Here is a 217361-nt window from a genome sequence, read left to right as displayed (position 1 = left end):
CCGCGAGACCGGCCAGCCCATCACCCGGTCACTGATCGCTTATGACCACTGACTCGGATTAGGACTTACTCGTCTAGCCGGCCCACGCCCTTTCGCGATCAGTCGGCGTCATAGCGGACTTGCCCGCCCTGGCCAGTTCGTCGAGGGCGGTGCGGGCTCGCTTCTCGGCTTCCTGGGGGCGCGCGGGCGGCCAACGCGGCGTGACCAGGCGGGCCGTGTCGAGCCCGTGAAAGGACTGCTGGACCGGGCGCTGTACGAACTCCGCGATCAGTCGGGGGCGCGAGCAGCGTCTCACCCGACGCCACCACTCGGATCCCCTTCAACAGGTCGTCCGGAGGCGCGTCCCCGAACCGCCGCGGCGAGCCTCGCGGCGATCAGCCGCGGTGGTCCTGGCCGTCACGGTGATGGCGGGCTGTACGTGGACGGCCGTGGTGGTGCCGGGGCCCGACTGGGCGCGGTGGGTGCTGGCCGCCGGCATCGCGCTGACCGTGGCGGCCGGTTCGGTGCTCGCCGTCTTGATCGGCCCGGCCGCGCGGCGCCTTTCGAGGCGGTCAACACCGCCCGGCACACGTTGATCCAGGCCGCCACCGGCCTGGTGGTGATCGGCGGGGTGGTCTTCACCGCTCGACGGCCGCGCGGCGCTCACCGTCGTGGCGTGACGCCAGGTCCACCCGTTGGAGGTCAGCCCGGATGCATTACGATACGGGACGTGGTGTATCGAAATAGTCGTGAGGGTGCGGCACGCGGCCGTCCGCGTGATGCGGCTCTGGATCAGCGGATCACTGCTGTCGTATTGGAGGTGCTGGCGGAGTCCGGTTACGAGGGCGTCTCCTTCGAGGAGGTCGCCCGACGGTGCCAGACGTCCAAGGCGAGCCTGTATCGGCGGTGGGGGTCCAAGCGGGAGATGGTGATCGCCGCGGTCAAGGCCGGGCCCGCGCAGCGCGGGGCCGGCGAGCCGATCGACACCGGCAGCCTGCGCGGGGACGTGTTGAGCCTGTGCCGGCGCCTGGACCAGACCATGCGCGCAGCGGACAGTCAGACCGCGATGCTGCTCTTGCAGGCGGGTCTGGAGGACCCGGACCTGTGCGAGGACATCGAGAACGCCGTCGGCCCGACAGGAGCTCGGTTGCCGCGACAGGTCATCGACTCCGCGATCGCACGCGGCGAACTGCCCGAAGGCGCGGACCCTTTCGCCTTCGAGGAGGTGGTCGGCGCCGCTCTCCTGCTGCGACGGGTCAACGGCCTCGCCGTCGACGAGGAGTACCTGTCCGCACTCGTCGACACCATCGTCATCCCAGCCCTGAAGACATCGGCCGGGCAGGCCCCCCTACCCGCCGGGATCTTCTCCGGCCATCCGACCCGCGCCGCCCACGAGACGGCCGCCCATGAGACCGCCGCGCCTGACGCGAAGGAGAACACATGACCACCCGACTGACGATCAACGGTTTCGGCTACCAGGCCATCCCCGGCACCAACGGCGTCAACCTCAACGTCGCCATCGGCGGAAGCGGGCCGCCCGTGGTCCTCCTGCATGGGTTCCCCCAGACGCACTACATGTGGCGCCGGGTCGCGGCGAGGCTCGTCGGCGACCACACGGTCATCGTCCCTGACCTGCGCGGATACGGCGACAGCGGCAAGCCGGACGGGAGTGACCCCGCCACGTACTCCAAGCGCACGATGGCTCAGGACATCGTGACGGTCGCGTCCGCCCTCGGCGTGGACCACTTCGGGCTCGTCGGGCACGACCGCGGTGCACTGGTCGCCGTCCGGGCAGGCTTGGACCACCCCGCCGTCGTGGATTACCTGGGGATCCTCGACGTCCTGCCCACCCTCGACACGTGGGCCGTCTTGCGGGGAGCCGACGCCAAGGTCGCCTGGCACCTGTACCTGATGGCTCAGCCCATCGGGCTTCCCGAGAAGATGATCCGCGCAGTCGCTCCGGAGTTCTTCGGCTCATTCCTGGACGCATGGGACCCCAGCGGCACGACTTTCACCCACGAGGAGCGCGCCTACTACATCGACGGCTCGGTCGCCGCGATCGACTCCATCGTGGCCGACTACCGGGCCACCGCGAGCATCGATCTCGAGATGGATCGAGCCGACCGTGAGCATGGCGCGCAGCTCGCGATGCCGGTGGGCGTCATCTCACAGGACTGGGGCTCCCAGCTCGGCTTCGACGCCGCATCGCTGTGGCGGGCCTGGGCGCCGGACCTGACCTACCAGCCGACCGCATCCGGGCACTTCATGGCCGAAGAGAACCCCGACGAGATCGCCGCCTTCATCACCGCCCTTGCGACGCGCCCAAGCGCGCGAAACCACTGATCGCACCCACGTCACCGCACCGAGGTGTCCGCCACCATTGGCGAGCCCCTCGACCCATCGGCTCCCGGTAGATCTCGCTCGCGTCGCCGCTGAACAGCGCCCCGAAGCCGACGCTCAAGATCGCCAAGGCGATCAGGCAGTGGGAGGTGGACCGGAGCGTGCGCAGCTAACGCCACTCCCCCGCGGCGCGGTCTTCACCGGTCCCCTCCCCATGCCCCGCCGAATTCCACGCTGTCGCCGTTGAGGTCCACGTACTCCTGCTCCAGGATGGCCCGCTGCGGGGTCAGCACGAGGCCCCGGACGGCGGCGAGGGCCGACGGAATCCGGTGGCGACGCCGGGTGCGACGGTGAGCGTGGGCTGGTCGACGGCACGTCCCGTGTTGTACGCCTTGGTGAGCCGGGAGACCTCCGATCATGCGTGCGCCTCCGTGGCGGAACGCGTTCTGAGCAGGCGAAGCGGCACCAGCGCGGCCAGATCCAGCCGAGCGGGATGACCGCCCGGCCCGCGATCCCGTCGAAGGCCGAGTACCACTCGCCGGAGATGGCCAGCGGCTGAAGAATGAGGCTGCCGCCGTACATGATCAACGGAGCCAGGACGCCTGTGGCGGTGAGGAGGACCGCCCAGGGCCGCCCGCCGGGCTCTGCCGCGAAGCGCCGGGCGAAGGCGAAGCAGGCGATGGTCGCGGCGGCGTACATGACGAACGCCGTCATCCAGTGCAGGTTCCCATGCCAGCTCGCCTGGGCGTTGACACCGGGCAGGAGGTCTGACGGGGTTCCCGGCGGGTAGCCCAACTGCGGATCGGTTACGAAAGCCCCCGTGGCGATCATGGCCGCGACAGGTGTCCTCCGCCGACGGCCGGACCCGGGAGGCCGCGGAGGCGCTGCGGGTGACCGGCTGCCAGGCCCTGGAGGAACTGCGCGACCTCGTCGGGATCCTGCACGACCCCGAACCGGACGGGATGCGCGAGCAAGCCCTGCCCGATCTCGGCGCACTGGTCGCCGAGTCGGAGTCGGTGGGCGTCCCCGTCGAACTCGTCGAACGCGGGGACCGGTCGCCGATCTCGCCCGTCGTGGGCCGTACCGCCCACCGGGTCGTTCAGGAGGCGCTGACCAACGTGCGCAAGCACGCCCCCGGCGCGTCCACCCGCGTCCAGGTGCATTACGGCCGCGACGCCGTACGGCTGGTCGTGCGCAACACCGCGCCCACGCGTGCCGCCGACCCGGCGCTGACGGGCGCCGGGTCGGCGACCGGCACCGGGTTGCTCGGCCTGCGGCAGCGGGTCGAGCTGGTCAACGGCACGCTGCTGGCAGGTCCGTACGGCGACGGAGGCTTCCAGATCCAGGCGACCCTGCCCAGGGAATCGGGATGGTGAGGGTCGTCGTGGTGGACGACGAGCCGATGGTGTGCGCGCACCTGCGCACCATCCTCGGCTCGTCCGGTGACGTCGAGGTGGTCGGCGAGGCGTACGACGGGGCGGCGGGCGTGGAGGAGGTCGTCCGCCACCGGCCGGACCTCGTGCTGATGGACCTGCGGATGCCGGGCGTCGACGGGATCACGGCCATCGCCAGGATCGCCACGCTGGCCAGGCCGCCGCACGTGGTCGTGCTGACCACGTTCGACGCCGACCAGTACCTGCTGCGCGCGCTCCACGCGGGCGCCTACGTCTGCACGACCTCGCGGGCAGGGCCGGGTGAGCCGACCCGGCCTGTGCGCTAAATGCACAGGATAGTGCGCTAATTGCTGACGACATACGCCTCCGCGCGATGGAGACTTTCGCTAGATCTTCGTGTGGCCGAGTGAAATCTTCTCGCTACAGCGCCACTCCTCGGCCATTGAGCATTTCTCGCACCGTCGATGATTCATTCATCAATCAACAGGAGGAGTAATGCAAACCCGCACGCTGTCCGCGGCCCTGATCGCCGCCGCCACCATCGCCACGGTCCTGCTGTCCGTCCCAGCCGCCGCCTCCGCGAACGCGGTGCTCCCCACCTACACCTGCGACAACGTCGTGCCCACTCCTCCGGGGCCCGAGACGGTCGGCTTCGGAAACTGCGTCGCCTCCAACGGCGCACCCGCAACGGGGGTTCTGGCCGCGGCCGACCGGAACCTGGTCGACCGCACCACGTCGGCGACCTTACTCTGCAAGGGGGCCGGTGAGGCTTTCGTCCCCGACATTGTGATCCTCACCGACTGCCAGTAGAACGCCTGAGTAACACGAGACCATCTGTTTCTGGAAACCCGCCGAGCGGAACCCCGCTCGGCGGGTTTCGCCCTGTCTAATGTTGTCACGATTGGAAATTCACTGCGCCAGTACGCGTCGTGTAGCGCCCCAAGGGGAAGGTCAGCGGACGGGGAGGCCGGTGACGGCGCGGGAGATGATCAGGCGTTGGATTTCGGATGTGCCCTCGAAGATGGTGAAGATCTTGGCGTCGCGGTGGAAGCGTTCCACGGGGTGGTCGCGGGTATAGCCGGCGCCGCCGAGGATCTGGATGGCGTGGTCGGTGACCCAGACGGCGGTTTCGCCGGCGACCAGTTTGGCCATGGAGCCCTCGGCGTTGTGGAAGGGGCGGGACTGGCGGGCCATCCAGGCGGCGCGCCAGGTGAGGAGGCGGGCCGTGTCGACGCGGGTGGCCATGTCGGCCAGGCGGAAGGCGATGGCCTGGTTCTCGCCGATGCGGCGGCCGAACTGTTCGCGCTGGGCGGCGTAGTCCCTGGCGTACTCGTAGGCGGCGCGGGCGATGCCGACGGCCATGGCGGCGACGACGGGCCGGGTGGCCTCGAAGGTGCGCATGGCGGCCTGTTCGCCCGCGCGTTCACCGGAGCGGACGCGGGCCAGGCGCGCCTCCAGTTTCTCGGGGCCGCCGAGCAGGCAGTCGGCCGGGACGCGGACCTCGCGTAGCACGACCTCGGCGGTGTGGGAGGCGCGGATGCCGTGTTTGGCGAACTTGTGGCCCATGGAGAGGCCGGGGGTGCCCGGCGGGACGATGAACGACGCCTGGCCCCGGGGGCCGAGCGCGGGGTCGACGGAGGCGACGACGATGTGGACCTCGGCGATGCCGCCGTTGGTGACCCAGGTCTTCACGCCGTCGAGGATCCAGTCCGAGCCGTCGCGTACGGCCCGCGTGCGGATCGCGCCCACGTCCGAGCCCGCGTCCGGTTCGGAGGCGCAGAACGCGCCGAGCCGTACGTCGTCCGGGGTGCCGAACATCTGGGGAAGCCACACGCCGACCTGCTCGGGGGTGCCGCCGGAGGCGAGCGCGGCGGCGGCCAGGCCGGTGCCGGTGATGGACAGCCCGATCCCGGCGTCGCCCCAGAACAGCTCCTCGAAGGCAACCGGGATGCCCAGGCCGCTGTCCTCGAACCACTGGCGGGCGAAGAAGTCCAGCGAGTAGAGCCCGATCTTGGCCGCCTCCTGGATGAGCGGCCAGGGGGTCTCCTCGCGTTCGTCCCATTCGGCGCCCGCGGGGCGGATGACGTCACGCGCGAACGTGTGTACCCAGTCACGGACTTCGCGCACGTCGTCGCTCATATCCGGATTGAAGGACATTGCCACCCCTTTCGCGGTTACCCAAGGTAACAGCTCAGTTGGCGGCGTGCCGCTCCAGGAAGGAGTAGACGTCGGCCTCGTCCACGCCGGGGAAGGACCCCGGCGGCAGCGCGGCCAGGACGTGGGAGTTGGCCCGCGCCGACGGCCACGCGTAGCCCTCCCAGCGCTGGGTCAGCTCGGGCGGCGGACGGCGGCAGCACTCGCCGTTCGGGCAGGCCGACTTGGTGCGCCGGGTCGTCTCGCGCCCCTTGAACCACCGCGACTCCCGGTACGGCACGCCAAGCGTGATCGCGAAGTCGCGCTCCCGCGAGGGATCCACGTGCGCCATGCAGAAGTAGGTGCCGGTGGCCGAGTCGGAGTACTGGTAGAAGACGGAGAACTTGTCCGGCGACTGGAAGACCTGGCGGCCCGACCACCGCAGGCACATCCGCTGCCCCTCGATCGCGCCCTGCTCGTCGGCCGGGAAGACGATGCCGTCGTTCTCGTACGCCTTGTAGATGATGCCGCCCGCGTCGTTGCGCACGAAGTGGCAGACCAGGTCCAGGTGGTGGGTGGCCAGGTTGGTGAACCGGTGCGCGGCCATCTCGTAGGAGACCGCGAAGACGTCGCGCAGGTCCTCCACCGACAGCGCGCGGTCCTCCTTGGCCTCGCGCAGGTAGGGGGTCGCCGCGGTCTCCGGGACCAGCAGCGCGGCGGCGAAGTAGTTGGCCTCGGTGCGCTGGCGCAGGAAGTCGGCGAAGTCGCGCGGCTTGTGGTGCCCGAGCGCGAGGTGGCCGAGCGTCTGCAGCAGGATCGTGCGCGGGCTGTGCATGCCCAGTTGCTCGTTCTTGACGTAGATGCGGCGGTTGCGCAGGTCGGTGATGGACCGCACGGTGCGTGGGAGGTCCTGCGCGGTGTGCACGGTGTAGCCGAAGTGGGTGACCAGGGCCTGCACGGTGCTCTGCGACAACGCGCCCGAGCGGTATCCGACGGCCGACAGCGCCTCGGCCGCCGCCTTCTCGATCTCGGGGAAGTAGTTGTCCTGTTCGCGCTGCTTGCGGCGCAGCTCGGCGTTGGCCACCCGGGCCTCCTCCGGCGTGGCCGTGCCCCGCGCCTCGCGCGAGCGCAGCTCCTCGTACAGGGCCAGCAGGTGCTCCAGCACGTCGTTGGGCACCCGCGCGGACACCTTCAGGCGAGGCATGCCGAGGCGGGCGTAGATCGGGTCGCGCTGGGCCTCCTCCAGGGCGATCTCCAACTGGGCCCTGCGGTTGGGGGCCTGCCTGCGCAGCAGCTCCTCGACCGGCACGTTCAGCGCGGCGGCCAGCGACTTGAGCAGTGACAGCTTCGGCTCGCGCTTGCCGTTCTCCAGCAGCGAGAGCTGGCTGGGCGCGCGGCTCACCCGCCCTCCCAGGTCGGAGAGGGTCAGGCCGCGCTGCTTGCGCAGATGCCGCAGCCGCTGCCCGAACGCGATGAGATCGAGCTCCTGCGTCAAAGACAGCGGTTCTTCGCTGACCAGAGGTGCCATACCGCGATCCTAAGCGAAAAATCGTTTCATCTTCCAGGGACCCCCCGCCGGGCAGGCGATCCGGCATCGGATTGGTCTAGTCCATAGCGGAAACTTACTATTTCTTCACCGCTCAAGCCGTCCAACTCTTGCGAACATGAGAAGAAGTGATGTTCTTTCGCATCATCATCCCTGTCATCGCCCCCGCGATAGCGCCCAAACTCATAGCAAGCCCCCAGGGGACGACGAAGGAGCTGAACTCATGATGAATCGCCTCAAGGGAGCAGCCGAGGACCTCCAGCACGATTGGGAGACGAACCCTCGCTGGAACGGCATCGAACGCACCTACACCGCCGAGGACGTCATCCGGCTGCGCGGGTCGGTGCAGGAGGAGCACACCCTCGCCAGGCTCGGCGCGGAGCGGCTGTGGAGCCTGCTCCACACCGAGGACTACGTCCACTCGCTCGGCGCGCTGACCGGGAACCAGGCCGTCCAGCAGGTCAGGGCCGGCCTGAAGGCCATCTACCTGTCCGGCTGGCAGGTGGCCGCGGACGCCAACCTCGGCGCGCAGACCTACCCCGACCAGAGCCTCTACCCCGCCAACTCGGTGCCCGCCGTGGTGCGCCGGATCAACAACGCGCTGCTGCGCGCCGACCAGATCACCTGGTCGGAGGGCGACCAGGACGCGCCGCACTGGCTCGCCCCCATCGTCGCCGACGCCGAGGCCGGATTCGGCGGCGTGCTCAACGCCTTCGAGCTGATGAAGGGCATGATCGCGGCGGGTGCCGCGGGCGTTCACTGGGAGGACCAGCTCGCCTCCGAGAAGAAGTGCGGCCACCTCGGCGGGAAGGTGCTCATCCCGACCTCGCAGCACGTCAAGACGCTCAACGCCGCCCGCCTGGCCGCCGACGTGTGCGGCGTCCCCTCACTGGTCATCGCGCGTACCGACGCTCAGGCCGCGACCCTGCTGACCAGCGACATCGACCCCCGCGACCAGCGCTTCACCACCGGCGAGCGCTCGGCCGAGGGCTTCTACCGGGTCCGCAACGGCGTCGCCGCGTGCATCGCCCGCGGCCTGGCCTACGCCCCGCACTCCGACCTGCTGTGGATGGAGACCTCCACCCCCGACCTCGACGTGGCCCGGTCGTTCGCCGAGGCGATCAAGGCCGAGTTCCCCGACCAGATGCTGGCCTACAACTGCTCGCCGTCCTTCAACTGGAAGCGCCACCTCGACGACTCCACCATCGCCAAGTTCCAGCGCGAGCTGGGCCACATGGGGTACAAGTTCCAGTTCATCACCCTGGCCGGCTTCCACTCGCTCAACTACTCGATGTTCGACCTGGCCAGCGGCTACGCCGAGAACGGCATGACCGCCTACGTCGGGCTGCAGGAGGAGGAGTTCGCCGCCGAGGAGCGCGGCTACACCGCCACGCGTCACCAGCGCGAGGTCGGCACCGGCTACTTCGACCTGGTCAGCACCGCCATCTCGCCGGACTCCTCGACGACCGCGCTGCGCGGCTCGACCGAGGAGGAGCAGTTCGACATGGCGCACTGACCGCGCCGGGGCGGCACCGTGACGGCACACCTACGGCACGGTCACGGCACCGTCCCAGCCGCGAGACGGCGGGCCCGGCCCCGGGCTGACCCCCAGGGCATGGGCGGTTCCCCTTCCGGGGCAGGGCCCGCGACCGGCCGCGCGGGCACGGCGCGGCCGGTCACACCCGTGGCGCCCGCAGGTACCAGCGCCCGTCCACCCGGTCCAGCGCCAGCGGGCGCCCGAAGCACTCCGACAGCGCCGATCCAGCGAGCACCCGCTCCCCCTCACCGGAGGCCAGGACGCGCCCCTCGCGCATCAGCAGCGCGTGGGTGGTGGTGGAGGGCACCTCCTCCAGATGGTGCGTGACGGTGACCGTGGTGAGGTCCGGCCGGGTGACGGCGAGATCCTCCACCCCCATCGATCCTCCCTGACCCGGTTCGTACCGATGCAGGATAAGGGTCCGCCGTTAAGGCATCGGCCCCGGTGTCCCGGTCGGGGGCACGGGCACGCTGACGGATGGGGTCGGCGAGGGCGACTCGCCGTCGCCCCACTGCGGCTCGGTGCTGATGCTCCCGGAGGGCCTCGGGGGCGTCGGCGGGCCCTCGGTCGGACGGCAGGGCCGCGGCCTGCCGCGCCGGTTCGTGCAGGTCGGCTCGGCGTCGGGCTGCCCCGGTTCCTCCGGTTCCAGGTCGCCGGGCGGGTGCGGCAGGCTGTAGGTGCCCTGCGGGGTGGTCGGGCCGTCGGCCGGTCGCGCGGTCCGCGTCGCCGTCACCACGACCACCGGCAGGCTGCGCACGGCCGTCACCGTACCCGGTCCCCCGGAGGCGCCCGCCACGGTCTCGACGTGCCCGGGACGGGCCGTGGACAGCGCGGTCTGCCCACCCGGACGCGGGTACGGCGTGCCGTCCGCGATGCCGCCCGCGGGCGTACCGCCCCCACCGGCCGCGATGACCGTCACCGCGGCGATCGACACCGTGGCCAGCGCCGCGAAGGTCGCCTGGGACAGGTGGGCCTGCCTACGCCGGTTCCCCTTGCCCGCCGGACGGGCGGCCGGGAGGGCCACGGGACCGGCGGGGGCCTGCCGTCCGGGCCCGCCGCCGGGCGGATGCGGCACCTTCGTCCACACCTCGGCCAGCACCGCCCCGACCGCCTCGCGCAAGTCCCAGGGTGCGCCCACGCCGCCCGCCGCCAGCAGCGCGGCCAGCAGTTCCGACGCCGGGGGCCGCTCGGTGGGATCCTTGGCCAGTGCCGCCGCCACGGCGGGCAGCAGCAGCGCGGGCACGCCGGTCAGCCGGGGCGGCTCCACCATGATCCGCCGGGTGACGACGTCGGCCTCCCCCGCGCCGAACGGATGGTGCCCGCCGGCCGCGTAGGCGACCACGCAGCCCCAGGCGAACACGTCGGAGGCCGGGACCGCCCGCCCGCCGGTCAGCCGTTCCGGCGCGACCCAGCCGGGGCTGCCCATGACCTGCCCGGCCTGGGTGTGCGCGCCCTCGGAGTCCACGTCCGTGGCGATGCCGAAGTCGATCAGGCGGGGGCCGTCCGGCGAGAGCAGCACGTTGCCCGGCTTGAGGTCGCGGTGGATGAGCCCGGCCCCGTGCACGGCGGCCAGCGCGGCGGCGGCGCCCAGCGCGACGCCGTAGGCCAGGTCCGGGGTGAGGGGGCCGGTCGCGGCGATGACCTGGGACAGCGGCGGGCCCGGGATGTACTCGCTGACCAGGTAGGGCCGGTCCTTGTCGGCGCCGTCCTCCAGCACGGCCGCGGTGCAGAACGGGACGACCCTTCGCGAGAACTCCACCTCCTCGGCGAAGCGGGCGCGCAGGGTCGCGTCGCCGAGGTGGACCGCGTGGGGGGTCTTCAGGGCGACGAACCCGCCCTGGGGGTGCTGGGCGAGGTAGACCACGCCCATGCCGCCTGCGCCCAGGCGTCCGAGAAGCAGGTAACGCCCTATTATCACCGGGTCGCCCACGGTAAGGGGCCGTACGCCGGGCGGTATGCCGTCCGCCGGGCTGATTCCACCGCGTGCCATCCGGGTCGTGCCTCTCCGTCGTGGGGTACGGCAAGCACACTGTGGCTGGATATGGACGACATTTGCCGCTTAGTAGCACGAAGGGATATGGAAGGTAAGGCGACTGATACCCCAGGGCAAGTAACCCCTGGTGCGGGGCGGTCCGGCGTGGCCCGGCTGACCCCTGTGACGGCGGATCAGCCCAGCCAGCCGGGCGTGATCAGACCTCCCTCGTAGGCCAGCACCACGACCTGCGCGCGGTCCCTTGCCCGCAGCTTGGTCATGATCCGGCTGACGTGCGTCTTGACCGTGGCCGGGCTCAGCACCAGCCGGGCGGCGATCTCGTCGTTGCTCAGGCCCGAGGCGATCAGCACCATGACCTCGCGTTCCCGCTCGGTCAGGCCGTTCAGCTCCGGCCCCGGCGCGGGCCTGCGCACCCGCTCGGCGAACTCGGCGATGAGCCGCCGGGTCACCGACGGCGCGATCAGCGCGTCGCCCCTGGCCACCACACGGACCGCGTGGATCAGCTCCATCGGCTCGGTGTCCTTCACCAGGAACCCGCCCGCGCCCGCCTTCAGCGCGCCGTAGACGTAGTCGTCCAGCTCGAAGGTGGTCAGGATGACCACCCGGACCGCCTCCAGGCGCTCGTCGGTGACGATCCGCCGGGTGGCCTCCAGGCCGTCCAGGCGGGGCATCCTGATGTCCATCAGCACCACGTCGGGGCGCAGCTCGCGGGCCAGCGCGACGGCCTCCTCGCCGTCGCCGGCCTCGCCCACCACCTCGATGTCGTCCTCGCCCTCAAGGATCGAGCGGAACCCGGCGCGCACCAGCGTCTGGTCGTCGGCCAGCAGCACCCGGATCATCGCGCCACCCGCACCGGCAGCCGGGCGCACACCTCGAAGCCGCCGCCCGGACGGGGGCCCGCGGCCAGCTCGCCGCCCAGCGCGGCGGCCCGCTCGCGCATCCCCCGGATGCCATGGCCGGGCGGGCCGGGCGCCGCTCCCCCGTCGTCGTCCACGCGAACCGTCACCTGCTTGCTCCTGTCGTCGAACTCGATCGCGACCGCCGCCGAGCCCGCCCCCGAATGGCGGGTCACGTTGGTCAGCGCCTCCTGCACGATCCGGTAGACGGCCTGGTCCACCTCGGGCGGCAGCTCGGGCGAGCCGTCGCCGCCGGTGCCCACGCTCAGCCGTACGGCCAGGCCGGTCCGCCGGGCCCCGGCCACCAGCGCGTCCAGCCCGGCGACACCGAGCACGGCGAGCCCCTGCCCGGACGCGGGCCCCCGCTCCGGGGCGGAGGACTCGCCCCGGTCCCCCACGCGCAGCATGCCCAGCGTGGCCCGCAGGTCGCCGAGCGCCTCCCGGCTGGCCTCCTTGATCGAGGCCAGCGCCGGCTCGGCCCGCTCGGGATGCTCCGCCAGCCGGTGCAGCGCCGCCGAAGCCTGCACGTTGATCAGCGAGAGCCGGTGCCCAAGCGCGTCGTGCAGGTCGCGGGCGATGCGCAGCCGTTCCTCGGCCCGCGCCCGCTGCTCGGCCTGCGCGATCCGGTTGCGCCGCTGCCGCGCCACGCAGCCCGCCGCCACCACCGCCACGAGCCACCCGGCCGCGCGGAAGACGTCGCCGTTGTCCGCCCCCTGGACCTCCTGCAGGGCGAGCCCCGCGATCACCGCGACGGTGAACCCGGCGGCGATCCAGAAGCCGCGCTCCTCGGCCAGCGTGTAGAGCATCACCACGAAGGCGATGATGATCGTGCTCACCGGCAGGCCCATGCCGTAGTAGATCAGTGAGGCGACCAGCGCGACCGCGGCGGCCGGCACCGGCCAGCGGCGGCGGGCCAGCAGCGCCCCCGAGGCGATGACCACCAGGGTGGCCCCGAGGGGCCACAGGTCTCCCGGCTCGCGCGCCAGGGGCAGCGAACTCGCGAAGATCAAGAAAGCGACGACCACGGATATCAGCACGTCCGCGCGCCATCCGCGTGGCGGCCACCACCGCCCGTCCGCGTCGCCGCCCGTGTCGCTCGCCACGGTCGCACAGCCTATTGGCACCGGGTGGCGCCCCCGCACGCGAGCCCCGCTCACCGCCGGCGGGACGGGTCAGGCGAGGGGCGGGCTCATCCGGCTGGGCAGGGCGGCCAGGAAGCGGGCGATGTGGCGGAACACCAGGCGGGCCTCGGGCAGGACGTCGGCGAGGATGGCGAAGACGTGGGGCATCCGGTGCCATTCCTCATAGGTGACCGGCACCCCGGCGTGGCGCGCGCGCAGTGCCACGCGCCGGGCCTCGTCGCGGAGGACCTCGGTGGAACCGGTGACGATCATCAGCGGCGGCAGGCCCGTGTAATCGCCGTAGGCCGGGGAGACCAGCGGGTCGCGCGGGTCGAGCCCGTCGGTCCAGTGGCGCGCCAGCCACTCCACCCGCCCGGCCGCGAGCACCGGATCGACCCAGCGGTTGAACCTGCGGGGGGTGTCGGTGAGGTCGGCCCACGGCGACAGGCACACGGCCGCCGACGGCAGCGGCATGCCCCGGTCGCGCAGCGACAGCAGCGTGGCCAGCGTCAGATGCCCGCCGGCCGAGTCGCCCGCCAGGATGATGTCGCCGGGCGCGTAGCCGCGGTCCAGCAGGCACCGGTAGGCCGCGTGCGCGTCGGCGAGCGACGCCGCCAGCGTGTGCACCGGGCCCTGCCGGTAGTCCAGCGCCAGCACCGGCCGCCTGGCCGCCAGCGACAGCCGCCAGGTGATCGAGCGGTGGGTGGCCGGGGAGCAGATGAAGTACGCGCCGCCGTGGAAGTAGAGCACCGCCTTGGCGTCGTCGAGCACGCGCCCGGCGCCCGCCGCGCCCGAGCCGTCCGCCGGTGGCGTGGCGCGCACCCACTCGCCCCCGCACGCCCCGAACTGCTCCTCGGTGACCGTCACGTGCCCGGGCAGCTTCCCCGGGAGCCGCTGGGCCAGCTCGAACGCCCGGCAGGCCACGGTGAGCGCCGCCGGATGGCGCAGCAGCAAGCTGGACATGGGCTTCATGGTGCCGCGCATCAGGGTGTTCATCGCGGCGGCCTGCCAGCTCACGGGATAGTCCGGGGAGACGTCCACGTCGATGTCAGACCGCATGCGAGACCTCCCACACGCTTGCCCGGCGAAGTGCCGTTCCGGCCGGCCCCTTCCCCGTTTCCGCTACCCCGGCGGGGGGCGGTCACTCCCGCCGCGCCCCGGCGCGAGGTAAAAATACGTTGCCCGGCCTTTGCCCCGTCGGAGACGATGAGTGGCTCGCCAAGCGCCCTCAGTGTCCCCTGTGCCGGCGCCGCCCGCCGAGGAGGTCGTCTTCCAGCTCTACGCGCGCATCGCCTGGTACGGCTTCCGCCGGCATTCGGCCTACCGGGCCGCCGCCGTCGCGGGCGCCTTCACCAACTCCGTGTTCGGCATCCTGCGGGCCTACGTCCTGATCGCCCTGTGGCAGGCCCGCCCCGGGCTGGCCGGCTACGACATGACCGACGCGATCACCTTCTGCTTCCTCACCCAGGGGATGATCGGCCCCATGCAGCTCTTCGGCGGCGGGATCGGCCTGGCCGAGCGGCTGCGCACCGGCGACGCCGCGATCGACCTGCTGCGCCCGGCGTCGCTGCTGGCGTGGTCGCTGGCCGACGACCTGGGCAGGGCCGCCTACCTGCTGCTGTGGCGCAGCGTCCCGCCGATGCTGCTGGGCGCGGCGCTGTTCGGGATCACCGTGCCCACCGCGCCCGGTACCTGGGCGGCCGTCGCGGCGAGCCTCGTCCTGGGGGTGATGGTCAGCTTCGGGCTGCGCTACCTGGTCGCGCTGTCGGCCTGCTGGATCCTCGACGACCGCGGCGTCGCCCAGCTCGCGCTGGTGCTCAGCCTGTTCTTCAGCGGCATGGTCGTGCCGCTGAACATCGTGCCCGGCTGGCTGGGCGAACTGGCCAACGCCCTGCCGTGGGCGGCGATGGTGCAGGTGCCCGCCGACGTCTACCTGGGCAAGATCGCCGTCGCCGAGGCCCTGGCGTTCCAGGCCGGCTGGGCCGCGGTGATCCTTGCCCTGGGGGCGCTGCTCACCGGGGCCGCCCGCCGCAAGGTGGTGATTCAGGGTGGTTAGGACCTACTGCCTGCTCGCCTGGACCTGGACCCGCGCCTTCGCGCAGTATCCGGTGTCGATGGTCCTGATCACGCTCGGCTCGCTGTGCGTCAACGCGCTCGACATCCTGGCGATCTGGATCATCTTCGCGCACACTACCGTCCTCGGCGGCTTCACCCTGCCCGAGGTCATGTTCCTGTACGGCACGTCCAGCGTCTCCTTCGCCCTGGCCGACATGCTGTTCGGTAACGTGGACCGGCTCAGCGGGCACATCAGGGCGGGCACGTTCGACACCATGCTGATCCGCCCGGTCAGCCCGTTCGTGCAGATGGCCGTGGATCGCTTCAACGTCTATCGGGTCGGCAAGACCACCCAGGCGGCGGTCGTGCTGGGCCTGTCGCTCGGGCAGCTCGGGGTGCCGTGGTCGCGGGCGTGGATGATCCCGCTGATGATCGTCTGCGGCGTGGTGATCTTCACGGCGGTGTTCGCGCTGGCCGGCGCGGTGCAGTTCCTGCTGACCGACGCCCCGGAGGTGGCCAACGCGTTCACCTACGGCGGCGCGTCGCTGACGCAATACCCGCCGAGCGTCTACGGCACCGAACTGGTCCGCGCGGTCACCTACACGGTGCCGCTGGCGTTCGTGAACTGGCAGCCCGCGCTGTACGTGCTGGATCGGGACGATCCGTCCGGCCTGCCGTACTGGCTGCGTTTCGCCTCCCCCGCCGCCGCCCTCGCGCTCGCCGTGGTCGCGGCGCTGGCCTGGCGGGCGGGGGTCCGCCGCTACCGATCCACGGGGAGCTGACGATGACGGCCGAGTCCGCGATGATCGACGTCCACGAGGTGGCGCGTACCTTCACGGTCAGCAAACGGGTCGGGCCGCTGCGCCGCGAGCGGCGGGTGGTCCACGCCGTGCGCGACCTGTCGTTCACCGTGGCGGCCGGGGATTTCGTCGGCTACCTGGGGCCCAACGGCGCCGGGAAGTCCACGACGATCAAGATGCTCACCGGCATCCTGGCCCCGACCGGCGGGCGCGTGCGGGTGGCCGGACTCGACCCGGCGCGGCGGCGCACCGCGCTCGCCCGGCGGATCGGCGTGGTCTTCGGGCAGCGGACGACGCTGTGGTGGGATCTGCCGCTGACCGATAGCTTTGAACTGGTCCGACACCTTTACAAAGTAGATCGGGTGGCGTTCCGGAAACGCCTGGACGAGCTCACCGAACTGCTCGGCCTCGACGCCTTCCTCCGCACCCCCGTCCGCCAGCTCAGCCTGGGCCAGCGGATGCGCGGCGACATCACCGCCGCGCTGCTGCACGATCCCGAGGTCCTGATCCTGGACGAGCCGACCATCGGCCTGGACGTGGTCAGCAAGGCGGCCATGCGCGGGTTCCTCGGCTCGCTCAACGCCGAGCGCGGCACCACCGTGCTGCTGACCACCCACGATATGGGCGACATCGAGCGGCTGTGCCGCCGGGTGATGCTCATCGACCACGGACGGCTGGCCTTCGACGGCACCGTCGAGGACCTGCGCGCCACCGCGCCCGAGGAGTCGTCCATCGAGGACGTGGTGGCCCGCCTCTACACCGGTCAGTAGTAGCCCTGCTCGGCCGACTCCTCATAGCCCTCGTCCTCGTCGGGCTCCCGCTCGCTCACCCACCGCGAGGGCAGCAGCACCGGGATGAACAGCAGCACCCCGAGCAGCGCGAACACGCCCGTGGTGAGCAGGATCCGGTCGCCCGCCCCGGCCCGCAGCAGCAGTTCGTGCATGGTGGGATCGTCGGGGATCAGGGAGACGGCCCGGGTCACGTCGAGCGCGTAGACCACCGTCCAGGCCAGCAGCACCAGCGAGGGGACGAACGTGGCCAGCGGTGAGACCCGTCCGGCGACGACCAGCCCGACGATCAGCCCGACCGCGGCCATGATGCCCAGCGCGATCCACAACGGGGCGCCGGAGGCGGTGGCCGGCGTCGCCGCCTGCCCCATCGCCCGCTCGGCGGCCCAGCCGGCCCCGGCCAGGATCGCCGCGGTGACCACCACCCCGAGAAGAAGGCCCAGGAAATGCCGCATGTCCACCACCTAGCGCCCCGTCATGCCGGGCACGACTCGGATCGGTATCGCGAATCGGAATCAACGGTCGCCGCAACCCTAGCGACAATGCTCGCGAAGGTCATCCACTCCCGCGAAGCCATGCTCCATTAGTCGATGTCCGTCCATAGCGGACATCTCACGGCCTGTCGGTTGGGGGAGGCGGCCAGGGGCCCGGCGTGAGACCATTGCTCTCGCATGCGCGCCCAGTTACCCCTCCGTCTCACGCGGGCGGCGGCGTTCTCCGCCGTCTGTGTGCTTCTCGCCGCCCTCGGCCACCGGCTGGCGGGCGGCGCGGGCCCCGTTCCGTGGGCGATGGGGGCGGGCGGCGGCGGGGCCCTCCTCGCCGCGCTGGCACTGGCCGGCCGCGAACGGCGGGCGACCACCATCATCCCGGTCCTGATGGTCCTCCAGCTCGGCCTGCACGAGCTGTTCTCGCTGGCCTCCGGCGCGTCCTCCTCGCTGACCCCGCACGGGCTGCTCGGGCTCGACATCTCCTACGGCCCGCAGCCACTCGACGCGGCCCACGGGCACGTGCCCTCGCCGGGCGGGGCGAGCATCGGGATGCTCACCGCCCACCTGACCGCCTCGCTGATCACCGGGCTGTGGCTGGCCCGGGGCGAGTCGGCGCTGTGGTCGCTGCTGCGCCACCTGGCCGTCACCGCGCGCCGCGCGGGCTCGGCGGTCGCGGCGCGGCTGCTCGTCGGGCCGCTCATCGCGGAGCCGCCGCCCGCCGTCCGGCTCCCGGCCGACCGGCCGCGGGTCCTGCCCCGTCACGGCGCGACGCTCCGTGGCACGGTCACCCGGCGGGGTCCTCCACTCCCCCGCCCGCTGACCGCTCTTCCGTAACCACCGGAACCGTCACCGGAGTCACCCGGACCGTCCGCTGATCACGCGGGGCCGTCCGGCGGTCCCGCATGTCCACGCCTGAGGGCCGGCGTGCCCTCAGGCGTGCCCGTTCACGTCCGAAAGTGGAGAAACCCCATGTCACATCTGCTGCGCAGCGCCGCCACCGTCGCCGCCGCCACCACCGCGCTCGCCATCGGCCTGGCCGTGCCCGCGCTCGCCCACGTCACCGTCAACCCCGGTACCGCCGAGCAGGGCGGGTTCACCAAGGTCGCCTTCCGGGTGCCGAACGAGCGCGACGACGCCGCCACCACCCAGGTGGAGGTGAACCTGCCCAAGGATCACCCGCTCGCGTTCGTCTCGGTACGGCCGGTCGGCGGCTGGCAGGTGAAGGTCACCGAGAGCAAGCTCGAAAAGCCCGTCACCACCGAGCACGGCGAGATCAAGGAGGCGGTCACGAAGATCACCTGGTCCGGCGGGAAGATCGAGTCCGGCCAGTTCCAGGAGTTCGAGGTCTCGATGGGCTTCATCCCCAGCGACACCGACCGGCTCGTCTTCCCGGCGGTCCAGACCTACTCCACCGGCGAGGTCGTCAAGTGGGACGACGAGCCCACCGCCGACGGCACCGAGCCGGAGCGGCCCGCGCCGGTGCTCAAGCTGGTCCCGGCGGCGGGCGGCGGCCACGGCGACGCCACCCCGTCCGCGGCGGCCTCCCCCTCGGCGGCCGCCGCGCCCCAGGTGTCCGCGCAGGTGTCCGCGGTGGCGGCCGGGTCGCCGCAGGCGGGTTCCGACACCACCGCGCGCGTCCTGGCGGGCGTGGGCATCGCCGCCGGGGCGATCGGCACGGTGATCGGCCTGTTCGGCCTGCGCCGCCCGCGTTCCTGACCCCACCGGGCCCGGGCGCGTGCGCGCCCGGGCCCCCGGCCGGTCAGGCCGTGACGTCGCGCCCGCTGAAGCGCGCCCAGGCGACCGAGCCGGCCACCACGATGTAACAGCCGAACACCAGCAGGCCCTGGGCCATCTCGCCGGTGACCATCGGATCGCGCAGCACGCCGTCGAAGGCGCCCAGCCACGAGGTCAGCAGGTACGGCTGGACCGGTTCGAGCTGCGGGATCGCGGCCAGGACCTGAACGACGACCAGGATCACGGCGGTGGCCGCGATCGCCCCGATCGGCACCTCCGTCAGCGTGGAGAGCGCCAGCGCCACCGCGGCCAGCGCCGCCATCCCAGCGCCCACGTAGGCCACCACGACCAGCACCCGCAGCAGCCCCTCGGCCATCGTGATCGTGGTGCCCGACAGCAGCGTCACCGGTCCGGCCGGGAACAGCGCCAGCCCGGTCACCAGCGCGGAAAGCGCGATCACGGCGCTGGCGGCCAGGCCGTAGAGCGCCGCGTTGGCGTACTTGACCAGTAGCAGCCTGGTCCGGCCCACCGGGGCGGTGAGCAGGTAGCGCAGCGTCCCGATGGCCGACTCGCCCGCGATGGCGTCCCCGGCGACGACCGCCACGGCCAGCGGCAGCAGCAGCGGCACCAGGACGAACAGCGAGGCGAACGTGAGGACCAGGCCGTTGCCCGCGACCATCGAGATCATGGCGTCGTCGGCGCCCTCCGCGCCGATCATCCGCAGCACCACGCCGATCAGCACCGGGACGCAGGCCAGCACGGCGAGCATCGCCAGGTTGCGCGGCCTGCGGAAGGTCAGCCCCAGCTCCGAGGCCAGCAGGCGCCACGTCCCCCCGCGCGAGCGCCGGGCGGGCGTCACGGACGCCACGGACGGGTCTTGCGCCGGCGCGGCGTCCGTGGCCGTGCGCGGAACGGTCTGAGCGTCAACCATCGACATCGAAGCCCTCCCCGGTGAGGCCGACGAAAACGTCCTCAAGGCTCGGCCGCACGACGGCCAGGCCGTGCACGGCCACGTCCGCCGCGACCAGGTCGGCGCACACGCGGTCGGGCCGCCCGTCGCCCAGGACGGCGCTCGCCTCCCCCTCCCCGGCGCGCACGTCCGTCAGCCCGATCGAGCCCAGCACCGCCGCCGCCTTCTCCACGTCGGGCGTCTCGACCCGGATCCGCGCCTCGCGCCCGGCCCGCAGTTCCTCGATGGGCCCGTCGGCGACCAGGTGACCGGCCCGCATCACGCCCACGTGGGTGCACATCTGCTCGACCTCGGTGAGCAGGTGCGAGGACACGAACACGGTGGTGCCCCCGGCGGCGACCTGCCGCACCAGCGCGCGGACCTCGCGGGTGCTCGCCGGGTCCAGCCCGTTGGTCGGCTCGTCCAGGATCAGCAGCTCCCGCGGCCCGAGCAGCGCGGCCGCGATGGCCAGCCGCTGGCGCATGCCGAGGGAGTAGGCGCGGTAGCGCTTACCGGCCGCGGCCGACAGCCCCACGCGATCCAGCGCCGCGCCGATCCGCTCGCGCGCCGTGCGCCGGTCGGAGTACGGGTCGGCCGCGTCGAACCTGCGCAGGTTGGCCTCGCCGCTGAGATAGGGATAGAAGGCCGGTCCCTCCACGAGCGCGCCCACCCTGGGCAGCGCCTCGGCCAGGCCGCCGGGCATCGTGTGGCCCAGCACCTCACAGCCGCCCTCGGTCGGCGCGACCAGGCCGAGCAGCATCCTGATCGTGGTGGTCTTGCCCGACCCGTTGGGGCCGAGGAATCCGTAGACCGCGCCGCGCGGCACGGCCAGGTTCAGGCCGTTCACGGCGACCTGCCCGCCACGGAAGCGCTTGGTCAGTCCTTCGGTGACGATCGCGTAGTCCGTCGTTGCCTGGCCGGGGGGCAGGGGTGCCGACCGGGGCGTCCCCGGGGCCGGTGAACCCTCGACGCGGTCCCCCGCGGGCACGTGCGCCGTGCCCGCGAGGTCGCGTTCCCCCGCCAGGAGCGGAGCGTCTCCTGGCGTCATCGTGCTCACTTCCGGCCGGCCGCCTCGTAGAGGACCTCCGGGCGGACCGCGCCGGCCAGCATCCTGCCGTCGTCGGTCAGCAGGACGGTGATCAGCTTGGTCCGCACCAGCCTGCCGCTGCCCCAGGGGCCGCTGACCTGCTTGGCCGCCGACAGCACCGACTGGGCGACGTTGTTCGCGTCGCCCTCGCCGCCCCGGCCTTGCAGGTCGCCCGGGCTCACCCGCATGACGGCGACGCTGGTCCAGCCGTCGCCCTGGACGGTGAGCCCCTCAGGGAGGGAGCCGGCGTGCGCGTCGTCCTCGCCCAGCCCCTTGGCGGCCTCGGCCAGCTCCCGCTCACCGATCGTCCGCTCCTGGACCTTCGCGCCCGCGGGCGGGGTGAATGTGAAGTTCTCCGGAGCGGGCGGGGTGAAGGTCACCGAGGTGTAGCCGAACTCGAAGGCGGGCTCGATGGAGTCCTTGGCGTAGACCTGGAAGCGCAGCGGGACGCGGTTCTCACCGTCGAGCGCGATCCTGATCTCCTTGACCAGGGAGTCGGCCGACTTGGGGGCGAGGGTGAGCTGGTAGGCCGGGCGGTCGGCGACCTTCACGTCGCTGCTGACGCCGATCGTGGTCTGGTCGTCGATCGCGTCGATCGCCTGCGCGGCGAAGGCCTGCGGGGTCAGGTCGGTGGGCACGGCCTTGGCCGTCGGCGGCGTCGCGAGGTTCCCGTGCTCGCGCAGCAGGGAGTCGGCGATCTTCAGCCGGGTCGCGGTGTTGCCGGAGCTCTCGTACAGCCACACCTGGTCGCCGTTCCTGATCAGGTTGCTCTCGCTCATCCTGCCGAGCAGCGCGATCCGCTGGCGGTCGGCGCCGCCGTACCAGACCTTGACCTCGTGCGCCCCGCTCAGCAGCGACAGCGGCGAGGCGGGGTCGGTGGTGCCCGCGGGCAGCGCCGGAAGCCCCAGGGAGGAGGTCTGCAGGACGGTGCCCGACATCGGCGGCATCCCGCCGGAGAGGCCGGAGCGGGCCACGTCGGCGAGCAGTTGCTCGGCCGTCCGCTCGGGCAGCGCCGGATCGCCCTGCACCGCGGCGATGACCGGCCCGGTTCCCACGGCGGCGGCGATCACGGCCAGCGCGGCGATCGGGACGCCCCACCTCACGGCGCGGCCTCGTGCCTGACGGGGCCGGCTCGGCGGTCCCGTGTCGTGAACGTTAGACGACATATCACTCCTTAACCGTATGTCCCCGGCCATGAACGGTGGCCGGACACATGGAAGACTGCGGGTTCGTCGCTGTGCCCAAGCTGAGACGCACTGAGAGGTGTCTCAGCCTGAGAGCCGTCTCAGCGCTCTCAGCCCGGTCTCAGGTGCGTTGACCAGGATGGGAGGACACACTCGCGAAGGAGGATCGGGCCGATGCGGGTTCTCGTGGTCGAGGACGAACGACGGATGGCCGCCGCGCTGCAACGGGGGCTCTCGGCCGAGGGCTTCGCCGTGGACATCGCGCACGACGGCGAGGACGGCCTGCACATGGCCAGGCAGGGCGAATACGACGTCGTCGTCCTGGACATCATGCTGCCGAGGATCTCCGGCTACAACGTCTGCAAGACGCTGCGCGCCGAGGAGAACTGGGTGCCGATCCTGATGCTGTCCGCCAAGGACGGCGAGTACGACATGGCCGACGGCCTCGACCTGGGCGCCGACGACTACCTCACCAAGCCGTTCTCCTACGTGGTGCTGGTCGCCCGGCTGCGCGCCCTGCTGCGGCGCGGCGCGGGCCGCCGTCCCGCCGTGCTGAGCGCGGGCGACCTGGAGCTCGACCCGGCCCGCCGCCGGGTCGCTCGGGGCGACACCGAGATCGACCTGACCCCGCGTGAGTTCGCCCTGCTGGAGTTCCTGCTGCGGCACCGCGACGAGGTGGTCTCCAAGAGCGAGATCCTCGAACACGTCTGGGACACCTTCGACACCGACCCCAACGTGGTCGAGGTCTACGTCGGCTACCTGCGGCGCAAGGTCGACGTCCCGTTCGGCAGATCCGCGCTGCAGACCGTGCGCGGCGCCGGATACCGGCTGGCCGGCGATGGCGGCTGAGCGGTGGCCCGCCGCCCGCTGGTGGCGGCGCAAGGGCGTGCGCTTCCGGGTCACCGCCGCGGCCTCCGCGGTGCTGGCCGCGGCGCTCGCCGCCTCGGCGTGGGTGCTCATCGGCGTCCTCGACCGGTCGCTGACGGCGACCATCGACGAGTCGGCCATGCGGCGGGCCGACCGGGTCCGCGCCGACGCCGACGCCGGGCGCCTGCCCCTGGAGCTGAGCAACCCCGACGGCACGCTGATCCAGGTGATCGACTCCGGCGGCCGGATCGTGCACGCCACCATCGGCACCGACCGGCTGGTGCCGCTGCTCGGCCGTCAGGAGCGGGCCGAGGCGATCCGGTCCGATCAGGCGCGCTACCTGGACGGCCGGCCGTACGGCATCCCCGGGCGGCTGCGGGTCGTGGCCCGCGCCGCCGACCATGGCCAGGTGGTGATCGCCGCCCGCTCCTACGCCGAGGTGGAGAAGACCCTGGCCGCCGCCGCGCAGGTGCTGCTGTTCGGCACCCCCCTGCTGGTGGTGCTGCTGGCCGCGGTGAGCTGGATGATCGTCGGCGGCACGCTGCGGCCCATCTCCGCGCTGCGCCGGGGCGCGGCCGAGATCACCGGTACGGCCCGCGCCCGGCGGCTGCCGGTCCCCGAGGCCCACGACGAGGTGCACAGCCTGGCCAGGACCCTCAACGACATGCTCGCCCGGCTGGAGGCCGCCGACGCCCGCCAGCGGTCCCTGGTCTCCGACGCCGCCCACGAGCTGCGCAGTCCGCTGGCCAGCATCCGCCTGCAACTGGAGGTCGCCCTCGGGCACCCCGAGGGCCAGGAGTGGCGCGAGACCGCCGAGGGCGTGCTGGAAGACGCCATGCGCCTGTCCCGCCTGGCCGAGGACCTGCTGGCGCTGGCCCGCCTGGACGAGCGCGGCGGCATCCCGGCCCGGCGTGAACCGGTCGAACTCGACGAACTGGTGCGCCAGGGCGTCGAACGCTACGCCGACAACCCGATGACGGTCGCCTGCGAGGTGCCTCCCGGCCCGGTCTTCGTCACCGGTGACGCCCTGGACCTGGGCCGGGTGCTGACCAACCTGGTGGACAACGCGGTGCGCCACGCCCGCTCCGTGGTGACGGTGCGGCTGCGGCCCGAGGGCGCGGCGGCCGTCCTGACCGTGACGGACGACGGGCCGGGCATCCCCGAGGCCGATCGCGAGCGCGTCTTCGACCGTTTCACCCGCCTGGACAGCGCCCGCAGCCGCGACGAGGGCGGCGCGGGCCTGGGCCTGGCGATCGTCCGGGAGACCGTCCGCGCCCACGACGGGAGCGTCCATCTGGAGGACGCCGGGCTTCAGCACGGCGACCCGCCGGGAGAGACGCCCGGCCTGCGCGCGGTGGTACGGCTCCCGCTGAGCGCGGCCCCGCCCACGGGGCCGGAGTCGAGCCCGCCGGAGGGCGTGCGCCGTCCCCGGACGCGCACGGGCCCGGCCGGAGGACGCTGAAGTCGCTGGAGGAGAACGCGGGCCTGGACGGGAACGCCGAGGTTCCCCGGGCCGCGGATCGCCCGTACGGGCGCCTGGCGGCCACGTGGGCCGCTCGCAGGGTGTCATGCTCTACGCCCACTGAGGGAATCGTCACCTCGGAGCGGAGCCGCCGGCGGTGCCGCCCCACCCGGCACCGGCTTTCGAATGTCGTGAGCGCTTGGAACGCTCCCGGCTGACTGGACGACGCGGCTCTAGGCCGCGGTGCCTCCCTCGGCGAGCGTCAGGAAGTCCTGGACGATCAGCGGGAGGCGACGACGGGCGTGCACGATGGCGATCACCCGCCTGACGGGTGGGTCCAACGACCGGATCACCAGCCCGGCCCGCAGCGCCGTCTCCGTCATCGCCCGGTAACCGAGCAGGGAACCCACTCCCGCACGGACTTGAGCCATCGCACCGCCGCGTTCGTCGGTCTCGGCTGCGGTCACCGGCCGCACGCCGAACTTGGCGAACATCGCGTCGAACTCCCTGCGCCGGGTGCTGCCCTTGGGAGGGAGCACCAGCCGCATACCGGTCAGCCGGGCCATCGGCACCGTGTCGGGGAGTTCCAGGCCGGGAGCCGAGATGAGCACGATCTCCTGGCGCTCCAGCGGATGACTGATCAGGTCGGTCGGGACCGGCAGGTCGGTCAGGCCAAGATCGGCCCGCTGGTCCCTGATGGCGCTCACCACGGCGTCGCGGCCGTCGCAGCGCACGATGTGCACGCGCACGGCGGGGTTCCGCTCGTTGTACGCGGGCAGCAGCCGCCCGGCGAGCCCCGGCTCCAGTGTCGGGGTCGAGGCGATCCGGAGCTCCGTGTCGGCCGAGCGGCCGTGACCGGCGAGCGACTCGATCTCATGTACCGCGTCTAATGCCTCCCTTGCGAGTTTGACGACCCGGCGCCCCTGGGCCGTGACGACCACGCCACGGCCGGAGCGCGCGAACAGGGTCATTCCGAGTTCACGCTCCAAGTCCCGGATCGCACGGGAAAGCGCAGGTTGCGCGATGTAGAGCGATCTGGCGGCGTCTGTCATGGTGCGGTGCTCCGCCGTCGCCACCACGTAGCGGAGCTGCTGCAGATTCATGCTTCGAAGCTAGGACACCGGAACCGGATCGGTCCTGCACATTGCGGAGATCACCTCGTGTGATTTCCCTGCGTAACCGATCAGGGCTACATCCGTGACGGGTGATAAATCAGTATGCTTCTGCCCCAAATTTGGTAAAGGTCCGGCTTGCGAGGCCAGGGTCGGACAATCGGGGTAAGGGGGAGACAGCTTGGCAGTCAACGGACAGTATCCTCCACCGCCTCCCTCGTCTCCACCGCCACATCAGCCCGGCGAAGGCGCGGACGGCGAGCACCGGCACACCCGCCTCTACGGCCCCGGTGACGCACCGGACGCGGGGGCGGTCGGCGGACAAGGCGGCGGATACGGCCCGGCGGGCACCGGCCATCCCCCGCCTCCCACCGGACATCCGGCCCCTGGCGGAGCGACCGGATACCCCCCGTCGCCTCCCCCTGGAGGACACGGATACCCGCCACCCACCCCCAGACCGGAATACCCCCCACCGCCCGCCGGAACCGGTCACCCCCCGGCCTCCTATCCCCCACCGCCCCCGGCATCGGGCGACTACCCGCCATCCGGCCCCGGACACGGATACGGATACGGATACGGATACGGATACGGATCGCCCGGCTACCCCACGCGACACGGCGAGCCGAGCGGTTACCCGCCGCCTCCAGGGCCGGGATACCCCGCGTCGGGGCCGGAGTTTCCCCCGCCATTCGGAGGAACGGGACACTCCTCCGGCCACCCGGCCGCCGTGCCGGGATCGGGAGGTTATCCGCCGCCTCCGGGGGCGGGGTATCCCGCGCCGCCGCCCGGGGCCTATCCGCCGCCGTCTCAGGGCGGCCCTGGATATCCGCCGCCTCCGCAGGGCGGGCCGCCGCCGTACGGGCGGCCCGGTGGCGGGCCCTATCAGCAGCCTCCGCCGCCGCATCGCCGTCCGGGACCTCCCGGCCCGTACGGCGGCCCGCCCTATCCGCCGCCCCGTTACCACCAGGGCAACCGGCGCGGGAAGGGCAGCGGCCTGGCCGTGGTCGCCGGGATCCTCGGCGGGATCGCGGGCCTCTTCGTCCTCTTCATCGTGATCGCCGCGCTGGTCAACTCCGTCGGCGACGACTCGACGTCCCCGATCGCCCTGCCCACCTACACCCCGCCCAGCGCGGACGACACCGACCGCCCGACCCGCAAGCCGACGAGATCCTCAACCCGCGAGGAGAACGACGACTCGCGGCAGCAGCAGACGCAGACCCGGCGCCCCGCCGCCAACCGGTCGCTGCGGAACAACAGCGTCTACCGGGCGGGCGCGCTAGCCAAGGTGGACTGCCCCGGGGGGTCGGCCAGCATCTACGACCACGCCCAGCTCAAGGCGCTGATCCTGAAGACGTCCCGCTGCCTTGACAAAGTATGGTCGCCGGTCCTGGAAGGCCAGGGCATCGACTGGCATCGTCCCGGCTACGCCATCGCCTCAAGGGCGGGCAGGGGCGCGTGCGGTGACTATCCCTCGCCGGGGAGCATCGTGCCCTACTACTGCCCGCGCAACACCACGATCTACGCCTCCACCTCGGCGATGTCGCGCGGCTCCGGCAGCTCCCAGGGCTACGGCCAGGCCACCCCGTGGCACGGCGCGATCATCAGCATGATGGCCCACGAGTACGGCCACCATGTCCAGCAGTTGTCGGGGCTGGGCGACTCGTACTGGCGGCAGAGCCTGGACTCCTCCAGCTCCAGCGGACGGCTGGCGCTGAGCAGGCGGTTCGAGCTGCAGGCCACGTGCTTCGCCGGGATGTTCATGCGGGCCGCCTCGGCGACCTACCCGGTGCCGGCGTCACGCCGCCAGATCCTGTACTACTTCCACTCCCGGGTGGGCGACTGGCCCGGCAGGCCCCGCGATCACGGGTCGCCGCCGAACAACGGGCGGTGGTTCAGGCAGGGCTACGAGAAGAACAAGGCGTACCAATGCAACACATGGCTAGCGCCCTCAAACACTACGTCGTAGATTAATGGGCTATTCATTGGTGGTTGGCCATCTGTCGGTGTTGTCCAGGTATGGGGCGTAGAATCCTGGGCAATTCCCGTACAACGGGGGACCAAAGACAGGTTTGGCCTGGTCAATCGCCTGACCGCCACCGGCCCGGCCGGGCCGGTGGCCACGCCTGGATCACATGACGGACGAGGGAGCGGTGTGACGATGCGCCATGGGCAGTCATCGGGGGATCCCGCGAACGGCGGCGGGAAACGACGCCCCCGGCGCGGTTCTGCCTCCGGCCAGCAGCGTCGTCCCCGCCCGGCTCCCGGCCCCCCGCCCCCCGACCAGGGCGCTTCTCCCCCGCACACGGGCGAGTTCCGCGTGACCCCGAGCGACGGGGCCGACCAGGACCGGCCGCCGGCCGGGAACGGGCCCACGGACGCACCGGCCACCGGCACCATGTGGGCGGTCGGCGCCACGCCCCCCGGCGGGCACGACGCCCCCCACGCCGCCTCCACTCCCACCACCTGGGAGGCCTCCTCCGAGCCCTGGAACGGCGGCGAGAACGAGTCCGCGGAGCCGCGGACGCGGCGAGTGCGCCGTCCGGAAGGCTCCTCTGGCGGCTCCAAGCGCCGCCGTCCGCCGCCCCCGGGACGCGGACCGGCGCGCCGGGACGCGCCCGGCGATGGACCGGACGACGCCCCGGGCGCGCGCCCCGGCCAGGACGGCCAGGCCGTCCGGGACGGCGACGCCACCCGCGAGCACCCCAACGCCCGTACCGGCTCCGCGGGCCCCTACGGCGGCGGCCCGGACGCCATGGAACGTTCACACCCCGAAGCCTCCGCCCGCCCACGCGCCCGGGGAGCGGACGGCACGGCCGATGACGGCCACTCACACCCCGGCGGCCCGGAAGGACCGGGAAGCGGCTCTGGGCGAGGGCCCGGCGGATCTGGACGCTCACGCGGCCAGGGGGCCGATGACGGCCACGGCCACTCACACCCCAGTGGGCCGGAAGGGCCCGGGAGCGGCTCGGGCCGGCCCGGTGGTCCTGGGCGTCCGCGCGGGCAGGGGGCCGATGACGGCCACCCCGGTGGGCCGGAGGGGCCGGGAGGCGGTGGGCCTGGCCGTCCGGGGGGACCCGGCGGGACCGGTGGGGGCGGCCGGTCGCGGTCGGGTGGGGGGCCCAAGTTCGCCAGGCGGATGAGCGCCGCTTCGGTCATCGGCTGGACCGGGATCTCGGCCCTGCTGCCGGGTGCCGCGCACCTGCGCGCCGGACGGCGCCGCCCCGGATACATCCTGCTCGGCGCCTTCGTGCTGGTGCTGCTCGGCGGCCTGGCCTTCGGCATCGCCACCTGGCACAACCCCGGACTCGCCGTCCGCGACAGCACCCTGCTGACCGCCTCCGTACTGGCCGGGGTCGGCGCGCTCGCCTGGTTCCTGCTGGTGCTGTTCTCCTACATCACGCTCAAGCCCGACCGGCTCAACAGCGGCGGCCAGATCGTGTCCGGCATCGCCGTGGGCGTGCTGTGCGTGACGGTGATCACGCCGTTCGCGCTCGTCGCCGGCACCGTCATCGAGGCCCGCGAAACCGTGAACTCGATCTTCCGGTCCAACCACGAGGGCACCACCGTGCCGATCAAGGAGGAGGACCCGTGGAACGGCCGGGAGCGGGTGAACTTCCTGCTGGTCGGCGGTGACGCGGCGGGCAACCGGACCGGTGTGCGCACCGACAGCATGACCGTGGCCAGCGTGCACGTGAAGACCGGCAACACGGTGATGTTCAGCCTGCCCCGCAACCTGCAGCACGTACGGTTCCCCCCGGGCACCGCGCTCGCCAGGCAGTTCCCGAACGGCTTCCTGGCCGAGCAGCCCAACGGCGGCCTGCTCAACGAGGTCTGGCAGTACGCCGAGGACAACCCGCAGATCATGGGCGCCAAGCACCAGGGCCCCCGCGCGCTGAAGGAGGCGATCGGGCACACCCTGGGCTTCAAGATCGACTACTACGCGCTGGTCAACATGTACGGCTTCGCCGACCTGGTGGACGCCATCGGCGGCCTGAAGATCCGCGTCCAGCAGGACATCAAGTGGGGCGGCCACTTCGGCACCGCGGGCACCATCAAGGCCGGTTACCGCAGGCTCTCCGGCGAGGAGACGCTCTGGTACGGCCGCTCCCGGGTGGACAGCGACGACTACTCCCGGATGGCCCGCCAGCGATGTGTCATCGGGGCGTTCGCCCAGCAGGCGACCCCCAGCGTGGTGCTCGCCAACTTCAACAAGATCGCCAGCGCCACCAAGCGGCTGGCCAGCACCGACATCCCCCGCGAGCTGCTCGAACACCTGGCGGAGCTGGCGCTGAAGGTCAGAGGCGCCAAGATCACCAGCACCCAGTTCGTGCCTCCGGCGTTCTGGCCGGGCAATGTGGACTGGGTCAAGCTGCGGCGCACGGTGGCCACGTCGCTGCGCAACTCCACGCAGCCCCGCCGGGCCTTGGCGGCGAACGTCACGACGTCGCCCGGCGTCACCGAGTCGCCCCGCCCGTCCGACACCCCGACGCCGGACAAGGCCGCGACGCCCACGCAGACGCCGACCAAGAACGGCCAGGGCGCCAAGGACCTCGACGAGGTCTGCGGGCTCTGACGGCGATGTCCCGGCCGCCCAGAGGGCGGCCGGGACCCGTCGCTAGGAGGAGGAAGCGGCGGCGACGCCCTTCCTCGGCAGCAGCAGGAACGCGCCCAGATAGATCACGGCCGCGATGATCAGCAGGCCCTGGTAACCGACCAGCAGCGCGAAGTACTCAAGGCATCCGCCCACCATCGCGCCGAGCAGGTTGGCGCCGAAGGACGTGGTGCCGTCGGCGCTGTCGGCGAACCGCTTGGCGAACACCACGTTGGCCGCGAAGATCGGCAGGAACGCCACCACCACGGCCACCACGGCGCGCAGCGGCACGGGCAGGCCGAGCAGCCAGGAGTTGGGCACGAGCCAGGCCAGCAGCAGCCCCGCGGCCAGCACGCCGTACATCACCGGCAGCGGTGGTGTACGGAATCGGCGGGTCACCTCCACCGCCGCGAGCACCGCCACCAGCACGCCCGCGAACACGATCGCGTTGACCACCCAGGTGGTGCCGAACAGCAGCGCGAACCCGGTGACGCTCTTGGTCTCCAGCAGCAGGAAGCCCACGCCGAGCAGGAACAGGTCGCCGTAGGGCGCCATCCGCCGGTAGGGGCCCGCCACCGCGCGCACCGCCAGCAGGCTCACGATGAGGATGAGCGCGAGCGTGATGATGTAGATCGGCGGGATCGTCCGGTCCTTCAGGTAGAGGAACGGCCGGTCGTCGTGCGACGGCGGCGGGGTGCCCGCCGCGGCCCCCGCCCAGATGCCCGGACCGCAGAGCTGCGCGTCGGGGGTGACCCCGGCGGTGATCACGGCCTGCTGACCGGCCTCGCTGACGACGTCGACGCACGGCAGGTGCCCGAAGGCGGCCTGCATGGTGGAGGCCAGGCGGTCCACCAGCCAGCGCTCGCGGTAGTAGTTGTACATCGAGAAGGTGCCGCCGGGCTTGAGGTGGTCACGGGCGGCCCGCATGGCCTCCTGCGTGAACAGGTAGCTCTCCAGCCGCAGCGAGCTGGCCCCGGAGACGAGGGTCAGCGAGTCGGGCAGGGCGAACAGGATCAGGTCGTACTTCTTGCCGGTCTGTTCGAGGAAGGCCCGGCCGTCGGTGACGTGGGTGGTGACCCGCGGGTCGGCGTAGGGACGGTCGGGGTGGCGGTCGCCGAGCCCGCGAAGCTGCGGGTCGATCTCCACGGCGTCCACCTTCTTGGCGCCCTTGCTGAGCGCGATGGCCACGTCGGTGCCGCTGCCGGCGCCGACGATCAGCACGTCGTCGAGCGACGGCTTGGCCGCCCGTTCGTACGGCAGGCCGTACTGCCGCTCCCACTCCAGCCGCTTGGCCGCGGGCACGGCCTGCTGGTGCGGGATGCCGTTGACCTGGATGTCCATCACGGGCACGCCGACGTAGTCGCGGACCTCGGAGGTCACCTTGTAGTACGGCGACCAGAGCGCGCCCGCCGTCAGGGTCTCCGAGGTGAGCGCCCCCACCACGACCAGCGCGGGAACCACGACGAGGATCTTGCCGAGCAGGCGCGGCGGCCACAGCAGCGCGGCGTAGGCCACGGCGCTGATGGCGCCCCACACGACGGGCGGCGCGCTGAGGAAGGACAGCGCGGTGAACAGCACGATGCCGGTGAGGCTGCCGATCAGGTCGTAGCGGTAGGCCTCCAGCCGGGGCAGTTCGGGGAAGCAGCGCCCGACCAGCTCGGCCGGGCCCATCAGGATCACCGCGGCCGCGCAGAAGATCACGGGCAGGATCAGCCAGGGCGGTGGGCCGGTGGTGCCCAGGCTGGTCCAGTACAGGACCCCTTCGGTGTTGCGGTCGACGGTCACGGGGAAGAGCAGGATGATCACGACGAGCAGCGCCAGCGTGATCGGCGAGTAGTACGGCAGACGGCTGGTCCTGCCGACGCGCAGGAAGCCGAGCCCGATGCCGAGGAACGATCCGAGCAGCACGAAGTTGGTGAAGTAGCTCAGGTGGACGATGTTGGATCCGGTCCACCTGATCAGCGCCAGCTCAAGGAAGAGCATGAATGCGCTGGCCAGGATGAGCCTCGGACGCACGGGCAGCCAGTGCGCGGAGTGATTGGGGGATGAAGGCGTGGACGGCGCCTTGGCCGGTGCGGTCATGCGGGCAACGCTAGTGAATTCGAGCACCTTCACGCGAGCACCGCAGCGGTCAAGGAAATCTGTCAGCCCTGGGATCGGCCGAAGACCCGCAGGCCAAGGGCCGTGCACGCGGCGGTGAAGATCAGCGCCACCGCCAGGCCCGTGAGGACCACGCCGCCGGTGTAGACGCCCGCGAACAGCTCGCGCATCGCCTCCACGACGTAACGGAACGGGGTCAGTCGGGAGAGCGCGTCCAGCCAGGGCGGGGCCATCGCCATCGGCAGGAACGCGCCGGACAGCAGTGTCAGCGGCAGCACGGCCGTGCTCATCACGGGGGCGAACGCGTTCTCGTCGATGACCAGGGCGATGGCGTAGGACACCGCGGCCAGGCCGATCCCGAGGACGCTCACCACCACCAGGGCGAGCAGCGCCCCGCCCAGCGGGGCGCGCATCCCGAACGCGTAGCCCAGCGCCACCAGCGGCACCGTCTGGAGGAGCAGCGTGGCCGAGTTGCCCAGCACCCGGCCGAACAGCAGCGACGCCCGGCTCGCGGGGGTGGCCCGCAGCCGGTCGAGGACGCCGAACCTGGCGTCGAAGACGATGCCGAAGCCGGACAGCCCTGCGCTGAACAGCGCGAGTTGCACGATCAGGCCGGGCACCAGGGTCTCCCAGGTGCCGATGGTCTGGAACAGCGGCCCGAACAGCACCAGGAACAGCACCGGCTGGGCCGCGCCGAACAGGATGCCTGCCCGGGCCTTCAGGGTGACGCGCAGATTGTGGCGGAACACCGTCCAGGTGTCACGGACGGCGGTCAGGGCGGATTCCATCGGCTCAGCCCTCCGCGTCGATCGCGGTGCCGGTGATCGCCAGGAACGCCGCGTCGAGGGTGGGCGGCGGGGCACCGGGATCGCGGGATACGCGGTCCTTCAGTTCGGCGGACGTGCCCTCGGCGAGGATGCCTCCCCGGTGGATGACCAGCAGGCGGTCGCACAGCGCGTCGGCCTCGTCGAGGTAGTGGGTGCTCAGGAAGACGGTCATGCCCTGCTCCTCGCGCAGGCGGCGGATGTGGTCCCACAGCTCGGCGCGGCTCTGCGGGTCGAGTCCGGTGGTGGGTTCGTCCAGGAAGAGCAGCGGCGGGCGGTGGACGAGGCCGCGGCTGGTCGCCGCCCAGATCTGCGGCGTGCTCCGGGTGCTGACCGGCTCGGCGGTCGAGCGGAAGCTCGCCGGTGAGGCGCTGGACGCGATCGTGCCCGGCATCCGCGCGCAGGCCGTCACGGCGTTCACCGCGCTTGAGTCCGGTATCGGCGCCTACGCGCGCCGGGAGTGACGCACTCCCCCCAGAACACGTTCCGACCGCGTTCAAGCCAGGGGCAGGACGATGGCGAAGGCCGCGCCCCGCCCGGGGGCCGTGCGCAGCTCCACCCGGCCGCCGTGCGCCCTGGTGATCGACTGGGCGATGGACAGGCCCAGGCCCGCCCCGCCGCCGCCGCCGTCCCTGGTGCGCGAGCCGTCCACACGGTAGAAGCGGTCGAACACCCTCGCGGCCTGCGTCTCGTCGAGACCGGGCCCCTCGTCCTCGATCACCAGCAGCGCCTCGCCGTCACGCGTGCCCACCCCGACGCGCACGGGTGTGCCCTCGGGCGTGTGCGCCACCGCGTTGCCGACCAGGTTCGCCACCACCTGGCGGAGCCTGGCCTCGTCCCCGAGCACGGGCGCGCCCGCCGGAGGGGTCCCGGCGACGACGCCGGTCAGCCGGATCTCGCGGGCCGGGTCCAAGGCCCGCAGGTCGTGGCGGGCGTCGGCGGCCAGCGAGCGCAGGTCCATCGGGGCCGGCTCCATCGCCGGGGCCGCCTCTCCCTCGTCCAGCCGGGCCAGCAGCAGGAGGTCCTCCACCAGCCGGGCCAGGCGAGCCGCCTCGCTCTGGATCCGCGCCATCGTCATGTCGACGTCGTCGGGGCCGCTCAGCCCGCCCATCCGGTACAGGTCGGAGAAGCCCTTGATGCCGAACAGCGGGGTGCGCAGCTCGTGGCTGACGTCGGCGACGAAGCGGCGCATCCGCGCCTGCGACTCCTCCCGGTCCGCGAACGCCTCCTCGATCTGGACCAGCATGCCGTTCAGCGCGGCCGACAGGCGCCCCACCTCGCTGCCCGGCGGCATCGTCTCCGGCACGCGCCTGGTCAGGTCGCCCTGGGCGATCGCGGCGGCGGTCTCCTCGATCCGGCGCAGCGGGGCGAGCCCGGCGCGCACCGCGTACCAGCCGCCCGCCGTCAGCATCGCCAGCAGGCCGAGCCCGGTCAGCGCGCAGACCGCGGCCAGCCGGCCGACCGTGGAGGTCACGCCGTCCAGGGAGGCGGCGATCACGACGCCGCTGCCCGGCTCGGGCGGAGGCGTGTCCTCCCCCGCCGGGAACGGCCGGGCGGCCCGGGGCAGCGCGATCACCCGCCAGGACGAGCGGCCGTCGGCCGACTCGACCTCGAACGGCTCGCCGCCGAGCCTGGCCACGGACGCCTTGTCGAGCCCGGACAGGACCGGAGGGCTCCCGGCCGAGCCGCCCACCCGCCGCACCGCGCCACGGGCGTCGAGGTAGGCGGCGTACACGTCGCCGACCAGGTCCAGTCCCCCGGTCAGCGCCTGGATCGCCTGGCTGCCCTCGGGCAAGATCATCGGGCGCAGCCGGTCGGCGGAGACCCGTGCCAGCACCAGCGAGAGCGGGCGCAGTTGCTGGTCCACCCGGCCGACGAGATGCGACCTGAGCATGCCCACCACGACGCCCGAGCTGATCGCCAGGCCCGTCGCCAGCAGCGCCATGGCGATCGCCAGCAGGCGCCCGCGCAGTGAGATCCGGCCCGTCACCCGCATCGGCCCGCCCTTCTACCTCGGCCGGCGCAGGACGTATCCGACGCCGTGCACCGTGTGGATCAGCTTGGGGAGCCGGCTGTCGATCTTCCGGCGCAGGTAGCTGACATAGGTGTCGACGATGCTCGCGTCGCCGTTGAAGTCGTAGTGCCAGACGTGGTCGAGGATCTGCGCCTTGGAGACCACCCGCCCGGCGTTGAGCGCGAGGTAGTGCAGCAGCTTGAACTCGGTCGGCGACAGGCGGACCGGCTCGCCCTCCCGCAGCGCCTGGTGGCCTTCGGGATCGACCTCCAGGTCGCCGATCACCAGCGTGCCCGGCGACCGGCCTCCGCCGGTGCGGCGCAGGATGGCGTGGATCCGGGCGATCAGCTCCTCCAGGTCGAAGGGCTTGGTGACGTAGTCGTCGCCGCCGAGCGTCAATCCGTTGATCTTGTCGGCCGGGGAGTCGCGGGCGGTCAGGAAGAGCACGGGGACCTGCCCGGCCGTGGTGCGGGCGCCGGGCACGCGAAGCCGTCTGACCACCTCGAAGCCATCCATGTCGGGCAGCATCACATCGAGCAGCACGAGGTCGGGCGGATCCTCGCGGGCCGACTCCAGCGCCTGGGCGCCGGTGGCCGCCGAGGACACCGTGAAGCCCGCGAAGCGCAGCGTCGCCGACAGCAGTTCCCGCACGGTCGCCTCGTCGTCCACCACGAGCAGCCGTTCGCCCGCGCCCGCGATCCTCGCGCTCACCGCCGCTCCCCCACCGTCTCCTGCACCGTCTCCCGCCGTCCGCTTCCCCTCGGAGAATAGGCGACTAGACGTCGCGGGATCGGAAGGCCCACAGCGCGGCCCCCACCATGACCGCCACGAATCCGCACAGCAGCACGAACCCCGGTAGCGGTGCCATGAAGCGGGGGTCCAGGCGCAGGGCGGTGATCCGCATGCCGGCGACCGTCGGCCAGAACGTGAGCACGAACCTCGACAGCCACTCCGGGTAGACGCTCGCCATCGCCGGGACCAGGACCATCCCCACGGCGAGGAGGCTCACCGCCCCGGCCGATGCCCGCACCAGCGTTCCCGTCGCCACACCGAGCAGGGTCGCCATGGCCAGGTACAGCGCGGTGCCGGTGAGCGCGCCGGGCACCCCGGGGTCGGCCAGGGTCAGCGACGGCGCGCCCCCGGCGGCCAGGACGGCGTGCCCGGTCAGGAAGGTGGCCACCGCGGTGACCGCGCCGACCGCCAGGCCGGCGACGCCCGCGACGACGGCCTTGGCCATCAGCAGCCGCCCGCGGCCGGGCACGGCGGTCACGCTGACGGGCATCATCCCCGAGCGGTACTCGGAGGTCACGATGAGCGCGCCCATGGCCGCCAGAATCACCTGGACGAAGAGCAGCGGCCGGGAGACGGCCTCGTAGGGGTCGAACGCGGCCTGGTCGGCCGGGGCGGCCAGGAGGTACTGGCGCGCGCCCTGGAGGCCGAACAGGATGCCGTAGCCGATTCCAGCGGCCAGCGCCCCGGCCGCGGTCAGCACGGGGGCGCGCAGGCTGCGGAACTTCAGCCATTCCGAGCGCAGCACGTCGGCGAAGCCCGGGGCCCTCATCGCGCGGCTCCCTGGCGGTACTCGGTGCTGTCGCCGGTCAGGCGCATGAACGCCTCCTCCAGTGAGATGGTCCTCGGGGTCAGTTCGTGCAGCACGACGCCGCTCGCGGCGGCGAGTGCGCCGACGGCGGGGGCGCCCAGGCCGGTGACGAGCAGGCCGCCGGACGGGTCGCGTTCGACGATGGTCCCGCTCCGCCCGGCGAGCGCCCGCACCAGCTCGTCGGCGTCGGGGGTGCGCACCAGCACCCCGGGAGGGCCCTCCGCGGCGAGGGCGGACAGGGCCGTGTCGGCGACGAGCCGTCCCCGGCCGATGATGACCAGGTGATCGGCGGTGAGCGCCATCTCGCTCATCAGGTGGCTGGACACCAGGACGGCCCGGCCCTCGGCGGCCAGGTCGCGCATGAGGGTGCGGATCCATCTGATGCCGTCGGGGTCGAGCCCGTTGACCGGCTCGTCGAAGATCAGCGTGGCGGGATCGCCGAGCATGGCGGCGGCGATGCCCAGGCGCTGGCTCATGCCCAGGCTGAAGGTCCCGATCCGGCGGCCGGCGGCGGATTCCAGGCCCGCCATGGCCAGCACCTCCTCCACCCGGCGGTCCGGCACGGCCCCGGCCGCGGCCAGGCAGCGCAGGTGGGTCCTGGCGGTGCGCCCTCCGTGGGCGGCCCGCGCGTCGAGCAGGGCGCCGAGCACCCGTCCCGGCGCGGGCAGGTCGGCGTACGGCTTACCGCCCACGGTGGCCGTCCCGGCCGTCGGGCGGTCGAGCCCGAGGATCATTCGCATCGTCGTCGACTTGCCCGACCCGTTCGGGCCGAGGAACCCGGTGACGACGCCGGGCCGTACGTCGAAGGTGAGGTCGGTGACGGCCTGGACGGCGCCGTACCGCTTCGTCAGCCCCCGTAGCTGGATCATCGCTCCTCCTGGGTCAGCGTGTGCGGCCACCAGGGTTCACGAGCGGTTCGAGCCTTTCCGGTGAGGATCTTGGAGGTTCCTGTGAGTCCGGCACGGCGTGCGGGGGCCGCCCCGGCGGAGCGGGCGGTTTACCCAGGAATTTCCTAGAGATCCTTTAAGATCTTGACGCGGCGCTTGCCGTGCACGGCAAGACCTGGGGGAGTTTCACTACATGCGCGAGCGCGTCCGGGCGGGGGTGGAGTCGACCGGATTCCAGAGGTTCATCACGGCCGTGATCGTGGTCAACGCCGCGACGCTCGGCCTGGAGACCTCTCCGCCGATGATCGCGGACTACGGGCCCGCGCTGGTCTTCGTCGACCACCTGGCGCTCTACATCTTCGTGGCCGAGCTGCTGGCCAAGCTGTACGCCCACCGCCTGGCGTTCTTCCGCGACCCGTGGAACCTGTTCGACACGGCCATCGTGCTGGTCTCGCTGCTGCCCACGGCGGGCGGCCTATCGGTGCTGCGCGCCCTGAGGGTGCTGCGCGCGCTGCGGCTCATCTCGGTGGTGCCCAGCCTGCGGCGGGTGGTCTCGGCGCTGCTGACCGCCGTACCGGGGATGACCTCGATCGTGGTGCTGCTCTCGCTGGTCCTCTACGTCGCGGCGGTGATGGGCACCAAGCTGTACGGCGCGACCGCCCCCGACTACTTCGGCTCGCTGCCGACCTCGCTGTTCACCCTGTTCCAGATGATGACGGGCGACGCCTGGTCCGACATCACCCGTGAGGTCATGGACGAGCACCCCTCGGCCTGGATCTTCTTCGTCGTCTTCATGCTGACCTGCACCTTCGTCGTGCTCAACCTGTTCATCGCGGTGGTGGTCAAGGCGATGGAGGAGGACCACACCGACGACGAGTTCAGCAGGACGGTCCTCGCGGAACTGGCCGCGCTGCGGGGCGAGCTGGCCAGGCTCCGCGAGGAGACCCCCTCCGGGGAGACCGCGGTTCAGCGGGAGTAGTGCTCCACGACGAGCTGCTCGTCCACCGGGACGCGCACCTGCGCCCGTTCCGGCCTGGCGATCAGCGTGAACCGCAGCTCCCCGTGGTGCACCGTGAGGTAGGGCGCGGTCACCTGGTCGGCGTAGGTGCCCTCCGCGACGGCCACGAACGGCTGCAGCGCCCGTGAGCGCTGGCGCACGCCGATGGTCTGGCCCGGCTTGACGATGTAGCTGGGAATGTCCACCTTCCGCCCGTCCACGGTGATGTGGCCGTGCGTGATGTACTGCCGGGCCGCGTAGATGGACGGGGCGAAACCGGCACGCAGCACCAGCGACGCCAGGCGCGTCTCCAGCAGCGCGATCAGCTCCGCGCCCGACTTGCCGGGGCGGCGCTGGACGGCGTCCCAGTACCTGCGCAACTGCTTCTCAGAGACGTCGTAGTACCAGCGCAACTTCTGCTTCTCCATCAGCCGCATTCCGTAGTCGCCGGTGCTGCGGCGGTTGGTCTTGCGGCCGTGCTCCCCCGGCGGGTACGGCCGCGCCTCGAAGTAGCGCACCGCCTTCGCGGTCAGCGGGACGCCCGCACGGCGGGAAAGCCTCACCTTGGGCCCGGTGTAGCGCACGATCACCTCTCTGTGGTTAGGTAAATCTTAATTAGGCAAGCCTAACCTTAACAGTAGCGAGACGAAGGGGGCCCGGTCGTGCAGCGACCCGTGACAGCACCGCCCATTCCGGAACGCGTCCGCACGCTCGCCGCGGGGGCCGCACCCACCCATGTCTCCGTGGCGGCCTCCCGTGGGCCCGCCGTATCAGCGCGGGGCGGGGTGGATCCCGAAGGGCGCCCGGTGCTGCTGGTGACGCCGGGCCACCCGCTGTACGCCCAGGAGGCGCAGTCGGTGGTGACCGTGGACCTCATCGCCTGCCGCGACCTCGGCGACGTCAGGTGCCCCAGGGGGATGCTGAAGGTGCGGGGCTGGCTGGAGCCCGTCCCGGCGGACGAGCTGCGACGCGCCGCCGTGGCCATCGCCGAGCACTGCCCCGACGAGGCCCTGTTCGAGGCGGTGGAGACCCCGGGGTCGGGGAGCGTCCTGACGCGGGTGGACGTGGCGCAGGTCATCTACCTGGCCGGGATGGAATCCGGCGTGCTGGACGCCGAGGACTACCTGGCGGCGGCGCCCGACCCCTGCCACGAGAGCGCGGAGCGGATGATCTCGCACGTCAACGGCTACCACCGCGATCAGCTCACGCACGCCGTACGGCGGCTGGCCGGGTCGCTCGCCGCGCCCGACGTGTGGCTGTGGGAGCTGGACCGCTACGGCGCCACGATCCGGGTGGGGGTGGACGATCCCGAGCTGCTGCGGGTGCCGTGGTCGCGCCCGGCGGCCGACGGCGAGGAACTGGAGAACGCGCTGCACTGCCTGATCCAGCACGCCCGCTCATAGGGCGGCGCCCTAGAGGACGGAGACCTCCGGCAGGTCGGACAGCGCGGTGTCCACGGCCTCCGGGGACAGGATGTTGTCCAGCACCATCAGCGCGCACCCGGTGATGCCCGCGCCGGGGCCCAGCCTGCTCGGCTCGATCCGCAGGTTGCGGGTGGCCAGCGCGGTGGAGCGGCGGTAGACGACCTCGCGCACGCCCGACACCAGTTGCGGGAAGGTCTCGGCCAGATCGCCGCCGAGGACCACCACGGCCGGGTTGAGCAGGTTGACCGCGCTGGCGACCACCTCGCCGAGCTTGCGCGCGGCGTCGCGGATGACCGCCATCGTCACCGCGTCGCCCGCGCGGACCAGCGTGACCACGTCGGGCACCGAGGAGACGTCGCGCCCGCGCTCGCGCAGCACGCGCAGCATCGCGGTGGCGCTGGCCACCGAGTCCAGGCAGTCCACGCTGCCGCAGCGGCACAGCACGCCCCCGCCGTCGCGCACCGGGATGTGCCCGATCTCCCCGGCCGCGCCCAGGGCGCCACGCATGATCGCGCCGCCGGAGATCACCCCCGCGCCGATCCTGGTGGAGACCTTCACGAACAGCAGGTCGTCCACCGCGCCCGCGTAGGCGGCGTGGTGCTCACCGACGGCGATCGCGTTCACATCGTTGTCCACGAACACCGGGACGGGGAACCGCCCGGCGATGAGCGGCGGGATCACCAGACCGGTCCAGCTCGCCATCACCCTGGCGCTCTCGGTGCGCCCCGCGGCGAACTCGACCGTGGCGGGCACGCCCAGCCCGACCCCGCGGACCTGTGACAGCGGCCGGTCTCCCAGCAGCCGCTCCCAGGTGTCCATCAGCAGCGGCAGGACGACGCCCGGCCCCTCCTCCACGTCGATGGAGACGTCGGTGCGGGCCAGCACCTCGGCGCCGAGGTCACAGACGGCGATCTGGGTACGGCCCGCGCCCAGCGAGGCAACCAGCACGACCCCGCCCGCCGCGTTGAAGGTCAGCCGCGCGGGCGGACGCCCGCCGGTCGACGGGCCCTCTGTGTCCTCCACCACCAGACCGTGATCCAGCAGCTCGCCCACGCGCAGCGCGACGGCCGGTCGGGACAGCCCGGTGACCCGGCCGATCTCGGCGCGCGTGACCGCCTCACCTGAGCGGATGAGGCGCAGCACCTCGCCGCTGGAGGCGAGCGGAGCGACGGAACGTCGTGGCATCGGCCAAGTGAATCACACCCCCTTATGGAAGGGGAAGTCCCCACTTATTCATCTTGACGTACAAAACTCGGGTTGTCTCAAGCCGAAGATATGGCTAGTGTCCGATCTGTCCTTCTCTTGGTAGATCATCGGAGTTCTGTCGTGAACCCCTCGCCAACCCCAGTCACCGGGCACGAGCCCCCGCACGTCGCGGACCTCATCGTGTTCGGCGGAACCGGCGACCTTTCCATGCGCAAGCTGCTGCCCGCCCTGTACCACTGCGACCGCGACGGCCGCCTGGCCCCGGAGACCAGGATCATCGCCCTGTCGCGCGGCGGCCTCACCGACGCCGACCTGCGCGGCAAGGTGGACGCGCAGGTACGCGGCTCGGTGCCCGGCGACGACCCCGCCGTGTGGCGGCGCTTCGTCTCCCGGCTGCGCCATGTGACCCTGGACGTGCACAGCGAGGACGCCCTGCACGACGGCTGGCGATCTCTGGGCGAACTGCTCGCGGGGCACGACGACCGTGACCGGATCTTCTATCTGGCGAGCCCGCCGATGACGTTCGGCCCCTTCTGCCGCCAGGCCCACCGGGCCGGGCTGGTCACGCCGCGCTCGCGGGTCGTGCTGGAGAAGCCCCTCGGCCGCGACCTCGCCAGCGCGCGCGAGATCAACGACGAGGTGGGGGCCATCTTCACCGAGTCGCAGACCTACCGGATCGACCACTACCTGGGCAAGGAGACCGTCCAGAACCTCCTGGTGCTGCGCTTCGCCAACGCCTTCCTGGAGCCCGTCTGGAACTCCCTGTGGATCGACCACGTGCAGATCACCGCCACCGAGACCGTCGGCACCCCGGGCCGGCGCGGCTACTACGACCAGGCGGGCGCGCTGCGCGACATGGTGCAGAACCACCTGCTGCAACTGCTGTGCCTGGTCGCCATGGAGCCGCCCGCGCGCAACGACCGTGAGGCGATCCGCGATGAGAAGCTGAAGGTGCTGCAGGCGCTGCGGCCGATCAGCGGCACCGAGGCGGACCGGTTCACCGTCCGGGGCCAGTACGCCGCGGCCCCCGGCATGCCCGGCTACCTCGACGAGCCGGACAGCTCCCCGCCGACCGGCCGTTCCTATCAGGTGGAGACCTTCACCGCGATCCGCGCCGAGGTGAAGAACTGGCGCTGGGCCGGGGTGCCCTTCTACCTGCGCACCGGCAAGCGGCTGCCGAGCCGCCGCTCGGAGATCGTGGTCCAGTTCAAGGACGTGCCGCACTCGATCTTCCCGGGCGGTTCGCCCAACCGGCTGGTGCTGCGCCTGCAGCCCAGCGAGGGCATCGACCTGCACATCATGTCCAAGGAGCCGGGGGCGGGCGAGGTCGCGCTGCGCCCGGCCCCGCTCGGGCTGAGCTTCGCCCGCGCCTTCGGCGCCCGCGTGCCCGACGCCTACGAGCGGCTGCTCATGGACGTCATGGGCGGCAACCCGACCCTGTTCATGCGCCGCGACGAGGTCGAGGCGGCCTGGAGCTGGATCGATCCGATCCTGGCCACGTGGGACGAGTCGGGCATCCTGCCGGAACCGTATCCGGCCGGCAGCGCGGGCCCGCCGTCCGCGCACGAACTGCTCGGCCGCAGCGGCCGCGCCTGGCACGAGGAGGAACCGGCATGAATCCGGTCGTGGAAGCCGTCGTCGCGCGGCTGCGGGAGCGCAGCGAGGCCAGTCGTAACGCCTACCTGAGCAGGGTGGACGCCGCCGGGGAGGAGGCCCGCCTGCGCGGGCCGGCGCGGACCGGGCTGGCCTGCGCCAACCTGGCGCACGGCTTCGCCGCCTCCCCCGCCGCCGACAAGCTCGACCTGCGCGGCTCGGTCAAGCCCGGGGTCGCGATCGTGACCAGCTACAACGACATGCTGTCGGCGCACCAGCCGTACGAGACCTACCCCGGCGAGCTGAAGGCCGCGGTGCGGGCGGCGGGCGGCGTGGCCCAGGTCGCCGGGGGCGTCCCGGCCATGTGCGACGGCATCACCCAGGGCCGCGCGGGCATGGAGCTGTCGCTGTACAGCCGCGAGGTGATCGCGATGTCCACCGCGATCGCCCTGTCGCACGACATGTTCGACGCGGCGCTGCTGCTGGGCGTCTGCGACAAGATCGTTCCCGGGCTGCTGATCGGCGCGCTGCACTTCGGCCACCTGCCCGCGCTGTTCGTGCCCGCCGGGCCGATGACCTCCGGCCTGCCGAACAAGGTCAAGGCGCGCACCCGCCAGCGCTTCGCCGAGGGCGGCATCGGCCGCGGGGAGATGCTCGACGCCGAGGCGAGTTCCTACCACTCCCCCGGCACCTGCACCTTCTACGGCACCGCCAACTCCAACCAGGTGGTGGTGGAGGTGATGGGGCTGCACCTGCCGGGGGCGACGTTCGTCAACCCCCGCACCGAGCTGCGGCAGGCGCTGACCGCCGCCGCCGGGCGCAGGGCCGTCGAGCTGACCGCGCACGGCCCGGAGTACACCCCGGTCGGGCACGTCGTGGACGAGCGGGCCGTGGTCAACGGCATGGTCGCGCTGCTGGCCACCGGCGGGTCCACCAACCACACCATGCACCTGGTGGCCATCGCCGCGGCGGCCGGGATCGACCTGCGCTGGGACGACTTCGCCGCGCTGTCGAAGGTGGTGCCGCTGCTCACCCGGATCTACCCCAACGGCCAAGCCGACGTGAACCACTTCCAGGCGGCGGGCGGCATGCCGGTGCTGATCGGCGAGCTGCTGGACGCCGGGCTGCTCGACCGCGACGTGCTCACGGTCGCCGGGCGCGGCCTGGACCACTACCGGTCCGAGCCCGAGCTGAAGGAGGGCGAGCCGGTCTGGCGCGAGCGCGCCCAGGGGAGCACCGACCTGGACGTGCTGCGCCCTGCGGCCGACCCGTTCTCCGCCGACGGCGGCATCCACATGGTCGACGGCAACCTCGGCCGGGCGGTCACCAAGGTCTCGGCGGTGCGGCCCGAGCACCAGGTGGTCCAGGCCCCGGCGAAGGTCTTCGACGACCAGTACGGCCTGCTGCGCGCGTTCGAGGCGGGCGAGCTGGACGGCCAGGACTTCGTGGCGGTCATCCGCTACCAGGGGCCCTCCGCCAACGGCATGCCCGAGCTGCACAAGCTGACCCCGCCGATGGCCGTCCTGCAGGATCGCGGCCAGCATGTGGCGATCGTCACCGACGGCCGGATGTCCGGCGCGTCGGGGAAGGTCCCCTCTGCCATCCACCTGTCGCCGGAAGCGGCCAAGGGCGGCCCGATCGGGCTGGTCCGCGACGGCGACCCGATCCGCCTCGACGCCGCCGCCGGGACGCTGACGCTGCTGGTCACGGACGAGGAACTGGCCCGCAGGGAGCCGCAGGGGGCGCCCCTGCCGGACGACCGGTGGGTGGGCACCGGGCGTGAGCTGTTCGCCGCCTTCCGCCGTACCGCCGGGCCCGCGGAGCGCGGCGCGGGTATCTTCGCCATGAACGGCGTCTATGGTGTGAACGGCGAGGGCTAGTGACCGATTACGCATTTCCATGGCTGGTCGCCGACATCGGCGGCACTAACGCCAGGTTCGGGCTCGTCAGCGAGCCCGGCGGGGCCCCCCACGATGTGGCGGTACTCGCGGTGGCCGACCACGAGGGGCTGCCCGAGGCGATGAACGCGTACCTGAAGGAGCACGGCGGCGGCGTCCGGCCACAGGCGGCATGCCTGGCCATCGCGGGCCCGGTGGACGACGACCGATACCGCCTCACCAACGCCGCCTGGTCCGGTTCGATCCGCGACCTCGGCCTGGCGCGGACCGGCCTGCTCAACGACTTCGAGGCGCTGGCCCTCTCGCTGCCGCACCTGGGCGGCGACGACCTGGTCCCGCTGGGCGGCCCCACGCCGCCGGGCCCGCGCCCCCGGTCGGTGAAGGCGGTACTGGGCCCGGGAACCGGGCTGGGCGTCGCCGGGCTGGTCCCCTCGGAGACCGAGTGGATCCCGGTGGCCTGTGAGGGCGGGCACGTGACCCCGCCGGTGGTGACCGAGCGGGAGGCCGCCGTCGTGGCCGCGCTGCGCGCCGAGGGCGCGGATTACCTGGACGCGGAGCACCTGCTGTCCGGGCCGGGGATGAGCCGGCTGCACCACGGGTTGTCCCTGGTGGACGGCGTGGCCGCCGACCGGCTCACGGCCGCGGAGATCGTGGCCCGGGAGGACGACGCGCGGTGCGCCGAGACCGTGCGGGTCTTCTGCGCGCTGCTCGGCAGCTTCGCCGGCAACGTGGCGCTGACCCTGGGCGCGCGCGGCGGCATCTACCTGGGCGGGGGCGTGCTGCCCCGCATCGTGGAGCGGGTCAGGGCGAGCGAGTTCCGCGCCCGTTTCGAGGACGCCCCGCCGCTCGGCGACTACCTCCGCGACATCCCGACCAGCCTGATCGTGGACGCCCAGCCCGCTTTGACCGGGGCGGCGGCGTGGTTGGTTCAGCGATCGGGAAGAATGGTACGTCCGTGACATTGGAGGAAGAACCGATGAGCGTTCTCGACCTCGCGCCCGTGGTGCCCGTCGTCGTGATCGACGACGTGGAGACCGCGGTGCCGCTGGCCCGCGCCCTGGTGGCGGGCGGGCTGCCGGCGATCGAGGTCACCCTGCGGACCGAGGCCGCCCTTGAGGCGATCGCCAGGATCGCGGCCGAGGTGCCCGGCGCCGTGGTCGGCGCGGGGACCGTGCGCACCCCGGCCGACGTCGAGGCGTCGGCGCGTGCCGGTGCCGGGTTCCTGGTGAGCCCGGGCACGACGCCGTCGCTGGTCGACGCGATGCTCGCCTGCGGCCTGCCGTTCCTGCCGGGGGTCGCCACCGCCACCGAGGCGATGGCCCTGGCCGAGCGCGGGCTGACCGAGCTGAAGTTCTTCCCCGCCGAGGCCGCCGGAGGCGTTCCCTATCTGAAGGCGCTGGCCGGGCCGCTGCCCGACATCCGGTTCTGCCCGACGGGCGGCATCCGCCCCGGCAACGCCGCCTCCTACCTGTCACTTCCCAATGTGGGCTGCGTGGGCGGCACCTGGCTCACCCCGGCGGACGCGCTGGCCTCCGGAGACTTCGCCCGCGTGGAGAAGCTGGCGGCCGAGGCGGCGGCCTCGCGCTGACCACCCACCACGAACGACGCCGGCCGGGCCTCCTTCCTCCCTCGGCCCGCCGGTGGCCATGACGGCCCCGTGACCCGGGGCCGCGTCATGGGAGCGACGGCCCGTGGCGCCTCACCAGGCGTCACGGGCCTTCCCTTTCGCGGGGACGGCTCAGCGGCTGACGAGCGGGCCGGAACCGGTGGAGCCGCGCACCACCAGCTCGGGCTGGAAGAGCAGCTCGACGTGCTTGGCCGGAGCCCCGTTGACGCACTCGACCAGCGTCTCGACGGCCGCGCCCGCCATCGCGCCGATCGGCTTCCTGAGGGTGGTGAGCGGCGGGTCGGTGAAGGCGATCAGCGGGGAGTCGTCGAACCCGACGACCGAGACGTCGCCGGGCACGGAGAGCCCGCGGGCACGGCAGGCGCGGACGGCGCCCAGCGCCATCAGGTCGCTGGCGCACACGATGCCCGTGCAGCCGCGCTCCAGCAGCGCGCCCGCCGCCGCCTGGCCGCCCTCGACGGAGAACAGCGAGTGGGAGATCAGCCCGTCGACGTCGGTGATGCCCAGCAGCCGCGACATCGCATGGCGGTATCCCTCGATCTTGCGGATCACCGGGACGAACCGGCGCGGCCCGACCGCCAGGCCGACGCGCTCGTGGCCGAGGTCGACCAGGTGCTGCACGGAGAGGCTCGCCGCGAACCGGTCGTCGGGTGAGATGAAGGTGGCCTCGATCTCCTCGGCGTAGCCGTCCACCAGGACGATCGGCAGGCCCCGCTCGGTGAGCCTGGTGTAGCGCTCCATCCGTGCGGTGGTGTCGGCGTGCAGGCCGGAGACGAAGACGATTCCGCTGACCCCCCGGTCGAGCAGCAGCTCGGTGAAGTCGTCCTCCGGCGCGCCGCCGGGGAGCTGCGTGCACAGCACCGGGGTGAAGCCGTAGCGGATCAGCGATCTCTCCACCGCCTGGGCGAACGCCGGGAAGATCGGGTTCTCCAGGCCGGGGACGACCAGGCCGATCAGGCCGTTGCTGCGCGGGCGCAGCCGCTGGGGCCGCTCGTATCCCATGGTGTCCAGCGCGGTGAGGACGGCCTGCCTGGTGGCGGACGACACACCCGGCTTGCCGTTCAGCACCCGGCTCACGGTCGCCTCACTGACCCCTGCCTGCGCTGCGATGTCGGACAGCCGGGTGCCGTTCATGGTCAGTACTGTACGCGCGCGATCAGCCTGCTCAGCGTGGAGGTGGAAGGCCTGGCACAGGGGGCGCCGCGGTTCGGCCCGCCGAGGCGCGTAAGGGACATATTGAGCCGGGGATCATGACCGTGCGAGTGACTGGTGGAGGAACTTCTACTCAGACGGTTGCGGTAACTTTCCGCAACCGTTTCCAACGACCCACGACGGAGCGTCACCCCTCAAAACCCCTTGATCAGCACAGATGCCCCGGAAGCCGCGATGTAAGCTGTGGGCAGGTTGACACCACTGAAAGGCCCGGGACCCCCGGGACAGGACAAGGCCAGAGTTTTAGCCGGTCCCAAACTGATCCCGGAAACATCACGGATACAGAAATAATCCACCACGTATGGACACAGCCCACCTGCCCGCGATGTACTACCTCATCAATCGGCACCGCCACAGTTGGCGTCTCGCGCCCGCCTTCCGACCCTGGGATCAGCGGCCCCACTGTGGGGACGCTGAAGAGATCTCCATGAATGTGGGCGGAGCAGGCCAATGAGTACGGTCGTCCTCGACAACGTGAGCAAGATTTACCCGGGCGGGGTCCTCGCGGTAGATCGGCTCAATCTTCGCGCGGAAGACGGCGAACTGTTAGTGCTGCTCGGCCCCTCGGGCTGCGGCAAGTCCACCCTGCTGCGCATGATCGCCGGGCTTGAGGAGATGACCAGCGGCGATCTGTGGATCGACGGGCGCATCGCCAACCACCTCGCCCCGCGCGACCGCGACGTCGCGATGGTCTTCCAGAACGGCGCGCTCTACCCGCACCGGACGGTGCGCGGCAACCTGTCGTTCCCCCTGGAGATCGCCAAGGCCGACCCGTCCGTGGTCAACGACCGCGTGGTGGAACTGTCCAAGGCGCTGCACATCGACGAGACCCTGGAGCGGCGGCCTGGAACGCTCTCGGGCGGCCAGCGGCAGCGGGTGGCCATGGGCCGGGCCATCGTGCGCCAGCCGTCCCTCTTCCTCATGGACGAGCCGCTGTCCAACCTGGACGCCGGCATGCGCACCGAGCTGCGGATGGAGATCTCCTCGCTGATCAGGGCGCTGGGCGTCACCACCATCTACGTGACGCACGACCAGGTCGAGGCGCTGACCCTGGCCGACCGGATCGCGATCATGAACCGTGGCGTGCTTCAGGACGTGGGCACCCCCGGCCAGATCTACAACGACCCGGCCACCGCGTTCGTCGCGGCCTTCCTCAGCTCCCAGCAGCTCAACCTGCTCTGCCCGCAGGTGCGTACGCCGCAGAACCAGTACATCCTGCTGGACTTCGGCGCCCACCAGATCACCATGCCCTGGACGGACCCGCGCGCCTACGCCGTCTCCCAGCACACCGGGGGCACCATCATCGTCGGCATTCGCCCCGACGCGCTGGCGCCCGTGCCGGAGAGCTACGAGGGCCCCTCCTTCTACGGGCGGGTCAGGACGCTGGAGTACCACGGGCACGAATGGCTGGCGTACGTGGAGGCGGGCCTGCCGTCCGTGCCGGTGCCCGAGCCGCCGGACCCCCGCCGGCACGGACGGGCCACCAACGGCACGTCGAACGGCCGCGCCCGCTCGATGATGCGCCGGCTGTTCTCCAGCAAGGAGCCCGAGCCGGAGCCGGAGCCCGATGTGACGCCCAACGGCCAGCCCGCCTCCAGCGGCACCCACCGCAGGGCCGACCTGATCGTACGGCTCGGCGCGCGCCCCGTGTGGCGGGCCGGCGAGCCCGCGCGGGTGGGCGTGGACCTCAACCGCCTGATGCTGTTCACCAACGACGGCTCCAGGATCGACCCGCCCCGGCGCTGACCGGCGCGTCTCACCCGACGGCGGTGGCCTCCCCGGTCGCCGCCAGCATGCTCACGACCTCCACCAGGCGGGCCACCGAGTCCAGCTCGGCGCGGTGGAACGCCGCCCCCTGCGCGCGGCCGACGACCAGGCACAGGGCCGCCTCCTCCAGCGGGACGCAGAGCAGCCCCACCCCGCCGTCGGCCGACACCGCCGCCCTGGGCGGGACGCTCCCCGTCGGGACGAACCCCTCCGGGGCCCGCAGGCTGCGGTGGACCACGTCGGCCCACACGCGCGAGGCGTCGCCGATCCGCCCGGTCGCCACGGTGAGCGCCCAGTCCGCGCCGACCAGGTCGGGCAGCGCGTCCACCAGCGTGGCGAAGGCCCGCACGGGGTCGGCCACGACATAGCGCAGCAGGTCGTAGCCGGGAGTGGAGCCCGGCACCTCACGGGTGCGCCACACCCCCTCCACCGACACCCCGGGGACCGCGGCGAGCCGGTCGCGCACGTCTGCCGTCATGTCGCTCTGCACCTCACCGGACTCCTCCCCCGGCACGGCGCGATCCCCCGGCCAGGCGACCGTGAAGTCGTCCACCGCCCTGCCGCCCTCCCGGCCCAGCACGGTCACCTGATGGATATCGGCCCCGATGGTCCCGAGCACCCTGGTCACCTGCCCGAGCGCTCCCGGCCGGTCGGGCAGTGAAACACGCAACCGCAACAGCATTGGCAATCACCCCTCAATCTGACACCAAACACTGTCGGAGCGATGTTTCAACCTCATTCCAAGCAAATGTCGCCCCCAATTCCCCCACGCCGAGTTGACCCCGCCCGTCCCGCACGGCTCCGCCCGCCGCCGATGCCCGCCACACGAGCGCGTGGGATCGCTCCCAGTCCCGCTCCGCCACCCCCCGGCCCGGCGAGTTCGCACTGGCCGGCGCGTGCTCACGGGGTGGACGGGGCGGGTGGGCCGGCCGCCGGCCGCCGGGGGAGGACACGCAGGGGCGTTTATAGATTTGTGGAGGTATTTCTGAATCGGGACGTGTGTGGCGGTATTTGTTAGAGCGGTGAATGTTGGGGGGTGGCATTCGGGCCGCCGCCCGGTACGATCATGATCCCGGCGCGCACGGTCGCCGCGGCCGGCCCAGCGAAGGGCGGCGGCCCGGTGTTCCGCGCGGGAAGCGCCCGAAGGAGACGGCGTTGAAGTCCCTGCGGATCTGGCTGATCGTCCTGACCGCCCTGGTGGCCGTCACCGCCACCGTCACGGCCCTTTGGGGGCGCCCCGGATCGGGGTCCGGCACGGAGCGGGCGGAGGTCGCCGCGGAACGCGCGGGGCCGCGGATCGTGGACCGGATCGCGACCGGGCAACGGGGGCATGACCTCACCGTGGAGTCCCCCGCGCTCGGCCGGACGGCCTCCGTGCGGGTCCTGCTGCCGTCCGGGTGGCGCCCCGGCTCCGGGCCCTGGCCGGTCCTGTACCTGCTGCACGGCTGCTGTCAGAGCGGATACGCGGGCTGGGCGGAGGAGGGCGGCGCGGAACGGCTCACCTCGGGCCTCCCGATGATCGTGGTCATGCCCGAGGGCGGGCGGGTCGGGTTCTACTCCGACTGGCGCGACGGCCCCGCCTGGGAGACCTTCCACATCAGGGAGCTGATCCCGCTGATGGAGGCGGAGTTCGGGGCGGGGAGGCGGCGCGCCGTCGCCGGGTTCTCGATGGGCGGGCTGGGCGCGATCGGCTACGCCGCCCGGCATCCGGGCACCTTCCAGGCCGCAGCGGCCTACTCGGGGGTGCTCGACACCACCGGCGACCGCGCGGCCGTACGCGATCTGGTCAGCAGCAACGGCGAGGACCCCGCCGCGCTGTGGGGCGACCTCACGGCCGACGACCGCCAGTGGGACGAGCACAATCCCACGGTGCTGGCCGAGCGCCTGCGCGGCATGAAGGTGTACGTCTCCTCGGGGAACGGCGAACCGGGGCCCCTCGACCCGCCCGGCACGACCGCCGACTACGAGGGCGCGATGCTGGCCCAGTCGAAGACGTTCGTCGGGCGAGCCCGCGACCACGGCGCGAAGGTCACCACCGACTTCTACGGACCCGGCACGCATACCTGGCCGTACTGGGAACGGGCCCTGCAACGGTCGCTTCCCCTACTCCGCGCAGCAATCGGCGCGTAAGCCACCACTTACGACATCAAGGTGTTTTTCGGAATTGGGCCTTAATGAAAAGGTTCTTTACTATTAACCTGGTGACGTGGACTTAGAAGTACGGCACCTACGTGCGATCTGTGCGATAGCCGACTGCGGAAGCATCTCCAAGGCCGCGGTCCACCTGCGAACGTCGCAGCCCGCTCTGGCGGCTCAGTTACGCAGGATCGAGCGGATGTTCGGCGGCCCGCTCTTCGAGCGCGGACGAGAAGGAGCGCGCCCGACGCCCCTGGGCGCCTGGGTGCTCCTGCGCTCCCGCTCGATCCTCCCGGCGTTCGACGAACTCCAGAGGGACGGCCGCCGCTACACCGGGCAGACCTCCATCCGGGTGGGCTGCGCTCCCACCCGCTTGGCCATCCATGTGTCCGAGTGCCTGCACCGGCTCGCCGGCGGCACCCGGGTCGCGATGCGGACCGAGGAGGCCGTGGACGTCCTGCCGGAACTGCTGGAGTCGGAACGCCTCGAACTGGCCGTGCTCCCGGACTATCCGGGGCACGAACTCGCCCCGCGCCCCGGCGTGGCCTACTCGGTGATCGCGGTTGAGCCCATGTTCGTCGGGCTGACCGCGTCGCACCCCCTCGCCGCGCGCGAGGAGGTCGAGCTGGCCGACCTGGCGGACGACGAGTGGTCGCTGCCCGCGGTGGTCGAGAACGGCCATCGCGAGCACTTCCTGGCCGCCTGCGCCGTCAAGGGGTTCTCCCCTGTCATCTCCTACTCGCTGCACACCAGTGTGGCTCTGGGGATGATCGCGGCCGGGCGCTGCGTCGGGATGTTCCAGGCGACCAGCAGGGAGTCTCCGGGCATAGCCATCCGGCCGGTCGCGGGCACGCCACTGCGGCACCGGCACGTCCTCGGGTGGACGGAGCACGGCCCCATGGCCGGTTTCGCCGCGGACCTGGTGCGCAGCGTCACCCAGGCGTACTGGGCCGACGCCCTGAACGCCCCGATCTACGCGTCGTGGCTGAAGCGGCACGGACCGCTGCCGCAGCCCGCCTACAACGCGGCCCTGAGCGTCCCATAGCGCGGGGCTATACGGGACCTCCCGCATAGCCCCATGTTATGGAAAGTTGTGGGGTTACTACTCCAAGGCGGTGAGTGCGAGCCTGGGCGGCACCCGGCCGGGCTCCTTCTCACCCCCCAAGGAGCCATGTGTGAACCCCAAGCTCAGGCTGGGCGGCGTCGCGTTACTCTCGTCCGTCGCCCTGACCGTGTCGTCGCTGTCCGCGCCAACGTGGGCGTCGGACTCCGCGGCCACCGAGCGTGCCCAGCAGGCCCCGAAGGCGGCACAACAAGCCGTTCAGGGTGCCCAGACGGGCCTCGTGACCGCTGATCCCAAGCAGCGCGCCAAGGCGCTGTCGAGCGCCGAGAACGCGCTCACGAGTTTCGCCAAGCAGCTCAAGACCGATAAGGCCGATGAGTTCGAGCTGGAACGGGCCATCACCGGTACCCGTGGCGTGCAGTACCTGACCTATAAGCGACTGCACAAGGGTCTGCCGGTATATGGCGGCGACGTCATCGTCAGCACCGACGTGAGCGGGCAGGTCGTCCACGACGTGACCACCGGCCAGCGCTCAGAGCTGGACGTGCCGTCCACCACCCGGATCACCGCCGACGCGGCCGCCAAGACCGCGCGCGCGCTGCTGGCCAAGGTCGAGACCGTCGCCACGCCCAAGCTGGTGGTCAACGCCGCGCTCAAGAAGCCCGCGCTGACCTGGGAGGTCGTGGTCACCGGCCAGACCAAGAAGGCTCCGAGCGTGCTGCACGTCTACGTCGACGCCGTCAACGGCAAGGTCGTCGACTCCTACGACGACGTGCGCGCCGGCACCGGCAACAGCTACTACAACGGCAACCCGGTGTCGATCACCACTTCCGGGTCTGGCAGCTCCTACTCGATGACCGACAACTCCCGGCCCGGCCTCCGCTGCGGCGGCCAGAACGGCTCGGCGTTCACCGGCACCGACGACAACTGGGGTAACGGCTCGGGCACCAACCAGGAAACCGCCTGCGTGGACGCGATGTTCGGCGCGCAGAAGGAATGGGACATGCTCCGCACCTGGCTGAACCGCAACGGGTTCAACGGCTCGGGCGGCGCCTTCCCCATCCGCGTCGGCCTCAACCAGGCGAACGCCTTCTGGAACGGCTCCTACACCAACTTCGGCCGCAACTCCGCCAGCACCCAGCAGGCCGTCGCGATGGACGTGGTGGGCCACGAGTTCGGCCACGCCATCTTCCAGTTCTCCGGTAGCGGCGGCGCCGGGTCGGGCAACGAGGCCGGCGGCCTGAACGAGTCCACCGGTGACATCTTCGGCACGCTGACCGAATTCTACGTCAACCACCCCGCCAACCTCGACCCGCCGGACTACCTGGTCGGCGAGGAGATCAACCTGGTCGGGTCCGGCGAGATCCGGAACATGTACAACCCGCAGGCCGAGGGACACCCGAACTGCTACAGCAGCTCGATCCCCAGGACCGAGGTCCACGCCGCGGCGGGCCCGCAGAACCACTGGTTCTACCTGCTGGCCGAGGGCACCAACCCGCCCGGCAAGCCGTCCAGCTCGGTCTGCGCCGGCCCCTCGTCGCTGACCGGCATCGGCATCCAGAAGGCCGGCCAGATCTTCATGGGCGGTCTCAACCTGAAGACCACCCCGTGGACTCATGCCAAGGCGCGCGTCGCCACGCTGAACGCCGCCAAGTCGCTGTTCCCCGGTAGCTGCACCGAGTTCGACGCGGTGAAGGCCGCCTGGACCGCAGTGCAGGTCCCGGCGAGCGGCGACCCGACCTGCACTTCGCAGGACAACAACTTCTCGGTCAGCCTCAACCCGACCTCGGGAAGCGTCAACGCGGGCGAGGCCGCGCAGACCACGCTGAGCACCACGGTCACCGCCGGCAGCGCGCAGTCGATCACGCTGGGCACCACCGGCAACCTGCCCACCGGCGTCTCGGTCAGCTTCTCCCCCGCCACCATCCAGTCGGGCCAGTCCTCGACGGTGCGGGTGAGCACGACCTCCGGCACGCCGAACGGCACGCACAACATCCGGATCCTCGCCGACGGCGCGTCCGTCGACAAGGAGGCGTCCTTCTCGCTGCAGGTGAGCACGGTCCAGCAGAACGACTTCTCGGTCAGCCTCAACCCGACCTCGGCCACCGTCGAGCGGGGCGCGGCCGCCCAGACCATGCTGACCACCACGGTCACCAACGGCAGCGCGCAGTCGATCAGCCTGGGCACCACGGGCAACCTGCCCACCGGTGTCGCGGTGACCTTCAGCCCGGCCGGCATCCAGTCGGGCCAGTCCTCGACCGTGCGGCTGACCACGGCGGCCAACACGCCGGCCGGTACGCACAACATCCGGATCCTCGCCGACGGCGCGTCCGTCGACAAGGAGACGTCCTTCTCGCTGCAGGTCAACGGCGGCGGCGGTGACAACAAGGCCCCGGACATCGCGGTGGCCAACGTGAGCGCGCACCTGAACCAGCTCCAGTCCATCGCCTCCCAGAACGGCGGCACCCGGGTGTCGGGCGGCAACGGCTACAACGCCTCGCTGAACTACATCAAGGGCCGGCTGGACTCCGCGGGCTACCAGACGCGCATTCAGAACTTCACCTACGGCGGCCAGCAGCACTCCAACCTGATCGCCGACTGGCCCGGTGGCCCCGCCAACCAGACCGTCATGGCGGGCGCGCACCTGGACAGCGTCAGCGCCGGACCGGGCATCAACGACAACGGCAGCGGCTCGGCCGGTCTGCTGGAGGTGGCGCTCGCCCTGGCGGCGAAGAACCCCACCATGGAGAAGCACGTCCGCTTCGGCTGGTGGGGCGCGGAGGAGGCCGGCCTGCGCGGCTCGACCTACTACGTGCAGAACGGCGGAGCGTCCGGAGTCCAGGCCTACCTGAACTTCGACATGATCGCCTCGCCGAACCCGGGCTACTTCGTCTACGACGACACCCCGAGCATCCAGAAGCTGTTCAACGATTTCTACGCCTCGATCGGCGTGCCGACCGAGATCGAGACCGAGGGTGACGGCCGCAGCGACCACGCTCCGTTCAAGAACGCGGGCGTCCCTGTCGGCGGTGTCTTCACCGGCGCCTCGAACACCAAGAGCCAGGCGCAGGCCACCAAGTGGGGCGGCACCGCGGGTCAGGCCTTCGACCGCTGCTACCACTCCGCGTGCGACACCTACCCGAGCAACATCAACACGACGGCGCTCGACCGCAACAGCGACGTGATCGCCGTGGTGCTGTGGGCCCTGGCCGTGGGCGACGGCCCCGAGCCGCCCAGGGACGACTACTCCATCTCCGCCAGCCCGTCCTCGGGCTCGGTCGATGCGGGGCAGTCCGCCACCACGACCCTCAGCACGACCGTGACGTCGGGCAGCGCCCAGGCCATCTCCCTCTCCGCCGGGACCCTCCCCGCGGGTGTGACGGTGTCCTTCAGCCCGGCCAACATCCAGTCCGGTCAGTCGTCGTCGGTGACGATCTCCACTTCGGCCGACACGCCGAAGACCACCCACACGATCAGCCTCAACGCCGACGGCGTCTCGGCCGATCGCTCCACCTCCTTCAGCCTGACCGTGGGCGGAGACGGCGGAGAGACCACCTGGGCCGAGTGGACTCCGTACACCGCGGGCCAGATAGTGACCTACCAGGGCGTCTCCTACCGGTGCATTCAGGCGCACACCTCGCTGCCTGGATGGGAGCCGCCGAACGTACCGGCCCTGTGGGGTCGCGTCTAGTCCTCATCTGACCGGTACGGTTTACGCCCCGTCCGCACCAGCCCCATCGGGGGGTGGACGGGGCGTAAGCATGTCCGGGAACGGCCTTCCGGCGGCACGCAAAGTTAACAGGAGCGATGCGGGGCGTTCAGCTCGCAAACCCCCGCACGGTCACCCTCGTGGCTAGTTTCGGAGCACCCCCGGCCCAGGAAATCTCCGCTACGCCGACACCCATTCCACGAGGAGTTCATCTTGCGAGTACTGGCCGTTGTCCCCGCCCGCGGCGGCTCTGCGGGCGTACCGCTCAAGAACCTGGCCAGGGTCGGCGGCATGCCGCTCGTCGGCCGCGCCGTACGCGCCTGTGTGCGGGCCGAGCTGGTGGACGAGGTCGTTGTGAGCACGGACCACACGGAGATCGCGGAGGCGGCCGCGGACGCGGGCGCGGAGGTCGTCCGGCGCCCGGCCGAGCTGAGCGGCGCCACCGCCTCCAGCGAGTCGGCCGTCCTGCACGCCCTGGACGCCCGCGCCGCCGAGGGTCACGAGGAGCCCGAGATCGTCGTCCTGGTCCAGTGCACCAGCGCGTTCATCGACCCGGCCCACCTGGACGCCGCGATCGGCAAGGTCCTGGACGGCAGCGCCGACGCGGTCTTTTCCGGCGCCGAGACGCACGAGTTCCTGTGGAGCACCACGGGCGCGGGCGTCAACCACGACCCCTCGGTGCGCCCCCGCCGCCAGGACCGCGAGCCGCAGTTCCGCGAGACCGGCGCCTTCTACGTGATGCGCACGGCGGGTCTGCGCGAGCACGGCCACCGCTTCTTCGGCAAGGTCGCCGTGCAGCGGGTGCCCGCGGGGCACGCCATCGAGGTGGACGACGCCGACGACCTTGAGATCGTGCGCGCGCTGGCCCCGTTCGTGGACAGCCCCGAGCCGCTCGACGTCGACGCCGTGATCACCGACTTCGACGGCGTGCACACCGACGACCGCGCCTACGTGGACCAGGACGGCCGCGAGATGGTCGCGGTCAGCCGGTCCGACGGCATGGGCATCGCGCTGCTGCGCCGCTCGGGCGTCAAGCTGCTGGTGATGTCCACCGAGCACAACCCGGTGGTCGCCGCCCGCGCTCGCAAGCTCGGCGTGCCGGTGCTGCAGGGCCTGGCCGACAAGCGGACCGTGCTGCGCGACTGGCTGTCCATCGAGGGGCTCGACCCGGCGCGGGTCGCCTATGTCGGCAACGACGTCAACGACCTGGGCCCGATGGGCGAGGTCGGCTGGCCGATCGCGGTGCCGGACGCGCACCCCAGGGTGCGGGCCGCCGCGCGGGTGGTGCTCACCCGGGCGGGCGGGGCGGGCGCCGTGCGCGAGCTGTGCGACCGGGTGCTGGCCGCGCGGCCCGACCTGGACCCCGTGCCCACGGCCGCGCCCGTGTCGGAGCGCGTCGTGGAGCCGGTTCCCGCCGAGGTGGTGATCGGCGACATCCCGGTGGGCGCCGGCCGTCCGGTGTACATGATCGGTGAGATCGGCATCAACCACAACGGCGACCTGGACATCGCGCGGCGGCTCATCGACGTGGCCGCCGACGCCGGCTGCCAGGCGGTGAAGTTCCAGAAGCGCACCCCGGAGATCTGCGTGCCGCTGGAGCAGCGCGACCAGATCCGGCAGACTCCGTGGGGCGAGATGACCTACATGGAGTACAAGCTGCGCACCGAGTTCGGCGTGGACGAGTACCGGCAGATCGCCAAGTACTGCGCCGAGCGCGGGCTGCAGTGGTTCGCCTCGCCGTGGGACGTCCCCTCGGTCGAGTTCCTGGAGCGGATGGACGTGGTGACCCACAAGGTCGCCTCGGCGTGCGTGACCGACCTGGAGCTGCTGCGCGCGCTGGCGGACACCGGCAAGCCGGTGATTCTGTCCACCGGGATGTCCACGCTGTCCGAGATCGACCGGGCGGTGGAGGTCCTCGGCACCTCGCGGCTGGTGCTGATGCACTCCACGTCCACCTACCCCCTCCCCCCGGAGGAGGCGAACCTGCGGACCATCGTCACCCTTCAGGAGCGGTACGGCGTGCCGGTGGGCTACTCCGGCCACGAGCGCGGCCTGCAGATCTCGCTGGCCGCGGTGACCCTCGGCGCGGTCGCGGTGGAGCGCCACATCACCCTGGACCGCACGATGTGGGGTTCGGACCACGCGGCCTCCCTGGAGCCCGCCGGGCTGGAGCACCTGGTCCGCGACATCCGCATCATCGAGACGGCCCTCGGGGACGGCGTCAAGCGTGTGTTCCCCGGTGAGGAGGCTCCCAAGGCCCGTCTACGCCGGGTCACCGTGTGAGCGGGCCCGCCCGCGCGTCCACCTTCCGCCTCGACCACGGCCAGCGCCGAGAAGGACAGTCTTGATCACCCTCTCCGTCATCGTGCCCATTCGCGACGGAGAGGCGTACCTCGCCGACGCGCTCACGTCGCTGATCAGGAACGCCCGGCCGGATTTCGAGTTCATCGTGGTCGACGACGGCTCGGTGGACGGCACCGGCTCGATCATCGACGACTTCCGCGGCGACCTGCCGGGCATGTCGGTGCTGCGCAACCCCAGCCCCGTCGGGCTGGCCGACGCGCGCAACCTCGGGTTATCGCTGGCCTCCGGCCGGTACGTGACGTTCATGGACGGCGACGACTGGGTCGCCCCCGGCTACCTGGCCGACCTCGTGTCGGCCATCGAGGGGCTCGGCTGCGACTTCGTCCGGGTGGACCACGTACAGGCCGAGGGCCGCAAACGGGTGATCCACCGGGTGCCGAGGGCCAGGCGCGGTGTGGTGTTCGACCCTCGCGAGGCGATCCTGCCCGTGGACGCCAAGTCCATGGTCGACTACCCCTACGCCTGGGCCGGGATCTACCGCCGCGACCTCGGCGACCTGCTCACCTTCCCCGGGCACCTGCACACCGCGGAGGACCGGCCGTGGATCTGGCGGCTGCACCGCCAGGCCCGGTCGTGCTCCGTGGTGTCGCTGCACGGCCTGTTCTACCGCCGCATGGTGCCCGGGTCGCTGACCCAGGTCGGCGACGAGCGGCAGCTCCACTTCTTCGACGCCTTCGACCTGATCTTCAAGGACCTCGCCGAGGACCGCCGTTTCCTGCCCAAGGCGGTGCGCATGATGTGCGCGCTGCTGGCCCACCACCTGGAACTGCTCGACCGGTTCACCCCGGAGCTACGCGCCAGATTCGTCGCGTGCGGCGCGGACGCGTTGCGACGGCTCCCCGAAGACCTGCTCGCCGAGACGTTTTCCCATCTGGAGGCGGAGCGGGAGGAGGCGCTGCGCGCGCTGGCCCCCGAGACGCCCCGCCTCCCGCCAGCCAGATACCGGCCCGCCATGGAGGACGCATGATCCAGCTCTTCTACGCCTCGACCCTGTTCGGGGCCATGACGCTGGCGGCCGCCTTGGACGCGGGGAAGTTCGGGGAGCGCACGGGGCGGCGGGTCCTGCTGGTCTCCAACAACGCGGCCATCCCGGAGATCGCCGCCCCACTGGACGAGACCCCCGGCTTCGCCGCCCTGCGCGACCGGTTCGACGAGATCCGGTCGTGGAACGAGCTGGTGTCGCCGCTGCACCCGTCGGACTGGAAGGCCCGGGTCATCGAGGTCCCGATGCTGGGCCGGCTGATCGCCTCCCATCTCGAACTGGGCGACGGGCCGGCGGAGCTGGTGGTCGAGTCGCTGGCGGTACCGCCCGCGCGGACCATCGCCGGGCTGGTGCGGGAGTGCCCGATCACGGTCTACTCCGACGGGCTGATGAGCTACGGCCCCACCCGCAACCCACTGCCGCTGGAGATCTCCGGACGGCTGACGAGGCTGCTGCACCTCGACCTGGTGCCCGGCCTGTCGCCGCTGCTGCTCGGCGAGCACGACGTGCCCGCCGAGCCGCTGCCCGGCCCCGCGTTCACCTCGGTGGTGGACCAGGTGGCCGGGGCCTGCGCGATGGACGTCGAGGGCGACGCCGTGATCCTCGGCCAGTACCTGTCCGCGCTGGACATCGTGACCGCCGAGGAGGAGGCCGAGCTGCACGCCTCGATGCTGCGCGGGCTGGTGGCGCGGGGCCATGACCAGGTGGTCTTCAAGCCGCATCCGGCGGCGGGCCGCCGCCACGCCCAGCAGCTCCGGCAGACCGCCGAGGACCTGGGCGTACGGCTGACGGTGGCAGGGGAGGCGGTCCCGGCGGAGGCGTTGTTCGCCGCGCTGCGGCCCTCGATCGTGGTGGGGTGCTTCTCCACCGCGCTCTCCACGGCGGCGCGCTACTTCGGGCTGCCGGTGGCCACGGTGGGCGCGGAACTGGTCCTTGAACGGCTCGCGCCCTACGAGAACAGCAACCGGATCCCGATCACGATCATCGACGCCACCGTGCCAAGGATGAACCCCGACGGGACGCTCACCGACGCGCCGTTCTCTGGGCGCGACATCACATCGCTGATCCACGCGGTCGGGTACTGCATGCAGAGCACGATCCTGCCGGGGCTCAGGGAGACCGCCGCCGCCTACGTGGCCGAGGCCGGGCCCGCGCGCTACTTCAAACGGCAGCGCCTGGCCGCGCTCGACCTGGCACGCGACGAAGCGGGAGGCGGTCCGGCGGGCACGCTGGCCCGGCTGCGCCGCAAGCTGGCCCGCGCTCTGCCCTGAGACCGGCCGCCGTGGCGGCCGGTCTCCTCCATGATCCGGCGGGCGATCAGCCGATCGCCTTGAGGTAGCGGCGCACCCGGCGCTTGGCGCGATAGCCGACCCGCAGCATGGCGGGGGGCACCTCGACGCGCATCCGCGCCCGGCGGCGGGCCGCGAGATCCTGCGGGCCACGCAGCAGCGACCGCGCGGGCGCGAGGCTCCCCGCGCGGGCCTCGCCGGCCAGTTCCCGTAACCGGATCTGCCAGTCGGCACCGGACTCGTCGTGGAAGTAGTTGGCCTCGCACCACTCCTGGTCAGGGGTGCGGAAGACCCCTTTGGCGAGATCCTCCAGGGTGCCCAGGCAGCCGCTGCCCTCGAACACCATGTTGATCATCTCCGCGCTGACGCCGAAGTCCTCCAGCACCAGCAGCGGCACCGATCCGGCGATCGCCTCCAGCGCCGCGGTCGAGCTGACCGTGACGAAACCAGTGGAACGTGACAGGTGCTCATGCATGGGACCGACGGCGAACCTCACCGAACCACCGCGGACACGCCCTTCGGCGGATAGATCCATCCACAGCCGCTCGTAGTGGTAGCGCTCGTTGTGGGTCTGCCGCTCGGTGTCGCGCGCGCGCAGCTTGACGACCACGTCGAGGTCGTGCCGCCGCTCCCCCAGCTCGGCCAGGGCCAGCAGGATCATCTCCCGCTCCTCCCGGCGCCTGGGCACCTTGGCCTGGGTAGCGAACACGACGCGGTCGCGGGGCGGCGCGTCGGGGAGGGCCGTGCCGGCGTCGGCGTGGACCAGGAAGGGCAGCCTGGCCAGGCCGACCTGGCCGCCGCCGCCCAGTTCGTCGCGCAGCGCGGAGAACTCGGCCACCTCGCGGGTGCTGTGCACCACGAACAGGTCACAGCCACTGCGGAAGCGCCACGCCTTCTCGGTGGCGGGGACGGAGATGCCGGGCAGGCCGGAGACGAGGAGGGGGCGGGGGCGCAGGCCGTCCAGGATCTCGGCGGCCAGCACGTCGACCACGGGGCCGGTGCAGGCCAGCAGGATCGCGTCCGGCTGGAACCGCTCGGCCAGGCGGCGCAGACGGCGGGCGCTGAGCACCTCGGGAGGTTCGGCACCGGGGGTGGCGGCCCTGGTGCCCGCCACGGCGGCGGCGATCTGCTCCGAGGAGGGCGCGATCGGGGTCCTGATCACCGCGAGGCGCTCCTCGTCACCTGGTGGAAGCCCGTCCAGCAGGCACGCGGCCCACTTCAGATACGAGTCCGAGTCGGCCACCGCCAGGACTTTCAAGATGTGACTCCAATGTCGCGATTACCCAGATGGTCGTGATGAGCGAACATTTGCAGGTGGGACCGGAGTGACGGCGCGGCATCGGCCGTCCACCAGGCGTCGGGCACGTCGACCGTCTCGACCGGCACGCCGCGTGCCGACAGCAGCACGCGCAGCGACGTGACGGCGGTGGAGGGCAGGCTCAGCACCCGCTGGTCCGGCGAGAGGCCGCGCAGCGTGATCTCCGCGGGCGCGCCGCCGTCGTAGACGTGCACGCCCGGCTGCTCCCGGACCAGATCGAGGTCGCGCGGATCTTCCCGGCGGTGGGGGAAGTAGGCGACGGGCCCGCAGGAGCCCAGCCGGGCCAGCCAGAGCAGGTACGGGTCGCGGTGGATCAGCCCGTTGCGCACCAGGGACGTGCCGAGCACGACCGTGCGCTCCGAGGGGCGCGAGCGATCGGCGGGTTGCGAGCGCAACCAGGGAAAGTCGTGGGTCACCAGGGCGGCGCCGGTCGCGCGGACGTCGGCGGCCAGTTCGCTTGGCACCGGCAGCGCGGTGAACACCACCAGCCTGCCGCTCCGGGCGGCCAGCCGCAGCCGCAGGCCGGCCGCGGCTCCCAGCGCGGTGCGCGCGGCGCCGCGCAGCGCTCCCCCGCCGGTGTCCCTGGCGCGCAGCAGCGGGGTCCAGGGACGGCCCGCGAGCAGTTCGAGCAGGCGAATGGTCGCCAGGCCGTCGTCCACGATGACCACCCGACAGGCCCCGCCGGTCAGCAGGCGGAGCTGGACCTTGCCGGAGAAGGCGTCGCCCAGCACCCAGGTGGTCCGGCGCCCTGGCCTGGGGATTTCGCTCTGAGCGGAATCGATCACGGAATGAACGGGCAGGCCCAGGTGGTTGAGCTCTCTACACGTGGAGACAAGTGCGGGCAGCTTCGCCCTCGGCACGATCCGCGTCTCGCTCCCGAGCAGGCCGGAATGGTGGGCCTCCACGGCGCAGAGCATCTGCAGCGGTGACTCCACCCAGGCCACGGCCGACCCCTGCTCCCGCGCGTGGCGCCGCCGACCGTCCTCCACGCCGGGTGATGACCCGTTCACGACGCCCCAACCCTAGCCACGGCGGCTTAAGGGCTCCGGAAGCCTCGATGAACAGCGGGATACGAAGGCCCCAGCAAAGTTACCCTTTGCCCGATTTGCCCTCGCATGTCACCATGTATTACCTTTCACGGAGTTTCGGCAGGACTACCCCTGCGTCGCAGGTCAGAGCCTTGCCGGGACATTACAAAACAGAAAGCGTCCAAGGATCAGGCGGGACCCCCTCCCGCCGGGACGCGACCGCCGAGTCCGCGAGAGCGGAGCCGGGGACCCATCTCTCCCCATGGGGTGAATCGGCAGTGCCGTCTTCGGGCGGCCAGCCGTAGGGCCGACTTCCAGGCCCGAACCCGTCAGCTAACCCGGTAGGCGGCATGGAAGTAAGGAGATCCCCCTTATGTCCCTTAACCGGATCGCCCGTGTCACCAAGACCCGACTGATCGGCGCCGCGCTGGGCACCTCCATCTTCGCCGGAGCCCTGGCCGGAATGCCGGCGGCACACGCCGACACCCCCGCCGACACCCGGGCCGCAGCGCCCCAGAGCGACCAGGCCGTCTCGTCCGTCAAGGCACAGGACCTCATCAACCTGGCTCTGCAGCAGGTGGGCATCAGCGAGAACAGCGCCGGTGGCGGCACGAAGTTCCACGAGTGGTACATGGCCTCGGATCGCGCCAAGGAAACCGTCGCGCGGGACGGCGGCAACGTCACCGCATACGCCAACGCCCCCTGGTGCGCCATGTTCGTCTCTTGGGTCGGCGACTCGCTGGGCCTCCGCCCCACCCTCGGGTGGGACGCCTACACCGTGACCCACGCCAAGTGGTTCACCGAGCAGGGCCGCTGGGGCACCACTCCCAAGCCCGGCGCCGTCGTGTTCTTCGACTGGAACGGCGGCAAGAGCGTCAACGGCATCGACCACGTCGGCTTCGTCATGCAGGACAACGGAGACGGCACCATCAAGACCGTCGAGGGCAACACCGGGAACGGCAAGGTCGAGGTTCGTACCCGTCCCACCAGCCAGGTGGTCGGCTACGGCTACCCGCAGTACGCCGCCTGACCCTCCCCCGCCATAGGGCCCCTTCTCACGCCTCTCTCAGAGGCCCTCAGGGTTCCACCACCCTTCGGAACCCTCCCCCGATCCCCCACGGCCCCGCGTCCACCACCCAACGGACGCGGGGCCGCTCCCATCTCCGACGCCTCTCCGAGGCCGATACATCCCCAGCCTCGGTCTTCTTGAGCACTTTACGTAATGTTAACATTACTCTACGTATCGTTGCCGAGGAGGTCGTCACTGTGCTCAGCAGCCCCCGCCCGCGGGTCCGCGGCGTCGTCACCACCGCGGCCGCCGCCCTCGCCACCGCCTCACTCGCCGCCGCCATCCCCGCCAAGACCAAGGCCCCCCGCTCGATGCTCGGCATCACCCGATACGACTTCGTCGGCGAGACCGCCCGGCACTGGTCGCTGTTCTGCGACCCTGACGGCGGAACCCACCCCGACGCCCGCCGGGCCTGCGACGACCTGCGGGCCGTCGGCGGCGACCTGGGCGTGCTGCGCGCCGGTTACCGCACGGTCCGTTGCATCGGCGGCCTGACCCCCGTGCGCATCGAGATCCAGGGAAGCTGGGAGGGGCGCCTGGTCGGCTTCAGCGCCAGTTACCCCAACGCCAACTGCGCCCCCGACACCCCCCGCCCCCACACCACCGTCGTCCCCGGCTGAACCACCCGTTCCCAAATTGGAACGATCCATATGCGGGCTCGGCCGGCGGGTGCGAGCATCGTCGGACCGATCTGGGAGGTGGACACCATGAGCGAACCCGCGGTCAGGCCGAACGAGACGACGGTGCCGATCATGCCGTGCGCGTCGGTGGACGAGACCCTGGCGTTCTACGGGGCGCTGGGCTTCGAGACCACCTACGAGCAGCGCAGGCCCTACGTGTACCTGGCGCTGCGGCTGAGCGGATTCGAACTGCACTTCGGCCCCGCGCCCAAGGACCTCGATCCCTCCCGCGAGCACTCGGGAGGCTGCATGGTCCAGGTGGACGCGGTGGCCCCGTACCACGCGGCGTTCGTCGCGGCGATGCGCGCGGCCCACGGCAAGGTGCTGAGCTCCGGCCTGCCGCGGATCACCCGCTACCGGCCGGGGGCCTCGCGGTTCACGCTGATCGACCCGTCTGGCAACTCGATCCTTTTCGTCCAGCGCGACGAACCGATGGAACTGGAGTACGGTGGGTCGAAGAGCCTGACCGGCCTGGCCAAGGCCCTCGACAACGCCCGGATCCTGCGCGAGTTCAAGGACGACGACCTCCAGGCGTTCCGCGCGCTCAAGTCCGCCCTGCGCCGCCATGGCCCGGCCGCCCCGGCCGTCGAGCGCGGCATCGCCCTGTGCCACCTCATCGACCTGGCCACCGTCCTCGGCGAACCGGTCGCTCCCTGGACGGACGACCTGCGCGCCCTCGACCTCACCCCCGCCGACCGGGAGCGCGTCGAATCGGAACTCGGCCACCTCCCCGGCCTGCGGGAGTGGCTCCCTCTGGAGAAGCGGCCCTAGACCTTCGCCCTGAGGGCTCGCAGGACGGTGTCGTGGGTGTGGTGCGTGCCGGGAGGGGCGGGCACGACGCGCGGGCGGGTCTCGTTGACCAACACGGTCCAGTCGTCGCCGAGCAAGGCGGCGATATCGGCGGGCTGGTAGTAGTCGCCGGGGTCGAAGGGGAGGTCCGGGGGCAGGTCGGCGAGGTCGTGGCCGACGACGAGCAGGGTGCCGCCGGGCGCGACGGCCGACAGCAGGCCGCGCAGCGGGCCGTGGTCCGGGCGGCGCGGGAGCGGGAAGTACTGGACGGACACCAGGTCGAACGAGCCGGCCGGGGGTGGCGTTGCGGTGAGGTCGGCGCGGGCCCAGGAGACACGGCCGGCCGGCTCGGTGGCCGCGGCGGCGGCCCGCGCCAGCGCGGTCGGCGAGATGTCGACGGCGGTGACCTGCCAGCCCCGCCCGGCCAGCCAGAGCGCGTCCCCGCCCTCGCCGCACCCCACGTCCAGTGCCTGCCCCGGCGCCAGGCCGGTCACCTCGGCGACGAGCACCCCGTTGGGGTCACCGCTGAAGAGCTGCTCCTGAGCGCGGTATTTGTCTTCCCAGAACTGTGCGTCCATCGTCGTTCCTCGGGGTGGTGGGGATGGTCGCTCCAACCTGCCCCATCCCCGTGACCCGGCGCAAAGTTCTTTGCGGGAACGGCAAATCCGGTGCCGTGCCTCCGTTCGTGGTCGTCGTGCGTCGATGGACGGGATGCCGCGTGCCCGCCGGGAGCGGCGGGCACGCGGCGCAGGCGGCGGATCGGCGGGATCAGCAGGAGCGCGCTCATCACGGCGACGGACGTGACCGCCGAGCCGACCATGAAATCGCGGGGGGCGACGACCGTGGTGACCGGGCCCGCCAGGGCCTGGCCGACGGCCATGCCCGCGACCGAGCCCGCGATCTCGTAGGCCGTGACCCGGTTGAGCACGTCCGGCGCGACCTGGGTCTGCACGCTGGTGGACCACATCACCGACCAGAACGCCATGGCCGCGCCCGCGAACACGTGCGCCGCCATCAGGCCGGGCAGCGGCGCGCCGAGCGCCACCAGCAACGGCATCGGCGCGTACCCGGCCAGGGCCACCGCCCCCGCCGCGAGCGGCCGTTCGGGCCGGAACCTGATCGCGAGCAGCCCGCCGAGCACCGTGCCGAGGCCGAGCGCCGCCATCACCCAGCCGTAGTCGGCCCCGATGAGCTGCGACGACAGCGGAATGTAGGGCCCGACCACCAGCACGCCCCAGAACACCCAGACCAGGATCACCGACCACATCCAGGTCCTGGCGCGGAACTCCCGCCAGCCGTGCCGCAGGTCGGACAGCATGCTCGACCGCGCCTTGCGAGCCGGTCCCGACACCCGGACGAACACCAGGCACAGGCCGCTGATCAGGAACGTCGCGGCGTCCAGGGTGTAGACGAAGGCCGGTCCCGTGACCATCATGAGCACTCCGGCCAGCGCGGGCCCGCCCAGTTGGGTCACCGCGTCGGCGAACTTGAGCGTCGCGTTGGCGCGCTGTGGGTCGCCGGCCACCCGGGGGACCATGCCGTTCACCCCCGGCTGGAACATGGCGGTGGCCACGCCCGTAAGGAAGGACGTGGTCAGCAGCAGGGCGAACGACGGGGTGCCGGTGAAGAAGGCGAAGGCCACGGCGCCCTGGGTGAGGACGCGCACCAGGTCGGCGCCGATCATCATCGCGCGGGCGCCCAGGCGGTCGGCGAACACTCCGCCGAATAGGATGAACAGCACGAACGACCCGGTCCACAGGGCGAGGACGTAGCCGACCCCGGCGATGCCGTACAGGCGTCCGACGGCGAGCGCGACGGCGACGGGCATCATGGCGTCGCCGAGGAGCGAGACCGCTCGCGCGCCGAAGTAGAAGGTGAAGTTCCTTGTCCAAAGCGAGGTCACTCGCTCAATTGTGGATATATCTCCATTTGGTGGCAGGTGTCGCACATGACATCCTGAGGTACTTTTGCGCCATGAAGCACCGTGTGGTGGCCGTGGTCGGCCCGCTCCAGGAGTTGTATCCCGTGACCTCGGCCGCCGCCGTGTTCGGCTACCACGGCCCGGACATCCCACGGCACTACGACTTCCGGCTCTGCTCTGAGCACCCCGGCACGCTCACCACCACCCTGGGCGTCCCCGTCGAGGTGAAGCACGGCCTGGACGCCCTGGCCGACGCCGACACCGTGATCATCGCGGGCTGGTCGGTCGGCCCGACGCCCGAGGTCCTGGACGCCGTCCGGGACGTCCACGACCGGGGCGGGCGCGTCGTCGGCGTCTGCGCGGGCATCCTGGTGCCCGCCGCCCTCGGCCTGCTCGACGGCCGCCGCGCCTCCGTGCACTGGGAGCTGGCCGCCGAGGTCGCCGCGCGCTACCCGCGCGTCCGCCTGGACGACACGGTCATCTACGTGGACAACGGCGACGTGGCCACCGCGGGCGCGTCCGCCGCGACCATGGACCTCTGCCTGCACCAGGTCCTGCAGGAGTTCGGCGCCGCGCACGCCATGCGAATCGGCCGCCAGCTCGCCGCCGGGCCGCACCGGGAGGGCTGCCAGCGGCAGTTCCCGCCGCTGCCCACGACCGGCCCGATGCCCGACTCGCTGGCCCCGCTCCTGGAATGGCTGCTGGCCAACCTCTCCACCCCCATCACCGTGGCTGACATGGCGGCGCGGTCGGGCACCTCGCCCCGCAGCCTCACCCGGCAGTTCGCCGAGCAGCTCGGCGTCCCCCCGGCGCGCTGGCTGCTCGAACGCCGGCTGGCCGCCACCCGGGCGCTGCTGGAGGACACCGACCTGGCCGTCGAGACCATCGCCCAGCGGGTGGGCCTGTCCTCGGCCGTCAACCTGCGCCGCCGCTTCCGCACCGCGCTGCACACGACACCGGCCACCTACCGCCGCGCCTTCCGCTGAGGCCACCCCCCGCACGAGCACCCGTGCGGCCTGCGGGCACGCAGTGGCCGACGTGCTTCGCTACGCGGAGTAACAGTTGGGTTTCAGCGTATTGACGGCCGGTTGCGCATCGTCCACTCTTCGTGGGAGCGCTCCCAAACTCTCGGGGACGGGCGACCACTGGAGAGGGGTCCGGAAGAATGATGATCGACAAGCGACGTGGCAGACTCGCCGCAGCGGCCGCGGTGATGGTCACCGCGCTTGGCGCCACCGCCGCGTGCGGTGGCGGCGAGCCGGCCGCCACCACGGGCGGCGGCTCCGGCGCTCCGGCCGAGAAGATCACCCTCACCCTGCAGACCTTCGGCGGCGGCACCAACTTCGGGTACAAGGCCGCCGTCGAGAAGTGGAACAACGAGCACCCGAACGTCCAGGTCAAGTACAGCAACCTGACCCCCGACTTCGAGAACCAGTACTGGCCGCAGATGCTCAACTGGCTGCAGGCCGGCAAGGGCGCCGGCGACGTCATCGGCATCGACGAGGCGGGCATGGGCCTGGCCAAGGCGCGCCCGCAGTTCTTCACCGATCTCGGCCAGTACGGCCTGCGGTCCCGCCAGGCCGACTTCCCCGCCTGGAAGTGGGAGAACGGCGTCAACACCGAGGGCAAGCTGTTCGCCCTCGGCACCGACGTCGGCGGCATGAGCGTCTGCTACCGCAAGGACCTCTTCGAGAAGGCCGGGCTGCCCAGCGACCGCGCCAAGGTCTCCGAGCTCTGGCCCACCTGGGACGACTTCATCAAGACCGGCCAGGACTTCCAGAAGAAGGTCCCCGACGTCAAGTTCCTCGACGGCCTGAACACCTGGTTCAACGTCGCCCTTTCCCAGGAGACCGCCAAGAACGGCAACGTCTCCTACTACGACAAGCAGAACAACCTGATCGTCGAGACGAACCCGGCGGTCAAGACCGCCTTCGACTTCGCCGTCAAGGTCAACGAGGCGGGCATCTCGGCCAAGCTGCGCAACTTCCAGGACCCCTGGCTGGCCGGCATGCGCAAGGGCGCCTTCGCCACGCTCGGCTGCCCCGGCTGGATGCTGGGCGTCGTGCAGGGCACGGTCACCGAGGACGGCAAGAACCCCGACGCGGGCAAGGGCCAGTGGGACGTCGCCGCCGTGCCGGGTGGCAGCGGCAACTGGGGCGGTTCCTGGCTCGCGGTGCCCAAGCAGACCAAGCACCCCAAGGAGGCCGCCGAGCTGGCCAGTTACCTGACCGGCCCCGAGGCCCAGTTGCTGGCCTTCAAGGAGGGCGGCAACCTGCCGAGCACGATCCCCGCGCAGGAGAGCCCGGAGCTGGCCGGGGCCGAGAACGAGTGGTTCAGCGGCGCGCCGATCGGCGAGATCTTCGGCCCCTCGGTGAAGACCCTGCCCCCGATCTTCCTTGGTGAGAAGCACTCCCAGACCAAGGCGGAGGTCGAGAACGTCATCCTCGGCATGGACGACGGCTCCATCCCGGTGAGCCAGGGCTGGACCAGGTTCATCGGCGAGGCCAAGAAGGTGGCGGACGGCTGAGCCGCCGCCGCGACCGTCACCGGCCCGCCCACCGCGCCGGGCGGGCCGGTGACCACCGCCCCGGCCGGCGCCCACGGGGGCCGTCAGCCGCGATCGCCGAAAGGTAGACCTTCGATGAGCCTCCACGTCGACACCGGACGCCCGGGCGGCGCGCCCGCGCCTCCGGACGCTTCCGGGCCTGGCGGCCGGGAGCCCCGTCGCGGCGGTGGATGGATGGGGCGTTTCGACATTCGGATAACCCCATATTTCCTGATATCGCCGTACTTCCTGTTGTTCGCCGCCTTCGGCATCTTCCCGCTGGTCTTCACCTTCTGGGTCTCCCTGCAGCGGTACGAGCTGGCGGGCGACGCCGAGTTCGCCGGACTCGACAACTACATCAAGCTCATGCAGGACGGCGACTTCTGGAACGCCGTCGTCAACACGGTCGGCATGTTCGTCCTGGCGACCGTCCCGCAGCTCATCCTGGCGCTGATGCTGGCCAACGCGCTGAACAAGCGCGTCAGGTTCCGGCTCTTCTTCCGGATGGGCGTGCTCATCCCGCTCGTCACCTCCGTCGTGGCCGTCGCGGTGGTCTTCACCCAGCTCTACGGCCGCGACTACGGCATGATCAACTGGGTCCTCGGCCGGCTCGGGATCGACCCCGTCATCTGGCAGAACGAGAAGTGGTCCTCCTGGATCGCCATCGCCACCATGGTGGACTGGCGCTGGACCGGCTACAACGCGATCATCTACCTGGCCGCGATGCAGACCATTCCGCGCGACCTCTACGAGGCGGCGGCCATCGACGGCGCCTCCGGGCGGCGGCAGTTCTGGCGGATCACCCTGCCCCTCATGCGCCCCACCATCATCTTCACCGCGTTCGTGTCCACCATCGGCGGGCTCACCCTGTTCGCCGAGCCCGTGCTGTTCGACAACGGGCGGATGAGCGGCGGCAGCACCGGCCAGTACCAGACCGTGGCCATGTACATCTTCGAACAGGGCTTCCGCCAGTTCGAGTACGGCTACGCCGCGGCCGTGGCCTGGATGCTGTTCCTGCTGATCCTGGTCGGCGTGCTCATCAACTACTCACTGGTACGCCGGATTGGGGGCACCCGATGACCACGATCGCGCGGACCCGCCGGTCGTACCGCCGCCCGAGGGACCGGCGCGACTCCTTCGCCGCGACCCCGCTGACCAAGGCGGCCCTGGTCTTCGGCGTGATCCTGTCGATCTTCCCGCTCTACTGGATGGTCGTCATCGCCTCCCGGACCACGGCGCAGGCGGTGGACGTGCCGCCGCCGCTGCTGCCCGGCGGCAACCTCGGCGAGAATGTCGCCCGGGTGTTCGCCACCGAGGACGCCCAGTTCGTCACCGGCCTGGTGAACTCGCTGATCATCAGCTCCACGGTGACCTTCTCCGTGGTGGTGATCTCGACCCTGGCGGGGTACGCCTTCGCCCGGCTGGAGTTCCGGGGCCGCGACCTGCTGCTCGGCTCGATCCTGCTCACCATGATGGTGCCCATCCAGCAGATGGGCGTGGTGCCGCTCTATCAGCTCATGGTCGACCTGGAGTGGACGGGCACACTACAGGCGGTGATCCTGCCGTTCCTGCTCAACGGCTTCGGCGTGTTCATGATGACGCAGTACACGCGCCAGGCCGTGCCGCACGAACTGGTCGAGGCCGCCCGCGTGGACGGCGCGTCCACGCTGCGGATCTACTGGAACGTCATCCTGCCCGCGGTGCGCCCGGGCATGGCGGTGCTGGCCCTGCAGACGTTCATGCTCAACTGGAACGAGTTCATGTGGCCGCTGATCGTGATGACCGACAACCCCACGGTGCAGGTCTCGATCTCCAAGCTAACCGGTGAGCACACCGCGGACTACGCGCTGATCTTCACCGGCACGGCCATCTCGGTGCTCCCCCTCCTGCTCGTATTCATCGTCTTCGGCCGGCAGATCGTCGGCGGTCTCATGGAAGGTGCGGTCAAGGCGTGACAACGCAGCACACGCGGACGCGTTCCCCCCGCCTCACGTTCCCCACCGGTTTCGTCTGGGGAGCGGCCACCTCGGCGTACCAGATCGAGGGGGCCGTCTCCACCGACGGCCGCGGCCCGTCGATCTGGGACACGTTCGTCAGGCGGCCCGGGACGGTCCTCAACGGCGACGACGCCGACGTGACCATCGACCACTACCGGCGCTACCGGGACGACGTGCGCCTGATGGCCGACCTCGGCCTGACCGCGTACCGGTTCTCGGTCTCCTGGCCGAGGGTCCAGCCCACCGGCTCGGGCCGGGTCAACGCCGCCGGGCTGGACTTCTACAAGCGGCTCGCCGACGAACTGCTGGCGGCGGGCGTCGAGCCCTGGCTCACCCTCTATCACTGGGACCTGCCCCAGGCCCTGGAGGACGCGGGCGGGTGGCCGGAGCGCGACACCGCCGCGCGCTTCGCCGACTACGCCGCGGTGGTGCACGAGGCGCTCAGCGACCGGGTGGCCAGGTGGAGCACGGTCAACGAGCCGTGGTGCGCCGCCTTCCTCGGCTACGCCTCGGGCGAGCACGCGCCCGGCCGTCGCGAACCGGTGAACGCGCTGCGCGCGGCGCACCACCTGGGCCTGGCGCACGGCCTGGCCGTCCAGGCGATGCGGGCGCAGACCACCGCGACCACGATCGGCGGCTGCGTCAACCTCTACGCGATCTCCCCGGCGAGCGACGCCGAGGCCGACCTCGACGCGGCCCGCCGCATCGGCGGCCTGCAGAACAGGTTCTTCCTGGACGCCCTGCTCAAGGGCGCCTACCCGGCGGACGTGCTGGAGGACCTGGCGCCGATGACCGACATGTCGTTCGTGCGGGACGGCGACCTGGCGGCCGTATCCACGCCGATAGACCTGCTGCTGGTCAACTACTACAGCCGGTTCACGGTCTCCGGGACGGCCGGCGGCGCCTCCTCCGCCGCCGCCGCCCCCACCGACACCGGTTCGCCGTGGGTGGGCAGCGAGCACGTCTCGTTCATCAGCGGCGGACGCCCGGTCACCTCGATGGGCTGGGAGATCGACGAGGCGGGCCTGACGGAGGTCCTGTCGTGGGTCGCCCGGGAGTACCCGAGCATCCCGATGGTGGTCTCGGAGAACGGCGCCGCGTTCGAGGACGTGCCGGCCCCCGACGGCGCCGTCCACGACCGTGACCGGCTCGCCTACATCGAGGCCCATCTGCGCGCCTGCCACGCCGCCATCGCCGAGGGCGTGCCGCTGCGGGGTTACTTCGCCTGGTCGCTGATGGACAATTTCGAGTGGGCGTGGGGCTACGGTAAGCGGTTCGGGCTGGTCTATGTGGATTACCAGACCCAGCGCCGGACTCCCAAGGACAGCGCGCGGTGGTACGCCGAGACCATTTCCCGTGGCGGCCCTTCGGCTCCGGCAGAATGAGAACGCCCGGCGGCGGGCGGGTTGCCGCCGCCGGCGCCTCGACACACACCGGCACCTCTGTGCCCTGCACGAGTGGAGCTTCGCCATGAACGGGGACCGGCGTACCACCGAGCGCCCGACGCTTGAGGCCGTCGCCGCGCGTGCGGGCGTCGGGCGCGGCACGGTCTCGCGGGTGATCAACGGTTCTCCCAAGGTGAGCGACAGGGCCCGCGACGCGGTGCTGCGGGCCATCGACGAGCTGGGCTATGTGCCCAACCGCGCGGCCAGGGCGCTGGTCACCCGTCGTACCGACACGATCGCCCTGGTGGTGTCGGAGACGCAGCAGCGGATCTTCGACGAGCCGTTCTTCGCCGGGATAATCCGCGGCATCGGCTCGGCGCTGTCCGAGACGGGACTGCAGCTCATCCTGGCGATGGCGCAGTCGCCGCAGGAGCACGCCCGGCTGGAGCAGTACCTCACCAACCAGCACGTGGACGGCGTCATGCTGATCTCGCTGCACGGGGCCGACCCGCTGCCGGGGCGGCTGGAGGAGATGGGCGTGCCCACCGTCCTCTGTGGCCGTCCCGTGGGGCTGGACCCCTACAGCTACGTCGACGCCGACAACCGGGCGGGGGCCCGCCAGGCGGTGAAGTACCTGCTGGGCAACGGCCGCCGCCGGATCGCGACGATCGCCGGGCCGCAGGACATGTACGTCGGCGTCGACCGGCTGGCCGGCTACCGTGACGCGCTGCTGGCCACGGGGCTGCCCGAACTGGTGGCGTTCGGCGACTTCTCCGAGCGGAGCGGCGTGACGGCCATGCGCGCCCTGCTGGCCGAGCACCCTGACGTGGACGCCGTGTTCACCGCCTCCGACCCGATGGCGCTGGGGGCGATGCGGGTACTGCGCGAGGCGGGCATAGACGTGCCGGGCGACGTCGCGGTGATCGGCTTCGACGACTCCCCCGCCGGGCCGCACTCCTCGCCCGCGCTGACCACGGTCCATCAGCCCGCGGAGGCGATGGGGAGGCAGATGGCCAAGCTGCTGGTCGCCCGGATCAACGGCGAGCCGCTGGAGCAGCCGGTGGTGATCCTGGACACACATCTGGTCACACGCGCCTCAGCGTGACCGTTGATCTCGCGCAATGTATGTCTCTGGGCCTACATGGATAAAGACCTTCTCACACAGTGGACATCTGGCTGGTTGACCCCGTCCGGTGCAATAGCCTGATATGCCGTGAGCGCAGAACCGATCGACTTGGATTCGTGGCGAGACCTGCCCGTGGACCAGCAGCCCGACTGGCCGTCCCGCGGAGAGCTGGACAAGGTCGTCGCCGAGCTGGCCGGCCTGCCGCCCCTGGTATTCGCGGGCGAATGCGACCAGCTCAAGAGCGACCTCGCCGCCGTCGCCCGCGGCGAGGCATTCGTGCTGCAGGGCGGTGACTGCGCCGAGACCTTCGCGGGAGCGACCGCGGACGCCGTGCGCAACAAGCTGAAGACGCTGTTGCAGATGGCGATCGTGCTCACCTACGCGGGCAAGGTGCCGATCGTCAAGATCGGGCGGATGGCCGGGCAGTTCGCCAAGCCCCGGTCAAAGCCCACCGAGACCCGTGACGGTGTCGAACTTCCCGCCTACCGGGGCGACATGGTCAACGGCTTCGACTTCACCCCCGAGTCGCGCGCGCCCGACCCGTGGCGGCTGCTGCGGGCCTACCACTCGGCCGCCGTGACGCTCAACCTGTGCCGGGCCTTCACCAAGGGCGGCTACGCCGACCTGCGCCAGGTCCACGCCTGGAACCAGGACTTCGTGTCGGCCTCCCCCGCCGGACGCCGTTACGAGCGGCTGGCCAGGGAGATCGACCAGGCGCTCGGGTTCATGCGGGCCTGCGGGGCCGACCCCGAGGAGTTCCACACGGTGGAGTTCTACTCCTCGCATGAGGCGCTGATCCTGGACTACGACCGGGCGCTGACGCGGATCGACTCGCGGACCGGCCTGCCGTACGACGTGTCGGCGCACATGGTCTGGATCGGCGAGCGCACCCGCCGCCTGGACGGCGCGCACGTGGAGTTCTTCAGCCGCATCCGCAACCCGATCGGCGTCAAGCTCGGGCCGTCCACCACCGCCGAGGACGCGCTCACCCTGATCGAGCGCCTGAACCCGGGCAACGAGCCGGGCCGCCTGACGTTCATCACCCGCATGGGCGCCAAGAAGATCCGCGACACGCTGCCGCCGCTGGTGGAGAAGATCAGCGCCAGCGGGGCCGTGGTGGGCTGGGTCTGCGACCCGATGCACGGCAACACCTTCGAGGCCCCGAGCGGCCACAAGACCCGCCGTTTCGACGACGTGCTCGACGAGGTCGCCGGGTTCTTCGAGGTGCACCGCGCGCTGGGCACCCACCCGGGCGGCATCCACATCGAATTCACCGGGGACGACGTCACCGAGTGCGTCGGCGGCGGGCACGAGGTGGTCGAGGACGACCTCGCGCTGCGCTACGAGACCGCCTGCGACCCGCGCCTGAACCGGGGGCAGTCGCTCGACCTCGCCTTCCGGGTGGCCGAGCTGTACCGGTCCGTCTGACCTGCCGAACGCCGGAGAGGGGAGCCGCCGAGCGGTTCCCCTCTTCTGTTTCCGCGAGTCCCGCGAGTCCTCCCGTGGGCGGCGCGGTCAGCTCTTGGGCTGCTCACCGTCGAGTTCGGCCGCCAGCTCGGCGCGGATGGAGTCCATGTCCAGCGCGCGCACCTGGCCGATCAGGTCCTCCAGCGCGGGCGCGGGCAGCGCGCCGGGCTGGGCGAAGACCACGATGCCGTCCCTGATCGCCATGATGGTCGGGATGGAGGAGATCTCGAAGCCCTCCGCCAGGCTGGTCTCGGCGTCAGTGTCGATCTTGCCGAACGTGATGTCGTCGTGCTTCTCCGAGGCCCGCTCGAAGATCGGCCCGAACTGCCGGCACGGCCCGCACCACTCCGCCCAGAAGTCGAGCAGCACGATCCCCTCATCGGCGATCTCGTTGAAGTTCTTCTCGGTTACCGCGACAGTCGCCACCAGTGGCTCCTAGCTTCCGGCGTTTCGCTTGACAGCCCACATAACCATGTACCCTGCCTGGACATTCCTACCATGATCTCGCGTCGGGCAGGGCTCGCCGCCCCCCGAACGCTCCACGCGCCCGGAGCGGGCCCGGCCGCCGCCACGGCTGTCCAGATCCGGACAATCGCCGTGCATTTCCTGACTTCGTGAACTTCTCCGGCTGACCGCCTCTTGCAAAGCGAAAAGGGAGAATTCATTGTTCTCGCGTGGCTGTAATGATCACAGTCCCGCGAAGGGAGAGCACGTGTCTCATCCCGCAATGCACCGGACACCCCGGCTGCCGGCCCGGACCATCGCAGGCATCATCAGCATCGTCGCCGCGATCGGCCTCTTCGCCCAGCAAGGCGCCGCGCACGGCGCGCCGTTCCTGGAACCCGGCCATGACAAGATCGCGGACGCCGTCCTGGCCGACCTGAAGGACGGCAAGGCCTCCTTCTGGGTCCGTCTCACGGACGAGGCCGATCTCACCGCCGCCCACCGGGCGAGCGGCAAGGTCGCCAAGGCACGGGCGGTGTACGCCGCCAAGACCGAGCACGCCAAGCGGTCCCAGGCGGGGCTGCGGGAGTTGCTGGCCGCGCGCCACGCCGACAACACCCCCTTCTGGATCGTCAACGCCGTCAAGGTCACCGCCGACGCCAAGCTCGCCGAGGAGATCGCCCGGCTGCCGGAGGTCGCCGCCGTCGAGCCACTGCGGAGCGTCCAGGCGCCCGCCCCCGAACCGGCCGCCGCCCTGCCCAGGGCCAATGCCGTCGAGTGGAACATCGACCGGATCAACGCGCCGCGCGTGTGGGACGAACTCGGCGTGCGGGGCGAGGGCATCGTCGTGGCCCACATCGACACCGGGGCCGCGTTCGAGCACCCGGAGATCGCCTCGCGCTACCGGGGCAGGCAGCCCGACGGGCGGATCGACCACAACTACAACTGGTTCGACCCCGCCGGGGCCTGCCCGACCGCCGCGCCCTGCGACAACAACGACCACGGCACGCATGTCGCGGGGACCATGGTCGGCCAGGGCGGCATCGGCGTCGCCCCCGGCGCCAGGTGGATCGCCGCCAAGGGTTGCGAGACGAACACCTGCACCGACACCTCGCTGCTCGCCGCCGGGCAGTGGATCCTCGCGCCCACCGACCTCAGCGGCCGCAATCCCCGGCCCGACCTCGCCCCGCACATCGTCAACAACTCCTGGGGCAAGCCCGGGTTCGACCGCTGGTACAAGACGGTCGTCAACGCCTGGGTGGAGGCGGGCATCTTCCCGATGTTCGCCAACGGCAACGAGGGGCCGAACTGCTCGACCAGCGCCACGCCCGGTCAGTACGTCGAGAGCTACAGCACGGGCGGTTTCGACGTGAACAACGTCGTCTACAACCGCTCCAGCAAGGGCGCGGGCGAGAACGGCGAGATCAAGCCGAACATCGCCGCCCCGGCGGTGGCGGTGCGCTCCTCGGTGCCCGGCGGGTACGCCGGCTTCACCGGCACCTCGATGGCCTCGCCGCACGTGGCCGCGACGGTGGCGCTGCTCTGGTCGGCCGCGCCGTCGCTGCAGGGCGACGTCGATGCCACCCGGCGTTTGCTGGACGGCACCGCCGTGGACATGCCGGACACGAGCTGCGGCGGGACCGCGCAGGACAACAACGTCTTCGGCGAGGGCCGCCTGGACGCCTACGCCGCCGTACGGGCCGCGCCGGCCGAACCGCTCGGCGGGCTGCGCGGGCGGGTCACGTCGGCGGGCGAGCCGGTCGGGTCGGCGAGCGTGGTGCTGACCGGGCCGCTGAGCCGTACGGTGGCCACCGGTGAGGACGGCACGTTCGCCGTGCCCCGCCTGACGCCGGGCGACTACGAGATCACCGTGACCAGGTTCGGCTACCAGGGGTCCGCCCCGGCGTCCGTCACCGTGGCCGACGGCCAGACCGCCACCGCCGACGTCGCACTCGACCGGCTGGCCTCAGGCGTCGTCACCGGAACGGTCACCACGGCAGGCGCGCCCGAGGCGGGCGCGACGGTCACCGCGACCGGCACCCCCGTCAGCGCCGTCACCGACGCGTCCGGCCGGTACCGGCTGACGCTCCCGCACGGCTCCTACGACCTGGCGGTGGCCGGGACGTCCCGCTGCGCGAGCGCGACCACGGTCCAGGTCGTCGTGGCCGGGGACGTGACCAGGGACGTCGAGCTGCCGCTGCGCGGCGACAACTTCGGCTACACCTGCGCGAGCGGCGCCGAGCCGTACGTGGGCGGCACCGAACGGCTCGCGCTCACCGGCGACGACCAGTCGCTCGCGGTGACCCTGCCGTTCCAGATCCCCTTCTACGGCGCGGGACAGAGCCGGGTCCAGGTCGCCACCAACGGCTTCGCCTCCTTCGGCGGGGCCTCCACCGCCAACGGCAACGGCACGCTGCCGTCCACGGGCACGCCCAACCTCGCGGTCTACCCGTTCTGGGACGACCTGGTGGTGGACGAGACGGCGGGCGTCTACACGGCCACCGTCGGCGCCGCCCCGCACCGGTCGTTCGTGATCGAGTGGCGCAACGTCAAGTACTACGACCAGACCGACCAGCGGATCACGTTCTCCGCGCTGCTCGGCGAGGACGGCACCATCGGCTACCGCTATAAGGACGTCGACAGCGTGCGTGACCAGGGTTCGAGCGCCACGATCGGGATCGAGAACGCCGCGGGCACGGACGCGCTGCTCTACTCCTACAACGTCCCGGCGCTGACGGCGGGCCAGAGCCTCACGTTCGCCGCCACCCGGCACGGCCTGGTCACCGGCAAGGTCACCGACGCCAACGACGGCGACCCGCTGTCCGGGGCCACGGTCCAGATCGGCCAGGTCGCCACGCTCACCACCGGCGATGACGGCACCTTCTACGGCCAGGTCCCGGCCGGGGACCACCGGGTCACGGTGTCCAAGGAGCACTACGCGACCTTCGGCCAGGACGTCACCGTCACCCCCCGGGCGGTCACCAGGATCGACACCGCGCTGGTCACCGGAAGGGTGGGCGCCTCGACGGGCGAGCTGACCGTGGTCGCCCCGCCGGACGCCACCCGCAAGGCGACGCTGAAGCTCACCAACCTCGGCGCGGCCACGGACTACACCGTGACCGCCGAAGCGGCCCAGCCCGGCTGGCTGACCGTCTCCCCCGCCTCCGGACGGCTCGCCAAGGACGAGTCGGCCACGGTGACGGCCACCGTCGTGAGCACGGGCATCACGCCCGGCGGCCTGCGAGCCGGGAAGCTGGTGATCCGCTCGGCCAGCGGGCGGCAGCCCGTCATCGAGGTCGCCGTCACCGTGGTGGTGCCCAAGCACCAGGTCGCGGTGGACGCGGGCGGCTCGGCGGCGGTCACCGACGCGGCCGGTGACGTGTGGACCGCCGACCGCAAGTACACCGCCGGCGGCCACGGCTACCTCGCCACCAAGAGCGGCGTCCACACCACCACCCGGACCATCGCCGGCACCACGGAGCAGGGGCTGTTCCGGAAGGTCAGGGAGGGCCTGCTGGAGTACCGCTTCGACAACGTCCCCGCCGGGACGTACACCGTCGAGCTGGGATTCGCCGAGACCAGGCGGAAGAACATGGGCGAACGGGTCTTCGACGTGATCGTGGAGGGCCAGCTCGCCATCCCGGCACTGGACCTGGCCCTGGAGGCGGGCACCTTCACGGCGGTCACGCGTCAGCACACGGTCCGGGTCACCGACGGACAGCTCAACGTCCGCTTCGCGACCAGGACCGGGGATACCACGGTGAGCTTCATCCGGATCTCCGAACGCCCCGACAAGGCGGCTCGCTGACCCGCGAATGACTACAGAATGGACTGCTACATAGACACCGGAGCGGCGGAAGGTGCAGATCGCACTGATCCGATCTGGAGGAGACCTCGTGTCCCACCTTCCGCCGCTCCGGCGACCGGCCCTCGCCCGAACCCTCGCCGCCCTGTTGGCCGGGTTCAGCCTGTTACTCCCCCAGGGCCCGGCCGGCGCCACCCCTGAACCCACCAAGATCGACAAAGCCGACCTCGCCGACCTCAAGGACGGCAAGGCCACCTTCATGGTCCGCCTCAACGGCAAGGCCGACCTGCGGACGGCCCGGGCCGCCACCACCAAGACCGCCAAGGCCAAGTCCGTCTACGCGGCTCGGGAAGCGGCTCATCGAGATCGATGAGGATGAGGCGGGGGTGCAGTTCGTCACCGCCGCCGCCCCACCAGATACGGGTCCCCTTGAGGGGCGCGCCACAGCGAAGATGGCCGCTCGGAAGATCGATCATGGAATGTTCCCTCCTATCGCGCGAATCGGACGGGCCCGGCGACTCGACGTCTCCGAGCAGGCCGAGCACGAAGTGCGTCAATCGCTCCCCGGCTTGGCGCGAGGGCCGTCCAGCAGGGCGTCCACGGCCCGCTCCGGACTGAATACCGCAGTCACGACGGCGCTGAACAGTTGCTCCCTGGTCCCGAAGAACCGCCGCACCAGCGCATATCCTCATACGAGGACTTTCAAGTCTCCATGTAGAGACTTCTTGAGCCGGCCGAAGCCGTCATTCCGGGAGGGCGCGCTCGGCGATCACCGTGCGTCCGCCGGTGCCGAGCAGAGGAGCGAAAGACCATTCGTCGGTCAGTGCCGCCACGAGCGCCAGCCCCTTGCCGCCTTCTGTGAACACCTCGGGCGGGCCCACCCGAGGCTCCGTCGGAGAGCCCTCGTCGGTGACCTCGATTCGAACACAGGACGGCCGGACCTGGACGGCGAGCACCACCATCCCGCCGTCTCCGGAAGCGGTGTGCAGGATCGCGTTCGTCACCAGTTCCGACGTGACGAGCAGGAGATCGTCCAGGCAGGATTCGTCGAAGGCGTTCCCCTTCCAGAAATCCCGGAGGATCGCCCGCGCGGCCTTCGGCGCTCGCTCGTTCCCCAAAAGATGCAGAAACAGCGCGACCGGAACCCCATTTGTCATTTTCGTGAAGATTTCTCGTGTCATGGTTGTCGCCCTTATAGGGAGCCGTGCGACTTGGGATCCTTACTATGTCTCACCTCGGCCGACAGGTAGCCGCAAAAGATCTTCACTTTCCGATGACAAACAACTGCGTTGCGTGTACCGGTATGTAAAGCTCAGCAGCGGTCAGGTACTGCCAACGGCCCCGAACCGGAGGCGCGATGCTCACTGAGTCGCAGTTGATGGCGATAAAGCAGTTCGGTCTGGAATTGCGAAGATTTCGGAAGGAGGCGCGGCTCTCCCAGGCGCGCCTGGCCGGCCCGCTGGGCTGCGGCCAGTCACTGGTCGGGCATTTCGAACGCGGAACGCGCACGCCCCAGCGGGAGCACGCGGAAGCCGCAGACCGCTTTTTTGATTCTTCGCCCCAATTTTTCAAGCTATGGAAGCGAATCCATTACGCGCCCGGCGGCCCGCAGTGGTACGCGCGATGGCTGGAGGAGATCGAGCCGAACGCCGAAATATTGCGGAGCTGGGATCCGATACTGATCCCCGGTCTGCTCCAGACAGAGGAGTACGCCCGTTTCGTCATCGCGAACGACGAGACGCCGCCCAATCTCGTTGAGGATCGGGTGCGCGCCCGGTTGGCGCGTCAGACCATCCTCGATCGCGAACGGCCCCCCGAGGTCTGGGTGATGATCGACGAGACCGCCCTCCACCGCCTCATCGGCACGCGGGCGACGATGCGCCACCAACTCGATCACCTGATCGCCGCCGCCGAGCAGCCGGGGATGACCATTCAGGTCGTTCCTCGTGACAGCGGCACCACCGCGGGTCTCAGCAGCAGCTTCATCCTCGCGGAATCACACGGCGTGCCCACCACGGTCTCGATCGAGTCCGCGGGGCTCGGCGAAGTGTCGGCCGATGTGGATCTCGTCTCTCTCGTGTGCCGACGTTATGACAGACTGCGCGCAGAGGCACTACGCCCGCGTGACTCATCCCGGATGATCGAGGAAGTGCGAGGCAAATGGAACGAGTAGACCTTTCAGGTGCCATCTACCGAAAGTCCACGCGATCCGGCGGCGGTGGTGGCAACTGCGTCGAAGTGGCATCCAATCTCCCCGGCGTCGTGGCCGTCCGCGACAGCAAGGACCCCAGTGGTCCGGTTCTCGTCTTCAGCCCCACCGACTGGGCCGCCTTCATCACCGGGCTCAAAATGAGCACCGAATGAAGTGGAAACCGGTCACCTGACGGACCGACGATGGTCTCGACCGAACATCGGCCCCCAAGAAGATCACAAGCAACACCCGTGCCCCCGGCGCCCGCCCCGCGCCGGGGGCACATTGACGTCCGGACACGGGCGCCGCGGCCGCGTGGGCGCCCCTCCTGAACGTGAGCAGGAAATGGTATGTGGGATAGACAGTCGGGTGACGAATGGTGGCTGCCGTACGGAAATCCACGATCTCACGGTAGGGAAATCCATTGCCGCATCCTCCGCCGCGCCGACGTCCGGCCTTTCGACTGCTCATCGGCCTGCTCGCCGCCTTCAGCCTGGTGATCCCGCAGACCGGCGCGCACGCGGCGCCGTACCGCGAACCCGGCGACAAGAAGATCGCCGATGCCGTCCGTACCGATCTGAAGGACGGCAAGGCCACCTTCCTCGTCCGCCTCAAGGGAGAAGCCGACCTCGGCTCCGCCCGCAAGGCCGCCACCAAGGCCGCCAAGGGCAGGTCGGTCTACGCGGCCAAGACCGCCTATGCGAAGAAGTCACAGGCCAGGCTCCGCGCACTCCTGATCGACCGGAAGGCGGATCACACCCCGTTCTGGATCGTGAACACGGTGCGGGTGACCGCCGACGCCGTGCTCGCCGCGGAGATCGCCGCCCTCCCCGAGGTCACGGCCATCAAGCCCATCGAACGGCTCGAAATCCCCGAGACCAGACCGGGCAAGACGCAACCGAAGGCGAAGGCCGCGGCCGCCGGCGCGATCGAGTGGAACATCGACCGGATCAAGGCCCCGCGCGTGTGGAACGAGTCGAACAACCGGGGCGAGGGCATCGTCATCGGCGTCCTCGACAGCGGCGTGGAGTTCGAGCACCCGGAGATCGCCGCGCAGTACCGAGGCAGACGGCCCGACGGAAGGGTGACCCATGACTACAACTGGTTCAATCCCTCCGGAGTCTGCGGAAGAGAAGATTCGGTCCCGTGTGATCGCACCGGCCACGGCACCCATGTGACCGGCACCCTCGTCGGCAAGAACGGCATCGGGGTCGCCCCCGGCGCGACGTGGATCGCCGCGGGGGCCTGCTGCGAGACACACGACCTGCTGGCGGGCGCCGAGTGGATGCTCGCGCCCACCGACATGAACGGCGAGAACCCTCGTCCCGATCTCGCCCCGCACATCGTGAACAACTCCACGGGTTCGAATACGCCCGACTACGACGACATGTATGAGGAGATCCTCGACGCCTGGCTCGCCGCCGGAATCTTTCCGATGGTCGCCAACGGCAACCTGCACGAAGGACACTGCGCCCGCACCCCCGTTCCCGGGCAGTACACCGAGACCTACAGCGCCGGTGATTTCGATATCAACGACCGGATCAGCGACATGTCCAGCCGGGGCCCCGGTGAGAACGGCGAGATCAAGCCCAATATCGCGGCGCCCGGGAGCGACATCCGTTCCTCGGACCGCAACGGTGGATACCGGTCTCGAAGCGGCACCTCGATGGCGTCCCCGCACGTGGCCGGCACGGTGGCGCTGATCTGGTCGGCCGCGCCCTCCCTCCTGGGTGACATCGCGGCCACCCGCGCGCTTCTCGACGGCACCGCCATCGACACGCCGGACATGAGCTGCGGCGGCACGCCGGAGGACAACAACGTCTACGGCGAGGGCCGCCTCGACGCCCACGCCGCCGTCCAGGCGGCACCGGACGAACCGCTCGGCACCCTGACCGGCACGATCACCGCGGCCGGCCGGCCCGTCGCGGACGCCGAGGTGAAGGTCACCGGACCGCTCGGCCGGACGGCCGGCACCGGCCACGACGGTACCTACTCCATGCCGCGCCTCTCCCCTGGCCGATACCAGGTCACCGTGGCCAAGTACGGCCACCAGACCGCCACCGCGACGGTCACGATCTTGGACGGCCAGACCGCGACCGCCGACGTCACGCTGCCTCAGCAGCCCCAGGGAACCGTCTCGGGAACGGTCACCGTCAGAGGCACCGCCCAGGCCGGAGTCACGCTCGTCGTCCCCGGGACGCCGGTCAAGGTCACCACCGACGCCGCCGGACTCTACCGGTTCACCCTGCTGCACGGCTCCCATCGGCTTGAGGTCAAGCCGCCCTCGGCCTGCGCCGAGAGCGCCACCGAACAGATCACCGTCGCCGGAGACGTGACCAGGAACATCGACCTCCAAGTGCGCGCCGACGAGTTCGGTCACACCTGCGAGGTCGGCACCGAACCGTACGTGGCCGGGAACCGGCGTCTGACACTGACCGGCATGGACATGGCCGAGCGAGTGGCGCTGCCCTTCCCGGTGCCGTTCTACGGCACGGCCCGCACCGAGCTGTGGGTCAGCACCGAGGGCTACGCCTCGTTCGCCGAACCCCCGGCCCCGGCGGAGGACAACGACAGCCTCCCGGAACCATGGGCACCCAATCAGGCGGTTTACCCCTTCTGGGATGACCTCCGGATAGGCGACGACGCCGGGGTCTACACCGCCACGGTAGGGACGGCACCGCATCGATCCTTCGTGATCGAATGGCGGGATGTCACCATAAGCTCCGCCGCCACCTCCAAGCTCTCATTCTCCGCGCTGCTCGGCGAAGACGGCACGATCAGTTACCGCTACAAGGACATCGACACCCCCTTGGAGGAGGGCGAGAGCGCTACCGTCGGCATCGAGAACGCCGATGGCACCGACGCGCTGCAGTACTCGTACAAGACCTCCTTGCTCCGCGACGGTCAGAGCGTGACCTTCACCGCCGCCGGCCACGGCGTGGTACGCGGCACCGTCACCGACGCCAACGACGACGAACCCGTGGCGAACGCCACCGTGGAGTTCCCCGACATCGCCACCTACACCACCGGCGCGGACGGCACCTTCACCGGCCAGATCCGCGCCGGAAACCACAACGCCAAGGTCAACGCCCCCAACTACGGCACCACCCACAAAGACATCACCATCACCCACGGCACGATCACCACGATGAACACCGGACTCATCACCGGCAAGATCGCCGCCACGCCCGCCGAACTGAACCTCACCGCCCCACCCGGCGGCACCACCACCGCCACCATCACCCTCACCAACCAGGGCTGGCCCACGCCGTTCGAAGCCACCAGCGACTCCGCCTGGCTCACCGTCACCCCAGCCCAAGGCGGCCTGACCCAGAACCAGACCGCCACCCTCACCATCACCGCCACCGCAGCCGCCACCGAACGCAACGGCAAGATCACCATCACATCCACCAGCGGCCGTAAACCCGTCATCGAAATCCCCGTCACCATCACCCAATGACCATCGAAAGGCCCATCGGCTGAACACCGGAGCGGCGGAGACCCCACGTCCCCGCCGCTCCCGGCCTGCCCGATCCTGATCACGCGTCGTAATGAGCACCGAACGGTCTGCCGGATAGATACCGGTCCGCTGGAGGGTAAAGGCCCGACCTTTCCAGTAAAGGAGACCTCGTGTCCCACCCCCCGCCGCGCAGGCGGCCGATCCTCGCCCGCACGCTCGTGGGCCTGCTCGCCGGGCTCGGCCTGCTCGTCCCCCACCAGACGGCGAGCGCCGAGCCGCGACCACCCGCCAAGATCGACAAAGCGGTCTTGACCGATCTGAAGGACGGCAAGGCCACCTTCATGGTCCGGCTCAAGGGCGAAGCCGACATCACCGCCGCCCGCAAGGCCACCACCAAGGCCGCGAAGGGCAAGGCCGTCTACGACGCCCAGACCGCCTTCGCCAAGAAGTCCCAGGCCACGCTCCGCAAACTGCTGACCGAACGCAAGGCCGAGCACACCCCCTTCTGGATCTCCAACACCGTCAAGGTCACCGCCGATCCGAAGCTGGCCGCCGACATCGCCGCTCTGCCCGAGGTCACCGCCATCGAGCCGGTCGGCCGGGCCGCGATCCCGAAACCCGTACCGGACAAGGCGCGGCCACAGAAGAAGACGGCCAACGCCGTCGAATGGAACATCGACCGGATCAACGCCCCCCGCGTCTGGAACGAACAGAACAACCGAGGCGAAGGCATCGTCGTGGCCATCCTCGACAGCGGGGTGGAGTCCGAGCATCCCGCACTGGCCGGGCAGTACCGGGGCAGGCACTCCGACGGCCGCGTGGACCACGACTACAACTGGTTCGATCCCGATCAGGTCTGCCCCCGTTCCAGGCCGTGCGACCGCACCAGCCACGGCACGCACGTGGCCGGCATCATCGTCGGCCAGGACGGCATCGGGGTCGCCCCCGGCGCCCGATGGATCGCCGTCAGGGGGTGCGACAACAACATCTGCGAGGAGGACACCCTGCTCGCGAGCGGTGAATGGCTCATCGCCCCCACCGACCTGAACGGCCAGAACCCCCGTTTCGACCTCGCCCCCGACATCGTCAACAACTCCTGGATCAACCCAACCAGATACGACGACTGGTACCGGGACATCGTCAGGAGATGGGTCGCCGCGGGCATCTTCCCGATGTTCGCAAGCGGCAACGCGGGGTCGGCCTGCGACACGATCTACACCCCCGGGCTGTACCCGGAGAGCTACAGCGCCGGCGCCCTGGAGGACAACGACTCGATCTGGGGCCGCTCCAGTCGCGGCTCGGACAAGTACACCGAGATCAAACCCAACATCTCCGCCCCGGGAAGCCGGGTCCGCTCGGCGGTGCCCGCCGGATACACGGTCACGTCCGGCACGTCCCAGGCGTCGCCGCACGTGGCGGGGGCGGTGGCGCTGATGTGGTCGGCCGCGCCCGCGCTGCGCGGTGACGTCGCCGCCACCCGCCAGGCGCTGGACGGCACCGCACATGACGTGTCGGACACCCGCTGCGGCGGGACGCCGGCCGACAACAACGTCTATGGCGAAGGTCGTCTGGACGCGTACGCCGCCGTCCAGGCGGCCCCCGCCGAACCTCTCGGCGGCCTCACCGGCACGGTCACCGCGAACGGCGCGGCGCTGCCCGGATCGGAGGTGACCGTGAACGGGCCGACCCGCCGTACGGTGGCCGTCGCCGAGAACGGCGCCTACTCCATGTTGCGTCTCCCGCCCGGCGTCTACCAGGTCACCGCCTCCAGGTTCGGGTACGACACCTCCGCCGCCACGACCGTGACCGTGACCGACGGGCAGACCGCCACCGCCGACGCCACGCTGACCAAGCGGCCCACCGCCGTGATCACCGGTTCGATCACCCGGGGCGACGGCCCCGAGGAGCGCGCCACGGTCACCGCGACCGGCACGCCGGTCAAGGCGGTCACCGACGCCTCCGGGCACTACGAGATGACCCTGCCGCACGGCTCCTACCGGCTGGAGGTCGCCGGTGACTCGCTCTGCGTCGGCACCGCCGCCGCACAGGTCACCGTGGCCGGGAACGTGACCAAGGACTTCGGTCTCTCAGTGCGTCGTGACGACTTCGGCTACTCCTGCGCCGGCGGCCGGGAACCGTTCGCGGCGGGCACCGAACGGCTCGCGCTCACCGGCTCCTACGCGATCGAGGAGGTGGCACTGCCGTTCCCGGTGCCGTTCTACGGCGACGCCTACTCCCAGGTCTGGGTGTCCACCGACGGCTACGCCACCTTCGCCGAGCCCGATCCGCCCCAGGAGAACGGCCCGCTGCCGAGTGCGGACGTCAACGTGGCCGTCTTCCCCTTCTGGGACGATCTGATCATGCCGGCGGATGCCGGGGTCTACACCGCCACGGTCGGCACCGCCCCCCACCGGTCCTTCGTGATCGAGTGGCGAGACGCCGCGATCCCTCAGCAGGGCGAGCCGCGCGTCACGTTCTCCGTGCTGCTCGGCGAGGACGGCACGATCGGCTACCGCTACAAGGACGTGGACAACGCGTTCGACCAGGGCTTGGACGCCACGATCGGCATCCAGAACACCGGTACGACCGACGCCCTGCAGTACTCCTACAACACCCCGTCGATCAAGAACGACCAGAGCCTGACCTTCACCGCCGCCGACTACGGCGTGGTGCGCGGCACGGTCACCGACGCCAACGACGACGAACCCGTGGCGAACGCCACCGTGGAGTTCCCCGACGTCGCCACCTACACCACCGGCGCGGACGGCGTCTTCACCGGCCAGATCCGCGCCGGAGCCCACAACGCCAAGGTCAACGCGCCGAACTACGGCACCACGTACAAAGACGTGACCGTCACCCACGGCGCGATCACCACGATGAACACCGAACTCATCACCGGCAAGATCATCGCCACGCCCGCCGAACTGAACCTCACCGGCGGCACCACGACCGCCACCATCACCCTCACCAACCAAGGGTGGCCAACACCTTACGAGGCCACCAGCGATTCGGCCTGGCTCACCGTCACCCCGGCTTCGGGAGGGCTGGTGAAGGACCAGACGGCCACCCTCACCGTCACCGCCACCGGCGGCGAAACCGAACGCAGCGGCAAGATCACCATCAACTCCACCAGCGGCCGTAAACCCGTCATCGAAATCCCCGTCACCATCACCCAATGACCATCGAAAGGCCCATCGGCTGAACACCGGAGCGGCGGAGACCTCACGTCCCCGCCGCTCCGGCTACCTCGCGCGAATCACGCCTGCGCCTTTGAACCGAGCTGACATGTCATTTCGTCGGCCCCGTGCAAGCGCTCCTGCTGGCCACGACGCCGTTGTCCGTCCACCGCACCCTGAACACGAAAACCGCCCTCGGCCCCTTGCGGAACCGAGGGCGGGCCCGGTGCGCCCCGGTATATCGATCAGGCGACCAGTCCGGCCACCCGCTGACGAAGGAATCCTCCGTCCTTCGACCGACCGGAAACCAATCCATTTTCTGCTCGCTTTCAGTCGGCCGCACCGCGCCCCATCGGCGAACGAGCCGAAGCCCCGGCCAGCCCTCGCGTGCGACTTCGGCGGCTACCAGAACCGGGCGCCCGACCAATGACCCGGCCGTGGGCCGTACGGGCCCGCCAGGGGAGCGGGGAGATCAGCCGATGGTGACCACCCGCGCCCAGTCGGGTGGGTTGTCCGGCTTGTAGTCGGGGTCGTTCTCGTCCCACGAGCGGCGTGACCGTTCACGGGCGAAGAGGCCCACGACCACCCGGCACTGCGGGCGCCTGCCAGGCCAGGGCGTCTGGCCGTCGGTGAGGATCACCATCGCGTCCGGCCGGTGCCTGGCCCGCAGTGCCTTGGCGAAACCCTCACGCAGGTCCGTCCCGCCACCGCCCACCAGCGACAGCCCTTCGGCCTCGCAGAGCGGGCGCACGACCCGGGCCGCCGCGTCGCACGACAGCACGCTGACCAGGTCGCGGCGGCCGCCCGTGGTGCGGACGATCGCGGCGACCTCCAGCAGCGCGCTGCCCAGTTCGGCGTCGCTGACCGAGCCGGAGGTGTCGATGACCACGGAGACCCGGGGCGGCCTGCGCCGCAGGGTGGGCAGGATGACGCCGGCCAGTGCGGCGGACCGCCGGGACGGCCTGCCGTAGGTGTAGTCCTCACCGACGCCGGGCCCGCAGACCGCCGAGCGGATCGCCGAACCGAGCAGTTCCCGCCACGGCTGCGGCGGATGGAACGCCTCCTCCGCCCACCGCCGCCACCCTTTCGGCACGTCTCCGGGGGCGGCGATGATCCCTTCCGCCACCCGGAAGCGGACCGCGTCCAGTTCCTGCTCGCTGAGCCCGTGCGCGCCGCCGGGGCCGAGTTCCCAGTCGCGCTCCAGGCCGTCGGCGCCGCTGCCGCAGTCCAGCCAGACCAGGTCGCGGGTGTGCGGCCCGAGCCGGAACCGACGCAGGTAGTCCTCCATGAGCTCGCCTTCGGGCAGCCCGAGCATCCCCGGCAGGACGGCGCCCCCGGGCCGGGGCAGCTCGTCGCCGAACACGTCGTCGTTGATCTCGAAGTCCGCGGCGATGTTCATCCGCAGCCGCTCCCCCGGCCCCGTCAGGCCCCGTTCCCACGCGACCCGGTCGCTGCGCCCGTGGTGGTCGCGCAGCAGGTGGGAGACCTCGTGCACCCACACGCCCGCCAGTTCCTCCACCGGGGTGCGGGCGACGAAGAACGGGGAGACGTAGCACCGCCAGTACCGGTCCACGGCCATCGTCGGAGTCCTGCGGGACTCCACCGCGTGCAACGCGAACAGCGCCGTGGCCAGGTACGGCCGGGCCCTGGCCGCGTGCAGCCGCGCGGCGAAGAGCTTCTCGGTGTCCAGGGGTGTGGCCTCCTCGGCTGGGCCGTCCTTCATCGGCTCCGCCCCGTGACGGCGGCGACACGCGCCGCCGCCCTGTCCGCCTGCCCGCTCAGCGAGACCACCCCGGCGAGCCGCTCGATCGAGTCCGGGACCGCCCAGTCCTCGCGGCGCAGCGCGGCCAGGGTGCTGGCGGGCACCACCACCAGGTCCGGGGCCCCCGTCTCCAGAGCACGGGCCAGCACCGCCCACGCCGCGTCCCAGCGGGACCTGTCCGGCCGGTTCCGGACCGCCTCCACCACGCCGTCGAGAACCACCTGCCGCAGGTCGCCCCGCTCGGGCAGGACGGCCGCCGCCGGGTCGGCGAGCAGCGTCTCGGGGTCGGGGAGGTCCATCCGGTCCAGGTAGGCCAGCAGTTCCAGCCCGGGGCCGTCCCCGACGGTGCCCCTGACCAGCATGGACAGCACGTCGCGCGAGGTGCCGGCCGCGGTGGCGAAGGCGGTCAGGCACAGCGCCATCTCCCAGCTCCTGGGCGAGGGCCAGGGGCCGCCCCGGCGGGCTTCGTCGTTCGGCAGCCGGTGCACGAGCGCCGGACGGCCGGCGAGGAGCCCGCACACCGCCCGCCGCGCGAACGCCACGGCCCCGTCCAGCCGCTCCGGGTCCAGCCGGGGCAGAGCCGCCCTGGGCCAGGTGCCGCCGAGGCCGCGCACCACGACCTCGTGGTCATGGCCCCACTGCAGGTGGACGAAACGGTTGGCGAGCGGCGCGCTCAGCTCCCACCCGTCGGCCGCGGACGACCTCGGATTGGCGGCGGCCACGATCCGGACCCCGGCGGGCAGCCGCAGGGCGCCGACCCGTCGTTCCAGTACCAGGCGCAGCAGGGCGGCCTGGACCGCGGGCGGCGCCGTGGACAACTCGTCCAGGAACAGCAGCCCCTTGCCCGCCCTGGCCAGGCGCACGGCCCAGTCCGGCGGGGCCATCGGCACGCCCTGCACCTCGGGGTCGTCACCGATCACCGGCAGGCCGGAGAAGTCGGATGGTTCGTGCACGCTGGCGATCACCGTGGTCAGCGGCAGTTCCAGAACCTCGGCGAGCTGGTTCATCGCCGCGGTCTTGCCGATTCCGGGCTCTCCCCACAGCAGCACCGGCAGGTCGGCCGCCACGGCCAGGGTGAGCGCCTCCAGTTGGGCGTCGGCGCGCGGTTCGGTGGTCGTGTCGCGGAGCAGGGCGAGCAGGTCGGCGGCGACCTCAAGCCGGGAGGGGATGTGGGCGGGCAGGACGGATATGGGCATGTGTTCACCTTCGATGTCTGGGGCGGCCCGGTAGGGCCGGGGTGAGTGAGAGAAGCGCGAAGGGTCCGGTCAGCGGCGCTTCGCGTGGCGCGGACGCGCCCGCTCGCCGCGCGGCGTGCGGTCGGGCCGGGGATCGGGGCCCTGTCCGAGGTGGGCCAGCCCGGCGCGGAACAGCCCGTGGGTGATCCGCCGACGGGCGGCCGTCTCCAACTGCTCGCGGAGCGCGCCCCTGGGCAGCGGCGCGCCGGGGCCGATGAGCGCCTCGACCATGTCCAGCGCGCCGGCGGGGTCGCCGTGGTCCAGGCGCGCGCGGACGTCGGTGAGGCACTCGGGGGCGACGTGCGCCTCTTCAACGGCCTGCAGGCAGGGCAGCGGGGTGCCGGTCAGCGCGGCCAGCAGCCTCTCCCGGCGGATCTCGTCCGGGTCGTGGTCGAGGGGGGCGAGCACGCCGTCCACCAGGCCGATCCGGTGGACGGCGCCACGGCATTCGACCAGGCGCGTGCCGTCTCCGTCCTCCGAAGCCTGCGTCGGGCCGGTGGGCGAACTCCCCGGGACGAGCGACGCCGCGACGAGCGGGTGCAGGCGGCCGGGCCCGATCAGCCCGGCGCGGAGCAGCGCCAGGTCGGGCGGCACCCACGTGGCCGCGTCGGGCAGCACGGGCGCCTCGGTGCCGCCCCGCGCGGTGGCCCACCGGACCGTCACAACGGACGCGTCCGGGTCCGCCGCCTCCAGCAGCAGTTGACGCCGTCCCCCGAGCCGGACGGCGACCGGTCCACCGGACCGTCCTTCCGCACGGAGCAGGATCAGCGCCTCGGCGGCCCACCGGTCCACGGCCCAGCCCGGCTCCGCCGGGACTCCCGGGTCCGGAGGCGGACGGCCTTCCGCGCCCGAGCGGACCCGCAGCTCATCGCACCTGCGGACGTCCCACAGGTGCCGGTGCAGGTCGAGACGGAAACGGCGGTGCGGGCGCGGATGCGGATGGCCCGCCCGACCGGGGCGGCGGCCGTCCCACAGCGCCAGGCTGATCCGCTGACCGGCGTCCGCCCAGGCCGGAGGGGTCCGGGCCACGAGATGCACCGCGCCGCGCCGTCCCGGTTCCTCCGGGTCGTACCTGGCGAGAGAGATCGTCAGCCCGGGCCGCAACAGCCCGTCGGGGGCGATCCGCGGCATGTGCCAGCGCAACAGATCGGGAGCCAGATGGCGCAGATCCGCCCGAACGCGGGCCACCAGCCCCTGGCCATGGACATGAACCGCGGAACGCGGGTTCAGATCGACGTCGACGCCCGCCGCCGCACATGCTCCCGCCCAGTCTCCGACGGCACGGCGCGCGGTGGCCTTCTCGATCATTGCCGGCGGCACGGCGAACTCGCGCACGCGCAGCCAGAGCGAAAGACGAGAATCCTCGTTCACAGCATGGAAGCGCATCAGCACTCACCTTGAGTGAACGGGACCCCCAATCTGCAGAGGTCGTTACTCATCTTGATCACCATACAACCCGTCCGCCGCGTCCGCCATGGAAACCAGGCGATCACCGGATGGACTCCCTCATGCGCATCGCCGGTCCCGGCGTTTCCCGGGACCGGCGACATGGGTGCGAAGCCGTCTGCCTAGAAGATCTGGATACGCTTCACGATGACCCGGGGGCTGTAATGCCGGGTCTGCCACTTCTCCACGGTCTCGCCACCGGACCCGCCGTCCAGCCGGTACCAGCTCACGAAGACCCGGTTGTTGCCGGAATTGATTTTGTGCACGTCCGAGATGTAGACGGTGAGATGCCCCGCATTCGCGAAGCAGTGCACCGTCTCATTGTGAATCTCGGTATAACCGGCGCCGTTCCGGCAGGTCACCTTGTCGATGGCGTAGGCGGGCGACGCTGCTGGACCGACCGTCCCGATGGCGGCGGCGCACGCTATGCCGCCAAAAAGCCCTGGTTTCTTGCCACAATTTTCACGAGGCATTACCTGGCGCGGTCAGATGAATCCGCGCGCAGCGGCGTGACTTCTCGGAATGTCGGCAGAATGCCATTGAAGCGACGGGGGCCTCGCCGGGGCGCACCGGATGGAGGGAAGGCCCGCCGGGGGTCGTGACTCACCAGGGCGTCGGTCAGACGACGAAGATCTCCTGGACCTTGACGATCTCGCCACGGTAGACGGTGATGAGCGCCGGGCGGGGGCCGTGCTTCTTGGTGCGCTTCACGAGGACGTCCCTGGCGCAGCGCTTCGCGCCCAGGCTGCCGTTGTGGTTCTCGGTCGCGCCGGTGGGGGCGACCTTGCAGCCGTAGGCGCTCAGGAAGCGCACGTTGGAGGAGAGCCGCGAGGAGTACGCCATCACGTCGTACTCCGGCGGGCCGACGAACCGGCCGCGGCCGTCCTTGCCCAGTTTCCACCGGATCGGCTCGTACTCGGCTACGTTGCCGCGCAGGTCGGTGATCCAGCCGCGCAGGATGCCGTTGCGGCGGGGGTGCAGGCGCTTGCTGAAGTCGTGTCCGGGATCCGGCTGGAACTTCGTGCCGAAGACCTTGGGCTTCTCGTAGGGCGGAATCGCGGCGGCCGAGGCCGACGCGCCGGACACCGCGGGGAGGAACGCGGCCACTGCGGCACCGGCGACGACCAGTGCCCGGATTGAGTTCTTCATGCTGTTTTTGAGTGCCGCTCAAGACGGCAGGTTCGCACAGGCGGCAGTGACCTGCGTCACACCAGTGGATATGTCCGGGTCGAACCAGGGTTTATCCCGATCTCACCCGTAATGATCAGGTCATAATCTGGACCGCGGTACCACGCACGCGAGCATCGAGCGAGGAGATCATGGCACGAGGGACCGTCATCGAGGATTACGTCACCTCCCTCGGACGTCGGCTCGCCGGGCCGCACCGGTCCAAGCGTGATCTGGTCACCGAGGCGCGTGACAGCCTGATCGACGCGGCCGACGCCCTGGAGCGGGACGGGCTGTCCCGGCGGGAGGCGGAGCTGGCCGCGGTCGAGGAGTTCGGCACGGTCAAGGAGATCGCGCCGGAGTACCAGCGGGAGCTGGCGACCGGCGCGGGGCGCAGGCTGGGCCTGGTCCTGTTCCTCACCGTGCCGATCAGCGCGGTGATGTGGTCGGTGATCTGGAAGATCTTCCCCACCGACCCCGTGGACCTGGCGAACCGGCCGGAGTGGTTCGTGCCCACCGCCCGCGCGGTCGACATCCTGCAACTGCTCTCGGGGGTCGCGGGGGCACTGGCGATGGTGCTGCTCGGCCGGGGGGTACGCCGCTTCCACCGGCCGGAGCGGATCACCGGCGCGCTGGGCGTGTTCGTCTGGGCGATGCTGCCGGTGATGCTCGTGCTGTGCTCGGCGCTGATGTTCGGCTCGAACGGCCCGCACGGCTTCGCCGACTACCCGCCGGGCGTCGGGCTCTCGTGGGTGAGCGCGATCTTCATGACCATGCAGCTCTACACGGCGTGCCGCTGCCTGCAGACGGCACGCCGCACCGCGCGCGCCTGATCGTTCGATCCCGCCTCACAGGGATCGGTGGGTCCACCTGCCGTTCAGCAGGGTGCCGATCACCTCGATCCCCCGCAGCTTCACCGGGTCCAGCGTGCCCGGGTCGGACGCCGTGATCATCAGGTCGGCGGCGTCGCCCGGCCGGACCCCGTCCCGCCCTCTGCTCGCCGCCGCGAGCGCCACCGGCAGCGGGATGGCCTGCTCGGGATGCCATGCCTCCCGGTCGTCGTCGGTCCTGGTGACGGCGGAGGCGATGCCGTCCCACGGGTCGAGCGGGGCGACCGGTGCGTCGGAGCCGAGTTCCCGGGTGCAGGCCGTGCCCGGCGGCGAGCGCCATGGTGGCGCGCAGCTCCTCCGGCGGCGTCTCCAGCCGTCCGCGGTTCTCGGTGCCGGGGTAGGGGTGCTCGCAGTAGGTCAGGATGGTCAGGATGCTCAGGCCGCCGTCGAGGGCGTGCGGCACCACCAGTTCGACGGCCTCGCGCGCGGAACGCGTGGCGCTCAGGTCGATCCGCCGCCTGCCCTGCGCCCACTGTACGGAGTGCACGTGCGCGTCCCACAGGCCGGGCAGCAGGGTGCCGCCCTGGACGTCCACCCGCTCGGCCCCGGACGGCGGGTCGTCCATGATCGCGGCCACCTTGCCTTCGGTGATCAGGACATGGCGGATCGGACCGCCCAGGCCGACGCGCGCGTTGCGCAGCAGCAGTGCAGACATGGCGTACACGGTATGCCCTGCCCCCTGTGTGAGGAAAAGCATCCATTGTCTGGATGGTTACGACAATGACCTGATACTCACGTTGGGAACTCCGACGATGCTCCAGCCCGGTTCCGGCGCGCATCATGAGGTGTGCTAGACGAACTCGACACCGTTCCCGATCATGACCGCTTCGCCACAGTGGACGAGGTCCACCAGACCCTGACCACTCTGGCCCGCCACCATCCGGGGACGGCCACCCTCCGCAGGATCGGCACCTCGCGCCTGGGCGACCCACTGCTCTGCCTGACGGTCGGCGACGGCCCCCGGCACGCGATCGTCGCCGCAGGGCCGCACCCCAACGAGCCCATCGGCGGGCTCACCGTGTCGCACCTGGCCGCCCGCCTCTGCGCGGACGCGGCGCTGCGCCGTTCCAGCGGGTACACCTGGCACATCGTGGGCTGCCTGGACCCCGACGGCACCCGGCTCAACGAGGGGTGGTTCGCCGGGCCGTTCACCAAGACCCACTACGGCAGGCACTTCTACCGGCCGGCCGGGCACGAGCAGGTCGAGTGGACCTTCCCGTTCTCCTATAAGCGCGCCTACTTCGACCGGGTCCTGCCCGAGACGCTCGCGCTGATGCGGCTGATCGACGACACCCGCCCGGCGTTCCTCACCACCCTGCACAACGGCGAGGCCGGCGGCGTCTTCTACTACCTCAGCCGCCCCGAACCCGACCTGCACGCGGTGCTGAAGGCGCTGCCCGGCCGCTACGGCGTGCCGCTGCACGCGGGCGAGCCCGAGCACCCCTCGGTGCGGCGGTTCGAGGAGGCCGTCTTCCTGTCCCCCAACATGGAGGACGCCTACGACTACTACGAACGGGTCGGCCAGAACCCGATCGACCACATCGCGGGCGCCGCCAGCGACTCCTACATCCGCAGGTACGGCACCCTCGGCATGACCGCCGAGCTGCCCTACTGGACCGACGCCGCCGCCGACGACACCACGCCGACCGGCACCCTCTACCGCGACCTGATCCGGGACCACGCCGCCCGGCTCCGCGACGCCTCCGCGCTGCTGAGCCAGACGCTGACGGCCGTGGCCGCCGACCTCGTGACGACCTCGCCGTTCGTGCGCGCCAGCCGGTCCTTCATCCCCATGCTCGGCCTGATGGCGGCCGTCGACGAGCGGCGCGCCGGGGCGGCGGAGAACGTCAGGCCGGCCACCGTCGCCGAGGTCGCCTCCTGCCGCGACAACCTCAACAGCGCGCGGCTGCGCTTCGGCGGCATGCTGCTGCGGGCGCTGGAGGGCGAACTGGCCGTCGGCAACACGACGGCCGCCATCCGCGCCCACTACCGGGAGCTGTGCGCCGCCTACGCCAAGTGGTGCGAGGAGGCCGAGTCCGGGGGTTCCGACCGGACCATTCCGATCCGGCACCTGGTGGCCATCCAGTACGGCGCGATCCTCGCCGGCGCCGCGCACGCCAACCGCTCCTGAACCGGCGAGCCCTCACTCGCCGCCGTCCGGTCCGGAGTGCGTCTCCTCCCTCTCGGTGTGCCGGATGGTGAGGATCGCGATGTCGTCGCGGGGCGCGGCCCGGGTGAAGGCCCGCAGGTCCGCGCCGAGGGCGTCGGCCAGGCGCGGCGGCGGGTCACGGGCCCACTCGCGCAGCCGACGCTCCAGCGGGTAGAAGGCGCCGGACGGGTCGCGCGCCTCGGTGACGCCGTCGGTGCACAGCAGCAGCGTCGCTCCCCTGGGGAACGGCAGGCCGATGCCCTGCCGCCGCTCCCGCGTCAGCGACGCCACCCCCAGGGGGACCTCCGGCTCTCCGAGGTCCACCTGACGGGCGTCGCCGTCATGAATGAGAAACGGGATGATGTGCCCGCAGTTGATCGCCTCGATGCGCAGTTCCTCGCCGATGTCGAGGATCAGCGCGGTGACCAGGCGCTCCTGCTCGCCGCCGTAGTAGGCGGAGGCGTTCTCCCTGGTCACGGCCTTCTCCAGGGACTCGGTGACGCCGACGAGCGTGTCCTCCCGGTAGGCGGCCTCCTTGAACGACCCGAGGACGGTCAGCGCCATCCCGATCGCGGGCAGCCCCTTGCCCTGCACGTCGGCGATCAGCAGGCGGGTACGGCCGGGGGCGGGCGCCACGTCGTAGACGTCGCCGCCCACCATGGCCTCTTCCTCGACCGGCTGGTAGAGGCCGTCGATCTCGACCTGGAGGGTGCGCAGCGGCAGCGGGCGCACGATCAGCCGCTGCAGCGCCGTGGCCGCCGAGCGCAACCGGCGCACCTCCTCCTCCCGGCGCACCCTGTATCGGCAGCTCAGCACGCTGAACAGGCCGAACACCGCCGCGAAGCCCCCGGCCAGGGCGATGTCGTCCGTCTCGGCGCCGAGGTAGATCAGGGTGCCGGTGATCACCAGCACCGTCCACACCGAGGCGATGACCGTCGCCGCGACGGTGCCGAGCCCGGCGGCGATCGCGGGCAGGAAGACCAGCAGGGGCAGCAGGCGCACCGACGGATGCGTGAGCGAGTCGATGCCGATCAGCAGCGCCGTGACGATGGCCAGGCCCGCGACGAACACCGGCGTCGGAACGAAGTTCCGCCCGTTCTTCCGCCGCTCCCCGCCCGTGGCCAATGCCCTCACCCCCCCCACACCCGTCCTACCCACTGGGTGCGGTTCGTGCGACGTCATCAGGCCGGGCCGGGTCAGGCCGGTGCGGCCGCCCTGATCGCCGCCGCCCGGGACCTGGCCGCCGATGCGGGCATGGAGGCGCTACCGGCCCGGGTGCGGGTCGCCGTCGTGAGCGGCGCCGGGCCGGACGGGCCCGCCCTGCTGGAGGCCGCAGAGGAGGCCCTGCCCGGAGAGAAGCACCGGCTGCTCGCCTCCTGCACCGCCGGTGAGATGTGGGCGCTGGTGGCCGGTGAGGACCTGTCCGCCGTGCTGGACCGGGTGACGGAGTTCGTCGCCGCCCGGCCCGCAGGAGGGCGCGCGGTGGTGTCGCATGAGCTGGCCGTACGGGACCTGGCCGGGCACGTGCCCGCGCTGCGCGCCGCTCAGGAGTCGGCCTCGGCGGGCGGGTCGCCGCCGGACGCCAGCGGCGGCGGCCGGTGCTCGTACGGCGTGCTCAGCACCACCGTGGTCCGCGTGGATACGTTGGCCGACGCCCGGATCTGCTGCAACAACTCCTCCAGGTCGAGCGCCCCGCCGACCCGCACCTTGAGTATGTAGCTCTCGTCGCCCGCCACGCTGTGGCACGCCTCGATGGCCGTCAGATGCGCCAAGCGCTCGGGGGCGTCGTCGGGCGCGGCGGGATCGATCGGCTTGATGGAGATGAACGCGGTGAGCGCCAGGCCCACCGCATCGTGGTCCACCAGCGCGGCGTAACCCCGGATGACCCCGCGTTTCTCCAGGCGGCGCACCCGCTGGTGCACCGCCGAGACCGAAAGCCCGGTCTCCTTGGCCAGGTCCGTGAAGCTCATCCGGCCGTCCGTGGTCAACAGTGTGACGATCTGCCGATCGATCTCCTCCACCGGACCAAGGTAGCGGCCCGGCCGTCCGGCCGCGAGATGCGCCCGCCCGGGTGGCCGGGACCGGATGCCCGCCGTACGTCCCACCGAGGCGCGAACCGGAGGTGCGAGGGTAGAGACACCGTGCCGGGCTCGCCGGGGGCCGGGTTCGGTTGGGGAGGCGACACGTGAGAGCCGACGAGCTTGAGGCCAGGATGCGGACCGGGGAACGGTTCCACTCGCTGGCCCTCCCGCCGGAGTCCTGGGTGATCATCCGGGTGGACGGCCGCGGCTTCTCCCGCTACACCGAGGATGACTTCGACAAGCCCTTCGACGCCCGCTTCTCCGCCCTGATGACCGCCACCGCGCGCGGCCTGCTGGAGGAGCTGGGCGGGCGCTACGCCTACACCGAGAGCGACGAGGTCTCCCTGGTGCTGCCGCCCGCCTTCGCGCAGTTCGGCCGCCGCCTGGAGAAGCTGGTCTCGGTCTCGGCCTCCGTGGCGGCCTCGGTCTTCACCCACGCGGCGGGCGAACCCGTCCAGTTCGACAGCAGGGTCTGGCTGGGCGGCTCGCTGGAGGACGTCGTCGACTACCTGTCCTGGCGGCAGGCCGACGCGGCGCGCTGCGCGCTCAACGGGTGGTGCTACTGGGCGCTGCGCAAGGCGGGCCGTACCCGCCGCCAGGCCGCCCGCGCCCTCGACGGCGCCGGGGCCGCCGCCAAGCACGAGCTGCTGTCCCGGCACGGCGTCGACTACGAGGGGCTGCCCGCCTGGCAGCGCAACGGGGTCGGGCTGTGGTGGGAGACCTACGAGCACCCCGGCCACGACCCGCTGCGCGGCGTGGACGTCACCACGCTGCGGCGGCGCGTCCACGTCGCCAGGGAGCTGCCGGTGACCGGGGAGTACCGAGGGCTCGCCGAACGGATCCTGCTCGGCGAGCGCGACCCGGGCGCCCCGGTGCCGCCCTAGCATCGGAAGGTGATCCTCAAGCCCGACCGGCCGATCAAACGGCCCACCGCCCGCGTCCTGCTCCTCGACTCCCAAGACCGGCTGTTGCTGTTCCGCTTTCCCGCTCCGGCGGGCTGGCGGCACCGGCACTACTGGGTCACGCCCGGCGGGGGCGTGGCCGACGGCGAGGCGCTCGACGCCGCCGCCGTGCGCGAGTTACGCGAGGAGACCGGGCTGGACGTCCCCCGCGAGCGGCTCGGCGCGCTGGTCGCGCGGTGCGCGGGCCTCACCGAGTTCGACGGCGTCCCCATCCACGCCAGCGACGCCTACTTCTTCCTGCGGGTGGACGACCACGTGGTGGACCCCACCGGCCAGGAGGAGTTCGAACGCTCGCAGATCTCCGCCCACCGCTGGTGGACCCTGCCCGAGCTGCGCGCCACCGATGACGTGATCTTCCCGGTCCGGCTCGCCGGGCTGCTGGACGCGCTGATCGCGGGCGAGATCCCCGCCGAGCCGGTCACACTGCCCTGGCGGCGCGGCGACGAGTGAGCCGCCGCGCACGTGTCGGCCGGCCGTCTCAGTCGGCGATGTAGCGGATCGAGCGGACGTGGTATCCGGTCGTCTTCGAGCCGCGCACCGACATCAGCATCGCCCCGCCCTCGTAGGAGTACGCGCAGGAGCGGCCCCCGGGCTCGGGCGAGCACCCCTGGAAGTGGTACGGCACGCCGCTCGGGTCGAACCGCACCCGGAAGATCGTGCGCACCGCGCCCCTGGTCGCCACCTCCAGACCCGCGTAGCGGTCGTGCCGCCGCCAGGCGCCGTACAGGTGCTTGGCGGCGTCCTGCGGCCTGACCAGGTGCCGCGAGCGGTAGACCTTGACGACCTTGCCGCCGGAGACCACCATGGCGATCCCGTTGAGGTCGCCGGGCACCCGGACGCTGGTGTGGACGAACCGGCAGACCCGGCCGTCGCAGCCGTCGAACCGGTCGGGCGTGCGGTACACGTAGGCGAAGATGGAACTCACCGCCGACGGCGTGGCCACCCGGGCGGCGGCCCGCCGGTCACGGGCGTTCCACGCGGAGAACAGCTTCTTGGCGACCTTGGCGGGGGCGACGGCGGCGGGCCCAGCGACGGGCCCAGCGACGGAGGGCGTGGCGGCCGTGGCGGGCAGTGCGGGAGACATCAGCGCGGCGGCGCCCACGAGGGCGGCGGCGGCGAGGAGCGATCGTCGGAACACGCCACGACGTTAGGACCGCGACCTTGCACCCGGATTGCCCTCGGCTTGCACCCGATCGGCGGCCCTGCCCGCGCCTGGCGCGGGCAGGGCGCGCCCAGCGGGTCAGGCGGACGCCTCCCTGGTCACCGCGCGGGCGATGACCAGGCGCTGGATCTGGTTGGTGCCCTCCACGATCTGCAGCACCTTCGCCTCGCGCATGTACCGCTCGGCCGGGAAGTCCTCCACATAGCCGTAGCCGCCGAACACCTGGACGGCGTCGGTGGTCACCGCCATGCACATGTCGGTGGCGAACAGCTTGGCCATCGCGGCGCGCGTGCCGTAGGGCCGCCCGGCGTCGCGCAGCCGGGCGGCGTCCAGGTAGAGCGCGCGGGCGGCGGCGATCCGCGTGGCCATGTCGGCCAGCATGAAACCGACGCCCTGGAAGTCGGCGATCCTGGAGCCGAACTGGCGGCGCTCGCCCGCGTAGGCCACCGCGGCGTCGTAGGCGGCCTGGGCGACGCCGACGGCGCAGGCGGCGATGCCCAGCCGCCCGCCGTCGAGTGCCGCCATGGCGATGCGGAAGCCCTCGCCCCGCGCGCCGACCAGCGCGTCCGCGGGCAGGCGCACGCCGTCGAGGCGGACCTGGGCGGTGGGCGAGGAACGCATGCCCATCTTGCGCTCGGGTTTGCCGTACGACAGGCCCTCGGTCTCCGCCGGGACGTGCAGGCAGGAGATCCCCCGCGCGCCGTCGTCGGACGTGCGGGCCATCACCGTGTAGAAGTCGGCGACGCCGCCGTGGGTGGTCCACGCCTTGACCCCGTCGAGCACGAACCCGCCGTCCTCGCCGGGCTCGGCCCGGGTGGTCAGCGCCGCCGCGTCGGACCCCGAGTGCGGCTCCGACAGGCAGTAGGCGCCCAGCAGGTCGCCGCCGAGCATGGCGGGCAGCAGCCGCTCGCGCTGCTCCGCATCGCCGTAGGCGGCCACCGGGAAACACGACAGCGTGTGCACCGACACGCCCAGCCCCACCGCCAGCCAGGCCGCCGCCAGCTCCTCGACCACCTGCAGGTAGACCTCCTGCGCCTGGGCCGCGCCGCCGTACTCCTCCGGGTACGGCAGGCCGAGCAGCCCCGACGCGCCCAGCGTGCGGAACACCTCGCGCGGGAAGCGCCCCGCGGCCTCCTCGGCCGCCGCGCGCGGCGCGATCTCCTTGGCCGCGATCTCCCGGACCAGCTCGATCAGGTCGTGGCCCTCCTGGGAGGGCATCGTCCGCTCGACCGCCATCGTCACACCACCACCAGTTCCCGTGGACGGTCGTTGACCCGCTCGCCGCCCTCCTCGCCGCAGATCACGATGTCCTCGATCCGGGCCCCGTGCTCGCCCGGCAGGTAGATGCCCGGCTCGACGGAGAACGCGTACCCCGGGACCAGCGGCTCGGCGTTGCCCGCCACGATGTAGGGGTCCTCGTGGGTCTCCAGGCCGATGCCGTGGCCGGTGCGGTGGATGAACCGCTCGCCGTACCCGGCCTCCTCGATCACCTCACGGGCGGCGGCGTCGATCGCCTCGCACGCCACCCCCGGCCGCACCGCCAGGCAGGCGGCCTCCTGGGCGCGGCGCAGCACCTCGTAGTAGGCGGCGAACGCCGCGGGCGGCTCGCCGACGGAGTACACGCGGGTGGAGTCGGAGCAGTAGCCGCTGGGCATCCGCCCGCCGATGTCCACGACCACCGGCTCGCCCGCCTCGATGACCCGGTCGGACAGCTCGTGGTGCGGGCTCGCGCCGTTCGGCCCTGAACCGACGATCACGAAGTCGACGGTCTCGTGCCCGGCGGCGATGATGGCGTCGGCGATGTCACGGCCGACCTCGCGCTCGGTACGGCCCGCGCGCAGGAACTCCGGCACCCGCGCGTGCACCGCGTCGATGGCCGCGCCCGCCTCGCGCAGCGCCGCCGCCTCGGCGGGGCTCTTGCGCATCCGCAGGCCGCGCAGCACCGTGGAGGCGAGGACCTGCTCGGCCCCCGGCAGCGCGTCGCGGAACCGCAGCGAGGTCATCGCCCACATCCGGTCGGCCAGGCCCACCGTGGCGACCGCGCCCAGCCGCTTGGCCACGTGCGCGTAAGGGTCGTCGGTCTCCTCCCAGGGCACGAATTCCACGCCGAGCCGCGAGGCGGGCGAGTGCTCGGCGGCGGCCAGCTCCAGGCGCGGCACCATCAGGAACGGCTCGCCCGCGGCCGGGACCGCCAGGCAGGTCAGCCGTTCCAGCGGCAGGGCCTCGTAGCCGGTGACGTAACGCAGGTCGGGGCCCGGCGTGAGCAGCAACGCGCCGAGGCCCGCCCGCCGGGTCGCCTCCTGCACGGCGGCCAGGCGCGAGACGGGGTACAGATCCAGATCAGAGGTCACGGGTCCAATGTAGGCCGTGCGAGGATGAGGTTCATGCCCGGATTGATGCTCCTCGACACCGCGTCGCTGTACTTCCGCGCCTTCTACGGAGTGCCCGAGTCGATCAAGTCTCCGGACGGTCGGCCCGTCAACGCCGTGCGGGGGCTGATCGACATGATCGCCACGCTGGTCCGCGACCACTCCCCCGCCGAGCTGGTGGCGTGCATGGACGCCGACTGGCGCCCGGCGTTCCGGGTGGACGCGCTGCCGTCCTACAAGGCCCACCGGGTGGCCGAGGGCGACCAGGAGGACGTGCCCGACACGCTGGCCCCGCAGGTCCCGATCATCGAGGAGACCCTCGACGCGCTGGGCATCGCCCGGATCGGCGTTCCCGGCTACGAGGCCGACGACGTCATCGGCACCTGCGCGACCCGGGCCAAGGGCGCCGTGGACATCGTCACCGGCGACCGCGACCTGTTCCAGCTCGTCGACGACTCCCGGCCGGTCCGGGTCCTCTACACCGCGCGGGGCATCCGCAACCTGCAGATCTTCGACGAGGCCGCGGTGACCGCCAAGTACGCCATCCCCGGCCGGTCCTACGCCGAATTCGCCACCCTGCGCGGCGACCCGAGCGACGGCCTGCCCGGCGTGCCCGGCGTCGGCGACAAGAGCGCCGCCGCGCTGATCACCCGGTTCGGCGACCTCGGCACCCTGCTCGACGCCCTCGACTCCGGCGTCACCGAGGGCTTCCCGGCGGGCGCGCGCACCAAGCTGACCGCCGCCCGCGACTACCTGCGGGTGGCCCCCGACGTCGTGCGGGTCGCGCTCGACGCGCCGGTGCCCGACATCGACCTGACGCTGCCCGCCAAGCCCCGCGACGGGCGGGCGCTGGTCGCGCTGGCCGACCGCCACGGCCTGGACGGCCCGCTCAACCGCCTGCTGGAGTCGATGGCCAAGGCCACCGCCTGACCCGCCCCCAGGCGGCCCCTCCTGTGAGCCCTCAGGTGAGCCCTCAGGTGAGCCCTCAGGTGAGCGAGGTGTAGGCGACCACGCCCCTGCGGATGGCGTCCATCGCCTTGGCCGCGTTCTTCTTGACCGGACTGTGCGGCGCCGCCGCGTCGCCGATCTGCCCCAGCAGGTCGAGGAGCTGCTTCATCCAGCGCACGAAGTCGCCCGCCGCCAGCTCCATGCCGTTGGCGCCGTCGGTGAGCACGGCGTCCAGGCTGTGGCCCCTGGCCCAGCGGAACGCGGCCCAGGCGAAGCCGAAGTCGGGCTCGCGGGTGAACGACAGCCCGTGCGTCTCCTCGATCGCCTCCAGGTCGCCCCACAGTCGCACCATCGCCGCGAGCGTGTCGGTGGCCTCGCCCGCGGGGATCTTGGGGCGCCGCGCCTCGTCGGACTGGCGCGACTCGAAGACCAGCGCGGACACGCAGGCCGCCAGCTCGGCGGGGTCGAGGGCGTCCCACAGCCCCGAGCGCAGGCACTCGGCGGTGAGGAGGTCGAGCTCGGTGTAGATCGCGGCCAGCCGCCTGCCCTGCACGGTGACGGTCTCGCCGTCGAGGTAGCCGAGCTGTTCGAGGACCCCGCACACCCGGTCGAAGGTGCGGGCGATGACGTGGGACCGGCTCTCCACGCGGCGGCGCAGCCCCTCGCTCTCGCGGTACTGCTTGTAGTAACGCTCGGCCCAGCGGGCGTGGTCCTCGCGCTCCTCACAGGCGTGGCAGGGGTGCTGCCTGATCTGCCGCCGCAGGTCGTTGATCTCGTCGTCCTCGACGGCGTGGTCCCTGGCCCTCGGCGGCTTGCCGAGATCGCGGTCGCCGATCTTGGCGTGCATGGTGGAGACCAGGTTGGCACGGTCCTTCGGCGCCCGGGAGTTGAAGTTCTTCGGAATGCGCAGGTGGTCCACGGGCTCCACCGGCACCGGGAAGTCGGTCGAGGTCAGCCGCTTCACCTGCTTGCCGATGGTCAGCACCAGCGGCGAGGGGCCCTCGCCGCGTCCCGCGCCGCGCGGGTTCAGCCCGGGGTCGAGCACCACCGCCAGACCGGCCCGGCGCCCGGCCGGGACCCTGATCACGTCGCCGGGCTTGAGCGCCTCAAGCGAGCGGATCGCCTGCGCCCGGCGGGCCGCCGTGCGCTGGCGCGACAGATCCGACTCGCGGTCGGACAGCCGCCTGCGCAGCGCGGCGTACTCCGGGAAGTCGCCCAGGTGGCAGGTCATCGCCTCCTGGTAGCCGTCCAGGGCCTCCTCGGTACGGCGGAGCTGCCTGGCGATGCCCACCACCGCCCGGTCGGCCTGGAACTGCGCGAAGGACGCCTCCAGGAGGGTTCTGGCGCGGGCCCTGCCGACCTGGCCAACCAGGTTGACCGCCATGTTGTACGACGGGCGGAAGCTGGAGCGTAGCGGGTAGGTGCGGGTGCTGGCCAGGCCCGCGACCGACACCGGGTCGGTGCCCTGCTGCCACACCACCACCGCGTGACCCTCGACGTCGATGCCGCGCCGCCCGGCCCGCCCGGTGAGCTGGGTGTACTCGCCTGGGGTGAGATCGGCGTGGGTCTCGCCGTTCCACTTGTCGAGCTTCTCGATCACCACGGAACGGGCGGGCATGTTGATGCCCAGCGCCAGGGTCTCGGTGGCGAAGACCGCCTTGACCAGCCCTTCGGTGAACAGCTCCTCCACGACCTCCTTGAAGGTGGGCAGCATGCCCGCGTGGTGGGCGGCCAGGCCCCGCTCCAGACACTCGCGCCACTCCAGGAAGCCCAGCACCGCGAGGTCTTCGTCGGGCAGGTGGGAGGTCCGCTCGTCCACGATCTGGCGGATCTCGTGCCGCTCACGCTCGGTGGTCAGCCGCAGCCCGGCGTACAGGCACTGCATCACGGCGGCGTCGCAGCCCGCCCTGGAGAAGATGAAGGTGATCGCGGGCAGCAGGCCCTCGGCGTCGAGCCGCTCGATGACGTCGACCCGGCTCGGAGCGCGGAACCCGCGCGGGCGGCCGTATCCGCGGCGGCCGCGCGGCGGACCGCCCAGCCGGCCCTCGTCTCTGGCCAGCCGGGACAGCTCGGGGTTGACGCGCGGCCGGTCGGCCTCCTCCTCGGCGACGAACAGGTCGTACAGGCGGTTGCCGACCATCATGTGCTGCCACAGCGGCACGGGACGGTGCTCGTCGACGATGACGGTGGTGTCGCCGCGGACCTCGCCCAGCCACTCGCCGAACTCCTCGGCGTTGCTGACGGTGGCCGACAGCGCCGCCAGGCGCACCGACTCCGGCAGGTGGATGATGACCTCTTCCCACACCGCGCCGCGGAACCGGTCGGCCAGGTAGTGCACCTCGTCCATGACGACGAAGCCCAGGCCCGCCAGGGTCGGGGACCCGGCGTAGAGCATGTTGCGCAGCACCTCGGTGGTCATGACCACGATCGGGGCCTCGCCGTTGACGCTGTTGTCTCCGGTGAGCAGGCCGACCTTCTTGGTGCCGTAGCGTTTCACCAGGTCGTTGTACTTCTGGTTGGACAGCGCCTTGATCGGGGTGGTGTAGAAGCACTTGCGGCCCTGCTCCAGCGCCAGGTGGACCGCGAACTCCCCGACGACCGTCTTGCCGGACCCGGTGGGGGCGGCCACCAGCACGCCGTCGCCGGCCTCCAGCGCGTGGCAGGCGTCGATCTGGAACTCGTCCAGATCGAAGTCGTACAACTCGCGGAACGACCTGATCGCGGGCCCCTCGTGGGCGATGCTCTGCCGGAAGGCCGCGTATCGCTCCGCTGGCGTCGTCATGCTGTTCAGCCTACCGATACCGGGATTCCGGTCTGTCCCTCTGGTGGCGACCGAAGTCACCCCCTTTACAAAGTAGATCTAGATCAGCACCCGGAGCGCTCCGGGGACCACCTCACAGGCCATCGGAAGCGTACCCAGGCGCTCGCCGTCGGCATAGGCGACCACGGAAGGCGCGGCCAGCGCGACCCGGGTGGCGCGGTGCACCGTCACCGAGGACAGGCCCACATGGGTACCCCGGTATACGCGGGGAAGGCGCGCACGAACCTGCCGGTGGGCATGGCCCGGAGGATCGTCACGTCCAGCAGGCCGTCGCCGGGGTCGGCGGCGGGGCAGATCCGCATGCCCGCGCCGTAGGAGCGGGTGTTGCCCACGGCCACCAGCATCGCCTCGCCCTCGACGACCTCGCGCCCGCCGGGGAGGTCCAGCGTGACGCTGAACGGGATGGGGCGGAAGGAACGCAGCTCGGCCGCGGTGGCCACCAGGTAGCGCGCCGTGCCGCCCGGCAGGGTCATCCGGTTGGCCCGCTCGTTGACGCGGGAGTCGAACCCGCAGGCCATCACCCCGGCGAACCACTCACCCGCCCGCGCGCCCGCCACGACGCGGGCCGCGTCGAAGGGGGCGGCGGCGCCGCGCAGCACGACCGAGGCGGCTGCCACCGGGTCGCGCGGGATGCCGAGCGCGGCGGCGAAGTCGTTGCCGGTTCCTGCGGGCAGCAGGCCCAGCGGCACGCCGGTGCCCGCCACGGCCTGCAGCGCCAGGTGCACCAGGCCGTCTCCACCGAAGGCGGCGAGCGCGCGGGGCCGTGCGGCGACCGCCGCACGGGCGCGCTCCAGGGTCTCGCGGGCGGATCGGCCCGCGAGCACTGTGACCGGGTGGCCTCCCTCGCGCAACCGCCGGACGGCGGGCGCCAGCCGCCGCAGCGACCGTCCGCCACCGGCGGCGGGATTCACAAGGACCGCTATCTCACCCGGCACACCGGGAATTTATCCCTTATCGCCGGAGATCGGAATCGTCGTCCGCGCCCCCATCGGAGTCCACGTCGAGCGGCGACGCCTCGTCGTCGCTCAGCCCCGAGTAGTCCTCGGCCACCGGCTGCCGCTTCTCGCGCAGGTACATGAACACCTCGGCCAGGCCGAACAGGCCGACCATCGGCAACGCCAGCGCGATCATGGTCAACGGCTCGCCGCCCGGGGTGGCCACGGCGCCGAAGACGAACATCAGGAAGATCACCATGCGGCGGTGCTTCTTCACCGTCGCCCTCGGCAGCACGCCGATGATGTTGAGGAACACCATGAGCAGCGGCAGCTCGAAGGAGACGCCGAACACCAGCAGCATGATCATCGTATAGCTGAGGTACTCGTCGATCTGGATCAGCGGAACGCCGCTCTCCGGGGCGAAGCTCAGCAGGATCGACAGGCTGGTGTCCATCACCAGGTAGGCCAGGATGGCGCCGGCCAGGAACAGCGGGACGGCCAGCCCGAGGAAGCTGAAGGTGTAGCGCCGCTCGTTGCGGTAAAGGCCCGGGGTGACGAACGCCCAGACCTGGTAGAGCCAGACGGGCGAGGACGCCACGACGCCCACCATCGCCGCCACGTGCAAGGTCAGGAAGAAGGACTGGAAGATGCCGCCGATGGCGAGGCTGCACTCTCCGGGCCTGAGCTGCTGCGCGGCGGAGGTCTCACAGAAGGGGGCCTTGAGGAAGTCCCAGACCGGGTCGAAGACCAAGAAACCGAGCACGGTGCCGACGACCAGCGCGAGGACCGCGATCACGAGCCGGTTGCGCAGCTCGCGCAGGTGGTCCATCAGCGGCATGCGCCCCTCGGGGTCACGCGCCTGCGACCCGTTCGCGCCAGGCTTGGGCCATTTCAGCAGAGCCATGCGGGAGTCCTGGTCTCGGGGGGTGGGGTGGACGGGATGAGGACGGCGAGCACCCGGAGGTCAGGCCTGGGAGCCGGCCCGGGACAGGGCCGGGAACGCGGCCGGGTGCGGGGCCGGGGACTCAGCTCAGCTTGTCCTTGGCCGTGGCCGCGGTGGCGGCGCGCTCGCGGTCGGCGATGATCCGGGCCTGCTCCTCAGGGGTGAGCACGACGGCCTGCTGGATCTGCGGCTGCGGCTGCGCGGCGGGCTGCGGGGTGGCGGACTGAGCGCCGGTGGAACCGACCTTCTCCACCGTGGTCCCGTCCTCGTCGTCACGGAGCTTCGTGGTCTCGGACTTGAAGATCCGCATGGAGCGGCCGATCGCACGAGCGGTGTCGGGCAGCTTCTTCGCACCGAACAGCAGCACCACGATGACCGCGATGATGATCAGCTCAGTTGGTCCCAGGTTGGGCATGACACATCCTTTACACCAAGCGACGTGCTTTCACTGACACCGATCGTACGCTCCCCGACGCGCGGTCACATCATTCCGGGTTCCGTATTACGTCGATCTTTTGACGAAGTTTGTCCCGTTTGGGGGTTAGCCGGGACCTGGTCCGTTCCAGTTCACGGTGCAGCCCCCGTGCGGCTACCAGCACCTTCACCGACAGAACCGCGATGACGGCGACCCCCGTGAAGGCCGCCGCCACCGCCGCCACGACCCAGATCATCGGGCGGGCTCCCGCTCGTAGTGGGCCAGCGCGGCACGCGCGCGGTCACGCACCGTGACGGCCAGTCCCGCGGGCGAGACCACCCGGCCGGTGTCGCCGAGACGCAGCGCCAGGCGGACCAGCCACCCCTGGTCACGGGCCCGCAGGGCGATCCGCAGACGCCCTTCGCCCAGCTCGGTGACCTCTTCACAGGGGTAGTACTCCGCCACCCAGCGCCCCGCCGGGCTCACCTCCAGGACCACGAGCTGATCGGTGGGCGAGGGCCGGAACACCCCCTGGGTGACGTCACGCGACTCGGCGTCGGCGGGCGGCTCGGCGGGCAGGTCGAGGACGCGGACCTCCTGCATACGGTCCAGCCGGAAGAGGCGTACCGCCTCGGCCCGATAACACCAGCCCTCCAGATACGGACGCCCGTCGGCGACCACCAGCCGCATCGGATCGACCTCGCGCCAGGTGACCTCGTCACGGCCGGGCACGTAGTAGCGCAGCGACAGCCGCCGCCTGGCTCGCAGCCCCTCCTGGACGGCGGCCAGGGCGTCGGGCGCCGCCTCGACGTCGACCTCCACGGTGACCTGGCTGCTCACCGCGGCGGCGGCCTCGCCCGCCGCCCGCTCCAGCTTGGCGATCACCCGGGCCAGCGCCTCGCGGTCGCCGAGGTCGGCGAACTCCGGGAACTCCAGCAACAGCCGCAACGCCACCAGCAGCGCGCTCGCCTCGTCCACCGCCAGGCGCAGCGGCCTGGCGATCGTCTCGGCGTTGTCGATCAGGATCTCGCCGCCGTCCCAGGAGACGTCGATCAGGTCGCCGGGGGTGTGGCCGGGCAGGCCGCACATCCAGACCAGTTGCAGGTCGTCGATGAGCTGCTTCTCGCTCACCGCGAAGATCTTGGCGACCTCGGCCACCTGCGCCCCGGGGTGCGACATCAGATACGGCACCAGCGCCAGCAGGCGCGGCAGCCGGTCGGCCGAGGAGCTCATGCCAGCGCTCCCTTCAACCGGCGGATCACGGCCTCGCGCGCGTCGGGCGGGTCGACGACCTCGACGTCGGGACCCAGGCTGGCCAGCCAGCCGGCCAGCCGCTCGGGGTCTGCGAACACCAGCTCCGCCTCCTCCCACCCGTCTCCCGACGGGCGGATCTCCCTGGCCAGGTGGCGCACCCCCTGGCAGGCGCCCTCGCGCAGGCGCAGCAGGGCGGTGCGCTCGGGCATGGTCTGGTCGTCGCGGTAGCCCACCATCTCCCGCAGGTTCACGCCCTCGGGGACGCGGACCTCGCCGGGACGGCCGAGCGGGGTCACCGTCCCGGTGATCCGGCTGAGCCGGAACACCCGGTGGCCGTCGCGATCGCGGTCGTGGCCGATGACGTACCACCGGCCCCGGCGGCTGACCACGCCCCAGGGCTCAAGGGTGCGGGTGCGGACCTCGCCGCTGCCCGCCGTGCGGTAGTCGAACCGGACGGCCCGCCGGTCGCGCACCGCCTCCCACAGCGCCGGGAACGACGGGTCGCGGGTGTCGACGCGCAGTTCCAGCGCGTCCATCCCGCTCTCCTCGGTCTCGACCCCGGCCGCGCGGAGCTTCAGCAGCGCCCCGCCCGCCGCCTCGGCCAGGCTGGCCCGCCGCCACACCTGCGCCGCGAGGCCGAGCACGGCCGCCTCGTCGGGCGCCAGCGTGATGTCGGGCAGCTCGTAGGCCTGGCGCACGATGCGGTAACCCGGCTCGTCGTCCCAGGGGTCCTTGTGGACCTCGACCGGGATGCCGATCTCGCGCAGTTCGTTCTTGTCGCGCTCGAACATGCGCTGGAAAGCCTCGTCGCCGTCGCGGTCGTAGCCGGGCACGACCTGACGGATCTGCTCCGCGGGCAGCGGGCGGCGGGTCGCCAGCAGGCAGATGACAAGGTTGAGCAGCCGCTCGGTCTTGCGCCGCGACATTAGGTCCCCTCCCCTCCTCCAAGGAGACGCTACCGCGCATCGGAAGCACGGAAGCGCATCATCGGGCGCCGCGTTCCACTACCCTTCCGGCGTGATCAGATGGCGTAAGGGCGAAGTCGTGGAGATCCGGCGGGAGTGGGACGGCGCCGTGGAACTCCAGGTGAGCCTATCTGGACAAGAGGTGCGCGCGCTTGCTTATCCGGCGCTGGTCGGCCGTCCGGAACCCGGCGATACGGTCCTTCTCAACACGACGGCGCTGGCCATGGGCCTGGGCACGGGCGGCTACGCCATGGTGGTGGCCGTGCCCGACCGCCTGCCGCCCGACCCCGAAGGTCCCGGGCACCTGGTCAAGGCCAGGTACACCCCCCTGCAGGCCACCGTGCTCGGCGCGGACGAACAGGACTCCCCGCACCACGAGACGCTGCGCGAGGCCGACTCCCTGGACGGCATGCCGGTGGTGGTCGCCGACCTGCACTCCGCGCTGGCGCCCGTGCTCTGCGGGCTCTTTGAGCCGACCGGCGGGCGCCCCGCCCTCCGGGTGGCCTACGTGATGCAGGACGGCGGCGCGCTGCCCGCCTGGTTCTCCATGTCGTGCGCCAGGCTCCGCGAGGTGGGCTGGCTGGCCGGGGTGGTGACCGTCGGGCAGGCGTTCGGCGGCGACGTGGAGACGGTGACCACCCACACCGGCCTGCTGGCGGCCCGGCACGTGCTGGGCGCCGACGTGGCGATCGTCGCGCAGGGCCCCGGCAACCTGGGCACCGGCACCCGCTGGGGGTTCTCCGGGGTGTCGGCGGGCGAGGCCGTCAACGCCGTCTCGGTGCTGTCGGGGCGGCCGGTGGCGGCGCTGCGGGTCAGCGAGGGCGACGCCCGCGAGCGCCACGTCGGCGTCTCCCACCACTCGCTGACCGCCTACGGCCGGGTCGCGCTGGCCCCCGCCGTGGTGCCGGTGCCCGAGCTGCCCGGCGAGTTCGGCGCGCGTGTCGCCGAGCAGGTCAGGCCGCTCGCCGACCGGCACGAACTGGTGAGCGTGCCCGTGGACGGCCTGCGCGAGGCCCTGGCGGCCTCCCCCGTCAGGCTGTCCACCATGGGCCGCGGCCTGGACGGCGACCTGGCCTATTTCCTGGCCTCGGCCGCGGCCGGCAGGCTCGCCGCCGCCATGGCCGCGCCGGCCTCGTAGAACTCCTTGAAGGTGAACGCCTGCGGCCCCGGCCCTTCCGCCCGCAGGCGTTCCAGCCTGGCCATGCCCTCGTCCAGTGAGGGCGGCACGCCCTCCTCGACCCACCACATGACGGAGTAGGGCTCGGCCACGCGGTGGAACCACTCCCGGCGGCGCTGCAGCACCGGCAGGTGCCCGCTGCGGTAGACGAAGTTCCAGAGCGACTCGCGGTCCTCCCACACCGAGTAGTTGATCAGCAGGTGGTCGCCGAAGGCGTGGGTGACGGTCGCGTCGGGCTCCTCGCCGCCCTTCAGGCGCCAGACGAAGCCGGGGGCGGTGTCGGCGAGGGCGTTGATCGGCGCCAGGGCCGCGACGAACTCGGCCATCACCGCGGATTCCTTGGGCGCGCGCATGTGCGCGACGTTGAGCTGAGCCAGGTGCATGCCGCTCAGCACACCACTGCCGCCCCTTCTATGTCAATCCTCATTGTTTTTAGAAAAGGACACGCAGCACTCCCCCCGACGGGGATCGGACTCCACCAGCGTCTCCGGCTCGCCCAGCCCCTCCACCAGGCCCCGGCACAGCGCCAGGTTCATCGAGCAGACCAGCAGCGGATGCTCCTCCGACAGCACGTGGAAGGGGCAGTTGCGCAGCCGCAGGCGGTCGCCGTCGCGATAGGGCTCGTAGCCGCGCTCCCGCAGGGCGTCCTCCAGCGGGCCCGCGCCCGCGAACCTGGCCCCCACCCGGCGCGCCGCGGCCTCGGCCAGCTCGTCGCCGCCGAGCCGGTCCACGACCTCGGCGAGCACCAGGGCGACCGTCCGGTAGTCGCGCGGCGGCACGCTGACCGTCCGCTCCGTGACGGCCCTGCGGTAGACCTTGGCCGGACGGCCGCTGCCCGGCCCGCCCGAGCGCCCGCCCAGCCGGGCGAAGCCCGACTCCAGCAGGCCACCCTCCACGAGCTTGTCCAGATGGAACGCGGCGAGCGTGCGCTGCACCCCGGCGGCCCGCGCCGCCTCCTCACGCCCGATCTCCCGCCCGCTGCCCGCGACGAAGTCGTACAACGCCCGGCGCACCGGGTCGGAAAGCAGCGCGACGGCCTGCAGATCCTCCACGCTGGGAGTCTAAGCGCCGCGCCACGCGCCCCCGCCGGGACGCCGAAGGGGCCGGTGTCGGGTGACACCGGCCCCGTGTCCCTCGTCTGTTACGCGGGGTCTAGTAGGCCCCGATGACGTCCACGGCGAAGACCAGCGTGGAGTCGCCCTTGATCTTGTCGCCCTGGCCCTTGTCGCCGTAGCCGAGGGCGGGCGGGATGCTCAGCAGGACGCGGCTGCCGACGGGAACGCCCACCAGGCCCTCGTCCCAGCCCTTGATCACCTTGCCGGTGCCGATCTGGAACAGCGCCGGACGGCCGGACTTCCAGCTGCTGTCGAACTCGGAGTCGGTGCCCCAGATCTTGCCGGTGTACTGGACCATGATGGTCTGGCCCGACTTGACCTTCTCACCATCGCCCTTGATGACCGTCTCGGCCACCAGCTTCTTGGGCGCCTTCTCGTCGGTCTTGGTGGTCAGCACCGGGGCCTTGTCGCCGCCGGGGTGCTCCAGCTTCACGCCCTTGAGCTTGTGGTCGACGGCGTCGCCCTGGGCGGCCATCGTCTTCGGGGTGTCGATCACGTCGACCACGAACACCTGCGCGGTGGAGGTGTCGGCGCCCTGCGCCTTGGCCTGGTCGAGCTGCTCCTTGGTGAAACTGTCCGACGCCACCACCGCGTAGAAGCGGCCGCCCGGCTTGGCTCCCACGAACGCCTGCTGGATCACCTTGGGGAGCTGCTCGGAGACCGGCACCAGCTCGGGGGCGCCGGTGTCGTAGGTGGAGCCGCCCGGGGCGTTGGACTTGCCGTCCCAGGTGTAGAGCGTCATGTTGGCGACCACGGAGTCGCCCATCTTCACCGGAGTGCCGGTGCCCTCGCTGACCTGCTTGGCGCTGGAGGTCGTGGCGGGCTTGCCCTGCGGGAACTTCACCGTGGGCTTGGCGCCCACGGCTCCGGTCACCGAGATGGCCCCCGCGGGGGCCGATTCCGACGACGACGCCGAGGACGCCGATCCGTTCCCCTCGGAGCCGCAGGCTGCGGCGAACAACAGTGGCACTGCGGCTAGTACGGCCAGGCGGCGTCGCATTGGTATAGGTATCCCTTAACCGAGATGGCATGGCTGGTCCGCGTCACCATACCCGCTCGCCCGTACAGCGAGGGTAAACAACACGGTGAAGCCCTCGGTGAAGATCGACCGTCACATTCCCGCGATAAGTTTGTCCACTCGTTCGTCCACGCTGCGGAAGGGGTCCTTGCACAGCACCGTGCGCTGGGCCTGGTCGTTCAGCTTGAGGTGAACCCAGTCGACCGTGAAGTCGCGCCGCTTCTCCTGGGCCTTGCGGATGAACTCGCCGCGCAGCCGCGCCCTGGTGGTCTGCGGCGGCACCGACTTGGCCTCGAAGATCTTCACGTCGGACGCCACCCGCTCCACCGACCCGCGCCGCTGCAACAGGTAGAACAGCCCCCGCCGCCGGTGCACGTCGTGGTAGGCGAGGTCGAGCTGGGCGACCCTCGGCGACGACAGCGGAAGGTCGTACTTGCGGCGGTAGCGCTCGATCAACTGGTACTTCGTCACCCAGTCGATCTCCCGCGAGACCATGTCGAGGTCGCCGGTGTCGACCGCGCGCAGCGTGCGCTCCCACAGTTCGAGCACCCGCTCGGCGATCTCGTCGCCGCCGCGCCGGTCGACGAAGTCCCTCGCCTTGGAGAAGTACTCCTGCTGGATCTCCAGCGACGACGCCTCGCGCCCGTTGGCCAGACGCACCCTGCGCCGGCCGGTCATGTCATGCGACACCTCGCGGATCGCCCTGATCGGGTTCTCCAGCGACAGGTCGCGCATCACGGTGCCCGCCTCGATCATGCGCAGCACCAGGTCGGTCGCGCCCACCTTGAGGAGCATGGTGGTCTCGCTCATGTTGGAGTCGCCGACGATGACGTGCAGGCGGCGGAACCGCTCGGCGTCGGCGTGCGGCTCGTCGCGGGTGTTGATGATCGGCCTGCTCCTGGTGGTGGCGCTGGACACGCCCTCCCAGATGTGCTCGGCGCGCTGTGACACGCAGTAGACCGCGCCGCGCGGGGTCTGCAGCACCTTGCCGGCGCCGCAGATGATCTGCCGGGTGACCAGGAAGGGGATCAGCACGTCGGCCAGGCGGCCGAACTCGCCGTGCCGTCCGACCAGGTAGTTCTCGTGGCAGCCGTAGGAGTTGCCGGCCGAGTCGGTGTTGTTCTTGAAAAGGTAGATGTCACCCGCGATGCCCTCCTCGCGCAGACGCTTCTCGGCGTCGACGAGCAGGCCCTCAAGGATGCGCTCCCCCGCCTTGTCGTGGGTCACCAGTTCCACGACGTTGTCACACTCGGGGGTGGCGTACTCGGGATGGCTTCCCACGTCAAGGTAGAGACGGGCGCCGTTGCGCAGGAACACGTTGCTGGAACGGCCCCAGGACACGACACGGCGGAACAGGTACCTGGCCACCTCGTCGGGCGACAGGCGACGCTGCCCCCGGAACGTGCAGGTGACGCCGTACTCGTTCTCCAGACCGAAGATGCGACGATCCATCACCACACACTATTCCCCTCGTTGCGGCGGCGCGAGATCCTTGATCGCCGTTTTCCGCCCGGGGACCTCACGGCCCCCACGGCGGAAAACGGCACGGGCGTAGGTTCTACCCGTTTCAGAGGCGTTCGTCGCCTGAACCGGTGTCGATGTCGTCGTCCTCCGGACCGGTGGGCGGGCCAGTAGGTGAACTCGGGGGTGGAGTGGCGGGCGGCTTCGTGGACGGGCCGGTCTTGGGCGGAGCCGCCGGCGAATCCTCGCCGCCGCCCTCCTCGGCCTTCCCGGCCTCCGCCGGGGGCTCCTCGGCGGCGGGCTCCGGCGCCTGCCCGGCGGCGGCGCCCTCGGCGAGCAGCGCCTCCAGCTTGGCGCCGACCAGCCGCAGGAACTTGCGGTGCGGGCGGTTGCGGTCGAGGACCGCGACCTCGATCTGCGAGGTGGGCGGCGGGTCGCCGTCGGGCTCGGTGAGCGCCGCGACCCCCACGCGCAGCGCCTCGGGCAGCGACAGACCCTCCCGGTAGCGCTCACGCAGCCGGCTCGCGACGGCGTCGGCCTGCCCGCCCATCGCCACCATGCCGTGCTCGTGGGCCACCGAGCCGTCGAAGGTGAGCCGGTAGATCTGGTCCTGGGCGGGCGCGTCGCCGACCTCGGCCACCACGATCTCGACCTCGTACGGCTTGATCGAGTCGGTGAAGATCATGCCGAGGTTCTGCGCGTAGACGTTGACCAGGCCGCGGGCGGTGACGTCGCCCCGGTCGAAGGTGTATCCGTTGATGTCGGCGTAGCGGATGCCGCCGAGCCGCAGGGACTCGAACTCGTTGTAGCGCCCGACCGCCGCGAAACCGATGCGGTCGTAGATCTCACTGATCTTGTGCAGCGCCTGGGAGGCGTTGTGCGCGACGAACAGGATGCCGTGCTCGTACTGGAGCACGACCGAGCTGCGGCCCCGCGCGATGCCCTTCCGCGCGTAGTCGGCCTTGTCCCGCATCTGCTGTTCTGCCGGGACGTATCCAAAGGGCATGGACACCGGTGGTGTTCCTCTCCTCGTTCAGTGCCGTGACTGGGGGCCGAATGGGTGACCGGGACAAGTGACCGGACGGGTCGCTAGCCGAGCGGCGCGCGCGGCCCGTCGGGCCGGTCCAGGCGCTCTTCGAGCATCCTGCCCACCAGCCCCGCCACGTCGTCGTCGGGCAGCCGGTGGAAGCCGTCGCCGGTGATGGTGGCCACGATGGGCCAGATCTTGCGGCTGACGTCGGGGCCGCCGGTCGCCGAGTCGTCGTCGGCCGCGTCGTACAGCGCCTGCAGACAGGCCACCACTGTCTCCTCCGGCGGGGCGTCCTCGCGGTAGAGCTTCTTCAGCGAGCCGCGCGCGAAGATCGACCCCGAGCCGATCGAGTGGAACAGCCGCTGCTCGTACGGCCCGCCCGCCGGGTCGTAGCTGAAGATCCGGCCCTCGCGGGCGTCGGGGTCGTAGGCGGCGAACAGTGGGACCACCACCAGCCCCTGCATGGCCATCGGCAGGTTGCCGCGGATCATCGCGGCCAGCCGGTTGGCCTTGCCCGCCACCGAGAGCGTGCGGCCCTCGTTCTTCTCGTAGTGCTCCAGCTCCACCCGGAACAGCCGGGCGGTCTCCAGCCCGGTGCTCGCGGTGCCCGCGATCCCCATGCACGAGTAGTCGTCGGTGCGGAACACCTTCTCCACGTCACGGTTGGAGATCATGTTGCCCGACGTCGCCCTGCGGTCGCCGGCCATCACCACACCGCCCGCGCACGTGGCCGCCACGATGGTGGTCGCGTGCGGGAGATCCAGCCCGGCGGCCGTCGCATGGCCCTCCCCGCGCCCGGGCAGCAGGTCCGGAGAGTGCATCCCGACGAACTCCACGAACGACGAGCTGCCCGTGTTGACGAACAGGTTGTTGATCAAGCCCGCGGGCAGGTCCCTGTGCGATGCCACGCGTCTCCCTCCCAAACGTACGAACCGATAGGGCGACCCTACTCATCTTGGTCCGTTGCTTGCACTTCCCACGATCAGCTAAGCGCGAACCGCCGTGCTTCGCCCCGCGTTAACCGGCCCGAACCTTTACGCGTGAGTAAGGCCGTGCGACTGTCGGTATGTCTGCACGTCCCAAATGTGTTCGCTCCGCGCCTCCCCGGGAGGTTCAGGTGAGACTCCCCCGCCGACCTGCGACGACACTCACGGTCATTGCCCTCTTGCTGACCACCGCCTCCTGCGGTCAGGGCGGCGGGGACGACCGGCCCTCCTCCGTCACCCTCACGATCACCCAGAACGCCATCTCCGGCGGGAAGAACGCCAAGGGCGCTGACTGGATCAAGAACTGGGTGATCCCCCGCTTCGAGGCCGCCCAGCGCTCGGCGGGGCGCGACGTGCGGGTGCTGTTCCAGCCCAACGGCGTGGACGACGAGGCGTACAAGACCAAGATCGCACTCGACCTCAAGTCGCGGCGCGGGGCCGACGTGATCGACGTGGACGGCATCTGGATCGGCGAGTTCGCCCAGGCGGGGTACATCAGACCGCTCGGGGAGCTGGGCGGGCCCGCGGTGGACGCCTGGGAGGGGTGGAGCCAGATACCGCCCGCCGTACAGGGGCTCGGGGTCTTCGACGGCAAGAAGTACGCGCTGCCGGTCGGCACCGACGGGCGGGTCCTTTACTACAACAAGGAGCTGTTCCGGAAGGCCGGGCTTGACGCCGACTGGCAGCCGGACGGCTGGCAGGAGATCATCGACGCGGCACGGGCGCTGAAGCGGCTCCCCGGCGTGACGCCGCTCCAGATCAACGCGGGTACCGCGATGGGCGAGGCCACCACCATGCAGGGCGTGCTGCCGCTGCTGGCCGGCGCCGGATCCGAGGTGTACACCGAGGGCAAGTGGACGGGCGGCACCCGGGCCGTGCGAGACGTGCTGGACTTCTACCGCCAGGTCTACGCGGGCGGCCTGGGCGACCCCAAGATCCAGCAGGAGGCCCAGGGACGCGACAAGTCCTTCCTGGAGTTCGCCGAGGGCAAGATCGGCGTCCTGGCCGAGGGCGACTACTTCTGGCGCTCGGTGATCGACCCCGCCGTCGGCGTCAATCCGATGAAGAACCGCGACGAGGCCGTCGGCTACGCGCTGATCCCCGCCATGCGGCCCGGCGGCGGCCTGCGCGGGCAGGACCATGTCAGCATGTCGGGCGGCTCGGCCCGGGTGCTCAACCCGTTCTCCAAGAACCCCGCGCTGGCCTGGGAGCTGCTGTCGTTCATGCACTCCGCCGCGGCCGTGGAGGCCGAACTGGCCGGTGAGGCCCGCGTCACCGCCCGCTCCGACGTCAACGACAAGGTCCTCGGCCGCGACCCCATGCTGCTGTTCGTCTCGGAGAAGGTGCTCCCGCTCACCGCCTACCGGCCCCCGCTCGCCGTCTACCCCGAGGTCTCCACCGCCTTGCAGGAGGCCACCGCGTCCGTCGTGTCGGGCGACTCCCCCGACCAGGCCGCCACCGCCTACCAGGCGAGGCTCACCGAACTCGTCGGCGCCGCCGCCGTCTCCCCCGGCTGAGCGTGGGCGGCCGATCGGGCCGGGAGGCCCGGTGAGGACGGACGCGGCGGGGCTCGGCCGGGGCGGGGCTCTGGCGTTCGTGCTGCCCGCCCTGACGCTCATCGGGGTGTTCCTGGTCTTCCCCGCGCTCTGGACGATCTACCTGGGGCTGACCGACTACCGCCTGACCGGCCTGGCGGCGGCGCATCCCAGGATCGTCGGGACGGAGAACTACACCTCGGCGCTGTCCGACGAGCGGTTCCGGACGTCGCTGTGGCTGACGCTCCAGTACGTCGGCGGGTCGGCGATCGCCGGGCAGGCCGTGCTGGGGTTCGCCATCGCCTGGACGGTGCGCGGGCTGCGGCCGGCCGTACGGCGGGCCGTCGAGGGCCTGGTGCTGCTGTCGTGGATCCTGCCCGGCTCGGTGGTGGCGTTCCTGTGGATCGCCCTGCTCGACCGGGACGGCGGCACGCTCAACGCGCTGCTCGGCACCCCCGGCACTGCCTGGCTGCTCGACCACCCGATGCTGTCGATCATCGTGTTCAACATCTGGCGCGGCACCGCCTTCTCGATGATGCTCTATTCGGCCGCCCTGGAGAACGTGCCGCCCTCCCATCTGGAGACCGCCCGCCTGGCCGGGGCGTCGGTGCTCGGGCGGCTCCGCGACGTCGTGCTGCCCCGGATCAAGGGGCATGTGCTGACCAACGTGCTGCTGATCAGCCTGTGGACCTTCAACGACTTCACGCCGTTCCTGCTGACCGCGGGCGGGCCGGAGGGCCGCTCGGAGATCCTGCCCGTCTACGTGTACAACGTGGCGGTCGGCGGCGGCAGGCTCGGCGTCGGGGCCGCGATCTCCTTCCTGATCCTGCTGATCAACCTCGTCTTCGCCCTGGTCTACCTGCGCCTGCTGCGTTCCCGGCGGCGTGAGGCGACCGGGGCCGTCCCCGCCGCGAGGGGCACGTGACGGCCCCGGAGGCCGGGCGGGGCGTGCCCGGGCACGGGGTCGTCGGGCACGTGCTGGGCAGGATCGGCGTATTCGTGTTCGTCGCCGTGCTGCTGGGGTTCTTCGCGCTGCCCATGCTGTGGCTGGCGACCGCGCCTTTCGACGCCGGCGCCTCGATCCGCGTGTCGGTGCCGCGTTTCACGCTCGACAACTTCCGGGCGCTGCTGGACAACCCGTACGCGCTCGCCTCGCTGGGCAACTCGGTCGTCCAGGCGGGCGGCGCGGCGGCCCTGGTGGTGGTGCTCGCCGCGCTCGCCGCCTACGCCCTGTCGCGGGTACGGGTGCCCGGCCGCGACGCGCTGTTGTACGTCCTGCTGCTGATGTCGTCGATCGTCACCGGCACCGCCGCGATGGTGCCGATCTTCGAGCTGGCCGCCCGGCTCAACCTGATCGACACCCACCTCGGGGTGATCCTGGTGATGTCGGGCGGCCTGCTGCCCGCCGCCATCTTCATCCTCAAGGACTTCGTGGACGCCACCCCCACCTCCTACGAGGAGTCGGCCAGGGTCTTCGGGGCGTCGCCCCTGCAGATCCTGGCGCACGTGGTGGTCCCGCTGGTCCGCCCCGGGCTGGCCACCATCGCGGTGTGGTCGGTGGCGAACGTCTGGGGCGGGTTCCTGCTCCAGTTCATCCTGATCCGCGACCCGGAGCGCGCGCCCGGCTCGGTGATCCTCTACACCCTCTACACCGAGGGCGGCCAGCCCGACCTGGCGCTGCTGTCGTCGTTCTCGCTCGTCTACTCGCTGCCGGTGGTGCTCATGTACGTCTTCGTCAGCAGCAGGTACGGCTTCCGCTTCCACGGAGGGATCAAGCGGTGATCTCGCTGGACGGCCTGACCAAGGAGTTCCCCGGCCGGGTCAGGGCCATCGACGACCTGGACCTGGAGATCGCGGACGGCGAGTTCTTCGCCCTGCTCGGGCCCTCCGGCTGCGGCAAGACAACCCTGCTGCGGACCATCGCCGGGCTGGAGATCCCGACGGCCGGGCGGGTCGGCATCGGCGGGGCCGACGTCACGGCCCTGCCGCCCGGCCGCCGGGGCGTGGCCATGGTGTTCCAGGACTACGCGCTGTTCCCGCACATGGACGTCACCGACAACATCGCCTACCCGCTGCGCGTCCGGAAGGTCCGCAAGGCCGAGCGCCGCGAGCGGGCCGCCGCGACCGCCGCCCGGCTCGGCCTGGACCACCTGCTCTCGCGGCGGCCCGCCCAGCTCTCCGGGGGGCAGCAGCAGCGGGTCGCGCTGGCCAGGGCGGTCGCCTGCCGTCCGGAGGTCTTCCTGTTCGACGAGCCGCTGTCCAACCTGGACGCCCGGCTGCGCCTGGAGGCCCGCACCTTCCTCAAGCGGCTGCAGCGCGAGCTGGCCGTCACCACCGTGTTCGTCACCCACGACCAGGGCGAGGCGCTGGCCCTGGCCGACCGGATCGGGGTCATGTCCGGCGGGCGGCTGGCCCAGGTCGGCACGCCCGCCGAGGTCTTCCAGCGGCCCGCGACCACCTTCGTGGCCTCGTTCATCGGCTCCACACCGATGAACCTGCTGCCGGGGGTCGTGGCCGGGGGCCGCCTGCGGGTGCGGGGGGCCGTGTTGCCGCTGCCCGCCGTCCTGCGCGGCCTGCCCGCCGACGAGCCGGTCACGTGCGGCGTGCGCCCGGAGTACACCACTCTGTCCCTCACCCCGCGCGAGGACGGCTTCCCCGGGCGTGTCAGCGTCGTGGAGAACCTGGGCACCGCGCTGCTGGTCACCCTCGAACCGCCGGACGGCACAGACGGGGGGTTCGTGCAGGTCGTCGTGCCCGAGGAGGGCGGGGAGCCCGCCCTCGGCACGGCCGCGTGGGCGGTGCCGAGGCCGTCGCGCACCCTGTACTACCGCGACGACCTCCTCGTCGCCGTCGAGTCCCCTGACACGGTCTCCGGGGCGTGAGGGACGTAGCCTCAGAAGACCATGGAACACGTCTTCCGCCACCGCGGCGTCCACACCCTGAGCGACCGGGTCTCCGCCCCGGTGCACGACGTGCCGTTCGAGCCGCCCGCCTGGGCGCGGGCGCTGCGCGTCCACCTCTCCTACGACCGGACGGCCGGGACCATCGACCTGGGCTGCGAGGGCCCGGACGGCTTCCGCGGCTGGTCGGGGGGCGCGCGCGAGGAGTACACCATCGCACCGGAGTGGGCCACGCCCGGGTACCTGCCCGGCGAGCCCGAACCGGGCACCTGGCGGGTCCTGCTGGGGCTCTACCGGGTCCCGGAGGAGGGCCTGCCGTACGAGGTGACCATCTCGGCGTACGACACCCCTCCGGCGCTTACAGAGGCTCTGGGGGCTCTGGGGGCTCTGGGGGCACAGGATGCAGTCCCGCCGGGTGAGCGGCCTCCGCCCGCCGCCGTCCGGCGTGGACTACCCGGCTTGTCCGGCCTGACGTGGGCCGCCGGAGACCTGCACGCTCACACCGTGCACTCCGACGGCGCCCTCACGGTGCCCCAGCTCGCCGGTCACGCCCGCGACCTCGGCCTGGACTTCCTCGCCGTCACCGACCACAACACCACGAGCCACCACCCCGAACTTCCGGCGGCGGCCCGCGCGAGCGGCGTCACCCTCATACCGGGGCAGGAGGTCACCACCGACCTCGGCCACGCCAACGCGTTCGGCGAGATGAGCTGGATCGACTTCCGGCGTCCCCCGGAGACCTGGGCGCACGCGGCCGACGCCGCCGGTGGCGTCCTGTCGATCAACCACCCGGTGGCCGCCGACTGCGCCTGGCGGCACCCGCCGGGCATCGGCGCCCACGCGGCAGAGATCTGGCACTGGAGCTGGTGGGACCGCACCTGGGGAGCCCCCCTCGCCTGGGCGGGGGCCTGGTCGCCCAACCCGGTCATGCTCGGCGGCAGCGACTTCCACCGCCCAGAGGACGGCCACCCGCCCGGTTCCCCCACCACCTGGATCCTCGCCGAGGACCCGTCCGCCCCCGCCTCCATCGTCAACGCCATCCGGGCGGGTCGCACCGCCGTCAGCGCCTCCCCCGACGGCCCCCTGCTCCTGCGCCACGGCCCCGACTTCCTCGTCCTCGACGCGGAGGGCCTCATCCTCTGGGGCCCGGCCATCCGCCACGTGATCCAGGCCCCCCTCACCACCCTCCCGGCCCAGCCGGGCCCGCACCGCCTCGAAACCCCGCGCAACGAGATCATCGCGCTGTGCACCTGAGGTGGTCAGCCGCCGAGGGCCAGGTCGGCGAGCTGGGCTCGTGCGGTGACGCCGAGCTAGGGACGACGTCACGATCCGCCGTTTCGCCGAACGCGAGGCCGACATCGCCCGATGGACCGAACTGCCCGGCGGCGGCGCCTATCCGGCCCTGGAGGCCCCGGAGCCGCTGGTCGAGGACGTACGGGGCCTTCTACGCCGCCCTCACCGGCGACGCACGGGCGTGGCGACCCACTTGACCTCAAGCGAACTCAAGGTTCTAAGTTCATCGGCATGAGCACGATGAACATCGCGGGCCAGACGAACCGAACCGACATCGAGGCGATCCAGCAGGTGGTGGCCGCGGTCGAGCACTCCCAGAACAACGAACTCCCCGACGAGTTCGTCGCCCTGTTCCGAGCCGACGCGATCTGGACGACCGGCCACGGCAAACGCCTCTTCGGCCGTGACGCGATCTCGACCTTCACCCACCAGGTGCTCCCCGGCGGGATGCAGGACACGACGGTCACGTTCGAGATCGAACACGTGCTGTTCATCCGCCCCGACGTCGCGGCCGTGAAGCTGCGCCAGGTCTACCGCAACCCAGACGGGACGGACGACGTGGGCACGCCGCTGTTCGTCATGGCCAAGGAGAACGGCCAGTGGCGCCTCACCGCCTGCCAGAACACCAGCGTCGTCACCAGCGACTGACCACAGACGCCCCACCCCGCCCCACGGCGACACTGTCCAGGCGATCAAGTGGGTGGCGGCAGCGTCGGGCGCGGCCCGACCCAAGAAAGAACGTCCGAGCGCAGCGGGACCCATCGGGGGCGCGACAGCGCCGCTGGAGGCATCTGGCTGCTGGGGGCTGCGCATGGGCAGCGGGGCGGCACGGCGTGGAGGGGGGTGCAGGAGGCGGGGCGTGGCTCCAGAGCGCGGGGGGGACGGAGCGGCGTGGAGGTACGCGGCTCGGGTGGGGGGCACGCCTCCAGGCGGTGGGTGGGTTGGGGGTGTGCGATCCGGGTGGGCTTCGGGGAGGGGTGAGCGGGCGGGCCGGCCGCTGCAGGTGACCACGGGGTGGGGCCGGACGGCTTGCGGTGGTGCTTCCGTGCCGTGGCCCTTGTGGGTGGGTGTGGTGCTGAGCGGCGGCGGCGCGGCAGGCTCAGGTGCTACTGGTGGGGCGCGTGTGCCCGACCCGGGAGATCCTGCCGATCTCGCCGTGGTCCGCGCCCTTCACCGGCAGCGCGGCGCTCGCGCCACGTGCCGGTCATGCGGCGTACGTCGCCCTACTGACCGCCCTTTTGGACGTACGAGCGGATGAACTCTTCCGCGTTCTCTTCGAGGACCTCGTCGATCTCGTCGAGGATCGCGTCGACGTCGTCGGTGAGCTTGTCCTGGCGCTCCTGGACGTCGGGGGCCGCCTGGGCGTCGACCTCCTCGGTCTCGTTCTCGCGGCGGCCGGTCTGCTTCTGACCGCCGGTGTCCCTGGTTGCCATCGCTACCTCCAAGTAGGGGATGCACCTGTGTCATATCTTCCCCGAAGTGGACCACCTTGCGCGCGCACGAAGGGACGATCTTCGGGACTTGACTAGATAGCCCACCTATCCAATAATTGGATAGCAAAGCTACCTAATGGGAGTCCACCATGTCCGCTTCCATGTCCGCCTCCTCGCTGAGCACCGCAGGGGTGCTCCTGATCACCGTGCCCGCCGTCGCCTTCGGCGGCATGACACTGCTGGCACATCTCACTCGCAACATACCCGGCTATCTGGACAATCCGACCAGGCGAAGCCTGTGGCGGGCCGGGCACGCGCACGCGGGGGTGCTGGTGCTCTTCGCCCTGGTCGCCATGCTCTACGTGGACCAGGCCGCCCTCTCCGAAGGCGTCAAGGAACTCGTGCGCACGCTCATCGTGGCCGCCCCGATCCTGATGCCCCTCGGGTTCTTCCTGTCCGTGGTGCGCCCCCGCGACACCAAGCCCAACATCCTCATCTGGCTCACCGTGCTGGGCGGCGTGGGACTGGGGGTTGGCACGCTGACGCTGGGCATCGGCCTGGTCTGACCGGCCGTGCGGAGCGGCCCGGCCAGGCGCCTTTACAAAGTAGATCGGAAAGCACGAAAGAGAGGGCGCGTTCGCGCCCCCTCGTCGTCAGCGGGGATCAGTGGTCGCCGGTCAGGGCGGCCACCAGGTCGGCGGCCGTGTGGCAGCGGTCGAAGAGCTCCCCGACGTGGGCCTTGGTGCCGCGCAGCGGCTCCAAGGTCGGCACCCGCTGCAGGGAGTCGCGGCCGGGGATGTCGAAGATGACGGAGTCCCAGGACGCCGCCGCCACCGCCTCGCTGTACTGCCGCAGGCAACGGCCGCGGAAGTAGGCCCGGGTGTCGTTCGGCGGCTGCTCGATGGCCCGCTCGACGTCGGCCTCGGTCACCAGGCGCTGCATGCGCCCGCGCGCCACCAGCCGGTTGTACAGGCCCCGCTCGGTACGGATGTCGGAGTACTGCAGGTCGACGAGCTGCAGCCGGGGATGGCTCCAGGCCAGCCCGTCACGCGTGCGGTAGCCCTCCAGCAGCTCCAGCTTGGCCACCCAGTCGAGTTCGCGCGACAACTGCATCGGGTCTTCGGCCAAGCGGGTCAGCACGGACTCCCAGCGGTCCAGGACGTCCTTGGTGATCTCGTCCACGCCGTTGCCGCTGCGCTCCTCGGCGTACTTCCTGGCCTGCTCCAGATACTCCATCTGGAGCTGGATCGCGGTGAGCTTGCGCCCGTCGCGCAGCGGGATCTCGTAGCGGCAGGTCGGGTCGTGGGAGACCGCGCGCAGCGCGGCCACCGGGTTGTCCACGGCGAAGTCGCGGGTGAGGAAACCGTCCTCGATCATGGCGAGCACCAGCGCGGTGGAGCCCAGCTTCAGATAGGTGGAGATCTCCGACATGTTGGCGTCGCCGATGATGACGTGCAGCCGCCGGTACTTCTCCGGGTCGGCGTGCGGCTCGTCGCGGGTGTTGATGATCGGCCGCTTGAGCGTCGTCTCCAGGCCCACCTCGACCTCGAAGAAGTCGGCGCGCTGGCTGATCTGGAAACCCTCGCCGCGGGAGTCCTGGCCGATGCCGACCCGGCCGGCCCCGGTGACCACCTGCCTGGACACGAAGAACGGGGTCAGGTGCCGCACGATGTCGGCGAACGGCGTGGCCCGCCGCATCAGGTAGTTCTCGTGGCAGCCGTACGACGCGCCCTTGTTGTCGGTGTTGTTCTTGTAGAGCTGAATGGGGGCGTTGGACGGCACGGCCGACGCCCGGGTCGCCGCGTCGAGCATCACCCGCTCGCCCGCCTTGTCCCAGATCACCGCGGCCCGGGGATTGGTGCACTCGGGCGTGGAGTACTCGGGATGGGCGTGGTCGACATAGAGCCGCGCGCCGTTGGTCAGGATCACGTTGGCCAGCCCGAGATCCTCGTCGGTGAGCTGGCTGGGGTCGGCGACCTCCCGGGCCAGATCGAAGCCTCGGGCGTCGCGCAGCGGGTTCTCCTCTTCGAAGTCCCACCGCGCGCGGCGCGCCCGGGCCGCCGATGCCGCCAGGTACGCGTTGACGACCTGCGAGGAGGTCACCATCGCGTTGGCCCCCGGCTGGCCGGGCACGGATATCCCATACTCGGTCTCGATGCCCATCACCCGCCGTACCGTCATGCGCATCCTCTGTTCGTCGGGGCTGTGCTTCCGCCGTGTATATCCCCGAGCCTAGACCCTTCACCATCGGCTGCGGACAGACGGTTATGGCACAGATGCCTTTTCCCGGGTCTGCATGGGACTTTACGTGGTCGCGTGTCGCCTGGCGGCACGGCCTCTGCGCGAGGCGGGCCGGAACAGCCGCTGCACGGGCCGCTCGACCAGGGTGTAGACGGCGTAGGAGAGCGCGATGGCGGCCGCCGTGGCCGCCGCCGCGACCACCCACGGGGGCAGGGCGTCCCGGAGGCCCGGAACGAGCACCACGGCCACCGGAGTGTGGAAGAGGTAGAGCGGATAGGTCAGGCCGCCCAGGACCGTCAGGCCGCCCCACGTGAGCCTGGACAGGGCTCCGAGCGCCACCGCGGCCATGACGCCGAACATCAGCGTGATGGCGGCCACGACCATCCAGTCCTCGACGGGCATCCCCTTGAATCCCGCGGCCTTCACCCGCCCGGCGACCCGTTGCAGCGCCGATGGCAGCGCCAGGGCGTATCCGGCCGCCACGAACGCCCACAGGTGCACGGCGGAGCCGAAGCGGCGGATCAGGAACAGGGCCATGCCGGCGATGAAGTAGGGCGAGTACTTCGGCATCACGACCAGATCGGCGATCGGGCCGAGTTCCGCGAAGGTCGCGGCGACCGTCGCGGCCAGCCACACGCCCATGAAGATCAGGCAGCGGGCCATGGTGACCCCGGCCAGCACCAGCACCGCGATGAGCAGGTAGAAGCGCAGCTCGACCCAGAGAGACCAGTAGACGCCGTTGGCGTCGGTGACGCCGAACGCGCGCTGCAGCATGGTCAGGTTGACCGCGTACTCCCCCGTGGACAGCCGGGGGTTCAGGGCGGTCGCCGTGGTCAGGCCGTAGACGCCAACGACGGCGAGCACGCTCACCCAGTAGGCCGGGAACAGCCGCACGAGCCGGGAGCGGGCGAAGCCGCCGATCCCCCGGCCCCACACGGTCATCAGGATCACGAAGCCGCTGATCATGAAGAACAGCTCGACCCCGAGGATGCCGAGCCCGGCCATGGAGGCGGTCGCGGGGAACAGCTTGCTCGGGCGCTCCCCCCAGATCGAGGCGAACGCCACCAGGTAGTGGAACGCCACGACGGCCAGCGCCGCCAGGAACCGCAGCAGGTCGAGTTCCGCGATCCGCCCGAGGGACGGAGGCGACGCGGCAGCACCCTTATCCGCGGCGCGGGAGCCGCCCGACCGCTGGGACGGCACGCGCACGGCGCCCGCCCCCTGGACCGTCCCGGTCACCCGGCGTCCGCACCGATGTCTGCACGCACGCCGATTGGACGATCTAGGTCGCGAAGCGGTTCCCCGGTTTCCCCCTTTTCACACCGGCATCATCGATCACACCTGTCACGGGAGCCCCGGCGGCGGACACGCGAACGGCGCGGACCCGGTGGGGTCCGCGCCGTCGAAACGCGTCTCGGGGGCGCCCGCCGTCAGAGGTACTGACCGGTGTTGGCGACCGTGTCGATGGAGCGCCCGGCCTCGGTGCCCTGCTTGCCGGAGACGAGCGTGCGGATGTAGACGATCCGCTCGCCCTTCTTGCCGGAGATGCGGGCCCAGTCGTCGGGGTTGGTGGTGTTGGGGAGGTCTTCGTTCTCGGAGAACTCGTCGACGCAGGCGGCGAGCAGGTGGGCGACTCGCAGGCCCTTGCTGCCGGTCTCCAGGAACTCCTTGATCGCCATCTTCTTGCCCCGGTCGACGATGTTCTGGATCATCGCGCCGGAGTTGAAGTCCTTGAAGTAGAGGACCTCCTTGTCACCGTTGGCGTAGGTGACCTCCAGGAAGCGGTTCTCCTCGCTCTCGGTGTACATCCGCTCCACGACCCGCTGGATCATCGCCTGAACGGTCGCGTCACGGGAGGTGCCGTGCTCGGTCAGGTCGTCCTGGGAGAGCGGGAGCGTGGTGGTGATGTACTTGGAGAAGATGTCCTTGGCCGCCTCGGCGTCGGGACGCTCGATCTTGATCTTCACGTCCAGCCGGCCGGGACGCAGGATCGCGGGGTCGATCATGTCCTCGCGGTTCGACGCCCCGATCACGATCACGTTCTCCAGGCCCTCGACACCGTCGATCTCGGACAGGAGCTGGGGCACGATCGTGTTCTCGACGTCGGAGGAGACTCCGGAACCACGGGTCCTGAAGATCGAGTCCATCTCGTCGAAGAACACGATCACCGGGGTGCCCTCGGAAGCCTTCTCCCTGGCCCGCTGGAAGACCAGCCGGATGTGCCGCTCGGTCTCGCCGACATACTTGTTGAGCAGCTCTGGGCCCTTGATGTTGAGGAAGAAGCTCTTGCCGGACTGGCCGGTCTTCTCCGCCACCTGCTTGGCCAGCGAGTTGGCGACGGCCTTGGCGATGAGGGTCTTGCCGCAACCGGGCGGGCCGTAGAGCAGGACGCCCTTGGGCGGGCGCAGCTCGTGCTCGCGGAACAGGTCGGCGTGCAGGTAGGGAAGCTCGATGGCGTCCCGGATCAGCTCGATCTGGCGGGAGAGGCCGCCGATCTCCTCGTAGGAGATGTCGGGCACCTCCTCCAGCACGAGCTCCTCGACCTCGGACTTGGGGATCCGCTCGTACACATAGCCGGACCTCGGTTCGAGGAGGAGGGAATCGCCGGCCCTGATGGGCTGTTCCTTGAGCGACTCGGCAAGACGGACCACGCGCTCCTCGTCGGCGTGCGAGATCACCAGCGCGCGCTCGCCGTCCTCGAGCAACTCCTTCAGCATCACGATCTCGCCGACGGTCTCGTAACCGAGCGCCTCGACGACGTTCAACGCCTCGTTGAGCATGACCTCCTGGCCACGCATCAGGGACTGCACATCGACGGCCGGGCTGGCGTTGACCCGGAGCTTGCGCCCCCCGGTGAACACCTCCACCGTGCCGTCCTCCCGGGCCGACAGGAAGACGCCGAAACCCGACGGCGGTTGCGCCAGCCGGTCGACCTCCTCCTTCAGCGCGACAATCTGGTCTCTCGCCTCCTTGAGGGTCGCCACGAGGCGTTCGTTCTGACCGGTCACCGCGGCCAGATTCGCCTGTGCCTCGTGCAGGCGCTCCTCCAGAACCCTTGCCTGACGGGGAGACTCCGCAAGCTTGCGGCGCAGCGCGGTGATCTCCTCCTGGAGGAAGGAGACCTGTGTTGTGAGATCGGCGACCTCCCGTTCGCGCTGTGCGGCTCGAGCCTCAGCGTCGTCGCGAGCTGCCATGCCCGTCACCTCCTTCCCAGTCGAGGGCGACTACTAAAGACCCTACCTATCTAGCGGCTTTCCGTAACCTGGCCGGGCAGTGTTCGTCTAGTTACAACCGGTGCTTGGTGATTAATCCCTAATAGATGCGTTTAGTACTGGCAGCATACGAACACGGCAATCTGTTCCCGTGTCGCGCGCGTTTCAGGGCCGATGCCGAATCGTCACCATCACGGCGCGCTCGCCTCCTCGCCATACGCTCCCTTCGCCGGACGCCTGCGGCGGGGCGGGGGGGTGACCCCGTCCGCCATGCGGCGGGCCGTGACGAGGAACCCGGTGTGCCCGACCATCCGGTGGTCGGGCCGTACGGCGAGCCCTTCGACATGCCAGTCGCGGATGAGGGTCTCCCACGAATGCGGTTCGGTGAAACTCCCGTGATCCCTGATGCTCTCGACAGTACGCGAGAGCTGGGTCGTCGTGGCGACATAACAGCAGATCACGCCTCCGGGCGTGAGCGACTTGGCCGCGGCGTCCACGCACTCCCATGGGGCGAGCATGTCGAGCACGACGCGGTCGACATCGGTCTCGTCGAGTGCCGTGACGAAGTCGCCGACGACCAGCCGCCACTGCTCGGCCGGCCCGCCGTAGAACTTCTCCACGTTCTTGCGGGCCACCTCGGCGAAGTCCTCGCGCCGCTCATAGGAGGTCAGATGACCGTTCTCTCCCACCGCCCGCAGCAGGAAACAGCTCAGCGCCCCCGAACCGACCCCCGCCTCGACCACCCGGGCCCCGGGGAAGACGTCGGCCATCCCCACGATCATCGCGGCGTCCTTGGGATAGATCACCGCCGCCCCGCGCGGCATGGACACCGCGTAGTCCTGGAGCAGGTGGCGGAAGGCGAGGTAGGCCGTGCCGCCGGACGAGCGCACCACCGACCCCTCCGGCATCCCGATCAGCTCGTCGTGCTGAATCGACCCCTTGTGCGTGTGGAAGGCGCCGCCCTCGCGCAGCGTCACCGTGTGACGCTTGTTCTTCGGGTCGGTGAGCTGAACCTGATCACCGGGCCGGAACGGCCCGTGCCTGCGAAAACCCATGCCGGAAAGGGTATAGCCGCGGCGGGCGCAAATGATTCGCACGAGCGCGCCCCATCCTGGTAGCAAAGGGACATGTTCACCCCCGAAGTGATTCCCGCCGGGCGCGCCGAACTGCGTCCCCCCGGCGAACAGGACGCCGACGCCATCGCCCGAGCCTGCACCGACCCGATGATCACCCGGTTCATCCCGTCGGTGCCCGTGCCCTACACCCGCGACGACGCGGTGGCGTACCTCTCGACGGCATCCGAGGAGTGGCGCCGCGGAGGGGCGTTCTTCACCATCGCCGACCCGGCGTCCGGCGACTGGCTGGGCAACATCGGCCTCAAGCGGCCCGACCCGCACGGCAACCGGGAGATCGGCTACCTGGTCGCGCCGTGGGCGCGGGGCAGGGGCCTCGCCACCGCAGCCACGCGGGCGCTTACGGAGTGGGCCTTCGCCCGGGACGTGCGGCGGGTGGAACTGCTGGCCGACCTGCAGAACCTGGCCAGCCAGCGGGTGGCCGGGGCCGCCGGGTTCCAGCGGGAGGGCGTCAGGCGCGCCAGCGAGCGCCGCCGCGACGGCAGGTACTACGACATGGTCGCCTTCTCCAGGCTGTCGGACGACCCGGGCCTGCCGGTCCGGCCCTTCCTGCCCTATCCGGCCGACGACGAGATCACCGACGGCGTGGTGCGGCTGACGCCCATCGCGCCGCACGACGCCGCCGACTTCCACGCGATGATGTCCGACCCCGAGGTGCTCAAGTACCACGTGCCGCCGCAGAGCCCGCCGCCGGAGGAGATCGCCGCGCGCTGCCGGATGACGATCACGTGGTGGCTCTCCGGGCAGCGGGCCGAGCTGGCCGTCCGCGACGCGGTCACGGACGAGTTCGCCGGGCACATCCAGCTCATGGACGTCGTGCCGGTGATCGGCCAGGCCATGCTCGGCTACTCCCTCGTGGCCCCCCACCGGGGCAAGGGGCTGGCCACGCGCGCGGTGAACCTGCTGGTCTCGTGGGCCTTCGGCAAGACCGGGCTGCGCAGGATCGTGGCGGGCACCAACCCGGACAACCGCGCCTCCCAGGCCGTCCTTCAGCGGGCCGGTTTCACGCCCGAGGCGCTGATCCGCGGCCTGCTGCCCGGCCCCGGCGGCACCCGCCAGGACGACCTGCAGTGGGCCCTGCTGCGCCGTTGAGACGGCGCCCCGAGCAAGGGGCCCACCGGTCAGCGGCCGAGGGCTCCGAGCACCTCCCCGAGCGCGCCGAGCACGTCGCCCTCGCCGCTGAGGCTCAGCTCGGAGACCTGACGTCCGACACGCATCATCACCACGACCTCGGCGCCCCGGCTCCGCACCCACAGCTCCCACGAACGGGGGCGCGGGTCCGCCGGCGCCCCCGACGACTCCAGCGACGTCATGCTCATCGCCACCGACTCCCCTTCATCCGCTTCTCCGCCGATCCCCTCGCACGGACATGAGCCGCCCGGCCCGCACCTGATACATGCCGCGTCCTGATACATGCCGGATCCGCATCGCGGCGATCCGGGCGGAGCCTCAGCCCGCGCCGATGGCGGCGAAGGACGCGCCCGTGGCCCAGTCCAGCGGGTCGTCCGCGAGGGTCAGGCGGGCGGTGCGCAGCGCCCCGGCGAGCGGCTCCCCGGCGGCCAGGGCGCGGTGCAGGACGACCATGAGGCGCGCGGTGGCCTCGTCGTTGACGGGCACCAGGCCCGCGACGATCCCGGCCGTGCCGAGCGGCAGCAGCGCCGCCGCCAGGCCCAGCAGCTCGTCCGCCCCGGCGGGGACGAGCTGCCCGGAGTCGCAGCTCGGCAGGACCAGGTGGTACGGCGCGCGGCGCAGGCGTTCCAGGTCGCAGACGGTGAGCGGGCCGTCGTCGAGGATGAGCGAGGAGAACAGCGGGTTGTCGGCGCGGAAGTCGCCGTGCGCGGCCACGTGGGCCAGGCGCCCGCCGTCCAGGGCGGAAAGGACGCGGTCGGCGGTGGCGGTGCCGTCGCGCAGGATGAGGGCCCCGTCGTAGAGCGGGGTGACGAGGGGGACCTCCGCGCCGCCGCCGCGCATCCCGGGGCCGCGCACGAAGACCACGCCGCCGCCGGACGGCGGGGCGGTCGCGCGGGCGCGCAGCCACGCGCCCGCCGAGGGCGCCGCGCACACGGCGCGGTCCGCCAGCGCGGGCAGCAGCGCCCAGGGGACACCGTGCAGCCTGCTCGGCGGCACGACGACGAGCGACCCGTCGCCCAGGTGGGGCACGGCGTCGCCGAGGACGGCCCGCTGCAGGCGGAGCGCGGTGCGGCGCACGCCGTCCGCGGCGGCCTTGGGGTCGGCGGAGCAGGCGAACGCCATGCGCCGCAGGCCGGACCTGGCGTACTCGACCTCGGTGACCGCCTCCGCCAGGGCTCCCCCGCGCCGCCTGACCACCCTGCCCTCGCCGCAGACCAGCACGTGCAGCTCGCCGTCCACCTCGGCGATCTCCACCAGCGTGGTCGCCGGGGACGTCTCCCCCAGCCGCGCGAGCAGTTCACCGGCGTCCAGCCGTCCGGGCGGCGCCGGGCCGGGGCCGCCCGAGGTGCGCAGGACCCGGCCCCTGATCCGCTGTTCCAGCTCGGCGCGGCGGCGTTCCAGCGCGGGCGCGCCGTCCGACCGTTCGACGAGGCCCGCGATCTCCCGCAGCGCGGCCAGGTCGCGGGTCAGCGCCCGGTCCGCGGCGGGCCGTACGGCGGGCGGCGTCAGCGCCGTGGCCCGCCAGCGCTCGCTCCAGGCCAGCAGGTCCCTGCCCCGCCCGCCGCGCAGCGCGGCCCGCTGGGCCAGCCTGGCCAGCTCGGCCCCGTGGGCGGTCGCCTGGGCGCGCATCTCGGTGGCCCCGAGCGTGATCCGGTGCTCGTCGAGCAGGTCGAGGCCGCGGCGGCAGGCGCGCAGCAGCCTGCGCCGGTCGCCCGCGGCCTCGGCGCGCAGGGCCTCTGCGAGCCAGCCGCCCGTGCGGACCAGGGCAGGGCCGCGCCGCCGGACGCGGGCCGCCCGTTCCAGGTGGGGGGCGGCCTCGCCGGGGCGTCCGAGGGCCAGCGCGGCGCGTCCGGCGAGCAGGTGGCCCTGGACCGCGTCGGGGGATCCCAGGTCGGCCAGGCGGGCGGCGACGCGGGCGGCCTGCCGTACGAGCCGGGCGGTGGCCCGGCCCGCGGCCAGCTCGGAGGCGAGGACCACGAGCCGGGCGTGGGCGTGCCACCACTCGCGCCGCTGGGCGGCGGACATCCTGGCCGCCGCCCCCGCGCGCTCCCGCGCCGCCTCGTGGTCGCCGAGCGCGAGCGCCGCCCGCGCGGCGGCCAGGTACAGCTCGGCCCTGCGGGTGCGCTGGCCGCGGATGCGGTCGAGTTCGCCGATGCCGCGCTCGGCCTCGGCCAGCGCGTCCTGGTACAGCCCGGCGGCCAGCAGCGTGCGGCAGCGGTCGAGGCGCAGCTCGGGGGTGGGCAGGGCGAGCGCGCGGAACCGCTCCCTCGCCTCGTCGTAGCGGGTCAGCGCGAGCGGCAGGTCGCCCAGCCGGGCGGCGAGCAGCCCCCGGTTGTGCACGGCCATCGCGCGTTCCAGCCGCTGGTCTGTACGCGCGAACAGCTCCTCGGCCTCCCGCAGGTCGGCGTCGGACGCCTCGGCCGCGCCGAGGGCCAGGTTGGCCATCGCCCGCGCGGTGAGGGCCCGCGCCGCCCACAGGTCGTCGCCCGCGCGGCGCAGCAGACCGGCGGCGGCGGTCAGGTCGTCCAGGGCGGCCCGGTGACGGCCCACGATGCTCAGCGCGCCGCCCCTGCGCAGCAGGATCCGCCCTGCGTCCGGGCCGCCGGACAGCGCGACCGCGGCGTCCAGGGCGGCCAGGCCGGGCGCGGTCCGGCCCGCCTGGGTCAGGGCGACCCCGAGGGTGGCGAGGACGTCGGCCTCCCGCCCGGGCCGTCCCGACCGGCGCGCCAGCCGCAGGGCCGCGCGCAGCTCCCGCACGGCGGCCGAGGTGTCGCCGAACTCCCGCAGCACGATCCCCCGCGCCTGGCGGGCGACGGACGCCGCGTACGGTGCGGGCCCGGCCGCGAGCACGGCCTCCGCCGCCGCCAGGGCCTCGCGAGGACGCGAGAGCGCCAGCGGAAGCAGGTACAGCGCGGCGGTGTCCTCCGCCGTGTCGTCGGCCATCTGGGGGCTCACCCGCGCCGCAGCGGGTAGATCGGAGGTAAATGAGTAGAGACGTACTCATGCACGGCGGTTCTCACGGATCAGAGTCTGGTAGCACCCTCTCGTCCATACCAAGGCGGCGCCATGTCCGAACCGGCATTCCAGCCCGAGAAGTTCCTGACGCAGTTCGCGTTCGTCCGGGAGCAGATGCTGTTCTCCGGCCGTTCGATCGACTTCGACCCGCCGGACCACCGGTCGCCTTCCTATGTGTACGAGGCCGATCACGTGCTGGTCGCCGAGGAGGACACCGCCCGGCGGGCACGGCTGACCAGCGTGATCTCCGGCATTCCGGGCGTGGACGCCCTGGTGCCCACCGGTGACGGGGCGGCCCTGTCCGACGGCCCGCCCGACGCGCCGGTGGCCCGCTACCGCGTCGAGTCCTCGTCCGGGCTCACGGTGCCGCGCCTGCTGGACGAGGTGGACGAGCGGATGCCGGAGAACCGCGAGCAGCCGATGGTCACCCCGAACCACGTCCTGACCATCGCCGGGGTCTACCTGTGCCCGGAGGACGAGCCGATCCCCATGCGGACCGCCGTCCCCTACCCCGCGCCGCTCGCCGCCAGCGGGCCGCACCCGGTGTCGGTGCGCGTGGTCGACACCGGCCTGGTGCCCGACCACGAGAAGCTGCCCACCGCCCTTTCCGGCGGCGGGGTGTGGGTCCAGGGCATCGACGGAGGGCCGAGACTGCCGTTCGACCCGGAGGACATCCCGCTGTACGTCGGGCACGGCACGTTCATCGGCGGGATCGTGGGCTGCCTGGCCCCGAGCGCGGACATCTACGTGGCCAACGACCTGCGGTTCGGCGGCGCGGTCACCGAGTGGGACCTGTACGGCGGGCTGGCGCGCGCCGCAGGCCCCGGGCCCGTCCCCGACATCATCAGCCTGTCGGCGGGCACGACCACCAGGAACGCGCTGCCGCCGCCCGGCATGACCGCGATCATCCGGCGGATCGAGGAGAGCTTCCGGCGCACCGGGGCGCCGCTGCTGGTCGCCGCGGCGGGCAACAACGCGTCCACCGAGCCGCTGTGGCCCGCGGGCTTCGCCGCCGACTTCGAGTCGGTGCTGTCGGTCGGGGCGCTCGCCCAGGCCCAGCCGCCGAGGCGGGCCTGTTTCAGCAATCACGGACCCTGGGTGAAGGTCTACGCTTCGGGGGAGAAACTCGTCAACGTCTTCCCCGACGGCCACTATCGCCACCGGCACGCACCCTCGGAGATCTGCACCAGCGACGCACTGACTCCCGGAAAGGGTGAGACGCGCTGCTTCAACGGAGATCTGGCGCGGTGGAGCGGCACCTCGTTCGCCACACCGCTGGTCGCCGGACTGATCGCCAGGCGGATGGCCCGCACGGGCCAGACCGCGCGTCAGGCGACGTCCGACGTGATGGCCTTCGCCCGCTCCCAGGCCGGAGCCGGGCCGCTGCCCGCCGTGCTGACGGCCGACAACGAGATCGTCTAGCGCGCGGCAACGGCCACAGTGACCACAAGACCCGATCCGCGCCGCCCGAGGGGGTGCGCGGTGACGGCTGAGCCGCATCCCGTGCTGGCCGCCGCCGGCGGCGACGCGGACGCCTGGCGTGCGCTGGTCGACCGCTACCAGGGGCTGGTCTGGGCGGTGGCCAGAGGATACGGGCTCGGCGGCGGCGACGCCGAAGAGGTGTTCCAGGTGACCTGGCTGCGCCTCGCCGAGCACATCGCCCGGATCAAGGACCCCGACCGCGTCGGGGCCTGGCTGGCCGCGACCGCGCGGAACGAGGCGCTGCGCGCGCTGCGCCGTGGCGGGCGGCTGCGCCCGACCGGAGACCCGCAGGCCCTGGAGACCACCGACGACCGCTCGCCCGAGGTGGTGGCGCTGGAGACGGAGGCCGCGGCGGAGGCCGACGCCCGCACCGCCCAGCTCTGGCTGGCCTTCCAGGCGCTCCCTGAGCGCTGCAGGCGGCTGCTGCGGGTGCTGATCGCCGACCCCTCCCCCGGATACGCGGCCGCGGCCGAGGCGCTCGGGATGCCGGTCGGCAGCATCGGCCCGACCAGGGCCCGCTGCCTGACCAAGCTGCGGGTACTGCTCGCCGCGCGCGGCATAACGGACGCGGCCGGAGGCCCCGGGGACGCATGAGGGGCGAGCGGCGCCCTGGCGGGCGCGAGTGAGCGAGGGAGCAGGCGGTTGGACCACCACGACGGACCCGGCGACGAACTGCACGACGAACTGGAGCGCGCGCTGCGGGAGGCGGCCTTGGCGATGGATCCCGTCCCGCCGGAGGCGTACCGCATCGCGGTCGAGTCCTTCGCCTGGCGGACGGCGGAGGCCGAGTTGGCGGAGCTGGTCTTCGACTCATCCGCCGCGGCCGAACTGGTGCGCGGCTCCTCCCGGCCGCACCTGTTCACCTTCCAGGCGAGCGCGCTGAGCGTCGAGGTGGAGATCACCGGCTCCGGCGCCGCCAGGCGGCTGGTCGGGCAACTCGTACCGCCCGGCCCGGCGGAGGTCGAGATCAGGAGCCGCGAGTCCGTCCGGAAGGTGCGGGCCGACCGGCTCGGCCGGTTCGCGGCCCCGCTGCCGGGCGACGGCCCGGTCAGCCTGTGCTGCCATCCCGAGGGCACGGACGTCCCCGTGGTGACGGAGTGGGTCACGCCCTGAAATGGGTGTGCCGCGCGGACTTTGCGCGGCGCCACGCCGTGGGAACGTTCCCACCCGCCGAGGTCGTGCCCGTTTGGTGGTCAATGCGGAGTAATGGGGCGATACTCCGATCACCGCCTGACACCCCCATGCGCGTGTGCGCTCGTCGCCGCACGCGGCCTCGGGAGTGCGGGCATCGCCCCGCGGGATCATGTCCCCGCCGGGCGTTCCCAGGCAGGGAGGGATTCGCATGAGCACTAGGGAAATCACCCGCACCGCGCCCGGCGAGGCCGGTGACGCGCTGCGGGCGCTGATCGACTGTTTCTCCGGGCACGACTCGGCCGGCATGGTGGGGCGGCTGGTCGAGGCCGCCGCCGCGGTCGCGGGCACGCGGTACGCGGGGCTCATCGAGGTCGAGCCCGCCGACGAGCGGGCCTTCCGGGTGCTGGAGCGGACGCCGCCGGGCGACCCGCAGCGCGTGGGCCGGTGGCTGACCGGCAGCGGCGTCCTGCGGACGCTGGCGACCGGTTCCGATCCGATACGCCTACCGCGCGATCCGTCGGCGTACGCCCCCGGCTTCCTCGCCGTACCGATCCCGCTGTCCACCCGGCGGCAGGCGTATCTGTGGGTGGCCGGACGCGGGTTCGACGACGCCGACGAGCACCTGCTGGTCCGGCTGGCGTGGGCCGCGGGCACGGCCCTTGAGGCGGCGTGCGGGCTGGAGACGGCGACCCGCGCGCTGCGCTCGGTCCACGCGTTCTGCCCGCCGTCGCGCACCCGTTCCTGATCGCGACGCTCACTCCGCCGGCTCGGACGAGACGACCACCTCGGTCGGACCGGGAACGGCCGTGCGGAACTCCTCACCGTCGGTGGGCGACGGCTCGGGGGTGGCCGTCACCGTGATGACGTCCGTGGGGGTCGGCGTCGGGGTGTCCGTGGGCGTCGGCGTCACGACGTCCGTGATCGACGGGGACGGCTTGCCGGACCCGCACCCACCTCCCCCCGGGGTCGTCTCCCCCGGCGCGGGCGACTCGGTGGGTGGAGGCGGGGTCTCCATGAGCGTGGGAACCGCCCACGCGGCCCTCAGCACGCCGCCTGCGGGCCCTGCGGCCCCCGCCGGGGCGGGAGCCGCCACCGGCCCGCCCGCGGGCTCCTCCGTCTCGATCATGGGCTCCGGCGGCTCGGTGGACACCTCCGGCGACGGCGGAGGCGGCGGCACGCACCGGGGCGGCAGGACCGGCGGCCTGCCGGGGCGCACCCGGCCCGCGGCGGGCCTGCCCACACAGCTCACCCGCCGCTCGCCGCCGGGTGTGCGGATCACGATGTCGCGCAGCACGCTCCGCGAGGTGGCCCGGCCGACGGCGCCGCCGAAGCGGGCGAGGTGCACGCCGTGCGTGATGTCCTTCTCGGCGACCTCGTAGAGCGCGCGGACGGTGGTGCCGCGCGTCTCCATCCGCTGCACCAGCGCCCCGGCCGCCTCGGTGAGGAAGAAGTTCGCCCCCCTCGGCGCCAGCGCCAGCGGGTTGGCGATGATCTCGGGCAGCGCCCGCCGTACCGCGCGGGCGTCGGCCGCCGCGCGCAGGTCGAGGATCCGGGTGATCTGCCGGACCCGGTCGCGCCCGGCGGGCGCCTCGGCGACCACGGTCAGCCGCCGGGCGGTGCCGCCGCCGTCGAACCGGACCGCGTAGGAGACCGACACCTTGCCCGAGGGCCGCTCCAGCCCGAGGCGCGCGGTCGCGTTGCCCGCCGGCTTGAGGACCAGCGTCCCGCTCCACTCGCGGGTGACCGTCATCCCGGTGTCGGCGTGGCGGGTCAGCTCCGCCGACGTCCTGGCCTCACCGGCGACCTCGGCCCCCACGACGTTGCGGATCCCGGCCTGCGCCGAGCCCGCGACGCCCGCGTCGAGTTCCACGCTCATCCGCGCCCACCCGCTCGGCGGGATCTTCTTGGCGAGGACCTCCTCGATCACGTCGCGCTCCGGGCTCTCGTAGTAGAACCCGACGCGGGTGCCCGTGGTCACGCCGATCTCCGCGCCGCCCAGCGCCGCGGCGACGTCGAGCTTGGCGCCGCCCGCCAGGCGGTAGACGAGGTAGCCCGCGAACAGCCTGCCGTCCTGCCCCGGCCGCCGCAGCTCGGCGAACCCGGTCGAGGCGCTCGCGCTGACCGACGCCAGGTTGGCGTCGATGTCCACGGTGTCGGTGACGACGCCTTCGCGTAGCGTGCAGTGGTATCCCTCGACCTCGTCGCCCGCCGCGCACGCCGCCGCGCACGGCAGGACGGCGAGCATCACCACGGCGATCGCCGTTCGGCGCATCGGGCCCCCTCGGATCGGCGGCGCATGGAGAACCATGCGGAACCACGAAGTACCTGAAGAACAGGGCCCCGATCGTGGCACCCCCGCCGCGCCCGGCGGATGAGTAGCCCGCTACTCATCTTCGGCAGGGGCCGCGTGCGCGGCTAGGGCGCCATCGCCAGGAGGAGGTCGGCCAGGACCGCCGCCGTCGGCCGTTTGCCGGGGTCGCCGATGCAGGCGTGGACCAGGTCGGCCACCTCGTGGTCGAGCCCGGGGGCGACGGCGGGGGACGTGCTGTGGACCTTGCGCAGGGTCAGCAGGGTGTCGTGGGTGGGCAGGTCGCCGTACAGGCCCGTGCCGGTGATCGCCCAGTGCAGGGTGGCGCCGAGCGACCACACGTCGTTCAGCGGCGTCGGCGGGTCGCCCTGCAGTTGCCCGGGGTCGGTGAACTCGACCGAGCCCACGCCGCCCATCCCGGTGACCGTGACGCCCGGGGTGAGCACCTGCGACAGCCCGAGGTCGGACAGCTTGCCGCCGTGCGGGGTGAGCAGCACGTTGCCCGGCCGGATGTCGCGGTGCACGATGCCCTCCTCGTGCAGCGCGTGCGCGGCCCTGGCCGCGCAGCCGACGGCCCGCAGCAGCGCGTCACGCTGCGGCGGCCGGACCGGCCTGGCCACCGACCCCTCCGGCAGGTACTCCATCGAGTAGTAGAAGATCCCGCCCTGCTGACCGGCGTCGTAGAGAGTGACCAGGTACGGCGAGCTGACCGCCGCGAACGCCCGCAGCTCCCTGGTGGCCCGGCGGAAGGCGTCCTGGCCGGTGCCGCCGAGCACCTTCACCGCGACGTGCTCGGCGTCCACCGGCAGCCGCTCGGGACGCTCGGCCAGGAAGAACTCACCGTGGTTGCCCGCACCCAGCGACCGCACGAACCGGTAGTCCGCGATGCCTTCCACCGACGCTCCCCTCCCGACGCCCGTTTCCAGTCGCGACGGGCATTCCCAAACGGTAACGTCGCGCTGGTCGTTGCTTGACCGAATCCCGACTCAACAGAAGTCTGGCGGAGGAACGCCGATGCGTGTCGACGTGCTGCTGCTCGACCTGGTGATCGTGCTGACGGCCGCCCGCGTCTTCGGGGCCCTGGCCAGGCGATTCGGCCAGCCGCCCGTGGTCGGCGAGATCGTGGCCGGCATCCTGCTCGGGCCCACCCTGCTCGGCCCGTGGATCGGCGGCACCCTCTTCGGCCCGGAGATGCTCCCCGCGCTGCGGGCCCTGGCCGACGTGGGCCTCGTGCTGTTCATGTTCGTGGTCGGGCTGGAGCTCGACCAGAAGCTGGTCCGCGGCAAGGGCCGGGTGGCGGTGACGGTGGCCGTCGGATCGGCGGCGCTGCCCTTCGTCCTCGGCATGGGGCTGGCCCTGGCGCTGGCGGGCGACCACGCGCGGGGCAGGCCGCTGCCGTTCGTGCTGTTCCTCGGGACGGCCATGGCCGCGACGGCCTTCCCGGTGCTGGCCCGCATCCTCACCGACCGCGGCATGCACCGCACCCAGGTGGGCGGGCTGTCGCTCGCGGCGGCGGCGGTGATCGACGTGCTGGCCTGGACGGCGCTGGCCGTGGTGGTCGCGATCGCGGGGGCGGGCGGGGCCGAGGGGCAGTGGAAGGTGCTGCTGGCGCTGCCGTACGCGCTGGTGATGTTCTTCGTGGTCCGTCCGCTGCTGGCCCGGCTGGTGCCGTCCTTCGAGCGGGCCGGGCGGCTCACCCCCGCGCTGCTCGCGCTGGTGCTGATCGGCCTGTTCGCCTCCGCCTGGGCGACCGAGTGGATGCAGGTCCATTTCATCTTCGGCGCGTTCCTGTTCGGCGCGGTGATGCCCCGCGCCGGGGCCGAACGGCTCAGCCACCAGATCCTGGAGCGTCTCGAACAGCTCACCGTGCTGCTGCTCCTGCCGGTCTTCTTCGTGGTCGCCGGGCTGAACGTGAACCTGCGCGCGCTGGACGTGACCAGCGTGGGCGTGCTGGCCGCGATCCTCGTCGTGGCCGTCGGCGGCAAGCTCGGCGGCACCTACGGGGCGGCGCGCCTGGCGCGGCTGGGCGCGCGCCAGTCGTGGGTGCTCGCCACGCTGCTCAACACCCGTGGCCTGACCGAGATCGTCATCCTCACCGTGGGACTGCGGCAGGGGGTGCTGGACCAGGAGCTGTACTCCCTGATGGTGGTGATGGCGCTGGTCACCACGGCGATGACCGGCCCGCTGCTGAACCGGTTCCACCCCGACCGGCAACTGGCCCGCGACGTCGCCGAGGCCGAGCGGGCGGCCCTGGGAACGCGCGCCGCCCACCGGGCGCTGGCGGTGATCCCTCAGGAGAACGCGCGGGCCGCGCCGCTCGCCTGGCTCGCCGCCACGCTGGCCGCCGCCCGGCCGCCGGGCGAGGTGGTCCTGGCCCACCTGCGCGCCTACCCGCCGGGCCGCCTGGAGGTCGGCACGGGCCTTTCCTTCGAGCTGGCCGAGATGGCCGGGGCGATGCACGACCTTGAGGAGCTGGCCACGCGGGCACGGGAGACCGGTGCCGAGGTCAAGGTGGTGAGCCGGTTCGCGGCCGCCCCGGCGGCGGAGCTGCCCGCGCTGATCGCCTCGGCCGCCCCCGACGTGGTGCTCCTGCCCGCCGGCCTGCCCGGGCGCGAGACGATCCTGGCCGCCGCGCCCTGCCGGGTGGTCACCGTGCCGCCGGGGGCGTTCCCCGAGCAGGCCTCAGGCGGCACGCCGGGGCCGGGCATGCCCGCCGGGCCGGTCGCGGTGCTGCACGACGGCGCGGACGCGCCCGCCCAGGTGGCGCTCACGCTGGCGCTGGCCACGGGCAGGCCGCTGGTGGTCGCGGGAGGCGGGCGCGCGGGCGCGGCCCTGGCCCGGCGGCTGTCCAGGCTCGGCGTGGCGGCGACGGCCGCCGCGCGGCCGCCCGCCGAGTCACTGGTGATCGCCTCGGACGCGGGGCACGAGCCGGTGGACGGCGACGCGCCCGCCGTCCACGTGCTGGTCCGCGCCGAGCCGGACGCCGAACCGGCGGACTGGCCCTCGGAGCTGGCCGCCCTGCGCGCGACGGCCCCGCCGTCTCCCGAACCCGTCTCCTGACCCCGCGGGCACCGGCCGTCCGGTGCCCCGGGCCTCAGCGGGTGCGGTGCGACTCGTAGCGCATGGTGCGGGAGACCCCAATGCGCACGGTGGTGCCGGGGGCGATGGAGACCGGCTCGTTGGGCGGGATGTCGTAGAAATTCGGATCGCCGGGCGGCTGGATCTGCGTGCCGTTCACCGAGCCGAGATCGACCAGATTGACGTCCCAGCCGTCGAGGGCGACGCGCAGGTGGCGGCGGGAGACCGAGCCGTCCGGGCTGGTCACCTTGGCGGGCCTGGCCTGGCCCGAGGTGACCTCGGCGGCCCTTTCCGGGTCGCGGCCGAGCAGGTAGTCGGTGTCGAGCCGCAGGGTCATGCCGTCGTCGAGCAGCAACACGCCGAGCGGCGGGCGCGGGCCCTTGTAGGGGACCAGCGTGCGCTGCACCAGGGCGATGCCGCAGACCGCGCAGTACGGCACGCGCGGGTCGTTGAAGTGGTCGTTCTTGCAGTCGACGCCATAGACGAGGGGACGGGAATCGGGCTCGGCCTGCTCGGCGGGCGCCTCGGGCTCGCCCTGCTCCGGCTGGTCCGGCGCCAGCAGCACCGCCTCGAACGGCTGGTCCCTGACATCCGGGAACGCTCCGGCGCCGTTGCCCCTGGCGTGCTCCGGCTCCTCCATGGGCGGCTGCTCGGGGGCCGGGCCCGGCGGCGGCGTGCCGAACGGATCGGACGGCTGGCCGTACCCGGGACCGGGCCCGAAGTGGCCGGGACCGCCGCCCTGCGGGAGCGGCTCCAGCGGCCCGGGCATCGGCCCGGTCGGGCCGGGAGGCGCGGCGTGCATGGGTGGCGCGGGCGGCCCGGGCTGGGCGAAGTGATCGCCGCCCATCGGGTAGGGCGCCCGGTGCTCGGGGGTCGCCGGAGGAGGAGGCGGCGGCGGGGAAGCGGGCCCTGGGGGCGGCATGGCAGGACGCTCGGCCTCGGGCGGCGGGCCCGGCGTGCCGAGCACCGGCTCCGGCGGCGGGTAGTCCTGTTCCAGCCCGGCCATCGGCCATTCCTGCGACGCGGGGACGGGCCGGTCGGCAGGGCCGCGAACGCCCTGGGCGTCGCACGCGAGCCCGCCGCCGACGACCACGCCGTCGTCGAGCCGGGCCCGGGGATGCGGGTCGCCCGCGCCGGGCAGCCGCAGTTCCACGTGGTGCACCGTTCCGGGGACGAGCCGGTCGGTCCAGGTGAGCGCGTCGCGCCCGGCCAGGGTGACCTCGCCGCCCTCGGCCACGACCGTGGCCGAGGCGTCGCCGCTGACCAGGACGGCGGTTCCGCCCCCTGCGGGCCCGGCCACCGCGCAGGCCACGGGCTCCGCGGTCATCGAGCGGGCGAGCACCTGGGCGGCACGGCGGGCCAGCGAGCGCCCGTCGCCCCCGGTGGCGGCCGTGTCGCGGACCGCCTCCAGCAGCTCCGAGGCCACGGCGTCAGCCGCGTCGCACACCAGGAGCAGGCCGCCGACGTGGGCGACCAGCCCGTTGCCCGGAAGCGGACGGACCACTCCGAAGCCCTGGTCGGTCACAGAACTCTCCCTCCCCGGAATCGCCACCGGATGAACGGCACCCTCATCGGGCCGTTCGCCACCAGCCACACACACATCCATACCACCAGGAAGTGTGTCCAGAACGCTCCGGCGGACGGGACCGGATCGATGAAGCTCAGCACCTCGGACCGTAGCAAATAGAACACTAGTAGACCTTCAGGGAGGAGAGTGACGAGACCAAAAAGGGTCGGCCAGTCCTTCTCCCATCGGAACTGCATCAGGAAGTGATACACGAACTCCCAGCACACGCCCAGCACGGCGATCGTCGCGAGCACCGAGAAGGCCGCCGCGTAGAGGGCGCCCAGGCCCACCGCCGGCCCCGGAAGCACCGGCACTATCAGTAATGTAACGATCGCGCCCACGGTCGCCAGCAGGAAGACCCGGGTCTGGATACGGCCGATCAGCGTGGGAACCACGAGAGCCTCCTTAGACGGGCGAGTTGAAGGCCCACTTGAGCCACTGCGCGGTCGAGCGCAGCGGCCCCATCCTCCGGCAGAAGCCGCGCCTGGCCAGGTCGTCGGCGATCTCCTGGGCGGCGATCTGCAGGCCGAGGAAGGTGTCGACCCCCGGGAAGTAGCCGCCCAGGGTGGCCGATCCGGAGGCGTAGAGCGCGCCGTCGCCGCTCGCGGTGCCCTTGACCTCGAAGTGCCGCTCTACCTCCAGGCGGCCGACCGGATTGCGATAGGCCCCGCCGTGGCGCAGCAGGTCGTCGAACACCCGGTGCTCGGCGATGTCTGCCTCAAGGCCGGTGCAGTCGATGACATAGTCGGCGACCGGCTGGCGGATCGTGCCGTCGTTGCTGCGCACGTGGCTCACCAGGCGGCCGTCGGCGCCGGGCTCCACCTTCTCCACCACGCCCTGGACGGCGTGGTAGTAACCCCCGGCGCGGCCCTCACGCATCTGCTCCTGCCAGCGGCGCCGCCTGGGAGTGTTGGTGCCGCCCATCTCCTTGTACTTGCGGGCCCGATCCTCCCCTTCCAGCCTGCGCATCTGCGCCTTGAGCTGCCCGCCCCACACCGACTTGGGATAGTTGAACCCCTGGTAGGCCCAGCCGTCGCCGCCCTTGCGGCGGTTCCACGCGTTGCGGCCGTGCGGACCGGTGACGAACGTGCGGAAGATGTGCACGACCTGGGTGGACAGGTTCAGCCGCTCCCGGTCGTCGAACAGGCGCTGCAGCACGCGCGAGGCCACGATGCCGCCGCCCCGGATCACCACCGTGCCGGGGCGGGTCTTGAGGAACTCGTAGACGTGCTCGTGCGGCTCGTAGGCGTTGACCACGCGCTGGTAGTCGCCGTAGGTCTGGCGGAACTCCTGCAGGTCGGGCAGGAACCGCAGGCCCGGATAGCCGACCGCGAGGTGGACGAACCTGGAGCGGAACACCACGCGCTTGGTCGCCGACGCGCCCTCGGGCGGGGTGACGACGGTGAAGTAGCCCCCGCGCGCCCGGCGGCGGACCATCCGGACCTGGCCCTTGACCAGCATGTCCCAGTAGCCGATGCGTTTGGCCTCGCGTTCCAGGCCGGTGAAGACGGTGCCGGCGCGCGGGGTCCAGTAGTCGTCGAGGATCGGCTCGGTGAGCACCTGCCACAGGTGCCGCAGGGTCTTGTCCCGCCAGGTCTCCTCCAGCGCGTAGGACGGGAAGCCCCACAGGTTGTCGGGCCGGGAGGAGGAGTCGGAGCGGATCCGCTCCGGGCGGGGGATCTGTGAGCTCCTGGTGAGGAACTCGTAGGTCTGCCACGGGTGGCCGATGTTGGAGACGACCCTCATCTTCGAGCCGGGCACGCCGTACACCCGCAGGTAGTCGAGCATGACGAAGGATCCGATCCCTCCGCCCACGGTGAGGAAGGGGATGTCGTGCATGGGGATGCCCGCCGCCGTGACCATCTGGTCGGTCCACTCGGGGGCGCCGAGCAGCTCCGCCGTCAGGTCGCCGGCGGCCGCCGGTAAGGAGGGGGTTGGCACGTGTGAGTCCCCGTTCAGGTCGCTCGGCCGGGGCCTCAGACGCCGCTGAACACCCGGTTGACGTCGGCGGTGGAGAGCACGCCGTACACCTCGCCGCCACGCTCGACCAGCAGGTATTCACCCGCGGGCGCCTCGCGCATGGCGTCGATCAGCGCCTCGCCCGCCAGGTCGGCGGCGAGCACCAGGGACGGCTCCAGCGTGCGGGCCAGCGAGCCCGCGGTCACCCACGGACGGCGCTGCTCAGGTGTCGCCTCGACGGCCGCCTCGTTGACCAGCGCGACCGGCCTGCCGTCGTGGTCGACCACGACCATCGCCCCCGCCTGGGCGTCGGAGGCCCGCCGCAGCGCCTCGGCCAGCGGCACGTCGGAGGTCACCGGGATGGCGCGCCTGGCCAGCGAGCGCGCGTCCACCTGCGGGATGCGGGCGCGCACCCGGGCCGTGCGCAGCGACTGGGTGGCGCCGAACCAGATGAACGCCGCCAGCAGCACCGACCACAGCACGAACCAGCTGATCGGCGTCTGCCCGCTCATCAGCGAGAGCGCGAGCGGCACGATGACCAGGACCACGGCCAGCGCGCGGCCGACCCACGCGGCGGCGATGGTGCCGGCCCCCGGGTCGCGGGTGGCCTTCCACACCCCGGCGCGGAGCATCCGCCCGCCGTCGAGCGGGAGGCCGGGCAGCAGGTTGAACACCCCGACGATCAGGTTGGCCACCCAGAGCTGCCAGATCAGCACGCCCGCGATGCCCCCGGTCGGCACGACGAACGCGCCGAGCAGGAACCCGGCCAGGGCCAGGCCCAGCGAGAGCAGCGGCCCGGCGAAGGCCACCATGAACTCCCTGCCGGGCGAGTCGGGCTCGCGCTCGATCTCCGAGACCCCGCCGAGCAGGTAGAGCGTGATGCGGCGGACCGGCAGGCCGTAGTGCCTGGCCACCACGCAGTGCGCGAGCTCGTGCAGCAGCACCGAGACGTACAGCAGGACGGCGAACGCGAACGCGACGGCGTAACCGGCCGCCTCGCTCAGCCCGGGAAGGGTGAGCCGGACGGTCTCCTGGTAGGTGATGGTGATGAAGGCCGCCACGATGAACCAGGTGGGCGAGACGTAGACGGGGATGCCGAAGGGCCGGCCCATCCGCAGACCTGGTGATCGCTGTGGGCTGTCGCTGCTCACTCGTCTCGCTCCGCCTTCTGCCGTGAGGCGCGTCCGCCGTGCAGGCCGTTCGCCTAAGAGACTAGATGCCTCCTGGACCTTGATGCTACGCGTCATCGGCCCTTACGCCGCCGCCGCGCCGCACGCGCGGGCGGCCGGATCGTGAAGATGTCGGCCCCGTGGCCTAAAGTGCGGGGCATGGTGGATCGAACCCGGCCCTGCCCGGCCCCCCGGCTCCCGAGCCCGCGCGGCACGGCGGCGGGCGGGCCGTGAGCGCTCCGCCCGCCGAGCCCTCGGTCATCGGCGCGCTGTCGCCGTCCAGGGCCGGCGACTTCATGACCTGTCCCCTGCTCTACCGCTTCCGGGTGGTCGACCAGCTCCCCGAGCGGCCCTCGCCGGCCGCCGTCCGGGGCACGGTGGTCCACGCCGTCCTGGAGCGCCTGTACGACCTGCCCGCGCCCGAGCGCACCGTGCGCGCCGCCCTCGACCTGCTGGAACCGCAGTGGCAGCGGCTGCTGGAGCGCGAGCCCGAGTGCGCCGGGATGTTCGCCGACGAGCGCGAGCAGGCCACCTGGCTCGCGCAGGCCCGCGACATGCTGGAGCGCTACTTCACCCTGGAGGACCCCAGCCGCCTGGAGCCCGCCGAGCGCGAGCTCTACGTCGAGGCCGTGCTCGACAACGGCCTGATGCTGCGCGGCTACATCGACCGCCTCGACGTCGCCCCCACCGGCGAGGTCCGCGTCGTCGACTACAAGACCGGCACCTCCCCCGGCCGCGACTTCGAGGCCAAGGCGCTGTTCCAGATGAAGTTCTACGCGCTGACGCTGTGGCGGCTGCACGGCACCGTGCCGCGCGTCCTGCAACTGGTCTACCTGGGCAACGGCGAGGTCCTGCGCTACACGCCCGACGAGGCCGACCTGCGGGCCACCGAGCGCAAGGTCTCGGCGCTTTGGCAGGCCATCGAGCGCTCGCTGACCACCGGCGAGTGGCGGGCGCGGCCGAGCCGGCTGTGCGGCTGGTGCGACCACCAGGCGCTGTGCCCGGAGTTCGGCGGCACTCCCCCGCCGCTGCCCGAGCGGCGGCCGGGAGACACGCTGACCGGGGGCCGTCGCCGCCGCGCCGCCAGCGACGAGCTCTGACCCGGGCGCCGTCCGTCCGGGTCCGGCCCGGTCCTTCCAGGGGATGAGGCGGCATCATCCTGCCGCAGGGTCCGTGCCGCGTGTGGGGTTCTACATTGAAGGCGTGCGCACCACCCTCGGCGGCCTGCGGGCCTGGCTCGGCCTTCACCCCATGGTCCCCGACTCCCTCCTCGCGGGGCTGCTCGCGGCCGTGGCCGTCGCCGACCGGCTGGCCCCCGGGCCCTTCGCCCGGCCGATGCCGGCCGCCGCGCTGGTCCCGATCCTGCTGGCCTGCGCGGCCGTGTCGGTGCGGCGCAGGTGGCCGTTCACCCTGCTGTGCGCCCTTGAGGTCCTGCACGTCACGCTGCTCGCGGCGGGCCACGAGACCTCGGTGATCGAGTGGACGGTGCTGATCGCGGTCTACTCCGTGGCCGCGCACCGGGGACTGGCGGTGAGCCTGGCCGGGTTGTGCCTGGACATGGTCGCCATGCTGGCGGCCCTGGCCATCGGGGTCGACGTCGAGACCAGGACGACCCTGCTGTTCGGTTCGGCGATCTCGGTGACGGTGTGGGTGATCGGGCGCAGCCTGCGGATGCGCCGGGCCTACCTGGCGGAGCTGAAGGACCGCGCCGAACGCCTGGAGCGGGCGCGGGACGCCGACACCAGGGCCGCGCGGGCCGAGGAGCGCTCGCGCATCGCCCGCGAGCTGCACGACGTGGTGGCCCACCACGTGAGCGTGATGACCGTCCAGGCCGCCGCCGCCCGGCGGATCCTGACCGCCAACCCGCAGGGCGCGGGCGAGGCGCTGTCGGCGATCGAGGACATGGGGCGCACCGCGATGGCGGAGATGCGCAACATCGTGGGGGTGCTGCGGACCGACGACGGGCGTTCCGGCCCTGCGGAGCGCGGCCCGCAGCCCGGCATGCTGGAGCTGCCCGCGCTGGTGGAGCAGATGCGCGAGGCGGGCCTGCGCACCCAGCTCTGGACGGAGGGCGAGCCCAGGGACCTGCCGCCGGGCATCGACCTGGCGGCCTACCGGCTGGTCCAGGAGGCGCTGACGAACTCGCTTCGGCACGCGGGGCCCGACGCCAGGGCGTGGGTGACCGTCCGTCACGAGCCCGGCGAGTTCACCGTGCACATCGAGGACGACGGGCGCGGCCCGGCCGCGGCCAAGCCGGACGGCGAGCGGCACGGTTCCGGCCATGGCCTGGTCGGAATTCGCGAGCGAGTGGCGCTTTATGGTGGAATGCTAAGAATCGGCCCGCGTGCTGGGGGCGGCTTCGAGGTTCGGGCACGGTTCCCGCTCAAGGACGGACGATGACGATCAGAGTGCTGCTGGTGGACGACCAGCCGCTGCTGCGCACCGGATTCCGGCTGATCCTGGAGGCGGAGACCGACCTCACCGTGGTGGGCGAGGCCGGTGACGGCAAGGCCGCCCAGGAGCAGGCCCGCGCGCTGCTGCCCGACGTGGTGCTGATGGACGTGCGGATGCCCGGAGTGGACGGCATCGACGCGACCCGCAGGATCGTCCGCGAGGCCATGGCGGGCGCGCACGTGCCCAAGGTCCTGGTGCTGACCACCTTCGACCTCGACGAGTACATCGTGGAGGCGCTGCGGGCGGGGGCGAGCGGCTTCCTGCTCAAGGACGTGCCGCCCGACGACCTCGTGCAGGCCATCCGCGTGGTCGCGGCGGGCGACGCGATCGTCGCGCCGAGCGTCACGCGGCGGCTGCTCGACCGGTTCGCCACCCGCCTGCCCCCGGCGCACCCGCAGTCCACTCCCGCCCGCCTGGGCCGGCTCACAGAGCGGGAGCTCGAAGTGCTGCGGCTGATCGCCAGGGGCATGTCCAACGCGGAGATCGCGGCCAAGCTGGTGGTGAGTGAGACCACCGTGAAGACCCACGTCGGCAACGTGCTTACCAAGCTGTCGCTGCGCGACCGGGTGCAGGCGGTGGTGCTCGCCTACGAGACCGGCCTGATCACGCCGGGCGCGATTCCCTAGTCGGCCGGGCCGTCAACCGCGTCGGCGGGCTCCTTCGGGGCCGGCGAGGCCTCCGGGGCCACCACCGCGTCCACGGGCGCGTTCTCCGGGAAGTGGCAGGCGACGTAGTGCCCGGTGGCCAGCTCGACCAGCGGCGGCTCCTGCTGCTTGCACCGGTCCTTCGCCTTCCAGCACCGGGTGTGGAAGCGGCACGCGGGCGGCGGGTTCAGCGGTGAGGGGACGTCTCCGGTCAGCCTGATCCGCTCGCGCCCGCCGCGCCCGGCCGGGTCCGGCACCGGAACCGCCGACAGCAGCGCGTTGGTGTACGGATGCATCGGCGCGTTGTACAGGCTCTTCCGCTCGGCGAACTCGACGATCTTGCCGAGGTACATCACCGCCACCCGGTCGGAGATGTGACGCACCACCGACAGGTCGTGCGCGATCACCACGTAGGTGAGGTCCAGTTCGCGCTGCAGGTCTTCGAGCAGGTTCACCACCTGCGCCTGGATCGACACGTCGAGCGCGGAGACCGGCTCGTCGGCGATGATCAGCTTGGGCTTGAGCGCCAGAGTGCGGGCGATCCCGATGCGCTGGCGCTGGCCGCCGGAGAACTCGTGCGGATAGCGGTTGTAGTGCTCGGGGTTCAGCCCGACCATCTCCAGGATCTCCTGGACGGCCTTCTTGACGCCGTTCTCGGTCTGGATGCCCTGGATCCGGTACGGCGCGCCCACGATCGTGCCGACAGTATGCCGGGGGTTGAGCGACGAGTAGGGGTCCTGGAAGATCATCTGCATGTCGCGGCGGATCGGGCGCAGCCCGGACTGCGACATGCGGGTGATGTCACGCCCCTCGAAGACGATCGAGCCGCCGGTAGGGTCGAGCAGGCGGGTGATCAGGCGGCCCGTGGTGGTCTTGCCGCAGCCGGACTCGCCCACCAGCCCCACGGTCTCCCCCTTTCGCACGGAGAAGGAGATGCCGTCCACCGCCTGCACGGCGCCGATCTGCCGCTTGAGCAGCCCCTTGGTCACGGGGAAGTGCTTTACGAGGTTCGTCACCGCGAGCAGCGGCTCGGCGTCCCCGGGCGCCACGGCGCCGGTCGGCGAGGTGGTCACGTGGTCTCCATCATCGGCTTGACTGCGTTCTCCCAGATCTCCCGCCGCCGTTCCGTCGGCAGGTGGCACCGCACGAGATGCCCGCCGGTGGCGGTCTCCGTCAGCTCGGGCACCTCCGTCCTGGCGCGCTCCCCGGTCTGCTCTGCGTAGGGGCAGCGGGGGTGGAAGGCGCATCCGGGCGGGACGTTGATCAGCGAGGGCGGGCTGCCCTTGATCGGCAGCAGCCGGTCGGTGGGCTCCCGGTCGAGCCGGGGCACCGAACCCAGCAGGCCCCAGGTGTAGGGGTGCTCGGGAGCGTAGAAGATGTCCTCGGCCGCGCCGTACTCGACGCACTTGCCGCCGTACATCACCAGGATGTCGTCGGCCAGCTCGGCGACCACGCCGAGGTCGTGGGTGATGATGATCAGCGCCGAGTCGAACTCCCGCTGCAGGTCGCGCATCAGGTCCAGGATCTGGGCCTGGACGGTGACGTCGAGCGCGGTGGTCGGCTCGTCGGCGATCAGCAGCTCCGGGTCGCAGGACAGCGCCATCGCGATCATCGCGCGCTGCCGCATGCCGCCGGAGAACTGGTGCGGGAAGTCGTCAACCCGGCGTCCCGGCTCGGGGATGCCGACCCGGCCCAGCATGTCGATCGCGTGCCGGCGGGCGGCCACCCGGCTCACGTCGTTGTGGATCCGGTACGCCTCGATGATCTGACGGCCCACGCTGTAGTACGGGTGCATCGCGGACAGCGGGTCCTGGAAGATCATCGCCATCTTCTTGCCGCGCAGCTTGCGCACGAACTCCGGAGAGGCGGAGACCAGTTCCTCACCGTCCAGGCGGATCTCACCCGAGATCCGGGCGGCGCCGCCCGAGTGCAGGCCGAGGATGCCCAGACTGGTCACGCTCTTGCCGGAGCCGGACTCCCCCACGATGCCGAGGGTCTTGCCCCGGCCGAGCTCGAAGGACAGCCCGTCCACGGCGCGGACCACGCCGTCGTCGGTCGGGAAGTGGATGCAGAGGTCGCGCACCGCGAGGTGCGGCCCCGTGGAGCCAGCGCTCACGAGAGCCTCACCCTCGGGTCGACGACGGCGTAGAGCAGGTCAACGATCAGGTTGGCGATCACCACGAACAACGCGGCGAGCAGGGTGACGCCCATCACCTTGGGCAGGTCGTTGCTGCCGATCGCGTCGATGGCGTACTTGCCGAGCCCGTTGAGCGAGAACGTGCTCTCGGTCAGGACGGCGCCGCCGAGCAGCAGGCCGAAGTCCAGGCCGAAGATGGTGACGATCGGTGTGAGGGCGGCCCGCAGGCCGTGCCTGACCACCACCACGCGCTCCGGCAGGCCCTTGGCCCGCGCGGTGCGGATGTAGTCCTCGTTCATCGCCTCCAGCATGCCCGCCCGGGTGAGCCGGGCGTATCCGGCCGCGAACAGGAACGCCAGCGAGATCCACGGCAGGATCAGGCTGTAGGCCCATTGGAACGGATCGACGGTGAAGTCCACGTACGTGCCGCCGGGCACCGTCCAGCCCAGCGAGTAGCTGAAGATCACCAGCATGATCATGCCGGTGAAGAACACCGGCAGGGAGACCCCGCTCAGCGCGATGCCCATGGCCGCGCGGTCGAACAGGCTCCTCGGTCTGAGCGCCGAGATCACCCCGGTGGCGACCCCGGCGATCACCCAGATCACCGCGGCTCCCACGGCCAGCGAGAGGGTCACCCTCGACCGGTCCACCAGGTCGGGCCAGACGGGTTGCCGGGTGAGGTAGGAGTAGCCGAAGCAGGGCGCCGGGCACTGCTCCACCATGGTCCCGGTGTTGTACTCCGACCCGGCCACCAGGCCCTTGACGAAACGCCCGTACTGCACGGGCAGCGGATCGTAGAAGCCCAGCCGTTCGGCGTTCAGCTTCTGCGTCTCCGCGCTCGCCGTACGGCCCGCGTAACGGCTTGCCATGTTCTCCGGAGTGGCGCCGACCAGGCGCGGCACCAGAAAGAAGATCGCGAAGGTGACGATGCTCACGATCACGAGCATGATCACCGCGCCGATCAAGCGCCTGATGATGTATGTGGTCACAGTGCCCGGCCAGGGCGGCCGCCCCGGGGATCGCCCGCGGCGGCCGCCGTCGCCTTCACCTGCCTATCTGCTGGAGGGGCGGTCCACTACTGCTGGACGCCGAGTCCGACGTAGTCGTACATCTGCTGGGAGTCGCTGACGAACACGTTCGTCAGGCCCTTGCCGCGCATCAGGATCGACCGCGCGTGCACGCCCGGCAGGGTCACCGCCTCGTCCGCGATCCGCTGGTCGATCTGCGACCAGAGCTCGGTGCGGGCCGCCGCGTCCTGCTCGGCCTTGACCTTGTCGATGTTCTGGTCGACCTCGGGGATCTTGATGCTGAGGTTGTAGTTGCCGGCGTCGCGGATGGTACGGCTGTCCACGATGGCCTGCATGAAGCCGAAGGTCTCCGGGTAGTCCGAACCCCAGCCGTTGACGGCCAGCCCCAGCTTGTTCTCCTTCACGTACGCCGGCTTGCCGGCGTACAGGTTGAAGTAGTCACCGTCCGGGAACGGCTTGAGGGTCAGCTTGATGCCGACCCTGGCCAGCGACTGCTGCATCGACTCGGCGAACGCCTTCTCGGCGGGGCGCTCGGCGCGGTAGGAGATGTTGGCCTCGAAGCCGTTCGGCTGGCCGCAGGCCGCCAGCGCCTGCTTGGCCTTTTCCACGTCGCCCTTGTCACCGGGGGTCGCGTACGTGGTGAGCTTCTTGGAACCGTCCATGCTCGGCGGAATCATGCCGGTGGCGATGTCACCGCCGTTGGGCCCGCCGTAGGCGCGCTGGATCGAGGTGCGGTCGGCCGCCCACTCCACGGCCTTGCGACAGTCGATCTTGTCGAAGGGCGCGACATCCGGAATGATCGAGACGTACCAGAGGCGCTGGAGCTGCGGGTTGTCGGTCCGGCTCTTCATCGCCGGGTCGTTGAGCACCCGGGTGCGCGCGGCCTGGCCGAGGCCCAGGCCGGTGACCGCGACGTGCAGGTCACCGGAGATCAGCCGGTTGTCGATGTCGTCGGCGTTGGCGTTGAGCTGGACCTCGATGCGCTCCGGCAGCGCCGGGCGGTTCGGGTCGGTGGCCGGATCCCAGTTCGGGTTGCGCTTGAGCGCGAACGACTTCTCCAGCTCGTTGGTGTCGAACATGTACGGACCGGTGGAGATGACGTGCTCCTGGTACTTCGAGCCGGTGTCCTTGGCCTTGGGCACGGGCATCGTCATCGGCATCTGCACGATGTAGTCGAAGGAGCTGAACGGCGCCTTGAGCTTGAAGACGATCGTCTGGTCGTCGGGCGTCTCGATCGCCGAGCTGATGTCCTTGTCGGGCTCCTTGAAGGCGCCCTTGTAGTCCTTGGGCCAGTCGAGCAGCTCGTTCAGGTAGCCCGGGCCGTGCGGGAGCGTCTCCTTGTCGAAGGAGCGTGCCACGGCGTAGGCGACGTCCTTGGACGTGACCTCCGTGCCGTCCTCGAACTTCACGCCCTTGCGCAGCTTGTAGGTCCAGGTCTTGCCGCCGTCGCCGGGCGTGCCCAGGCTCTCTGCCAGGTCGGGGACCAGCGTGTTGCCGTCCTTGCCGGGGGCCGACTTGAACATCAGCAGGGCGCGGCCGTACAGGCGTACGAAGTTGAACGAGTAGCCATAGTAGGTGTCACCGGGGTCAAGGCTGTCCCAGGTGCCCTCGTGGGCCATCTTCAGCGTTCCGCCCTTGGCCGTCGACGGGTTGAACACCTTGCCGAGAGCCGCGTTGAACGCCTCAGCGCCCGCGGCCGCGGATCCGCCACCCGTCTGTGCGGGAGGTGTGTTCCCGCCACCGCCGCCGCAGGCCGATAGGCCCAGCGCCAGCACGGTTCCGATGGCCGCGACGGCCACTCCGGATCTTTTTCTCATTACTTCGCACCCCTTTGTTGGGATATTTAGCCGGGGATCGAGGTGGGTTTGCGGGCTAACGGGCTCGCGGGTCGAAGGCGTCCCGGAGGCCGTCGCCGAACAGGTTGAAGGACAGCACCGTGATGAAGATGGCCATCCCCGGGAAGATCGCGAAGTGCGGGAGGGTGTAGTACCGCACCGCGTCGGCCAGCATGCCGCCCCACGTGGGCGTGGGCGGCCTGACGCCCACTCCGAGGAACGACAGCGCCGACTCGAACAGAATGTTCGACGGGATCAGCAGGGTCGCGTAGATCAGGATCGGCGCCACCAGGTTGGGCAGCAGCTCGCGGAAGATGATGTACGGCGCCCGCGCCCCGAGGCTTCGCGAGGCGTCGACGAACTCCCGCTCCCGCAGGGAGAGCGTCTGCCCGCGGATGATCCGGCCGATGTAGGGCCAGTTGAAGAACCCGATGATGAAGATCAGCAGGCCGATGCGCAGCGAGTCGCCGGTGAGGCCGAAAGCGCTCTCCGGGATCGCGCCCACCAGCGCGATGGCGAAGACCAGCAGCGGGAAGGCCAGGAACACGTCCATCGTGCGGCCGATGACGGTGTCCACCCAGCCGCCGAAGTAGCCGGCCACCACGCCGAGCAGTGTGCCGATCACCACGGACAGCAGTGAGGCGAAGAAGGCGATCAGCAGCGAGATCCGCGCGCCGTACACGATCCGACTGAACAGGTCGCGGCCGTTGGCGGGCTCGACGCCGAACAAGAATTCCCAGCTCATCCCGCCGAAGGGGGCGAGCGGCACGCCGGTGTTCGCGTCGGTCAGCTCCTCGTGGAACTCCTGGGGCGGATGCCCGAGCAGGCCGACGATGAGGGGCGCGAAGATCGCCATCAGGATGAGGAAGATCACGGTGGCCGCGCCGGCCATGGCGACCTTGTCGCGCTTGAGCCTCGACCAGGCGATCTGTCCGAGCGACCGGCCCGAGATGGCCTTTCCGCTAGCGCCCTGGAGTACCGACTCCGGCGGGGCCTCCGGCCCTGTGCCCGAGACGTCGAGCGGTGCGGTCATGCTTCAGCCCCCTGGGTCGCAGACGACGTTATTCCGGGTGGGCGCGGGTGTGCGCCCAGGTTCGGAACCGCGTTGCGCGGCCCCCGGAAGGCAGAATGTATGCGGCCAAGTGCGCTGACTACCCCTTTCGCCTGCGATGTGGCTCAACTGTGATTCACGCGACACGCATTCGTATTGATCTTGAAGGAATGTCTAGAACACGTTCTGGTTTTGTCGCGATTCGGTGACATCCTCCCTTACTCGGACCACAACAGCGACCACGGAGCGTAACCGATCGTGAGCATGAAAAGACGCGCGCCGCGTACCGGCTCACAGCCGGTAGCCGCAGGCGCGCGAATACCTTGACAGAAGGTCTTACAAGGTGCGCTCAGCCGATGCCACGCCGCTTGAGGATGTCCTCGATGTCGGAGAAGTCATCGTCGGCGGCCTTCTTGGCGGGCGCTTGCTTCGGCGTACGCGTCGGCAGCGGCTGGGTGGCCGTCGCGGCGGGGGTGACCCCGGGACGCGCCTGGGCCGCCTGTGCCTGCGACCGCTCCCGCGCCGGAGCCGCCTTGGCCTGATTCCGGCCGCGCAGCACGCCCGAAACCAGGTACAGCACCACCGCGAGGCCCGTCAGCGCCACGCCGATCCACACCGAGGGCGAGAACACCAGCCCGGTGACGAACCCGACCACCGACGAGCCGATGTTCCACAGCACGGGGAGCGCGCCGGTGAGATACGCCGCCATCGGCAGCAGCGACCAGGCTGTGGCGCGCAGGCCGGCCGCCGCCCCCTTCCGCCGCAGCAGCAGGAAACTGATCACCAGTCCGACACCGGTGAGCCCGGCGCACAACGGCAACCACGCGATCTGATCCATGTCCGGTCGCCCCTCGTCTCGGCTTCTCCGCTTTCCATCCTGGCACGCGAAACGGACCGGGCCTCTCCTACCCAAGGGGGATTGATCCGGGATCATCCCCCTAAGGGAGTGTTCAGGGCCGCCTAGGGGTCTCCCACCAGGCGGCCGAGCAGCGCCAGATCCACCTGCTCGAGCGAGCCCACGATCATCCGGCCGGGGCCGGGCGGGATCGGCAGCACGCTCGGCACCGCGACGACCCCGCATCCGGCGGCGGCGCCCGAGGCCACGCCGTTCGGGGAGTCCTCCAGCACCACGCAGCGCGACTCGGGCACCCCCGCCAGGCGCACGGCCAGCCGGTAGGGCTCAGGGTCCGGCTTGGCGCGCGTGACGTCGTCTCCGGTCACCACGTGGTCGAAGAACCCCCTGCCGACGAACTCCAGGCACACGTCGGCCACCACCCGCGCCGAGGAGGTGACCAGCGCGGTGGTCAGGCCCGCCCCGCGCACCTCGGCCAGCAGGGCCATCGCGCCGGGCATCGGCTCCACGCCGCCGGACCGCAGCCTGGTGGTCATGCCGTCGAGCATCCAGCGGGCGACCTCGGCCGGATCGCCCTCGGAACCGGTGGCCTCGATCATGTAGGCGACCGTGGCCGACAGCGAGCCGCCCACCAGACGCTCCTGGTCCTCCGGGCTCCAGGAGCCGCCCAGGCGCTTCATCACCTCGGCCTCGACCTCGAACCACACCCGCTCGGTGTCGACGAGCAGCCCGTCCATGTCGAAGAAGACGGCCCGGACGGGCGTCTCGGCGCGATCAGACATTGAAGTACTCAGACATTGAAGTACTTGGCCTCCGGGTGGTGCGCGACGAGGGCGGAGGTCGCCTGCTCGGGGTGGAGCTGGAACTCCTCCGACAGGGTCACGCCGATCCGCGCGGGGTCGAGCAGTTCCATGACCTGCCGCTGGTCCTCCAGGTTGGGACATGCCGGGTAGCCGAAGGAGTAGCGGCAGCCGCGGATGTTGACCTTCAGCATGTCGTCCAGCGACTCCTGGCCGCCGATGCCCAGCTCGGAGCGGACCCGCGCGTGCCAGTACTCCGCCAGCGCCTCGGTGAGCTGCACCGACAGCCCGTGCAGCTCCAGGTAGTCGCGGTAGGAGTCCTTCGCGAACAGCTCGGCCGTGGCCTCGGCGATCCGGTTGCCCATGGTGGCCACCTGGAAGGCGATGACGTCGACCTCGCCCGACTCGCGGGAGCGGAAGAAGTCGGCCAGGCACAGGTGCCGGTCGCGCCGCTGCCGGGGGAAGGTGAACCTGGTCCGCTCGTTGCCCGCGTCGTCCAGGATGATCAGGTCGTCGCCCTCGCTGACGCAGGGGAAGTAGCCGTAGGCCACCGCCGCCTCCAGCAGCCCCTCGGTCTGCAGGCGGTCGAGCCACATGCGCAGCCTCGGCCGGCCCTCGGTCTCCACCAGCTCCTCGTAGGACGGCCCTGAGGCGCCCCTGGAGGCCTTCAGGCCCCACTGGCCCATGAAGGTGGCCCGCTCGTCCAGGAACGCCGCGTACTCGTTGAGGGAGATGCCCTTGACCACCCGGTCGCCGAAGAACGGCGCGACGGGCACGGGGTTGTCGGCGACGACGTCGGAGCGCGCGGGCATCGCCTCGGGCGGGGTGCGGTCCAGCACCGCCCCGGCCTTCACCCGGCGGGTGCGCAGCTCGGGCAGCCGCGCGCCGTCCTCACCGCGCTTGACGGCCATGAAGGCGTCCATCAGCCGCAGGCCCTCGAAGGCGTCTCTGGCGTAGCGGACCTCGCCCTCGAACAGCCCCGCGAGATCCTGCTCGACGTAGGCCCGGGTGAGCGCCGCTCCGCCGAGCAGCACCGGGAAGCGCCCGGAGATGCCCCTGGAGTTCATCTCCTCCAGGTTCTCCTTCATCACCACCGTGGACTTCACCAGCAGCCCGGACATGCCGATGACGTCGGCGTTCTTGTCCTCCGCGGCCTCCAGGATGGCGGTCACCGGCTGCTTGATGCCGAGGTTGACGACCTCGTAGCCGTTGTTGGACAGGATGATGTCGACCAGGTTCTTGCCGATGTCGTGGACGTCGCCCTTGACCGTGGCGAGCACGATGCGGCCCTTGCCCGCGCCGTCCACCTTCTCCATGTGGGGCTCCAGGTAGGCCACCGCGGTCTTCATCACCTCGGCGGACTGGAGCACGAACGGGAGCTGCATCTGACCGGAGCCGAACAGCTCGCCGACGGTCTTCATGCCGTCGAGGAGCACGTCATTGATGATCTCCAGGGCGGGGCGCTGGGTCAGCGCCTCGTCGAGGTCGGCCTCCAGGCCCTTGCGCTCGCCGTCGACCACCCGGCGCTTGAGCCGCTCCCACAGCGGCAGGCCGGCCAGCTCGGCCGCCTTGCCCGCGCGCATCGCGGCGACGTCGACGCCCTCGAACAGGTCCATGAACTTGGCCAGCGGGTCGTAGCCCTCCCGGCGCCGGTCGTAGACCAGGTCGAGCGCGACCTGACGCTGGTCGTCGGGGATGCGGGCCATCGGCAGGATCTTGGAGGCGTGCACGATCGCGGAGTCGAGGCCCGCGTTGACGCACTCGTTGAGGAAGACGCTGTTCAGCACCATCCGCGCGGCCGGGTTGAGGCCGAAGGAGACGTTGGAGATGCCGAGGGTGGTCTGCACGCCCGGATAGCGGCGCTTCAGCTCGGCGATCGCCTCGATGGTCTCCAGGCCGTCGCGGCGGGTCTCCTCCTGGCCTGTGGCGATCGGGAAGGTCAGGCAGTCCACGATGATGTCTTCGACGCGCATGCCCCAGTCGCGGGTCAGCGCCTCGATCAGGCGGGTGGCCACGCGGACCTTCCACTCGGCCGAGCGGGCCTGGCCCTCCTCGTCGATGGTCAGCGCCACCACGGCCGCGCCGTGCTCGCGGACCAGGCGCATCACCCGCTGGAAGCGGGAGTCGGGGCCGTCGCCGTCCTCGTAGTTGACCGAGTTGATCGCGGCGCGGCCGCCGATCATCTCCAGGCCGGCCTCCAGCACGCCCGGCTCGGTGGAGTCGAGCACGATCGGCAGCGTGGAGGCGGTGGCGAAGCGGAACGCCAGTTCCTTCATGTCGGCGACGCCGTCGCGACCGACGTAGTCGACGCACAGGTCGAGCAGGTGCGCGCCGTCGCGGGCCTGCTCGCGGGCGATCTCCACACAGTCGTCCCAGCGCTCGGCGAGCATCGCCTCGCGGAACGCCTTGGAGCCGTTGGCGTTGGTCCGCTCACCGATGGCCAGGTAGGAGGTGTCCTGGCGGAAGGGCACGTGCTGGTAGAGGGAGGCCGCGCCGGGCTCCGGGCGGGGACGGCGCTGCACGGGCGCCGCGCCGCCCACCCGCTCGACCACCTGGCGAAGGTGCTCGGGGGTGGTGCCGCAGCAGCCGCCGACCAGCGACAGGCCGTACTCGCGGGTGAAGGTCTCGTGGGCGTCGGCCAGCTCGGCCGGCGTCAGCGGGTAGTAGGCGCCGTCCGAGGTGAGCTGTGGCAGCCCGGCGTTGGGCATGCAGGACAGCGCCAGGCGGCTGTGGCGGGCCAGGTGGCGCAGGTGCTCGCTCATCTCGGAGGGGCCGGTGGCGCAGTTGAGCCCGATCACGTCGGCGCCGAGCGGCTCGATCGCGGTGAGCGCGGCGCCGATCTCCGAGCCCAGCAGCATGGCGCCGTTGGTCTCGATGGTCACCTGGGCGATCACCACGATGTCTCGGCCGGCCTCGCCGATCGCCCGGCGCGCGCCGATCACGGCGGCCTTCACCTGCAGGAGGTCCTGGCAGGTCTCGATGATGAGGGCGTCGGCGCCGCCGGCGATCAGGCCCGCGGCGTTCTCCTGGTAGGCGTCGCGCAGCGCCGCGAAGGGCGCGTGGCCCAGGGTGGGCAGCTTGGTGCCGGGCCCCATCGAACCGAGGACGAACCTCGGGCGCTCGGGGGTGGACCAGGCGTCGGCCCGCTCGCGGGCGAGGCGGGCGCCCGCCTCGGACAGCTCGTAGACCCGCTCGGAGATGCCGTACTCGCCGAGCGCGGCGAGGTTGGCCCCGAAGGTGTTGGTCTCCACGCAGTCGACGCCGACCTCGAAGTAGGCGTCGTGCACCGACCGCACGATGTCGGGGCGGGTGACGTTGAGGACCTCGTTGCAGCCCTCATGACCCTCGAAGTCATCCAAGGTCACGTCATGGGCCTGGAGCATCGTGCCCATCGCCCCGTCGGCGACCACGACGCGCTCGGACATGACTTCACGCAGGGACGGTCGGCTTGTCATGGGCCTTAGCTTAGTGTGGTCCCTTCGAGGATCGCTCTAGAGCGATGCGTTAGCTCATGCCAGGCATCAGACCATTTATCCGGACGGGGGGACTGATCCGGGTGCGAAGGCCCGGCAGGGCCCGTCTCCGGCCCGCGCACCGGCTCGCACACCGGGCCGTGCACCGGCCCGGGCGCCAGGCCGCCGTCAGGTCGCTGTTGGGCCGCTGTTGGGCCCGCTGTATGGCACCAAAGTCCCCCCCAACGCATAGGCTTAGCCCAGTACAGCGGAGAGGAGGCGGCGCGTGATCGAGCTCGAAGGGCTCCCCGAGCTCGTCGATCCGGTGCTGATCGCCGCGTTCGAAGGGTGGAACGACGCCGGAGAGGCGTCCAGTGGCGCGCTCAGCCACCTGGAGCAGGCGTGGCAGGCCACGCCGCTGGCCGCGCTCGACCCCGAGGACTACTACGACTTCCAGGTCACCAGGCCCATCGTCGAGCTCGGCGAGGGCCACACCCGCTCCATCACCTGGCCGACCACGCGTCTGTTCGTGGCCAGGCCGCCCGGCGTCGAGCGCGACGTCGTGCTGCTGCGCGGCATCGAGCCCAACATGCGCTGGCGCTCGTTCTGCGAGGAGATCGTCCTGCTCTGCCGTGAGCTGGGCGTGGAACTGGCGGTGCTGCTGGGCGCGCTGCTCAACGACTCCCCCCACACCCGGCCGGTGCCGATCGTGGGCGCCGCCACCGATCCCGGCCTCGCCAGGCAGATCCACCTGGAGCTGACCCGCTACGAGGGCCCCACCGGCATCGTCGGCGTGCTCCAGCAGGCCCTCGGCACGGCGGGCATGCAGGCCGTCTCACTGTGGGCCTCGGTCCCCCACTACGTCGCCCAGCCGCCCAATCCCAAGGCCACGCTGGCGCTCCTGCGCCGGGCCGAAGACCTGCTCGACATCCCGATGCCGCTCGGCGACCTGCCGGAGGAGGCGCGGGCCTGGGAGCACGGGGTCGACGAGCTGGCCGCCCAGGACAGCGAGGTGGCCGAATACGTCAGGGAGCTGGAGGAGCGCAAGGACGCCGCCGACCTCCCCGAGGCCAGCGGCGACGCGATCGCCGCCGAGTTCGAGCGGTACCTGCGGAGGCGTGACCACGGAGGCGGCGGCGAGGGCTGAGAGGCCCGGCGAAACTTGCACCGCAGATTTCTCCAATTTTTGGTGAATTCGGGTAATAATGGGTCGCCATCTGGCCTATCCCGCCTCGCGGCCGTGTGAACGACGGTGGACCTCCTCACCGCCCTGCTGAATCACCCGATGTGACTGCGCACGTTAGGGCAACCATGGCGACACCCTTCCCGGATCCGCACCGGTCACGACTCACCCAGGAGACCCGCAACCACGTCCTGGAACTGGCCGGAAGCATGAAACGCGCCGACGGTGACGGCGCCACGGCGATGGCGGCGCCCGGCCGCGTCGATCTCTTCCTGGCCCTGCTGCAGGATCGGCTGCCGGTGTGGCTGCGCATCCTGCACGACCTGTCGCACCTGGTCGGCAAGGGCAACGTCGCCGACAACCTGCTGCCGATCGCGCGGGCCGGGATCGACTACTACCTGGAGATCCAGTCGGCCGCGCTGCCCGCGTTCAGCTCACCCACGGTGACCGTCCGTTACCGCGCGGCCGTGCGCGGCACCGGCCTCGGCCCGATGCCCGACGTCGCCCCGCTGGCCGCCTACCTCGCCGCCGAGCAGGCCATCGGCCGCGTCTCCGCCCACGTCGACCCCATGGCCAGCGCCCGCCTGCTGCTGGCGGGCTGCTTCCAGCACGCCTACTACGAGATGCTCACCGGCTCCGACGCCTCGCTCTCACGCGACGACACGGCCGAGGAGATCGTCCGGGAACTGCGCCTCGACGCCGCCCGGCAACCCGCCTGACCCTCATCCCCCGCATCCCCCGTCTTCAACGGCCAGGCGGTAGCCGCGTTTCACCACGGTCTCGATGATCCCGGTGGCGCCCAGGGCACGGCGGAGGCGGGTGACGGCCATTTCGACCGCGTGCTCGGCGGAGTGCCTGGAGATGGCGCCGGGGAGCACGGAACGCAGGTCGGCGCGGGTGGCCACGTGGCCGGGGCGGCAGGCGAGGCGCTTGAGGACGGCCATCGAGGCGGGCGGCAGCGGGCGCAGCTCGCCGTCCACGGCGACCGCGTGCCCGCGGATCTCCACATCGTGCCCGCCGGCCCGCAGGCGGGTGACGCGGTGCACGGGCAGGTGCCCGGCCAGCAGCCGGGCCAGCGCGCCCAGCCTGAAGCGCTCCGGCTGGATCGGGGTCACGCCGCGGGCCAGCAGCGGCCCGGCCGTGACCGGCCCGATGCAGGCAGCCGCCACCGGCCCCGCGAGGGCGGCGAGCAGGGCGTCCTCCTGCCCCTGCGCGCGGGCCGCGTCCAGCGTGGCCACGACGGCCGGAGCGCTGGTGAACGCCACCGCGTCGATCCCGCCCCCGACCGTCTGGGCGATCAGCCGCCGCAGCGGCGCGGGGTCCTGGGTGGGCAGCCACCGGTAGACGGGCACCTCGATGACCTCCGCGCCCGCCCCGGCCAGCGCCGCCACGAACTCGGGCAGCGGCTCCCCGTGCAACTGCACCGCGATCCTGCGTCCCCGGAGATCTTGTGCCAGCAGGTACCGCCTGATCTCGTCGGTGGACTCGCTGTCGGGGGTCCAGTGGTCGCCGAACCCGGCCCCGCGCACCGCCCCCAGCGCCTTGGGCCCCCTGGGCAGCAGCCGCGCCCGGCCCAGGTGCTCGGTGAGCGGCTGGGCGAGCCCCCAGCCGTCGGCGGCGGCCATCCAGCCCCGGAACCCGGCCGCGGTCGTGACGACCACGTCGTCCACGGGGGCGGCCAGCATCGCCCGGGTGGCGGCGAGCAGCTCGGAGTCCTCGGCGAGCGGCACCAGCCTGATCGCGGGCGCGCTCACCACCCGCGCGCCGCGACGCTCCAGCAGGGCGCACAGCTCCTCGACCCGGCGGTTGGCGGTGACGCCGATGGTGAACCCGGCCAGCGCGTCCGGGGCGGTCTCCAGGGACCGTTCGGTGTACGGGGCGGTCTCGCCCGTCTCCCCGCTCACCCCCTGTCCCTGGCGTGGTGTGGTGTGACGCCCCGCGCCCTCACAGGCGCGGAGACGGGAAGTGAGATCTCCGGCATGGGTCCGATGCTCCTCGCAAGCGGTTTCACGGTCGAGTCTCTTCTGTTACCGCTGTGCTACAAGCCGCCGGGCGTACACCACCGCCATACCCCTGTAACGCCGTCACGCATCGCCCGCCCCGGGTGATTGAAGGCCGTACGGCCCGGGGAGAACGTCAACGGCCATCACGTGCCTGCCAGCGCTTGCCAGTGCCACAGCGCCACTCGACACCCGCGGGGAGTTGCGAATGACCGTCCAGCACATCCGCCTGTTCGGCGATCCCGTGCTCCGCCGCACGGCGGAGCCGGTCACCGCCTTCGATCGCGAGCTGCGGGCGCTGGTCAAGCGGCTGCAGGCCACCCTGCGCGCCGGAGCGGGCCGGGCCGGGCTGGCGGCGCCGCAGCTCGGCGAGCCGGTCAGGGTGGTCGTCTACGCCTTCGACGGCAAGGCCGGGCACATCGTCAACCCGCGCCTGGAGCTGTCCGAGCGCAGGATCGTGGCCGACGAGGCCTGCCTGTCGGCCCCCGGCAAGTGGTGGCCGCTCGAACGCGCCTACGCCGCCACCGCCCGGGGCCGCGATATGTACGGCAAGCCCGTCACCGTGCGCGCGCTCGGCACCCTCGCCCGGGTGCTCCAGCACGAGACCGATCACCTGGACGGCGTGCTGTTCATCGACCATCTGCCCGACGACGACCGCGATCGCTTCCTGGCCACCACCTGACCATGGTGTCCTTCGGTCACAGGGCGCTCGGTCACAGGGCGCCTGGTCACAGGGCGACGCCGAGGAGGGCGTCGGCCATGGCGCGGACCAGTTCGGGCGCCTCGGTGTCCGACGTGTCCCCGGCCGACGCGGCGGCGGCCCAGGCGTCGATGGCCGCCATGGCTCCCGCGGCGTCCAGGTCGTCGGCCAGCCGGGCGCGCACCTCGGCCAGCACCCCGGCGGCGGCCGGACCGGCGGGCAGCGCGACCGCCTCACGCCAGCGGGCCAGGCGCTCCTCGGCGGCGAGGAGCCGTCCGCCGGTCCACTCCCAGTCGGCGCGGTAGTGGCGGGCCATCAGCGCCAGCCTGATCGCCATCGGGTCGGCGCTCTGGCGGAGCTTGGACACGAACACCAGGTTGCCCCTGGACTTCGACATCTTCTCGCCGTCCAGCGCGATCATCCCGGCGTGCACGTACGCCTTGGCGAACGGCCACTCCCCCGTCGCCACATGGCCCTCCGACGCGCCCATCTCGTGGTGGGGGAAGATCAGGTCGGATCCGCCGCCCGCCACGTCGAAGCCGGTGCCCAGTTCGGCCAGCGCGATCGCGGTGCACTCGACGTGCCAGCCCGGCCTGCCCCTGCCCAGCGGGGAGTCCCACGCCGGCTCGCCAGGCCGTTCGCCGCGCCACAGCACCCAGTCCAGGGCGTTGTGCTTGCCCTGTCGCTCCGGGTCGCCGCCGCGCTCGCCGAACAGCGCGAGCATCTCCTCCTGCGAGTAGCCGGAGACCGCGCCGAACTTGGGGGCCGCGTCGGCGTGGAAGTAGACGTCGCCGCCGAGCTCGTAGGTGGCGCCCTTGTCGCGGAGCCGTCCGACCAGGACCGCGATGTCGTCGATCATCTCGGTGACCGCGACGAACTCGGCCGGCGGCAGGATGCGCAGCGCCTCCATGTCGGCGCGGAACAGGTCGATCTCGCCGGCCGCCAGCTCGCGCCAGTCCCGTCCGGTCTGCTCGGCCCGTTCGAGCAGCGGGTCGTCGACGTCGGTCACGTTCTCGACGAAGCGCACGTCGTGGCCGGCGTCGCGCCATGCCCGGTTGAGCAGGTCGAAGGCGAGGTAGGTGTTGGCGTGGCCAAGGTGGGTGGCGTCGTAGGGCGTGATGCCGCAGACGTACAAGCGGGCGGTTCCGCCCGGCCTGGTGGGGCGGACCTCCCCGGCCGCGGTGTCGTAGAGGCGCGGGACCTCTCCATTGCCGGGCAGCCGGGAGATCTTGGGAGCAGACCACGATCGCATGCCCCGAGCCTACTCATGCGTAATCCGCGCACGGCCACCGCCACCTGCGAACCAGGACGCCCGCCGGGGCAGGGCTAGGGCTTGGGCAGGACGCGGCGGAAGCCCTCCGGATCGCCCGGCCGGTCGGAGAAGTCGTAGCGCACGGCCCCCGGGGCGAGGCCCAGGAGGGTGATCGACGAGGTGCCCCACACCTGGCCGCCGGGCAGCCGCTCGCGCACCACCAGGGCGCGGGGGTCGCCCGGGTCCAGGCCGTCGCCCGAGGCGGGCCCCAGCCATTCGTCCCAGTACTCGGCCGGGTCGGAGGCGTCGGGGCGTCCGGGCCGCCGGGCGGCGGCGAAGCGGGGGCGGAAGTGCGCGACGCGGCGATTGTCCTCGCCGCGCTCCCAGCCGCTGTTGACGATCACGTGGGTGCCCGGCGGGAGGTCGTCGGCCGACAGGCGCTCGCCGTCCCAGTGCCACAGGCGCACGCCCGTGGGGTTCGCCACGACCAGGTGGAACGGGTCGTAGGCGGTGGGGTCGACGTCGGGCATGCCGTCCTGCTCGACGGCCAGCAGCGGCAGGTCGCCGCGCGAGCGCCTGGTCTCGACCACCGCCAGCAGGCCCCGGCCGTTCAGCAGGGCCGCGGCCCGGTCACGGGCCGGATCGACGGCCAGCCAGGTGCCGCCGGCCCGCAGGTCGAGCCCGCCGAGGACACCCGGACGGCCCGGCCAGTGCTCCCCCGGCGGCTCCCAGGGACGGCCCGCGAACTCATCGCGGACCCCCGCCAGCAGCCCCGGCACCGCCGAATCCGGTGCGAAATCCACCACAACCGTGCACATTCGCGCCCTTCCGTCCACGCGTTCCGCAGGCTACGCCCTGGCGGGAAACGACGGCGCGGCGGGGTCAGATCGGCGGCCAGGGGATGGCGGGCCAGTCTTCCGAGGGGTTGGGGTGGACTCCGGTCTCCAGCAGGCGGGCCACCCTGGCCTGGGTGGTGGCCAGCTCGGAGAGCGTCAGCAGCTCGCGCAGGCGGCGGCCGAGCCTGCCGTTCTCCAGCTCCCGGTTGAGCCGGTTCAGCACGTTGACCGCCTCACGCGGCAGTTGCTTGCCACGCCACTGCCACAGCACCGTGCGCAGCTTGTCCTCGTCGGAGAAGCAGACCCCGTGGTCGACGCCGTGGATGTGGCCGTCGGTCAGCGGGAGCAGGTGGCCGCCCTTGCGGTCGGCGTTGTTGACGACGGCGTCGAAGACGGCCATCCGGCGCAGCCCAGGGTGGCGGCTGCGGATCAGCGCGATCAGATCGACCTCGTCGTCGGCGTCGACCCAGAGCTGGCACATGCCAGGGCCGAACGGCCCGTCGCGGTAGACGGTGGGCGGGACGATCCGCCAGCCGGTGACCGCCGACACCTCGAAGGCCGCCACCTCGCGGGCGGCGAGCGTGCCGTCCGGGAAGTCCCACAGCGGACGCTCACCGCGTACCGGTTTGTACACGCAGGCCGCGCTGAGGTCACCGAGCCGCACGGTGCAGTACAGCGTCATGTTGCTCGCCTCGACCAGGCGTCCGGCGACCTCTAAGCGTCCCTCCCGCAGCAGCCGCAGGGCGGTCGCGTCGTCCATCGCCGGCGCCGCCGGCCCCGCGCTCACCGCGGGCTCGCCGTCGGCGGTCATACCGTGTCCTCCGCTCGCGTCGCCGTGGCGCGCAAGCCGATCGGCACATGTGCTCCCCCAGGCACAGAGAACCCGCGTCGCGCGCGGGCCCCGATGGATCTCTCGCTCACGCACCCCCCTGAAGACTGCCCCGATAACCATTCAGACGGACGCAGATGTGGCCGTCCGCGTCGAGCGGGCGCCCGCACAGCGGGCACGGCGGACGGCCTGCCGCGACCACCGCGAGAGCGCGCTTGGTGAAGGCCCGCGCGACGCCGGCGCTGACGCGCACCCGGAGCACCGCGGGCTCCTCGGGCTCGGGCTCCTCCTCTTCGGAGATCTCCTGCGCCTCGATCACCACCTGGGCGGAGTCCTCATCCCAGGCGAGCGCCATGGTGCCCACCCTGAAGTCTTCGCTGAAGGGCAGGTCGAGCGGCCCGTTGTCGGCCAGTTCGGCCGGGGCCATGGCGGGCACCCGGGCCTCGCCGCCGCTCATCCGGAGCACCTCGTCGAGCAGCTCCTCCAGACGGTCGGCGAGCGCCGCCACCTGGAACTTCTCCAACGCGACGGTCGTCAGCCTCCCGGCCCCCCGGGCCTGGAGGTAGAAGGCGCGTGCCCCCGGCTGGCCGACGGCACCGGCCACGAACCTGTCGGGTGGGTCGTAGTCGAAGACCGGCATAGCCCGACCTTACGTCGTTCCGGCGCCGCCGCCGACAGCGGCGTCGCTCGCGGTGGAGTTTTCTCCCCCGTTCTCGCCCTCCGGCTCGGCCGGCGGGCGCAGCGCGGCGACGTCGCCGCCGGTGTCGTTGAGCCGGAGCACGAAGGGGCGCAGCGGGGTGTAGCGGATCGCCGTCAGGGACGCCGGATCGGCCGTTATCCGCTGGAACTGGTCGAGATGGAGCCCCAGGGCGTCGGCCACGATGGCCTTGATCACGTCACCGTGACTGCACACGACATAGACGGCGCGGGGCCCCAGGCGGGCGTTCCACTCGCGCACCGCGGTCACGGCGCGATGCTGCACCGCGGTAAGGGATTCTCCCCCGGGGAAGGTGACCGCGCTCGGGTGGGACTGCACGACCGGCCAGAGCGGGTCCTTCGCCAGTTCCTTGAGCGGGCGTCCGGTCCACTCGCCGTAGCGGCACTCGCCGAAGCGCTCGTCGGTCTCGATCCGCGCGGCGGGCCTGCCGTCCGCGACCGCCTCGGCGGTCTCGGCGCAGCGGACGAGCGGGCTGCTGACGATCGCGTCGAGCTCCAGCGGGGCCAGCCGCGCGGCGAGGGCCTTGGCCTGTGCCGCGCCCGCCTCGCTCAGGTGGACTCCGGGGGTCCAGCCGGCGAGGACCGGACCGGTGAGGTCGGTCAGGCCGTGCCGGACAAGTAGCAGCGTCGTCACGGGCTCCAGACTAGGTCCCGCGACCGCCGCGCGAGCACCGGCGGACGCGGCGGGCGGCTTCTCCGACTCCGAAAAGACGCATCGACCTTCGAGACATCCGGGGCTTGACCCCCGATATCAGGGCATGGGGCTCTACCACGCTGGCGGGTCGCTGGCGGTAATCTGGCCTGATCATGGAGCAGCGCTATGTCGGGCGGAGCGGGCTGTCGGTCTCGCGTCTCGGCCTCGGCACGATGACGTGGGGACGCGACACCGGCCCGGAGGAGGCCGCGGCGCAGCTTCGCACGTTCGTGGACGCCGGGGGCACGCTCGTCGACACCGCCGACGTCTACTCCGGGGGCGACTCCGAGCGCCTGCTCGGCCGTCTGCTGCGCGATCTGGTCCCGCGCTCCGAGGTCGTGATCGCCACCAAGGCGGTGCTCACCCCCGAGGCCGGACGGCCGTGCGACGCCTCCCGGCGTCACCTCCTGGCGGCGGTCGACGCCTCGCTGTCCCGGCTCGGGGTGGACGAGGTGGAACTGTGGCAGTTGCACGCCTTCGATCCGGAGGTCCCGCTGGACGAGACCCTGGCCGTCATGGACGCCATCGTGGCCTCCGGCCGGGCCGCCTACGCGGGTGTGTGCAACTACGCGGGCTGGCAGCTCGCGGCGGCGGGGGTCACCCAGCGGAGTGCCGGCCGCGCCCCGATCGTCGCGGTGCAGACGGAGTACTCTCTGCTCGCCAGAGACGCCGAGCGCGAGCTGTTGCCCGCGGCGGAGTTCATCGGTGCGGGCCTGCTCGCCTGGTCGCCACTCGGCAGGGGTGTGCTGACCGGCAAGTACCGCACCGGGATCCCCGCAGACTCGCGCGCGGCCACCCCGCATTTCGCCGAGTTCGTCCGCCCCTATCTGGACGAGAGGTCCCGCAGGGTGGTCGAATCGGTCACCACGGCCGCGGAGGGGCTCGGGGTGTCGCCCCTCTCGGTGGCGCTGTCCTGGGTCCGCGACCAACCGGGCGTCGCCGCGGCCATCGTCGGCGCCAGGACCGACGCGCAGCTCACCGGCGTACTGCAGGCGGAGGAACTGGTTTTGCCCAGGGAGATCAGGGAAGCCCTTGACGACGTCTCCGCGGACTGAGACGCACGGACTGGGTGCACGGAGTGGGACGCACCGCCGGACAGCGGATGAGAGCCTGCCTCACGTATCACTAATCGATACCGAATCGCAACTTTCCGCTAAAAAACCGGGCGAGTTTACAACACTGTCAACTGGGTGACTGAGGGGTAACCCACAGATGACTGCCACGGCTGCGCGGCGGCGAGCCGCGACGAAGGCGCGCGTGCGCCGCGCACGTCCTGGCGTGACGCGGAGGGGGAATTTCATGGGGAGGGGAAGGCGAAGGGCCGCGGTTTCGGCGAGCACGATGTTGCTCGCGCTGGGCGGCGTCACGGTGGGCTCACCCGCCGCGGCGGCGTTACCCGGGCCCGGGTGCGACCCGAAGGAGAACGGCCTGGTCTCGAACCTGGCGGAAGACCTGTGCGGGTTCGTCGACGGCGTCACCGACGTGGTCGACGACCTCACCGACAACCGGCTGAAACCGGTGACGAAGGACGTCGACGACACGGGCGACAAACTGCTCGGCGGAAAAGGCGACAGGGCGTCGCCAACGTCGCAGCCGTCCACACCGGGCCCGACGCCACCGCCGTCCCGTCCCACGGGGCCGCGCCGCGACCGTCCGACGGACCCGATCGACGGCCTGTGCCTGCCACTGGTGACCACGGGCGGGTGCGCGCGAACACCCAGCCCGGCCCCATCGGGCAAACGGAACCGCACCCCGGGGGCGACCCCCGCGCCGCTGCACCCTTCGCCCACGCCGTTCCCCAGCCCCTCGCCCAGCGGCGAGCGGGAACGCGACGACAGAGCCGAAGTGATCACGGTCCAGTCGCCCCCGCCGCCCACGCGGCGCACCCACTCGGTGGAGACGCAACACAGGGTCAAACCGCCTCCGGTAGACCCGGAGACGCCCAGATTCGAGCCGCTGTGGCCCTACAGCGACCCGCTGCCGCTGCACGTCGAGGGCGGCAAACCCATCGTCCCGCCCGACCGGCACTCCGACCTGCTTGGCACGGTCCTGACGGCCGGGCTCCTGCTGTCGGCCATCCTCGCGGCCCGCATCAGCCACACCCGGCGGGCCCGCGAACAACGCCCCGACTCCATCCCCTTCGAACCGGCCCACGGGCCGCGCAACAGCCGCCACAAACTCGCCTGAACCGCCGACGACACCGAAACACGGACGCACCAGCCCAACGCCGTATGCGAGCACCAGGAGGAACGCGCGGGAACCCCTACATCCCGCGACACCCACCGGCACCGCATCCGGCCCCCGGCGCAACGTCCGCCCCCACCACCCCGGCACGACCACCGGCCGGAGGCTCGGCCTCGCTGCGCTGGGGCGTTCTTTCTGGTGTCGGGCTTCGCCCGACGCTGTCGCCGCTGGTAGGCCGCCTGGACACGGCAACCCAATCCAGAGCCCGGAACACACCGGCCGACCGGCCGCGCGAGTAAGAAGGCATCGCCACATCGCGGGATGTGGCGGACGGCGGACCGGAGCAGGCCAAGGAGTACGAGCATCCCTGGAGTGCCCACTTTCCCTGTACGGCAGTGGGCGGCGTCGGACCGCCCAACTCACGGCGCGTGGCCGCCTTGGTGGGAAGTGCGGTGGTGTGGGGCGCGTGATCGGGGGAGGGAAAAGCGGCCGGCCGGTGCTGGGCACCGGCCGGGGGTTGATCGGTGGGGGTCAGCTGCCGATGGCGTGGACGCCGCCGTCTACGTGGACGATCTCGCCGGTGGTTGCGGGGAACCAGTCGGACATGAGGGCGACGCAGGCGCGGGCGGCCGGGGATGTGTCGGAGAGGTCCCAGCCGAGCGGGGCGCGCGGGGGCCAGCTGTCCTCGAACTCGGCGAAGCCGGGGATGCTCTTGGCGGCCATCGTGCGCAGCGGGCCCGCGGCGACCAGGTTGACGCGGATGCCCTGCGGGCCGAGGTCGCGGGCCAGGTAGCGGGCGCAGGACTCAAGACCGGCCTTGGCGACGCCCATCCAGTCGTAGACGGGCCACGCCTTGCTGGCGTCGAAGTCGAGGCCGACGATCGCGCCGCCCTCCTTCATCAACGGCAGGCACGCGACGGCCAGCGACTTGAAGGAGTAGGTGGAGACGTGCACCGCCGTGGCGACGTCCTCCCAAGGGGTGCTGAGGAAGTTGCCGCCCAGGGCGGTCTGGGGGGCGAAGGCGATGGAGTGGACGATGCCGTCGAGGCCGTCCACGTGCTCGCCCACACGCTCGGCGAGGGAGCCGAGGTGCTCTTCGTTCTGCACGTCGAGCTCGATGACCGGCGGTGTCTCGGGCAGCCGCTTGGCGATCCGCTCGACCAGGCTGAGTCGGCCGTAGCCGGTGAGCACGACGCTCGCGCCCTCCTGCTGAGCGATCTTCGCCGCCGAGAAGGCGATCGAGGAGTCGGTCAGGACGCCCGTCACCAGGATCCGCTTGCCTTGGAGAATTCCCACCTCAGTGCCCCATTCCCAGGCCGCCGTCAACCGGGATGACCGCCCCGGTGATATAGGCGGCTTCGTCGCTTGCGAGGAACCTGACCACGCGGGCGACCTCGCCCGGCGAAGCGTATCGCCCCAGTGGGATGCTCTTGCGGATCTGCTCCTGGTGCGTCTCGTCCAGGGCGGCCGTCATGTCGGTCTCGACGAAGCCGGGGGCGACGATGTTGACCGTGATGCCGCGCGAGCCCAGTTCGCGGGCCAGGGAGCGGCCGAAGCCGATCAGTCCGGCCTTGGAGGCCGCGTAGTTGGTCTGCCCGGCCGATCCGAGCATGGCTACCACGGAGGAGATCAGGATGATCCGGCCGCGCCTGAGCCGCAGCATGCCGCGCGTGGCGCGCTTGGCGACCCGGTAGGCGCCGGTCAGGTTGGTGTCGACGACGTCGGCGAAGGTCTCTTCCTTCATCATCGCCAGGAGGGTGTCCTTGGTGACCCCGGCGTTGGCGACGACCACCTCGACGGGGCCGTGCTCGGCCTCGACCTTGCCGAAGGCGGCGTCGACGTCGGCCGTACTCGTCACGTCGCACCGGACGCCGAACAGGCCCTCGGGGGGCTCTCCTGAGCGGTAGGTCACGGCGACGGCGTCGCCGGTGCCGGCGAGCTCGCGGGCTATCGCGAGGCCGATGCCGCGGTTGCCGCCGGTGACGAGAACAGAACGACTCATGCATGCGACGTTAGCGCCTACCGGCCGGTAGCCGAGTTGTCCGGGGAGGACAAGATCACGCGGTTAGGATCGTTGACATGCGCCAGATCGATCCAGATTTCCTTGCGCTGCCCTTGCGGCGGCTGGCGGACGCGGCGTTGCAGCGCGCCCGCGACCTCGGTGCCGAACACGCCGACTTCCGCCTGGAGCGAGTCCGTGCCGAGACCCTTCGCCTTTACGACGCCCGGCTGGAAGGCTCGATGGACGCCGACGATCTGGGCTACGCCGTCCGGGTCGTCAAGGACGGCACGTGGGGGTTCGCGGCCGGCATCGACCTGACTCCGGAGGCCGCCGAGCGGGTGGCGGAGCAGGCGGTGGAGGTCGCCTCGGTGGCGGCGCCGGTCAACCGGGAGCGCATCGAACTCGCGGCCGAGCCGGTGCACGGCGACGTCACGTGGGTGTCGGCCTACGACATCGACCCGTTCGACGTGCCCCTGCACGAGAAGGTGACGCTGCTGGCCGACTGGTCGGGCGGGCTGCTCGGCTCGGCCGACCATGTGCAGGCTTCGCTGATGCAGGTCAAGGAGCAGAAGTTCTACGCCGACAGCGCGGGCACGACCACCACCCAGCAGCGGGTGCGGGTTCACCCGGTGCTGAGCGCGATGAAGGCCGCCGACGGGCGGTTCGAGGAGATGCGCACGCTGGCGCCGCCCGCCGGGCGCGGGTTCGAGTACCTGACCGGCACCGGCTGGGACTTCCCCGCGGAGCTGGCCGAGCTGCCCGTGCATCTCGCGGAGAAGCTGGCCGCGCCCTCGGTCGAGGCCGGTGACTACGACCTGGTGATCCATCCGTCGAACCTGTGGCTTACGATCCACGAGTCGATCGGGCACGCCACCGAGCTGGACCGCGCGCTCGGCTACGAGGCGGCGTACGCGGGCACCAGTTTCGCCACCTTCGACAAGCTGGGCGAGCTGGTCTACGGCTCGCCGGTCATGAACGTCACCGGCGACCGCACGGCCGAGCACGGCCTGGCGACCGTCGGGTTCGACGACGAGGGCGTGGCCACGCGGGAGTTCGACATCGTCACCGGCGGCGTGCTCACCGGTTACCAGCTCGACCGGCGCATGGCGCTGATGAAGGGGCTGGGCCGGTCCAACGGCTGCGCGTTCGCCGACTCCCCCGGTCACATGCCGATCCAGCGGATGGCCAACGTCTCGCTGAAGCCCGCGCCGGGCGGTCCCACGACCGAGGAGCTGATCTCCGGCGTGGAGCGCGGCATCTACGTCATGGGCGACAAGAGCTGGTCGATCGACATGCAGCGGTACAACTTCCAGTTCACCGGCCAGCGCTTCTACCGGATCACCTCCGGCAGGCTGGACGGCCAGCTCCGCGACGTGGCCTACCAGGCGACCACCACCGACTTCTGGCGGTCCATGGAGGCGGTCGGCGGTCCGCGCACCTATGTGCTGGGCGGGGCGTTCAACTGCGGCAAGGGGCAACCTGGACAGGTGGCGCCGGTCAGCCACGGGTGCCCGTCGGCGCTGTTCCGCGGCGTGCGGATCCTCAACACCGTGCAGGAGGGTGGGAAGTGATGACCCCGCAGGAGATGGTCGAGCGGGCGCTGGAACGCGAGGGCGCCGACGACCGCGTCGTGATCGTGGACGAGGGGTCCACCGCCAACCTGCGCTTCGCGGGCAACACGCTGACCACCAACGGCGTGGCCCGGTCGGCGCGGCTGACGGTGATCTCGGTGTCCGGCGGGGGCGTGGGCGTGGTCTCCCGCGCGGCGGTGCGCTCCGACGCGCAGCTCGCCGACGTGGTGGCCGCCGCCGACGCGGCGGCGCGTGACGCGACGCCAGCCGAGGACGCCCGCGCGCTGGTCGGCGACGGCGTGTCGCCCGGCTGGGCCGATCCTGCGGCGGAGACCTCGATCGGGGTCTTCGGCGAGCTGGCGCCCGCGCTTGGCGACGCGTTCGCCACGGCCGAGGCGGGCGGCAGGCGCCTGTACGGCTTCGCCGAGCACACCCTCACCAGCACGTTCGTCGGCTCCTCCAGCGGCCTGCGGCTCCGCCACGACCAGCCGACCGGCCGTCTGGAGCTGAACGCCAAGTCCCCGGACATGAAGCGCTCGGCCTGGACGGGCGTGGCGACCCGCGACTTCGCCGGGCTGGACGTCGCCGGGCTGGACGCCTCGCTGGCCCAGCGGCTCGACTGGGCCGAGGTCCGCGTGGAGCTTCCGGCGGGCCGTTACGAGACGCTGCTCCCGCCGACGGCGGTGGCCGACCTGATGACGTACATGTACTGGTCGGCTGGGGCCCGTGACGCGGCCGACGGCCGTACGGTCTTTTCCCGTGCGGGCGGCGGCACGAGGGTCGGCGAGGCGCTGTCGCGCACGCCGGTGCGGCTGCGCAGCGATCCGGCTGCGGCGGGGATCCAGTGCGCCCCGTTCGTGGTGGCGCATGCTTCGAGCAGGGACAGCTCGGTCTTCGACAACGGCCTGCCGCTGAGCGCGACCGACTGGATCTCCGAGGGCAGGCTGGCCAACCTGCTGCAGACCCGCTACTCGGCGGAGCTGACCGGGCTGGCGACCACCCCGCCCATCGACAACCTGATCATGACCGGCCCCGACGGCGGGCGCTCCCTGGAGGAGATGATCGCCGACACCGAGCGGGGGCTGCTCGTCACCTGCCTGTGGTACATGCGCGAGGTCGATCCTCAGACGTTGCTGCTCACCGGCCTGACCAGGGACGGCGTGTACCTGGTCGAGCGCGGCGAGGTCGTCGGCGAGGTGAACAACTTCCGCTTCAACGAGAGCCCAGTAGACCTCCTGGGCCGCCTCACCGAGGTCGGCGCGAGCCGGCAGACGCTGCCGCGCGAGTGGAACGACTACTTCACGCGCACGATCATGCCGCCGCTGCGGGTGCCCGACTTCAACATGTCGACGGTCAGTCAGGCGAACTAGCGCTACGCCCTTGGCGAAACCCGGCCCGGTTCCCGCGCGGCGGGACCGGGCCGAGGCGTCGCCGTCCCGGGCGGTAACGGCGTGTCCGCGACGGACTTCGGCGGGTCGGCGGAACGGATCTCCGCTCAGGAGTCCTCCAGCCGGAAGCCCACTTTCAGTCCGACCTGGAAGCGATCCACTTCGCCGTCCGTTATGTCGCCGCGGATCTCGGTCACCTCGAACCAGTCGAGATGCCGCAGTGTTTGGGAAGCGCGCAGTATGCCATTTCGGATGGCCTGATCAACGCTCTCCCCTGAAGTCCCGACTATCTCCGTCACCCGATACGTTCGATCCCCCATGCCACCATCATGCCCCGAGCACGCCCGGCCGACCGGAGGTCTACCGTGGATAACGTGAAGCTTTGGCACCGCAAGCCGGTCGTGCACGCGGTGACCGATGCCCGGTCCTCGCTGAGCGACGACATCGGCCGCCGGGAGAAGCGCTATCTGATCCAGATGGCGATCCGGACCATCTGCCTGGTCCTGGCCGTGGTGGTGGACGCCCCGTGGCCGATCAGGGCCCTGTTCATCGCCGGCGCGGTGTTTTTGCCGTACGTTGCCGTGATCGGTGCCAACGAGCGGGCCAAGGACGACACGGACGCCCAGTGGGAGCCGGAAGCTAACCAAAACGAGATACCACGGCACCGTCGCGAGATCGGGTCGTGACTAACTCTTGACGCATCCTATGGGTAGTAGGTGTACGCTTTAGCCAAGCGCTCTGGTCCCCCGTCAGGGCGCTGGTGCCGGCGTTCCGGGCCCCCGTCGGAACGCCGATGACGCGACGCCGGGTGGTTTGCCCCCGTAACCACCCGGCGTCGCCCTTTTCGGGGCTTTTCCTGGTCTTTCGAAAAGTTTTCGATTTCGCCCGCGTCAACCGGCTTCGCCGTCCTGGGCGGGCCTCGATCGCTCCCACTCCCCCGCCAGCGCGGACAGCCTGGCCGCGGCGTCCGCCGGGGCGGTGCCCCGCCCCACGGCCAGGCCCAGCAGGTAGGCCGTGAGCGGCGCGGCCGGACGGGCGACGCCGTGGGCCACGTCCTTGGTCAGGTCGAGCACCAGGTCGCGCTCGACCTCGGCCGGGTCGAGCCCGAGCTCCTCGCAGACCCGAGCGGTCCATTCGGCCAGCACGTTCATCTCGGCTCCTCGTCTCGCCTGCCGTAGATCGTCCATTGTGTCGCAGTCGAACCACGGCGACCCCTGGGTCACGAGACCGGCAGGGCGGAGCGGGGAGAGCAGGCCGTGCAGGGAGCGCCCGCCGTACGCGGACAGGGCCGCGCGCAGGATCTCCCTCCGCCACACACCGGCCAGCCACTGCTCGCGCCCGCCGTCGTCCAGCAGAACGGCCCCCGCACGGCCCGAGGCGGCCTCCAGAAGCCCGCCCACGTGCTCCCTGGACAGGTAGGGCAGATCGGCCGCCAGCAGCGCCAGCCACGGCGACACGGCCATGGAGAGGCCCGCGCGCAGCGCGGGCACCGGACCCGCGCCCGGCGGGTCCTCCCGGGTGAAGATCGCGCCCGGCAGCGGCCGGTCCGGCCCGACCACGATCAGCCGCGCGGCGTCGGGGACGGCGGCGGCCACCCGCTCGACGAGCGTGCGCCCGCCGACGGACATGCCGGGTTTGTCGCGCCCGCCCAGCCGTTGGGCACGCCCGCCCGCCAGCAGCACCGCGTCGTAGGTCACGGCCGCGGCGGGGCGCACGGCGCGCTCAGCCGCCGATGGCCGACATCGGACGGGCCGGTTGCAGGAAGCTGGGGTCGTCGATGCCATGCCCCGCCCGCTTGCGGCGGACCGCGACCCGCCAGCGTTCGGCCAGTTCGTCGTCCGTGGCCCCGGCGCGCATGGCCCCGCGCAAATCGGACTCCTCGGTGGCGAACAGGCAGTTGCGCACCTGGCCGTCCGCGGTGAGCCGCACCCGGTCGCAGGCCCCGCAGAACGGCCTGGTGACCGACCCGATCACGCCGACCCTGGCCGGGCCGCCGTCGATCAGGAACAGTTCGGCGGGGGCGCTGCCGCGCTCGCCGGGGTCGGCGGGCGTGAGGTCGAATTCGCGGGAGAGCATGCCGAGGATCTCGTCGGCGGTCACCATGTCGGCGCGGCTCCAGCCGTGCTGGGCGTCCAGCGGCATCTGCTCGATGAACCGCAGCTCGTAGTCGCGCTCCAGGCACCAGGACAGCAGCGGGACGGCCTCGTGCTCGTTCACCCCGCGCATCAGCACGGCGTTGATCTTCACCGGCAGCAGCCCGGCCGCGGCGGCCCCCTCCAGCCCGGCGAGGACGTCGGGGAGCCGGTCGCGGTGGGCCAGCCGCACGAAGACGCCGGCGTCGAGGGTGTCGAGGGAGACGTTGACCCGGTCGAGCCCGGCATCCTTCAGCGGGCCCGCCAGCCGGGCCAGGCCGATGCCGTTGGTGGTCAGCGAGATCTGGGGGCGGGGTCGCAGCGCGGCGGTGCGGGTCACGATCTCCGTCAGCTCGCGGCGGAGCAGCGGCTCACCACCCGTGTAGCGGACCTCCGTGATGCCCAGCCGCTCGACGCCGATGGCCACCAGCCTGGCGATCTCCGCGGCGGTGAGCAGCTCGGGCTTGGGCAGCCATTCGAGCCCTTCGGGAGGCATGCAGTAGGTGCACCGCAGGTTGCACCGATCCGTGAGCGACACCCGCAGATCAGTGGCCACCCGGCCGAAAGAGTCCTGCAGCACGGGCCTCACCTCCAGACTTACAGGAAGATTACGGGAAGCCTATGTCCTTCCCGGCATCCATCCCGCTGTGCCCCACCATGCTGCACACGCCCCGCGCCGACAAGCGACCCGCCGAATCCGACATCGCGCCAGGTCAGCGAGGCGGGGGCGGCGAGGAGCGTCAGCCGAGCCTGGCGAGTTCCGACTCCGACAGCGACAGCTCTGTGGCGGCGGCGGAATCCAGGATCGTCTCGGGACGGCTGGCGCCCGGGATCGGGATCACGAACGGCGCCCGCGCCAGATGCCAGGCCAGGCACACCCGCTGCGGCGAGACCCCGCGCTCGGCGGCCACCTCGGCGAAGGGACCGGAGAGCGCGCCCGCCGCCCCGATCCCGCCGAGCGGCGCCCACGGCAGGAACGCCACGCCCAGCTCGCCGCAGACGTCGATCTCCGGCTCGCTGGAGCGGAAGCCGGGCGCGTACCGGTTCTGCACACTCGCCAGCCGTCCGCCGAGGATCTCGTACGCCGTCCTGATCATGCCCGGGTCGGCGTTGGAGATGCCCGCGAGCCGGATCTTCCCCTCGTCCAGCAGGTCGCGCAGCGCCCCGACGGTCTCCTCGTACGGCACCGCCGGGTCGGGCCGGTGGTGCTGGTAGAGCCCGATCGCCTCGACCCCCAGGGCCTTCAGCGAGCGCTCGCAGGCCGCCCGCAGGTGGGCGGGCCTGCCGTCCACGGCCCAGCCGCCGTCCGGTGTGCGGACGTGGCCGCCCTTGGTGGCCACGAGGACCTCGCCGGGGCCTCCCGGCCAGGTGGCGAGGGCCTTCGCCACCAGGCGCTCGTTGTGCCCGATCTCCAGGTGCGTGGGGGTGTAGGCGTCGGCGGTGTCGATCAGCGTCACGCCCGCGTCGAGTGCGGCGTGCACGGTGCGGATCGACTGCCTCTCGTCCGGCATGTGGTCGGCGACCGACATCGGCATCGCACCCAGGCCGATGGGGCTCACCCTGACGTCGGCGATCAGTCGTGTGCTCACGCCGAGCCATCCTGGGTGCTGGAGCCCGCTCCATGTCAAGCACCGGTCAAGGGTGCCTCCGACCGAAAAACCAGTGGGATACGGCCGCCCGCATGGGCACACTGAACCCCATGCCGAACCAGCCGGCGCCCAATCTCCTGTCATGGGCCAGCGAGATCGACGAGGGCGCGATCGTCCAGGCCGCCCGTGCGGCCCGAATGTCCATCGTCTCCGGTCACGTGGCGCTCATGCCCGATGCCCATGTCGGGATCGGCGCGACGGTGGGATCCGTGATCCCGACCGAAGGCGCGATCATCCCGTCGGCCGTCGGGGTCGACATCGGCTGCGGCATGATCGCCACGCTGACCTCCCTGGTCGCGTCCGATCTGCCCGACGGTCTCGACCGCCTGATGCCGCTGGTGGAGCGGCGCATCCCGGCGGGGGTCGGCAAGGGCCACGACGACCCGTCGATGGACCGCGCGCTGGCCGAGCTGGGGCTCCCGCACTCCGACCTGACGCCCCAGCAGTCCAAGAAGGTCTCCGCGCAGTTCGGCACCCTCGGGTCCGGCAACCACTTCGTGGAGGTCTGCCTCGACGAGGAAGACCGGGTGTGGACGGTGCTGCACTCCGGTTCGCGCGGCATCGGCAACCAGCTCGCCACCGCGCACATCACGGGGGCCAAGCGGCTGATGCGCGAGCGGGGCGTCGGCCTGGAAGACCCCGACCTGGCCTACTTCACCCAGGGCACCCCGGAGTTCGAGGCCTACACCCAGGACATGCTGTGGTCGCAGCGCTACGCCATGGCGTCGCGGGCGCGGATGGACGCGGTGCTGGTCAACGCCCTGTTCCGGATCGCGGGCAAGGGCACCAGGCGGCGCACCATCAACTGCCACCACAACTTCACCCAGCGGGAGACCCACGGTGGCAAGGACCTGTGGATCACCAGGAAGGGCGCGATCAAGGCGGACACCGGCGACGAGGGCGTGATCCCGGGCTCGATGGGGGCCCGCTCCTACATCGTCCGCGGGCGGGGCAACCCGGACTCCTACCACTCCTGCGCGCACGGCGCGGGGCGGCGGATGTCGCGTGGCCAGGCCAAGCGGCAGCTCACGGCGACGTCGCTGAAGCAGGCGATGAAGGGCCGCACCTGGAACGAGGACCGCGCCTCGGCGCTCGTGGACGAGCATCCTGAGGCGTACAAGTCGATCGACCAGGTGATGGAGGACCAGCGCGACCTGGTCGAGGTGCGCCACACGCTGCGGCAGATCTTCAACTACAAGGGCTGACCCCGCCGATTTGCCGGTGCGCCCCGGGGACGGTCTCCGCGATACTGTGCGAATCAGACATCGAACGATGGGGGCGACGATGACATCGATCGCGCAGGCCGCCGCGTTCGGCGGCGTGGTGATGCTGGGGTCGATGACCCCCGGTCCCGACTTCGCGGTCGTGGTGCGCCGCTCGGCGGTCTCGGGGCGGGGCAGCGGGATGGCCGCCGCCCTGGGCATCGCGGCGGGCGTGTTCGCCTGGGTCTGCGCGGCGGCGACGGGCGTGGCCGCGCTGGTGGCCGCGTCCGTGGTCGCCTTCACCGTGATCAAGGTGGTCGGGGCGGCCTACCTGTTCTACCTCGGTGTCAAGGCGCTGCGCTCGGCCGCGCGCGGCGGCGGTGAGCCCGGCGAACCGGACGGCGAGCCCGTGCGCGGCGGCTGGGCCGCCTTCCGCGAGGGGCTGCTCTGCAACGCGCTCAACCCCAAGGCGGCGTTGTTCTTCGTCGCCCTGATGCCGCAGTTCCTGGGCCCCGGCGCGGGCGCGGCCGAGATCGTGGCCTTGGCGATGGTCGCGCTGGCGGTCAACGGCGTGTGGTTCCTGTCGCTGGCCAACCTGGTGGGCGCGTTGCGCAGGCTCTTCGCTCGCGCGGCCGTGCGCCGTGTGATCGACGCCCTGACCGGCACGGCGATGATCGCGCTCGGCGTGCGGCTGGCGGCCAGCCGTCCCTGAGCCCGGTCTCCCCCGCCGGGCCGTCAGCGGGTGATGTCGCCGCCCGCGGCGAGCAGCAGCGCCACGTCCACGGCCGTCACCGCCACCGCCGCCCAGAACGGCGCGCGGGGACTGCGCCGCGCCGCCGCGATGCCCGCCCCGGCCGGCAGCAGGGCTGCCCCGAGCCCCGCCCACCCGGCGGCCCCAAGGTCGGCCCCGACCACCAGCACCACGGTCGCGGCCAGCAACGGCAGCGGGAGCATCACGCGCACCCGGCCGGCGCCCAGCCGCTGCGGCCCGCCGCGCACGCCCGCGGCCAGGTCGTCTTCGATGTCGGGCAGCACGTTGGCCAGGTGGGCGCCCACCCCGAGCAGCGCGGCGGCCGACACCGCCCACCACGCCGGCCACGGGGCCCCCGGCAGGCCGAGCGCCACGAACGCGGGCAGGGAGCCGAAGCCCACCGCGTACGGCAGCCAGGACAGCGCGGTCGCCTTCAGCCCGAGGTTGTAGGCCCACGCCGCCGCGACGCCGACCAGATGCGCCGCCCCCGCCTCGACGCCGGAGGCCAGCGACAACGGCACGCAGCAGGCCAGCGCGATCAGGGCGGCCCGCCACAGCGCGCCCGCGCGCACCGCGCCCGACACGACCGGTTTGGAGGTACGGCCCGCCGCCGCGTCTCTCGTGGCGTCGACCGCGTCGTTGCTCCACCCGACGGAGAGCTGGCCCGCCAGCACCGCCGCCGCCACGAGCGCGCACCCGGCGGGGTCGCGCCCGGCGATCGCCGCCAGCGCGGTGACCAGACCGGTCACCGCCACCGTCGGCCCCGGGTGGCAGGCGCCCGCGAGACCTGCGAGGCGCCCCGGCGCGATCGTCGTCACCCAGCCGATCGTAGGTCTCCGATCTCGCCCGTGCGACGCGCCGCACGGGCGTAACCCGCTGAATACCGGGAATCGCGACGTACGCTGAAAATCGTTGACCTTGAAGCGGGGGAAGTGCCATAGATGCCGCGAGTCGCCGCCGTCCGGGGAGCCCTCCCGGCCAACCGATACCCCCAGCACGAGATCACCGAGGCGTTCGCCGAGGTCTGCCTGCCCTTGGGGGCCGACCGGCGGCTCCTTAGACGACTGCACACCGGTGCCCGGGTCGGGCATCGCCACCTGGCGCTGCCCCTGGAGGACTACGCCAAGATCGACGGCTTCGGCCGGGCCAACTCGGTCTTCATCGACACCGCGCTGGAACTCGGCGCGGAGGCCGTCCAAGCCGCACTTGAGGCCGCCGGGATCACCCCGCGCGACGTGGACATGATCATGTTCACGTCCGTCACCGGCATCGCCGCGCCCTCGGTGGACGCCAGGCTGGCCGGGCTGCTCGGCATGCGCCCCGACGTCAAGCGCGTCCCGGTGTTCGGCCTGGGCTGCGTGGCCGGGGCGGCCGGCCTCGGCCGCCTGTACGACTACCTGCGCGGCTGGCCGGACCACGTGGCCGTGCTGCTGTCGGTCGAACTGTGCTCGCTCACCCTGCAGCGTGAAGACGCCTCGATGGCGAACCTGGTGGCGGGCGCGCTGTTCGGCGACGGTGCGGCGGCCGTCGTGGTGCGCGGCGACCAGGCCCCCGGGCACGACACCGGCCCGCGGATCGTCGCCAGCAGGGCCCGCCTCTACCCCGGCTCCGACCGGGTGATGGGCTGGGACGTCACCGACAGCGGTTTTCGGGTGGTGCTCGACGCGGGCGTCCCCGACGTCGTGCGCGCCTACCTCGCCGACGACGTCAACGCCTTCCTCGCCGAGCACGGCCTCACGCCCGCCGACGTCACCGCCTGGGTCTGCCATCCGGGCGGCCCGCGGGTGCTGGAGGCGGTGACCGAGTCGTTGCGGCTGCCGCCCGGGGCCCTCGACGTCACCTGGCGGTCGCTGGCCGACGTGGGCAACCTGTCCTCGGCCTCCGTGCTGCACGTGCTGCGCGACACGCTCGACCTGCGCCCACCGCCGCCTCCCGGCTCCCCCGGGCTGCTGATCGCGATGGGCCCGGGATTCTGCGCCGAGTTGGTCCTGCTCCGCTGGTAGGGAAGGGCATAGGGTTTCCGCATGCCGATCGGGTATCTCGTCCTGGTCCTGCTGGTCGGGGCGGAGCGCCTGGCCGAACTCGTCGTCGCCCGCCGCAACCTGCGCTGGAGCCTCGAACGCGGCGGCGTGGTGACCGGGCGGGGCCACTATCCGTGGATGGTGGTGCTGCACACCGGGCTGCTGGCCGGCTGCCTGGCGGAGGTCGCCTGGGCGGGGCGGCCCTTCGTGCCCGCGCTGGGCTGGCCGATGCTCGGCCTGGTGCTCGCCTCCCAGGCGCTGCGCTGGTGGTGCGTGCGCACCCTCGGGCATCAGTGGAACACCCAGATCGTGGTCGTGCCGGGGCTGCCGCTGGTGGGCGGCGGGCCGTACCGGCTCATGCGCCACCCCAACTACGTCGCGGTGGCCGTGGAGGGCGCCGCGCTGCCGCTGGTGCACGGCGCGTGGGTGACCGCGCTGACCTTCACCGTGCTCAACGCCCTGCTGATGGTCGTGCGGATCCGCGGTGAGGAGGCCGCGCTGACCGCCGGGGCGGCTCCGGCGTCACCGTGATCGACCTGCTGGTCGCGGGCGGCGGCCCGGCCGGGCTGGCCACCGCCATCCACGCCGCGCTCGCCGGGATGGAGGCCGTGGTGGTCGAACCGAGGGAGCCCCCGGTGGACAAGGCCTGCGGCGAGGGGCTGATGCCGACCGGGGCCCTGGTGCTGCGGTCGATGGGGGTCGCGCCTGACGGCAGGCCGCTGCGCGGCATCCGCTACCTCTCCCCCGCCCACCGGGCGCAGGCCCCCTTCCGCGCGGGCCCCGGGCTGGGCGTGCGGCGCACCGCGCTGCACGCCGCCCTGCACCGCCGGGCCGAGGAACTGGGCGTGCGCGTCGTCCGCGACCGGGTCGGCGACCTGCGGCAGGAGCCTGGGTCGGTGCGCGCCGCCGGGCTGCGCGCCCGGTGGCTCGTCGCCGCCGACGGCCTGCACTCGCCGCTGCGGGCCGCGCTCGGCCTCGACCTCCCCGACACCCGCCCCCGCAGGTACGGCCAGCGCCGCCACTACCGGACCGCCCCGTGGACCGACTTCGTGGAGGTCCACTGGGCGTCCGGCGCCGAGGCGTACGTGACCCCGGTCGGCGACGACCTGGTCGGCGTGGCCGTGCTCAGCTCCGAACGCCGCGGCTTCGAGGAGCACCTGGCGCGCTTTCCCGGACTACTCGCCCGGCTGACCGGCCCGCCCGACGGCAGGGTGCGCGGCGCCGGGCCGCTGCGACGGCGGGCGAGGACCCGCGTGGCCGGGCGGGTGCTGCTCGTCGGCGACGCCGCCGGCTACACCGACGCGCTCACCGGCGAGGGGATCTCGCTGGCCGTGCTGTCCGCCCGGGCGCTGGTCGCGTGCCTGCGGGCGGGCCGTCCGCAGGCGTACGAGGCGGCGTGGCGGCGCCTTTCGCGGCGGCACCGGCTGCTGACCGAGGGGCTGCTGCTGGCCCGGCGGATGCCGGGCGCGGAGAACGTGATCGTCCCGGCGGCCGAGCGCCTGCCGCCGGTGTTCCGCGCGGCGGTCAACCTGCTCGCCTGAGCGGCGCTCAGCACCCGCCGCCGTTCACCGCGGCGCGGGCCCCGGCGATGCCGTCGTGCACCGGCATGACGTCGTGCGCGCAGACCAGGTTGAGCGCGTAGCGCGGGCACGAGCCGGTCGGGGCGACCAGGTGCAGGCGGATGCCAGCCCTGGTCAGCTCCCGGTGCAGCCGGAACAGCGTGTTGATGCCCGCGCTGTCGAGGTAGGTCGCGCGGGTCAGGTCGATGACGCAGAAGCCGTGGCCGGGCCCGGCCCGGCTGACGGCGTCGTGCAGCTCGACGGTGTTGGAGGCGTCGAGCTCGCCGTGCACCGCCAGCTCGGCGCGGTCGGCGGAGGCGCGGATCACGAACCTCGGCGCCGGCGGCCGGGGGCTCACGCCAGGTCCTTGCGTCGTAACCGGCGGCTCATCACCACGGTGGTACCCCCGTCGGTCGAGCTGATCGTCACCGAGTCCATGACGGCGCGCATCAGCGAGATGCCCCGGCCCCGGTCGGACGCCCGGGGTTCGCGCCACTCGCCGCCGTCGCGGACGCTGATCGTCACCACACTGGCGGTGACGCGCCCGCTGATCGTGATCGGCCCGCCGCGGAACCGGTAGCCGTGCTCGGCCGCGTTGGCGACGGCCTCGCTGCAGGCCAGCAGGAACTCGTACTCCTCAAGCCGGGACAGGTGGGCCACCCGCAGCCAGCGCGACAGCCTCCGGCGCAGCTCGCCCAGGTTGTCACGGGCGGCCGGGAACTCCAGCTCGAAGGCCAGCGGCGACCCGCTGGTGCGCACCAGCAGCACCGCCGTGTCGTCATTGCCGGTCTGGGCGACCAGCGAGATCAGCCGTTCGCCCAGCCGCTCCAGCGACGCCGGGGCGCAGGCCAGCGTGGCCGAGAGCCGGCGCAGGCCGACGTCGATCGGCTCGCCCCGGCGCTCCACCAGCCCGTCGGTGTAGAGCACGATGGTCGAGCCCGGCGGCAGCGTCTCGGTGAAGGAGCGGTAGTCGTCGGGGCCGCCGACGCCCAGCGGCGGGGCGACCTCGCTGCGCAGCGACTCGACCCGGCCGTCGGGGAAGCGCACGATCATCGGCGGATGCCCGGCGTTGGCGTGGTCGAACCGGCCGGTCGACAGGTGCAGGACCCCGCAGCAGACGGTCGTCATCAGGTCGGGTTCGAGGGTGCCTGCCATTCTGGCCGTCTTGGCCAGCGCCCCCGCCGGGTCGTGGCCCTCCAGGAGGTAGGCGGACAGGGTACTGCGGACCTGGCCCATGACGGCCGCCGCCGAGACGCCGTGCCCGGAGACGTCGCCGATGACCACGGCGACCCGGTCGTCCTCCAGCGGGACCAGGTCGTACCAGTCGCCGCCGATGGTGACCTCGGCGCTGGCCGTGAGGTACTTCGCCCACGTGCTGATCCCGGGGACGCTGGGCAGCCGGTCGGGCAGCAGGCTGCGCTGGAGCGTGGCCGCCATCCGGTGCTCGACGTCGAAGCGCCCGGCGCGCTGCAGCGCGTAGGCGCCCAGGCCGGCGATCGCGGTGAGTTCCTCCTGCTCGGCGGCGGTGAACTCGCGGGGCTCGGGCAGCCGGACGGCCAGGCCGCCGACGACCTCGGTGCCGACGGCGAGCGGCAGCGAGGCCAGCGCGCGGGTGCCGTCGGCCTGCCAGCGCGGGGTGCGGTCGCGCATCGCGCAGGCCAGCGGATGGTCGGCCCCCCCGGCCAGCTCGGAGATCCAGCCCGCGTCGTCGGCGGCCCCGGCGACGGCGACCGTGGTCAGCGAGCGGCCCTTGACGGGCATGACCACCACGGCGTCGGCGTCCATCACGGTGCGGGCGTGGGCCGCCACGGCGTCGGCGACCTGCTCGACCGTCAGCGCCCGCGACAGGCTCGCGGTGATCTCCTGCAACCGCGCGCCGCGCGCGGCGGCGGACTCCAGGGTGCGCCTGGCCAGGCGTTCCACGTGCAGCAGCCGGGCGTAGTCGAGGTGCAGGGCCAGCCGCCTGGCCAGCTCGGCGGCGACCACCCGGTCGTCGCCCTCATACGGCGGGCGGCCCTCGGCGCCGACCAGGGTGAGCGCGCCGAGCACGCGCCCCTGGACGGTGATCGGGCTGATCAGCGTGCCGGGCGCGTCGCGCGCGCCCGGCACGGGGGCCGGGGCGGGCGCGCCGGGCCGGGCGCCGGTCTCCAGCCAGCGTTCCAGCGCCTCGCCCGGCACCCGGACCTCGGGCAGGCCGGCCCCTGCGCGGGCGTGCATCAGCCTGGACGGCCTGCCGTCGGGGTCGCACACCTCGACCGTGCACTGACCGGCGTACCGGGCGACCAGGATGGAACCGGTTCTCGTCAGCCGCTCGCCCAGTGACCCGGCGGCGTCGAGCCCCGAAGTGACCTCGGCCAGCACGCTCAGCCGCTCCTGGTGCCGTTTGCGCCGGGTGATGTCAACACAGGCTCCGACGAACCCGGCGAACTCGCCGCCGGGGCCCGCCCTGGGGACGCCGCGCACCGCCAGCCAGCCGTAGGAGCCGTCGGCGCGGCGGTGGCGGTACTCGACCTCGAAGGGGCCGCGCCGCAGGAACTCGTCGTGCGGGGTGCCGGAGATCAGGTGCAGGTCGTCGGGGTGCACGCCCTCGACCCAGCCGAGGCCGAGCTCCTGCTCGGCGGTGCGCCCGGTGTAGTCGAGCCAGGCGCGATTGACGAACTCGCAGCGCCTGGTGCCGTCGGCGGCCCACACCAGCGCGGGCGCGGCGTCGGCGACGGCGCGGAACCGCTCCTCGGCGGGCGACAGGTGGATCTCGTCGGTGCGGCGCAGCCGCCCCATGATCAGGTGGGCGCCCACCCTGGTGACCAGTTCGTGGCTGGAGAACGGCTTGATCAGGTAGTCGTCGGCCCCGGTGCGCCTGCCGTCGGCGGCGGGGTCGTCTCCGGCGCGCGGCGAGAGCAGCAGCACCGGCAGCGACTCGGTCGCCGAGTCGGCGCGGATCTCCCTGATCAGATCCACGCCGTCGGCGCGCGGGGTGTCGGTGTCGGCCAGGACCATGCCGAACTCTCCCGACCTGACCAGGTCGATCGCCTCCCTGCCGTCGTCGGCCGAGCGCGTGGCCCAGTGCTCGCCGAGGACGCGCTCCAGGTAGTCGCGCATCTCCGGGTCGTCCACGACGAGCAGCACCCGCCGGTCGCGGGGGCCGAACGGCACGGGCGGCAGGGACGGCGAGGGAGCCCCGGAGGGCGCGGGCCGCGTGGAAGAGCCGGGGCCCGGCCGGTCTTCCTCGGGGCCGGGTGCGCGGCGCGGCGGGCGGGGACGCCGCCGCGCGCTCACGCCCGGCTCCCCGCGGGCCGTCCGGTCGGGTGGACGGGCGGGCGCGGCGGAGGGTGGGTCGTGAGTGGTGTCGCGGAAGGTGCAGAGCAGGCCGCCGACGGCACCGCCGGGACCGGGAAGGGGGCCGCAGGAGATCGTGAAGAGGCGGTCCTCGCCCCCGACCCGCAGCGCCTGCCCGGCCAGGGTCTCCGCGCGTCCTTCGGCCGTCACGCGTTCGGCGAGCGGGCTCAGGGCGGGCCAGAGGCCGGGCCAGCAGGCGGGAGCGGGCCGCAGCAGGGCGCCTTCGCGACCGGTGTCGCCCAGGAGGGGGACGCAGGCGTCGTTGTGGATCTGCAGGAGGTCGTCGCCCCAGAAGAGCGCCATCGGAACGGCGGCGCCGAGGCTGACGGACACCCCGATGCGCAGCCCTTCGGGCCAGGAGGTCGGTTCTCCCATGGGCGTGGCCGCCCAGTCGATCTCGCGGAGTGAGCGGACGATCTCACCGGATCCGGTGAAGGGGGCGGTGACTGACGTGTGCTCTGTCCGGGCGGGGCCGGAGACAGATCTTGCTGGCATCCCTTGGGCCTTGTCTCGCGCAGGGATCGAAAAGCCGAATTGCAACGAGAAGACATTAGCATCGGCTTCTCCGGCCACGCTCAAGCGCCGGGAAATCGGCTACCGCGATTTTCCGGCGCTGCATTGTGGTGCCCATGCCATAAATGCATCTGATTTGAATGCATTTATCATGCCAATCAGGACAACTCCTCCCCCACCACGCACGATGGCGCCGGGTGGGGCGAGGCTCGCGCCGGTCCAGGTGTCGATCAGCCGATAATTCAGGAGTCATCCCACGCCCGCGCCCGCCCCCGGGCCCGCGATCACTCGAAGCGATATTCCAGCGTGTAGGTATGCCCGCCGTCCGAATCCGCGTCGATGCCGCCGGTGCCCGTGATTCCCGCGAGCGCGCCGGTGCCGCTGCCCGTCACGATCGCCCAGGCCAGCTCGCTCCCACCGCCGGACGCGGTGGCGGTGTGCTGGAGGACGAAAGTGCCCCGCAGGCCCCCCAGGGTCCCGTCGAACCGCTCGATCCCGCAGTACGCCAGCGGAGCGTCGTCCGCCGTCACCACGGTCAGGAGCTCGGCCGTGCTCGTGCCCTCCAGGTCGCCGCGGAAGGTCTTGCCCACATGGACGCGCGCCAGCTTCGGGCCCTCTGCCCCCTGGTCATAGGGCCGCGCGTCCCATTCGTCGATGTCGAAGACACCGTTCGCCGTTGTCATACCGGCCATGGTGCCGGTCCTACCTGTCAGCCCCGGTCAGGTATCCCGGCACGAAATCCGCGGCGGGCGTCCGCGCGAATGAAGACGGGACGCCCGGCACCGGGGGGCCGGGCGTCCCGTCATCTCCGCCGCGTACGCGTCAGCGGTGGCTGTGGTGGCGGTGGTGACGACCGCCGTAGACCTGCACGTAGTCGCTGGCCTCGGCGGCGTCGAGGTGCTGCGCGCCGCGGAAGACGGCCCGCCAGGTGCCCGACCAGCGCGCCTCGACGGCGGTCGAGAACGACCCGTCACCGCGCGTCTTGACCGTCTGGACGTGCTGCCAGCGGTAGGACCCCTTCGCCTGGAAGAGGATGTCGATCCGCTTCCAGCCCAGGCGGTGCCACTTCTCGTAGTCCTCGCACGAGTCGGACTTGATCACGTAGGTGAAGCCGTCGACGTAGTCGTCGCTGCACTCGACCTTGAGCCGGCCCCGCAGGGACAGCGTGCGCCCCTTGTGAATCGGCTCCGGTCCGGCGTCGAACGAGAGATGGGTCTCGCCTACGTCGATCGGGTTGTCGGCCATCGCGGGAGCGGCGGTGACGAGCCCGAAGGCCCCCACTGCCGCAGCCGCGACGGTCGCCGCGACGGTGCGTCGCAACATCGGTACTTCCTCTCCCCGTAGGAAGGCACGCTCGGGAATTGCATGCCTGTACCTACAGACGGAGAAAGCGGGCGAAACGTTGTACAACCAACGATCACAAAATGATCACATCGGAAAAGCCGCCCGTCACAGCCCTCCCGAAACCTCCATCGCCGCGCTCGTCTTGGCGGCGTAGCGGGTCGTGCCGTCGAAACGGATCCGCCACTGCCCGCTCGGCGAGGCGGTGACCATGCGCGCGAAGCGCCCGCGCCGGTCGGTCGTCGCCGTGGCCAGCCGCGTCCACTGCACGCCGTCGGGACGGCGGCGCTCGATCAGCACCTCCTGGCCGGGGAAGGGCGCGTAGTCGACCATTCCCTTGGGATCGACGCGGGTAAGGACGCCGCGCACGCGCACCCCCTCGGTCCGTCTGCCGCCGGCCAGGATCACCTCGGCCGAGGTCAGCCGCGTCTCGCGGCGCAGCACGAACGACGCGCGCTCGGAGACGGTCTCCCCGCCCGCGCCGTGCGCGGTCGCGGTCACCGTCCAGTACCCGGCGGGGTATCTACGGTCCAGGTCCTTAGAGGGCAGGAAGCGCCAGGTCTGCCAGTCCGAGTCCAGGCGGGCGGCGGCGGTGTGCGTCGCGCGGCCGTGTTCCCTGCCGGGCGCGACCGGGGCGAGCGTCCCGCCCTGCGCGGGAGGCAGGGCGGGCCGTACCGTGACGCCCTGCTCGGCGGGCGTTCCCGGCTCCGGCGGCACGGCGGGGCGCACCGGGGCCGCCCGGTCCACGGGCGGGCGCACCGGGATCGACCAGTCCGCGGGCGGCACGGCGGGATGCACCGGATGCGCCTGGTCCGCGGGCGGCACGGCCGGGCGCACCGGAAGTGCCTGATCGGCGGGCGGCACGGCCGGACGTACCGGCGTCCCCTGCTCGGCGGGCGGGGCCATCGCCCTGTCGCCGCGCGGCTGCCGCCGGGTCTTGCCTGGTTTACGCGGCTTGCCGGGCCGTCCGGCCTTGCCCGTCGGGTTGTCGCGGTCGCTCCCGGCCTCGGTGCCGGGCGGTGCGGGCACGGCCGGATTCCCCGGCTGACCGGCCATCGGCGCGGAGGCAGCGGCCTGTCCCGGCGCCCACGGACCGGCGGGCCGGGGGGGCGGTCCCGGTCTTCCCGGCATGACGGGCCGGTCGGGCCGGGAAGGATCGACCTGGGGCGCCGATTCGGTGGATCCGTCCTGGCCGGGCGGAGCGGGTACGGCCGGCGGCCCCGGCTGGGGCGGCGTCTGCTGGTCCGGCGGCAAGGGCCGGGGATCGGGACGAGGAGCGGGATCGGCCGCGGCCCGCCGCCCGGGCTCGACCGTGATCGTCACGCCGTCGCGCCCGGTGGCCCCGCGCGCCACCACGTCGATCACCATGCGCACCGAGCCGGTCGCCCCGACGACCGGATTCGCGGGCCGTACCGTGATCGAGCCGATCTCCAGCTCCTCGGCCGCGGCGGGTGTCGCCTGCACGAGCAGCGGCAGTGCGAGCGCCCCCGCCGCGAGCGAGGTGAGAAGAAGTCTCTGAGTCATGATCAAGACGGTAGGAACCGGCAGGTAATGCCGGGGGCTTCGACACACACCAGGCACGGCAAAACCCCCACCTGGCCCCAGATTTCCTCGCGATCAGGTCCGCTTACCGCGCTTGACCTGCGGATACATGGGCATTCATGGACCACGGCCGGATATCGGCCACCTTCAGGGGGCCAAGCATGACATCGGGGGTTACGAGCGGCACGTGCTCGGCGAACAGGGACTTCTTCGGGCACCCCCGCGGACTCGCCACGCTCTTCGGCACCGAGATGTGGGAGCGGTTCAGCTACTACGGCCTGCGCAGCATCCTGGTGCTGTTCATGGTCGCCTCCCCCGTCATGGGCGGGCTCGGCCTGCCGGAGGCGACCGCCATCGGCGTCGTGGGCATCTACGGCTCGCTGGTCTATCTGCTCGCGCTGCCCGGCGGCTGGATCGCCGACCGGATCCTCGGCCCCCGGCGCTCGGTGCTGACCGGCGGCGTCACGATCATGCTGGGGCACATCAGCATGGCCGTCCCAGTCGAGGGGGCGGCGTTGATCTGGCTGGGCCTGGGCCTGATCGTCGCGGGCACCGGGCTGCTCAAGCCCAACATCTCCTGCATGGTCGGCCAGCTCTACCCGCGCGACGACGCCGCCCGCAGGGACGCCGGGTTCTCGATCTTCTACTTCGGCATCAACCTGGGCGCGTTCATCGCCCCGTTCGTCGTCGGCGACCGGCTCGCGGCGGGGAACCGCTGGCACCTGGGCTTCGGCGCCGCGGCGGTCGGCATGGCGATCGGCCTGGTCTGGTACATCCACGGCTACCGCCACCTCGGCGACGCCGGGTCCGAGCCGGGACACCGGCTCACGCCGGAGGAGCGGGCCGCGTTCGGTCGCCTGGCGGGAGGCGCGGCGGCGGTTACGGCGGCGGGCGCGGCCCTGTGGGCGGTCTCGGGCACGTTCACGCTGGACCGGCTCACCCTCGTGCTGACGGTGGTCGTGATCGCGGTGCCCGTCGCCTACTTCGCCTACATCCTGCTCGGCGAGCACGGCCTGGCCCCGGAGGAGCGCGCCCGGATGCGCGCCTACATCTGGCTGTTCGCCGCCGCGGCGGTCTTCTGGATGATCTACGACCTGGCGCCGAGCGTGCTCAACCTGTTCGCGCAGCACAAGACCACGCTCTCGCTGTTCGGGGTGGACATCCAGGCCGCCACCACCCAGGCGATCAACCCGCTGTTCATCCTGATCTTCTCGCCCCTGTTCGCGGTGCTGTGGGTACGCCTGGGCGACCGGGTCGCCGCGCCCGTCAAGTTCGCGTTCGCGCTGGTGATGATCGGCCTGAGCTTCGTGCTGATGGCCGTGGCCGCGGGCCTGGCCGAGACCGCCAGGGTGTCGGTGTGGTGGCTGGTGGCGGTCTACCTGGTCCAGGTGTTCGGCGAGCTGGCGCTCAGCCCGGTCGGGCTCTCGGTCACCTCGCAACTGGCCCCGAGGGCGTTCCAGAGCCAGATGCTCGGCGTGTGGTTCCTCTCCACCGCGGTGGGCGACGCCGTCGGCGGCCAGACCGGCAGGCTGCTCGCGCACATGTCGCAGCAGGCGTACTTCCTGACGCTTGCGGCCGTCGCGGTGTGCGCGGGGGCGGTGCTGTTCGGCTGCGCCCGCAGGCTGCATGGGCTCATGTCGCCGGCGGCGGTCACAGCGCCGGAGTGAAGGTCCGCGTGGCGGGCGGCGGCCCGGCGGGCCGTCCGTCGTGTGCCGCCGCGATGCGCTCCACCGCCTCGGCGAGCACCTGCGGCGGCTGCGTGTACGGCAGGCGCAGGTGCCCCTCCAGCGTGCCCTCCACCCCGAACCACGGCCCGGGGGCCAGCCGCACGCCGTGGGCCGAGGCCGTCGCCGCCAGGGAGGTCGCCACCGGGCCGTCAAGGCGCACCCAGAGCACGCCGCCGCCCTCCGGCACCCGGAAGTCCCAGGAGGGGATCCGCGCCCGCAGAGCCGTTACCAGGGCCTCCCGCGAGGCGCACAGCGTGCGCCGCCGTTCCTCGCGGGCCTGCTCGATCCGCTCGAACAGGCGGGTCGCCACGAGCTGCTCGAACGGCGCCCCGGCGATGTCGACCGCCGCGCGCAGGTGGGCCAGCGCGCACACCCGCTCGGCGGTGGCGCGGATCCAGCCCACCCGCAGGCCGCCCCACCACAGCTTGGAGGCCGACCCGACGGTGATGACGCGGTCGTCGCCCGCGAAGGCGGCCATCGGCGTGGCGGTGGGCGAGCCGGGAAGGCCCATCTCGGCCCACGACTCGTCGGCCAGGATGGTGGTGCCCGCGCGCCCGGCGGCGGCGGTCACCTCCGCGCGGGCGGCGTCGTCCATCAGCCTGCCCGTCGGGTTGTGGTAGTCGGGGATGAGGTAGGCCAGGCGCGCGCCCGACTGCCGCATCGCCTCGCCCAGCAGGGCGGGCTCCCAGCCGTCCTCGGTGATCCCGACGGGCACCAGCCGCGCCCCGTGGCCGCGCGCGGCGTCGAGCGCGTGCGGGTAGGTCGGCGACTCCACGAGTACCGGGTCGCCCTGGCCGACCAGCAGGGACATCACCAGGTGGATGCCGCTCTGCGCGCCCGAGGTCACCAGGATCTGCTCGGGCCGGGTGGCCAGGCCCCGTTCGGTGTAGCGGCGGGCGACGGCCGCGCGCAGCGCGGGCAGGCCGAGCGGGTCGTAGCCGACGCCGAGCGTGTACCTGGGCAGGTCGTGGGCGGCCTGGGCCACGGCCTCGGGGAGCAGGGTGCTCGCGGCGGGGGCGGCGCAGTGCATCGCCAGCATGCCGTCGTCGCCCCGGGCCAGCCAGGGGTTGTCGGGGCCGAGCGTGGCCGGGTCGGGCAGTGCCGTCCGGCTGCCCGAGCCGCGCCTGCTCTCGATGTAGCCCTGCTCGCGCAGCCGGTCGTAGGCGGCGCTGACCGTGGTGCGACTGACCTGGAGCGCCTGCGCGAGGTGCCGTTCGGCGGGCATCCGGGCCCCGACCGGCAGGCGGCCGTCGAGGATCGCCGCGCGCACCCCGGCTGCGAGCGCGCGGTAGTAGGGGCGCGCCGAGGGATCGACGCTCACCAGTCCCGCCAGTGCCGGGCCGCTCAGGTACCTGTCCATCGGCCCACTATAAGGCCACTTTCCGAAATTGGCCCTTTATCGTGATCTTCCGGACTTCCAGAATTGCCACATCATGAGCGAACTTTCCATCCCCACCCCCGGGTCCTTTCCGGCCCGGCTCCTGCGGCTCTACGCCGGGCTCCTCCTGTACGGCGCCGGTATCGGCCTGCAGGTCGAGTCCCGGCTCGGCAACGACCCCTGGGACGCGTTCCACCAGGGGCTCGCCGTACGCACCGGACTCTCGCTCGGCACGTGGATCATCATCGTGGGCGCGGCGGTCATGGTCTTCTGGATCCCGCTGCGCCAGCGGCCGGGCATCGGCACGCTCAGCAACGCCCTGTTCGTCGGCCTGTTCGCCGACGCGGCCATGTGGGCGCTACCCGCCCCGGACCACCTGGCCGCCCGCTGGGCCTACCTGGTGGCCGCCGTCGTGATCGTGGCCGCCGCCACCGCGCTCTACATCGGCGCCGGGATGGGGCCGGGACCGCGCGACGGCCTGATGACGGGCCTGCACCGGCTCGGGCTGTCGGTCCGCGCGGCGCGAACCCTGATCGAGGTCACCGTCCTGGCCATCGGATGGCTGCTCGGCGGCGTGGTCGGCATCGGCACCGTGGTGTTCGCGCTGGCGATCGGCCCGCTCACCCAGTTCTTCATGCGCCGCATGTCCGCGCCCGCCGCCGGCGGGGAGGCGACGGACGGCACGCAGCGGCGCTAGCGTCATGGCATGCGCATCGAGGACTACGCCCTCATCGGGGACATGCAATCGGCCGCGCTCGTCGGCCGTGACGGCTCCATCGACTGGCTGTGCCTGCCCAGATTCGACTCCCCCGCCTGTTTCGCGGCGCTGCTCGGCGGCGAGCGGAACGGCCACTGGTGGCTCGGCCCCACCGGCCGCCCGTCCGCGACCCGCCGCCGCTACCGGGGCGAGACGCTGGTCCTGGAGAGCGAGTGGGACACCGAGGGCGGCACGGTCCGGCTGATCGACTTCATGCCGCCCCGGCACGCCAACCCCGACGTCGTGCGCATCGTCGAGGGCGTGTCCGGCACGGTGGAGATGTCCACCCAGATCCGGGTCAGGTTCGACTACGGCCGCATCGTGCCGTGGGTGCGCAGGACCAACGGCCACCTGCAGGCCATCGGCGGCCCCGACTCGGCGTGGCTGCACGCCCCGGTGCCGCTCAAGGGCGGCGACTACGCGCACAACGCCACCTTCGAGGTCTCCGCCGGGCAGCGGCTGGCGTTCATCTTCACCTGGCACCCCTCCCACGAGCCGATGCCGGTCGAGATCGACCCCGAGGTGCAACTCGCCGAGACCGAGGGGATGTGGGCCGACTGGGTGGCCCGCTGCACCTACCAGGGGCCGTGGCGCGAGGCGGTGGTCCGGTCCCTGATCACGCTCAAGGCGCTGACCTACTCCCCCACCGGCGGCATCGTCGCCGCCCCCACCACCTCCCTGCCGGAGAACATCGGCGGCGTGCGGAACTGGGACTACCGCTACTGCTGGCTGCGCGACGCCACGATGACCCTGGAGGCGCTGATCGACGCCGGTTACCTGGAGGAGGCCGAGTCCTGGCGGGCCTGGCTGCTGCGCGCGATCGCCGGGCGCGCCCAAGACCTGCAGATCATGTACGGCGTCGCGGGCGAGCGCAGGCTGCCCGAGGTGGAGGTCGGCTGGCTGCCCGGCTACGAGGAGTCCCGGCCGGTCAGGATCGGCAACGCCGCCGTCGACCAGCTCCAGCTCGACGTCTACGGCGAGGTGATGAACGCCCTGTACATGTCCAGGATCTCCGGGCTGGCCCCGGACGACCGGGCCTGGGCCATCCAGCGCGAACTGCTGGACTACCTGGAGACCCACTGGGAGGACCCGGACGAGGGCCTGTGGGAGGTCCGCGGCCCGCGCCGGCACTTCGTCCACTCCAAGGTGATGTGCTGGGTGGCCTTCGACCGCGCCATCCGGCAGGTGGAGCGGTTCGGCCGCACCGGCCCCGCCGACGGCTGGCGGAAGGTGCGCGACCGGATCCACGCCGAGGTGTGCGACCGGGGCTTCGACCCCGAGCGGGGCACCTTCACCCAGTCCTACGGCTCCGAGGAGCTCGACGCTGCGCTGCTGATGCTCCCGATGGTCGGCTTCCTGCCCCCGGACGACCCCCGGGTGCACGGCACGATCGCCGCCATCGAGCGGGAGCTGAGCGTCGACGGGTTCGTGCTGCGCTACCCGGTGTCGCAGGACAACGCCGTGGACGGCCTGCCCGGCGACGAGGGCGCGTTCCTCGCGTGCAGCTTCTGGCTGGCCGAGGCGATGGCCATGACCGGGCGGCGCGACGACGCCGAGCGGCTGTTCGAGCGGCTGCTGGCGCTGCGCAACGACGTGGGCCTGCTCGCCGAGGAGTTCGACCCGAGGCTCGGACGCCTGGTGGGCAACTTCCCGCAGGCGTTCAGCCATGTGCCGCTGATCCACACCGCGCGGGCGCTGTCGTGACCGCGCGGCCGGACGGCCCGCCGGGCGCCTAGCGGGGCGGGCGGGCCGCGATCGCGGCGAGCAGCCGGGCGAACTCCGGCGGCGGGGCGACGACCAGGCGGGTCTGGCCGTCCTGGGCCACGAGGTCGGCCTTGATGAGGGTCAGCCGTCCGCCGCGCCACCAGTAGACCTGGGAGCTGAGGCCGTCGGCGTGCTCCCCCGCCTCCCACTGGGCGTGCAGGCGCAGCCGCTCGATGGCGCGCACCACGCCGATGCCCTCGACCGGGTGGACCACCAGCGTGCCCGCCCTGGGCAGCGCGACCAGCACGCCGTCGTCGGGGACCGGCAGGTAGTCGCCGAGGTGGCGCAGGTGTGCGGCGGCGCTCGCGGTGGGGCCGGTGAGCCGCCAGACGGCGACGCCGTCGAGGTCGGCGCGGGCCGCCGACAGGCGCTCGTCGTCGCGGGCGTTGCGCAGCGCGAGGTCCAGGGCCTGCCCGGCGGGGATCGGCCAGCAGCCGGCCTCCTCCGGGCGAACCGGGCGAACCGGGCGAACCGCGCCGCCGTAGCCGACGGTCAGCAGCTCGATCAGGTCGGCGCTCAGGTGGCGGCCGACCACGCGGTCGGCCTCCAGGTCGTCGGCGAGGCGCACCTGGGTGCGCAGCAGGGGCCGCACCTGGGCGAGGTCGCAGGCGTCGAGCGGCTCACCGGCCACCTCGACCGCGTGGGTCAGGTGCTCGGAGACCAGCATCGGCCAGTCGTCGCGCGTACGGCGGGCGGCCTCGCGCCGCAGCCCGGTCAGCCGTACGACCAGATCTTTGGGGAGGTCCTTGGACCCGCTGAGCGTCAGTGCCGATCCGTCGGCGGCGAACGAGCACGCGAAGCCCCGCGAGTCGGCCACCAGGGCGAGCAGGGAGTCCAGATCCACGTCCTCGGCCGGGCGGGGACGCTCCCGCTCTACCCGGCGTCGCCGGAAGAACCTCACACGCTCGTCCTCTCTTCTCGCGTCCGGCCCTGAACTACATTGCCTCCTCCGAACCGCGGAACAGACTGGTCAGCGAGCACGATTGGGTATCAATAACACCAAGTCCCCCAAGCCAGACACAGTGCTGGGGGCTGCCGTGGCCCACCGCGAGCCCGGCCAGCACGGGCACGCCGTACGGGGTCAGCCGCTCGGCCAGCACCGGCAGGACGTCTCCGCAGCCCACCCACGATCCGAGCGCGAACCCCGCGGCGCCGTCGAAGGCCCCGGCGGCGATGAGCTGGGTGAGCATCCGGTCGATCCGGTAGGGCGCCTCCTGCACGTCTTCCAGCAGCACGATCCGGCCCGCGAACCGGGGGGCGAACGGAGTGCCGCACAGCGCGGCCAGCAGCGTGAGGTTGCCCCCGGCCAGGGGAGCGCTCACCCGCCCCGGCACCAGCGCGTGCGTGCCCGTGATCGGCCCCGGGACCCCGTACAGGGCCTGCTCCAGGTGCCGCAGCCCGAGCGGCTCCGGGCCCAGGTCGCCGGCGAGCGTCTCACCCGCCGGCATCGGCCCGAAACAGCCCGCGGTCCCGAGCCGCGCGCCGATCGCCAGGTGCAGCGCGGTGATGTCGCTGGAGCCGAGGAGGGTCTTGGGCCCGGCCCCGGCCATGCGGTCCCAGTCGAGCAGGCCGAGCAGCCGCGTCGTGCCGTAGCCGCCGCGCGCGCAGACCACCGCCGCGACGGCGGGGTCGCACCACGCCTCCTGCAGGTCGCCGGCCCGGTCGGCGTCGGACGCCGCCAGGTGGCCGTGGTGGCCGGACGGCGGGCCGTCGCCCCGCGCGAGCACGTGCTCGCCGAAGACGACCTTCAGCCCGAGCTCGCGCAGCACCCCCGCCCCGCGCTCCAGGCGCGCCGGGTCGGGCGGCCCGGACGGCGCGACGACGGCGACGGTGTCACCCTGGTGCAGCGGCGGCGGCGACAGGAGGGGCGGCGGCCCGGTCCCCGCCTCGCCGGTGCCGTCTTCCCCGCCGCGATACGCCATGCCCAGCCTCCCCGTCATCGGTCGTGATACCCATTCTGGCCGGGGCGGAGCGGTCACCGGGAACCGTCGCGACGGTCCGGGCACCCCTCAAACGGTGTCAAACTGTCCACACCTATGCGACCTCCGCCCCACATCCTCGTGGTCAACGGCATCAAGGTCCACCGGCCGGTGTTCCTGCTGGGCGCACCGCACTCCGGCGCGGACCTGCTGGCCCGTGCCCTGAAACGCTCGCCGGGGTTCCACGTCACGATGGGCAGGACGGCCGTGACGCACGTCGTCTACGCGTTCGCCCGCAAGCCGTCCATGGTGGCGCGAAACGGCGGCGACGGCGCGGCGCGGGTGCTGCGCGACGCCCTGGCGCAGTCCTGGCAGCTCGGGCCCGGAACGTGCGGGGAGTGCCAGGCGGCCTGCCGGGAGGCGGGCGGCGTCACCGGCTCCGGGCCGTGCGCGAACGCGGTGACGCTGACGAGGTTCGGCGACGCCAGCCCGGACCTGCTCTACAGCGCGCCCGCGCTGCTGCGCGCCTTCCCCGACGCCCGGTTCGTGCAACTGATCAGGGACGGCCGCGACGTGGCCGCGGACATGCTGGCCGACCCCGCCTGCCTGGCCTGGTTCCGCCCGGGGATGCTGAGCGAGGAGACCGAGTTCCCCAATCCGTTCCTCGGCGTGAACAAGGACGAGCACCGCGACCGGTGGAAGGACATGCCGGCGGCGGGCAAGTGCGCGCTGCGCTGGCGCGGCGCGGTGCGCCTCAACGCCGAACTGCACCGCCTGCTGCCCGGCGACCAGCTCCTCACCGTGCGCTACGAGGACCTCGCGGCCTCCCCAGTGGCCTCGGTGGCCGCGCTGTCGGGATTCCTGGAGACGCGGGTCTCGGCGGTGCCGCTGTACGCCGCGGAGGTCCCTCCACCAGGAGCGTGGCGCAAGCGCCTGGCGGCCTCCGACGCAGCCCTGGTGGAGAAGGTCGCCCGCGGCGAGCTGACCCGGCTGGGCTACCTGTAGGCCCCCGCAGGGACCGCTCTCACGTCTCGTCTCTCACGTCTCGTCGGAGGTCTCGCTGAACTGCGTGCGGTAAAGCTCGGCGTAGATCCGGCCCCTGGCCAGCAGCTCCTCGTGCCGGCCGCGCTCGGCGATCCGGCCGTCCTGCACCACCAGGATCTCGTCGGCCTCCCTGATCGTGGACAGCCGGTGCGCGATGACCAGCGAGGTACGGCCGGCCAGCGCCCGTTTCAGCGCCCGCTGCACGGCCGCCTCCGACTCCGAGTCCAGGTGCGCGGTCGCCTCGTCGAGGACGACCACCCTCGGGGCCTTGAGCAGCAGCCGCGCCAGGGCCAGGCGCTGCTTCTCCCCTCCGGACAGCCGGTAGCCGCGGTCGCCGACGACCGTGTCCAGCCCCTCGGGCAGCGCCTCGACCAGCTCGCCGATCTGGGCGGCGCGCAGCGCCTCCCAGATCTCCTCGTCGGTGGCCTCCGAGCGGGCGTAGCGCAGGTTCCCGCCGATGGTGTCGTGGAACAGGTGGGCGTCCTGGGTGACCACGCCGACGGTGTCGCGCAGCGAGTCGAACCGGGCCGCGCGCACGTCCAGGCCGTTGATCAGGACGGCGCCGCCGCTGACGTCGTACAGGCGGGAGACCAGCGAGGTGATCGTGGTCTTGCCCGCGCCCGAGTGGCCGACCAGGGCGACCATCCGGCCCGGTTCCACGGTGAAGGACACGCCGTCGAGGACCTGGTGGGCCTGGCCGTTGTCGGGACGGGCCACCGACTCCAGGGAGGCCAGCGAGACCTCGGAGGCGGCGGGGTAGGCGAAGCTCACGTCCTCGAACTCCACCGACACCGGGCCGTCCGGGACGGCGGTCGCGTCCGGCCGCTCGGCGACCATCGGCTTGAGATCGAGGACCTCGAACACCCGGTCGAAGCTGACCAGGGCGGTCATCACGTCCACGTGCACGTTGGAGAGCGCGGTCAGCGGGCCGTACAGGCGCATCAGCAGGGCGGACAGGGCGATCAGGGTGCCCAGCTCGAACGCGCCGCCGATCACCATGACGCCGCCCGCGCCGTAGACCAGGGCGGTGGCGAGCGCGGCGACCAGGCCGAGGCCGATCCGGAAGACGGTGCCGTACATGGCGACGATCACGCCCACGTCGCGCACCCGCGCCGCGCGGTCGGAGAAGTTGGACGCCTCGTCGTCCGGGCGGCCGTAGAGCTTGGCGACCAAGGCGCCGGACACGTTGAACCGCTCGGTCATCACCGAGCTCATCTCGGCGTCGAGCTGCATCTGCTCGCGGGTGAGCCTGGACATCCGCCGCCCGACCCACTTGGCGGGCAGTACGAACACCGGCAGCAGCGCCAGCGCCACCAGGGTGATCTGCCACGACAGCACCAGCATGGTGCCGAGGACCAGCAGCAGGCTGATCACGTTCGACACCACAGACGACAGCGTGCTGGTCAGCGCCCGCTGCGCGCCGATCACGTCGGTGTTCAGGCGGGAGACCAGCGCGCCGGTCTGGGCGCGCATGAAGAACGCCACCGGCATCCGCTGGACGTGGTCGAACACCTCGGTGCGCAGGTCGTAGATCAGTCCCTCGCCGATCCTCGCCGAGTACCAGCGCTGGACCAGGCCGAGCGCGGCGTCGACCATGGCGAGGCCGGCGATGGCCACGGCCAGCCAGACGACCACATCGACCCGTCCGGGCCGGATGCCCTCGTCGAAGATCGCCTTCATCAGCAGCGGGTTGGCCACCACGACCACCGCCGCCAGCACCACCAGGGCGAGGAACGCGATGATCTGCCCGCCGTAGGGGCGCGCGTATCCGGCGATGCGCCGGACGGTGCCGGGGCTCAGCCGCTCCTTGATCACCGATTCGTCCCGGCGCATGGACCGCATCACCGACGGCCCCATCCCGGAACCCATCATCGTCATCCGGCCCCGTCCTTCCCGGCGCGCGCGGCCGGGGAGAACCCTCTCCGGGATCCGGCCCCGCCGAAATCGCGCCTGCTTCCTGTCGGCAGAGCGCCAGAAAGCGTACGGTGATTCCCGTACCGGGCGGAACGGTCGCTCGATCAGCTCCGGGCGAACAACTCCCGCACCCGGGCCGTCTGCTCACGGCGCTCGGCCGCGCACTGCTCGGCGAGGGTGCGTCCGGCGGCGCCCGCCAGCAGGCGCTTGGTCGCCGTGGCCGCGCCGCGGTCGGTGGCCAGCAGGGCGGCGGCGAGATCCGCCACCGTCTGTTCGAGTTCGCCTGACGGGACCACCAGCTCGGCCAGCCCCAGCGCGTGCGCCTCATCGGCCCCAACGGTCCGGGCGGTAAGGCAGATCTCCAGCGCACGCGGCAGGCCCACCAGGTCCACCAGCGGCTTGGTGCCCGTCAGGTCGGGCACCAGCCCGAGCGCGGGCTCCTTCATGCAGAGCTTGGCGTCATCGGCCAGGATGCGCAGATCACAGGCCAGCGCGAGCTGGAAGCCCGCACCGATGGCGTGGCCCCGCACCGCCGCGACCGAGACGATCTCGGGACGGCGCAGCCACAGGAACCCCTCCTGGGCCTGGGCGATCCGGCGATCGAACGCCTCGTCGCCGAGACCCGCCTGCGATGCCAGCGATCCTTGTCCTGGTACCCCCTCGGGGCTGAACATCCGCAGGTCGATGCCCGCCGAGAAGGACGGCCCCTCACCACGGATCACGACGACGCGGACCTGCTCGGGCAGGTCGGCGCCGATCCTGGCCAGTGCCGTCCAGGTCGCGAACGTCTGCGCGTTGCGCTTTTCCGGCCGGTCCAGGGTTATTGTCGCGATCTTGCCGTCCACCTCGAAACGCAGCCCGGCCTCGGCGAACCCATCCGCCTCGACCGTCACCACGCTCCCCCCAACTTCCGCTTCCCCATCGCTCGCTCCGCCCGTCGGCCGACCCGTCGTGCCCGAGCCTATCCCCGCCTCCAGAACGAGGTTCTACCGAACCCGTTCGAGGCCCCTGCCCGGCCCGGGTCGCGACGGCTCCCGGCTGGCGGTTGAGCGGCTGCGGTCGCGTGCTCCGAGGCGGTCGCTAGCGCTTCGACTTGCCCCGGGTGGCTCCCCCGCGACCCCTGAGAGTCACGCCGGACTCGCTGAGGATGCGGTGGATGAACCCGTATGACCGCCCGGTGGAAGCGGCCAGCGCGCGGATGCTCTCACCCGCGGCGTAGCGCTTCTTGAGATCGGCGGCCAGTTTTTCGCGGTCGGCCCCGGTGACCCGGGTGCCTTTCTTCAGAGTCTCGGCCACGAGTACCTCCTGTAGTGCCAGACTTCCGCAGCGTTACTCACGCCATGATCAGTCATTTCTGCTCGATCGGCTACCTACTCCACGGGAAAAGATCCGTACCCGCTCAAATTAAGATCAGGCAAGTGCCACAAGATCGGAAAATTCATCACTCCAAGCGTCTTCCACTCCGTCAGGCAACAAGATCACCCTATCCGGTTGTAGCGCCTCAACAGCGCCTTCATCATGCGTAACGAGCACGATCGCCCCAGAATAGGACCTAAGCGCCGATAGCACCTGCTCGCGACTGTCCGGATCGAGGTTGTTGGTGGGTTCGTCGAGGAGCAGGACGTTGGCACCCGACAGCACCAGCGTGGCCAGGGCCAGCCGGGTCTTCTCGCCGCCTGACAGGACACCGGCGGGCTTGTCCACGTCGTCGCCGGTGAAGAGGAAGGAGCCCAGGGTCTTGCGCAGCTCGACGTCGGCGACGTCGGGACCGGCCGAGCGCATGTTCTCCAGCACCGTGCGGTCGGCGTCGAGAGTCTCGTGCTCCTGGGCGTAGTAGCCGAGTTTCAGCCCGTGGCCGGGCCGCAGTTCGCCCGTGTCGGGCTTCTCCAGACCGCCGAACAGCCGCAGCAGCGTGGTCTTCCCGGCGCCGTTGAGGCCGAGCACGACCACCCGTGTACCGCGGTCGACGGCGGCGTCCACGTCGGTGAACACCTCCAGCGAGCCGTAGGACTTGGACAGGCCGACGGCGGAGAGCGGGGTGCGCCCGCAGGGCAGCGGCGTGGGAAAGCGCAGCTTGGCCACCTTGTCGGCCTTGCGCTCCTCCGACACCCCGGCCAGCAGCCGCCTGGCGCGGCGCTCCATGTCCTGTGCCGCCTTGGCCTTGGTGGCCTTGGCGCGCATCCGGTCGGCCTGCGAGAGCAGGGCGCTCGCCTGCTTCTCGGCGTTGGCCCGCTCACGCTTGCGGCGCCGCTCGTCGGTCTCACGCTGGGCCAGATAGGCTTTCCAGCCGACGTTGTAGGTATCGATCACACAACGATTGGCGTCGAGGTGCAGTACCCGGTTTACCGTCGCTTCAAGAAGACCGACGTCATGGCTGATGATGATCAAGCCGCCGTGATGTGAGCGCAAAAAATCACGAAGCCACCCGATCGAGTCTGCGTCGAGATGGTTTGTCGGCTCGTCAAGTAGGAGAGTCTCCGCTCCGGAGAACAGGATCCTGGCCAGTTCGACCCGGCGCCGCTGACCGCCGGACAGCGTGCTCAGCGGCTGCCCGAGCACGCGGTCGGCCAGGCCGAGACTCGACGCGATGGACGCGGCCTCCGCCTCGGCGGCGTAACCGCCCAGCACGTGCAGCCGGTCCTCCAGCCGCCCGTAGGCGCGCACGGCGCGGTCGCGGACGCGCTGGTCGCCGTCGGCCATCCCCTGCTCGGCCGCGCGCAGGTCGCGCAGCACCTCGTCGAGGCCGCGCGCGGACAGGATGCGGTCGCGGGCGAGCACGGTGAGGTCGCCGGTGCGCGGGTCCTGCGGCAGATAGCCGACGTTGCCGGTGCGCGAGACGGTGCCGGCCGCGGGCAGCGCCTCGCCCGCGAGGACCTTGGTCAGGGTGGTCTTGCCCGCGCCGTTGCGGCCGACGAGGCCGATCTTGTCTCCCGGGTTCACCCGGAAGCTCGCGCCGTCGACGAGAAGCCGGGCGCCCGCGCGCAGTTCGACGTCAGTAGAAATGATCATGATAGGGGAACACTCCCAGGCCGGGGATGGATGGGTGGACGGCGGCGGAGGCGGCCGTCAATCGGGAGTGCACATACGATCAGTGTACGGGTGGTCAGGCGTGTCCCTGGGCGTCAGCGCCACCGGGCGCCGGGCCGGCGTCCACCACCCTGATGCGCACGGCACGGAAGGTGCGCGGCGTGTCGCGCAGCACGGCCAGTCGCGGGTCCGGCACCGTCAGGAACGGCTCGGCCTCGCGCGCGAAGGCCGCGGCCAGCCTGCGGTCGCCCCGCAACGCGTCCACGGCCCGCCGGTCGCCGCCGAAGAACACCGCCTCCAGCCGGTCCATGTAGGGCCCCAGTACCCGCGCCGCCACCTCGGCGGCGGCGTCCCTGGCCTGCCCCGCCTGCTGCTCCCTGCGCCGCGCGAACCGCTGCTGCGACCACCCGCCCGCCGCACTCCGCCCCTGCACCAACCGCGCCCCCACCTTCGACGCCACCAACTCCGCCCCCCGAAACACCCCGGCCGCATACCCACCCCGCCGCACCAACACCACCCCAACCCACCTCTCCCGCCCAACATGCGCCACCACCCCCGCCACCACCTGCCCCTCAGAGCCGATGGAAGGCACCCCCACCTGGCCCGTCGCCGAGACCTCCGCCGAACGGCCCCCGGAACCGCCAGGTGACACATCCACCAGACGGTCCGGGGCAGCCTCCGAAGGCCCCCCGGCCGACCGGTCCCCAGGAACGCCGGGGAGCGCCTCCGTCAGGGGGACCTCGGGCGGGTTCTCCGCTGGAGGGGCGGCGGAGGGTTCTTGGGGTACGGGTGGGAAAGGGAGGTGGAGTTCGGCGAGGGTGCCGTCGGGGGCGGTCAGGGAGATGGTGGCTTCGTCGGCGTGGATGGTGGGGGGGCCGCCGTGGCGGGTGGCGAAGCCGGCGATCCAGGTTTCGAGGCGTTCGGGGGGGACCGAGACCCAGCGGCCACCTCCGCTCGCGGGGCGTCGGGGGGCCTGGCTTCCTTCGGGCTGTCGCCGTGCGCTCACGCGGCGAGGTTATCCTCCCCCGGTCGCGCCGGGGCCGCGCGCCCCGTCTTCACGCAGGCCGAGAGGGCATGGGTCAACTATAATAACATTTTGTCAGCGCTTTAAGTCAATGCCGCTGCAAAGGCCACAACACATGGCGAAATATCGGTGAACTTCGCCCCTACCTGCTTCAAGTCACCTGTCGTGGTGCCGCATCATCAATACGTGTCGCGCAGCACCCCACTCCTGCCCCCCGCCGACGCGGCGGGGGCTCGCGCGATCGTGAATCCGGTCGTCGACCTCGACACGGGAGGCGTGATCGCCCTCCACGCGATCGGCGACGGCCGGATCACGACCGATCACGGTCCCGTCCACGGCGGCGGGCGCCACGACGCGGACGACCTGCCGTACGGCATGGCCGACCTCCTGTCCGCGACGCTGCGGGCCGCGCTCGACGCGGCGCGCACCGAGACCCGGCTGCCGCTCGTGCTCGGCCTGCCCGCGCACATGGTCATCGCCGGATCCGGCGGGCTCGCGCCGCTGCACGAGGCGATGCGCCAGTCCGGCCGGCGTCCGCGCGAGGTCATCCTCACCGTCGAGGGCGAGATACCGCCCGAACACCGAAGAGCGCTGCTCATCGGCCTCGACGGCCTGCGGACCATCGGCCACCTGATCGCCCTCGGCGGCCTGGGCACCGGCCACACCCCGCTGGACCTGCTCGCCGACGCCCGGCCGTACCTGCTGGTGCTGTCGCCCGACCTGGTCGCCCAGGCGCCGCGAGATCCCGGGCGGGCGGCCGTGGGCGAGGCCCTGGCGTCGCTGGCGCGCGGCATCGGCGCGCACGTCCTGGCGCCGGGCGTGCAGGAGGAGGAGCAGCTCGCCCGCGTCCGCGGGTGGGGCGTGCGGCTCGCCGAGGGGCCGCTGCTCAAGCCCGGCCCCACCGGGCGGGTGTGCGTGCCGCTGCCCGTCATCGCCGAGGACGCCACCGCCATCGACCTGGGGCCGCGCGCGCAGGAGCTGCTCCTGCCCGCCGTCACGCTCCCCGCCGAGGCCACCACCGAGGAGGCCGCGGAGGTCTTCCGCGGGGAGCCGTCCATCTCCAGCGTGATCATCGTGGACGAGTACCAGCGCCCGCGCGGCAGCCTGGACCGCAGCCGTTTCATGCTGGCCATCGCCGGCCGGTACGGCTACGCGCTGCACGGCAACAAGCCCGTGCTGCGCCTGGCCGACCCGCCGAGGACCGTGCCGAAGACGACCCCCGCCATCGCCGCGATGCAGGTCGCCGGGCGCGGCGGGGAACGCGTCTACGACGACTTGGTGGTCACCGACGAGGTGGGCAGGTGCATGGGCATCCTGCGCGTCGGCGACCTCATCCGGCAGACCGCCCTGATGAAGTAGCGCCGCCCCCGCCGGTCAGGCCCGGCTGGGGGTGACCCTGCGCCACAGCTCGTTGAAGGAGATCGTGTCGAAGAACGCGGTGCCGGACACGACCTCACCGCGCCGCAGCGTCATGATCCACGCGTAGCTGTTGCTGTACTTGTAGCCGTCGTTGGCCACGCCGCCCCCGTGCCAGTGCACCACCATCGTCCGCCCGTGGCAGTAGATCTCCTCGATCCTGGTGGGACGGAACGGCTCCGGCGAGCTGTCGAACCGCGCGCCGAAGGGCCCCATCACCTTGTCGAGCAGTTCCTTCTTGTCGTTGTAGGTCCCCGACACCAGCGAGCGGCCCTCGATACGCCACACGATGCCGGGCGCGAACACCTCGGTTATGGAGCCGGTCCCCTCCGCCCACGCCTCGAACGCCCGGGTGATCACCTTCCGGTCCGCGTCGGAGCAGCCCGGGCCCCGCGCGGCGCTCTCCCTGTTCGCTGTGCTCTTCGTGGCCGCCGCGGCCGGGGACGTGGCGACGGCCAGTGCCGACGCCATGACGAACGCTCCGAGTGCGCCGCCGACGATCCTGTTGATTTCCATCTTCCGCCCTTGCTCTCATCCGCTGACCCCCGCTATGTCCCCAGCGTGCGGAAACGGTTACCCCGGGCGATGTGCCGGAAAGAGCTAAGAACGGATAGAAGTGGCTGGATCAGAGGCGGCAGGCGTAGATATCGGTGATGAAGATGGCCCGCGCCCCGATCTCCCAGAGCTGGTCCATGACCTGCTGGTGCCCCCGGCGGCGGACCATGGCCCGGACGGCCACCCAGCCCTCGCGGTGCAGCGGGGAGACGGTGGGGCCCTCGATGCCGGGGGTGATCTCGATGGCCCGGTCGATCTGCTCGGCGCGGATGTCGTAGTCGATCATCACGAAGTCGCGGGCGACCAGAACGCCCTGCAGACGCCGGACGAGCTGGTCGAGGCCCGCCGTCCTGGCCGAGCCCGCCCGCTCGATCAGGACCGCCTCCGAGCGCATGATGGGGTCGCCGAAGACGTCGAGGCCCACGTTGCGCAGTGTGGTGCCGGTCTCCACGACGTCGGCGATGGCGTCGGCCACGCCCAGCCTGATCGCGGTCTCCACCGCGCCGTCGAGTTTGATGACGCGGGCCTCGACGCCGACGTCGGCGAGGTGCTTCTCCAGCAGCCCGGAGTAGGAGGTGGCCACCCGCCGTCCGCTGAGGTCGTGGACGTTGGTGAAGTCGCCTGAGCGGGCGGCGAAGCGGAAGGTGGAGCCACCGAAGCCCAGCGGCAGGACCTCGCCTGCGGGCGCCCCGGAGTCGAAGAGCATGTCGCGGCCGGTGATGCCGCCGTCGAGGGTGCCCTCACCTACATAGACGGCGATGTCGCGGGGGCGCAGGAAGAACAGCTCGCAGTCGTTGTCGGGATCGACCACGACGAGTTCCTTGGCCTCCTTGCGGATGCGATATCCGGCCTGCTTCAAGAGGGTCTGGGCGGATTCTGCGAGCGCGCCCTTGTTCGGTACGGCGAGACGGAGCATGACGAGATCCTCACACGGAGTCGGAGTCTGCGGGGAGCGAGGCCGGGGCGGAGCCGCCCGGGAGGGCGGACGCCCTACAGATGCTTGTAGACCTGCTCCAGCCCGATGCCCCGGGCCAGCATGAGGACCTGCACGTGATAGAGGAGTTGGGAGATCTCCTCGGCCGCGCGGTCGTCCGACTCGTGCTCGGCCGCCATCCAGCTCTCGGCGGCTTCCTCCACGACCTTCTTGCCGATGGCATGGACGCCGGCGTCCAGCGCGGCGACCGTGCCCGAGCCCGCCGGGCGGGTGCGCGCCTTCTCGGACAGCTCGGCGAACAGCTCATCGAAGGTCTTCATGATCTCTCTCGGCGATCGGTGACGTGTGTCTTCAGCCTAACGGTGCCCGTGCGGGAGACGTACGACGCCCGGCCACCCCGCACGTCGCGGGGTGGCCGGGCGGGAACGTCAGCGTCCGTGGCGGTTGCCCTGGGAGCCGAAGGAACGGCGGTCCTGGCGGTAGCCGCCACCGTCGCGGGAGTCGCCGCGAGACGGCGCGTAACCGCCGCGCGAGGCGCCGCCCCGGTAGCCCTCACGGTGCCCCTCGCGGGCGTCGCGCCCGCCGCGCGGGCCGGTGCCGCCGCCGTGGCGCTCCTGACGGTCGCCGTAACGCGGCCGGTCACCCTCGCGGTACGGCCGGGCACCCCCGCCGTTGCCGCGACCGTCGCGCGACTCGCCGAAGGTGGACGCCGGGCGGCTCTCGGGCCGCTCGGCGCGGTCACGCGGGCCCTGCCGGTCGCCGTAACGCGGCCGGTCGTCACCGCCGCCGCCGTGGGGACGGCGGTCGCGGTCACGGAAACGGCGCGGACGGCGGCCCCGGTCGTCGCCCTCACGGCGCTTGCGCATGCTGTTCAGCGGAGCGGGCTCCCACACCGGGATCTCCTCCCCGCTCGGCGGCTGCGCACCGGCGACCTCGGCCACCCTCGGGTGACCGGGGGTCGCCTTCAGGCGGAACGGCCGGATGCCCGCCTGGCGGGTCATGGAGTCCGTGGAGCGCCGCTCGTTGGGCAGCACCAGGGTCATCACGGTGCCGCGCTCGCCGGCGCGCGCCGTACGGCCGCCCCGGTGCAGGTAGCTCTTCGGGTCCTGCGGCGGGTCGACGTGCAGGACCAGGCTCACGTCGTCGACGTGGATGCCTCGGGCCGCGACGTCGGTGCAGACCAGCAGGTCGATCGTGCCCTCGCGGAACTCGGCCAGGATGCGGGTGCGCTGGTTCTGGCGCTTGCCGCCGTGCAGGCCGCCGGCCTGCACGCCGACCCGGGCGAGCTGCTTGACCAGACGGTCGACGCCGTGCTGGGTGCGGACGAACATGATGGTCTTGCCGTCGCGGTTGGCGATCTCGGCCGTGATCGGGAACTTGTCGTCCCGGCTGACCTGGAGCACGTGGTGCTCCATGGTGTCGACCGGAGAGGTCTCCGACGCGATCGCGTGGGTCACCGGGTCGGTGAGGAACCGGCGCACCAGCTTGTCGACGTCACGGTCGAGGGTGGCGGAGAACAGCAGCCGCTGCCCGTCGGCGGGGGTCTGCTCCAGCAGTGCGGTGACGGCGGGGAAGAACCCCAGGTCGCACATGTGGTCGGCCTCGTCGAGGACGGTGACCCGGACGTCGTCCAGGGCGCACTCGCCCTGCTCGATCAGGTCGGTGAGGCGCCCGGGAGTGGCGACGACGACCTCGACGCCGCGCCGCAGCGCCTCGATCTGCCGGCCCATCGACATGCCGCCGACCACCGTGCGCATGCGCAGGGAGAGGCCGCGGCCGAGCGGTTCGAGCGCGTCGTGGACCTGCAGGGCGAGTTCTCGGGTGGGCACCAGGATGACGGCCAGGGGGTGCCCCGGCCGGGCACGCTCACCGGCGATCCTGGCCATGGCGGGCAGGCCGAAGGCCAGCGTCTTGCCCGACCCGGTCTGACCCCGGCCGAGCACGTCGCTGCCGGACAGGATGTCCGGGATGGTGGCCCGCTGGATCGGGAAGGGGGAGGTGATGCCCTGCCTGGCGAGCGCCGTCACCAGCGGCCTGGGCAGGCCGAGGACGGTGAACTCCGACGGCGCCTGGGCGTCCGTGGCCTCGGTGGCCTCGGACGTGGCGGTGTCGTTCTCGGGCAGGACGGCGTCAAGCATGGTCACGAAGATTCGTGCCTTTCGATAGAAGGACGCGGCACGTCACTTCTGCGAAAGGACGAGCCTGTGAACGCGCGGCATCGGGCCGCGCCCACTCAGGCGCCCGTTTTCATGACGACGGGCGCCGTGCGGTGCGTTTGCCGGGGGCGGCATGGTGCTCCGCACGAGGGCGGTTCGTACTAGTCTACCGCCCTGATCAACTCGCGATCACACATGCCCGGCGTTCGCAGTGCCGGTCTCGCGGTTGCGTGAAATCCCCGTTGCCGCCCGAGGGCGGCACGATGGATCAACACTCCGGGATGCGACTTTCTTCCCGGAGCCCGCGGACATTCTTTCAGACGTTCGCTCAGACGTTGAATCCGAGCATCCGAAGCTGCTCGCGGCCCTCGTCGGTGATCTTGTCGGGGCCCCACGGCGGCATCCACACCCAGTTGATCTTAACGTCGGAGGCCAGGCCCTCCAAGGCGGAGTGCGCCTGGTCCTCGATCACGTCGGTCAGCGGGCAGGCCGCGCTGGTCAGCGTCATGTCGATGGTGGCCACCGGCGCGCCGCCGTCGGGGGCGGGGTCGAGGTTGAGGCCGTAGACCAGGCCGAGGTCGACCACGTTGATGCCGAGCTCGGGGTCGACGACGTCCTTCAACGCCTCCATGACCTCTTCGATGGTCGCCTCGTCCTGGACCGCGGTGGTCGGGGTCTCGACCGGCTTGCTCATGTCGTGCTCCTCACCAATGCGTCCTTGTAGGCCATCCAGGCCAGCAGCGCGCACTTCACCCGCGCGGGGAACTTCGCCACGCCGGCGAAGGCGACGGCGTCACCGAGGACGTCCTCGTCCGGCTCCACCTTGCCCCGCCCCTGCATGAGGCGGGTGAACTCGTCCACCACGGTGAGCGTCTCGCCCGCCGTGGAACCGCTCGCCAGCTCGTACAGCACCGAGGCCGCGGCCTGGCTGATCGAACATCCCTGGCCGTCGTAGGAGACGTCCTCGACCTTCCCGCCGTCGCCGAGCTTCACCCGCATGGTGATCTCGTCGCCGCAGGTCGGGTTGACGTGGTGGACCTCCGCGTCGAACGGCTCACGCAGCCCCCGCCCCTGCGGGTGCTTGTAATGCTCCAGGATCAGCTCCTGGTACATGGACTCGGCGATCATCAGGCGAACACCTTCTGGACGTGGTGGAGGCCGCGCACCAGGGCGTCGATCTCGCTGGTGGTGTTGTACAGGTAGAACGACGCCCGGGTCGTGGCCGGTATTCCGAACCGCAGATGGAGCGGACGGGCACAATGGTGACCTACCCGGACCGCGACTCCGAAAGCATCGTCGAGAATCTGCCCGACGTCATGGGGATGGATCCCCTCCAGCGTGAACGAGACCGTGCCGCCCCGATCCTCCAGCGAGACCGGGCCGATCACCTTCAGACCGGGGAGCTCGCCGAGGGCCCCCAGCGCATAGCCGGTCAGCTCGCGCTCGTGCGCCTCGATGGCGGCCATCCCGGTGGCGGTGAGGTAGTCGGCGGCGGCGCCGAGGCCGATGGCCTCGACGATCGGCGGGGTGCCGGCCTCGAACTTGTGCGGCGCGGGCGCGTAGGTCGAGTGGTCCATCCAGACCGCCTCGATCATCTCGCCCCCGCCCAGGAACGGCGGCATCGCGTCGAGCAGCTCGCCCCGGCCCCACAGCACGCCGATGCCGGAGGGACCGACCATCTTGTGGCCGGTGAAGGCGACGAAGTCCGCGCCCAACGCGGCGAAGTCGGCCGGGTGGTGCGGGACCGACTGGGAGGCGTCGAGCATGAGCAGCGCCCCGGCCTGACGCGCTCGGGCGAGCACCGTCGCCACCGGGTTGACCGTGCCGAGCACGTTGGACTGGTGGGCGATCGACACGATCTTCGTGCGCTCACCGATCAGGTCGTCGATGCCCGAGAGGTCGAGGCGGCCTTCGTCGGTGACCGGGAACCAGCGCAGCGTGGCGCCGGTGCGCCGGGCGAGCAACTGCCACGGCACGATGTTGGAGTGGTGCTCCATCTCGGAGATGACGATCTCGTCGCCCGGGCCCATGCGGAACCGGGGGTCGTCGCCCGCCGGGTT

The 217361-nt window shown here is 71.8% G+C and carries 193 protein-coding genes, 1 pseudogene and 1 riboswitch (1 of these 195 only partly in view); of the genes and pseudogenes, 86 read left to right on the top strand and 108 right to left on the bottom strand.

The window, feature by feature from the left end; translation table 11 throughout:
* The first annotated feature begins 383 nt into the window (after positions 1-383).
* From P3X83_RS15085 to P3X83_RS15055, 7 genes are all read left to right on the top strand, one after another.
* Positions 384-575, top strand: coding sequence for a hypothetical protein (locus P3X83_RS15085; protein WP_277305660.1), 192 nt, complete (start codon positions 384-386; stop codon positions 573-575).
* A complete protein-coding gene (locus P3X83_RS15080) occupies positions 572-1423 on the top strand; it encodes a TetR/AcrR family transcriptional regulator (protein ID WP_277305659.1) in 852 nt (283 codons plus the stop codon). Before P3X83_RS15085 ends, P3X83_RS15080 begins: the two co-directional genes overlap by 4 nt.
* Positions 1420-2322: an alpha/beta hydrolase gene (locus P3X83_RS15075; protein ID WP_277305658.1), complete on the top strand. Its 903-nt coding sequence runs from the start codon at positions 1420-1422 to the stop codon at positions 2320-2322. The genes P3X83_RS15080 and P3X83_RS15075 overlap by 4 nt, the downstream gene beginning before the upstream one ends.
* A 418-nt stretch (positions 2323-2740) precedes the next feature.
* Positions 2741-2878, top strand: coding sequence for a hypothetical protein (locus P3X83_RS15070; RefSeq protein WP_277305657.1), 138 nt, complete (start codon positions 2741-2743; stop codon positions 2876-2878).
* Positions 2879-3161: 283 nt separating this feature from the next.
* Complete coding sequence (locus tag P3X83_RS15065; RefSeq protein WP_277305656.1) at positions 3162-3695, top strand: ATP-binding protein; 534 nt, start codon at positions 3162-3164, stop codon at positions 3693-3695.
* Positions 3689-4039, top strand: a complete 351-nt coding sequence (locus P3X83_RS15060) for a response regulator transcription factor (protein ID WP_277305655.1) — start codon at positions 3689-3691, stop codon at positions 4037-4039. Before P3X83_RS15065 ends, P3X83_RS15060 begins: the two co-directional genes overlap by 7 nt.
* 169 nt (positions 4040-4208) lie before the next feature.
* The gene (locus P3X83_RS15055; RefSeq protein ID WP_277305654.1) at positions 4209-4523 is read left to right on the top strand and encodes a hypothetical protein; all 315 of its coding nucleotides are present in this window, start codon (positions 4209-4211) and stop codon (positions 4521-4523) included.
* A gap of 141 nt (positions 4524-4664) precedes the next feature.
* Here the strand turns inward: P3X83_RS15055 and P3X83_RS15050 are convergent, their stop codons facing one another.
* Both P3X83_RS15050 and P3X83_RS15045 read right to left on the bottom strand, forming a co-directional pair.
* On the bottom strand, positions 4665-5870 hold the full coding sequence (locus P3X83_RS15050; protein ID WP_277305653.1) for an acyl-CoA dehydrogenase family protein: 1206 nt from the start codon (positions 5868-5870) through the stop codon (positions 4665-4667).
* Positions 5871-5904: 34 nt separating this feature from the next.
* Positions 5905-7374 (bottom strand): helix-turn-helix transcriptional regulator, encoded by a 1470-nt coding sequence (locus tag P3X83_RS15045; RefSeq protein ID WP_277305652.1) that lies wholly within the window; start codon positions 7372-7374, stop codon positions 5905-5907.
* A 244-nt stretch (positions 7375-7618) separates the two neighbouring features.
* Here P3X83_RS15045 and aceA point away from each other — a divergent pair, with 244 nt between their 5' ends.
* Positions 7619-8908, top strand: a complete 1290-nt coding sequence (gene aceA, locus P3X83_RS15040; RefSeq protein ID WP_277305677.1) for an isocitrate lyase — start codon at positions 7619-7621, stop codon at positions 8906-8908.
* Between the two features lie 160 nt (positions 8909-9068).
* On the opposite strand, the gene P3X83_RS15035 is transcribed toward aceA, so the two are convergent.
* From P3X83_RS15035 to P3X83_RS15015, 5 genes are all read right to left on the bottom strand, one after another.
* The gene (locus P3X83_RS15035; RefSeq protein WP_277305651.1) at positions 9069-9308 is read right to left on the bottom strand and encodes a hypothetical protein; all 240 of its coding nucleotides are present in this window, start codon (positions 9306-9308) and stop codon (positions 9069-9071) included.
* Positions 9309-9356: 48 nt separating this feature from the next.
* Positions 9357-10919: a serine/threonine protein kinase gene (locus P3X83_RS15030; protein ID WP_277305650.1), complete on the bottom strand. Its 1563-nt coding sequence runs from the start codon at positions 10917-10919 to the stop codon at positions 9357-9359.
* Positions 10920-11095: 176 nt separating this feature from the next.
* Positions 11096-11761, bottom strand: coding sequence for a response regulator transcription factor (locus P3X83_RS15025; RefSeq protein ID WP_277305649.1), 666 nt, complete (start codon positions 11759-11761; stop codon positions 11096-11098).
* The gene (locus P3X83_RS15020; protein ID WP_277305648.1) at positions 11758-12921 is read right to left on the bottom strand and encodes a sensor histidine kinase; all 1164 of its coding nucleotides are present in this window, start codon (positions 12919-12921) and stop codon (positions 11758-11760) included. The genes P3X83_RS15025 and P3X83_RS15020 overlap by 4 nt, the downstream gene beginning before the upstream one ends.
* Positions 12922-12990: 69 nt before the next feature.
* Positions 12991-13998, bottom strand: coding sequence for an alpha/beta hydrolase (locus P3X83_RS15015; RefSeq protein WP_277305647.1), 1008 nt, complete (start codon positions 13996-13998; stop codon positions 12991-12993).
* A gap of 172 nt (positions 13999-14170) precedes the next feature.
* Between P3X83_RS15015 and P3X83_RS15010 the strand changes: the two genes are divergently transcribed.
* Genes P3X83_RS15010 through P3X83_RS15000 form a run of 3 tightly spaced genes read left to right on the top strand, consistent with a single transcriptional unit; the run spans position 14171 to position 16564 of the window.
* Positions 14171-14995, top strand: a complete 825-nt coding sequence (locus tag P3X83_RS15010) for an ABC-2 family transporter protein (protein ID WP_346742712.1) — start codon at positions 14171-14173, stop codon at positions 14993-14995.
* Positions 14988-15776, top strand: a complete 789-nt coding sequence (locus P3X83_RS15005) for an ABC-2 family transporter protein (protein ID WP_277305646.1) — start codon at positions 14988-14990, stop codon at positions 15774-15776. Before P3X83_RS15010 ends, P3X83_RS15005 begins: the two co-directional genes overlap by 8 nt.
* A gap of 2 nt (positions 15777-15778) precedes the next feature.
* Positions 15779-16564, top strand: a complete 786-nt coding sequence (locus tag P3X83_RS15000) for an ATP-binding cassette domain-containing protein (protein ID WP_277305645.1) — start codon at positions 15779-15781, stop codon at positions 16562-16564.
* On the opposite strand, the gene P3X83_RS14995 is transcribed toward P3X83_RS15000, so the two are convergent.
* On the bottom strand, positions 16558-17037 hold the full coding sequence (locus P3X83_RS14995) for a hypothetical protein (RefSeq protein WP_277305644.1): 480 nt from the start codon (positions 17035-17037) through the stop codon (positions 16558-16560). The genes P3X83_RS15000 and P3X83_RS14995 overlap by 7 nt on opposite strands.
* 216 nt (positions 17038-17253) lie before the next feature.
* Here P3X83_RS14995 and P3X83_RS14990 point away from each other — a divergent pair, with 216 nt between their 5' ends.
* The gene (locus tag P3X83_RS14990; protein ID WP_277305643.1) at positions 17254-17904 is read left to right on the top strand and encodes an MFS transporter; all 651 of its coding nucleotides are present in this window, start codon (positions 17254-17256) and stop codon (positions 17902-17904) included.
* Between the two features lie 135 nt (positions 17905-18039).
* Positions 18040-18786: a YcnI family protein gene (locus tag P3X83_RS14985; protein WP_277305642.1), complete on the top strand. Its 747-nt coding sequence runs from the start codon at positions 18040-18042 to the stop codon at positions 18784-18786.
* 43 nt (positions 18787-18829) lie between these two features.
* Here P3X83_RS14985 and P3X83_RS14980 read toward each other — a convergent pair whose 3' ends face one another.
* Genes P3X83_RS14980 through P3X83_RS14970 form a run of 3 tightly spaced genes read right to left on the bottom strand, consistent with a single transcriptional unit; the run spans position 18830 to position 21943 of the window.
* Positions 18830-19741, bottom strand: a complete 912-nt coding sequence (locus tag P3X83_RS14980; protein WP_277305641.1) for an ABC transporter permease — start codon at positions 19739-19741, stop codon at positions 18830-18832.
* Entirely contained in the window at positions 19728-20801 is a 1074-nt protein-coding gene (locus P3X83_RS14975) for an ABC transporter ATP-binding protein (RefSeq protein ID WP_277305640.1), read from the bottom strand. Before P3X83_RS14975 ends, P3X83_RS14980 begins: the two co-directional genes overlap by 14 nt.
* 5 nt (positions 20802-20806) lie before the next feature.
* A complete protein-coding gene (locus tag P3X83_RS14970; RefSeq protein ID WP_277305639.1) occupies positions 20807-21943 on the bottom strand; it encodes a DUF2092 domain-containing protein in 1137 nt (378 codons plus the stop codon).
* 255 nt (positions 21944-22198) lie between these two features.
* On the opposite strand from P3X83_RS14970, the gene P3X83_RS14965 reads away from it, so the two are divergent.
* Both P3X83_RS14965 and P3X83_RS14960 read left to right on the top strand, forming a co-directional pair.
* Positions 22199-22873: a response regulator transcription factor gene (locus P3X83_RS14965; RefSeq protein WP_277305638.1), complete on the top strand. Its 675-nt coding sequence runs from the start codon at positions 22199-22201 to the stop codon at positions 22871-22873.
* Positions 22863-24353: an ATP-binding protein gene (locus P3X83_RS14960; RefSeq protein ID WP_277305637.1), complete on the top strand. Its 1491-nt coding sequence runs from the start codon at positions 22863-22865 to the stop codon at positions 24351-24353. Before P3X83_RS14965 ends, P3X83_RS14960 begins: the two co-directional genes overlap by 11 nt.
* Before the next feature lie 233 nt (positions 24354-24586).
* Here the strand turns inward: P3X83_RS14960 and P3X83_RS14955 are convergent, their stop codons facing one another.
* Positions 24587-25456: a LysR family transcriptional regulator gene (locus P3X83_RS14955; protein WP_277305636.1), complete on the bottom strand. Its 870-nt coding sequence runs from the start codon at positions 25454-25456 to the stop codon at positions 24587-24589.
* A 736-nt stretch (positions 25457-26192) separates the two neighbouring features.
* On the opposite strand from P3X83_RS14955, the gene P3X83_RS14950 reads away from it, so the two are divergent.
* Together P3X83_RS14950 and P3X83_RS14945 are read left to right on the top strand one after the other, a co-directional pair.
* Positions 26193-27431: a neutral zinc metallopeptidase gene (locus P3X83_RS14950; protein ID WP_277305635.1), complete on the top strand. Its 1239-nt coding sequence runs from the start codon at positions 26193-26195 to the stop codon at positions 27429-27431.
* A gap of 1170 nt (positions 27432-28601) precedes the next feature.
* Positions 28602-30038 (top strand): LCP family protein, encoded by a 1437-nt coding sequence (locus tag P3X83_RS14945; RefSeq protein WP_277305634.1) that lies wholly within the window; start codon positions 28602-28604, stop codon positions 30036-30038.
* Positions 30039-30080: 42 nt separating this feature from the next.
* Here P3X83_RS14945 and P3X83_RS14940 read toward each other — a convergent pair whose 3' ends face one another.
* The 7 genes from P3X83_RS14940 to P3X83_RS14910 all read right to left on the bottom strand — a co-directional run bounded on the left by P3X83_RS14940 (position 30081) and on the right by P3X83_RS14910 (position 37463).
* The gene (locus P3X83_RS14940; RefSeq protein ID WP_277305633.1) at positions 30081-32138 is read right to left on the bottom strand and encodes a spermidine synthase; all 2058 of its coding nucleotides are present in this window, start codon (positions 32136-32138) and stop codon (positions 30081-30083) included.
* Positions 32139-32200: 62 nt separating this feature from the next.
* On the bottom strand, positions 32201-32944 hold the full coding sequence (locus P3X83_RS14935) for an ABC transporter permease (protein ID WP_277305632.1): 744 nt from the start codon (positions 32942-32944) through the stop codon (positions 32201-32203).
* Between the two features lie 4 nt (positions 32945-32948).
* The gene (locus tag P3X83_RS14930; protein WP_346742711.1) at positions 32949-33401 is read right to left on the bottom strand and encodes an AAA family ATPase; all 453 of its coding nucleotides are present in this window, start codon (positions 33399-33401) and stop codon (positions 32949-32951) included.
* Positions 33402-33476: 75 nt separating this feature from the next.
* Positions 33477-34976 carry a HAMP domain-containing sensor histidine kinase gene (locus P3X83_RS14925; RefSeq protein ID WP_277305631.1) on the bottom strand — a complete coding sequence of 500 codons (1500 nt, stop codon included), beginning with the start codon at positions 34974-34976 and terminating at the stop codon, positions 33477-33479.
* A gap of 12 nt (positions 34977-34988) precedes the next feature.
* Complete coding sequence (locus P3X83_RS14920) at positions 34989-35705, bottom strand: response regulator transcription factor (RefSeq protein WP_277305630.1); 717 nt, start codon at positions 35703-35705, stop codon at positions 34989-34991.
* 64 nt (positions 35706-35769) lie between these two features.
* Positions 35770-36555 carry an ABC transporter permease subunit gene (locus P3X83_RS14915; protein WP_277305629.1) on the bottom strand — a complete coding sequence of 262 codons (786 nt, stop codon included), beginning with the start codon at positions 36553-36555 and terminating at the stop codon, positions 35770-35772.
* On the bottom strand, positions 36552-37463 hold the full coding sequence (locus tag P3X83_RS14910; RefSeq protein ID WP_277305628.1) for an ATP-binding cassette domain-containing protein: 912 nt from the start codon (positions 37461-37463) through the stop codon (positions 36552-36554). Before P3X83_RS14910 ends, P3X83_RS14915 begins: the two co-directional genes overlap by 4 nt.
* A 211-nt stretch (positions 37464-37674) precedes the next feature.
* Here P3X83_RS14910 and P3X83_RS14905 point away from each other — a divergent pair, with 211 nt between their 5' ends.
* Positions 37675-38460, top strand: coding sequence for an ion transporter (locus P3X83_RS14905; RefSeq protein WP_277305627.1), 786 nt, complete (start codon positions 37675-37677; stop codon positions 38458-38460).
* Here the strand turns inward: P3X83_RS14905 and rpsD are convergent.
* Positions 38448-39062 carry a 30S ribosomal protein S4 gene (gene rpsD / locus P3X83_RS14900; RefSeq protein ID WP_277305675.1) on the bottom strand — a complete coding sequence of 205 codons (615 nt, stop codon included), beginning with the start codon at positions 39060-39062 and terminating at the stop codon, positions 38448-38450. The two genes, P3X83_RS14905 and rpsD, sit on opposite strands and share 13 nt — an antisense overlap.
* A gap of 78 nt (positions 39063-39140) precedes the next feature.
* On the opposite strand from rpsD, the gene P3X83_RS14895 reads away from it, so the two are divergent.
* Positions 39141-39881 carry a DUF2470 domain-containing protein gene (locus P3X83_RS14895; RefSeq protein WP_277305626.1) on the top strand — a complete coding sequence of 247 codons (741 nt, stop codon included), beginning with the start codon at positions 39141-39143 and terminating at the stop codon, positions 39879-39881.
* Positions 39882-39890: 9 nt separating this feature from the next.
* On the opposite strand, the gene P3X83_RS14890 is transcribed toward P3X83_RS14895, so the two are convergent.
* Positions 39891-41087 (bottom strand): ROK family transcriptional regulator, encoded by a 1197-nt coding sequence (locus P3X83_RS14890; protein WP_277305625.1) that lies wholly within the window; start codon positions 41085-41087, stop codon positions 39891-39893.
* 141 nt (positions 41088-41228) lie between these two features.
* On the opposite strand from P3X83_RS14890, the gene zwf reads away from it, so the two are divergent.
* The 4 genes from zwf to eda are packed head-to-tail and all read left to right on the top strand — an operon-like array spanning position 41229 to position 46187.
* Complete coding sequence (gene zwf / locus P3X83_RS14885; RefSeq protein ID WP_277305624.1) at positions 41229-42725, top strand: glucose-6-phosphate dehydrogenase; 1497 nt, start codon at positions 41229-41231, stop codon at positions 42723-42725.
* Positions 42722-44581 carry a phosphogluconate dehydratase gene (gene edd / locus P3X83_RS14880; protein ID WP_277305623.1) on the top strand — a complete coding sequence of 620 codons (1860 nt, stop codon included), beginning with the start codon at positions 42722-42724 and terminating at the stop codon, positions 44579-44581. Before zwf ends, edd begins: the two co-directional genes overlap by 4 nt.
* Positions 44581-45558 carry a glucokinase gene (locus tag P3X83_RS14875; RefSeq protein WP_277305622.1) on the top strand — a complete coding sequence of 326 codons (978 nt, stop codon included), beginning with the start codon at positions 44581-44583 and terminating at the stop codon, positions 45556-45558. Before edd ends, P3X83_RS14875 begins: the two co-directional genes overlap by 1 nt.
* A gap of 17 nt (positions 45559-45575) precedes the next feature.
* On the top strand, positions 45576-46187 hold the full coding sequence (eda, locus tag P3X83_RS14870; protein WP_277305621.1) for a bifunctional 4-hydroxy-2-oxoglutarate aldolase/2-dehydro-3-deoxy-phosphogluconate aldolase: 612 nt from the start codon (positions 45576-45578) through the stop codon (positions 46185-46187).
* Positions 46188-46337: 150 nt separating this feature from the next.
* On the opposite strand, the gene P3X83_RS14865 is transcribed toward eda, so the two are convergent.
* On the bottom strand, positions 46338-47360 hold the full coding sequence (locus P3X83_RS14865) for a LacI family DNA-binding transcriptional regulator (protein ID WP_277305620.1): 1023 nt from the start codon (positions 47358-47360) through the stop codon (positions 46338-46340).
* 528 nt (positions 47361-47888) lie between these two features.
* On the opposite strand from P3X83_RS14865, the gene P3X83_RS14860 reads away from it, so the two are divergent.
* Complete coding sequence (locus P3X83_RS14860; protein ID WP_277305619.1) at positions 47889-49184, top strand: ATP-binding cassette domain-containing protein; 1296 nt, start codon at positions 47889-47891, stop codon at positions 49182-49184.
* Positions 49185-49194: 10 nt separating this feature from the next.
* Here the strand turns inward: P3X83_RS14860 and P3X83_RS14855 are convergent, their stop codons facing one another.
* A complete protein-coding gene (locus P3X83_RS14855) occupies positions 49195-49875 on the bottom strand; it encodes an amino acid-binding protein (RefSeq protein WP_277305618.1) in 681 nt (226 codons plus the stop codon).
* 485 nt (positions 49876-50360) lie between these two features.
* On the opposite strand from P3X83_RS14855, the gene P3X83_RS14850 reads away from it, so the two are divergent.
* The 6 genes from P3X83_RS14850 (at position 50361) to P3X83_RS14825 (ending at position 60730) form a co-directional block, all read left to right on the top strand.
* Positions 50361-51335: an alpha/beta hydrolase family protein gene (locus P3X83_RS14850; protein WP_277305617.1), complete on the top strand. Its 975-nt coding sequence runs from the start codon at positions 50361-50363 to the stop codon at positions 51333-51335.
* A gap of 76 nt (positions 51336-51411) precedes the next feature.
* Positions 51412-52386 (top strand): LysR family transcriptional regulator, encoded by a 975-nt coding sequence (locus P3X83_RS14845; protein ID WP_277305616.1) that lies wholly within the window; start codon positions 51412-51414, stop codon positions 52384-52386.
* A gap of 130 nt (positions 52387-52516) precedes the next feature.
* A complete protein-coding gene (locus P3X83_RS14840; RefSeq protein ID WP_277305615.1) occupies positions 52517-56095 on the top strand; it encodes a M28 family peptidase in 3579 nt (1192 codons plus the stop codon).
* A 231-nt stretch (positions 56096-56326) separates the two neighbouring features.
* Positions 56327-58396, top strand: coding sequence for an N-acetylneuraminate synthase family protein (locus P3X83_RS14835; protein WP_277305614.1), 2070 nt, complete (start codon positions 56327-56329; stop codon positions 58394-58396).
* Positions 58397-58457: 61 nt separating this feature from the next.
* On the top strand, positions 58458-59444 hold the full coding sequence (locus P3X83_RS14830) for a glycosyltransferase family 2 protein (protein ID WP_277305612.1): 987 nt from the start codon (positions 58458-58460) through the stop codon (positions 59442-59444).
* On the top strand, positions 59441-60730 hold the full coding sequence (locus P3X83_RS14825) for an alpha-2,8-polysialyltransferase family protein (RefSeq protein ID WP_277305611.1): 1290 nt from the start codon (positions 59441-59443) through the stop codon (positions 60728-60730). The genes P3X83_RS14830 and P3X83_RS14825 overlap by 4 nt, the downstream gene beginning before the upstream one ends.
* A gap of 46 nt (positions 60731-60776) precedes the next feature.
* Here the strand turns inward: P3X83_RS14825 and P3X83_RS14820 are convergent, their stop codons facing one another.
* Both P3X83_RS14820 and P3X83_RS14815 read right to left on the bottom strand, forming a co-directional pair.
* A complete protein-coding gene (locus P3X83_RS14820; RefSeq protein WP_277305610.1) occupies positions 60777-61991 on the bottom strand; it encodes a DUF6716 putative glycosyltransferase in 1215 nt (404 codons plus the stop codon).
* An 11-nt stretch (positions 61992-62002) separates the two neighbouring features.
* Positions 62003-63076 (bottom strand): hypothetical protein, encoded by a 1074-nt coding sequence (locus P3X83_RS14815; RefSeq protein ID WP_277305609.1) that lies wholly within the window; start codon positions 63074-63076, stop codon positions 62003-62005.
* A 228-nt stretch (positions 63077-63304) separates the two neighbouring features.
* Positions 63305-63457, top strand: a riboswitch (cyclic di-AMP (ydaO/yuaA leader).
* Positions 63458-63467: 10 nt separating this feature from the next.
* On the opposite strand from P3X83_RS14815, the gene P3X83_RS14810 reads away from it, so the two are divergent.
* The 3 genes from P3X83_RS14810 to P3X83_RS14800 all read left to right on the top strand — a co-directional run bounded on the left by P3X83_RS14810 (position 63468) and on the right by P3X83_RS14800 (position 65614).
* The gene (locus tag P3X83_RS14810) at positions 63468-64124 is read left to right on the top strand and encodes a CHAP domain-containing protein (RefSeq protein WP_277305608.1); all 657 of its coding nucleotides are present in this window, start codon (positions 63468-63470) and stop codon (positions 64122-64124) included.
* Between the two features lie 236 nt (positions 64125-64360).
* Positions 64361-64783, top strand: a complete 423-nt coding sequence (locus tag P3X83_RS14805) for an SSI family serine proteinase inhibitor (RefSeq protein ID WP_277305607.1) — start codon at positions 64361-64363, stop codon at positions 64781-64783.
* Between the two features lie 87 nt (positions 64784-64870).
* On the top strand, positions 64871-65614 hold the full coding sequence (locus P3X83_RS14800; protein WP_277305606.1) for a glyoxalase: 744 nt from the start codon (positions 64871-64873) through the stop codon (positions 65612-65614).
* Here P3X83_RS14800 and P3X83_RS14795 read toward each other — a convergent pair.
* A complete protein-coding gene (locus P3X83_RS14795; protein WP_277305605.1) occupies positions 65611-66210 on the bottom strand; it encodes a class I SAM-dependent methyltransferase in 600 nt (199 codons plus the stop codon). The two genes, P3X83_RS14800 and P3X83_RS14795, sit on opposite strands and share 4 nt — an antisense overlap.
* Positions 66123-67535 carry an MFS transporter gene (locus P3X83_RS14790; RefSeq protein WP_277305604.1) on the bottom strand — a complete coding sequence of 471 codons (1413 nt, stop codon included), beginning with the start codon at positions 67533-67535 and terminating at the stop codon, positions 66123-66125. The genes P3X83_RS14795 and P3X83_RS14790 overlap by 88 nt, the downstream gene beginning before the upstream one ends.
* A 71-nt stretch (positions 67536-67606) precedes the next feature.
* On the opposite strand from P3X83_RS14790, the gene P3X83_RS14785 reads away from it, so the two are divergent.
* From P3X83_RS14785 to P3X83_RS14755, 7 genes are all read left to right on the top strand, one after another.
* Positions 67607-68539 carry a helix-turn-helix domain-containing protein gene (locus P3X83_RS14785; RefSeq protein ID WP_277305603.1) on the top strand — a complete coding sequence of 311 codons (933 nt, stop codon included), beginning with the start codon at positions 67607-67609 and terminating at the stop codon, positions 68537-68539.
* Positions 68540-68718: 179 nt separating this feature from the next.
* A complete protein-coding gene (locus P3X83_RS14780; protein WP_277305602.1) occupies positions 68719-70080 on the top strand; it encodes an ABC transporter substrate-binding protein in 1362 nt (453 codons plus the stop codon).
* 213 nt (positions 70081-70293) lie between these two features.
* Positions 70294-71178, top strand: coding sequence for a sugar ABC transporter permease (locus P3X83_RS14775; RefSeq protein WP_277305601.1), 885 nt, complete (start codon positions 70294-70296; stop codon positions 71176-71178).
* Complete coding sequence (locus tag P3X83_RS14770) at positions 71175-72053, top strand: carbohydrate ABC transporter permease (RefSeq protein WP_277305600.1); 879 nt, start codon at positions 71175-71177, stop codon at positions 72051-72053. Before P3X83_RS14775 ends, P3X83_RS14770 begins: the two co-directional genes overlap by 4 nt.
* Positions 72050-73480, top strand: a complete 1431-nt coding sequence (locus P3X83_RS14765; protein WP_277305599.1) for a GH1 family beta-glucosidase — start codon at positions 72050-72052, stop codon at positions 73478-73480. The genes P3X83_RS14770 and P3X83_RS14765 overlap by 4 nt, the downstream gene beginning before the upstream one ends.
* A gap of 85 nt (positions 73481-73565) precedes the next feature.
* Positions 73566-74585 (top strand): LacI family DNA-binding transcriptional regulator, encoded by a 1020-nt coding sequence (locus tag P3X83_RS14760; protein WP_277305598.1) that lies wholly within the window; start codon positions 73566-73568, stop codon positions 74583-74585.
* Positions 74586-74693: 108 nt separating this feature from the next.
* On the top strand, positions 74694-76034 hold the full coding sequence (locus tag P3X83_RS14755) for a 3-deoxy-7-phosphoheptulonate synthase class II (RefSeq protein WP_277305597.1): 1341 nt from the start codon (positions 74694-74696) through the stop codon (positions 76032-76034).
* A gap of 87 nt (positions 76035-76121) precedes the next feature.
* On the opposite strand, the gene trxA is transcribed toward P3X83_RS14755, so the two are convergent.
* Positions 76122-76499 (bottom strand): thioredoxin, encoded by a 378-nt coding sequence (trxA, locus tag P3X83_RS14750; RefSeq protein WP_277305596.1) that lies wholly within the window; start codon positions 76497-76499, stop codon positions 76122-76124.
* Positions 76500-76785: 286 nt separating this feature from the next.
* Between trxA and P3X83_RS14745 the strand changes: the two genes are divergently transcribed.
* Positions 76786-80325 carry a S8 family serine peptidase gene (locus tag P3X83_RS14745; protein ID WP_277305594.1) on the top strand — a complete coding sequence of 1180 codons (3540 nt, stop codon included), beginning with the start codon at positions 76786-76788 and terminating at the stop codon, positions 80323-80325.
* 88 nt (positions 80326-80413) lie between these two features.
* Complete coding sequence (locus P3X83_RS14740) at positions 80414-80695, top strand: hypothetical protein (protein WP_277305593.1); 282 nt, start codon at positions 80414-80416, stop codon at positions 80693-80695.
* Positions 80696-80875: 180 nt separating this feature from the next.
* Here P3X83_RS14740 and P3X83_RS14735 read toward each other — a convergent pair whose 3' ends face one another.
* On the bottom strand, positions 80876-80998 hold the full coding sequence (locus P3X83_RS14735; protein WP_277305592.1) for a hypothetical protein: 123 nt from the start codon (positions 80996-80998) through the stop codon (positions 80876-80878).
* Between the two features lie 67 nt (positions 80999-81065).
* Positions 81066-81479, bottom strand: coding sequence for an ATP-binding protein (locus P3X83_RS14730; RefSeq protein ID WP_277305591.1), 414 nt, complete (start codon positions 81477-81479; stop codon positions 81066-81068).
* A 200-nt stretch (positions 81480-81679) separates the two neighbouring features.
* On the opposite strand from P3X83_RS14730, the gene P3X83_RS14725 reads away from it, so the two are divergent.
* The 4 genes from P3X83_RS14725 (at position 81680) to P3X83_RS14710 (ending at position 89152) form a co-directional block, all read left to right on the top strand.
* Positions 81680-82495: a helix-turn-helix transcriptional regulator gene (locus tag P3X83_RS14725; protein WP_277305590.1), complete on the top strand. Its 816-nt coding sequence runs from the start codon at positions 81680-81682 to the stop codon at positions 82493-82495.
* Positions 82483-82686, top strand: coding sequence for a DUF397 domain-containing protein (locus tag P3X83_RS14720; RefSeq protein WP_277305589.1), 204 nt, complete (start codon positions 82483-82485; stop codon positions 82684-82686). Before P3X83_RS14725 ends, P3X83_RS14720 begins: the two co-directional genes overlap by 13 nt.
* A 251-nt stretch (positions 82687-82937) precedes the next feature.
* Positions 82938-85973, top strand: a complete 3036-nt coding sequence (locus P3X83_RS14715; protein WP_277305588.1) for a S8 family serine peptidase — start codon at positions 82938-82940, stop codon at positions 85971-85973.
* 170 nt (positions 85974-86143) lie between these two features.
* On the top strand, positions 86144-89152 hold the full coding sequence (locus tag P3X83_RS14710) for a S8 family serine peptidase (RefSeq protein ID WP_277305587.1): 3009 nt from the start codon (positions 86144-86146) through the stop codon (positions 89150-89152).
* Between the two features lie 469 nt (positions 89153-89621).
* Here P3X83_RS14710 and P3X83_RS14705 read toward each other — a convergent pair whose 3' ends face one another.
* From P3X83_RS14705 to P3X83_RS14685, 5 genes are all read right to left on the bottom strand, one after another.
* On the bottom strand, positions 89622-90872 hold the full coding sequence (locus P3X83_RS14705) for a VWA-like domain-containing protein (protein ID WP_277305586.1): 1251 nt from the start codon (positions 90870-90872) through the stop codon (positions 89622-89624).
* Complete coding sequence (locus P3X83_RS14700) at positions 90869-92107, bottom strand: MoxR family ATPase (protein ID WP_277305585.1); 1239 nt, start codon at positions 92105-92107, stop codon at positions 90869-90871. Before P3X83_RS14700 ends, P3X83_RS14705 begins: the two co-directional genes overlap by 4 nt.
* Before the next feature lie 69 nt (positions 92108-92176).
* The gene (locus P3X83_RS14695; protein WP_277305584.1) at positions 92177-93532 is read right to left on the bottom strand and encodes a hypothetical protein; all 1356 of its coding nucleotides are present in this window, start codon (positions 93530-93532) and stop codon (positions 92177-92179) included.
* A gap of 182 nt (positions 93533-93714) precedes the next feature.
* On the bottom strand, positions 93715-94065 hold the full coding sequence (locus tag P3X83_RS14690; RefSeq protein WP_277305583.1) for a beta/gamma crystallin domain-containing protein: 351 nt from the start codon (positions 94063-94065) through the stop codon (positions 93715-93717).
* A 145-nt stretch (positions 94066-94210) separates the two neighbouring features.
* Entirely contained in the window at positions 94211-94741 is a 531-nt protein-coding gene (locus tag P3X83_RS14685; RefSeq protein ID WP_277305582.1) for a hypothetical protein, read from the bottom strand.
* 170 nt (positions 94742-94911) lie between these two features.
* Between P3X83_RS14685 and P3X83_RS14680 the strand changes: the two genes are divergently transcribed.
* Positions 94912-95592 carry a permease prefix domain 1-containing protein gene (locus P3X83_RS14680; RefSeq protein ID WP_277305581.1) on the top strand — a complete coding sequence of 227 codons (681 nt, stop codon included), beginning with the start codon at positions 94912-94914 and terminating at the stop codon, positions 95590-95592.
* A 15-nt stretch (positions 95593-95607) separates the two neighbouring features.
* On the opposite strand, the gene P3X83_RS14675 is transcribed toward P3X83_RS14680, so the two are convergent.
* The gene (locus tag P3X83_RS14675) at positions 95608-95847 is read right to left on the bottom strand and encodes a hypothetical protein (protein ID WP_277305674.1); all 240 of its coding nucleotides are present in this window, start codon (positions 95845-95847) and stop codon (positions 95608-95610) included.
* Between the two features lie 589 nt (positions 95848-96436).
* Between P3X83_RS14675 and P3X83_RS14670 the strand changes: the two genes are divergently transcribed.
* Positions 96437-97780, top strand: a complete 1344-nt coding sequence (locus P3X83_RS14670) for a M14 family zinc carboxypeptidase (protein ID WP_277305580.1) — start codon at positions 96437-96439, stop codon at positions 97778-97780.
* Positions 97781-97792: 12 nt separating this feature from the next.
* Here the strand turns inward: P3X83_RS14670 and P3X83_RS14665 are convergent, their stop codons facing one another.
* On the bottom strand, positions 97793-98932 hold the full coding sequence (locus P3X83_RS14665) for a PP2C family protein-serine/threonine phosphatase (RefSeq protein ID WP_277305579.1): 1140 nt from the start codon (positions 98930-98932) through the stop codon (positions 97793-97795).
* 410 nt (positions 98933-99342) lie between these two features.
* Positions 99343-99819, bottom strand: a complete 477-nt coding sequence (locus tag P3X83_RS14660; RefSeq protein WP_277305578.1) for an Lrp/AsnC family transcriptional regulator — start codon at positions 99817-99819, stop codon at positions 99343-99345.
* A gap of 164 nt (positions 99820-99983) precedes the next feature.
* Here P3X83_RS14660 and P3X83_RS14655 point away from each other — a divergent pair, with 164 nt between their 5' ends.
* Positions 99984-100763 (top strand): tRNA(His) guanylyltransferase Thg1 family protein, encoded by a 780-nt coding sequence (locus tag P3X83_RS14655; protein ID WP_277305577.1) that lies wholly within the window; start codon positions 99984-99986, stop codon positions 100761-100763.
* A gap of 9 nt (positions 100764-100772) precedes the next feature.
* Complete coding sequence (locus P3X83_RS14650; protein ID WP_277305576.1) at positions 100773-101291, top strand: NUDIX domain-containing protein; 519 nt, start codon at positions 100773-100775, stop codon at positions 101289-101291.
* Between the two features lie 28 nt (positions 101292-101319).
* Here the strand turns inward: P3X83_RS14650 and P3X83_RS14645 are convergent, their stop codons facing one another.
* The 3 genes from P3X83_RS14645 to P3X83_RS14635 all read right to left on the bottom strand — a co-directional run bounded on the left by P3X83_RS14645 (position 101320) and on the right by P3X83_RS14635 (position 104354).
* Positions 101320-101979 carry a hypothetical protein gene (locus P3X83_RS14645; protein WP_277305575.1) on the bottom strand — a complete coding sequence of 220 codons (660 nt, stop codon included), beginning with the start codon at positions 101977-101979 and terminating at the stop codon, positions 101320-101322.
* Positions 101980-102081: 102 nt separating this feature from the next.
* On the bottom strand, positions 102082-103239 hold the full coding sequence (locus P3X83_RS14640) for an acyl-CoA dehydrogenase family protein (RefSeq protein WP_277305574.1): 1158 nt from the start codon (positions 103237-103239) through the stop codon (positions 102082-102084).
* Positions 103240-103241: 2 nt separating this feature from the next.
* Positions 103242-104354, bottom strand: coding sequence for a Xaa-Pro peptidase family protein (locus tag P3X83_RS14635; RefSeq protein ID WP_277305573.1), 1113 nt, complete (start codon positions 104352-104354; stop codon positions 103242-103244).
* Positions 104355-104387: 33 nt separating this feature from the next.
* On the opposite strand from P3X83_RS14635, the gene P3X83_RS14630 reads away from it, so the two are divergent.
* Positions 104388-105302 carry a 5'-3' exonuclease gene (locus tag P3X83_RS14630; RefSeq protein ID WP_277305572.1) on the top strand — a complete coding sequence of 305 codons (915 nt, stop codon included), beginning with the start codon at positions 104388-104390 and terminating at the stop codon, positions 105300-105302.
* Between the two features lie 55 nt (positions 105303-105357).
* On the opposite strand, the gene P3X83_RS14625 is transcribed toward P3X83_RS14630, so the two are convergent.
* The 7 genes and pseudogenes from P3X83_RS14625 to P3X83_RS14595 form a co-directional block, all read right to left on the bottom strand.
* Complete coding sequence (locus P3X83_RS14625) at positions 105358-108102, bottom strand: DEAD/DEAH box helicase (protein WP_277305571.1); 2745 nt, start codon at positions 108100-108102, stop codon at positions 105358-105360.
* Between the two features lie 78 nt (positions 108103-108180).
* Positions 108181-109052 (bottom strand): annotated as a pseudogene (locus tag P3X83_RS14620) (YegS/Rv2252/BmrU family lipid kinase).
* A 40-nt stretch (positions 109053-109092) separates the two neighbouring features.
* Positions 109093-109980, bottom strand: a complete 888-nt coding sequence (gene tatC, locus P3X83_RS14615) for a twin-arginine translocase subunit TatC (protein ID WP_277305570.1) — start codon at positions 109978-109980, stop codon at positions 109093-109095.
* 121 nt (positions 109981-110101) lie between these two features.
* On the bottom strand, positions 110102-110434 hold the full coding sequence (gene tatA, locus P3X83_RS14610) for a Sec-independent protein translocase subunit TatA (protein WP_277305569.1): 333 nt from the start codon (positions 110432-110434) through the stop codon (positions 110102-110104).
* A 70-nt stretch (positions 110435-110504) separates the two neighbouring features.
* The gene (locus P3X83_RS14605; protein WP_277305568.1) at positions 110505-110690 is read right to left on the bottom strand and encodes a hypothetical protein; all 186 of its coding nucleotides are present in this window, start codon (positions 110688-110690) and stop codon (positions 110505-110507) included.
* A complete protein-coding gene (locus tag P3X83_RS14600; RefSeq protein WP_277305567.1) occupies positions 110687-111667 on the bottom strand; it encodes a WYL domain-containing protein in 981 nt (326 codons plus the stop codon). The genes P3X83_RS14605 and P3X83_RS14600 overlap by 4 nt, the downstream gene beginning before the upstream one ends.
* The gene (locus P3X83_RS14595) at positions 111664-112614 is read right to left on the bottom strand and encodes a WYL domain-containing protein (protein ID WP_277305566.1); all 951 of its coding nucleotides are present in this window, start codon (positions 112612-112614) and stop codon (positions 111664-111666) included. Before P3X83_RS14595 ends, P3X83_RS14600 begins: the two co-directional genes overlap by 4 nt.
* A gap of 91 nt (positions 112615-112705) precedes the next feature.
* Between P3X83_RS14595 and P3X83_RS14590 the strand changes: the two genes are divergently transcribed.
* Positions 112706-113791, top strand: a complete 1086-nt coding sequence (locus P3X83_RS14590; protein WP_277305565.1) for a DUF3866 family protein — start codon at positions 112706-112708, stop codon at positions 113789-113791.
* Here P3X83_RS14590 and P3X83_RS14585 read toward each other — a convergent pair.
* The 6 genes from P3X83_RS14585 to prcB all read right to left on the bottom strand — a co-directional run bounded on the left by P3X83_RS14585 (position 113728) and on the right by prcB (position 119362).
* Entirely contained in the window at positions 113728-114222 is a 495-nt protein-coding gene (locus P3X83_RS14585; protein ID WP_277305673.1) for a DUF3291 domain-containing protein, read from the bottom strand. The genes P3X83_RS14590 and P3X83_RS14585 overlap by 64 nt on opposite strands.
* 24 nt (positions 114223-114246) lie before the next feature.
* Complete coding sequence (locus P3X83_RS14580; RefSeq protein WP_277305564.1) at positions 114247-114882, bottom strand: transcriptional regulator; 636 nt, start codon at positions 114880-114882, stop codon at positions 114247-114249.
* Between the two features lie 100 nt (positions 114883-114982).
* On the bottom strand, positions 114983-115819 hold the full coding sequence (locus P3X83_RS14575) for an FKBP-type peptidyl-prolyl cis-trans isomerase (protein ID WP_277305563.1): 837 nt from the start codon (positions 115817-115819) through the stop codon (positions 114983-114985).
* 237 nt (positions 115820-116056) lie between these two features.
* A complete protein-coding gene (gene pafA, locus P3X83_RS14570; RefSeq protein ID WP_277305562.1) occupies positions 116057-117415 on the bottom strand; it encodes a Pup--protein ligase in 1359 nt (452 codons plus the stop codon).
* Positions 117416-117530: 115 nt separating this feature from the next.
* Positions 117531-118430: a proteasome subunit alpha gene (gene prcA / locus P3X83_RS14565; protein ID WP_346742713.1), complete on the bottom strand. Its 900-nt coding sequence runs from the start codon at positions 118428-118430 to the stop codon at positions 117531-117533.
* An 83-nt stretch (positions 118431-118513) separates the two neighbouring features.
* A complete protein-coding gene (prcB, locus tag P3X83_RS14560; protein WP_277305561.1) occupies positions 118514-119362 on the bottom strand; it encodes a proteasome subunit beta in 849 nt (282 codons plus the stop codon).
* Positions 119363-119619: 257 nt separating this feature from the next.
* Here prcB and P3X83_RS14555 point away from each other — a divergent pair, with 257 nt between their 5' ends.
* From P3X83_RS14555 to P3X83_RS14530, 6 genes are all read left to right on the top strand, one after another.
* On the top strand, positions 119620-120957 hold the full coding sequence (locus P3X83_RS14555) for an extracellular solute-binding protein (protein WP_277305560.1): 1338 nt from the start codon (positions 119620-119622) through the stop codon (positions 120955-120957).
* Between the two features lie 31 nt (positions 120958-120988).
* Positions 120989-121900 carry a sugar ABC transporter permease gene (locus tag P3X83_RS14550; protein ID WP_277305559.1) on the top strand — a complete coding sequence of 304 codons (912 nt, stop codon included), beginning with the start codon at positions 120989-120991 and terminating at the stop codon, positions 121898-121900.
* Entirely contained in the window at positions 121897-122757 is an 861-nt protein-coding gene (locus P3X83_RS14545) for an ABC transporter permease subunit (protein WP_277305558.1), read from the top strand. The genes P3X83_RS14550 and P3X83_RS14545 overlap by 4 nt, the downstream gene beginning before the upstream one ends.
* The gene (locus tag P3X83_RS14540; RefSeq protein ID WP_277305557.1) at positions 122754-123857 is read left to right on the top strand and encodes an ABC transporter ATP-binding protein; all 1104 of its coding nucleotides are present in this window, start codon (positions 122754-122756) and stop codon (positions 123855-123857) included. Before P3X83_RS14545 ends, P3X83_RS14540 begins: the two co-directional genes overlap by 4 nt.
* A 21-nt stretch (positions 123858-123878) precedes the next feature.
* Entirely contained in the window at positions 123879-125129 is a 1251-nt protein-coding gene (locus P3X83_RS14535; protein WP_277305556.1) for a CehA/McbA family metallohydrolase, read from the top strand.
* A gap of 270 nt (positions 125130-125399) precedes the next feature.
* Entirely contained in the window at positions 125400-125816 is a 417-nt protein-coding gene (locus P3X83_RS14530; RefSeq protein ID WP_277305555.1) for an SgcJ/EcaC family oxidoreductase, read from the top strand.
* 575 nt (positions 125817-126391) lie between these two features.
* Here the strand turns inward: P3X83_RS14530 and P3X83_RS14525 are convergent.
* Entirely contained in the window at positions 126392-126601 is a 210-nt protein-coding gene (locus P3X83_RS14525) for a ubiquitin-like protein Pup (protein ID WP_277305554.1), read from the bottom strand.
* Between the two features lie 149 nt (positions 126602-126750).
* On the opposite strand from P3X83_RS14525, the gene P3X83_RS14520 reads away from it, so the two are divergent.
* A complete protein-coding gene (locus P3X83_RS14520; RefSeq protein WP_277305553.1) occupies positions 126751-127167 on the top strand; it encodes a hypothetical protein in 417 nt (138 codons plus the stop codon).
* 97 nt (positions 127168-127264) lie between these two features.
* Here P3X83_RS14520 and dop read toward each other — a convergent pair whose 3' ends face one another.
* From dop to P3X83_RS14500, 4 genes are all read right to left on the bottom strand, one after another.
* Positions 127265-128782 carry a depupylase/deamidase Dop gene (gene dop, locus P3X83_RS14515; RefSeq protein WP_277305552.1) on the bottom strand — a complete coding sequence of 506 codons (1518 nt, stop codon included), beginning with the start codon at positions 128780-128782 and terminating at the stop codon, positions 127265-127267.
* Positions 128783-128905: 123 nt separating this feature from the next.
* Positions 128906-130081, bottom strand: coding sequence for an acyltransferase (locus P3X83_RS14510; RefSeq protein WP_277305551.1), 1176 nt, complete (start codon positions 130079-130081; stop codon positions 128906-128908).
* Positions 130082-130272: 191 nt separating this feature from the next.
* Positions 130273-132036, bottom strand: coding sequence for a proteasome ATPase (gene arc, locus P3X83_RS14505; RefSeq protein WP_277305550.1), 1764 nt, complete (start codon positions 132034-132036; stop codon positions 130273-130275).
* 209 nt (positions 132037-132245) lie between these two features.
* The gene (locus P3X83_RS14500; protein WP_277305549.1) at positions 132246-133109 is read right to left on the bottom strand and encodes a tRNA (adenine-N1)-methyltransferase; all 864 of its coding nucleotides are present in this window, start codon (positions 133107-133109) and stop codon (positions 132246-132248) included.
* 72 nt (positions 133110-133181) lie between these two features.
* Here P3X83_RS14500 and P3X83_RS14495 point away from each other — a divergent pair, with 72 nt between their 5' ends.
* Positions 133182-134279, top strand: coding sequence for a GNAT family N-acetyltransferase (locus P3X83_RS14495; protein WP_277305548.1), 1098 nt, complete (start codon positions 133182-133184; stop codon positions 134277-134279).
* Positions 134280-134308: 29 nt separating this feature from the next.
* On the opposite strand, the gene P3X83_RS14490 is transcribed toward P3X83_RS14495, so the two are convergent.
* Together P3X83_RS14490 and P3X83_RS14485 are read right to left on the bottom strand one after the other, a co-directional pair.
* Positions 134309-134506, bottom strand: a complete 198-nt coding sequence (locus tag P3X83_RS14490; RefSeq protein ID WP_277305547.1) for a hypothetical protein — start codon at positions 134504-134506, stop codon at positions 134309-134311.
* A 130-nt stretch (positions 134507-134636) separates the two neighbouring features.
* Complete coding sequence (locus P3X83_RS14485) at positions 134637-137261, bottom strand: CHAT domain-containing protein (RefSeq protein WP_277305546.1); 2625 nt, start codon at positions 137259-137261, stop codon at positions 134637-134639.
* 123 nt (positions 137262-137384) lie between these two features.
* Here P3X83_RS14485 and P3X83_RS14480 point away from each other — a divergent pair, with 123 nt between their 5' ends.
* The 4 genes from P3X83_RS14480 (at position 137385) to P3X83_RS14465 (ending at position 140694) form a co-directional block, all read left to right on the top strand.
* Complete coding sequence (locus P3X83_RS14480; RefSeq protein WP_277305545.1) at positions 137385-138755, top strand: S8/S53 family peptidase; 1371 nt, start codon at positions 137385-137387, stop codon at positions 138753-138755.
* A gap of 60 nt (positions 138756-138815) precedes the next feature.
* Complete coding sequence (locus tag P3X83_RS14475) at positions 138816-139409, top strand: sigma-70 family RNA polymerase sigma factor (RefSeq protein WP_277305544.1); 594 nt, start codon at positions 138816-138818, stop codon at positions 139407-139409.
* Positions 139410-139457: 48 nt separating this feature from the next.
* Positions 139458-139928 carry a hypothetical protein gene (locus P3X83_RS14470; RefSeq protein WP_277305543.1) on the top strand — a complete coding sequence of 157 codons (471 nt, stop codon included), beginning with the start codon at positions 139458-139460 and terminating at the stop codon, positions 139926-139928.
* Between the two features lie 229 nt (positions 139929-140157).
* A complete protein-coding gene (locus P3X83_RS14465) occupies positions 140158-140694 on the top strand; it encodes a hypothetical protein (protein WP_277305542.1) in 537 nt (178 codons plus the stop codon).
* A 9-nt stretch (positions 140695-140703) separates the two neighbouring features.
* On the opposite strand, the gene P3X83_RS14460 is transcribed toward P3X83_RS14465, so the two are convergent.
* Positions 140704-142221, bottom strand: a complete 1518-nt coding sequence (locus tag P3X83_RS14460; protein ID WP_277305541.1) for a hypothetical protein — start codon at positions 142219-142221, stop codon at positions 140704-140706.
* A gap of 143 nt (positions 142222-142364) precedes the next feature.
* Complete coding sequence (locus P3X83_RS14455; protein ID WP_277305540.1) at positions 142365-143153, bottom strand: serine/threonine-protein kinase; 789 nt, start codon at positions 143151-143153, stop codon at positions 142365-142367.
* A gap of 118 nt (positions 143154-143271) precedes the next feature.
* Here P3X83_RS14455 and P3X83_RS14450 point away from each other — a divergent pair, with 118 nt between their 5' ends.
* The gene (locus P3X83_RS14450; RefSeq protein WP_277305539.1) at positions 143272-145317 is read left to right on the top strand and encodes a cation:proton antiporter; all 2046 of its coding nucleotides are present in this window, start codon (positions 143272-143274) and stop codon (positions 145315-145317) included.
* 34 nt (positions 145318-145351) lie between these two features.
* Here the strand turns inward: P3X83_RS14450 and P3X83_RS14445 are convergent, their stop codons facing one another.
* Genes P3X83_RS14445 through P3X83_RS14430 form a run of 4 tightly spaced genes read right to left on the bottom strand, consistent with a single transcriptional unit; the run spans position 145352 to position 149973 of the window.
* On the bottom strand, positions 145352-146860 hold the full coding sequence (locus tag P3X83_RS14445; RefSeq protein ID WP_277305538.1) for an FHA domain-containing protein: 1509 nt from the start codon (positions 146858-146860) through the stop codon (positions 145352-145354).
* Positions 146857-147297 (bottom strand): hypothetical protein, encoded by a 441-nt coding sequence (locus P3X83_RS14440; RefSeq protein ID WP_277305537.1) that lies wholly within the window; start codon positions 147295-147297, stop codon positions 146857-146859. Before P3X83_RS14440 ends, P3X83_RS14445 begins: the two co-directional genes overlap by 4 nt.
* A 10-nt stretch (positions 147298-147307) precedes the next feature.
* Positions 147308-148843, bottom strand: coding sequence for a hypothetical protein (locus P3X83_RS14435; RefSeq protein ID WP_277305536.1), 1536 nt, complete (start codon positions 148841-148843; stop codon positions 147308-147310).
* A gap of 35 nt (positions 148844-148878) precedes the next feature.
* Positions 148879-149973: a site-2 protease family protein gene (locus P3X83_RS14430; RefSeq protein ID WP_277305672.1), complete on the bottom strand. Its 1095-nt coding sequence runs from the start codon at positions 149971-149973 to the stop codon at positions 148879-148881.
* Between the two features lie 287 nt (positions 149974-150260).
* Between P3X83_RS14430 and P3X83_RS14425 the strand changes: the two genes are divergently transcribed.
* The 3 genes from P3X83_RS14425 (at position 150261) to P3X83_RS14415 (ending at position 153110) form a co-directional block, all read left to right on the top strand.
* The gene (locus tag P3X83_RS14425; RefSeq protein WP_277305535.1) at positions 150261-151130 is read left to right on the top strand and encodes a RecB family exonuclease; all 870 of its coding nucleotides are present in this window, start codon (positions 150261-150263) and stop codon (positions 151128-151130) included.
* Positions 151131-151233: 103 nt separating this feature from the next.
* On the top strand, positions 151234-152430 hold the full coding sequence (locus P3X83_RS14420; protein ID WP_277305534.1) for a sensor histidine kinase: 1197 nt from the start codon (positions 151234-151236) through the stop codon (positions 152428-152430).
* Entirely contained in the window at positions 152427-153110 is a 684-nt protein-coding gene (locus tag P3X83_RS14415; protein ID WP_277305533.1) for a response regulator transcription factor, read from the top strand. Before P3X83_RS14420 ends, P3X83_RS14415 begins: the two co-directional genes overlap by 4 nt.
* Here the strand turns inward: P3X83_RS14415 and P3X83_RS14410 are convergent.
* The 8 genes from P3X83_RS14410 to metH all read right to left on the bottom strand — a co-directional run bounded on the left by P3X83_RS14410 (position 153107) and on the right by metH (position 164287).
* Complete coding sequence (locus P3X83_RS14410; RefSeq protein ID WP_277305671.1) at positions 153107-154177, bottom strand: dipeptide ABC transporter ATP-binding protein; 1071 nt, start codon at positions 154175-154177, stop codon at positions 153107-153109. The two genes, P3X83_RS14415 and P3X83_RS14410, sit on opposite strands and share 4 nt — an antisense overlap.
* Positions 154178-154197: 20 nt before the next feature.
* The gene (locus tag P3X83_RS14405) at positions 154198-155244 is read right to left on the bottom strand and encodes an ABC transporter ATP-binding protein (RefSeq protein WP_277305532.1); all 1047 of its coding nucleotides are present in this window, start codon (positions 155242-155244) and stop codon (positions 154198-154200) included.
* Positions 155241-156254, bottom strand: a complete 1014-nt coding sequence (locus P3X83_RS14400) for an ABC transporter permease (RefSeq protein ID WP_277305531.1) — start codon at positions 156252-156254, stop codon at positions 155241-155243. Before P3X83_RS14400 ends, P3X83_RS14405 begins: the two co-directional genes overlap by 4 nt.
* Positions 156255-156340: 86 nt before the next feature.
* Positions 156341-158110 (bottom strand): ABC transporter substrate-binding protein, encoded by a 1770-nt coding sequence (locus P3X83_RS14395; protein WP_277305530.1) that lies wholly within the window; start codon positions 158108-158110, stop codon positions 156341-156343.
* 55 nt (positions 158111-158165) lie between these two features.
* A complete protein-coding gene (locus tag P3X83_RS14390; RefSeq protein WP_277305529.1) occupies positions 158166-159161 on the bottom strand; it encodes an ABC transporter permease in 996 nt (331 codons plus the stop codon).
* A 367-nt stretch (positions 159162-159528) separates the two neighbouring features.
* Positions 159529-160017 (bottom strand): cellulose synthase, encoded by a 489-nt coding sequence (locus P3X83_RS14385; RefSeq protein WP_277305528.1) that lies wholly within the window; start codon positions 160015-160017, stop codon positions 159529-159531.
* 122 nt (positions 160018-160139) lie between these two features.
* Positions 160140-160814, bottom strand: a complete 675-nt coding sequence (locus tag P3X83_RS14380) for an HAD family phosphatase (RefSeq protein WP_277305527.1) — start codon at positions 160812-160814, stop codon at positions 160140-160142.
* Positions 160815-160822: 8 nt separating this feature from the next.
* Complete coding sequence (gene metH, locus P3X83_RS14375) at positions 160823-164287, bottom strand: methionine synthase (protein ID WP_277305526.1); 3465 nt, start codon at positions 164285-164287, stop codon at positions 160823-160825.
* A gap of 283 nt (positions 164288-164570) precedes the next feature.
* Between metH and P3X83_RS14370 the strand changes: the two genes are divergently transcribed.
* Complete coding sequence (locus P3X83_RS14370) at positions 164571-165431, top strand: PAC2 family protein (RefSeq protein ID WP_277305525.1); 861 nt, start codon at positions 164571-164573, stop codon at positions 165429-165431.
* Positions 165432-165595: 164 nt separating this feature from the next.
* Positions 165596-166186 carry a hypothetical protein gene (locus tag P3X83_RS14365; protein ID WP_277305524.1) on the top strand — a complete coding sequence of 197 codons (591 nt, stop codon included), beginning with the start codon at positions 165596-165598 and terminating at the stop codon, positions 166184-166186.
* A gap of 3 nt (positions 166187-166189) precedes the next feature.
* Here the strand turns inward: P3X83_RS14365 and P3X83_RS14360 are convergent, their stop codons facing one another.
* Positions 166190-167371 (bottom strand): uroporphyrinogen-III synthase, encoded by a 1182-nt coding sequence (locus P3X83_RS14360; protein WP_277305523.1) that lies wholly within the window; start codon positions 167369-167371, stop codon positions 166190-166192.
* A 304-nt stretch (positions 167372-167675) separates the two neighbouring features.
* Here P3X83_RS14360 and P3X83_RS14355 point away from each other — a divergent pair, with 304 nt between their 5' ends.
* Positions 167676-168149 carry a peptide deformylase gene (locus P3X83_RS14355; RefSeq protein ID WP_277305522.1) on the top strand — a complete coding sequence of 158 codons (474 nt, stop codon included), beginning with the start codon at positions 167676-167678 and terminating at the stop codon, positions 168147-168149.
* A 46-nt stretch (positions 168150-168195) separates the two neighbouring features.
* Here P3X83_RS14355 and mshC read toward each other — a convergent pair whose 3' ends face one another.
* From mshC to P3X83_RS14330, 5 genes are all read right to left on the bottom strand, one after another.
* Positions 168196-169419, bottom strand: a complete 1224-nt coding sequence (gene mshC, locus P3X83_RS14350; protein WP_277305521.1) for a cysteine--1-D-myo-inosityl 2-amino-2-deoxy-alpha-D-glucopyranoside ligase — start codon at positions 169417-169419, stop codon at positions 168196-168198.
* Between the two features lie 74 nt (positions 169420-169493).
* The gene (locus P3X83_RS14345; RefSeq protein ID WP_277305520.1) at positions 169494-170237 is read right to left on the bottom strand and encodes an NRDE family protein; all 744 of its coding nucleotides are present in this window, start codon (positions 170235-170237) and stop codon (positions 169494-169496) included.
* Between the two features lie 64 nt (positions 170238-170301).
* Positions 170302-171066: an SCO1664 family protein gene (locus P3X83_RS14340; protein WP_277305519.1), complete on the bottom strand. Its 765-nt coding sequence runs from the start codon at positions 171064-171066 to the stop codon at positions 170302-170304.
* 106 nt (positions 171067-171172) lie between these two features.
* Entirely contained in the window at positions 171173-171724 is a 552-nt protein-coding gene (locus tag P3X83_RS14335) for a DUF3090 domain-containing protein (RefSeq protein ID WP_277305518.1), read from the bottom strand.
* A gap of 9 nt (positions 171725-171733) precedes the next feature.
* Positions 171734-172435 (bottom strand): MSMEG_4193 family putative phosphomutase, encoded by a 702-nt coding sequence (locus P3X83_RS14330; RefSeq protein WP_277305517.1) that lies wholly within the window; start codon positions 172433-172435, stop codon positions 171734-171736.
* Positions 172436-172608: 173 nt separating this feature from the next.
* On the opposite strand from P3X83_RS14330, the gene P3X83_RS14325 reads away from it, so the two are divergent.
* Positions 172609-173550, top strand: a complete 942-nt coding sequence (locus P3X83_RS14325) for an aldo/keto reductase (protein WP_277305516.1) — start codon at positions 172609-172611, stop codon at positions 173548-173550.
* A 286-nt stretch (positions 173551-173836) separates the two neighbouring features.
* The gene (locus tag P3X83_RS14320; protein ID WP_277305515.1) at positions 173837-174682 is read left to right on the top strand and encodes a hypothetical protein; all 846 of its coding nucleotides are present in this window, start codon (positions 173837-173839) and stop codon (positions 174680-174682) included.
* Positions 174683-175210: 528 nt separating this feature from the next.
* Here the strand turns inward: P3X83_RS14320 and fabI are convergent.
* Both fabI and fabG read right to left on the bottom strand, forming a co-directional pair.
* Positions 175211-175975, bottom strand: a complete 765-nt coding sequence (gene fabI / locus P3X83_RS14315) for an enoyl-ACP reductase FabI (protein WP_277305514.1) — start codon at positions 175973-175975, stop codon at positions 175211-175213.
* A 1-nt stretch (position 175976) separates the two neighbouring features.
* Positions 175977-176681, bottom strand: coding sequence for a 3-oxoacyl-ACP reductase FabG (gene fabG, locus P3X83_RS14310; RefSeq protein ID WP_277305513.1), 705 nt, complete (start codon positions 176679-176681; stop codon positions 175977-175979).
* 77 nt (positions 176682-176758) lie between these two features.
* Here fabG and P3X83_RS14305 point away from each other — a divergent pair, with 77 nt between their 5' ends.
* Entirely contained in the window at positions 176759-178252 is a 1494-nt protein-coding gene (locus tag P3X83_RS14305) for a TldD/PmbA family protein (protein WP_277305512.1), read from the top strand.
* Positions 178252-179622, top strand: coding sequence for a metallopeptidase TldD-related protein (locus P3X83_RS14300; RefSeq protein WP_277305511.1), 1371 nt, complete (start codon positions 178252-178254; stop codon positions 179620-179622). Before P3X83_RS14305 ends, P3X83_RS14300 begins: the two co-directional genes overlap by 1 nt.
* Before the next feature lie 125 nt (positions 179623-179747).
* On the opposite strand, the gene P3X83_RS14295 is transcribed toward P3X83_RS14300, so the two are convergent.
* Positions 179748-179960 carry a dodecin gene (locus P3X83_RS14295; protein ID WP_277305510.1) on the bottom strand — a complete coding sequence of 71 codons (213 nt, stop codon included), beginning with the start codon at positions 179958-179960 and terminating at the stop codon, positions 179748-179750.
* 54 nt (positions 179961-180014) lie between these two features.
* On the opposite strand from P3X83_RS14295, the gene P3X83_RS14290 reads away from it, so the two are divergent.
* Positions 180015-180326 carry a DUF3099 domain-containing protein gene (locus P3X83_RS14290; RefSeq protein ID WP_277305509.1) on the top strand — a complete coding sequence of 104 codons (312 nt, stop codon included), beginning with the start codon at positions 180015-180017 and terminating at the stop codon, positions 180324-180326.
* A 204-nt stretch (positions 180327-180530) separates the two neighbouring features.
* Here the strand turns inward: P3X83_RS14290 and P3X83_RS43315 are convergent, their stop codons facing one another.
* From P3X83_RS43315 to P3X83_RS14270, 3 genes are all read right to left on the bottom strand, one after another.
* Positions 180531-181355 (bottom strand): NTP transferase domain-containing protein, encoded by an 825-nt coding sequence (locus P3X83_RS43315; RefSeq protein ID WP_346742710.1) that lies wholly within the window; start codon positions 181353-181355, stop codon positions 180531-180533.
* Positions 181356-181362: 7 nt separating this feature from the next.
* Positions 181363-182352 carry a GTP 3',8-cyclase MoaA gene (gene moaA / locus P3X83_RS14275; protein WP_277305508.1) on the bottom strand — a complete coding sequence of 330 codons (990 nt, stop codon included), beginning with the start codon at positions 182350-182352 and terminating at the stop codon, positions 181363-181365.
* A gap of 160 nt (positions 182353-182512) precedes the next feature.
* Positions 182513-183361: an aldo/keto reductase gene (locus tag P3X83_RS14270; RefSeq protein WP_277305507.1), complete on the bottom strand. Its 849-nt coding sequence runs from the start codon at positions 183359-183361 to the stop codon at positions 182513-182515.
* Between the two features lie 110 nt (positions 183362-183471).
* On the opposite strand from P3X83_RS14270, the gene P3X83_RS14265 reads away from it, so the two are divergent.
* The gene (locus P3X83_RS14265; RefSeq protein ID WP_277305506.1) at positions 183472-184626 is read left to right on the top strand and encodes an RtcB family protein; all 1155 of its coding nucleotides are present in this window, start codon (positions 183472-183474) and stop codon (positions 184624-184626) included.
* Between the two features lie 79 nt (positions 184627-184705).
* On the top strand, positions 184706-185335 hold the full coding sequence (locus P3X83_RS14260; protein ID WP_277305505.1) for a LysE family transporter: 630 nt from the start codon (positions 184706-184708) through the stop codon (positions 185333-185335).
* A gap of 23 nt (positions 185336-185358) precedes the next feature.
* Here P3X83_RS14260 and P3X83_RS14255 read toward each other — a convergent pair whose 3' ends face one another.
* The gene (locus tag P3X83_RS14255; RefSeq protein WP_277305504.1) at positions 185359-186192 is read right to left on the bottom strand and encodes a UbiA family prenyltransferase; all 834 of its coding nucleotides are present in this window, start codon (positions 186190-186192) and stop codon (positions 185359-185361) included.
* A gap of 123 nt (positions 186193-186315) precedes the next feature.
* Between P3X83_RS14255 and P3X83_RS14250 the strand changes: the two genes are divergently transcribed.
* From P3X83_RS14250 to P3X83_RS14240, 3 genes are read left to right on the top strand one after another with little or no spacing between them, the layout of a single operon-like run.
* Positions 186316-187377: a 3-oxoacyl-[acyl-carrier-protein] synthase III C-terminal domain-containing protein gene (locus P3X83_RS14250; protein ID WP_277305503.1), complete on the top strand. Its 1062-nt coding sequence runs from the start codon at positions 186316-186318 to the stop codon at positions 187375-187377.
* 21 nt (positions 187378-187398) lie between these two features.
* Complete coding sequence (locus P3X83_RS14245; protein WP_277305502.1) at positions 187399-187926, top strand: isoprenylcysteine carboxylmethyltransferase family protein; 528 nt, start codon at positions 187399-187401, stop codon at positions 187924-187926.
* A complete protein-coding gene (locus tag P3X83_RS14240; protein WP_277305501.1) occupies positions 187923-188936 on the top strand; it encodes an NAD(P)/FAD-dependent oxidoreductase in 1014 nt (337 codons plus the stop codon). Before P3X83_RS14245 ends, P3X83_RS14240 begins: the two co-directional genes overlap by 4 nt.
* Before the next feature lie 7 nt (positions 188937-188943).
* On the opposite strand, the gene P3X83_RS14235 is transcribed toward P3X83_RS14240, so the two are convergent.
* The 5 genes from P3X83_RS14235 to P3X83_RS14215 form a co-directional block, all read right to left on the bottom strand.
* Complete coding sequence (locus P3X83_RS14235) at positions 188944-189312, bottom strand: STAS domain-containing protein (RefSeq protein ID WP_277305500.1); 369 nt, start codon at positions 189310-189312, stop codon at positions 188944-188946.
* Complete coding sequence (locus P3X83_RS14230) at positions 189309-192785, bottom strand: SpoIIE family protein phosphatase (protein ID WP_277305499.1); 3477 nt, start codon at positions 192783-192785, stop codon at positions 189309-189311. The genes P3X83_RS14235 and P3X83_RS14230 overlap by 4 nt, the downstream gene beginning before the upstream one ends.
* Before the next feature lie 302 nt (positions 192786-193087).
* Complete coding sequence (locus tag P3X83_RS14225; RefSeq protein WP_277305498.1) at positions 193088-193486, bottom strand: DUF3224 domain-containing protein; 399 nt, start codon at positions 193484-193486, stop codon at positions 193088-193090.
* A gap of 139 nt (positions 193487-193625) precedes the next feature.
* Positions 193626-194126 (bottom strand): hypothetical protein, encoded by a 501-nt coding sequence (locus P3X83_RS14220; protein ID WP_277305497.1) that lies wholly within the window; start codon positions 194124-194126, stop codon positions 193626-193628.
* A 126-nt stretch (positions 194127-194252) separates the two neighbouring features.
* Positions 194253-195668 carry a hypothetical protein gene (locus P3X83_RS14215; RefSeq protein ID WP_277305496.1) on the bottom strand — a complete coding sequence of 472 codons (1416 nt, stop codon included), beginning with the start codon at positions 195666-195668 and terminating at the stop codon, positions 194253-194255.
* 179 nt (positions 195669-195847) lie between these two features.
* On the opposite strand from P3X83_RS14215, the gene P3X83_RS14210 reads away from it, so the two are divergent.
* Positions 195848-197353 (top strand): oligopeptide:H+ symporter, encoded by a 1506-nt coding sequence (locus P3X83_RS14210; RefSeq protein ID WP_277305495.1) that lies wholly within the window; start codon positions 195848-195850, stop codon positions 197351-197353.
* Here the strand turns inward: P3X83_RS14210 and P3X83_RS14205 are convergent.
* Positions 197337-198773 (bottom strand): PLP-dependent aminotransferase family protein, encoded by a 1437-nt coding sequence (locus P3X83_RS14205; RefSeq protein WP_277305494.1) that lies wholly within the window; start codon positions 198771-198773, stop codon positions 197337-197339. The genes P3X83_RS14210 and P3X83_RS14205 overlap by 17 nt on opposite strands.
* A gap of 73 nt (positions 198774-198846) precedes the next feature.
* Here P3X83_RS14205 and P3X83_RS14200 point away from each other — a divergent pair, with 73 nt between their 5' ends.
* Positions 198847-199488, top strand: a complete 642-nt coding sequence (locus P3X83_RS14200; protein WP_277305493.1) for a hypothetical protein — start codon at positions 198847-198849, stop codon at positions 199486-199488.
* A gap of 9 nt (positions 199489-199497) precedes the next feature.
* On the top strand, positions 199498-201252 hold the full coding sequence (locus tag P3X83_RS14195; RefSeq protein WP_277305492.1) for a glycoside hydrolase family 15 protein: 1755 nt from the start codon (positions 199498-199500) through the stop codon (positions 201250-201252).
* A gap of 28 nt (positions 201253-201280) precedes the next feature.
* Here P3X83_RS14195 and P3X83_RS14190 read toward each other — a convergent pair whose 3' ends face one another.
* Together P3X83_RS14190 and P3X83_RS14185 are read right to left on the bottom strand one after the other, a co-directional pair.
* Positions 201281-202213 carry a hypothetical protein gene (locus P3X83_RS14190; protein ID WP_277305491.1) on the bottom strand — a complete coding sequence of 311 codons (933 nt, stop codon included), beginning with the start codon at positions 202211-202213 and terminating at the stop codon, positions 201281-201283.
* Positions 202214-202247: 34 nt separating this feature from the next.
* Complete coding sequence (locus tag P3X83_RS14185) at positions 202248-203234, bottom strand: LD-carboxypeptidase (protein ID WP_277305490.1); 987 nt, start codon at positions 203232-203234, stop codon at positions 202248-202250.
* 114 nt (positions 203235-203348) lie between these two features.
* Here P3X83_RS14185 and P3X83_RS14180 point away from each other — a divergent pair, with 114 nt between their 5' ends.
* On the top strand, positions 203349-204236 hold the full coding sequence (locus P3X83_RS14180; protein WP_277305489.1) for a sulfotransferase: 888 nt from the start codon (positions 203349-203351) through the stop codon (positions 204234-204236).
* 33 nt (positions 204237-204269) lie between these two features.
* Here P3X83_RS14180 and P3X83_RS14175 read toward each other — a convergent pair whose 3' ends face one another.
* From P3X83_RS14175 to P3X83_RS14155, 5 genes are all read right to left on the bottom strand, one after another.
* Positions 204270-206153: an ABC transporter ATP-binding protein gene (locus tag P3X83_RS14175; protein WP_277305488.1), complete on the bottom strand. Its 1884-nt coding sequence runs from the start codon at positions 206151-206153 to the stop codon at positions 204270-204272.
* 140 nt (positions 206154-206293) lie between these two features.
* Positions 206294-207082 (bottom strand): enoyl-CoA hydratase/isomerase family protein, encoded by a 789-nt coding sequence (locus P3X83_RS14170; RefSeq protein ID WP_277305486.1) that lies wholly within the window; start codon positions 207080-207082, stop codon positions 206294-206296.
* A gap of 187 nt (positions 207083-207269) precedes the next feature.
* Positions 207270-207485, bottom strand: a complete 216-nt coding sequence (locus tag P3X83_RS14165; protein WP_093173121.1) for a helix-turn-helix domain-containing protein — start codon at positions 207483-207485, stop codon at positions 207270-207272.
* A 114-nt stretch (positions 207486-207599) separates the two neighbouring features.
* A complete protein-coding gene (locus P3X83_RS14160; RefSeq protein WP_277305485.1) occupies positions 207600-209198 on the bottom strand; it encodes an ABC-F family ATP-binding cassette domain-containing protein in 1599 nt (532 codons plus the stop codon).
* A 94-nt stretch (positions 209199-209292) separates the two neighbouring features.
* A complete protein-coding gene (locus P3X83_RS14155; protein ID WP_277305669.1) occupies positions 209293-209868 on the bottom strand; it encodes an acVLRF1 family peptidyl-tRNA hydrolase in 576 nt (191 codons plus the stop codon).
* Between the two features lie 558 nt (positions 209869-210426).
* Here P3X83_RS14155 and P3X83_RS14150 point away from each other — a divergent pair.
* Positions 210427-211599, top strand: a complete 1173-nt coding sequence (locus P3X83_RS14150) for an EAL domain-containing protein (RefSeq protein ID WP_277305484.1) — start codon at positions 210427-210429, stop codon at positions 211597-211599.
* A gap of 15 nt (positions 211600-211614) precedes the next feature.
* Here P3X83_RS14150 and P3X83_RS14145 read toward each other — a convergent pair whose 3' ends face one another.
* The 7 genes from P3X83_RS14145 to P3X83_RS14115 form a co-directional block, all read right to left on the bottom strand.
* Positions 211615-212172 (bottom strand): hypothetical protein, encoded by a 558-nt coding sequence (locus P3X83_RS14145; RefSeq protein ID WP_277305483.1) that lies wholly within the window; start codon positions 212170-212172, stop codon positions 211615-211617.
* 109 nt (positions 212173-212281) lie between these two features.
* Positions 212282-213127 (bottom strand): ATP phosphoribosyltransferase, encoded by an 846-nt coding sequence (hisG, locus tag P3X83_RS14140; RefSeq protein ID WP_277305482.1) that lies wholly within the window; start codon positions 213125-213127, stop codon positions 212282-212284.
* Positions 213128-213201: 74 nt separating this feature from the next.
* Complete coding sequence (locus P3X83_RS14135) at positions 213202-213465, bottom strand: phosphoribosyl-ATP diphosphatase (RefSeq protein WP_277305481.1); 264 nt, start codon at positions 213463-213465, stop codon at positions 213202-213204.
* Between the two features lie 108 nt (positions 213466-213573).
* Complete coding sequence (locus P3X83_RS14130) at positions 213574-215283, bottom strand: DEAD/DEAH box helicase (RefSeq protein ID WP_277305480.1); 1710 nt, start codon at positions 215281-215283, stop codon at positions 213574-213576.
* Between the two features lie 346 nt (positions 215284-215629).
* Entirely contained in the window at positions 215630-215995 is a 366-nt protein-coding gene (locus P3X83_RS14125; RefSeq protein WP_277305479.1) for a metal-sulfur cluster assembly factor, read from the bottom strand.
* Entirely contained in the window at positions 215992-216429 is a 438-nt protein-coding gene (sufU, locus tag P3X83_RS14120; protein ID WP_277305478.1) for a Fe-S cluster assembly sulfur transfer protein SufU, read from the bottom strand. The genes P3X83_RS14125 and sufU overlap by 4 nt, the downstream gene beginning before the upstream one ends.
* A protein-coding gene (locus P3X83_RS14115) for a cysteine desulfurase (protein ID WP_277305477.1) crosses the window boundary here: on the bottom strand, positions 216429-217361 show its 3' portion. 339 nt of this gene lie beyond the right edge of the window; 933 of the gene's 1272 nt are visible here — the last part of the coding sequence; its start codon lies beyond the right edge, outside the window; it ends in the stop codon at positions 216429-216431. Before P3X83_RS14115 ends, sufU begins: the two co-directional genes overlap by 1 nt.

It is taken from the genome of Spongiactinospora sp. TRM90649 (assembly GCF_029382225.1).
GTDB lineage: Bacteria > Actinomycetota > Actinomycetes > Streptosporangiales > Streptosporangiaceae > Spongiactinospora.
Note: the sequence above shows the minus strand (reverse complement) of the source record. Positions and strands in the feature narration are given on the sequence as shown.

Excerpts from the sequence above, each read along its gene's own strand:
- P3X83_RS14600 (WP_277305567.1), bottom strand. The coding sequence starts at position 111,667 with ATGAGCTCCTCGGCCGACCGGCTGCCGCGCCTGCTGGCGCTGGTGCCG.
- P3X83_RS14770 (WP_277305600.1), top strand. The coding sequence starts at position 71,175 with ATGACCACGATCGCGCGGACCCGCCGGTCGTACCGCCGCCCGAGGGAC.
- P3X83_RS14925 (WP_277305631.1), bottom strand. The coding sequence starts at position 34,976 with ATGCGGGTGACGGGCCGGATCTCACTGCGCGGGCGCCTGCTGGCGATC.
- P3X83_RS14915 (WP_277305629.1), bottom strand. The coding sequence starts at position 36,555 with ATGAGGGCCCCGGGCTTCGCCGACGTGCTGCGCTCGGAATGGCTGAAG.
- P3X83_RS14690 (WP_277305583.1), bottom strand. The coding sequence starts at position 94,065 with ATGCCTCGTGAAAATTGTGGCAAGAAACCAGGGCTTTTTGGCGGCATA.
- P3X83_RS15055 (WP_277305654.1), top strand. The coding sequence starts at position 4,209 with ATGCAAACCCGCACGCTGTCCGCGGCCCTGATCGCCGCCGCCACCATC.
- P3X83_RS14225 (WP_277305498.1), bottom strand. The coding sequence starts at position 193,486 with ATGACAACGGCGAACGGTGTCTTCGACATCGACGAATGGGACGCGCGG.
- P3X83_RS14385 (WP_277305528.1), bottom strand. The coding sequence starts at position 160,017 with ATGGATCAGATCGCGTGGTTGCCGTTGTGCGCCGGGCTCACCGGTGTC.
- P3X83_RS14865 (WP_277305620.1), bottom strand. The coding sequence starts at position 47,360 with ATGAACGGCACCCGGCTGTCCGACATCGCAGCGCAGGCAGGGGTCAGT.
- hisG (WP_277305482.1), bottom strand. The coding sequence starts at position 213,127 with ATGCTCCGTCTCGCCGTACCGAACAAGGGCGCGCTCGCAGAATCCGCC.
- P3X83_RS14945 (WP_277305634.1), top strand. The coding sequence starts at position 28,602 with ATGAGCGCCGCTTCGGTCATCGGCTGGACCGGGATCTCGGCCCTGCTG.
- P3X83_RS14450 (WP_277305539.1), top strand. The coding sequence starts at position 143,272 with ATGCGTGTCGACGTGCTGCTGCTCGACCTGGTGATCGTGCTGACGGCC.
- tatA (WP_277305569.1), bottom strand. The coding sequence starts at position 110,434 with ATGCCCAACCTGGGACCAACTGAGCTGATCATCATCGCGGTCATCGTG.
- P3X83_RS14415 (WP_277305533.1), top strand. The coding sequence starts at position 152,427 with ATGACGATCAGAGTGCTGCTGGTGGACGACCAGCCGCTGCTGCGCACC.
- P3X83_RS14695 (WP_277305584.1), bottom strand. The coding sequence starts at position 93,532 with ATGCGCTTCCATGCTGTGAACGAGGATTCTCGTCTTTCGCTCTGGCTG.
- P3X83_RS14355 (WP_277305522.1), top strand. The coding sequence starts at position 167,676 with ATGACCGTCCAGCACATCCGCCTGTTCGGCGATCCCGTGCTCCGCCGC.
- P3X83_RS14345 (WP_277305520.1), bottom strand. The coding sequence starts at position 170,237 with ATGTGCACGGTTGTGGTGGATTTCGCACCGGATTCGGCGGTGCCGGGG.
- P3X83_RS14530 (WP_277305555.1), top strand. The coding sequence starts at position 125,400 with ATGAGCACGATGAACATCGCGGGCCAGACGAACCGAACCGACATCGAG.
- metH (WP_277305526.1), bottom strand. The coding sequence starts at position 164,287 with ATGACAAGCCGACCGTCCCTGCGTGAAGTCATGTCCGAGCGCGTCGTG.
- P3X83_RS15050 (WP_277305653.1), bottom strand. The coding sequence starts at position 5,870 with ATGTCCTTCAATCCGGATATGAGCGACGACGTGCGCGAAGTCCGTGAC.
- P3X83_RS14300 (WP_277305511.1), top strand. The coding sequence starts at position 178,252 with ATGACCCCGCAGGAGATGGTCGAGCGGGCGCTGGAACGCGAGGGCGCC.
- P3X83_RS14460 (WP_277305541.1), bottom strand. The coding sequence starts at position 142,221 with ATGCGCCGAACGGCGATCGCCGTGGTGATGCTCGCCGTCCTGCCGTGC.
- P3X83_RS14725 (WP_277305590.1), top strand. The coding sequence starts at position 81,680 with ATGCTCACTGAGTCGCAGTTGATGGCGATAAAGCAGTTCGGTCTGGAA.
- P3X83_RS14295 (WP_277305510.1), bottom strand. The coding sequence starts at position 179,960 with ATGGGGGATCGAACGTATCGGGTGACGGAGATAGTCGGGACTTCAGGG.
- P3X83_RS14795 (WP_277305605.1), bottom strand. The coding sequence starts at position 66,210 with ATGGACGCACAGTTCTGGGAAGACAAATACCGCGCTCAGGAGCAGCTC.
- prcA (WP_346742713.1), bottom strand. The coding sequence starts at position 118,430 with ATGCCCTTTGGATACGTCCCGGCAGAACAGCAGATGCGGGACAAGGCC.
- P3X83_RS14780 (WP_277305602.1), top strand. The coding sequence starts at position 68,719 with ATGATGATCGACAAGCGACGTGGCAGACTCGCCGCAGCGGCCGCGGTG.
- pafA (WP_277305562.1), bottom strand. The coding sequence starts at position 117,415 with ATGGATCGTCGCATCTTCGGTCTGGAGAACGAGTACGGCGTCACCTGC.
- aceA (WP_277305677.1), top strand. The coding sequence starts at position 7,619 with ATGAATCGCCTCAAGGGAGCAGCCGAGGACCTCCAGCACGATTGGGAG.
- P3X83_RS14730 (WP_277305591.1), bottom strand. The coding sequence starts at position 81,479 with ATGACAAATGGGGTTCCGGTCGCGCTGTTTCTGCATCTTTTGGGGAAC.
- P3X83_RS14680 (WP_277305581.1), top strand. The coding sequence starts at position 94,912 with ATGGCACGAGGGACCGTCATCGAGGATTACGTCACCTCCCTCGGACGT.
- P3X83_RS14800 (WP_277305606.1), top strand. The coding sequence starts at position 64,871 with ATGAGCGAACCCGCGGTCAGGCCGAACGAGACGACGGTGCCGATCATG.
- P3X83_RS15060 (WP_277305655.1), top strand. The coding sequence starts at position 3,689 with ATGGTGAGGGTCGTCGTGGTGGACGACGAGCCGATGGTGTGCGCGCAC.
- eda (WP_277305621.1), top strand. The coding sequence starts at position 45,576 with ATGAGCGTTCTCGACCTCGCGCCCGTGGTGCCCGTCGTCGTGATCGAC.
- P3X83_RS15035 (WP_277305651.1), bottom strand. The coding sequence starts at position 9,308 with ATGGGGGTGGAGGATCTCGCCGTCACCCGGCCGGACCTCACCACGGTC.
- P3X83_RS14955 (WP_277305636.1), bottom strand. The coding sequence starts at position 25,456 with ATGAATCTGCAGCAGCTCCGCTACGTGGTGGCGACGGCGGAGCACCGC.
- P3X83_RS15000 (WP_277305645.1), top strand. The coding sequence starts at position 15,779 with ATGACGGCCGAGTCCGCGATGATCGACGTCCACGAGGTGGCGCGTACC.
- P3X83_RS14430 (WP_277305672.1), bottom strand. The coding sequence starts at position 149,973 with ATGGGCCGGCCCTTCGGCATCCCCGTCTACGTCTCGCCCACCTGGTTC.
- P3X83_RS15025 (WP_277305649.1), bottom strand. The coding sequence starts at position 11,761 with ATGATCCGGGTGCTGCTGGCCGACGACCAGACGCTGGTGCGCGCCGGG.
- P3X83_RS14490 (WP_277305547.1), bottom strand. The coding sequence starts at position 134,506 with ATGAGCATGACGTCGCTGGAGTCGTCGGGGGCGCCGGCGGACCCGCGC.
- P3X83_RS14480 (WP_277305545.1), top strand. The coding sequence starts at position 137,385 with ATGTCCGAACCGGCATTCCAGCCCGAGAAGTTCCTGACGCAGTTCGCG.
- P3X83_RS14825 (WP_277305611.1), top strand. The coding sequence starts at position 59,441 with ATGATCCAGCTCTTCTACGCCTCGACCCTGTTCGGGGCCATGACGCTG.
- P3X83_RS14185 (WP_277305490.1), bottom strand. The coding sequence starts at position 203,234 with ATGGCGTATCGCGGCGGGGAAGACGGCACCGGCGAGGCGGGGACCGGG.
- P3X83_RS14160 (WP_277305485.1), bottom strand. The coding sequence starts at position 209,198 with ATGATCATTTCTACTGACGTCGAACTGCGCGCGGGCGCCCGGCTTCTC.
- P3X83_RS14145 (WP_277305483.1), bottom strand. The coding sequence starts at position 212,172 with ATGGAAATCAACAGGATCGTCGGCGGCGCACTCGGAGCGTTCGTCATG.
- P3X83_RS14325 (WP_277305516.1), top strand. The coding sequence starts at position 172,609 with ATGGAGCAGCGCTATGTCGGGCGGAGCGGGCTGTCGGTCTCGCGTCTC.
- P3X83_RS14130 (WP_277305480.1), bottom strand. The coding sequence starts at position 215,283 with ATGCTTGACGCCGTCCTGCCCGAGAACGACACCGCCACGTCCGAGGCC.
- P3X83_RS14210 (WP_277305495.1), top strand. The coding sequence starts at position 195,848 with ATGACATCGGGGGTTACGAGCGGCACGTGCTCGGCGAACAGGGACTTC.
- sufU (WP_277305478.1), bottom strand. The coding sequence starts at position 216,429 with ATGATCGCCGAGTCCATGTACCAGGAGCTGATCCTGGAGCATTACAAG.
- P3X83_RS14785 (WP_277305603.1), top strand. The coding sequence starts at position 67,607 with ATGAAGCACCGTGTGGTGGCCGTGGTCGGCCCGCTCCAGGAGTTGTAT.
- dop (WP_277305552.1), bottom strand. The coding sequence starts at position 128,782 with ATGACGGTACGGCGGGTGATGGGCATCGAGACCGAGTATGGGATATCC.
- P3X83_RS14985 (WP_277305642.1), top strand. The coding sequence starts at position 18,040 with ATGTCACATCTGCTGCGCAGCGCCGCCACCGTCGCCGCCGCCACCACC.
- P3X83_RS14775 (WP_277305601.1), top strand. The coding sequence starts at position 70,294 with ATGGGGCGTTTCGACATTCGGATAACCCCATATTTCCTGATATCGCCG.
- P3X83_RS14720 (WP_277305589.1), top strand. The coding sequence starts at position 82,483 with ATGGAACGAGTAGACCTTTCAGGTGCCATCTACCGAAAGTCCACGCGA.
- P3X83_RS15015 (WP_277305647.1), bottom strand. The coding sequence starts at position 13,998 with ATGCGGTCTGACATCGACGTGGACGTCTCCCCGGACTATCCCGTGAGC.
- edd (WP_277305623.1), top strand. The coding sequence starts at position 42,722 with ATGAATCCGGTCGTGGAAGCCGTCGTCGCGCGGCTGCGGGAGCGCAGC.
- P3X83_RS14380 (WP_277305527.1), bottom strand. The coding sequence starts at position 160,814 with ATGTCTGATCGCGCCGAGACGCCCGTCCGGGCCGTCTTCTTCGACATG.
- P3X83_RS14630 (WP_277305572.1), top strand. The coding sequence starts at position 104,388 with ATGCCCGGATTGATGCTCCTCGACACCGCGTCGCTGTACTTCCGCGCC.
- tatC (WP_277305570.1), bottom strand. The coding sequence starts at position 109,980 with ATGGCTCTGCTGAAATGGCCCAAGCCTGGCGCGAACGGGTCGCAGGCG.
- P3X83_RS14990 (WP_277305643.1), top strand. The coding sequence starts at position 17,254 with ATGCGCGCCCAGTTACCCCTCCGTCTCACGCGGGCGGCGGCGTTCTCC.
- P3X83_RS14200 (WP_277305493.1), top strand. The coding sequence starts at position 198,847 with ATGAGCGAACTTTCCATCCCCACCCCCGGGTCCTTTCCGGCCCGGCTC.
- P3X83_RS14205 (WP_277305494.1), bottom strand. The coding sequence starts at position 198,773 with ATGGACAGGTACCTGAGCGGCCCGGCACTGGCGGGACTGGTGAGCGTC.
- P3X83_RS14305 (WP_277305512.1), top strand. The coding sequence starts at position 176,759 with ATGCGCCAGATCGATCCAGATTTCCTTGCGCTGCCCTTGCGGCGGCTG.
- P3X83_RS14935 (WP_277305632.1), bottom strand. The coding sequence starts at position 32,944 with ATGGAATCCGCCCTGACCGCCGTCCGTGACACCTGGACGGTGTTCCGC.
- P3X83_RS14500 (WP_277305549.1), bottom strand. The coding sequence starts at position 133,109 with ATGGGTTTTCGCAGGCACGGGCCGTTCCGGCCCGGTGATCAGGTTCAG.
- P3X83_RS14940 (WP_277305633.1), bottom strand. The coding sequence starts at position 32,138 with ATGACCGCACCGGCCAAGGCGCCGTCCACGCCTTCATCCCCCAATCAC.
- fabG (WP_277305513.1), bottom strand. The coding sequence starts at position 176,681 with ATGAGTCGTTCTGTTCTCGTCACCGGCGGCAACCGCGGCATCGGCCTC.
- P3X83_RS14625 (WP_277305571.1), bottom strand. The coding sequence starts at position 108,102 with ATGACGACGCCAGCGGAGCGATACGCGGCCTTCCGGCAGAGCATCGCC.
- P3X83_RS14215 (WP_277305496.1), bottom strand. The coding sequence starts at position 195,668 with ATGACTCAGAGACTTCTTCTCACCTCGCTCGCGGCGGGGGCGCTCGCA.
- P3X83_RS14960 (WP_277305637.1), top strand. The coding sequence starts at position 22,863 with ATGGCGGCTGAGCGGTGGCCCGCCGCCCGCTGGTGGCGGCGCAAGGGC.
- P3X83_RS14605 (WP_277305568.1), bottom strand. The coding sequence starts at position 110,690 with ATGATCTGGGTCGTGGCGGCGGTGGCGGCGGCCTTCACGGGGGTCGCC.
- P3X83_RS15075 (WP_277305658.1), top strand. The coding sequence starts at position 1,420 with ATGACCACCCGACTGACGATCAACGGTTTCGGCTACCAGGCCATCCCC.
- P3X83_RS14335 (WP_277305518.1), bottom strand. The coding sequence starts at position 171,724 with ATGCCGGTCTTCGACTACGACCCACCCGACAGGTTCGTGGCCGGTGCC.
- P3X83_RS14965 (WP_277305638.1), top strand. The coding sequence starts at position 22,199 with ATGCGGGTTCTCGTGGTCGAGGACGAACGACGGATGGCCGCCGCGCTG.
- P3X83_RS14220 (WP_277305497.1), bottom strand. The coding sequence starts at position 194,126 with ATGTTGCGACGCACCGTCGCGGCGACCGTCGCGGCTGCGGCAGTGGGG.
- P3X83_RS14890 (WP_277305625.1), bottom strand. The coding sequence starts at position 41,087 with ATGCCACGACGTTCCGTCGCTCCGCTCGCCTCCAGCGGCGAGGTGCTG.
- P3X83_RS15030 (WP_277305650.1), bottom strand. The coding sequence starts at position 10,919 with ATGGCACGCGGTGGAATCAGCCCGGCGGACGGCATACCGCCCGGCGTA.
- P3X83_RS14520 (WP_277305553.1), top strand. The coding sequence starts at position 126,751 with ATGTCCGCTTCCATGTCCGCCTCCTCGCTGAGCACCGCAGGGGTGCTC.
- P3X83_RS14905 (WP_277305627.1), top strand. The coding sequence starts at position 37,675 with ATGCGCGAGCGCGTCCGGGCGGGGGTGGAGTCGACCGGATTCCAGAGG.
- P3X83_RS14365 (WP_277305524.1), top strand. The coding sequence starts at position 165,596 with ATGGCGACACCCTTCCCGGATCCGCACCGGTCACGACTCACCCAGGAG.
- P3X83_RS14700 (WP_277305585.1), bottom strand. The coding sequence starts at position 92,107 with ATGCCCATATCCGTCCTGCCCGCCCACATCCCCTCCCGGCTTGAGGTC.
- P3X83_RS14320 (WP_277305515.1), top strand. The coding sequence starts at position 173,837 with ATGTTGCTCGCGCTGGGCGGCGTCACGGTGGGCTCACCCGCCGCGGCG.
- P3X83_RS14640 (WP_277305574.1), bottom strand. The coding sequence starts at position 103,239 with ATGGCGGTCGAGCGGACGATGCCCTCCCAGGAGGGCCACGACCTGATC.
- P3X83_RS14230 (WP_277305499.1), bottom strand. The coding sequence starts at position 192,785 with ATGCCAGCAAGATCTGTCTCCGGCCCCGCCCGGACAGAGCACACGTCA.
- P3X83_RS14195 (WP_277305492.1), top strand. The coding sequence starts at position 199,498 with ATGCGCATCGAGGACTACGCCCTCATCGGGGACATGCAATCGGCCGCG.
- P3X83_RS14535 (WP_277305556.1), top strand. The coding sequence starts at position 123,879 with ATGGAACACGTCTTCCGCCACCGCGGCGTCCACACCCTGAGCGACCGG.
- P3X83_RS14245 (WP_277305502.1), top strand. The coding sequence starts at position 187,399 with ATGCCGATCGGGTATCTCGTCCTGGTCCTGCTGGTCGGGGCGGAGCGC.
- P3X83_RS14340 (WP_277305519.1), bottom strand. The coding sequence starts at position 171,066 with ATGACCGCCGACGGCGAGCCCGCGGTGAGCGCGGGGCCGGCGGCGCCG.
- mshC (WP_277305521.1), bottom strand. The coding sequence starts at position 169,419 with ATGCGATCGTGGTCTGCTCCCAAGATCTCCCGGCTGCCCGGCAATGGA.
- P3X83_RS14980 (WP_277305641.1), bottom strand. The coding sequence starts at position 19,741 with ATGTCGATGGTTGACGCTCAGACCGTTCCGCGCACGGCCACGGACGCC.
- P3X83_RS14760 (WP_277305598.1), top strand. The coding sequence starts at position 73,566 with ATGAACGGGGACCGGCGTACCACCGAGCGCCCGACGCTTGAGGCCGTC.
- P3X83_RS14705 (WP_277305586.1), bottom strand. The coding sequence starts at position 90,872 with ATGAAGGACGGCCCAGCCGAGGAGGCCACACCCCTGGACACCGAGAAG.
- P3X83_RS15045 (WP_277305652.1), bottom strand. The coding sequence starts at position 7,374 with ATGGCACCTCTGGTCAGCGAAGAACCGCTGTCTTTGACGCAGGAGCTC.
- P3X83_RS14995 (WP_277305644.1), bottom strand. The coding sequence starts at position 17,037 with ATGCGGCATTTCCTGGGCCTTCTTCTCGGGGTGGTGGTCACCGCGGCG.
- P3X83_RS14525 (WP_277305554.1), bottom strand. The coding sequence starts at position 126,601 with ATGGCAACCAGGGACACCGGCGGTCAGAAGCAGACCGGCCGCCGCGAG.
- P3X83_RS14390 (WP_277305529.1), bottom strand. The coding sequence starts at position 159,161 with ATGACCGCACCGCTCGACGTCTCGGGCACAGGGCCGGAGGCCCCGCCG.
- P3X83_RS14910 (WP_277305628.1), bottom strand. The coding sequence starts at position 37,463 with ATGATCCAGCTACGGGGGCTGACGAAGCGGTACGGCGCCGTCCAGGCC.
- P3X83_RS14465 (WP_277305542.1), top strand. The coding sequence starts at position 140,158 with ATGAGCACTAGGGAAATCACCCGCACCGCGCCCGGCGAGGCCGGTGAC.
- P3X83_RS14860 (WP_277305619.1), top strand. The coding sequence starts at position 47,889 with ATGAGTACGGTCGTCCTCGACAACGTGAGCAAGATTTACCCGGGCGGG.
- P3X83_RS14685 (WP_277305582.1), bottom strand. The coding sequence starts at position 94,741 with ATGAAGAACTCAATCCGGGCACTGGTCGTCGCCGGTGCCGCAGTGGCC.
- P3X83_RS14495 (WP_277305548.1), top strand. The coding sequence starts at position 133,182 with ATGTTCACCCCCGAAGTGATTCCCGCCGGGCGCGCCGAACTGCGTCCC.
- P3X83_RS14595 (WP_277305566.1), bottom strand. The coding sequence starts at position 112,614 with ATGTCGCGGCGCAAGACCGAGCGGCTGCTCAACCTTGTCATCTGCCTG.
- P3X83_RS14125 (WP_277305479.1), bottom strand. The coding sequence starts at position 215,995 with ATGAGCAAGCCGGTCGAGACCCCGACCACCGCGGTCCAGGACGAGGCG.
- P3X83_RS14485 (WP_277305546.1), bottom strand. The coding sequence starts at position 137,261 with ATGGCCGACGACACGGCGGAGGACACCGCCGCGCTGTACCTGCTTCCG.
- P3X83_RS14975 (WP_277305640.1), bottom strand. The coding sequence starts at position 20,801 with ATGACGCCAGGAGACGCTCCGCTCCTGGCGGGGGAACGCGACCTCGCG.
- P3X83_RS14265 (WP_277305506.1), top strand. The coding sequence starts at position 183,472 with ATGCCGAACCAGCCGGCGCCCAATCTCCTGTCATGGGCCAGCGAGATC.
- P3X83_RS14180 (WP_277305489.1), top strand. The coding sequence starts at position 203,349 with ATGCGACCTCCGCCCCACATCCTCGTGGTCAACGGCATCAAGGTCCAC.
- P3X83_RS14810 (WP_277305608.1), top strand. The coding sequence starts at position 63,468 with ATGTCCCTTAACCGGATCGCCCGTGTCACCAAGACCCGACTGATCGGC.
- arc (WP_277305550.1), bottom strand. The coding sequence starts at position 132,036 with ATGGCAGCTCGCGACGACGCTGAGGCTCGAGCCGCACAGCGCGAACGG.
- P3X83_RS14395 (WP_277305530.1), bottom strand. The coding sequence starts at position 158,110 with ATGAGAAAAAGATCCGGAGTGGCCGTCGCGGCCATCGGAACCGTGCTG.
- P3X83_RS14175 (WP_277305488.1), bottom strand. The coding sequence starts at position 206,153 with ATGACGATGATGGGTTCCGGGATGGGGCCGTCGGTGATGCGGTCCATG.
- P3X83_RS14250 (WP_277305503.1), top strand. The coding sequence starts at position 186,316 with ATGCCGCGAGTCGCCGCCGTCCGGGGAGCCCTCCCGGCCAACCGATAC.
- P3X83_RS14260 (WP_277305505.1), top strand. The coding sequence starts at position 184,706 with ATGACATCGATCGCGCAGGCCGCCGCGTTCGGCGGCGTGGTGATGCTG.
- P3X83_RS14135 (WP_277305481.1), bottom strand. The coding sequence starts at position 213,465 with ATGAAGACCTTCGATGAGCTGTTCGCCGAGCTGTCCGAGAAGGCGCGC.